We start from the raw sequence: 173,994 nt of genomic DNA on the forward strand, positions 1-173,994 counted from the left end.
GAAGCGTTCGGCGACCCGCCCGGGATCGAGCCCGAGCCGCTCCAGCGCACCGGGGCGCATGTTCGTGACGAGCACGTCGGCGGTGTCGAGCAGATCGTCGAGCACGGCCCGCCCGGCGTCGGTCTTGAGGTCGAGGGCGACCGAGCGCTTGTTGCGGTTCACGTTCAGCGCGAGCGCACCCATGCCGGGGTGGCGCTGGGGCAGCGTCCGGCGGGTCATGTCCCCGGCCGGCGGCTCGATCTTGATCACCTCCGCGCCCAGGTCACCCAGGATCTGGCAGGCGTAGGGGCCCATGACCACCGAGGCCAGGTCGATCACCCGCAGCCCGTCCAGTGCGCCACCCATGTCGTGCTCCCTCCGGTCGGTCCGCGATCACGTTCTCCATGAGCATGGCTAACTTCTCTCGCTCCTGCGAGCTACCCTTACCCATATGCGTAAGCACCACCGGACGGTGGACCGGGTCGCGGGTCTGCTCGAAGCCGCCGCGCGCCGCCCCGACGGCAGCACCCTCTCCGCGCTGGCCCGGCGCGTCGGTGCCCCGGTGTCCTCGGTGCAGAAGCTCGTCGACGGTCTCGTCGCCACCGGCTACCTCGACGAACGCGACCGTCGCTACACCCTGGGGCCCGCGCCGTGGATGCTCGCGGCGAGAGCGGGAGAACCACCCGTCCCGGCGATCCCGCACGAGGCACTCGACCAGCTGGCCCGGCACACCGGCCTGCCCGTGCTCCTCGCCGCCCGGATCGGCGACGACGCCGTCTACCTCGACTGGGCCGGCGCCGACGAGAGCTTCGACGTGGCGTTGTCCGCCCGGGTCCGCGCGCCGCTGCCCGACACCGCTGCCGGCCGGGTCCTGCTCGCCCACCTCGCCCCGGCCGAGCGCAAGCGGGTGGCGCTGGCCGCGCACGACGGCGACCCCGGCGCCGCCGCCGCGCTGCTCGACACCTGTGCACGGATCCGCACCGACGGGTTCGAACGCGGGGCGAGCGGCGCCCTGTTGCCCGGGGCGGTCGCCGTCGCGGTCGCACTCCGCCACGACGGCCGGGTCACGGGGGCGCTCTCGGCCGCCGACCGCGGGTTGGGACCGCTGCCCCGCGGGGTCGCCGACGCTCTCGCCGACGCCGCCGACGCGTGGTCGACCTGAGCCGCCGCGCGACGTTTGCCGACCGGTGTGCCGGGAAGGCGGCGGTCGATGCGTACCGACTGGATCCGAGCCCTGAACGACGGCGACGACCCCTTCGCGACCGTCGTGCTCGACGCCACGCACGACACCGCCGACGCGACCGAGCAGTACCGCCTGCGCTGGCGCGACCTGCGTGAGCGCCTCGCCGACTCCGGCGCCGATTCCTCGGCGCTCGCCGTCCTCGACGAGGCCGTGACCGCCGCCGACGCCCCCGACGGCACGGCCGGGCGGGTACTGGTCGCCGACGCGACGCGGGTGCTGCTCGACCGGCACACCGAGGTCCCGCCCGAGCGCGGGACCGCGACCTGGGGTGCGGTCCCGGACCTGCTGGGCGTGCTCGGCGCGGTGGGGGAGGACGTGGCGACCGTCGTCGTCGCGCTCGACCGGACCGGCGGTCGGATCCGCGGCGTCGACGGCACCGTCGAGGAGGTGTCGACCGACTCCGGCGGCCCGGTCCACAAGGCGAACGTCGCAGGCCCCGGCGAGGGCTCCGCGGACGCCCGGGTCGAGGAGACCTGGAAGCGCAACGCCCGGGCCGTCGCCGAGCGGGTCGACAAGGTCGTCCGCGGCGGCAACGCGGACCTGCTCGTCGTCGCCGGGGACGCGGAGTCCCGGGCCCGCCTGCGCGACGAGCTCCCGCCGGCCTCGGCCGGGATCATGGCCGAGATCGAGAACACCGGCGGCACGGCGCCCGAGCAGGTCGACGACACCGTCCGCGCCGCGGCCGACGAGGTCCGCGAGGCCCGCCGCGGCGAGGCCGTCGCCGGCTTCGCGACCGCCTCCGGCCGCGACGACGGGCTCGCCGTCACCGGGCTCGGCGACGTCGTCGGGGCCACCCGTGCGCACGCCGTCGAGACGCTGCTGGTCGACCCGTCCGCGGTGCCCGGGACCGAGCTGGTCGCCGGGACCGACCCGGCGGCAGTGGGGGAGAAGGCCGACGAGCTCGTCGGTGACACCCCGGTGCTGTCCGGCCCGGCCGCGAACGTGCTCGTCCGGGCGGCCGCCGCGACCGATGCTGCCGTCGTGCTGGTCCACCCGGACGACGAGGTCTCGCTCACCGACGGTGTCGGCGCCGTCCTGCGCTTCCCGGTCGGTCCCGCCGCCTGAGCCCGCGACCGTCGTGCTCCGTCCCGGGCCGTACCGGCCGGGACGGGGCATGATCGGTTCCATGAGCGACCAGCGGATCGAGACCTCCCGCATCGTCGACGCGAGCCCGGCCGAGATCTTCGCCGTGCTCCGTGACCCGCGTGGGCACGTGGCCATCGACAGCTCCGGCATGCTGATGTCGGCCGAGGGCGAACCGGTCTCGGCGGCCGGGGACACCTTCGTCGTGCACATGGACCGCGAGTCGCTCGGCGACCGTCCGATGGGGCGCTACGACGTCACCGTGCACATCGCGAGCTACGTGCCGGACCGCGAGATCTCCTGGACCATCGTCGGCGTCATGCGCCCGCCGGTCGGCCACGTGTACGGCTACCGGCTGGAGCCGGTCGACCAGGCCGATGGCGGCGGCACCCGGGTCGTCTCGTGGTGCGACTGGTCCGACATCCACCCGCAGTACCGCGACTCCGACCTGTTCCCGGTGATCTCCGCGGCGTCGCTCAGGGCGACCCTGGGCATCCTCGCCCGGACCGTGCAGACGTTCCCGGCACCGGTGGTCGCCGTACCACCGTCGTAGCGGTCCGCCGTCACCCCGCTGTCACCCCGTTGTCGTAGCGCGGTGCCGACGACCGGGCCACGGTGCGCGCCGGCACTGGGCGGTGCGGGTGAACCGGACCTGTTTGCGATTGAACCGCGCACGGCCGGGGAATCCTGGGGCCACGAACGCACGACACGAACTCCTGCACGGACCGGGCGCTGGGGAGCCTTCCGGTCCGTGGGCCCCGGGTCCGGGGTGCGACCGCTTCGGGGGTGGTCGCACCCCGGACCCGTTCCTCGTCGCGGCCACCCCGGCGGGCCGTCGCGGCACGCCGGATCCCGCGGGCTCGGATGTACTCCCGACGCCGAACGCATACCCTGTGGGAATGACCGAGCCCGGAACCGTGGCGCCGCTGGCGCTCGACGAGCAGCTCTGTTTCGCGCTCCACTCGGCGTCCCGCGCGATGACCGGGTGCTACCGCCCGATCCTCGACGCCATCGGGCTGACCTACAGCCAGTACGCGGTCCTGCTCGTGCTGTGGGTCGAGGAGACGGTGCCCCAGCGGGAACTCGGGGAGCGCATGTTCCTCGACAGCGGCACGTTGTCGCCGATGCTGACCCGGCTGGAGGGCCGCGGGCTGGTCACCCGCGCCCGTCGCCCGGACGACGAGCGCACCGTGCAGGTGTCGCTCACCGAGAAGGGCAAGGCGCTGCGGGACCAGGCCGCCGCCGCACAGGACGAGGTCATCAAGGCCACCGGCATGTCGACGGACGAGCTGTTCCGCCTCCGGGACGACCTGCAGCGGCTCGCCTCCCGCCTCCGGGCGTCGGAGGCCGGGGCCGCCTCGGCCTGACCGGGGCCGCACCACGCGTCCGCGCCGCGGCGCGGATCGTTGCACGGGTATATGCTTGCCGACAGGCAATCATATGGAGTGTGCATGAGCGGCCTCGACCCCGACGAGCTGGCGCGGCTGCGCACGGACCTGGCCCGGATCGCCCGGGGCCTGGACCGGGCCACCCGCGGCTCCGACCTCACCCGCAGCGCCCTGTCGGTGCTCGGCACCGTCGCCGTCCGCGGCCCGATCGGGATGGGGGAGCTCGCCACCGTCGAGGGCGTCAACCCCACGATGCTGTCGCGTCTGGCCGGCAAGCTGGAAGCCGCGGGGCTGCTCGTCCGCGACACCGACCCCGACGACGGCCGCGCCGTGCGCGTCGCGGTCACCGAGGCGGGCGCGGCCGAGCACCGCCGACGCCGCGAGGAACGCACCCGTCTGCTCGGCACACACGTCGACGCCCTGACCCCCGACCACGCCGCACGGCTGCGGGCCGCGCTGCCCGCGCTCGACGCGCTCGCCGCGGCCCTGCGGGACGCACGGTGACCGCCGGCCCGGACCAGGCACCCCGGCGGGCGCTCGCCCGGACCTTCGCGTCGCTGTCCGGCCACAACTACCGGCTCTGGGTCGGCGGTCAGTCGATCTCCCTGGTCGGCACCTGGATGCAGTCGATCGCCCAGTCCTGGCTGGTCTACGAGCTGACCGGGTCCGCGGCCGTGCTCGGTACCGTCGTCGCCGTCCAGACCGTGCCCACGCTGCTCCTCGGGCCCTACGCCGGGGTGTGGGTGGACCGGCTCGACCGGCGACGGCTGATGATCGGCCTGCAGACGATGATGGGCCTGCAGGCCGCCGCGCTCGCCGTGCTCACCCTCACCGGCACCGTCGCGCTCTGGCACGTCTACGTGCTGGCCGCGGTGCTCGGGCTGAACAAGGCCGTCGAGAACCCGGCCCGGCAGACCTTCGTGCACGAGCTCGTCGGCCCCGACGACCTCCGCAACGCCGTCACCCTCAACTCGGTCCTGGTCAACGCCGCGCGCGCGGTCGGTCCCGCGGTCGCCGGGCTGGTCATCGTCGCGGGCGGGACCGGGATCTGCTTCGCGGTCAACGCGGTCAGCTTCGTCGCCGTCGTGACCTCGCTGCTGCGCCTGGACACCTCCGCGCTCGTGCCCACCGCGCCGGCGCCGCGGGCGCCCGGGCAGCTGCGCGAGGGACTCGCGCACGTGCGGGACAACCCCGAGCTGCGGGTCCCGCTGGTGATGATGGCGTTGATCGGCTGCCTGGCCTACGAGTTCCCGGTGGTGTTGCCGGTGGTGGCCTCGCAGACCTTCGGCGGCGACGCGAGCACCTACGGCTGGCTGACCGGCGCGATGGGTGTCGGCGCGGTCGTCGGGGGGCTCGTCGTCGCCGGGAACGGGCGCACCGGGGTGCCGATGCTGGTGCGCACCGCGCTGCTGTTCGGCCTGGTCATGGGGCTCGCCGCGATTGCGCCGTCGCTGTGGGTCGCGCTGGTCGCGATGGGGCTGGTCGGGATGGCCAGCGTCGCGTTCATGGCGGGCGGCAACTCGACGCTGCAGCTGGCCTCGGCCCCGCACATGCGGGGGCGGGTGATGGCGCTGTGGTCGGTGGCCTTCCTCGGCTCCACCCCGATCGGCGGCCCGATCGCCGGCTGGGTCAGCGAGCAGTGGGGTGGTCGCGGCGGGCTCGCGCTGGGGGCGGTGGCCTGCCTGGTCGCGGCCGCGATCGGCCTCCCCACGGCGCGCCGCGCCGCCCGGGCGGAGGCCGCGTCGTGAGCGCGCCCGGCCGGCCGGCGGTGCTCACGGCCGTCGCCGCCGGCGGGGTGGTGGGCGCCGAGGTGCGCTGGCTGCTCGGGCTCGTCGGCCCGCCGGCACCGTGGACGACGCTGATCATCAACGTCACCGGCTGCCTGCTCATGGGGATGCTGATGGTGCTGGTCACCGGGCGGTTCTCCGCCCACCCGCTGGTCCGACCGGCCCTCGGGGTCGGGGTGCTCGGCGGGTACACGACGTTCTCCACCTACGCCGTCGACGTCGCCGCGCCGGCGTTCGGGTCACCGGGGTCGCTCGCGCTGATGGTCGGCACCCCGGTGCTCGCCGTCGCCGCGACGGCGCTCGGCGCGAGCCTGACCCGCGCGCTCGCCGGGGGCGGAGCCCCATGACGGCGCTGCTCGTCGCCCTCGGTGCGGCCGTCGGGGCGCCACTGCGCTACCTGGTCGACACCGCGGTGAAGGCGCGGACGCCGTCGGCGTTCCCGTGGGGCACCTGGGTGATCAACGTGGTGGGGTCGTTCGTGCTGGGTGCGGTGGTGGCGCTGACCCCGTCGGCCGGGGCGGGGTTCGCCGCGCTGCTCGGCACCGGGTTCTGCGGGGCGTTCACCACCTACAGCACCTTCGGCTGGGAGACGCTGTCGCTGCTCGAACGGGGTCGTACCGCGCTCGCCGTGGGCTACGCGGCGGCCAGTGCCGTCGTCGGTGTCGCGGCGGCGCTGGCCGGGCACGCGCTGCTCACCGCCGTGGCCGGCTGAGCGCGCCGGGAGACGGCGGCCGGGTCAGCGGATGCGGCCGCCGGTGGCGATGCGCAGCAGGTCACGGGCGGTGCCGCGGGGGGAGGTGCCCTCCCGCCAGACGGCACGGAACTCCCGGGTCAGGTCGAGGCCGCGGACGTCGACGACGACCAGGGACCCGGCCGCGACGTCGGCGGCGACCACCGCACGCCCCAGCACCGCGGGGCCCGCGCCGGCGCGGACGGCGGCACGCAGGGCGGCGTCCGCGGCGTACTCGCGACGCGGCGCAGCGAGCTCACCGGCACCGGCGGCGTCGAGCGCGGCCTCCAGCGCGGGCCGGGCTCCGGCACCGGGCGGCCGGGTGAGCAGCGGGGTACCCGCCAGCTCCGTGGCGTCGACACCGTCGACCGCGGACCACGGGTGCCCGGGGGCGACGACGAGCACCAGCGGGTCCGACGCCACCGTCGCCGCGTGCAGGTCCTCCAGGGGGCCGGGCGTGGACACCACACCGACGGCCGCGTCACCGGACCGGACCGCCGCGGCGGGGTCCGCGGTGTCACGCAGCACGACCCGCCCGCCCGGGCCGTCGCGCAGCTCGACCAGCCAGCCCTGCAGCAGACACTCCGCGACCACCGGGTTCGCCGCCAGGACGACCGCGTCCTCCCCGGCCGGCTCGTCGCGCAGGGCCGCGACCGCGACGTCCAGGTCGGCCGCGGCGGCCAGCAGCGGGCCCGCCCACTCCACGAGCAGGACGCCGCGGGTGGTGAGGCTGCTCGACCGGCGCCTCCGCCGGCCGCGTTCGAGCACCGGCCCGCCGGCCTGCTGTTCGGCGGCCCGGATCCGCGCCGACGCGGCCTGCACCGTCAGCCCGAGCCCCTCGGCCGCTGTGGCCATGCTCCCGGAGCAGGCGATGTCGCGGAGCAGGGCGAGAGCGGTCAGGTCGGGGACGCGTGCGGGTGCGGTGGCCATCGGAGCCAGCCTAGGTGGCGGGCGGGGTCACACTCCCAGCAGCCCGCGCAGATAGGCCGCCTGACCGGCGTGCTGGAGGTCGTCGCCGACCACACTGACCAGGCGTTCGCCGAGGGTCACGTTCTCCCCCCAGGTGGGCGGCAGGACGCGCGACAGGTCCTCGTCGGCGAGGCCCGCGAGGTGCCCGACGGTGCGTTCGTGCACCGCCGCGCCGTAGCCGGTCAGCAGGTCGGCGGTCGTCCGCACGGCGTCGACCTGCGCCGAGGTGTGCCCGAACCCGGTGTCGGCGGGGTCGAGGTCGAGGCCGAACCGCTCGGCCCAGCCCTCGCCGGTCCAGACCTGCTCGGCGTCGAAGGCCTCGGCGACGTGGTCGTCCTGCACCCGCAGCAGGTGCCACACCAGCCAGCCGATCGGGTTGCCGGGGCCGTCCGCACCCTCCGGGCGGCGGGCGAGGTCGGCCTCGGACAGGCCGTCGACCACCTCGCGCACGAGCTCGTCGATCCGGCCGACGTGGTCGGTCAGCAGTTCCGCGGTCGTCGTCATGCGGCAGGCGTTCCCGTATGCAGGCCTCCGCATGCGGGTTCGTGCGGGTTACGGTGGGCCGTGGTGACCGAGAACGTGAGGACCCACAGCGCGCACTGGGGCGTGTTCCACGCCCGCTGGGACGGCAGCAGGCTGCGGGTCCGCCCGCACCCCGGCGACCCGGACCCGTCGCCGGTGCTGGACAACGTCCCCGCGGCCGTCGGGCACGCCGCCCGGGTCGCCGCACCGGCGGTGCGCCGCGGCTGGTGGGACCGGGGCCCCGGTCGTGACCCCGGCCGCGGGCGCGACGGCTATCGCACGGTGTCCTGGGACGCCGTGCTCGACCGGCTCGCCGAGGAGACCCACCGGGTCCGTTCCACCCACGGCGACGAGGCCGTCTACGGCGGCTCCTACGGCTGGGCGTCGGCCGGGCGGTTCCACCACGCGCAGAGCCAGCTGCACCGGTTCCTGGCGCTGACCGGGGGCTACACCCGCTCGGTCAACACCTACTCCGGCGGTGCCGCCGAGGTGGTCCTGCCGCACGTGCTGGGCACCTTCGACGCGGTGACCCGCTACGCGGTGACCTGGGACCAGGTCGCGGCGCACACCGACACCGTCGTCGCGTTCGGCGGGATGGCGCTGAAGAACTCCGCGATCGCCGCGGGCGGGGTCAGCCGGCACGTCGAGCGCGGGGCGATGCGCGCCGCGCGTGAACGGGGCGCGGTGTTCGTGCTGGTCAGCCCGCTGCGCCCGGACCTGCCCGAGGCCCTCGACGCCACCTGGCTGCCGATCCGGCCAGGCACCGACGTCGCCCTGATGCTGGCGCTCATGCACACGATCGTCGAGGCGGGGCGGGCCGACACCGACTTCCTCGCCTCGCACTGCGACGGCTGGGACCGGCTGCGCGAGTACCTGTTCGCCGCCCCGGCGCGCGACGCGGGGTGGGCCGAGGACATCACCGGCATCCCGGCCGCGACGATCCGGGAGCTGGCCTGGCGGATGGCGCACGGCCGCACCCTGGTCACCGTCGCGCAGTCGCTGCAGCGTGCCGAGCACGGCGAGCAGCCGGTGTGGGGCGGGACGGCCCTCGCCGCGGTGCTCGGCCAGATCGGCCTGTCCGGCGGCGGCTTCAACTACGGCCTCGGGTCGCTCGGGCACTACGGGCGCCCGCGCAACGCGGTGCCGGTGCCCACGTTCTCCCGGGCGCCGAACCCGGTGACCTCGTTCATCCCGGTCGCACGGGTCGCGGACATGCTGCTGCACCCGGGGGAGACCTACTCATACCGGGGCGTCGACGACACCTACCCGCACGTGCGGATGGCGTGGTGGGCCGGGGGCAACCCGTTCCACCACCACCAGGACCTGCGTCGGCTGCGGCGCGCGGTCGCCGAGCTCGACACGTTCGTCGTGCACGACCCGATGTGGACGGCGACGGCGCGGCACGCCGACGTCGTGCTGCCGTCGACGACGACCCTGGAACGAGACGACATCGGCGCCACCAGCTCCGACCCGCTCGTCGTCGCGATGAAGCAGCTCGTGCCCCGGCACGGCGAGGCCCGCGACGACTACGACGTGCTCGCCGACCTGGCCGCGCGGCTCGGGCACGGCGAGGCCTTCACCGAGGGCCGGACGTCGCACGAGTGGCTGGTCCACATGTACGACCGCACCCGCAAGGGCCTGGCCGACCGGGGACTCGACGCGCCGTCGTTCGAGGAGTTCTGGGAGCGCGGCGAGCTGGAGCTGCCCCGGCGTCCCGACGACGGCGGGATGCTCGGCCGCTTCCGCGCCGACCCCGCCCGGCACCCGTTGCCGACGGCGCCCGGCCGCGTCCAGCTCGGGTCCGGCCCGATCGCCGCGCTCGGGCTGCCCGACCACCCCGGCCACCCCGCGTGGATCGAGCCGACCGAGGTCCCCGACGACCGGCACCCGTTCTGGCTGGTCTCCAACCAGCCGGCGACCCGGCTGCACTCCCAGCTCGACTTCGGCGCCCACTCGGCCGGGGCGAAACGCTCCGGGCGCGAGGTCGTGCGCATCCACCCCGACGACGCCGCCCGGCTCGGGATCGGCGACGGCGACGTCGTCCGCATCCACAACGACCGCGGTGCCTGCCTGGCCGCGGCGCGGGTCACCGACGACATCCGGCCCGGCGTGCTGCAGCTGCCGACCGGGGCGTGGTGGGACCCGCGCCCCGACCCGGACCGTCCCGAGTTCGGCGACGACGGCCTCTGCGTGCACGGCAACCCGAACGCCGTGACCCGCGACCGCGGGACGTCGAGCTTCGCGCAGGGCTGCAGCGGTCAGCTGTGCGCGGTCGCCGTCGAGCGGTACCGGTACGACGCCCCGGAGGTCACCGCGCACGTCCCGCCGGTCATGCGGTGACCGGGCCCGCCAGGTCCTTCTCGATCTCCTCGAGGCTGCGGCCCTTGGTCTCCGGTAGGAGCCTCGTCGCGTACAGGTAGGCGGCGGCCGTCGTCACCGCGAAGAACAGGAAGTTCCAGCCCGCCCCGAACGCCTCGAGCAGCGACGGGAACAGCAGCGCGACGGTCATGTTGAACAGCCAGTTGAACGTCACGCAGAACGCGACCGCGCCGGCGCGGACCCGCAGCGGGAACAGCTCAGGCAGCAGCACCCACTGCACCGGGCCCCAGGAGATCGAGAACGAGGCGATGTAGACGACGATCCCGGCCAGCGTCAGGCCGAGCAGCAGCGGTCCCTGCTCCAGGCCGACCAGGTTCGTGACCGCCAGGACGATCATCGCCAGGCACATGCCGACCGCGCCCCACCGCAGCAGCGGGCGTCGCCCGGCGCGGTCGATCAGCCACATCCCGGGCAGCGTCATCAGCATGTTCACCGCGCCGATGGCGACGTTGGCGCCGATCGCGTCGGTCGCCCCGTACCCGACGTCGGTGAGCAGGGTCGGCGCGTAGTAGATGATCGTGTTGATGCCGACGAAGTTCTGGAAGAACACCAGGAGCATCCCGATCAGGGTCAGCCGCCGCAGCCGCGGGGAGAACAGCGTGCCGATCGCGACCTTCTCGGTGTGCTCGCGCTCGACGCGCACGCTCTCCCGGATCTCCGACAGCTCGGCCTCGGCCGCCTCCGGGGTGCCGCGCAGCCGCTCCAGGACGGCCCGGGCCGTGGTGACACCGTCCTCGTCACTGCCGGGTCCGTGTGCGACCAGCCAGCGGGGGCTCTCCGGCTGGGTGTAGATGCCGATCGCGAGGACGACCGCGGGGATCACGCCGAGCCCGATCATCCAGCGCCAGTCCCGGGCGTCGGCGAAGGCGTAGTCGACCACGTAGGCGAGGAAGATCCCGACGGTCACCAGCAGCTGCATGAGCGAGGTGAGCCGCCCGCGGATCCGGGCCGGGGCCAGCTCGGACAGGTACATCGGCACGACCACCGACACGATCCCGACGCCGACGCCCATCACGAACCGGAACCCGACGAGCATCGCGACGTTCACCCCGAGGGCCGCGCCGAGCGTGCCGACGACGAACACGATGCCGCCGAGCAGGATCAGTGGCCGCCGGCCGAGGGTGTCGGCGAGCTTGCCGGAGACACCCGCCCCGAGCATCGCGCCGACGAGCAGCCCGGACACCACGGTGCCCTGCTCCAGTGAGGACAGCGGGATGTCGTCGGGGATGAACAGGATCGCCCCGGAGATGACGCCCGTGTCGTACCCCCACAGGATCCCGCCGAGTGCCCCGAAGAACCAGATCGCCCACTGCGACGGCCGCTTCGCCGTCCCTGCCCCCGAACTCATCCGCCGATCCTCCGGCGGGGTGTTGCGGGCCGCAACAGGAGGGTCAGGTGGCGTGCCGGGAGGCGTCCAGCCTGCGGCGTCCGTCGTCGGTCGCGGCGTCGACCTCCCGGACCCCCAGCGCCTTCGCCAGCCCCGATGCCGGCATGTCCCCGTAGACGGTCTCGAACTCCCCGGCGACGAAGGTCTCGTGCCAGATGCCGACGGCCCCGGGGTAGCGGCGGGCCCGCCGGTTGAACGCGGCCCAGGCCGGCCGGTGCGTCGCCGTGGTGTCGCTCGCGTAGGCGTAGAGGGACTCGCGGTCGCGCCAGTACTGGACGAGCAGCGGACCGCCGGGGCCGATCCCCGAGCGGGTCCCGAGCAGCCCGTGGGCGGGCTCCCGTTCCAGCTCGCGCAGCATCCCGGCCATCGCGGTCACGACCGGGAGCCAGGCCCGGACCTTCCAGGGCCGGTTGAAGCGCATCCCGATCAGGAACACGACGACCTGGTCCTCGGTCGGCTGGTTGGTCGTGCGGGTGTAGGGCGCCATCGGTCCACTCCCTCGTGCGGCGGGCTATGGATACTGACACTATCCGATAGCGGGGTCATCCGTCGCGGTCGAGCCAGGCCCGGACCTCGGCGGAGTCGGCCCCGAGTGGCGGGGGAGAGCGGCGGTAGGACGGCGGGGTGGCCGACCAGCCGACCGGGTTGCGGACGGTCGGGATCGCGGCGGCGTCGTCGGCCCGGACGACCGGGTCGAGCCCGAGCTCCTCGGCGAGGGCGACACCGCCGTCGACGGTGTTGATCGGGCCGCAGGGCACGCCGGCGGCGGTGATCGCGTCGTACCACTCCTGGGCGGTGCGGGTGGCGAGGCGGGCGCGCAGCCGCTGCTCGATCTCTTCGCGGTGGCCGATCCGGTCGGACATGGTCGCGAAGCGCGGGTCCTGCGCCATGGCCGGGTCGCCGAGGACGGTCGCGAGCTTGCGGAACTGGCCGTCGTTGCCGGCGATGACGATGAGGTCGCCGTCCGCGGTGGGCATCGGCTGGTAGGGGAACACGCTGGGGTGGGCGTTGCCCATCCGGCGGCCGACCGCGCCGGCGGCGACGTAGGCCTCGCTCTGGTTGACCAGGGTGGACATCGCGACCGACAGCAGGTTGGTCTCCAGCAGCTGGCCCTGCCCGGTCCGCTCGCGGTGCCGCAGCGCCGCGCTGACCGCGAGTGCCGCGTGCAGCCCGGTCAGGACGTCGAAGACCGCGACCCCCGCGCGGAACGGGGGACCGTCGGCGTCGCCGGTCAGGCTCATCAGCCCGGACACCGCCTGGACCAGCAGGTCGTAGCCGGCCAGGTGGGCGCCGCCGTGGGCCCCGAACCCGGTGATCGAGCAGTACACGACCCCGGGGTTGTCGCGGGCGACGCTGTCGTGGTCCAGCCCGAACCGCGCCGCACCGCCCGGCCGGAAGTTCTCGACGACGACGTCGGCCCGCCGCGCCAGCTCCCGTGCCGCCGCGAGGTCGCCCGGGTCGGTCAGGTCGAGCACGACCGACCGCTTGTTCCGGTTGATGGACAGGTAGTAGGTGGAGATCTCGCCCTGCTCGGGGTCGCTGACCACCGGGGGCTTCCAGGTGCGTGTGTCGTCGCCGCCCGGGCCCTCGACCTTGATCACCGTCGCGCCGAGGTCGGCCAGCATCATCGTGGCGTAGGGCCCGGCGAGCACGCGGGAGAAGTCGGCCACCAGCACGCCGTCCAGTGGTCCGCCGGTGGGGTCGTCGCCGAACGGGGAGTGGTCCACGTCCCGGCACGCTAGCCGCGACGACGCCCGGCCGCTCACGGTGGGTCGGGCGCCTACGGTGGGTCGGGCCCGAGGCGTTCGATGGCCAGGGATCATCCCAGGGAGAGCTGGATGTCCCCGTTCCGGACGGCGGCGTCGGTGAACGTCACCTCACCGCGATGGCCGACCTCCACGGTGTAGAAGTCCGAAGCCGGTACGTCGTCGACGACGAAGGAGAAGGTGCAGCCGTAGCTGCTGCCCGTCCCGCTGTCGAGCGCACCGACGCCGGCGATCCTGCCGGCGGAGTCCCGGACGGTCACCGCCGTCCCGGCGACGATGTCGTCGTAGCCGCTCGACAGGCGGCAGGAACCGTAGGACGAGCTCGAGTAGAGCGAACTCGTGCCGTTCACGACCGTCATGGCTCCGGTGATGCTCCGGGTCGAGGCGTCCGCCAGGGCGAGCAGCAGCCCCGTCGCGAGGGCCAGGACGACCGCGACCGCGGCGGCCGCCAGGAGACGGCGGGAGGTCCGGGACCCGAGCTGGACATGGCCCGGCGTCGCGGCAGCGGCCCAGGGAGCCCGTGGCAGCGGGACCGGGGTCTGGGCGACCCGGGTCTGGGTGACCTGGGACTGGGCGTGCTGCCACTCCCGGAAGCGGGCCCACTCGTGGCGGTCCTGCTCCGACATGGACTCCCACTGCTGCACGTTCATGGTCTCCCGATCTCCGCTGTCCGGCCGTTCCCGACTGGTCCGTTCGGACGGCATGTCGACGGTCGCGTCCGGCGCGTTGCACGGAGTCCCCAGTTCTGATGAGGCGGCCCTGATGAGGCGGCGCCTACCCGACGTCCCCGTCGACGTAGAACCACCGCCCGTCCTCCCGGACGAACCGGCTGCGCTCGGCCAGCACCCCGTCCGTCCGGTGGGCCCGGAACTCGACGGTCCCCTCGGTCTCGAACATCGTCCCGCCCGAACGCGCGACGATCTCCAGCCCCGTCCACACCGACCCCGGCTCCAGCCGCAGCCGCCGCGGTCGCGTCGACGGGTGCCACGACGCCAGCAGGTACGCGCGGTCGCCCCGCACGAAGGCGGTGTAGCGGCTGCGCATCAGGGCCTCCGCCGTGGCGGCGGGGCGCCCGGCGAGCACGGGGGCGCAGCAGGTGTCCTCGGGGCGGCCGGTACCGCAGGGGCAGAGCACGGTCGTCGAGCATGCTCCACCCCGCATGTGAGGTGCCCGACCGACCCGACGGGACAGTTGACCACCTCGACGGACGTGTGGTCGTCTCATCCGTCGCCGTGCCGTGTACCGCAGGAGGAATGCCGACGTGACGGACTTCTACGACGTCCTGCACTCCCGCCGTGACGTCCGTACCGGCTTCCGGCCCGATCCGGTCGACGACGACGTCCTCACCCGCGTCCTGGCGGCCGCGCACGCCGCTCCGAGCGTCGGGTTCTCCCAGCCCTGGGACTTCGTGCTGGTCCGCGACGCGGCCGTCCGCGAGCGCGTGCACGCCCTGGTCTCCGCCCAGCGCGACCGCTACGCCGCGTCGCTGCCCGCCGCCCGCGCCGAGGCGCTGCGCGCGATCCGGGTGGAGGCGATCCGGGAGACCCCGCTGAACGTCGTCGTGACCGCCGACGCCACCCGCGGCGGTCGCCACACCCTCGGCCGGCACGAACGGCCCGAGATGGGCCCCTACTCCGCCGCGCTCGCGGTGCAGAACCTGTGGCTGGCCGCCCGGGCCGAGGGCCTCGGCGTCGGCTGGGTGTCGTTCTTCGGTGACGAGGGGCTCACCGAGCTCGGCGCGCTGCTCGGGCTGCCCGCACACGTCGAGGTCGTCGCCTACCTGTGCGTCGGCCACGTGGACGCCTTCCCCGACCGGCCCGAGCTGGAGCAGCACGGCTGGGCCCGGCGCCGCCCGCTGGACTGGGCGGTGCACCAGGACACCTGGGGTGCCCGCGGGCTGCCCGGCGCCGCACCCACCGCGCTGCTGGAGTCCACCGTGGAGGCCGTCGCACCGGTCGACGACGCCGCCCGGGCCGCGGCCCGCGACCGGCTCGACCGCATGACCAAGCCGCGTGGCGCGCTCGGCCGGGTGGAGGACGTCGCCGTCGCGCTGGCCGGAATCGCCGGCGCCGAGGTGCCGCCGGTGCCGTCCCCGGCCGCGGTCGCGATCTTCGCCGGCGACCACGGCGTCCACGCCCAGGGTGTCACCCCGTGGCCGCAGGAGGTCACCGCGCAGATGGTCGCGAACTTCACCGCGGGCGGTGCCGTGGTGAACGCGTTCGCCCGTCAGCTCGGGGCGGAGGTGCTCGTCGTCGACGTCGGGGTGGCCGCCGAGCTGGATGCCGTCCCGGGGCTGCTCCCGCGCAAGGTCGCGTCCGGCACCGCGGACATGACCGCCGGGCCCGCGATGACCCGCGAGCAGGCCCGCGCGGCACTGGAGCACGGCATCGAGGTCGCCCGAGACCTGGTCGCCGCCGGGAACCGCTGCCTGCTCACCGGGGACATGGGCATCGCCAACACCACCGCCGCGGCCGCGCTGGTGTGTGCCTTCACCGGGGCCGACCCGGCCGTCGCGACCGGGCGCGGCACCGGCGTCGACGACGAGACCCTGGCCCGCAAGACCGACGTCGTACGTCGTGCCCTGGAGCGGCACCGGCCCGATCCGGCCGACCCGCTCGGGGTGCTGGCCGCCGTCGGCGGGCTGGAGCACGCGGGACTGGCCGGGTTCGTCCTGGGCGCCGCCGCGCTGCGCACCCCCGTGGTGCTCGACGGCATCATCGCCGGCTCCGCCGCGCTCGTCGCCGCCGCGTTCGCCCCGGAGGTCACCGGCTACTGCCTGGGCGGGCACCGCTCCGCCGAGCCGGGCGGTGCGCTCGCCCTGGACCATCTCGGCCTGGCGCCGCTGCTGGAGCTCGACATGCGCCTCGGCGAGGGCACCGGCGCGCTGCTCGCGCTGCCGGTGCTGCAGGGCGCGGCGCGGGCGATGGCCGACGTCGCCACCTTCGACGCCGCCGGGGTCACGGACAAGACCGGTGGGTGACCCGCTCACCGTCGTCGGGGTCGGTGCCGACGGGTGGGCCGGGCTGCCGGAGACCCACCGCGACGCCCTGCGCGACGCCGAGATGCTGCTCGGCGGGCCCCGCCAGCTAGACCTGCTGCCCGCCGACGTCGCCGGGGAGCGGCGGGCGTGGCCGTCGCCGCTGGTCCCGGCGCTGCCCGGGATCCTCGACGAGCTGTCCGGCCGCCGCGTCGCGGTGCTCGCCTCCGGCGACCCGATGTTCTTCGGGATCGGCGCCACGCTCGCCCGCGTCGCCGGGCCGGACCGGCTGCGAGTGCTGACCCACCCGTCGTCGGTGGCGCTGGCGTGCGCCCGCCTGGGCTGGGGCTCGGAGCACGTCGCGGTGCTCAGCGTCGTCGGCCGCCCGCTCGACGCGCTGCGCCGGGCGCTGGCCCCGGGCGCCCGCCTGGTCGTGCTCTCGGCCGGAGCCGGGTCGCCCACCGAGATCGCCGGGCTGCTCGCCGGCGCCGGGTGGGGTGGGTCGCGGATGACGGTCCTGGAACGGCTCGGCGCGCCCGACGAGCGCCGGGTGTCCGCCACCGCCGCGGCCTGGCGGGGCGAGGCGGACGCGTTGAACGTCGTCGCCCTCGAGTGCGTGCCCGACGCCGGGCTGGTCCCGCCGGGGGAGACGCCCGGCCTCCCCGACGACGCCTACGACCACGACGGACAGCTCACCAAGCGCGAGGTCCGCGCCGTCACCCTCGCCCACCTCGCGCCCCGCGCGGGGGAGCTGCTGTGGGACGTCGGCGCCGGGTCCGGCTCGATCGGCATCGAGTGGATGCGGGCGCACCCGCGGTGCCGCGCGATCGCCGTCGAGAGCCGTCCCGAGCGCGCCGACCGGGTCGCCGCCAACGCCGCGGCCCTCGGCGTCCCCGGCCTGCGGGTGGTGACCGGCCCCGCGCCGGACGTGCTGGCCGGGCTGGAACGCCCCGACGTCGTGTTCGTCGGCGGCGGGCTGACCCGCGATGGCGTCCTCGACGCCTGCCTGGCCGCGCTGGGCCCGGGCGGTCGCCTGGTCGCCAACGCGGTCACGGTGCAGACCGAGGCGGCCCTGGCCGCCGCCCACGCCGCGCACGGCGGGGACCTCGTGCGGGTGCAGGTCGCCCGCGCCGTCCCCGTCGGCGGCTTCCACGGATGGCGCCCCGCCATGCCTGTGACCCTGTGGAGCTGGAGGAACCCCTCGTGAGGACCGAACCGTGACGGTGCACTTCATCGGGGCCGGACCCGGTGCCGTCGACCTGCTGACCCTGCGGGCCCGCGACCTGATCGCGGCCTCCCCGGTCTGCCTCTACGCGGGCAGCCTGGTGCCGCCGCAGATGCTGGAGATCTGCCCGCCCGGGGCCCGCACCGTCGACACGGCGCTGATGACGCTCGACGAGATCCTGGACGAGATGGTGCGCGCGCACCGGCACGGGCTCGACGTCGCCCGGCTCGCCTCCGGTGACCCGTCGGTGTTCTCCGCGATGGCCGAGCAGATGCGCCGGCTGGAGGCGGCCGGCGTGCCCTACGACGTGTGCCCCGGCGTCCCCGCCTACGCGGCGGCGGCCGCGGCGCTGGGCCGCGAGCTCACCGTCCCCACGGTCGCCCAGACGGTCACCCTCACCCGGATCGCGGCGCGCGCGACCCCGATGCCGGAGAACGAGGGTCTCGACAAGCTGGGCAACGCCGGCGGCACCGTCGTGCTGCACCTGGCCGTGCACCGCATCGCCGAGGTCGTCGACGCGCTCGCCCCGTCCTACGGCGGCGACTGCCCGGCCGCGGTGGTGGCGCACGCGTCGCGCGCACACGAGATCGTGCTGCGGGGGACCCTGGAGCAGATGCCCAAGGCCGTCGACGAGGCAGGCATCCAGCGCACCGCCGTGATCATCGTCGGCGAGGCGCTCGCGGCCCGGCACTTCCCGGACTCGCACCTCTACAGCGCGGACCGCTGCCGGAGCTGACGACGCGGCGACCGCTCGTCGTCCGTTCGCCGCCCGACGGTGGCATCCGGGCGCGCGACGATCATCGATCGAACGCGCACGTGGCCCACTGGACGCACCCGATCGGAGGGTCGGCGTCGGGCGGTGGGAGGAAGCAGCCGTGCAGATCAGGACCGTCGTCACCGGGATCGCGGCCGCGGTCGGCATCGTGCTGGCGAGCGTCGTCGCCGCCCCCACGGCGGGCGCGGCACCCGCCCCGCCGACCGGGTGCCCGCAGATCGAGACGATCGCCGTACGCGGCAGCACCGAGGCCCAGGGCGGCGGCAGCATCGCGGGCCCGCAGGCGTCGTCGATCCAGTCACGGTCCGCGCAGACCGTCCGGACCCACGACCTGGTCTACCCGGCCTCGCTCGGCAACTACGCGAGCAGCGTGCGCCAGGGGGTGTCCGCGCTGCGCAGCAGGCTGGCGGCGACCTCCGCACAGTGTCCGTCCACCCGGTTCGTCCTGATCGGCTACTCGCAGGGCGCCCAGGTCATCGGGGACACCCTGGCCGCGGGCGGCGTACCCGGCGCCGACCGCATCCCGGCCGTGCTGCTCTTCGGCGACCCGACGTTCAACGGCCGCGAGAGCTACAACACCGGCAGCTACGCCGCGGCCCGCAACGGCGTGTTCGCCCGCTCGCGCGGCGCGCTGTCGGCCTACGCGTCCTCGATCCGCTCCTACTGCAACGCCACAGACAACTTCTGCCAGCGCGGGGCGACCGGCGCGGGGCACTACCGCTACGCGAGCGACCGGACCGCCGCCACGACGTTCGCCGTGCAGCGGATCGGCGGCTGAGCCCGGCTCAGTAGTCCTCGTGCCAGGCCCGGCCGTCGCGCTCGATCAGCGCGGTGGCCGAGGCCGGGCCGTGGCTGCCCGCGCTGTAGGGGCGCGGCCGCTGGTCGGTCGCCTCCCAGGTCCGCAGGATCGGCTCGGCCCACCGCCACGCGGCCTCGATCTCGTCGCGGCGCATGAACAGGGTCGGGTTGCCGCGCAGCACGTCCATGAGCAGCCGCTCGTAGGCGTCGGGCAGCCGGTCGCCGAAGGTGCGGGCGAAGCTCAGGTCCAGCGGCGCCGGGATCGGGCGGATCCCGCCGGGGCCGGGCTGCTTGGCCGTCATGTGCAGCCGCACCCCCTCGTCGGGCTGCAGCCGCAGGACGAGCCGGTTGGCCGGGATCTCCTCGCCGAACGCGGGGAAGATCGAGTGCCGGACCGGCTTGAACTGCACCACGATCTCCGACGCGTGGGTCGCGAGCCGCTTGCCGGTGCGCAGGTAGAACGGCACCCCGGCCCAGCGCCAGTTGGCGACCTCGGCGCGCAGCGCCACGAAGGTCTCGGTGGAGGAGCGCTCCCGCTCCCGCGGGGTCCCGGCGCGGGACTCGGCCAGCTCGGTGGCGTAGCCGGGCACCGCGGTGCCGTCGACGAGCCCCTCGACGTACTGCCCGCGCACGGTGTCGCGCACCACGTCCGGACCGTCGAGCGGCCGCAGCGACTGCAGGACCTTCAGCTTCTCGTCGCGCACGCCCTCGCCGTCGATCTTGGCAGGCGGCTCCATCGCGACCAGGCACAGCAGCTGCAGCAGGTGGTTCTGCACCATGTCGCGCAGCGCGCCGGAACCGTCGTAGTAGTCCGCGCGGTTCCCGACGCCGATCGACTCGGCGACGGTGATCTGCACGTGGTCGATCTGCGAGGCGTTCCAGAGCGGCTCGAACAGGGAGTTGCCGAAGCGCAGGACCAGCAGGTTCTGCACCGTCTCCTTACCGAGGTAGTGGTCGATCCGGTAGATCTGCTCCTCGGAGAACACCGAGCCGACCTCGTCGTTGATCGCCTGCGCCGACGCCAGGTCGGTGCCCAGCGGCTTCTCCAGCACGACGCGGGTGTGCTCGTCGACGATGCCGGCGGCCGCGCTGCCGACGCAGATCCGGCCGAACAGCTGCGGGGCGGAGGCGAGGTAGAGCACCCGGGTGCGGCCCGGCGAGGGCGCCCCGATCAGGTCCGACAGCAGCGACCAGTCGTCGTCGGCGACGTCGAGGGTCACGTGGTGCAGTCGGTCCAGGAAGCGGCGGTGCTGCGCGTCGTCGGCGCAGGCGTCGGGGCCGGCCCAGCGCGGGGCGGTGCGCCGCAGCTCGGAGTCGACCTTGTCGCGGTAGCCGGGGTCGTCGAGCCCGGAGCGGGACACGGCGACGATGCGGGTGTCGTCGGCGAGCTGGCCGTCGCGGTCGCGGAGGTAGAGCGCGGGCAGCAGCTTGCGCATCGCGAGATCGCCGGTGCCGCCGAACACGACGACGTCGGCGGGGGCCATGACGGGAAGGGGGTGCGGCACGAGCCGTCTCCTCGGTAAGCGAACGGGTGCGGGTCGAGCGGTGCCAGGGCCCGCATGACGGGCACTTCCGTACTGTACCGATTCCGTTCCGCCCGCGAAAGGCGGAAGGGGTGTGCGGTCAGGCCAGCCGGCCGGCCCCGTCCGACGGCGTTCCGGTGAACACGACCGGCTCGGTCCAGCCGCGCTGTGCGTAGGCCTCGCGCACCGACGCCGCGACCGCGGCCGCGGCGTCGGCCTCGACCAGCGCGATCACGCAGCCGCCGAAACCGCCGCCGGTCATCCGGGCGCCGGTCGCGCCGCCGGCGCGGGCCGCCTCCACCGCCACGTCGACGTGCGGGACGGTGATCTCGGAGTCGTCGCGCATCGAGGCGTGCGAGGCATCGAGCAGCGGCCCGATCGCCCGCGGGTCCGCGCCGCCGGTGAGCAGGCGCACGGTCTCGACGACCCGGTCGTTCTCGGTCACGATGTGCCGGGCCCGGCGGCGGATCCGCTCGTCGGCGATGCGGGACAGGTCGTCCGGGCCCGCGTCGCGCAGGGCCGCGACGCCGAGCGCCGCGGCCGCGGCCTCGCAGTCGGCACGCCGGGCGCCGTACTCGCCCGAGGCGTGTGCGTGCGGCGCACGGGTGTCGACGACCAGCAGCTCCAGGCCGTGCGCCGGCAGGTCGAAGGGTACGAGCTCGACGGTGTCGTCGCGGGTGTCGAGGAACACCAGCCGACCTGCGCGGCCGTGCATCGAGGCCATCTGGTCCATCCCGCCGGTGGGGGCGCCGACGAACTCGTTCTCCGCGCACCGCGCGATCCGGGCCAGCGTCGTGGGGTCGACGTCGATCCCGGCGAGTCCGGCGAGCGCGACGCCGACCGCGCACTCCACCGCGGCCGACGACGACAGCCCGGCCCCGACCGGCACGTCGGAGTCCAGCTCCAGCTCGACCTCGCCCACCGGGTACCCGGCCTCGCGGAACGCCCAGCAGGTCCCGGCCACGTAGGCGGCCCACCCCGGGACCTGGCCCGGCACCACCGATGCCGCGGAGAACTCCACCGCTCCGCCGGGCTCCTGCACCGACCGGACGCGGCTGCGGCCACCGGTCGCGGGCGCGGCGGCGACGACGGCCCGGTGCGGCAGCGCGAAGGGCAGCACGAAGCCGTCGTTGTAGTCGGTGTGCTCGCCGATCAGGTTGACCCGCCCGGGGGCGAACCAGACCCCGGTCGGGGCGGCCCCGTGACGGGTGGTGAAGGCGTCGGAGACGATGGACATGGCAGCTCCGGTCGTACTGGTGCGTGATCGCTGGCGGGCTCGGTGGCGGACTTTGTGGCGGACCCTGTGGCGGACTCGGTGGCCGGTCCGGGGCGCGGGCACGGTAGCCGACCCCCGCGCCGCGGGGCCGGGGAGCCGGGGCACGATGACCTCCGTGCCCGACGTGTCCGATCGCCTCGAGTCCGTCCTGAACGACCCGGTGACCTCCACCCTGCGCGGGCGGCTCGGCGCCTTCGGCGCGACCCGCGGTGGCGCGGTGCGCTTCGACCCGGAGGTGTCGCCGTTCGGGGCGCTCCCGCTCGACCGGGACGGCCACGGCAGCGCCGGTGACTGGGCCGACCTCGCGGCGCTGTGCGGGCCGGGCGGGGAGGTGGTCGTCGTGCGCTCCGCCGACGGGCCACCCCGGGTCCCGGCGGACTGGGAGCTGCTCCGTGCGATCCCCGGGGTGCAGATGGACGGCTCCGCGGTGCCGGGCGCGGCCGCCGACGACGTCGTCGAGCTGGGCCCGGCGGACCGGCCGGAGATGGCGGATCTCACCGCGCGCACCCGACCGGGGCCGTGGCTTGCGCGCACCGCCGAGCTGGGCCGCTACCTCGGCGTCCGCCACGACGGCCGGCTGGTCGCGATGGCGGGGGAGCGGATGCGCCTCGGCGGCGAGGGTGCCGCCGGGGCGACCGAGATCAGCGCGGTCTGCACCGACCCGCAGTACCGGGGCCGCGGTCTGGCCCGCCGCCTGGTCGACGCCGTCGCAGCCGGGATCGTCGCCCGCGGCGAGCGCCCCGTGCTGCACACGGCCGCCGACAACCACGGCGCGATCCGGCTCTACGAAGCGATGGGGTTCACGCTGGCCCGCGCGATGCGGTTCGACCTGCTGCGCGTGCCGCACCGCTGAGCGGCTCAGGCCGACAGGGCGGCGTCGACGGAGCCGGGGGAGAGCACCTCGTCGAGCACCAGGATCGCGCAGCCCATCACGCCGGAGCGCCCGCTGAGCAGGCCCGGCTCGATGCGCAGGTTCTGGGTGGCCGCGGCCATCGAGCGCCGGTAGATCGCCTCCCGCACGCCCGCGACGAGCGGGTCGAACGCCCCGACCAGGTCCCCGCCGATCGCGACCAGCGCGGGGTTGACCAGGTTCACCGCTGCGGCGAGGACCTCGCCGAGCCGGCGCCCGGCGATGCGCACCAGCCGCACCGCGTCCGGGTCGCCCTGCTTGACCAGCGCGACGACGTCGGCGATCGCGGTGACCGGCTGCCCGCACTCGGCGAGGTCGCGCACCAGGGCGCGGCCCGAGGCCAGCACCTCCAGGCAGTCGATGTTCCCGCAGCCGCAGCCGATGCCCGGCCCGTCGTGGACCGGGGTGTGCCCGATCTCGCCCGCCGCGCCCCAGGCGCCGCGCTGCAGCACCCCGCCGCAGACGAGCCCGGCACCGACCCCGGACCCGATCTTGACCATCAACAGGTCGTCGACGTCGGGATGCGCGTCGTGCTCGGCCAGGGCCATGACGTTCACGTCGTTGTCGACCAGCACCGGGGCCGGGAAGCGCGCGGTGAGCAGCGGCGGCAGCGCGATCCGCTCCCAGCCGGGCAGCGCGGGGACACCCACCGACCAGCCCCGCTCGCCGTCCACGGTGCCCGGGATCGACAACCCGATGCCGCGGATCGTCGCGTCGTCCACACCGGCGGTGAGCAGCAGCTTCTCCAGCCGGATGACCGCCTCGGAGAGCAGGTGCTCCGGACCGGCGGAGGCGGGGATGTCCACGACCTCCTCGGCGAGCACGGTGCCGGACAGGTCGCACACGGCAGCCTTGGACCGGCTGACCCCGACCGACAGCGCCAGCACGGTGCCGCCGGCGGCGTTGAACTCCAGGCGCGCGGCGGGGCGCCCGCCGGTCGCGGCGGCGCCGACCACCTCGGTGACCAGGCCGTCGGCGAGCAGCCGGTCGACGCGTGCGGCGACCGCGGTCCGGGACAGGCCGGTCTCGCGACCGATCTCGGTCCGGGTCCCGGCCACGCCGTCCCGGACCAGCCGGAAGATCTCGCCCGCCGTGGCGGGCGCGCTGGTCGGGGTGCGTCCTCGCATTCGTCCAGTGAACCACAGGGCTTCCACCTGGTGAAACGCTGATGCAGTCGCACTAACGTCTTGTGAGTACATAAGTCAGTCGATAGAGTGCTTATCGAACGGTTCGCCAGGCCCCCCACCCTCTGGAGATCGACGTACCGTGACCGCTTCCGTCCCGCTGCACCCCGTCGTCGACGCCGTCACCCGGCGGGTCGTCGCCCGCTCGGCCACCACCCGATCCGCCTACCTCGAGCGCATCCGTGCGGCCGCCGCCGCGGGGCCCGCAGCCGGTCCCGGCCGCGTCGACCTCGGATGCGCCAACCTCGCCCACGCCGTCGCCGCGTGCGGCCCGGACAAGCTGACGCTCACCGCGTCGCCCGCCCGCAACATCGGCATCGTCACCGCCTACAACGACATGCTCTCGGCGCACCAGCCGTTCGAGACCTACCCGGCGCGGATCAAGGCCGCGGCCCGCGCGGCGGGCGGGGTCGCCCAGGTCGCCGGTGGGGTCCCCGCCATGTGCGACGGGATCACCCAGGGCCGCGCGGGCATGGAGCTGTCGCTGTTCTCCCGCGACGTCATCGCGATGTCCACCGCGATCGCGCTGAGCCACGACATGTTCGACGCCGCCGTCCTGCTCGGGGTCTGCGACAAGATCGTCCCCGGCCTGGTGATGGGGGCGCTGTCCTTCGGCCACCTGCCGGTGCTGCTCGCCCCGGCCGGCCCGATGACCTCCGGCCTGCCGAACAAGGACAAGGCCCGCGTCCGACAGGCGTTCGCCGCGGGCGAGGCCGACCGCGCCGAGCTGCTCCGGGCCGAGTCGGCCAGCTACCACGGCCCCGGGACCTGCACCTTCTTCGGCACCGCGAACTCCAACCAGCTCCTGATGGAGGTCATGGGCCTGCACCTGCCGGGGTCGTCGTTCGTCAACCCCGGCACCGCGCTGCGCGACGCCCTGACCGACGAGGTCGCCCGCCGCGCACTCGCCGCCGCGGGGGACTCGGACCGGGCGATGGGCGCGGTCGTCGACGAGAAGGCCGTGGTCAACGGGATCGTCGCGCTGCTGGCCACCGGTGGCTCCACCAACCACACGATGCACCTGGTCGCGATGGCCGCCGCCGCGGGCGTGCAGATCACCTGGGACGACTTCTCGGACCTGTCCGCGGTCGTGCCGCTGCTGGCCCGGATCTACCCCAACGGCTCGGCGGACGTGAACCACTTCCACGCCGCGGGCGGCACGGCTCTGCTGGTCCGCGAGCTGCTCGACCACGGTCTGGCCCACGACGACGTCCGCACCGTCGACGGCCCCGGCCTGCGCCGCTACACCCGCGAACCCTTCCTGGACGGGGACACCGGGGCGCTGGTGTGGCGCGAGGGCACCACCGAGAGCCTGGACAAGTCGGTGCTCCGCTCGGTCGCCGACCCGTTCTCCCCGGACGGCGGGCTGCGCGTGCTGCACGGCAACCTCGGCCGGTCGGTGGTCAAGACCTCCGCCGTCGAGCCCGACCACCGCGTCGTCGAGGCACCGGCCGTGGTCTTCGACGACCAGGACGACCTGCTGGCCGCGTTCGCCGCGGGCGAGCTCGACGGGCGCGACCTGGTCGCCGTCGTCCGGTACCAGGGCCCGCGTGCCAACGGCATGCCCGAGCTGCACAAGCTGACCCCCGCGCTGGGGCTGCTGCAGGACCGCGGCCACCAGGTCGCGATCGTCACCGACGGCCGCATGTCCGGCGCCTCGGGCAAGGTCCCGGCCGCACTGCACGTCACCCCGGAGGCCGCACAGGGCGGACCGCTGCGCAGCGTCCGCGACGGCGACCTGGTACGTCTGGACACCCTGAACGGCACGCTGTCCCTGCTGGTCGACGCCGACGAGTTCGACGCCCGCGAGCCCGCCCGACCCACCCGCCCCTCCGGTCCGACGACCGGCACCGGTCGCGAGCTGTTCGGCGCGTTCCGGGCCGCGGTCGGACCCGCCGACGCCGGCGCGACCGTCGCCCTGCCCTACTGAGCCGCCCTGCCCCACCGAGAGGACCCCGCCCGTGAGCGAGAAGCTGCTGGAGCTGGCCCCCGTCGTCCCCGTCGTCGTGCTGCACGACGCGGCGACGGCCGTCCCGCTCGCCCGCGCCCTGGTCGACGGCGGGCTGCCGGTCATCGAGGTGACCCTGCGGACCCCGGCCGCGCTCGAGGGCGTCCGCCGGATCGCGGCCGAGGTGCCCGACGCCGTCGTCGGCACCGGGACCGTCCGCACCCCCGACGACGTGCGCGCCTCGGTCGAGGCGGGCGCCCGCTTCCTGGTCAGCCCCGGCGCGACGCCGCGGCTGCTCGACGCGATGGAGGACTCCGGACTGGACTTCCTCCCCGGCACCGCGACCATCTCGGAGATGATGGCCGTCGCCGAGCGCGGACACACCGCGTGCAAGTTCTTCCCGGCCGAGGCGGCGGGCGGGCGCCCGTTCCTGAAGGCCGTCGCCGGGCCGCTGCCGGACCTGCGGTTCTGCCCGACCGGCGGGATCACCGTCGACTCCGCGCCGGACTACCTCGCGTTGCCCACCGTCTCCTGCGTCGGGGGGTCCTGGCTGACCCCGGCCGACGCCGTCGCCGCGGGGGACTTCGACCGGATCCGCGGGCTCGCCGCGGCCGCCGCGGCGCTCGGCTGACGGTTCGGCGAACGCAGCACGGCCCGGGCCGCCAGCACGGCCAGCAGCACGTAGCCGAGGACCAGGGCCGCTCCGGCGATGTCGCTCACCGCGCCATGGTGGCGCCGCTGCGGCACGGGCGGGTGGGATCCGGACGCGATCCTGACGCCCGGGGACGGCACGAGGGGGCCGCGCCGGGGCGTCGGGCCGCCGGTGGTGTGCGCCTCGAACGGGCTGACGCCGACGCCGGCGGCCGTTAGGATCCCGTACCGGTGTGCCGGGAAGTCTGGTCGGAGAGCGCTGTCCGCTGCCCGCCCGACCTCCCCGGAGCCCCGTGAACACCGGTCCCGTGCCCACCACCCCCACCCGCCGACGCCTGTTCCCCCGCGGGTCCTGGCCGCGCGCCCGCCGGGTCGCCGACGTGCTGCGCACCGAGACCGTCGGCGGTGTCCTGCTCGTGAGCGCGGCGGCGGCGGCGCTGCTGTTCGCCAACTCGCCCTGGCGCGACGCCTACACCGCGCTGGCCGGGTTCACCGTCGGCCCCGCCGCGCTGCACCTGGACCTGTCGCTCGCGACCTGGGCCGCCGACGGGCTGCTGGCGGTCTTCTTCTTCGTCGTCGGGCTGGAGCTCAAGCGCGAGTTCCTGGCCGGGGACCTGCGTGACCCGCGCACGGCGCTGCTCCCGGTCGCCGCGGCCGTCGGCGGCATGGCGGTGCCCGCCCTGATCTACGTCGCGATCAACCTCGCGAACCCCGACGCCCTGGTCGGTTGGGCCATCCCGACCGCCACCGACATCGCCTTCGCCCTCGCGGTGCTCGCCGTGATCGGGACCCACCTGCCGACCGCGTTGCGGACCTTCCTGCTGACCCTCGCCGTCGTCGACGACCTGCTGGCCATCACCGTGATCGCCGTGTTCTACACCGACCGGCTGTCGGTGGCCGCGCTGCTCGGCGCGCTCGTCCCGCTCGCGCTGTTCACCCTCGCGGTGCAGCGCGGGGTCCGGTCCTGGTGGGTGCTGCTACCGCTCGCCGCCCTGACCTGGGTGCTCGTCCACGCATCGGGGGTGCACGCCACCGTCGCCGGGGTGCTGCTCGGCTTCGTGGTGCCGGTCCTCGGTCGGCGCCGGGTGCACGGGGTGTCGCTGTCGGAGCACTTCGAGCACCGGTGGCGCCCGCTGTCGGCCGGGTTCGCGGTACCGGTGTTCGCCTTCTTCGCCGCCGGGGTCACCGTCGTCGGCGGCAACGGCAACGGCGACGGCGGGGGCGGGGGCGGGGGCATCGGTGCCGCCCTGGCCGACACCGTCACCCTCGGTGTCGTCGCGGGGCTGGTGGTCGGCAAGACCGTGGGCGTGCTCGGCGCGACGTGGCTGGTGCAGCGGTGCACCCGGGCCGAGCTGTCCGACGACCTGTCCTGGTGGGACCTGCTCGGCCTCGCGCAGCTCGCCGGGATCGGGTTCACCGTGTCGCTGCTCGTGGGTGAGCTGGCCTTCGGCACCGGCACCCCGCAGGACGACCACGTGAAGATCGGTGTGCTCGGCGGCTCGCTGCTCGCGGCGCTGCTCGCGACAGTGGTGCTGCGCACCCGCAACGCCCACTACCGGCGGATCCGGGACGTCGAGTCCCAGCAGGAGGACCGGACCCGCCCGGACGGCTGAGGGCCGCTCAGCGGTGGTCGGCGCGGGCCGCCGCGTGCTGCACCGCCGCCGGGGACAGACCGCGACGCCCGTGGTCCCAGTCCCCGGTGTCCGGGCGCGCGCAGGGCAGGGCGTGCACGAAGCTGCGCACGGGCCCGCCGTCGGGCGCCGTCCCGCCGTGGGTGCGCATCCGCAGCGGCTCGGCCGTCGGGTCGATCGGGTTGAGGCAGCGATCGCAGAGCGCGTCCCGGATCACGCCGCCCACCGACCGGCCGGGACCACGGTGCCCGCGGGGACGCACGCCTCGACGTGCACGACGGCCTCGCGCCAGGTCACCTCGCCCGCCGCGTCGGCCGACTCGATGTGGGACAACCGGTAGACGCGCTCGGTCGCGGTGTCGACGGGGGCGAAGCAGCGTTCGCAGAGCTGGATCATCGGGCTCGACCTCGCGGCTCTCTCTCGGGATCGGACGGCCAGGATCCACCCACCGGCCATCATCCGGACACCGGAACGTGACCGGCGCCGCTGTGTGGTGCGCCCCACCTGACCTGCGGCGCCGTCATCGATGACCGGGCGGGCGGTGTCGCGGCGGGGATAGGCGAGGGCCCCGTCCTAGACTCGGCGGTTCCCCCGTACCCGACCGCTCCGGGAGTTCCTCCGTGCGCTTCGTGCACGCCGCCGACCTGCACCTCGACAGCCCGCTGCGCGGCCTGTCGCGGCTCGGGGACTCCGAGCTCGCCGCGACGCTGCGCGCGGCGACCCGGCGGGCCTGCGAGAACCTCGTCGACGCGGTCGTCGACTCCCGGGCCGAGGCGCTGGTGCTGGCCGGCGACGTCTACGACGGCGACTGGAAGGACTACGCGACCGGCGCGTTCTTCGTCCGGCAGCTGTCGCGGCTGCACGACGAGGGCATCCCGGTGTTCCTCATCAGCGGCAACCACGACGCCGAGTCCGAGATCACCCGGTCGCTGCGGCTCCCGCCGACCACCCGCCGGCTCTCGGTGGACGCCCCCGAGACCGTCGTCGACGACGACCTCGGCCTCGCCGTGCACGGCCAGGGCTTCGCCCGCCGCGCGGTCCTGGAGAACCTCGTGCCCGCCTACCCCGACCGGATCCCCGGCCTGGTCAACGTCGGCATGCTGCACACCTCGGTGCAGGGCGACGACCGGCACGACACCTACGCCCCCTGCCGCCCCGAGGACCTGTCCGGCTGCGGCTACGAGTACTTCGCCCTCGGCCACGTGCACGAGCAGCGCGCGGTCTGCGAGGGCCCGCACCCGGCCTGGTTCTCCGGGAACCTGCAGGGCCGCCACCCGCAGGAGCGCGGTGCGAAGGGCGCCCTGCTCGTCGACGCGGCCCCCGGCGCAGCGGCGACGGTCACCCCGCTCGTCCTCGACGTCGCCCGCTGGGAGCTCGTCGAGGTCGACATCACCGGCCTGGGCGGCGCCGACGACGTCTACGACGCCGTCGAGGTCGCGCTGCGCGAGCGCTGCGTGGTGGCCGCGCCGCGGACCGTCGTCGCCCAGGTCACGCTGTACGGCGCGGGCCAGGCCGCCGCGGACCTCACCTCCGCGGACGGGGTCCGCACCGAGCTGGAGCTGCTCGCCGAGCGCTGCGGAGCGGTCCTGGAGAAGGTCCGCAACCGCACCCGGCCGCCCGCCGGAGCGCTCGCCGTCGACCCGGAGCTGACGGCGGCGGTGTCCGCGGCCGCGGCCGGCCTGGCCGCCGAGCCGGACCGCATCCGCGAGCTCGCCGCCCCGCTGGAACGCGAGGTCGGCCGCCGGCTGCGCGAGGCGGGCCTGCTGGACCTGCGCGACGACGAGCGACTCGCCGCGCTCGCCCGCCAGGCCGAGCAGCAGCTGCTGGCCCGGATGGCCGGGTCGTGAGCCCGACCGCCCGGCTGCGCACCCTGGTCCTGGAGCGCTACGGCGCCTACGAGGGCCGTGAGCTGACCCTCGGCGAGGGGCTGACGATCGTGTCCGGCCCCAACGAGGCGGGCAAGACCACCCTGCTCGACGCCCTGTCCGACCTGCTGTGGGGGATGCCCCGCCCGGTGCGCCACGCCTACGCCGTCGGCCCGTCGCGGCTGGCCGTCTCGGCCCGGGTCACCGGCGCCGACGGGGAGACCGTGCTGCGCCGCACCACCCGCGGCCTGCACGACGACACCGGCGCCGTCGCCGACCCGCCCTGGGGCGAGTCCGGTGCCGACGCCCGGCGCCGCTGGCGGGAGGGCTTCGGGCTCGGCCACGAGGACCTGCGCGAGGGCGGCCGGGCCCTGTGCGCGGGTGAGGGGGACCTCGCCGAGCTGGTGTTCACCGCGCGCAGCGGCCGCGACGCCCGAGCCCTGATCGCCGCACTGGACACCGAGGCCGACGCCCTGTTCAAGGAGCACCGGGGCAACCGGTCGGTCGAGGTGCGGGCGGCGTTCGCCCGGTTCACCGCGACCGAGAAGGCCGTGGAGGAGCGGGTCTCGCGGGCCGGTGAGGTCACGGCGCTGGCCGAGGAGATCGCCCGGCTGGAGCGCCGCGCCGCGGAGCTGACCCGCACCCGTCGCGGGGCGGCGGTGGCGGCGGAGAAGGCCCGGCAGGCCGTCCGCGCCCAGGAGCCGGCCCGGGAGCTGGCCGCGCTGCGGGCCGAGCGCGCCGCGCTGTGTGCGACCGGCGCCGCCCTGGATGCGGCCTCCCTGGAGGAGTACACCCGCGCCACCGCCGCGCTGGCCGACGCCGAGACCGCCCGCGACGAGCACCGCGCCACCGCCGACGCGCTGCGGGCCCGGCGCGCCGAGCTCGACCTCGACGAGGACCTGCTCGCCGACGCCACCCGGGTCCGCGAGCTGGAGTCCGCCGCCCAGGCCCGGCGCGCCGACGCCGAGCGGGCGGCCCGGCTGCGCGCCGAGGCCGCCGAGGCCCACCGTCGCGCCGAGACCGCGCTGGCCGGACTGGTCGCCGAGGACGGGCGCAGCCCCGCCGACCGGCTCGCCGCCGTCCACCTGCCGGCCGACCGTGCCCGTGATCTCGACGAGCACGCCCGACGCCTCACCGAGGCGATCGCCGAGCAGACCAGGGCGGAGCGGCTGCACGCCGACGCGCTCGCCGAGGTCCGCGAGGTGGCCGACGTCCCGGGCGGTCTCGACGCCGACCGGGTCGGCCGGGTCGCCGAGGTCCGGCGCGCGATCGAGGCCGAGGGCTCGGCCGCCGCGCTGTGCCGGGCCGCCGTCGCCGAGCGCGACGCCGCCCGTGGCCGCCGTGCCGAGGCGCTCGTCGCGGCCGGGTACCGCGGCACCCCCGACGGCCCCACGGTGGACGGCCCCACGGTGGACGGCCCCGCGGTGGACGGCCCCGCGGTGGACGGCACAGGGGTGGTCGGTCCCGGCGTGCTGGCCCCGCCGCGCCGTGAGGTCCGGGAGCTGCGGGCCGCACTGCGCGCCGCGGAGTCCGACCAGCGGGGGGCCGAGCGGGCCGCCGCGGACGCCGCGGACCGCGCGCACCGGGCAAGGGCCGCCCGCGACGGGGTGGCCGCCGACGGCCGCCCGGTCGGCGCGGACGCGCTCGCCGCCGCCCGGGCCGCCCGCGACGCCGCGCTGGACGAGCTGCTCGCCGCCGGGCCGGACGGCGCCGCCGCGGCCGCGGGCAGGCTCTCGGCCGCCCTCGCCGGGGCCGACCGGGTCGCCGACGACATGATCGCCTCCGCGGACCGGGTCGCCGAGCTGGCGCACCGCGACGCCGAGCTCGACACCGCCGACGCCGAGGCCGCCCGCACCGCGGCCGCCGCCACCGCGGCCGCGGAGCGCACCGCCGCCGCGGCCGCGGCCTGGGCGACGCTGTGGCGGGCGCACGGCGTCGCCGTCCCGGACCCGGACGACGCCGACGCCGTCGTCGCCGCGCTGACCGAGGCCGCCCGCGCCGAGGACGACGCCGCCCGCGCCGACGAGCGTCTCGCCCGGCTGCGCGACCAGGCCGAGGTGCAGGAGCGGGCGCTGGCTTCCGCGCTCGCCGCGGCCGGGCGCCCGCGCGACGGCGCCCCGCTGGACGTGCTGCTCGTCGCCGCCGCGGACCTCGCCACCGAGGCCGAGCACGCCCGCGACCGGCGGGTGCTGCTGGCCCGGCTGCGCAGCGAGGCCGAACGCGCCGGGGGAGCGGCCGATGCCGCCCGGCACGAGCGCGAGCTGGCCGCCCAGCGCTGGCGGTTCGCGCTGCGCGGCGCCGGACTGCCCACCGATCTGGAGCCCGCGGGCTGGGACACCCGCCGCGACACCGTCGCCGACGCCCGGACCGCGGGGGCACTCGCCCGCCAGGACGACGAGGAGGCCCGCCGCCTGGAGCGCGCCGTCGCCGTACACGGGCGGGCGGTCGTCGCGCTGGTGGAGCGGCACCTGGAGCCCGCGCCGACCGGTACCGATGCCGTGGACCGGCTCGGTGAGCTCGCCGACCGGGTCCGCGAGGTCACCAAGGCCGCGGTCTCGGCGGGCCACCTCGACGACGGCATCGCCGCCGCCGAGGACGACGCCACCCGCGCCGCCCGCAGCGCGGCCGCGGCCACCGCGGTGCTGGACCGGCTCGCCGTCGAGCTGGCGCTGACCGAGGCCCCGGAGCCGGGTGGGCTGGAGGCCGCGGCGCAGCGCGGCGCGCACGTCGCCGTGCTCGACACCCGCATCGCCGAGCAGGAGCGGCTGCTGGCCGCCGCGGCGCCCGACCTCGACGCGGACGAGCTGGTCACCGCCGCCCCGGACACCGAGCCCGGTGCGCTGACCGAGGCGCTCGACCGGGCGCAGGCCCACGAGCGCGAGCTCGGGGCCGAGCAGGACGAGGTCCGTGAGCAGCTGGGCGGGCTGCGGGCCCGGCGCCGCGAGCTGGAGGAGGCCGAGGGCGCCGCCGAGCTGCACGCCCGCGCCCAGTCCGAGCTGGCGGGCGTCGCCGACGCCGCGGAGCGCTACCTGGTGCTGCACCTGCAGCGCGAGATCCTGCGCCGCGAGCTGGAGGCCTACGAACGCAGCCACGCCTCCCCGCTGCTGGTCCGCGCCGGGGTGGTGCTCGAACGCCTCACCGGCGGCCGGTTCGTCGCGCTGCGGCCCCCGGCCGAGGCGGGCGGCACCGGACGCAGCCTGGTCGCGGTGCGGGCCGACGGCGAGGAGCTCGCGCCGACCCGGCTCTCGGAGGGCACCGCCGACCAGGTGCACCTCGCGCTGCGCCTGGCCGGGATCGAGCAGCTGCAGGCCGACCGGGTCGCCGCCGGGCTGCCGACGGTGCCGGTCGTGTTCGACGACGTCCTCATGACCTTCGACGACGAGCGCGGCGCCGCCGCCGTCGCCGTGCTGGGGGAGCTGGCCGCCACCGCGCAGGTGCTGCTGTTCACCCACCACGAGCACGTCGACGGCGGCGGCGGCCAGCGTCGCCGTGCTGGGGGAGCTGGCCGCCACCGCGCAGGTGCTGCTGTTCACCCACCACGAGCACGTCGTCGGCCTCGCCCGGGACGCGGGTGTCGCGTTCACCGTGGCCGAGCTGGGGCCGCCCGCCCCGGTCGAGGTCGTCGGCGACCCCGACACCGCCCGCGCGACCCCGCTGGCCGGCTGAGCGGAGCGATCACGGAGACTCACCGACGTGGACGCGTGCGGTGAACGGTTCGTGATCGTGAGCGGCGACTCCCGGGCCGAGGTCGACGAGGTCGGGGCGGCGCTGGCCGGGTTCCCCCAGGGCGGCCGGGTCCGGACCGAGCCGCACCCGCCCACGGCACGCCCGCCGAAGGGCTCCGGGGCGGTGCTCGCGCCCTGGCCGAACCGGGTCCGCGGCGGTGTCTGGACCCACCGCGGGACCCGTCACCGGCTCGCGCTGACCGAGCCCGACGCCGGCAACGCCATCCACGGCCTGCTGCGGCACGTGCCGCGGACACCGGTGGAGCGGGCGGGCGACCGGATCACCCTGACCGCCGTCGCGCCGGTGCAGCCCGGCTGGCCGCAGCCGGTACGGCTCACGGTGACCTACGCCGTCGGCCGCGACGGGCTCACCGTCACCACCGAGGTGGAGAACCTCGGGGACGCGACCGTCCCGTTCGGCCTGGGGTTCCACCCGTACCTGCGGGTCGGTGACGTCCCGACCGACGAGCTGGAGCTCACCCTGTCCGCGCGGACCGAGCTGCCGCTGCGCGAGCAGCTGCCCGACGGCCCGCCGGCGCCGCTGCCCGCCCCGATCTCCCGCACCAAGCTCGCCGGCCTCGTCCTGGACGGCGCGTTCGGCGGCTGCACGCCCGGCGACGGCCCGGACGGCGGAGCCGACGGCCGGGTCCGGCACCGCGTCGGGGCCCGCGACGGCGGGGGCACCGAGCTGTGGGCCGACGCGGCGTTCGGCTGGGTGCAGGTCTTCACCCCGTCGGACTTCCCGCGCCAGGGCCCGGACGGGGTCGTCACGCCGTCGCGGGCGATCGCGGTCGAGCCGATGACCTGCCCGCCGGACGCGCTGAACTCGGGCACCGACCTGATCGAGCTGGTCCCTGGCGAGACGCAGGTGCTGCGCTGGGGCGTCCACGCCACCGGGTGACCGCGGCACGTGACTCGTGTCACGGCGCAACGGGGAATGCGGGCGAAGTCGTTGAACGCTCTACGTTTCGTGACTGCTGAGACCGCTTCCCCGGTGCTCCTGCCCCGTCTCGACGAGGCCGGCCGCGCCGCGCTGTTCACCGAGGCCCGCACCGCCAACACCTTCACCGACGAGCCCGTCAGCGACGAGACGCTCCGTGCGGTGTGGGACCTGGCGCAGTGGCCGCCGACCGCGGCCAACACCCAGCCGCTGCGCGTGACGTTCGTCCGCAGCGACGAGGGCAAGGCCCGTCTGGTGCCGCTGCTCGCCGAGGGCAACCGGGCCAAGTCCCAGGCCGCCCCGGTCGTCGCGATCCTGGCCGCAGACCTGGACTTCCACGAGCACTCGGACACCACGTTCCCGGTCAAGCCCGGCTTCCGCGAGGGCCTGGAGTCCCAGGGTCGCGAGGGCCGCGAGCCGATGGCCCGGTTCAACGCGTCGCTGCAGATCGGCTACCTCCTGCTCGCGGCCCGCGCCCACGGTCTCGCGACCGGGCCGATGGCCGGCTTCGACGCCGACGCCGTCACCGAGGAGTTCTTCCCCGGCGGCCGGCACCGCGCGTTGCTGGTGGTCAACCTGGGCCACCCCGGCCCGGACGCCTGGCACCCGCGGCTGCCGCGCCTCGAGGCCGAGCAGGTCCTCGACTTCGCCTGAGCGGGCGCGCCCGCACTGCCGTCACCGTGCGGCCGTCATCGAGGGTGTGTGCTGCAGCAGGGTGCGGGTGTAGTCGTGCTGCGGGTCGGTGAGGACCTCGTCCACCGTGCCCTGCTCGACGATGCGGCCCTGCTGCAGCACCGCGATCCGGTCCGCGACCTCCCGGGCGAGGGCGATGTTGTGCGTCACGAACAGCATCGCGGTGCCCAGCTCGCGGCGGACCGTCGCCAGCAGCTCGACGATCGAGGCCTGCACCGAGACGTCCAGCGCGGAGGTGACCTCGTCGCACACCAGCACGTCCGGGGCGGTGACCAGGGCGCGGGCGATCGCCGCGCGCTGACGCTCACCGCCGGACAGCCCGCCCGGGTAGCGGTGGGCGAAGGACTCGTCGAGCCGCACCTGGCGCAGCATGTGCAGCACCCGGTCCCGGCGGGCGTCGGCGTCGAGGTCGGTGAGGTGCCGCAGCGGCACCTCCAGTGAGCTCGCGACGGTGCGCCGCGGGTTCAGCGACGCGAACGGGCTCTGGAACACGTACTGCACGCTGCGCAGCTGGGCGTAGCTGCGCGGGGTGGCGAGCGCCTCGCCGTGCAGGCTCAGCTCGCCCGCGTCGAGCGGCAGCAGCCCGGACAGGCCACGGGCCAGCGTCGTCTTCCCCGACCCGGACTCGCCCAGCAGCATCAGGCACTCCCCGGCGGCCAGCTCCAGGTCGACGCCGTCGAGCACGGGGCGGTCGCCGTAGCGCTTCCCGGCACCGCGCACCCGCAGCACCGGCTCACCGGCCGGTGCCGGCTCCCGCCCGGTCTGCCGGTGCAGGTCCGGCACCGCCGCGATCAGCGCCCGGGTGTAGGGGTGCTCCGGCGCGGTGAGCACCGCGCGCACGGTTCCGGTCTCGACGACCTCGCCGGCCTGCATGACCGCGACCCGGTCGGCCAGCCCGGCGACGACGGCGAGGTCGTGGGTGATGTAGAGCGCGGCGGTCCCGGAACGGGTCACCAGCTCCCGCACGGTGTCGAGCACCAGGTCCTGGGTGGTGACGTCCAGCCCGGTCGTCGGCTCGTCGAGCACCACCACGTCGGGCCGGTGCACGAACGCCGCCGCGATCCCGACCCGCTGCTGCTGTCCGCCGGAGAGCTGGTGCGGGTAGCGGTCGGCGAAGGCGTCGTCGCCGGGCAGCCCGACGTCGGTCAGCACCTCCCGCACCCGGGCGGCCACGTCACCCTCCCAGCCGTGTGCGGTGAGGACCTCCGCGACCTGCGGCCCGATGCGCAGCACCGGGTTCAGCGACAGCGCCGGGTCCTGCGGCACGTAGGAGACCAGCCGGCCCCGGACCCCGCGCAGCGTCGCCGCGGGCAGCGTGAGCAGGTCGTCGTGGGACTCGGTGTGCCCGGCGAAGCGCATCGTCCCGCCGGTGTGGGTCAGCCCGGCGCGGAAGTGGCCGAGCGCGGCCAGCGCCGCGGTGGTCTTGCCCGACCCGGACTCGCCGACCAGGGCCAGGATCTCGCCCGGTGCGACGGCCCAGTCCACGCCGTGCAGCACCTCGCGGCCGTGGGTCGTCGCGACCCGCAGCCCCGTGCACTCGATCGTCGGTGTCCGGCTCATGCCCCGCCCCCCGTCGTGTCCGCGGACTCCTTCGCCAGCGCATCGGTGATCATGTTCGTGCCGACGGTGAGGACCGCGATCGCGAGCACCGGCAGCAGCACCCCCCACGGCGTGACGATCAGCGCGATCCGGTTCTCGTTGATCTGCAGCCCCCAGTCCGACGCCGGCGGCTGCACCCCCAGTCCCAGGAACGACAGCGACGCCACGTAGCCGATCGAGTAGGTCAGCCGCAGGCCGAGCTCGACCATCAGCGGGCCGGTGATGTTGGGCAGGACCTCGGTGGCGAGGATCCGTCGCCGGGGCATCCCGTACATCCGGGCGGCCTGCACGTAGTCCTGCCCGGCGACCGAGAGCGTCGCCTGCCGGGCGACGCGCGCGACCCGCGGGACGTGGGTGATGCCGATGACCAGCACCAGCAGCCAGCCCGACGAGCCGAGCACGGCGACCGCGAGCAGTGCCAGCACCAGCTGCGGGAACGACAGCAGCACGTCGCCGCCCCGCATGATCAGCGTGTCCAGCCGGCTGCCGGTGGTGCCGGAGTAGCCGGCGAGCATGCCCAGCGCCGTCCCGCCGACGACGCCGATCGCGGTCGCGGCCAGCGCGTAGAGCAGCACCGGTCCGCCGCCGGCGAGGAACCGGGTGAACACGTCGCGGCCCAGGTCGTCGGTGCCGGCGATGCCCTCGGCGCGGAACGGCCGCCCGGCGAAGTCGTCGACGCCGTAGCCGGTCAGCAGCGGCCCGACGAGCGGGCCGAGCAGCGCGACCGCGACGACCAGGACGGTGAGGACGGCTCCGATCCGCGCTTGCCGGCGGCGGAAGGTGCGGCGCAGCAGGCCGGACGGCGCGGAGGGCGCGGACGGGGTGGACGGGGTGGACGGGGCGGTCATGCGGGACCTCCGGTCGAGGAGTGCCGGATCCGCGGGTCGGCCAGGATCCCGGCGACGTCCGCGGCGAGGTTCACCACGACGTAGAACGCCGCGATGACGAGGGTGATCGCCTGCACGACCTGCACGTCCCGGTTGGCGACGGCGTCGATCAGCGCCTGCCCGATCCCGGGGTAGCGGAACAGGAACTCGACGACGACCACGCCCCCGGCCAGCCAGGCCAGCTGCAGGGCGATCACCTGGGCGACCGGGCCGATCGTGTGCGGCACGGCGTGCCGGAACAGCACGGTGCGCTCGGGCAGCCCCTTGAGCCGGGCCATCTCGACGTAGCCGGCGTCGAGGGTCTCCGACAGCGTCGCGCGGGTCATCCGCACCACGTAGGGGATCACCACCAGTGCCAGCGTCACGACCGGCAGCACCAGCTGCTCGGGTCGCGCCCACACCGGCTCGCCCGGCCGGGCGATCGTCACCGACGGCAGGATCCGCAGCACCGAGGTCGCGAACAGCACGACCAGCAGCACGCCGATGACGAACTCCGGCAGCGCGGCCAGCACCAGCGAGGCCCCGGACACCGCGGAGTCGGTCCGGGTGCCGCGCCGGACCGCGGCCCGCGCGCCCAGCGCGAGCGCGACCGGGGTGGAGACGAGCGCGGTCAGCACCAGCAGCAGCGCCGAGGCCCCGATCCGGTCTCCGAGCAGCTCCGACACCGGGCCGCCGGTGGCGGCGGAGAAGCCGAGGTCGCCGGTCAGGACACCGCCCAGCCAGGTGAGGTAGCGCTCGGGCGCGGGCCGGTCGAGGCCCAGCTGCGCGGTCAGCGCCGCCACCCGTTCCGGGGTGGCCTGCTGGCCGAGGATGGCCCGGGCGGGGTCGCCGGGCAGCAGCAGCGTCGCGGCGAAGATCAGCACCGACACGACGAGCAGGATCAGCACCGACAGCGCGAGGCGCCGCAGGATCATGCGGACGAGCGGGCTCATGCGTCCACCCACGCCTTCCGGAACTCGTAGCCGGACAGGGACAGCCCGGTGCGGTTCGGGACGAGCCCGCCGACGTAGGCCTGGTGGGCGTCCACCCGGTCCGGGAAGCCCCAGATCAGGTAGCCGCCGCGGTCGAACTCGATCCGCTGCGCCGCGCGCACCAGCTGGGCCCGCCGCCCGGCGTCCAGCTCGGACCGGGCCCGGCGGACCAGGCCCTGGTACTGCGCGTCGGTCCAGTGCGTCTCGTTGAACGGTGCGTCGGGCATCGAGGACTGCGAGGCCTGCGGCAGGTAGTTGCGGGTGTTCCAGAAGCTCTGCGCGAACTCCCACTGCAGGTACTGGTCGGAGAAGAACGTGGAGGTGTCGACCCGGCGCAGCCCGACGTCGATCCCGGCGCCGCGGGCCTGGGTGGCGAACACCTGCGCGGCCTCGACGGTGCCGGCCTGGATCGGGGAGGTCACCAGCTCCACCGCGAGGTTCGGCTTCCCGGCCGCGGCGAGCAGGTCGCGGGCCCGGGCGAGGTCCTGCTCGCGGGACGGGTCGAGGTAGTCCGGGTCGAAGCGGGCGTAGAGGTCGACGCCGGCGGCGCCCTGCCCGGACAGCACCTGGTTGACCAGCTCGCCGCGGCCGGTGACCAGACGCAGCGCCTGGCGGACCCGGACGTCGTCGAACGGGGCGACGTCGACGCGCATGGTGAACGGCAGCCACGACCCGGTCTCCGAGGTCAGCAGCCGCACCGAGTCGTAGGAGCCGACCACCTCGGTCAGCGACAGCGGGACCTGGTCGATCGCATCGACCTGCCCGGAGAGCAGGGCGTTGATCCGGGCGTCGTCCTCGGAGAAGTTGATCAGCTCGAGGCGGTCGACGTAGGGCTGGTCCGGGCGCCAGTAGCCGTCGTGGCGGACGAAGGCGCTCTGCTGGCCGGGGGTGAACGAGGCGAACCGGAACGCCCCGGTGCCGACCGGCCTGTCCAGCGAGAAGTCGGCCGGGACGATCCCGCACGAGTACTCGGCCAGGTACTGGTCGAAGATCGGGGACGGCTCGGACAGCACGAACCGCACCGACCGGTCGGAGGCGACGACGACGTCGTCGAGGATCCCGAACTGCGACGCCCCGGACTTCGGGTCGGACGGGTCGGTGATCCGCGCGAAGGTGGCGACGACGTCGTCCGGGGTGACCGGACGGCCGTCGTGGAAGGTGATGCCGGCGCGGATGACCGCGGTCCAGGCCCGTGCCCCGGGCTCCGCCGTCACCGACTCGGCGACCGCGGGCTGCAGGGTGTAGGCGTCGTCCCAGTGCAGCAGCGGCTCGTAGAGGCTGAGCGTGCGGGCGATGTCGGGGTTCGTGGCGGGGCTGTGCGGGTCCAGGGTGTCCGACGATCCGCCGCCGGTCACCCCCACCCGCAGGACGCCGCCGCGGCGCGGGGGACCGGCGTCGCGGGCCGCGGCGGGGCCGCCGCAGCCGGCGAGCACGGCCGCCGCGGCGAGTCCCGCCGCGCCGCCCAGCAGGCGTCGCCGGGACAGCGACGTCAGGGTCGGGCTGGTCATCGAGCTGTCTCCTCGGGGAGGGCCCCGCAGGTGCGGGGCCGCGGTCGCGGGTCAGGTCGGGGGCCGGGTCACCTCCTGCACCGCACGTCCGGCGTGCTCGGGTACGGGGTCGCCGGTGACCAGCGCGTCGAGGTCGGCGGCGACGCCGTCCGGGAACGGCGCGGTGCCGCCCGGGCCGACGTGCAGACACATCAGCTCCTCGGTGGCACAGAGCCGGCCCGCGGTGCGCAGCTCGTGCCAGAGCCGCAGCCGTTTCGCGTCGCGGCCGAGCACCCGGGTCGTGACCTCCAGCTCCGCGTCCGCGCCGATCTCGCGCAGGTACCGCACGTGCGCCTCGACGGTGTAGAGCGAGCAGCCGGTCGTGTCCCGGTAGCCGGCGTCCATCCCGGTGTGTTCCATCAGCGCCGTCGTCGCGTCGCCGAACACCAGCACGTAGTAGGGCTCGGACAGGTGGCCGTTGTAGTCGATCCACTCGGGGCGGACGACGTCGCGGTGCGCCGGCAGCGCGCTCACCGGGCGGTCTCCCCGGCGGTCTGCCCGGTGGTCTGCCCGGTGGTCTGCCCGGTGGTCTGCCCGGTGGTCTGCACAGTGGTCTGCCGGGCCGCGGCCACGGCCCGGCGGACCGCGATCACCGCCCGGTCGCGCTCGGCCACCAGCTCGGCCATCGGTCGCCCACCCGCGGAGACCTCGGCGCCGGCGACCATGTCGTCGCGCAGCTCCCGGGTGAGCTCCGGGGCCTCCAGGCGTGTCCACGGCGCCTTCAGCGACGGTCCGAAGTGGTCCAGCATGTGCGCCATCCCGCCCCGGCCCCCGGCCAGGTGGAAGGTCAGGCAGGGCCCGTGCACCGGCCAGCGCAGCCCCGGGCCGTCGGTGATCGAGCGGTCGATCTCCTCGGGGGTGGCCTCGCCCGCGGCGACCATGTGCAGCGCCTCGCGCCAGATCGCCTCCTGCAGGCGGTTCGCGATGAAGCCGGGCAGCTCCCGTTCCATCTCGATCACCGACTTGCCGATGTGCCGGTAGAAGTCCGCGGCCCGCGACGCCGCCCAGGCCGCGGTCCGCTCCCCGCCGACGACCTCGACCAGCGGGATCAGGTAGGGCGGGTTGAACGGGTGCCCGACGACGAGCCGGTCCGGGTGCGCCGCGGTCGTCGCCATGTCGGTCATCGGGAACCCCGAGGTCGACGACGCCACCACCACGTCCGGACCGGCCGCCACCGCGGCGTCGGCCAGCTCGGCCAGCAGGGAGCGCTTGAGCGTCAGGTCCTCCGGGGCGCTCTCCTGCACGAAGTCCGCGCCCGCGACGGCCTCGGCCGCGGTCGGGAACATCGTCAGCGCGTCCCGGTCGGCGCCCTCGGCCAGCCCCAGCTCGGTGAGCGCCGGCCAGGCGGCGTCGACCACGCGGCGCAGCGTCTCCTCGGCGTCCGGGGCGGGGTCCCAGGCCCGGACCCGCAGCCCGCGGGCCAGGAAGTACGCCGCCCAGCCCGCGCCGATCACTCCGGCGCCGATGCAGGCGACGGTCCGGATCGCGGAGACGGGCCGGAGGTCGGGCTCGGACTCGGTGACGGACACGGACTCTGTCTCGGGCTCAGACACCGGCGCGCTCCTTCAGGCCGAGGATCGCGCGGGCGCGGTCCGGCGTCGCGACGCTCGCGCCGAGGTTCTGCACGATCTCCACCGCGCGCTCGGTCAGCTGCTCGTTGGTCGCCTTCACCCCGCGGGAGAGGTAGAGGTTGTCCTCCAGCCCGACGCGGGCGTGCCCGCCGGCCAGCACCGACTGCGCCACCCACGGCAGCTGGTCGCGCCCGATCGCGAACGACGCGAAGTTGGCGCCCTCGGGCAGCAGGTTCACCTCCGCCGCCAGCACACCCGGGTCGGCCGGGGCGCCGTAGGGGATGCCCATGCACAGCTGGAACAGCGCCGGGGCGTCGATCAGACCCTCCTCGACCAGGACGGTGGCGAACCACAGCTGTCCGGTGTCGAAGATCTCCAGCTCGGGCTTCACCCCGAGCTCCTGCACCCGCCTGGCCCCGGTGCGCAGCATGTCCGGGGTGGAGACGTAGAGCTGGTTGCCCTCCCCGAAGTTCAGCGAGCCGCAGTCCAGCGTGCAGATGTCGGGCAGCAGCTCCTCGACGTGCGGGAGCCGCTCCAGGGCGTTGACGAGGTCCGTGCCGTCGATCGGCTTGAGCGGGTCGTCGGCGTCGATCACCAGGTCGCCGCCCATGCCGGCGGTCAGGTTCAGCACGACGTCGACGCCGGAGTCCCGGATGCGGGTCACGGTCTCGCGGTAGAGCTCCACCGCCCGCGACGGGCTCCCGGTCTCCGGGTCGCGCACGTGGATGTGCACCACGGCGGCCCCGGCCCGGGCCGCGGCGATCGCGTCCGCGGCGATCGCGGCCGGGGTGACGGGCACGTGCGGGCTGCGGCCCACCGTGTCGCCGGCCCCGGTCACCGCGCAGGTGATGATGACGTCACGGTTCATCCGATCTCCGTTCGTTCCGTGCCTGCCGGCGCCGCGAGCACGGCCCGGTCGATGAAGTCGTGCAGCAGGGCGCGCATCCGGTCGGTCCCGGCCCGTGGGGTCATCGCCAGCACCTGGATGCCGAGCCCGTCGATCAGCGCGGTGAGCTGGTCGGCCAGGGCCTCGGTGCGGCCGGACACGAACACCCCGGCCGCGGCGCCCTCGGCGATCGTCATGGCGATGCTGCGGTACCAGCGGTCGTAGGCGTCCCAGTACAGCGCGCGCCGGGCCGGGTCGATCGCCGACTCCGCCCACACCTGGATCCAGATCGACCACTCGCGGCGCAGCAGGGCGCCGTCGGGGAGCTGCAGGTCGATCAGCCGCAGCAGCCGCTCGTGCGGGTGGGCGATCGTGTCGAGCTCGGCGACCTGGCGGTCGAAGGCGAGGCGCACGTTGTGCCGCAGCGCGGAGTCGAGCAGCTCCGAGCGGGTGGGGAAGTGGTAGTGGATCGCCGCCGGGCTGGTCCCCGCCGCCCGCGCGACGTCGGCGGTGCGGACCCGGTGGTAACCGTGGTCGGCGATCAGCTCCCAGGCCGCGTCGAGGATCCGGCCACGGGTGCCGTGGGCCCCGCCGGGCTCGCGTCCGGTGTCGGGCTCGGCCGCCGCGGCGGCGGCCCCGGTGGGGACCGCGGTCCTGGCCCGGGCGCCGTCGCGGCCGTGCAGCAGCCGCGCGACCGTCTCGCCGGTGACCTCGGCGATGCGGACGAGCTCGTCGGCGGCGAAGCGGCGACGTCCGGCGAGGGACTTCGACAGCTTGGTCTCCTCCAGCCCGATCGCGGCCGCGAACCGGCGCTGGGTCCAGCCGTCGCGCTCGAGCAGGGCGCGCACCCGTCCGGCGACCGCGTCCTCGGCGGTCCGGGTGGTACGGGGGTCGGTCACCGGGCGACCGTAGGCCCTGACTTGCGATATGCGCAAGTACTGATCTCTGATCGTCGCAGCGTACGACGTTGTTTCGTAGGCGTTACCGGTTGCAGGACCAGTTCGCGGGGCTTCTCGCGGAAGCGCTTGCGCGGCACGGTGCGAGCGGTAGGGTCGGCGTCTCACCCGACGGCGCCGTGGGGCGCGGGGGACGTGGCAAGGGGGACCATGCGTTCGCTGGACGAGACCGGGATCTGGGCCGACGGGATCGAGGGCGTGGAGGTCCCCGGCTACGACCGGGCCGCCGTGGGGCGCGGGATCGTCCACATCGGCGTCGGTGGGTTCCACCGCGCGCACCTCGCGATGTACGTCGACGCGTTGCTCGCCTCCGGCGGGGCGCCGGAGTGGGGGATCTGCGGGGTCGGCGTGCTCACCGCCGACGACCGGATGCGTGACGTGCTGGCCGCCCAGGACGGGCTGTACACGCTCGTGCTGAAGGAGGCCGACGGGACGCTGACGCCCCGGGTGGTCGGGTCGCTGGTCGACTACCTCTACGCCCCCGACGACCCCGACGCCGTCATCGAGCGGATCGCCCACCCCGACACCCGGATCGTCTCGCTGACGATCACCGAGGGCGGCTACGCGATCGACCAGAAGACCGGCGAGTTCGACCCGGACTTCCCCGGCATTCGCGCCGACCTGGACGCGATGGCCGCCGGCTCCGCCCCGACCGGGGCGTTCGGGCTGGTCGTCGAGGCGCTGGCGCGTCGCCGGGAGCGCGGCACCGGCCCGCTCACGGTCATGAGCTGCGACAACATGCAGGGCAACGGCGACGTCGCCCGCCGGGTGTTCACCGGTGTCGCCCAGCTCCGCGACGCCGGGCTGGGCGCCTGGGTCGCGGAGTCGGTCACCTTCCCGAACTCGATGGTCGACCGGATCACCCCGGCCACCGCCGACACCGACCGCGAGGCCCTCGCCGAGCGCTTCGAGCTGCGCGACGGCTGGCCGGTCGTGTGCGAGCCGTTCACCCAGTGGGTGCTCGAGGACCACTTCGCCGCGGGCCGCCCGGAGTTCGAGCGGGTCGGGGTCCAGCTCGTCGACGACGTCGTCCCCTACGAGTTCATGAAGCTGCGCCTGCTCAACGCCACCCACCAGGCGCTCGGCTACCTCGGCTACCTCGCCGGGCACCGCTACGTGCACGAGGTCGCCCAGGACCCGACGTTCGCGGCGTTCCTGCGGTCCTACATGGACGACGAGGCCACCCCGACGCTGCGCCCGGTGCCCGGCATCGACCTCGACGCCTACAAGGACACCCTGCTGGAACGCTTCGCGAACCCGGGTGTCGCCGACACGCTGATGCGGATCAACTACGGCAGCTCCGACCGGATCTCGATCTTCCTGTTGCCGGTGGTGCGCGAGCAGCTGGCCGCGGGCGGGCCGGTCGCGCGGGCGGCGGCCGTCGTCGCCGGGTGGTGCCGCTACGCCGAGGGCACCGACGAGCAGGGCCGCGAGATCCCCCAGCAGGACCGTCTCGCCGAGGAGATGACCGCGCTGGCCCGCGCCGAACGGGACACCCCGGGGTCGTTCCTGTCCCACCGCGGGGTGTTCGGCGACCTCGGCTCCGACGAGCGGTTCGCGGGCGCGTTCCGGGCCGCGCTGGAGTCGCTGTGGTCACGCGGCGCGGCGTCCACCGTCGCGGACCTGGCCTGAGTCGAGCCGATGAGCTCGGGGCCGGGCCGCGGTCCTACCCCCGACACCTCCGTACCGGACCCCGGGAGACCACAGTGGGCACCATCGACGTGCACGAGTTCATCAGCCTCGACGGGGTCGTGTCCGACCCGTCGTGGACGGCCGAGTACGGCTTCCCCGACGCGATGGGGGAGGCGATCGGCCGGCTGACCGACGCGGCGATCCTGCTCGGCCGCACCACCTACGAGATGTTCCACCCGGCCTGGTCGGCCCGCGGCCACGACGTCGAGTCCGGCGGGGCGTTCTTCAACGGCGCGCCCAAGCACGTCGTCACCTCGACCCTGGCCGACCCGCTGGAGTGGGAGAACGCCCGGGTGCTCGGCCCGTACGACCCGGTGCGGATCCAGCAGCTCAAGGACGCGACCGGCGGCGGCATCTACGTCTCCGGCAGCGTCACCCTGGTCCGTGCGTTGCTCGCCGACGGCCTGGTCGACACGCTCAACCTGTTCGTCTACCCGGTGTCGCTCGGGGCCGGGCTGCGGCTGTTCGCCGAGGGCGTCCGGGCGCCGTTGCGGCTGCGCGAGTCGGAGGCCTACGAGAACGGCGTGGTCCGGCTGACCTACGGGCCGCCGGCGGCCTGAGCCGGGGGCGCGTTCAGTCCGGCAGCGCCGCGAAGGACTCCCGGGCGGCCGCCAGCACGTCGCCGTAGACCTGGCGGGCCGCCGGGCCCTCCGGGGCGGCCAGCCAGCCGGCGACGGCGACCTGCATGATCGCCATCGCGGCGGCCGCGTCGAGCCGGTGGGCCGTGGTGGGGGTGTCGGTGCCGTCGCGCTCGGCGAGCGCGTCGGCGACGGTCTGCTCCACGGTCCGTCCGACGTGGGCGATCCGTGGGCGCAGCTCGGGGTGGGTGCGCAGCAGCTCCATCTGGCCGTGCCAGGTCGGGCTGGTCGTCAGCGCCTCGGCGACCTCGGCGAGCACCGCCGTCGCGGCCCCGAGCGGGGACGACTCGGGCCGGGCGCGGACCTCGGTGGCGAGCTCGGCGAGGGAGGCGGCGTCCCAGTCGAACAGCACCGCGTCCTTCGACGGGAAGTGGTTGAAGAACGTGCGCGGCGCGACGTCGACGTCGGCGCAGATCTCCTCCACGGTGAACGCGTCCGGGCCCTGGGTGCGGGCGCGTTCCAGTGCCGCGGCGCGCAGCGCCTGGCGGGTCCGCACCTTCTTGCGCTCCCGCAGCCCGTGGCAGCGTGCCTCCTGGTCGGTCAGCATGTCGCCGATCATGCCCGTCCCGCCTCTCCCGCTGGTCCCGGCGCGCGGCTCGCACCCTCGACCCGAGCGGGGAGTGCAGTCGTGCAGTCACTGCAGTGTGCTCGCAGGATCGTGAGCACCGCAAACTACTGCACGACGCAATCCGGCACCGGACGAGGGTCAGCCGTGCGCCAGCAGCGCTGCCCCGATGATCCCGGCCTCGTTGAGCAGCCCGGCCGGGACGAGCTTCGTGCGGGTCCGCACGTAGGGCGACCACTTCTCGAACTTCTTGCTGACCCCGCCGCCGACGACGATCAGGTCCGGCCACAGCAGGTTCTCGACGTGGGTGAAGTAGCGCTGCAGCCGCCCGCCCCACTGCTCCCAGTCCAGGTCCTCGCGCTCGCGGGCGGAGTCGGCGGCGCGCGACTCGGCGTCGAACCCGTCGAGTTCCAGGTGCCCGAGTTCGGTGTTGGGCACCAGCTTCCCGTGGTTGACCAGCGCCGACCCGATGCCGGTCCCGAGGGTCACGACGAGCACCAGCCCGTGGTGGTGGTCGGCGGCCGCGCCGAACTCGGCCTCGGCGACGCCCGCGGCGTCGGCGTCGTTGACCAGCACCGCGTGCCGGCCGGTGACCCGGCGCAGCACCGCGGCCGCGTCGCAGTCGACCCAGGCCCGGTCCACGTTGGCGGCGGTGCGGGTCACCCCGTGCGTGACGACCGCCGGGAACGTGCAGCCGAAGGAGTGACGCCAGTCGAACTCGTCGAGGATCTGCGTGACGGTCTCCGCGACCGCCTCCGGTGTCGACGGCTGCGGCGTCGGGATCCGCACCCGCTCCGCGGCCAGCCGGCCCTTGTGCAGGTCCACCGGGGCGCCCTTGATGCCGGAGCCGCCGATGTCGATGCCGAACCCGAGTGCGTGCTTGCTGCTCACGCGCCCGATCCTGCCAGGGCCGCCGAGACGACGCCGCGCGCCTCGTCCTGGATGCGTGCCAGGTGCTCCGGCCCGCGGAAGCTCTCGGCGTAGACCTTGTAGACGTCCTCGGTGCCCGAGGGACGGGCGGCGAACCAGCCGGTGTCGGTGAGGACCTTCAGCCCGCCGATCGCGGCGTCGTTGCCCGGGGCGCGGGTGAGCTTCGCGGTGATCGCGTCCCCGGCGAGCTCGGTGGCGGTGACGGCGCCGGCGTCCAGCTTCGACAGCGCCGCCTTGTCCTCCCGCGAGCAGGCGACGTCGGTGCGGGCGTAGGCGGGGGCGCCGAACCGCTCGGTCAGCCGGGCGTAGTGCTCGCTGGGGGTCGAGCCGGTGACCGCGGTGATCTCCGAGGCGAGCAGGGCGAGCAGCAGGCCGTCCTTGTCGGTGCTCCAGGGCGAGCCGTCCCGGCGCAGGAACGACGCGCCCGCGCTCTCCTCGCCGCCGAAGCCGATCTCGCCCGAGCGCAGGCCGGGCACGAACCACTTGAACCCGACGGGCACCTCGACCAGCGTCCGGCCGAGGTCACCGGCGACCCGGTCGATCATCGACGAGCTGACCGCGGTCTTGCCGATCCCGGCGGCGGCGGGCCAGCCGGGGCGGTGGGCGAACAGGTAGCCGATGGCCACGGCGAGGTAGTGGTTGGGGTTCATCAGGCCGCCGTCGGCGGTGACGATGCCGTGCCGGTCGGCGTCGGCGTCGTTGCCGGTGGCGATGGTGAAGGGAGCCGGATCGGATTCCATCCGGGCCCGCAGCGACGCCATCGCGTACGGCGAGCTGCAGTCCATCCGGATCTTCCCGTCCCAGTCCAGGGCCATGAACCCGAACGTCGGGTCGACGGCCGGGTTGACCACGGTGAGGTCCAGGCCCCAGCGCTGCGCGATCGCGCCCCAGTAGTCGACCGAGGCGCCGCCGAGCGGGTCGGCGCCGATGGTGACCCCGGCGTCGCGGATCGCGGCCATGTCGAGGACCTGGTCGAGCTGGTCGACGTAGGTGCCGAGGTAGTCGTAGCGGTGCGCGGCCGCGGCGTCGAACCGGGCGGCGCGGCGCACCTCCTTCAGGCCGTTCTCCAGCAGCTGGTTGGCCCGGTCGGCGATCCAGGTCGTCGCCTCGGTGCCCGCGGGGCCGCCGTCGGGCGGGTTGTACTTGAAGCCGCCGTCGGCGGGCGGGTTGTGCGAGGGCGTGACGACGACGCCGTCGGCCAGGTGCCGGCCGTCGCGCCCGGCATTGGTGACCAGGATCGCGTGCGAGATCGCGGGGGTCGGGGTCAGCCCGTCCCGGGAGTCGACGACGACGTCGACGTCGTTGGCCGCGAACACCTCGGCCGCGGTGCGCCAGGCGGGCTCGGACAGCGCGTGGCTGTCGCGGCCGAGGAACAGCGGGCCGTCGGTGCCCTGGGCGGCCCGGTACTCGACGATCGCCTGGCTGGTGGCGGCGATGTGGTCGTCGTTGAAGGTCGCGGTGAACGCCGACCCGCGGTGCCCGGACGTGCCGAACGCGACCCGCTGCACGTCGACCGACGGGTCGGGGTGGGTCGTGGCGTACGCGGCCAGCAGCGCGTCGACGTCGACGAGGTCCTCGGGGCGGGCCGGGGTCCCGGCGCGCTCGTGCACGGTCATGCGGCGATCCTTCCCTCTCGTCGCGGCGCACGCCACCGCCTACCGTTGCGCGGTGTGCGGATCGCGTCGCTGCTCCCGGCCGGCACCGAGATCGCCGGGCGGCTCGGCCTGGCCGCCGACCTGGTCGGCGTCACCTTCGAGTGCGACGACCCGGCGGGGGTGCGGGGCCGGGTGCCGGTGGTCGTGGACACCGCGCTGCCGACCGCCGCGTCGCCGGGGGAGATCGACGCCGTCGTCCGCGAGCGGGCCGCGGCCGGGCTGCCGCTGTACGAGGTGGACCGCGCCCGCCTCGCCGCCGCCGACCCGGAGCTGATCCTCACCCAGGACTTGTGCGCGGTGTGCGCGCTACCCGGCTCGACCGTCGCGCAGGTGCAGGCCGAGCTGGGTACCCGGGCCCGGGTGCTGTCGCTGGACCCGCACCGGCTGGCCGACGTGCTCGACGTGGTGACCGCGGTCGGCACCGCGGCCGGGGTGCCGGACCGGGCCGCCGAGCTGGTCGCGGGCCTGTCGGCGCGCCTGGACGCGGTGGCCGCCGCGGTGCGGGGCCGCCCGGCACCGCGGGTGCTGGTGCTGGAGTGGACCGACCCGCCGTTCCTGCCGGGGCACTGGGTGCCCGACCTGGTCACCGCGGCGGGCGGTGTCCCGGTGGCCGCCGCCCCGGGTGGGCGCAGCACCGCGGTCGACCGGGCCGACCTGCCTCCGTGCGACGCCGTGCTTGTCGCGCCCTGCGGCTTCGGGCTCGACGACGCGCTCGCCCAGGCCCGCGCGGCGCTGCCGTGGCTGCCCGCGGGGGTCCCGGTGCACGCGATCGACTCGGCGTCCTACGTCGTGCGGGCCGGTCCGCGCCTGGTCGACGGGGTGGAGGCGGTCGCGGCCCTGCTGCACCCCGGCGCGGTCCCGGCGCCGCCGCCGGGACGGGTCGCGCGGGTCCGCTGAGCGGCCCTCACTCCCTGGTGCCCGGGCCCAGGCGCCGCCCGACCATCCGCGCGGTCCACGGTGCGACGAGCAGCATCAGGATCACCCGCAGCACCTGCACCGCGACCACCGAGGTGACGTCCACTCCGGACGAGATCGCCGTCGCCAGCACCGCGTAGATCCCGCCCGGGGTGGTCGCGAGGTATCCCTCCAGCGGGGTCATGCCGGTGAGGGAGGACAGCAGCAGCCCCAGCAGGGCGCACAGCGCGACGACGCCCAGGATCAGGACGGTCGCCAGCGGCAGCACCCGCGCGACGGTGCCGAGCGCGGCCCGGGTGAAGCGCAGCCCGGCCTGCCAGCCGATGACGGCGTAGGCGACGTCGACGATCGGGAGCGGCACCGACGCGTCGAGGGAGAACCCGGCCAGGCTGATCACCAGCGCCACCACCATCGGCCCGAGCAGCGCCCCGGCGGGGACCCGCGCGACCTTCCCCAGCGGGACGCCGACGCCCACGCACACCGCGGTCGCCGCGAGCCCGACCCACCACGGCGCGCCGGGGCCCGTGCCCGCGGCGGCCGGGGCACCGGGCGAGGCGCCGTAGACGAACGCGGCGACCACCGGCATCGTCGCGGTGACCAGACCGACCCGCAGGTACTGGATGACGGCGACGGTGCGCTCGTCGCCGCCGAGCTCGCGGCTGATCGCGACCAGCCCGGACGCGCCGCCCGCGGTCTGCGCGAGCATCCCGGTGAGCGGGGTGACCCCGCGCTGCAGCCCCATCAGCAGCCCGGACCCCATGCTGAGCAGCAGCGTCGCGAGGCTGATCAGCAGGACCGGCAGCCACTCCGCGGCCACCGCCGCCAGGGTGTCCGGCCGGGCGAGCAGGCCGATGACGACACCGATCACCGCCTGGGCGGCCGACGTCGCCGGGCGGGCGACCCGGGTGGGGCCGAGCCCGGACAGCGCGAGCACGGTCGCGACCAGCAGCCCGGCGAACAGGGCGGGGGAGGGCACGTCGACCGTGGCGAGCCCGGCGGTCACCAGCACGGTGAGGGCGGCGAGCAACGGCCAGCGCCACCATCCGGACAGCGACGGGCGGGAGCTCACCGTGGGATCACGACCCGAGCCTAAATGGTACGGACGTACTGAGTCGCGGTGAGTCCGGACACGATCGTTGTCGTGAGCGAACGATCACCGCTTCCGTCGGAGCGGCCGCCGGGGTAGGACGGACGGGCACGAGGAGGTGCGCCGATGGGAGACACCCCGAGGAACGACACCGGAGCGGCGATGACGGGACTCGGCCCGGTGATCGCGGCGCTGACCGCACCCGGCGGGGAGTTCGAGCTGGTCGACGCCGAGGTGCGGGGCGTCGCGATGCGGGTCTACCGGCGTGGCCCGCACACCCTGGCCGAGCTGTGGGCGGCGACGGCGGCCTGGCCGGAGCGCACCTTCACCGTGTACCAGGGCGAGCGGCGCACCTACGGCGAGCACCGGAGCCTGGTCGCCGACCTGGCCGGCGTGCTCACCGGGCGGTTCGGGCTGCGCCCCGGTGACCGGGTCGCGATCGCGATGCGCAACCTGCCGGAGTGGCCGGTGGTCTTCTTCGCCGCGCAGGTCGCGGGACTGGTCGTCGTGCCGCTGAACGCCTGGTGGAGCGCGCCCGAGCTGGCCTGGGCGGCGGCCGACTCCGGTGCCCGGGTGGTCGTGGCCGACCCGGAGCGGTGCGCCGCCCTGTGCGGCAGCGGCACCGACGGCAGCGCTCGCGGCGTCGGGGTACCCGTCGTGCGGGTCCGCGGTGGCGGGGCGCCCGCGCCCGGCCCGGTGGTCGAGTGGGAGGACCTCGGGCTGCGCACCGACGGTCCCGGTGACCCGGGCGGCCACAGCCCGCCCGGCCCCGACGACGACGCGACGATCCTCTACACCTCCGGCACCACCGGCCGCCCGAAGGGCGCGGTCGGCACCCACCGCAACCACGTGACGAACCTGCTCAACGTCGCACTGACCGCCCGGGCGACCGCGCTCGACGCCGGGACGGAACCGCCGCCGGGGCAGCAGGGGACGCTGCTCATGTACCCGATGTTCCACATCGCCGGGATCAACGGCCTCGTCGGCGCCGTGCTCGGCGGGGCGAAGCTCGCGACCCTGCACCGCTGGGACCCGGCCGCGGCGCGGGCGGTCGTCCGGGCCGAGCGGCTGACCCGCTCCAACGGTGTCCCGTCGACGACGGCGGAGCTGCTCGACGGCGCTGACCCCGCCGACCTGGCCTCGCTGCGGACGGTCGGCATGGGCGGGGCGCCCGTGCCGCCGGAGCTCGTCGCCCGGATCGGACGCGACCTCGGTGCCGGCGCGGCGAACGGCTACGGCCTGACCGAGACGACCTCGGCGATCTGCGCGAACACCGGGCCCGAGTACCGGGCCCGCCCCGACTCGGTCGGCCGGCCCGCGCCGGGGGCCGAGCTGCGGGTCGCGGGCCCGGCCGGGGAGGCGCTGGGCGACGGCGAGGTCGGCGAGCTGTGGTTCCGCGGCCCGAACGTGGTCCGCGGCTACTGGAACCGGCCCGACGCCGATGCCGAGGCGTTCGTCGACGGCTGGTTCCGCACCGGCGACCTGGGGCACGTGACCGACGGCTGGGTGTACGTCGTGGACCGGTGCAAGGACGTCGTGCTGCGCGGCGGGGAGAACGTGTACTCCGCGCAGGTGGAGGCGGCGATCCACACCGTCGACGGGGTGCTGGAGGTGGCGGTGCTCGGGGTGCCGCACCCGCGCCTGGGGGAGGAGGTCGCCGCGCTGGTCCGGGCCCGCCCCGGGGCGGCCCGCGACGACGACGCCGTCCGCGCCGCCGTCGCCGCGCGGGTGGGCGAGTTCGCCGCGCCTGCGCACGTGCGGTGGACCGACGAGCCGCTGCCCAGGACCGCGACGGGCAAGATCCGCAAGCGCGAGCTGCGGGCGGGCTTCACCGCTCCGAGGTGAGGGTCCTGCGGGCCGCGGACGCGGCGTCCAGCCAGGGCCGCGGGTCCGGGGCGCCGGCCGGCGGGACCAGGACGACGGTGTCCAGCCCGGCCGCGGCGTGGGTCGCGACGATCGACTCGACCGCCCGCCGCCGCTCCGGGAGTGCGGGATCCTCCGGCAGCGCGACGTAGCCGATGCGCCGGAAGCCGTCCGCGGCGCCGCCCGGCCCGCACGACCCGAGCGAGGACCGGACCTCCTCGGGGGTCAGACCCGAGTCGAGCAGGACCCCGTCGGCGAGGTCCCCGGCCAGTCGCAGGGTGCGCGGCCCGCGCCCGCCGACCAGGACCGGCGCCGCGGTCGCCGGCGGGTGGTCCAGCCGGACCCGGTCCAGCCGGACGTAGCGCCCGGAGCGGGTGACCTCGCGCCCGGCGAGCAGGTCCCGCACCGCGGTCGTGTGCTCGGCGAGCAGGGTCAGCGGCGAGGTGACCCGGTTGCCGACCTGGCCCATCCAGTCGAGCACGCCGTGCCCGAGGACCGGCAGGTACCGGCCGGGGAACAGCCGGGCGAGCGAGGCGATCTCCATGGCGACGACCGCCGGGTTCCGCAGCGGCACCGGGAACAGCCCGACGCCGACGGTCAGGGCCTCGGTGCGGGCCAGCGCGACGGCGGCGGTGGCGGTCCCGCCGTGCAGGAAGCAGTCCTCCCACAGCCACAGCTGGTCCAGCCCCGCGGCCTCGACGTCACGGGCTGCGCCCGGCAGCTCCTCGGGGGGCAGCTCGGGCCGGAAGACGATGCCGATGTCCGTATGACCGTCCGTATGACCGTCCATGGGACGCTCAGGCCGGGTCGATGCGGAACACCGGGCAGATGCCGGTCAGGGCACCGAGGTCCTCGGGCGTCGGCTCGGTGACGATCCCGTTCTCCATCATGATCGCGACGCCGTCCGGGGTGACCTCCGGCCACGCCTCGAGGACGGTGCGCGCCTGCTCCGGCGGCACCTCCACCAGCACGACGGGCTCCGGCTCGGCGTCGTGCCCGGTGCTCAGCGTGGCGTGCCCGCCCGCGGCCCGGACGTTGACGATCCAGTCCGCGCCCGGGAACCCGCCGACGACGAACCGCTCCCCACCGGTCGCGTACACCGTCAGCGGGGTGTGCCGAGGCCGGCCGCTGCGCCGGCCGGGGACGGTCAGGACGGGCAGCTCGAACGGCAGATCGCCGCGGTCGCGCCGGGCGAGCAGGTCGTCGTTGTGGTCCTTGATCTGCTGGGGGGCACGGATGTGACGGCGGGGATCGTCGGACACGGGAGCTCCTCGTTGTCGGATCCGGGCCAGGATGCCACGGGTCCGCGGACGGGTCGCGGGACTGCTCGCTGCCGTGCCCGGTGGCGGCCGGGCAGGGACGGGTCCTCCTCAGTCCGACCGCAGCCCGTCCAGGATCTCCTCGGCGCGGGCCAGGTCCTCCCCGGCCCGGTCGGCCCGGGCCGCCGCGTCCCGGGCGGCGCGCTCGGCCTCGTCCCGGGCGCGGTCGGCGTCCTCGGCCTCGTCCCGGGCGCGGGCCAGCTCGGCGGTCAGCTCCGCCACGCGGCGGTGCGCGTCGTCGCGGCGTCCCGCGGCCTGCGCGGCGCGGTCCCGGGTGTCCTCGCGTTCCCGGTCGGTGTCGTGGGCGGCCAGCCGGGCGGTCTCGACGGCCTTCTCGGCCTCGGCGAGGGCCCGCGCGTGCCGCTGCGCCGCGCGCCGCTGCTGCTCCTCGGCGGCCCGGCGCTCGGCCTCCCGGCGCCGCGCGTCGCGCCGGCGCCGGGACAGCTCCCCGTCGCCGTCCGGTCGGGATGCGGTGTCCGGGGGAGCCCCGGTGCCGGGTGCAGGCTCGGCGTCGCGGTCCGTCGAGGTGGGCGGTGACGAGGTGCGCGGTGGCGAGGTGGGCGGTGGCGGGGTGCGCGGCGGCGAGGTCCGCGGCGCAGGTGGCCCGGAGTCCGGCTCCGCGAGCGGGCCGAAGCCGCTGTGTCGCTCGTAGCGCTCCAGCCGTCCCGACCGCACGCGGTCGGCCAGCTCCGGGTCGGCCAGCGCCGACTCCAGGACCCACCGCACGTCGCGTTCCAGGCCGGGGTCCACCCGGGCCCCCGCGGCGCGGCCGAGGGCCGCGGCCCGCCGGGCCAGCGCACCGACCAGCCGGGTGCGCTGCGCCGACACCTCCCGCAGGGCCGCGCCGTCGAGCGAGCGCTGGGCGTCGGCGAGCACCGGGGCCAGCGCCAGGAGCCCCTCGACCTCGTCGCGGGCGTCGTCGACCAGCAGGTTCGCCAGCCACGCGGCCCGGGTCGGCCGCCGGGCGGCGGCGATCGCCCGGGCGGAGTCGGTGTCGGCCTCGGCGCGGGCCCGGGCGACGGCGGCGGCGCGCGCGGCCACGAAGTCCTCCGGCGGGACCCGGTAGAGCAGGTCCAGCTCCGCGTTCGCGTCCACGCCGGCGGGCCTCAGCTCAGGTTCGCGTGCGTCCCGACCAGGACGGCACGGCCGACGGTGTGGCTGAACAGGGTGAAGGCGAGGAACGTGGGCGTCGCGGTGGTGGGCACGTCCAGCGTGGGCACGTCGACGGCGTGCACCACGAAGAAGTACCGGTGCGGGCCGTGCCCGGGCGGCGGGGCGGCGCCCAGGTAGCGGGCCAGGCTCGCGTCGTTGCGCAGCTGGACCGCGCCCTCGGGGAGGCCGGAGCCGGTGTCGTCACCGGCGCCGGACGGCAGCGATGTCACCGACGCCGGCAGGTTGAACACCGCCCAGTGCCAGAACCCGGCGACGGTCGGGGCGTCCGGGTCGTAGCAGGTCACGGCGTAGGACCGGGTCCCCTCCGGCGCGCCGGACCAGGACAGCTGCGGCGAGACGTCCTCGCCGCCCGCGCCGAAGATCCCCGACAGCTGGGGGGTGGCGAGCGCGGTGCCGTCGGTCAGGTCGGTGCTGGTCAGGGTGAACGACGGGACCGGGGGCAGCTCGTCGTAGGGGTTGCGGGGCACGGGATGGACCTCCTCGGGTCGGTGGTGGGTGTCTCGCCGTGATCCTGGCACGGCGCGTCGGCTGCCGTCCGGCGGCGAGGAGGGCAGGGTGTCGGTCCGTGGAGATGCTGCTCGTGCTCGTCGGGATGATGGTGGCCGCGGTCGTCCTGGTCGGGGTGGGGGACCGGCTGCGGCTGCCCTGGCCCGCGCTGATGGTGGTGCTCGGCGTGGTCGTCGCGCTGCTGCCCGGCCTGCCCGACGCGTTCGTCATCGACCCCGAGCTGATCCTGCCGCTGTTCCTGCCGCCACTGCTGTTCGCCACCGCGCAGCGCACGTCGTGGGCGGTGTTCCGGGCCCGGTGGCGGTCCATCGCGCTGCTCGCCGTCGCGCTGGTGCTGGTCACCGCGACGGTCGTGGCGGGCACGGTGTGGCTGCTGGTCCCGGGGATCGCGGTGACCGCGGCGATCGCGCTGGGCGCGATGGTGGCCCCGCCGGACCCGGTGGCGGTCGAGGCGGTCGCCGGGCAGGTCCCGATCCCGCGCCGGGTGGTGGCCGTGCTGCAGAGCGAGGGGCTGTTCAACGACGCGACGGCCCTGGTCGTGTTCCAGGCCGCGGTGCTCGCCACCGTCTCCGGCGGCGAGCTGAGCCCGCTGGGGCTGGGGCTTCGGTTCGTCCTCGGCGCGGCCGGGGCGGTGCTCATCGGTCTCGGGGTCGCCTGGCTGGCCCGGCGGGTGCTCGGCCGGGTCACCGACGCCACCGGACGCAGCGCGCTCACCCTGGTCCTGCCCTTCGCCACCTACCTGGCGGCCGAGGAGCTCGGCGCGTCCGGGGTCATCGCGGTCGTCGTGCTGGCGTTGCAGCTGCGGGCCGGGGCGGACGCCGACGAGGCGGCCGAGCGGCTCACCCAGTCCTCGCTGTGGAACGTCGTCGAGCTGCTGGTGACCGGGCTCGCGTTCGGCCTGATCGGGCTCGACCTGCGCCAGGTCGTGCTCGCCGCGGGCGACGAGCTGCCGACGATGCTCGCGCACGCGGCGGTCGTGTGCGTGGTCGTCGTCGCGGTGCGGGTGCTCTGGATGGTCGTCGCCTGGCGGGTGCTGGCCCGCGACGGCGACGGGGCCGCCGCGGCCGGCGCCGCCCCGCTCACCGGACGCGAGGCCGTGCTCCTGTCCTGGTGCGGCATGCGGGGCCTCGCGACGCTCGCCCTCGCGCTGTCGCTGCCGCTGCAGACCGCGTCCGGGGCGCCGTTCCCCGCCCGCGACGAGCTCGTCCTCATCGCGGTGTCGGTGCTGTTCGTGACGCTGCTCGTGCCCGGCTTCACCCTGGGCATGCTGGTCCGCGCCCTCGACATCGACGACGAGGCCGACGCCGAGGACCGCGCCGAACGCGAGATCGTGCTGCGGGCCCGCCGGGCCGCCGTCGCCACCCTGGAGTTCGAACGCACGGTCCGCGGCCTGCCCGAGGAGGTCGGCACCGCCATGCGGGAGCGCGTCGAACGGCTGGAGCGGGTGCTGTCGGGGGAGACGCCGTCGGAGGAGGAACGGTCCCGGATCGCGGCGGTGAAGAAGGCCCGCCGGGCGTTCGCCGAGGCGCAGGCCTCAGCGCTGGCGGCCGCCCGGACCGAGGTGCTGGCCGCGCGGCGCGAGCCCGGTGTCGACCCGCACGCCGTCGACCGGGTGCTGCGCCGCCTCGACCTGCGCACGGTGCTGCTCGACTGAGGACCGGAGGTGTCCGCGTCCGCGGGCACGATCGAGCCATGACGTGCCCGTTCACCGCCCGTACCCGCTCGCTGTCCGAACCGGACCCCGCGCCGGCCGGAGGTCCGGTCGTGCGCACGACGCTCCCCGGCGGGCCCGCCGTGTGGGTGGTCACCGAGGAGGCGCTCGCCCGCCGGGTGCTCACCGACCCGCGGTTCGCCAAGGACCCCGCGCTCGCCCCGCCCGGCGTCACCGACCTCGAACCCCCGGCCGTCGAGCGGCTGTCGCTCACCACCGCCGACGGCGCCGGGCACGCCCGGCTGCGCCGCGCGCACGCTCCGCTGCTGTCGGCCCGCGCGCTCGCTCCGTACGCCGGACGGATCCGGTCCATCGCCGCGGGCCTGCTCGACGGCCTCGGCCCCGGCGAGGTCGACCTCACCGAGGACGTCACCATCCGGTACCCGCTTGCCGTCGTGCTCGAGGTCGTCGGTGCCCCGCCGGGGCTCCTCGACGACGCCGTCGACGCCTGTCGCGCGATGTGGAGCCCCGACCCGGCCGTGGCGGGCGCCGCCTTCGGACGGCTGCAGGCGATCGGCACGGCCGCGGTCACCGACGGGACCGGCGACGGCGTCGCGGCCGGCCTGCGTGCGGCCCTGCCCGACCTCGACGACGCCCAGGTCGGCTACCTCGTGTTCGGCCTGGTGTTCGGCGGTCAGCTCACCACCGACGCCGCGCTCGGCTACGTCGTCGCCCACGCCCTGGACTCCGGGCTCGCCGGCCGCACCGCCGACGAGCTCGACGCGCTGGTCACCGAGGTGCTGCGGGTCCACCCGCCCGCCCCCTACTCGCTGTGGCGCTTCGCCCGCACCGCCGTCGACCTCGCCGGGCGGGCGCTGCCTGCCGGGGCTCCGGTGCTCGTCGACATCCGGGGGATCGACGCCCGCCCGACCCAGGGACATCCGCTGACGTTCGGGCACGGCCCGCACTTCTGCGCCGGTGCGCACCTGGCCCGGCTGGAGCTGCGCACGATGCTGGAGGTGCTGCGCGACGACTTCCCCGACGCCCGGCCCACCGTTCCGGCCACCGGCCTCGTCGAAGTGCACCCCGGCGGGTCCGGCGGACCGCGGCTCGCCGGTCTACGGGTGCACCTGCGTCCCGCTCGGTGATCTTCCCCGCAGTCACCGAGCTGCCGCCACATGATGAACTGTGCAGGTGTGGGAACGACGGTCGGTGCGCTCCGCGACGGTGACGGTGGCCCTGGCCGCGCTGCTGGCGGTCGCGCTCCTGGGCTCGCTCGCCTTCGGCGCCGAGGTCCTCCCCGTCGCGAGGGTCGTCGACGCGGTGCTGCAGGACCGTCCCGGCCCGGTCTCGACGATCGTGTGGGACCTGCGGATGCCGCGCTCGCTGCTCGCCGCGATCGTCGGTGCGGGCCTCGCACTCGCCGGCACCGGGGTGCAGACCCTGGTGCGCAACCCGCTCGCCGACCCCTACCTGCTCGGGGTGTCCTCCGGCGCGAGCGTCGGCGCCACGGCCGTCATCACCACCGGGGTGCTGGGTGCGCTCGGCACCTGGGCGCTGTTCACCGGGGCGCTGCTCGGCGCCCTCGCGGCCGGGGCGCTGGTCGGGGCGATCGCCGTCGCCCAGGGCGGGATCACCCCGATCCGGCTGATCCTCACCGGCACCGTGCTCGGCTCGGCGTTCTCGGCGACGGCGAGCTTCCTCGTGTTCCGCACCGGCGACCCGGCGGCCGCCCAGTCCGTGCTGTTCTGGCTGCTGGGGAGCCTGTCCGGGGCGCAGTGGGACCGGGTCGCGGTGCCCGCGGTGACCGTCGGGCTGGTGCTCGTCCTGTTCCTGGCCTCCAGCGGCTGGCTCGACGCACTGAACGCCGGACCCGACACCGCGGCGGCGCTCGGCGTGCCGGTCACCGCCGCACGGGCGGCGCTGTTCGCGGTCTGCGCGACCGCGGTCGGGGTGCTGGTCGCGGTCTCGGGCGCGGTGGGCTTCGTCGGGCTGGTCGTGCCGCACCTGGCCCGGCTGCTGGTCGGCTCCCGGCACCGGGTGCTGGTCCCGGTGGCGGCGCTGGCCGGGGCGCTGTTCCTGGTCGTCGTCGACGTCGCCGCCCGGATCGCGGTGCGGCCCACCGAGATGCCGCTGAGCGTGGTCACCGGGCTGATCGGCGCCCCGGTGTTCCTGGTCCTGATGGGGCGCCGCCGCTACCGGACCGCCGGGAGCACGGCATGAGCCTGCGCGCCGAGACCCTGTCCTGCGTGCTCGGCGGGCGCACCGTGCTGGCCGGGGTCGACCTCGCGGTCGAGCCCGGGGAGGTGCTCGGCGTCGTCGGGCCCAACGGCAGCGGCAAGTCCACCCTGCTGCGCGCCCTCGCCGGGATCCGCCGACCCGCCGCGGGCCGCGTGCTGCTCGACGGCACCCCGCTGACCGCGCTGCGGGCCCGGCAGCGGGCCCGGCGGATCGCCTTCGTCGGCCAGGAGGAGGACCTCCCCGCGGACCTGTGCGTCGGGGAGGTCGTCGCGCTCGGCCTGGTCCCGCACCGGCCGCCGTGGTCGGGTGGCGACGCGGCCGAGCGGGCCGCGGTCACCGCCGCGCTGGCCGCGGTCCAGCTCGACGGCCTGGCCGACCGGCCGGTCGACCGGCTCTCCGGCGGGGAACGGCGCCGGGTGCTGCTCGCCCGCGGGCTCGCCCAGGACGCCGGGGTCCTGCTGCTCGACGAGCCCACCAACCACCTCGACGTCCGGCACGCGCTGGGCCTGCTGGAGCTGGTGCGCTCACTCGGCCGGACCGTCGTGGTGAGCCTGCACGACCTCGACCTCGCGGACCGCTGGTGCGACCGCCTCGTCGTGCTGCACGACGGCCGGGCCCTCCCGGCCGTGCCCGACCTCGACCCCGACACCGTCTCACGGGTCTTCGGGGTCGCCGCCGCCCGCGTCACGCACCCGGTGACCGGGCGGTCCCGCCTCCTGCTCGACCTACCCGGGGAGACTCCGTGACGCTCCTGCCCACCCGTCCACTGCGGCTGTCCGCCGTCCTCGCCGCGGGGGCGGTCGCCCTCGCAGCCTGCTCGGCCCCGGCCCCGGCTCCGCCCGCCGCCGATGCCCCGGCCGGCACGGTCACCGTGACGAACTGCGGGGCGCCGGCGTCGTTCCCGTCCCCGGCGCAGCGCATGTTCGTCAACGACGGCAACATGATCTCGATGGTCCTGGCGCTCGGTGCCCAGGACCGGGTCGCCGCGGTGTCGAGCATGCAGCGCGACGCCGAGACGCTGCGCCGCCACTACGGCGCCGCCGTCGACGGCCTGGCCCAGGCGGCACCGCAGTACCCGACCCTGGAGACGGTCCTGGCCCGCGACCCCGACGTGATGGTCGCCGGCTGGAACTACGGCTACAGCGAGGAGAAGAACCTCACCCCGGCCCGGCTGCGCGAGCAGGGCATCGCCCCCTACGTGCTGACCGAGTCCTGCCGTCAGGCCGACGGGCAGCGTGCCCGCGGCATCGTCGACCCCTGGACGGCGCTGCGCGACGACCTGCACAACCTCGGCACGATCACCGGGCACACCGCCGACGCCGACCGCGTCGTCGCCGACCTCGACGACCGGCTCGCCGCGCTGGGGAGGGCACCGAAGGCCGCGACCCCGCCGACGGTGTTCCTGTTCGACAGCGGCACCGAGTCGCCGTACTCCAGCGGCCGCTTCGGCGCCCCGCAGGCGATCATGGAAGCGGCCGGGGCGCGCAACGCGCTGTCCGACGTCGACGACACCTGGACCCAGGTCTCGTGGGAGCGGGTCGCGACGGCGCAGCCCGCCGCGTTCCTGTTCGTCGACTACCCGCCGCAGACCTTCGCCGAGAAGGTCGCGGTGCTCAAGAGCCGCCCCGACACCCGCGACCTGCCCGCGGTCCGGGAGAACCGGTTCCTGAACCTGCCCTACGCCCTGTGGACCTCGGGCCCGCTCAACGTCGACGCCGCCGAGCAGGTGCGGGCGGCGCTGGAGCGCTGGAACCTGGTGCCCGCCTCCGGCCTGACCCCGGAGTCGGACGACGTGCCCCGCAGCTGAGTGCGCAGGTCCCGGGGGCGCCGCGCGGCGCCCCCGGGACCTCCGATCCGATCCGATCCGGGCCGGTCGGTCAGGTGATCGTCATGCCGCCGTCGACGGCCCAGGTCTGACCGGTGACGTAGCCACCGGCCGCCGAGGCGAGGAACAGCACGGCCGCCGTCAGCTCCTCCGGGTCGCCCTTGCGGCCCACCGGGATCCGCTCGGACATCCGCTCCAGGTAGCCGTCCGGGTACTGCTCGGTCATCTCCGAGGCGAAGAAGCCGGGCGCGACCGCGTTGACCCGGATCCCGCGCCGCCCGGTCCACTGCTGGGCCAGGTCGCGGGTCAGGCCGACGATCGCCGCCTTGGACGCGGAGTAGGCCGCCTGCGGCAGCGACGCCGTGGTCAGGCCCAGGATCGAGGAGATGTTGACGATGCTCGACCCCGGCGCCATGTGCGCCGCGCAGGCCTGCGCCATCCAGTAGGAGCCGTTGAGGTTCACGTCGATGACCGAGGTGAACTGGTCGGGGGTCTCCTTCAGGGCCGGGACGGCGGTGCCGATCCCGGCGTTGTTCACCAGCACGTCGAGCCGACCGAACCCGTCGACGGCGGCCTGCGCCAGCGCCCGGCAGTCCTCGGGCTTCGCCACGTCGGTGGCGACGGCGACCGCGCGCCTGCCCGTCGCCTCGACCAGTGCCACCGTGTCGGCCAGCTTGTCGACCCGTCGCGCGCCCAGCACGAGGTCCGCGCCCGCCTCGGCGAGGCCCTTCGCGAAGGCCACACCGAGGCCGGACGACGCACCGGTGACGACGGCGACCCGGCCGTCCAGTCGGAACCGCTCCATCACAGTCACGCAGGGACCCTAACCCGGATCAGCCGCGGAGCTTCTCGGCGAGCTGGGGGACGAGCCGCTCCAGGGCGAACGGGGCCGAGAGCACGCTGTTGTAGGTCATCGCGCCCCGGGTGTCGGCGTCGGGCACGACCATGTCGCCGCGGGCGACGACCGGCACCTGGCGCAGGACCGGGTCGGAGTCGACCTGCTGCTTCGTGGTGCCCTCGTCGGCCAGCATCACCAGCACGTCGCCGTCGAGCAGGCCGGCCTGCTCGGAGGAGACCTCGACGTAGAAGCTCTTCCGGTCGTCGCGCTCGGCGATCGCCGGCGGCTGTGCGAAGCCGAGGCCGGTCATGAACTGCCCGCGTGCGTCGGCGGCGGTGAAGGCGCCGTACTTGCCGTCGAAGGGCAGCACCGTGGCGCCGACCTTGCCACGGAACTCCGGGTGCGCGGCGACGGCGTCGGAGAACGCGGCGTCGGCGGTGCGGATCAGCTCCTCGCCGCGCGCGGTCTCACCCAGCGCGGTGGCGACGGCGCGCATCTGGTCGGTGCGGCTCACCCCGAACGCGATCGTGCCGGCGGGCCGTGCGACGACCGGCGCGATCGCGGTCAGCTGGTCGTAGGCGGCCTGGTCGATGCTCGAGGACAGCGCGATGATGACGTCCGGGCGCAGCGCGGCGATGCGCTCCAGGTTCGGCTCGGTCTCGGTGAGGAGCTGCGGTGCCTCACCCCGCACCAGGCCGCGAGCCCACGGCCCGAGCCCTCCGGTCTCCTCGTAGAAGGCGTAGCCGGCCCGCGCGACCGGGGTGACGCCGAGGGCGAGGACGGGGTCGGCGTCGGTGACGCCGAGGGCCACCACGCGCTGCGGGCGGGCGGGGATCTCCGCGGTGCCGAAGGCGTTGTCGATGCGGACGGGGAACGCGCCGTCGGAGCCGGCCGGCGCGGCGGCCGGGCCCGGATCGGAGGCGCAGGCGGTGAGCAGGCCCGCGAGGGCCAGCAGGATGATCAGTCGTCGGAGCACGCCGGGACAATAGCCGAGGCTTACCTAACCCGTAATGTCCGGAAGGTCTCGCGGCTGCGCGTTCGCACCGGTCGACGCGGCGCGGACCGGTGCGAACGCGCCGGGTCAGTCGCGCGGGCGGCGCTTGCGGGCCACGACGGCCCGGTACAGCAGCGGGTCACGGCTGGTCGCGAGCCGGTGCCGGTAGACGGTCGCGCCGAGCTCCTCGAGCTCGCCGGAGGCCAGCAGCGACGAGATGAGGCCGGCGAACCCGGAGGTGTCGCCGTCGGTCAGGAAGTCGTCCCGCAGGGTGGTCGCGACGAAGCCGTCGTCGGCGACCATGTCGAACGCGGTGCGGAACGCAGCGGGTGGGATGTCACCGAAGCCGAGCGCGGCGACGCAGGTCAGGGCGTCGAAGCCGCCCGAGGAGATGTTCTCGACGGTCTCGTCGTCGAGGGCGGTGAGGTCGACGACGTGGTAGTCGTCGTAGACCCCGGGGCGGTCGCGTTCGGCGGCGTCGCGGGCCTCGGGCAGGATGTCGATCCCCACGACCTTCCCGACGCCGCGGGCGCGCAGCTCCTCGCCGACGATGCCGTTGCCGGCGCCGACGTCGAGGACGCGCAGCCCGGACGGGTCGACACCGACGGCGTCGAGCTGCTCGGCCAGCGCGCCCGCGACCACGGCCGGGGACTGGCACTGCAGGATGTCGTAGAACAGCTTCTCGTAGAGGCCGGGGATCTTGAACAGCTCGTCGTAGTCGTGGAAGCGGTACTCGGTCCACCCGTGTCCGAGGTCGATGACGCAGTACTCCGCGTCCTGCTCGAACGAGGTAGTGGGCTCCGGCAGAGCAAGCCGGTAGGTCGGTTCGGAACGCTCGACGGCCATGAAAATCCTTCCTGGTCGGGAACGGACACCTCGACGCTAGTGCACCCGAGGCATCCGATCGGGGGTGAGCGACGTCGCACGGACCGCGATGTGACGCGGCGGTAGGGGGTGACACGATCGGCAGCGGGAGACACCCGGAGATCACCGTCGATCAGCGAGGAGAGACATGACCCAGCAGCAGAGGACCGCGATCGTCACCGGTGGGGCGCGCGGCATCGGGGCCGCCACCGCGATCCGGCTCGCCGCCGACGGACACAAGGTCGCGGTGCTGGACCTGGAGGAGTCGGCCGCGAAGGCGACCGTCGAGGCCATCGAGTCCGCGGGCGGGACCGCGGCCGCGTTCGGTGCGAACGTCGCCGACGAGCAGGCCGTCGCCGCCGCCGTCGACGCGGTCACCGAGCGCCTCGGCGCACCCACCGTGCTGATCAACAACGCCGGCATCACCAAGGACAACCTGCTGTTCAAGATGACCGTCGACGACTGGGACGCGGTCATGGGTGTGCACCTGCGCGGGGCCTTCCTGATGACCCGTGCGGTGCAGAAGCACATGGTCGACGCCGCCTGGGGCCGGGTCGTGAACCTGTCGTCGACCTCCGCGCTGGGCAACCGCGGGCAGGCGAACTACTCCGCGGCGAAGGCCGGCATGCAGGGCTTCACCAAGACCCTGGCGATCGAGCTCGGCAAGTTCGGCGTCACCGCGAACTGCATCGCCCCCGGCTTCATCGCCTCGGAGATGACCAAGGCGACCGCCGAGCGGATCGGCGTGGACTGGGAGGACTTCAAGGCCGCCCGGGCCAAGGAGATCCCGGTGCAGCGCCCCGGCGCGCCCGAGGACATCGCTCAGACCGTGTCGTTCTTCGTCGACGAGCGCTCGTCGTTCGTGAGCGGCCAGGTCATCTACGTGGCCGGTGGCCCGAAGGCCTGACCCGCCCCACGACGAACGGGCCGGCACCGCTGCTGCGGTGCCGGCCCGTCGTGGCCGTCGCGGAGCTGTCAGGACCTGGTGGTCATCGGCACGATCGCCCAGCCGGGGATGTCCTCCTGGCCGGACACCGGCACCGCGTCGGCGGAGAAGTTGACCAGCAGCATCGAGCCGTCGGCCGCGCGGAAACCGCCCAGCGAGGAGCCGTCGGTGGCCCGGCCCAGCTCTACGGTGCCCTCCCGGAGCCGGGGCACCAGCCAGCGCCACGCCTCGGTCAGCGGGGTCGCCTGGCCGCCGTTCTCCTCGGTGGCCGGGGTCCACAGCGAGGAGTACTCGAGCGAGCTGCTGCCCTCGGGACCCCACAGCAGCGCGCCCTGGGTGCCGGAGCGGGCCATCGCCTGCAGGGCGGCGATCGTCGAGACCGCGCTGGCGGGGGAGTCGAAGCCGGCCTGGGCGTCGGCGGGGACGTTCGCGTAGAACTCGGCCCACCAGATGGGCAGCTGCGTCCGCTCCTGGATCCAGCGGTCGATCACCGAGAACTTCTCCGCGCCGACGTCGACCGGGGAGATCGCGTCCTGCTGTCCGCGGTTGGTGGTCGAGCCGTCGACGACGATGAAGTCCGCGCCGACGTTGTTCTTCAGCCAGTAGTCCAGGACGTCGAGCGGGCGCTGGTCGAGCGCCCCCCAGGGGCCGCGGATGTTCGAGGCGTCGTGCGAGTCCACCGGGACGCTGCTCATGACGACGTAGGGGCCGCCGACCTGCACGTCGGGCCGGACGGACTTCACGGCCTGGTAGACCTGGTTGTAGAAGTTCGTGTAGCCCTCGTAGTCCCAGCGGTTCTCGGCCTGGTTGTAGAAGCCCTTCAGCTCGTTCCACACCAGGACGCGGTCGACCTGCGGGTACCGCTGCACGGCCTCGCGGGCGAGGTTGGCGAAGTCGGCGAAGTGCTCGGGCAGCGGGGCCTTCTCGAGCCGGTCCCAGCGGGTGTCGCCGCTGTCGCGCGGTGCGCCCTTCATCCAGTCCGGGGAGCAGCACAGCGTCAGCATCGCCTTGCCGCCGGTCTCCTCGGTGAGCTGCATCCGGCGGTCCAGCGAGCCCCAGTCGAACTCACCGGGCCGCGGCTCGGGGTTGAGCGTGCCGAAGCCCATGATGTGGTGGTTCTGGTACTCCTGGCCGAGGCTCGACAGGATGTCGACCCCGCGCTGGCGGGCCTGCGCCGGCTCGGTGTCGTCGAGGCTGTCCTGGGTGTGGGTCACCCCGATCTCCATCGGTCCCGGCTGCTTGTCCCACCGCCAGCTGCCCAGGTCGACGGCCTTCGCGGAGGCCTCCAGGGCCGACGACGGCGCGGTGCCGCCGGCGGTGTCGTCACCGCCGACCCCCGAGGTGCAGGCGGCGAGGGCGAGGACCCCCGAGAGCACCAGGGCCAGGGCCGGGGCCCGGCGCAGGCCGGACCGGAACCGGGGGGTCCGGGACGCGGACCTCGGTCCTGACGTCGTCGGGGAGGGACGGCGTGACGCTCGCACGGGGTGGTGACCTCACGTTCTGACCGGAAGCGGCGCCGGGCGGATGCCGTGGCGCGCGCGGGCTCGTACTGACTCCTGCACTCCTGCGCGGGACGGTGTCCCGGCGAGGTGCTCCCAGCGTGTCAGGGGCCTCCTGTGACCTGACTGAGAGAACCCCGGGCACGCCCGGAGCCGGCGCGAGCCCGCTATCGGACGTTCGGAGCAGGGTAGGGCCGCGGTTCGCGAGGGCTGCACGCAGCCCCGTCACGCAGGTGGACCTTCTTGTCGCGCAGCGTGTACACGCGGTCGGCCCGCGGCAGCACCGCCGGGTCGTGGGTGATGAGCAGCACCGCGCGCCCCGCCGCGGCGGCGAGCAGGTCGTCGAGGACGGCGTCGCGGGTGTCCGGGTCGAGGTGGGCGGTGGGCTCGTCGAGCACCAGCACCGCCGGGTCGACGAGCAGCGCGCGGGCCAGCGCGAGCCGCCGGCGCATCCCACCGGACAGCCGGGCACCGTGTGCGCCGACCTCGTCGTCGAGCGCCAGGCCGGTGAGCCCGACCCGGCGCAGGACGTCGTGCAGGACGGCGTCGTCGGCGTCGGGGGCGGCCAGGCGCAGGTTCTCCCGGACCGTCGAGTCGAACACGTGCGGGTCGGCCGGCACCCCGGAGACCACCGCGCGGACCTCCTTGGGTGCCCGCACCGCCAGGTCGTGCCCGTCGAGCCGGACGGTGCCCGCGCGCGGGTCGAGGAACCGGAACAGCACCGCGGCCAGCGTCGACTTGCCCGACCCGCTGGGGCCGACCAGCGCCACGACCTCCCCGCGCCCGACGTCGAGGTCCACCCCCTGCAGGACGGTGCGGCCGCGGCCGTCCGGTCCCGGTCCCGGCCAGGCCGCGGTGAGACCGCGGATCGCCAGGTCGCCGCGACGGGGCAGCGGTGTGGCGCCCGGTTCGCGGTGTGCGACGGCGGGCGCGGCGTCGAGCACCGGCACCAGCCGGGCCATCCCGGCGCGTACCGCGGCGAGCCGGGCCGCGGCGGCGGGCAGCGGCGCGACGATCTCGAACGCGGCCAGCGCGGTCAGCACCAGCACGGCCAGCGGGACCGCGCCGAGGGCACCGGCGTCGACGGCGGCGACGCCCAGCAGCAGCGTCCCGGCCAGGGTGAGCCCGGCGACCAGGGCGCCGGAGCCCGCGCCGAGGCCGAGCAGCGCGGCGTCGCGGCGGGCGGTGCGGGTCAGCTCGGCGTCGGCCCGGGCGACCGCGTCGACGGCGTGGCCGGTCGCTCCGTGGGCCAGCAGCTCGGGGCCGCCGTCGAGCAGGTCGACCAGGGCGGTCGCCAGCCGGTCCCGCGCGACGCCGGCGCGCTCGGCGGGCTGCCGCGACAGCGCCGCGGCGAGGGCGGGCACCGCGACCCCGGCGAGCAGCAGCCCGCCCGCGAGCAGCGCGCCGCCGGGGAGGTAGAGCGCGGTGGCGAGCAGCACCGCACCGGACCCGGCGACCGCGGCCGCGACGACCGGCAGCATCCCGCGCACGACCAGGTCCTGCACGGAGTCGGTGTCGCCGACCAGCCGGGCGACGAGCTCGCCGGACCGGAACCGGTGGACCGGCTCGGTGGCGGCGAGCCGGGCGTAGACGCGGCCGCGCATGTCCGACAGCGCGCGCAGGGCGGCGTCGTGCCCGACCAGCCGCTCGGCGTAGCGAGCCACCCCGCGTCCGACGCCGAGGGCACGGGTGAGCACGACGGCGACCGACAGCGCCGTCACCGACGGGTGCTGGGCGGCGGTGGCGAGCAGCCAGGCGGCCAGCGACAGCAGCCCGGCACCGCAGGCGGTGGCGAGCGCGCCGAGCAGCGCGCCACCGACGACGCCGCGCAGCCGGGGCGCCAGCACGCTGCGGGCCAGCGACCAGGGGCTCATCGGGGACCCCCGGCCGGGGTGATCGTGGCGGGGGCGATCGTGACCGTGCGGTCGGTGTGCTCGGCCCAGCCCGCGTCGTGGGCGACGACGACCGCGGTGCGCCCGCGCAGCAGCTCGGTGGCCGCGGTGCGGACCGCGGCGGCGGAGTCGGGGTCGAGGTGCGCGGTCGGCTCGTCGAGCAGGACCAGCGGCGCGTCGCGCAGGAACGCCCTGGCCAGCGCGACCCGCTGGCGCTCGCCGGAGGACAGCTGCGTGCCGCCCTCACCGAGCACGGTGTCCCAGCCCCGGGGCAGCCGGGCGACGACGGTGTCGAGTCCGGCCCGGCGTGCGGCCGCGCGGACGGCGTCGTCGGTGACGTTGTCCCGTCCGGCGCCGAGCCGGACGTTGGCGGCGACGGTGTCGGCGAACAGGTGCGGCTGCTGCGGGACCCAGGCCACCCCGCGCCGCCAGGCGTCGAGGTCCAGCTCCGCGAGCTCGGCGGCGGTTCCGTCCCGGCCGTGCACGATCACGGTGCCGCCGGTCGGGGCGACGGTGCCGAGCAGCACCCCGAGCAGGGTGGACTTCCCGGCCCCGGACGGGCCGCGCAGCAGCACCGTCTCACCGGGGGCGAGGCCCAGCGACAGCCCGGCGACGGCGTCGGTGTCCGCACCGGGGTAGCGCACCCGCAGCCCGTCGACGGTCAGGCCGCGCCCGGCCGGGTCGGCGGCCGGCACCGGAGCGGTCCCGCCGGTGGCGCCGCCGACGGGGCGGTCGAGCTCGGCGAACACCTGCCGGGCGGCGGCGACCCCCTCCATGCTGGCGTGGAACCGGGCACCGACCTCGCGCAGCGGCAGGTACGCCTCCGGGGCCAGGACCAGCACGAACAGCGCGGTGGCGTAGTCGAGGTTCCCGTAGAGCAGCCGCAGCCCGACCTCGACCGCGACCAGGGCGACGGCCAGCGTCGCGAGGACCTCCAGCACGAACGCGGACAGGAACGCGACCCGCAGGGTGCCGGTCATGGCGTGCCGGTGCTCGTCCGTGGTCTCCCGGACCTTGCCCGCGACGACCTGCGCACGGCGGAACAGCGCGAGCGTCGGCAGCCCCTGCACGACGTCGAGGAAGTGCCCGCCCAGGCGCGACAGCAGCCGCCACTGGCGGTCGGTCCTGGCCCGGGTGTGCATCCCGACCAGGACCATGAACAGCGGGATCAGCGGCAGCGTCACCCCGATGACGACCGCGGAGATCCAGTCGGCGTCCGCGACGACGATCAGCACCGCGACCGGGACCAGGACGGCGAGCACCAGCTGGGGCAGGTAGCGGGCGAAGTAGTCGTCGAGGGCGTCGAGCCCGCGGGTCGCCAGGGTGACGATCTCGCCGGAGGACCGCCGCGGGTCCGTCGCGGCGAGCGCGAGCCGGCGCACGAGCGCCGTCCGCAGCTGGGACTTGGCGCGGGCGGCACAGCGCAGCGCGGCGGACTCCGCGCCGTAGGTCAGCAGCGCCCGCGCCACCGCGACGACGGCGACGCCCCCGACCAGCCGGGCCAGGGTGTCGAGCCCGGCGCCCGGACCGATGGGTGTGCCGTCGGTGGCGAACGACGGCGTCGCCCCGGCCACCACCCGCGACACGAGCCAGGCCTGGGCCAGGATCAGCCCGGTCGCGGCGACCCCGCAGCCCGCGGCGACGGCCAGGTGCACCCGGACCGCGCTCGCGGTGCGCAGCAGCCGCGGGTCGACGGGCGGGCCGCCCGCGGGCGGCGCCCCGGCGGTGCCCGGCGGGGCCGGCGGAGCCGACGGGGTGGACGGGTGCGACATGGTCGTCATCGTGGCGCCGGTACCGCGGTGCCACGAGGGCCGGCGGGCCCCTCCGGTGCGACCCGCGCCCCGCCGAGGCGCTTGCGGAACACCCAGTAGCTCCAGGACTGGTAGGCGAGGACCAGCGGCAGGAACACGGCCGCGACCCAGCTCATGACCGTGAGCGTGTAGGGCGCGGACGCGGCGTTCGCGACGGTCAGGGTGTGGGCGGGGTCGGTGGTCGAGGGCAGCAGCGACGGGTACAGCTGCCCGAACAGCACGACCGACAGCCCGCCGATCGACAGCGCGGTGGCGGTGAACGCCCACCCCTCGCGGCCGAGCAGCAGCGCCACCCCGGCCGCGGCGAGGGCCAGCCCGCTGACCCAGGCGACCGTGCCGGTCCAGGACGGCTCACGCAGCGCGAGCGTCGCGGCCAGGAAGGCGACGGTGACCAGCAGGACCGGAACCACCGCCCGCAGGGCGAACCGGCGTGCCCGGTACCGCACCGGCCCGTCGGTCTTGAGCGCCAGGAACACCGCGCCGTGCAGGAGGAACAGCGCAGTGGTGACGACGCCGCCGAGCAGGGCGTAGCCGTTCAGCAGGTCCGCGAGCGAGGCCGTGACCACGGTGTTCTGCCCGCTGCCCGGGGCACTGAGCTCGGTCGGCAGGCCGCGGACCAGGTTGGCGAGCACCAGGCCCCACACGAAGGCCGGGACCAGCGACCCGAGACCGATCATGAGGTCCCAGCGGGCCTTCCAGGACGCGTCGGAGCGCTTGTGCCGGTACTCCAGCCCGACCCCGCGCACGATCAGGCCCAGCAGGACGAGCAGCACCGGCAGGTAGAGGCCCGACAGCGTCGCGGCGTACCAGGCGGGGAAGGCGGCGAACATCGCGCCGACGGCGGCGATCAGCCACACCTCGTTGCCGTCCCACACCGGGCCGATCGCGCCGAGCGCCGCCTCGCGGTCGGCCTCCTCGTCGCGGCCCAGGACGCGGACCAGCATCCCGACGCCGAAGTCGAACCCCTCGAGCACCAGGTAGCCGGTCCACAGCACGGCCACGGCCAGGAACCAGATCGTGGGCAGGTCCATCGTCGTCCCTCCGTAGGTCAGTAGCTGAACGCCGCGGGGCGGCGCTCGTCGTCGGTGCCGACGGCGGCGCCGTCGTCGGGACGGCCGTCGGAGCCGTCGGGGCCGTCGGGATCGTCGGTGTAGGGCAGTGCGGCGCCGGGACCGGCCTGCACATAGCGGAACAGCAGCCGCACCTCGACGACGGCGAGCACCCCGTAGAGCACGGTGAACGTGGCCAGGGAGAACGCGACCTGGCCCAGGCTCACCCCGGGGGAGACGCTCTGGGCGGTGAGCAGCTCGCCGTGCACCGTCCAGGGCTGGCGGCCCATCTCGGTCAGCACCCAGCCGGCGATGTTCCCGGCCAGCGCGGCGGGCAGCGCGGCGATCACGCCCCGGTAGGCCCACCGCTGGAGCCGCCCGGCCGGAGCCGGTGCGCCGTCGCGGGTGAAGCCGGGCAGCCGTCCGCCGCGGGTGAGCCAGAGCCCGGCCGTCGCGACCGCGACCCCGGCCAGGCCGAGGCCCATCATGAGCCGGAACGCCCAGTAGAGGACGGCGATGTTGGGCCGGTAGTCCCCGGGGCCGTAGAGCGCCTCGTACTGTGCCTGCACGTTCTCGATGCCCTGCACCGGGCCCCACGGGCTCCCGGTGGCCAGGAAGCTCAGGACGCCGGGGATCTGCACGTTGATGTGGTTGCGGCTGCCCTGGACGTCGCCGACGGCGAACAGTGAGAACCCGGCCGACTCCTCGGTCTGCCACAGCGCCTCGGCCGAGGCGAGCTTCATCGGCTCGTAGGTGGCGGCCAGCTTGGCCTGGTGGTCACCGGAGGCGATGACCAGCACCCCGGCGACGAGGGTGACGAGGAACCCGGTGCGCAGGGTCTTGCGGAACAGCGTGTGCTCGCTCGGGTGCGGCGTCGCGTCACCGGGACGGCGCCAGCGCTCGCGCATCAGCTTCCAGGCGCTGACCGCGGCGACGAACAGGCCCGCGATCAGGAACGCCGCGGCGACGACGTGGGCGTAGGTCGACCAGGCCTGCGGGTTGGTCAGCACGGCGCCGATGTCGGTGAGCCGGGCCCGGCCGGTGGCGCGGTCGACCTCGTAGCCGACCGGGTTCCGCATCCAGGCGTTCGCCGCGAGGATGAAGTACGCCGACAGGTTCGACCCGATCGCGGCGGCCCAGATGCAGGCCAGGTGCACGCCCCGGCGCAGCCGGTCCCACCCGAAGATCCACAGCCCGATGAAGGTGGACTCGAGGAAGAACGCGATCAGCGCCTCCATCGCCAGCGGCGCGCCGAACACGTCGCCGACGAAGGTGGAGTAGGCGCTCCAGTTCATCCCGAACTGGAACTCCTGCACGATCCCGGTGACCACGCCCATCGCGAAGTTGATCAGGAACAGCTTCCCGAAGAACTTCGTCGCCCGCAGGTACTCCTCCCGGCCCGTGCGGAACCAGGCGGTCTGCAGCGACGCGACGATCACCGAGAGCCCGATGGTCAGCGGCACGAACAGGAAGTGGTAGATCGTGGTGATCCCGAACTGCCAGCGAGCCAGGTCGAGCGCGTCCATCGGGACCTCCCGAGCGAAGTTCTACGTCCAGTAGTAGTTCTACCGGAAGTAGAAGATCAGCGGGGACCCGGGCCCGGTGGCGCTGGACACGCGGGCCGCCGCGGGTGCGCTCGCCCCCGGGTCCGGGGGGCTCGGTCCGGTCCTGTCCGGCCCGGTCAGGCGACGGCGAGGGTGCGCCGCAGGAAGTCCACCTGCGCGGCCACGGACCGCTCGAACATCTCGCCGAGATAGATGTCGAAGTGCCCGCACGGCAGCTCCAGCACCTCCGAGCCCGCCCCGGCCCGGGCGGCGACCGCACGCACCGACGCCGGCGGCGCGATCGAGTCCCGCGCCGCGACGACGACGAGGATCGGCGCCCGCAGCCGCCGCGCCGCCGTCACCGGGCGGTTGAGCGGGATCCGCAGCGCGCCCCGGGCCCGCATGGTGTTGCGGAACCCGGGTCCGGCGATCGAGGAGTAGCCGCTCTCGGCGTCGTGCGAGGTGATCGCCGCGGTCGACCCGGGCGGCCCGAACACCGCGATCCGGTGCGGCGGGCGCCCGAGCAGCCCGGCGGCGGCGTCGCGCAGGCCGTGCCCGGTGAGGCGGGCCAGCTGCCCGGGCCCGGCGTAGCGCAGGATCTCCAGCAGCGCGGCGGCCCCGTCCATCGCGGCGCCCTGGGAGATCACCGCGGCGACCTGGCCGTCGCGGGCGGCGACCGGGACCACGTGCCCGCCGGAGTACGAGCTGCCCCACAGCACGATCCGCTCCGGGTCGACGCCGGGCAGCGTGCGGGCGTACGCGATCGCGGCGTGGTAGTCGGCGCGGTGGCGGCCGTGGTGGACGTCCTGGTCGAGCCGCGGGTCGCCGGTGCCGTCGGAGGCGCCGAACCCGCGGTAGTCGAACACCAGCACCGCGCAGCCCGCGGCGGCGAAACGGTGCGCGAAGGGCAGCAGCCCGGAGTCGCGGGTGGCACCGAACCCGTGCGCCATGACGACGCAGGGCCGGCCGCGGTCGTTCGTGAGCGCGTCGCCGGACGCCGTGAGGAGCCAGGCCGCGCAGCGCAGCCCGCCGCTCGGGAACGACGTCTCGGCGGGGGTGACGGTCATCGTCTGCTCCTGCGGTGCACGGGCGGATCGAGTCGGTCCGGGCCGCTCGCGGCAGCACGCGGAGTCTCGGGGCCGGGTCATCGTGCCGCACCCCGGTGCCCGGCCGCTCGGTCAGGCCCCGGTCGGGCCGAACTGCTCGATCCGGATCGCGTGGTCGGGGACGCCGGCGGCGGCGAGCAGGTCGGCCGCGGCGGCGGAGAAGGCCGGCGAGCCGCACACGAACGCGGTCTCCCCGCCGCGGACCAGCGGGGCGAGGTCGGCGAGGGTGAGCCGGCCCGCCGGGCGGGTCGCGCCGGGCGGGGCGGTCCGGGTGAACACCGCGGTGACCGGCGGACCGGTGAGCTCCTCGCCGTAGAACAGATCGTCGGGGGTGCGGACCGAGACCAGCATCCGCACCAGGTCGGGACGGCCGACGGCGCGGGCGTGACGCAGCATCGCGGCCAGCGGAACCTGCCCGGACCCGCCGCCGACCAGCAGCGCGGGGGAGACGCCGTCCCAGGCGAACCAGCCCCCGACCGGGCCGCGGACCTCCAGCACGTCCCCGACGACGGCGACGTCGTGCAGGAACCCCGACACCTCGCCGTCGTCGAGACGTTCGACGGTCAGGGCGATCTCCGGCCGCCCGTCGGGCGCGGAGGCGACCGAGTACGAGCGCTGCGCGGTGTAGCCGTCCTCGGCGGTCAGGCGCAGCACGTAGTACTGGCCCGGCAGGTGGGTGGCCGGTTCCTCCAGGCCCAGCCGGAAGGTCTTCACCCCCGGGGCCTCGTCGTGCACCGACAGCACGGTCGCGGCCTGCCAGCGCAGGGTGCGGCGTGGGGTGGTGTCCACCGTCAGTCCCCCTGGAACCGCTGCTCGGACCACGGGTCGCCGCGGTCGTGGTAGCCGTTGCGCTCCCAGAAGCCCGGCTCGTCCTCGGCGAGCAGGCGCAGCCCGGCGACCCACTTCGCGCTCTTCCAGAAGTAGAGGTGCGGCACCAGCAACCGTGCCGGGCCGCCGTGCTCGCGGGTCAGCGGCGCGCCCTGTGCCTCGAACGCCAGCCACGCCCGGCCGCCGGTCAGGTCCGACAGCGGCATGTTCGTGGTGTAGCCCGAGTGCGAGTGCGCGACGGCGAACCGCGCCTCCGGCAGCGGTCCCGCCGCCTCCAGCAGCGTGTCGACCGCGACCCCGCTCCAGCGCATCCCGAACTTCGACCAGGTCGTGACGCAGTGGATGTCGCCGTCCCACCGCTCGCGGGGCAGGGCGCGGATCTCGTCCCAGGTCCACTCGACCGGGCGCTGCACGAGACCGTCGATGCGGAAGGTCCAGCGGGCGGTGTCCAGCACGGGGGCGCGTTCGGCGGTCAGCACCGGCCACTGGTCGCCGGCGTCGTACTGGCCGGGCGGCAGCCGTCGGTCACGCGGTCTGCGCCCGACGAATCCTCGGGTCACGCGGGGCATGCCGACCACAATGCACCCCCGCCCCCGGTTGTTCCCGCCCCGGCCCGTCACACCGGCACCCGGCCGCCAGGGGCTACCGGTGGGGACTACCGGCGGGGAACGGCCGCGTGCACGCCGCGAGGCCCCCGGACGGCCCCGTTGCGCCAGTCGGGTGCATCACAGGCCGTGCGCGCCTCGCCACAGCGCATGCCCCTGGCGGCACCGGCTCACTAGACTCCGCTGCACTTCGGTGGCGTCGACGACGGCGCCATCCGGCGGGCAACGAGGCCGCCCCGCGGGCCGGTGAGGAGAACAGAGCGGATGACGGACAGTGACCGCAGCGCGGTCGGCCGCGCAGCCGGTCCGGAGGGCTCTTCCGTGGATGCTCCGGTGGAGCCGGAGGAGCTGGTCCTCGCGGGCGCCTTCGACCCGGTCACCCGCGACCAGTGGCTCGCCGCCGTGGACGCGGTGGTGCGCAAGTCGGGCCGGCTCGGCGAGGACGCCGAGCTCGGGGCCGGGGTCGAGACCCTGACCCGCACCTCACCCGACGGGATCCGGGTCGCGCCGCTCTACGCCGAGGAGGACACCACCGACCTGCCGCCCACCGGCGTGCCGGGGTCGTGGCCGTTCACCCGCGGCGCCCGCACCGACGGGCACGTCCCCGACGGCTGGGACATCCGCCAGCGCCACGCGGGCACCGACCCGGCCGCCGTCCGGGAGGCCGTGCTGGCGGACCTGGAGTGCGGCGTCACCTCGGTGTGGCTGCGGGTGGGCGAGGGCGGCGTCGCCGTCGCCGACCTGGCGCGCGCCCTCGACGGCGTGCACCTGGACCTGGCCGGGGTCGCCCTCGACGCCGGGACCGAGCAGGTCGCCGCCGCGCACGCCTACCTGGACCTGGCCGCCCGCAACGGCGTCGAGGACGCCGAGCTGCTCGGCTCGCTGGGCGTCGACCCGATCGGGCTGCGCGCCCGCGCGGGCTCCGGCCCGGACGTCGAGTCCGTCGTCGAGGTCGCCCGTCGCGTGCACGGCACCTTCGACAAGGTCACCGCGATCACCGTCGACGCGACCGTGGTCCGCGAGGCCGGCGGCTCCGACGCCCAGGAGCTGGGCTGGTCCCTGGCCGCGGGGGTCGCCTACCTGCGTGCCCTGGACGCCGCGGGGATCGGGGTGGCCGACGCGGCCCGGCTGATCGAGTTCCGCTACGCCGCCACTCCCGAGCAGTTCCCGACGATCGCGACCCTGCGGGCGGGCCGGCGGCTGTGGGCCCGGGTGCTGGAGGCCTCCGGCGTCACCGACGTGCCGCAGACCCAGCACGCCACCGTCCCCGACGCGCTGTTCACCCGGCGCGACCCGTGGGTGAACATGCTGCGCGGCACCGTCGCCGGGTTCGCCGCGGGCGTCGGCGGGGCCGACGCGGTCACCGTGCCGCCGTTCGACGCCGCCCTCGGCGTCGCCGAGCCGTTCTCCCGCCGCATCGCCCGCAACACCCAGAACCTGCTGGTCGAGGAGTCGCACCTGGCGCGGGTCATCGACCCGGCGGGCGGGTCCTGGTACGTCGAGCACCTCACCGAGGACCTCGCGCGGGTGGCCTGGGAGTTCTTCGTCGAGATCGAGGCCGCGGGTGGCGCGGTCGCCGCGCTCGACTCCGGCCTGGTCGCGGAGAAGGTGGGCGAGGTCCGCGCCCGCCGCGAGGCCGACGTCGCGAAGCGGAAGGCCCCGCTCACCGGCGTCTCGGAGTTCCCCGACCTGAACGAGAAGCCGGTGCGACGCACCCCGCTGCCGCCGGCCGTCGAGCGCGGGGGGCTGCCGCTCTACCGCCCCGCCGAGGCCTACGAGGCCCACCGGGACCGCTCCGACGCGCTGCTGGCCGAGACGGGCTCGCGTCCCACCGCCTTCCTGGCGACCCTCGGCCCGCTGGCGGTCTACACCGCCCGCGCCGGGTTCACCCGCAACCTGCTGGCCGCGGGCGGTGTCGACACCGTCGACGCCGGCCCGACCGAGACCGCAGCCGACGTCGTCGAGGCGTTCGGGAAGAGCGGCTCGCCGGTCGCGGTGCTCTGCTCCTCGGACACGCTCTACGACGAGCGGGCCGCCGAGGCCGCCGCCGCGCTGCGCGAGGCCGGGGCCACCCACATCCTGCTCGCGGGGAAGCCGAAGGAGCCGGTGCCCGGCGTCGACGGCCACCTGTTCGCCGGCTGCGACGCCCTCGCCGTCCTGGACGACGTGTACACCCACCTGGAGGGCTCGAAGTGAGCATTCCCGACTTCACCACCGTGCCGCTCCTGGGCGACACAGCGCCCGCCACGGCGTGGAACGGCTCCGCCCCGACGTGGGAAGCACCGGAGGGGATCGGCGTCAAGCCGCTCTACACCGCCGACGACCTCGCCGGCGTCGACTTCCTGCACACCTACCCGGGCATCACCCCGTACCTGCGCGGGCCGTACCCGACGATGTACACCAACCAGCCGTGGACGGTGCGCCAGTACGCCGGATTCTCCACCGCCGCGGAGTCCAACGCGTTCTACCGGCGCAACCTCGCGGCCGGGCAGAAGGGCCTGTCGATCGCGTTCGACCTGGCCACCCACCGCGGGTACGACTCCGACCACCCCCGCGTGGCGGGCGACGTCGGCATGGCCGGTGTCGCGATCGACTCGATCCTCGACATGCGCCAGCTCTTCGACGGCATCCCGCTGGACAAGATGTCGGTGTCGATGACGATGAACGGCGCCGTCCTCCCGGTGCTGGCGCTCTACATCGTCGCCGCCGAGGAACAGGGCGTGAGCCCCGAGAAGCTGACCGGAACCATTCAGAACGACATTCTGAAGGAGTTCATGGTCCGCAACACCTACATCTACCCGCCGCAGCCGTCTATGCAGATCATCTCCGACATCTTCGGCTTCACCAGCCGGAAGATGCCGAAGTTCAACTCGATCTCCATCTCCGGGTACCACATCCAGGAGGCGGGTGCGACCAACGACCTGGAGCTCGCCTACACCCTGGCCGACGGCGTGGAGTACCTGCGGGCCGGTGTCGACGCCGGGCTGGACATCGACAAGTTCGCCCCGCGACTGAGCTTCTTCTGGGCGATCGGCATGAACTTCTTCATGGAGGTCGCCAAGATGCGGGCCGCCCGCCTGCTCTGGTCGAAGCTCGTGAACCGGTTCGAGCCGCAGAACGCCAAGTCGCTGTCGCTGCGGACGCACTCCCAGACCTCCGGCTGGTCGCTGACCGCGCAGGACGTCTACAACAACGTCGTCCGCACCTGCGTCGAGGCGATGGCCGCGACCCAGGGCCACACCCAGTCGCTGCACACCAACGCCCTCGACGAGGCCCTCGCGCTGCCGACGGACTTCTCCGCGCGGATCGCCCGCAACACCCAGCTGCTGCTGCAGCAGGAGTCGGGCACCACGAACGTCGTCGACCCGTGGGGCGGCTCGTACTACGTCGAGAAGCTCACCTACGACCTCGCCAAGCGGGCGTGGGCGCACATCGACGAGGTCGAGAAGGCCGGCGGCATGGCCCAGGCCATCGACGCCGGCATCCCGAAGATGCGTGTCGAGGAGGCCGCGGCCCGCACCCAGGCCCGCATCGACTCCGGCCGCCAGCCGGTGATCGGCGTCAACAAGTACGTCGTCGAGGCCGACGAGCAGATCGACGTGCTCAAGGTCGACAACAAGAACGTGCGACGCGAGCAGCTCGAGAAGCTGCAGCGGCTGCGCGCCGAGCGCGACGACCGCGCCGTCGACGAAGCGCTGCGGGCGCTGACCGGCGCCGCGGAGAAGATCGCCGAGGGCTCGTCGCGCTCCGACGACGAGAACCTGCTCCAGCTGGCCGTGAACGCGGCCCGCGACCAGGCCACGGTCGGGGAGATCTCCGACGCACTCGAGAAGGTCTTCGGGCGCCACGCCGGTCAGATCCGCATCATCTCCGGTGTGTACTCCGCCGAGGCCGGGCAGAACCCGGCGATCGACCGCGCCCGCGAGCTCGTCTCCGAGTTCGCCCGCCACGAGGGCCGCCAGCCCCGCATCCTGGTCGCGAAGATGGGCCAGGACGGCCACGACCGCGGCCAGAAGGTCATCTCCACCGCGTTCGCCGACATCGGCTTCGACGTCGACGTCGGGCCGCTGTTCCAGACCCCGGCCGAGGTCGCGAAGCAGGCCGCCGAGTCCGACGTGCACGTGATCGGCGCCAGCTCGCTGGCCGCAGGACACCTCACGCTGGTCCCGGAGCTGCGCCGAGAGCTCGCCGAGCTGGGGCGCGACGACATCATGGTCGTCGTCGGCGGGGTCATCCCGCCCGCGGACGTGCCGGAGCTGCTGGAGATGGGCGCCGCCGCGGTGTTCCCGCCCGGCACGGTCATCGCCGAGGCGGCCGTCGACCTGCTCGGCAAGCTGTCCGCCGCGCTCGGTCACGACGACCCGGACACGTCCGCACCGGCCGGCAGCGTCTACGCCGACTGAGCCCGCCGGCACGGTGTCGCCGTCACGGTGTCCCCGGGCTCGTGCCTCCGTCACCGTGCCGCTGTCACCGTGCCGCCGTCCTTGCGCCCGGTGTGCCCACCCGCGCACCGGGCGCGGTGCCGACCCGCAAGGAGAGTCCCGCCGATGGCCCCTCGCGTCCCCGACCCCGCGGAGCTCGCCCGCGGGGTCCTGGCCGGCGACCGCACCCTGCTCGCCCGGGCGATCACCCTGGTCGAGTCCAGCAGGCCCGACCACCAGCGGGCCGCCCAGGAGCTGCTCCTGGAGCTCACCCCGAAGGCCGGGCACGCGGTGCGGGTCGGCATCTCCGGGGTGCCCGGTGTTGGGAAGTCGACGTTCATCGAGGCGATGGGGTCGAAGCTCACCGCGCAGGGCCACCGGGTGGCGGTGCTCGCCGTCGACCCGTCGTCCACCCGGACCCGCGGCTCCATCCTGGGGGACAAGACCCGGATGCCGCGCCTGGCCGTCGACCCGGACGCGTTCGTGCGGCCCTCGCCCTCGGCGGGCACGCTCGGCGGGGTCGCCCGCCGCACCCGGGAGACGATGGTGGTCATGGAGGCCGCCGGGTTCGACGTCGTGCTCGTCGAGACCGTCGGGGTCGGCCAGTCCGAGACCGCCGTCGCCGGGATGGTCGACACCTTCCTGTTCCTCACCATCGCCCGCACCGGCGACGCGCTGCAGGGGATCAAGAAGGGCATCCTGGAGCTCGCCGACGTCGTCGCGGTGAACAAGGCCGACGGCCCGCACGAGCGCGACGCCCGCGCCGCGGCCCGTGAGCTCGCCGGCGCGCTGCACATGATGACCCCCACCTCGGCGCACTGGCGCACCCCGGTGCTGTCCTGCTCGGCGCAGACCGGCAAGGGGCTGGACGCGGTGTGGGAGAAGGTCACCGCGCACCGCGAGGCCCTCGAGTCCGCCGGTGAGCTCGCGACCCGGCGCGCCGACCAGCAGGTCGAGTGGATGTGGCAGATGGTGCGCGACCGGCTGATGGACCGGGTGCTGCACGACCCGGCGACGGCCGAGCGGCTCCCGAAGCTCACTGCCGAGGTCCGCGAGGGCGGGCTCACCCCCACCCTCGCCGCCCAGCAGATCCTCGACGTCCTGGGCTGAACCACCCGTTTCGGTCCCTGCCCGCACCGGGGCGGGTCACTAGCGTCGGCGACCGTGAACGAGCGGATCATCCCCGGGATGCTGGCGATCGGGCTCGGGTCGGCGCTGGTGCTGGCCGTGCTCGTCCCCGTCGTCGCGGTGACCTACCGTCGCCGCGGCCGGTTCGGGCCCGGGGAGCTGGCCGTGCTCGTCGCCGTCCCGGTGTACGGCCTGGCGATCCTCGGCTACACCCTGCTCCCGCTGCCCCAGGTCGACGCGGCGTTCTGCGCCGGGCGCACCGCGGCGGACTCGCTGCAGACCCGGCCGTTCGCCTTCGTCGGCGACATCGCCCGGATCGCCGCCCGCCAGGACGCGACCGGCGCGCGGGCCTGGCTCGCGAACGCCGCCGTCCAGCAGGTCGTGCTCAACGTGGTGCTGTTCGCGCCGCTGGGCTGGCTGCTGCGCGGGGTGTTCCGCCGCTCGCTGCCGGTCACCGTCGCCGCCGGGTTCGCGGTCTCGCTGCTCGTCGAGGCCACCCAGTACACCGGCAACTGGTTCCTGTTCCCGTGCGCCTACCGGCTCGCCGACGTCGACGACCTCATCGCCAACACCGCGGGCGCCCTGCTCGGCGGGCTCGCCGCGATGCTGCTGCGGCCCCGCTCGTGGGACGAGACGGGCGACCCGGACCTCCCGGCGCCGGTCACCGGCGGGCGACGCCTGCTCGGCGCCGTGTGCGACCTGATGGCGGTGTGGGCGACCGGGGCGCTGTTCGGGGCGCTGCTGCTCGGTGGGGTCACCGTCGTCGCCGGGCTGCGGGCGCCGTTCCCGGACTGGTACGACACCGCCAACGCCGTCGTCGGCTTCTGGGTGCCGTTGCTGGCGTTCCTGGTCGTGCCGCTGTTCGGCCGGGGCGGGACGGTCGGCCAGCGTGCGGTGCGGCTGCGCCCGGCGCTGCCCGACGGCAGGGTCCCCGGCCGCGGACGCCGCCTCGCCCGGGCACTGCTCGGCACCGGCGGTTTCCTGCTGCTGTCCGGTCCGTCCGGGGGGCTCGGCCTGCTCGGGCTGGTATGGGGGCTCGTCGGCCTGGTCGGGCTCTGGCGCAGCACCGGCCACCGCGGGGTGGCCGGACGCCTCACCGGGCTCGCGATGGTCGACGCCAGGGAGCCCACCCGCACCACCCCGGACGACCGTCGCGTGGTGCGGGACGGGTCCGCGGGCTGACCGCTCAGGACCGGGCGTCGGCCAGCTTCTCCGCCAGCGCCGCCCGCAGGATCGCCTGCTCCGCGGCGAGCATCGTGAACGTGCACCCCAGCGCCCGGAAGCGCCGCACGTGCGCGGGGGAGTCGCAGTAGATGCCCACCGGCACCCCGGCCCGCGCACACACCGCGGTGATCCCGGAGACCAGCTCGGCGTGGCGGTCGGACCCCGGGCCGCCGTCGTCCTGGGCGGCGACCGGGAGCCCGTGCGCCAGCGCCAGGTCCGACGGCCCGACGAACACCGCCGCCACCCCGTCGACGGCCACGATGTCGGCCAGGTTCGCCACCGCCGCGACCGTCTCCACCATCACCACCGTGCGGGGCGGGGCGAACACGTCGCGGCCCTGCCACGACGGGCGGACCGGGCCGAAGCTGCGCACCCCGTCCGGTGGGTAGCGGCACGCCGCGACCGCCGCCGCGGCCTGCTCGCCGGTGTCGACGAGCGGGACGATCACGCCGTCGGCGCCCCGGTCCAGGGCCCGCCCGATGCCCTCCGCGCCGTGACCGGGGACCCGTACCAGCGCCGGCGTCCCGGTCGCGGACAGGGCCTGCAGCATGCCGAGAACGGTGTCGTCGCCGATCAGGCCGTGCTGGGTGTCGACGCAGACCAGGTCGAACCCGACGGAGCCGGCGATCTCGGCGACGGCGGAGGAGGGCAGCTGCAGCCAGCCACCGACCGCGTCGTCGGTGAACAGGGGATCAGTCGTCATGCGACGACCGTGCCGCCCGACCCGTCCGACGCGCCAGTCGAGATCGTCGTCTCGTTGTGCGCCGGACCCCCGTCGGCTGGGATGGTCAGGTGAGCCTCACCTTCCCCGGCCGAACCGTGCGCCGAGCCGTGCCCCGTGCCGTGCGCCCCGTCCTGCCCCGTGCGGTGGCCGCCGCGGTGTGCCTGTTCCTGCTCGCCGGCTGCGGCGCCGGGGCGACCCGGACACCCGCGCCGGCGGGCACGGACGGTGCGGCCCCCACCGCGCTGCCCGCCGGGCAGGGCTCGCCCGAGCCCGACGGCGTCTTCCCGCGCACCGTCACCCACGAGACGGGCACCACGACGATCCCGGCCGAGCCCCGGCGGGTCGTGGTCATCTCCACCGGGCAGCTCGACGGGCTGCTGTCCCTCGGCGTCGTGCCCGTCGGGTCCACCCGGGCCGAGGCGGCCACGATGGTCCCGGAGTACCTCACCACGGCGTTCCCGCAGCACCGGGCCGCGCTGGCGGCGATGGCCGACCTGGGCCTGCGCACCGACCCGGCGATCGAGGCGGTCGCCGCGGCGCGCCCGGACCTGATCGTGGCCAACGTGGCCGGGGCGCAGGAGGTCGCCTCCCGGCTGTCCGCGATCGCGCCGACCGTGATGACCCGGGGCAACGGCGTGAACTGGAAGACCGACCTGCTGCTGATCGGGCACGCGCTGGGCCGGGCCGGCGCCGCGCAGGCCCTCGTCGACGACCTCGCCGGGCGGGCCCGTGCCGTCGGCGAGCAGGCCGGGCCGGTCGAGGTGTCGCTGCTGCGCATCCAGCCCACCCGGGTCCGGGTCTTCGGCGTCGGTTCGTTCCCCGGCTCGCTGCTCGCAGACGCCGGGATCACCCGGCCGCCGAGCCAGCGCTTCGCCGCGACCTCGGAGGACCTGTCCGCCGAGGAGCTCGGCCGCGCCGACGCCGGATGGATCTTCTACGGCGTCCAGGGCGCCGCACCGGACGCACGGCCGCCGGCCCTGCTGACCGAGGGGATCGGGGCCTCGCTCGGTGCCGTGCGGGACCGGCGCACCACCGCCGTCGACGACGACACCTGGTTCCTCAACGCGGGCCCGCAGGCCGCGCGCGTGGTGCTCGACGACCTGGCCGCCGCACTCGGGACGGGGTGAGCCCGGCCGGCCGCCGACGGCGGGGTGCGATCATCACCCCATGTCGTCGCCGTCCGCGCAGCCGGTGTCCCTGCCCGCCCGGCCGGTGGTCGGGGTCCTGCACCCCGGCGCGATGGGCGCCGCACTCGGCTCGGCCCTCAAGGCCCGGGCCGGCGCGGTGATCTGGGCTGACGCCGGCCGCTCGCACGCCACCGCCAAGCGCGCCGAGCTGGCCGACCTGCAGGCGGTGCCGACGGTCGCCGACCTCGCCGCCCGGGCCGACGTGATCGTGTCGATCTGCCCGCCGCACGCCGCGCGCGAGGTGGCGGGCCTGGTGGGCTCCGGGCTGACCGGGCGCACCGACCGGCCGCTCTACGTCGAGGCCAACGCCGTGTCCCCGGACACCGTCCGCGGTGTCGCGACGCTCCTCGGCGACCGTGCGACCGTCTGCGACGGCGCCGTCATCGGACCGCCGGCGTGGACGGCGGGCACCACGATGCTGTGGCTGTCCGGGCCGGGGGCCGACGCCGCCGCCACCCTGTTCGAGCCCGGCCCGTTCGACGCCCGGGTGCTCGGGACCGCCGGGACCGACCTGGGCACCGCGAGCGGGCTCAAGGCCTGCTTCGCGCTGCAGAGCAAGGCCGCACCGATGCTGTGGGTGGCGCTGGAGGAGGCCGCGGCGGCGTTCGGCGTCACCGACGCCCTGCACGCCGAGCTGGACCGGGCCGGGGTCGACCACGCCGCCGCGCTGGCCCACGCCCGCGAGCGCATGGCGGGCAGGGCGTGGCGCTGGGCGGGGGAGATGGACGAGGCGGCCGACGCGTTCGCCGCCGTCGGGCTGCCCGACGGCTTCTCCCGCGCCGCCGCGGAGCTCTACCGGCGCGCGGCGGGGGCCGGGCAGGACGGCTGAGCCGGGCCCGGCACCGCCTCGGCGGCACCGGACCCGGCCGATCTCACGCCGCGACGCTGCCGTGCGGGTCGATCACGAACTTGCGGGCCACGCCGCCGTCGAACTCCTGGTAGCCGCGCGGGGCGTCGTCCAGCGAGATCGTGGTCGCGTTGACCGCCTTCGCGATCTGCGCCCGGTCGGACAGGATCGCCTGCATCAGCTGCCGGTTGTACTTCTTCACCGGGCACTGACCGGTGGTGAGGCTGTGCGACTTCGCCCAGCCCAGCCCGATCCGCACGCCCAGGGTGCCCTCCTTGGCCTTGTCGTCGGCGGCACCGGGGTCGCCGGTGACGTAGAGCCCCGGGATGCCGAGCGCGCCGCCGACCCGGGTCACCTCCATGACCGAGTTCAGCACGGTCGCGGGCGCCTCCCCGGCGTCGCGGCCGTGTCCGCGGGCCTCGAAGCCGACGGCGTCGACGGCGGCGTCGACCTCGGGCTCGCCGAGCAGCTGCTCGAGCTGCTCGGCCAGGGTGCCGTCGGCGGACAGGTCGACGGTCTCGCAGCCGAAGCTGCGGGCCTGGGCGAGCCGCTCGGGGATCATGTCCCCGACGACGACCGCGGCCGCCCCCAGCAGCTGTGCGGCGTGCGCCGCGGCCAGCCCGACCGGCCCGGCGCCGGCCACGTAGACCGTCGACCCGGTGGTCACTCCCGCGGTCACCGCGCCGTGGTAGCCGGTCGGGAAGATGTCCGAGAGCATCGTCAGGTCCAGGATCTTCTCCAGCGCCTGGTCGCGGTCGGGGAAGCGCAGCAGGTTGAAGTCGGCGAAGGGCACCATCACGTACTCGGCCTGGCCGCCGATCCAGCCGCCCATGTCGACGTAGCCGTAGGCGGCGCCGGGACGGGCCGGGTTGACGTTCAGGCAGACAGCGGTCTTGCCCTCGTTGCACATCCGGCACCGCCCGCAGGCGATGTTGAACGGCACCGAGCAGATGTCGCCGACCTTCGCGAACAGCACGTCGTCGCCGACCTCGACGATCTCGCCGGTGATCTCGTGGCCGAGGGACTGCCCGACCGGTGCGGTCGTGCGGCCGCGGACCATGTGCTGGTCGGAGCCGCAGATGTTGGTGGTGACGATCTTCAGGATCGCCGCGTGCGGGGCCTTGCGCGCGATGCCGAGGCCGTCGACGACGTCGGACGGCAGCTCCAGCTTCGGGTAGTCGATCGACTCGACGGCGACCTGGCCGGGCCCCTTGTACACGACGACGCGGTTGTCGGGCATGACGTGCTCCTCGTTGCGCGGGGGTGCGGGCCGCGATCACGGCCGCACGGTGGCTCCGTGGACCGAGGGATCCCCTGCGCCCCATCGGGGCCGGCCACGTCGCTGGTCCCGACCCTCCCAGCTCGTGGCGGGGTGCGCACCTGACGATGGGTGCAGGTCCGAAGGGGGTAGCGCCGCCCGGCGCCGGACGACGGCGCGGGTGATACTGCGCGGATGGCCGTTGACGATCTTCTCGAGCCGCCGGTCCCGGTGCTCCCCGCGCCGTACCACACCCCCGAGCGCGAGGCGCTGCAGAAGCAGGCCCGCGAGTTCGCCGCGAGCCGGGTGCTGCCCGTCGCCGACGAGCTGGACCCGCGCAAGGGCGAGATCCCCCGCGACCTGCTCGACGAGATGGGCGAGCTGGGCTACTTCGGCATCACCGTCGACCGCGAGCACGGCGGTCTCGGCCTCGGTGCGTTCGAGTACTGCATGGTGGCCGAGGAGCTGGCCAGGGCCTGGATGAGCGTCGGGTCGATCATCGCCCGCGCGCAGGGCGCCGGGACCGCCGTCGCCGACCCGCGGCGCCGCGCGGAGCTGCTGCGCCGGTCGGCTCGCGGACAGTGGATCGGCGCGATCGCGCTGTCCGAGCCCGACGCCGGGTCCGACCTGGCCGCGGTGGAGACCCGCGCGGTCCGCGACGGCGACGAGTTCGTGATCACCGGGCACAAGCGCTGGACCGGCAACGCCAAGGCCGCCGACTTCATCCAGGTGCTGGTGCGCACCGACGACCCGGCGCCGGGGGAGAAGCGCTCCGCGGGCCTCGCGACCGTCGTCGTGGAGAAGGAGCGCGACACCTTCCCCGCCGGGATCACCGGCCGGCCCATCGACAAGATCGGCTACCACGGCTTCGTCACCTGGGACCTGGAGTTCGACGGTGTGCGGGTGCCGGTCGGCAACCAGCTCGGCGCCGGCGGCGAGGGCTTCGCCGACGCCCAGGCCTGGCTCAACATCGCCCGGGTGCACACCGCGGCGCGCGCGGTCGGGCTGGCCAGGGCCGCCGTCGAGGACTGCGTGCGCTACCTCCAGCGCCGCCACCAGTTCGAGCACCCGATCGGCGACTTCCAGGCCGTCCGGTTCACCCTCGCCACGATGGCCGCCCGGGTCGAGCAGGCCCGCGCCTTCTACCAGAACGTGGCGCACCGGCTCGACCTCGGCGAGCCCTGCGAGCGGGAGGCGGCGATGGTCAAGTTGCTGGCCACCGAGATGGCCGCCGAGGTCACCGCGGACGGCGTCCAGCTGCACGGCGGCAACGGCTACACCACCGAGCACCAGGTGGAACGGCACTGGCGTGACGCCCGGCTGACGACGATCTTCGAGGGCACGAGCGAGATCCAACGCAAGATCATCTCCGACCGGCTGCTCCCGCGCAGCCCGCTCGGCTGACGGCGACGCCGGGGGCGTCAGCGGAAGGCGGCCCGCACCGCGCCGAGGGCGTCGGACTCGTCGAGCCCGAGGCGGCGGGCGAGCTCGGCCAGCTCGGTGGCCTTGCGCTCCAGCTCGGCGCGCCCACCGGTGGCCCGCTCGGTGAGCACGGCCCCGCGGCCGCGCCGCAGGTCGACCAGGCCCTCGTCGCGCAGCTGCTGGTAGCCGCGCAGCACGGTGTGCAGGTTGATCCCGAGCGCGCCCGCGACCTCACGGGCAGGCGGCAGCCGGTCCCCGGCGGCGGCCCGCCCGTCGGCGACCGCCCGGCGGACCGAGGCCGCGACCTGGTCCCCGAGCGGCACCGGCGACGACGGGTCGACCCGGATCAGCACGACGGTGCGGCGCCGGCCGCGCCCTGCCCGGCGCGCCGGTCCAGCTCGGCGTTGACCAGTCCGGCCGCGGTGGCGGCGTCGGGCACGGTGACGACGAACCTGCGGTCGTCGGTGAGGTCGAGCACCAGCGCCTCCCCGGCCCGCCGGGCGCGGTAGCCGAGCACCGACGGCGTCCGGCGCAGGACGCCGTACTCGTTCCAGCGGAAGTGCTCCGGGTCGAGCTGCTCCGACCGCGCGCCGCGGACCTCGGCCAGCGGTGCCTCGGCCAGCGGGCGGCCGAGCAGGGCCTGGCGGACGTGCACCCCGGCGTCGTCGACCCGGACCCGGGCGACGGCGGTCAGCGCGGTCGTGACGACGGCAGCGGCGATCAGCACGACGACGAGCGGGGCCGCCCCGCCCGCGAGCAGCAGCGCCACCCCGGCCAGGACCAGCACGCCCGCGAGGACCAGGGTCGGACGGGAGAGCACGGAGCGCGCCCACAGGTAGCGCTCACCTGGCGCGAGCGGGGTGCGCACCGCGCCGGCCGGGGCGCCCCCGGTCGCCGACGGGTGCGGGGCGTCCGGACCGGCGAGCACGTGCCCCAGTCCGTAGGCGACCACGGCCCCGGCGAGCACGGCGACGGTCCAGGCCCAACCGGGGACCTGCGGGGCCAGCCGGGAGGCCGGCACCCACCACACGATGACGGCGAACGCCCAGGACGTGCCGACGGCGCGACGCTCGACATCGGGCCGCCCGGAACGCAGCCGCAGCAGCGGCAGCCCCAGCGCGAGCAGCCCGATGACGACCACCGGGACGGCGAACCGGCCGTCCGGCCGGGTCGCCACCAGGGCGGCGAGCCCGGCCAGGGTCAGTGCCACCGCGGGGGCGGCGGCCAGCAGCCGGCGCCGGCTCGTACGGCCGGCGGGTGTGGGGGATGTGGTCATGACGTCCTCCGTCCTCGAACGAACTGAACTTGTTCGCAATGTACTAGAACAATGCTGCCAGCGCATCCCTCGGGGGATACGGGTGTGCCGGGCAGGCGCGCCGGCGGTGGTCGGCACGCGTTGGCACCGCTCACTGGATCGGGTGAACCGCCGTGCGTGTGACCTGCACGGATGGGGTCGCGTCACACGGACGTGACACGGGCGATACGGTGCGGTAGCCGTCCCGCGCCACCCTGTGGCTCCCGGTCGCGCCTCGTGACGACGAGCGCAGCGTGGGGCGGAACGGACGACCGCGGCGCCCCCGGGCCGTCGGGGTCGCGACGCGCGGAGGGTGGATGGCACGGTCGGAGATCGGACGCACCGGGGCCCGGTTCGGGACGCCCCCGTCCCGGCACGCCCCCGACCCGGAGTACCCGCACGGCAGACCACCGGAGCCGACCCCGGAGTCGGACTCGGGGTCGGGGCCGACCGTCGTCGGGGAGGAGCCCGAGCCGGAGAGCCTGGTCGGGGTGACCGTGGCCCGGTTCGGCGGGCACTCGGCGAAGCGGACCCGGCTGAGCCGCCGCGAGCGCGCGGCCCGGCGGGCCGCTGCCCGGGCCGGGGCGGAGGGCGCGGGAGCGCCGTCGGCCGACGGCGCACCCGGCAACGCGGCCGCCACACCTGGCGGCATCGCCCCGGAGAACCCCGACGCCGTCGGTGCGGGCCTCGCCGACACCGCCCCGCTGCCGATGGTCGCGGGCCGGCCGGACGGCCCCGCCACCGCGGGTCCGGGCCACCCGTCGGGTGCTGCCGCCGGCACGGACGGCGGGGCTGCCGGCGGCTCGGACAGCGGCGCGGCCGGCGGCACGGGCGGCGGTGCGGCCGGCGCGTCGCCGCAGGTCCCGGCGTTCGCCCCGGTCCGGCCCTACGTCATGACCGGTGGCCGTACCCGGGTCCGCGCCGAGCTGCGGCTGGAGACGCTGGTCTCGGTGCGGCCCGCCCCCGGCCCCGCCCCGCGGGCCGAGTCGGTCGAGCGCGCCACGGTGCTGCGGCTCTGCGCCCGGCCCCGGTCGGTGTCGGAGGTCGCGGCGCTGGCCGCGGTGCCGCTGGGTGTGGCCCGCGTGCTCATCGACGACCTCGCCTCCGAGGGGCGACTGGTGGTGCACGGCGTGTCCTCGGCGGAGGACGGGCCGAGCGTCGCGTTGATGGACCGGGTCCTGGCGGGGCTGCGCAGGCTGTAGGTCGCCGGGCACGACAGCGCTGCCCCCGGTCCGCGGGCGCCCTGCGAGGACCGCCCGCCGGGGCCAGGATGGGGACATGACCGATCCCCGTCCCGTCCGCATCGGGCTGCAGCTGCAGCCCCAGCACGCCGACTACGCCGACATCCGCCGCACCGTCGCCGCCGCGGAGGAGGCCGGCGTCGACATCGTCTTCAACTGGGACCACTTCTTCCCGCTCTACGGCGAGCCCGACGGCAAGCACTTCGAGTGCTGGACCATGCTCGGCGCCTGGGCCGAGGCGACCTCCCGGGTGGAGATCGGCGCCCTGGTGACCTGCAACAGCTACCGCAACCCCGAGCTGCTCGCCGACATGGCTCGCACCGTCGACCACATCTCCGGCGGCCGGCTCATCCTGGGCATCGGGTCCGGCTGGTTCCAGCGCGACTACGACGAGTATGGCTACGAGTTCGGCACGGCGGGCGGCCGGCTGAACGACCTGGCCGCCGCCCTGCCCCGGATCCGCGACCGGTGGTCGAAGCTCAACCCGGCCCCCACCCGCGACATCCCGATCCTCATCGGTGGCGGCGGCGAGAAGAAGACACTGCGCTACACCGCCGAGCACGCCGGCATCTGGCACGGCTTCGGCGACGTCGACACCCTCGTCCGCAAGTCCGCCGTGCTCGACGGACACTGCCGCGACATCGGCCGCGACCCGGCCGAGATCGAGCGCTCGGTGGGTGTCGAGGGCTCCCCGCAGGACTCCGCAGCCGCCCTGTACGACGCCGGCGCTCGGCTGTTCACCGTCGGCGAGGACGGCCAGGGCGGCTACGACCTGGCCCGGCTGAAGGACTGGATCGCCTGGCGCGACGAGCGCAACGCCGCCTGACGGGCTGTTCAGAGCTCGCGCAGGAACGGGTCCCGGATCAGGTCCGGGACCCGTTCGGCGGCGACCGCCGGTGCGTAGTACCAGCCCTGGGCGTTGGCGCAGCCGTACTCGCGCAGCCGCGCCGCCTGCTCCCGGGTCTCCACCGCCTCGGCGGTGACCTCCAGGTCCAGCGCCGAGGCCAGCGAGATCAGCGTGCGCAGGATGACGTCGTCGCGCTCGGCGGTCCCGGCGAGGAAGTGCCCGGCCAGCTTGAGCCGGTGCACCGGCAGGTGCCGCAGGTAGGCGAGGTTCGAGTAGCCGGTCCCGAAGTCGTCGATGGCGATCTTCACCCCGAGCCGGTCGAGCTCGCGCAGCGTCGCCAGCGGCCGGCCGGGCGACCCCATCAGGTCGGACTCGGTCAGCTCGACCTGCAGCAGCTCGGGTGGCCAGTCGTGGCGCTCCAGGGTGGCCGCGACGTCGGCGACCAGGTCGGACTCGGTCACCTGCCGGGCGGCGACGTTCACGCTGATGGTCAGCGGCCTGCCCGGGTACGCGTCGGACCAGATCCGGCCCTGCCGGCAGGCCTCGTCGAGGACACGACGGCCCAGCGGCACGACCAGCCCGGTCTCCTCGGCGAGCGGGATGAACCGGTCCGGGCCCAGCAGCTGCCCGTCGGGCCGCTGCCAGCGCACCAGCGCCTCCACCCCGATCGTCTGCTCGTCGGCGAGGCGGACCAGCGGCTGGTAGACGACCACGAAGTCGTCGCGGCGCAGCGCCTCGGGCATCTGCGAGGACAGCTCGAGGCGGGCGACGTCGTCACGGTGCCGGTCGCGGTCGTAGAGCACGTAGCGCCCGCGGCCGGCGCGCTTGGCCGAGTACAGGGTGGTGTCGGCGGCGGCGATCAGCTCGTCGGCGTCCAGCTCGCCGTCGTGGCGCACCACCCCGACGCTGGCCGAGATCACGATGTCGCGGCCGTCGACGCGGACCGGCCTGCGCACGGTCCCCAGAGCGCGGGTCGCGACCTCCTCCAGCTCGGCCCGGTCTGCGGTGCACGGCACCAGCACGACGAACTCGTCCCCGCCCATCCGCGCGACGAGGTGGCCCGCGGGCTCCAGCGTGTCCCGCAGCCGGTCGGCCAGCACCTGCAGCAGCCGGTCCCCGGCCTGGTGGCCCAGGGTGTCGTTGACGACCTTGAACCCGTCGAGGTCCAGGTAGCAGACCCCGGGGCGGGCGCCGGAGGAGCCCGCGTCGATCGCGGCGCGCAGCCGCTCGAAGAACAGCGACCGGTTCGGCAGCCCGGTCAGCGGGTCGTGCGACGCCTGGTGGGCCAGGCTCTCCCGCATCCGGAGCTGGTCGGTCACGTCGGTCACCACCGCGACGAACAGCCGCTCGTCACCGCCGACCGGTCCGAGCAGGGTGACGACGGCGTCGATCCACACGTCGCTGTCGTCGGCCCGCCGGACCGAGCGGACCACCCGGAGCCGGTCCAGCGAGCCGTCGAGCAGCCGCGGCCGCTCCGCCCACACCTCCGGCGCGGACTCCGGGGGCACGAAGTCGGTGACCCGCATCGTCAGCAGCTGCGCGGGGGTGTAGCCGAGCATGACCGCGGCGGTCTCGTTGACCTCGACGAGCCTGCCGTCCGGGTCGAAGATCACGATCCCGACGGCCGCGGAGTCGACGACGGTCCGCAGCCGCAGGTCCGAGCGGCGGCGGGCCTCCTCGGCGACGCGGCGGGCCTCCAGCGCGGCGCGGGTGACCTGCTCGTGCTCGGCGAGGACCAGGCGGCGGGTGGCTTCGGTGAACCCGCGGGCGAACGACGCGAGCACCGCCGCGATCCGGCGGACCCGGGCGGCGGTGTCGGCGGCCGGTTCGAGGTGTGCCCCGAGCAGCTCCATCCCGACCTCCAGGCAGCCCGGCTGGTGGATCCGGGCCCGCACCAGGTCCCCGCCGGCGGTGGCCGGGAGGTCCGGGTCGTACCGCTCGGCCAGTGCGGCGGCCCGCAGCTGCCCGGTCACCCGGTCGACGACCGGGCGCAGCTCGGTGACCGGCAGCACCGAGCGGCGGGCCAGCTCCTCGGTCCACGGGGCGGCGAGGTCGGCGGGGTCGGGGAGGGCTGCGCCGACGAGCGCCCGTCCGTGGTCGGCGCGTGCAGCGGCGACGTCGGCCTGCTGCATCCACCGCCCCCGTTCGCTCCGGTGGGAGGGACTTCCCTCATGATCGGGATGATCGGTGAACACCGTAACCGATCCGACCCGCCCGGTGGGGCCGACCGGGTTACGTCGGTGCCGGACAACCGGCCGGTCGGGTCAGACCGAGGACCCGTCGGTCACGTCCGTCACCCACACGACCGCCTCGCCCGCCTCGTCGGAGGCGGCGAGGTCCACCTCGGCGACGATCGCCCAGTCCCGGTCGCCGGCCGGGTCGTCGAGCACCTGGCGCACCAGCCAGCGGTCGGCCTCCTCGGTGAGGTCGAACAGTTCGGGCCCGCGTGCGTCGGGCCCGAAGCCGATCCGGTCGTGGATCGCGAAGTAGGGGGCCAGCGCGTCCCGCCAGCGGTCGGCGGTCCAGCCGGCGTCGGCGTCGAGGTCGCCCAGCTCGGCGTAACGGCCCATCGCCGCGAGCTCCACCCGGCGGAACAGCGCGTTGCGCACCATGACCCGGAACGCGCGGGTGTTGCCGGTGACCCCGGTCGGTGTGGCGACGGCGACCTCGGCCCCCGGCGGCAGCACCTCCCCGTCGGCCCCCGCACCGGCGGCGAGCTTCTCCCACTCGTCGAGCAGCGAGGAGTCGGTCTGGCGGACCAGCTCGCCCAGCCACTCCACGAGGTCGGTGAGCTCCTCGGTGCGGGCGTGCTCGGGCACGGTCTGGCGCAGCGCCCGGTAGGCGTCGGCCAGGTAGCGCAGCACCAGGCCCTCGGAACGGGCGAGCTGGTAGTGCGAGACATACTCGGTGAACGTCATCGCCCGCTCGCTCATGTCCCGGACCACCGACTTCGGCGACAGGACGGCGTCGGCGACCCACGGCGCGCCGCGGCGGTAGGTCTCCAGCGCGGCGTGCAGCATCTCCTCCAGCGGCTTGGGGTGGGTCACCTCCTCCAGCCGGGCCATCCGCTCCTCGTACTCGATGCCGTCGGCCTTCATCGCCGCGATCGCCTCACCGCGGGCCTTGTTCTGCTGGGCGGCGAGGATCTGGCGGGGGTCGTCGAGGGTCGACTCGATCACCGAGAGCACGTCGAGGGCGTAGGTCGGCGACTCCCGGTCGAGCAGCTCGAACACCGCCAGCGCGAACGGCGACAGCGGCTGGTTGAGCGCGAAGTCCAGCTGCAGCTCGTCGACCACCCGGGCGCGCGGCCGGGCCGCGCCCTCCACGGTGTACTGCTCGACGACGCCGGAGGTGCGCAGCGCCCGGTAGATCGCGATCGCCCGCAGCATGTGCTTGAGCTGCCGCTTGCGGGGCTCGTGGTTGTCGGTGAGCAGGTGCTCCATCGCCGCGTAGGTGTCCCCGCCGCGTGAGACGACGTTGAGCAGCATCGCGTGGGTGACCTCGAAGTGGCTGGTCAGCGGCTCGGGGCGAGCCTGCTGCAGCTTCTCGAACGAGGTCTGCGACCAGCCCACGAACCCCTCGGGGGGCTGCTTGCGCTGAACCTTCCGGCGCTTCTTCGGGTCGTCGCCCGCCTTGGCCAGTGCCTTGGCGTTCTCGATGTCGTGCTCGGGGGCCTGTGCGACGACGGTGCCGACGGTGTCGTACCCGGCGCGCCCTGCCCGGCCGGCGATCTGGTGGAACTCGCGGGCCTTGAGCGGGCGCACCCGGCGCCCGTCGTACTTGGACAGCGCGGTGAACAGCACCGTGCGGATGGGCACGTTGATGCCGACGCCGAGGGTGTCGGTGCCGCAGATGACCTTGAGCAGCCCGGCCTGGGCCAGGGTCTCCACCAGCCGCCGGTAGCGGGGGAGCATCCCGGCGTGGTGCACGCCGATCCCGTGGCGCACCAGCCGGGACAGGGTGCGGCCGAAGCCGGAGGTGAACCGGATCGCCCCGATCGTCTCGGCGATCGCGGCCTTGTCCTCCTTGGAGGTGACGTTCACGCTCATCAGGGCCTGGGCCCGCTCGACGGCGGCCTGCTGGGTGAAGTGCACGACGTAGACCGGGGCCTCACGGGTCGAGAGCAGCTCGGTGATCGTCTCGTGCAGCGGCTCGACGACGTAGCGGAAGTGCAGCGGCACCGGCCGCTCCACCGAGGTGATCTCGGCGGCCTCCCGGCCGGTGCGCCGGGTCAGGTCCTCGGCGAAGAACGACGTCTCGCCCAGCGTGGCGCTCATCAGCAGGAACTGCGCCTGCGGCAGCTCGACGATCGGCACCTGCCAGGCCCAGCCGCGTGACGGGTCGGCGTAGAAGTGGAACTCGTCCATGATCACCGTGCCGACGTCGGTCCCGGGGCCCTCGCGGAGCGCGAGGTTGGCCAGGATCTCCGCGGTGCAGCAGATGATCGGCGCCTTCTCGTTCACCGCGGCGTCGCCGGTGAGCATGCCGACCTTGTCCGCGCCGAAGACCTCGCACAGCGCGAAGAACTTCTCGCTGACCAGCGCCTTGATCGGCGCGGTGTAGAAGCTGCGCTCCCCGCGGGCCAGCGCGGCGGCGTGCGCACCGATCGCGACCAGCGACTTCCCCGAGCCCGTCGGCGTCGAGAGGATCACGTTGGCGCCGGTGACCAGCTCCAGCAGCGCCTCCTCCTGCGCCGGGTACAGCGACAGGCCGCGCTCGTCGAACGCCCACTCGGCGAAGGTGTCCACCAGCGCGGCGGGGTCCGGGGGGGTCGCGGGGTCGGAGGAGCGCGGCAGCCGGTCGGTGAGCGTCATGATGGGACCGATCGTCGCAGACACTCCCGACACCGGGCGCCGCAGCGCCGAGGTGGCGCCCGCACTCGCCCGTGCGGGGGATAGCGTGGATGCCGTGGTGGGGGGCGGTGCGACGCACGGCGCCGGGCAGTCGGGCGCCGGCGCGGGACCTGGCGCGCCCATGCCCGACCTCGTCCCGCCGATGCTGCCCGCCGCCGGGGAGCTGACCGACGCGGTCGACCCGGACCGCTGGGCGGTCGAGTTCGCCTGGGAGGGCCACCGCTGCGTGGCCTACGCCCGGCCCGGCCGCGTGCGGCTGCTGTCGTCCACCGCGCGCAGCGTGACCGGGTCCTTCCCCGAGCTGGCCGTGCTCGGCGACCAGGCCCCGCCAGGGGGCCTCGTGCTCGACGGCACCGTCGTCGCCCTCGACGAGGCGGGCCGTCCGTCGCGCGGGCCGCTGCTGCGCCGCACCGCGACGGTGTCCCCGGACGCGGCCCTGCGGACCGAGGTGCCCATCGGCTACGTCGTCACCGACCTGCTGTTCTGCGACGGCCGCCGCACCCTGGAGCTGCCCTACCGGCGGCGCCGCGCGGAGCTGGAGGCACTCGGCCTGGCCGGGCCGAAGATCCTGGTCCCGCCCTCGTTCGGGCTCGACGAGGCCGACCTGGTGGTGCGGACCGCGGAGCGCTACGGCCTCGACGGACTGCACCTCAAGCGGCTCGACCTGCCCTACCAGCCCGGGCGGCGCACCCGGAACTGGCTGCGGGTGCCGCTGCGCCGGCATCGGCAGGTGCTCGTCGCCGGCTGGGTGCCGGCCGGGGGCCCCGGCGGGGGCCGGGAGCGGATCGGCGCGGTGCTGCTGGCGCTGCCCGAACCCGACGGGCTCCGCTACGTGGGCCGCGTCGGGATCGGCGCCGCCGACGTCGACGCCCGGACCGTCGTGGGCGTCCCCGCCACCGGGACCCCGCCGCTCGGGGTGCCGGAGGGCATCGGCGACGCCCGCTGGTTGGCCCCTGGCCTGGTCGCGGCGGTCGAGCACCGGGGCCGGACGGCCGCCGGGCGGCTCGCCCTGCCGTCCTGGCGCGGGCTGGTGCCGCCCGCCGAGCACGACGACGACCTGGGTGCCGCCATCGAGGCGGCCCGGCGGGCGACGTCGGCGTCCCGGCCGACCGTCGCGCTGCGCCGGCCGGGGGCGTCGCCGGCCGGGGGCGTCGCCGGCCGGGACCGGTCCGGGTCCGGGTCCGCGTCCGGAGACGGTGGTGCTGCCGCGGGCCGCCGGCGGGGGCACCCGGCCCGCGGCCACCGACGACGACGCGCGCCCCGCCACCCGCACCCCGGGCCCGGCCTCCGGCCGAGCCGGGCCGGACCACGACCCGGCCGCGCGGACCACCCGGGATTCCGCCGCCGAGCCGGCCGCCCGCGACGCGCCCCCCGACGAGGCCCGTCCGCCGCGGCCGGGCGCCCACCGCGCCCCGGCCCCCGACGAGACCGTCCGCATCCGGGTGCGCGACGCGGTCCCGCCGCTGCCCGGGGCCCCGGCGGCGCCGACGGCCGTCCCGACCGCAGCCCCGGACGGCCCCTGGCACGGGCCACTGTCGCGCCGGCTGGAGCAGCACTTCGTCTACAACACCCTCAACACCATCGCGTCGCTGGTGCGCACCGACCCGCCGCGGGCCCGGGAGCTGCTGCTCGGCTTCGCCGACCTGTCGCGGGCCGCGGACCGGGCGGGGGAGGCGTCGATCCGGCTCGACGAGGAGCTCGCCGCCGTCCGGGCCTACCTGCAGATCGAACGGACCCGGTTCGGGGCCCGCCTGTCCACCGAGCTCGACGACCCGTCCGGGGCCGGGGTCGACCCGTCGTCCGCGGTGCCGCCGCTGTCGCTGCTCGCCGCGGTCCGCCGCGGGGTGCAGGAGGAGATCGAGCCGCACAGCGCGGGCGGCGCGGTCCACGTGCGGCTGGACCCGGACGCCTCCGACGGCCCGGCGGCCCGGGTGGAGGTCCATCCGGCGGTCCCGGCGGACACCTCCGCCGGCGCCCCGTTCGTCCTGTTGGTCCTGCCGCTGGGCGTGCCCGTGGTGTGACACCCGTCGGCGGGGGAGTGGCGTGCACCGCCCGGGGCGACGGAGCTTCATCGATCCGGATAGCGTGCGCGCCATGCTGGGGCTGCCCGAGGGCACACGCGCGTGCCTGTTCGACCTGGACGGCGTACTCACCGACACCGCGAGCGTCCACGCTGCGGCGTGGAAACAGATGTTCGACGAGTACCTCCGTGCCCGTGACGGTGACGGGTACACCCCGTTCGACGTCACCACCGACTACGGTCCGTACGTGGACGGGAAGCCCCGTCTCGAGGGGACCCGCAGCTTCCTCGCCTCGCGCGGGATCGAGCTGCCCGAGGGGACGCCGGACGACCCCCCGGACGCCGAGACCCTGTGGGGCCTGTCGACCCGCAAGAACGACCTCGTGCAGGAGCGCATCCGCACCGACGGCGTCGACGTCTACCCGGGGTCGCGTCGCTACCTGGAGGCGGTGAAGGACGCCGGCCTCACCACCGCGGTGGTGTCCTCCAGTGCCAACGCCGAGCAGATCCTGCGGGTCACCGGCCTGGAGACCTTCATCGACCACCGCGTCGACGGGGTCACCGCCCGCGAGCGCGGCCTGCCCGGCAAGCCCGCACCCGACACCTTCCTCGCCGCCGCGGCCGACCTCGGGGTCGACCGGTCCGCCGCGGTCGTGTTCGAGGACGCGCTGGCCGGCGTGCAGGCCGGCCGCGCGGGGGACTTCGGCGCCGTCGTCGGCGTCGACCGTCTCGACCAGGCGGCCGCGCTGCGTGAGCACGGCGCGGACGTCGTCGTCACCGATCTCGCCGACCTGCTGGAGCGTTCGTGAAGCCCGACCACCTGCCCACCTTCACCGTCGAGCCGTGGGTGGTCCGCGAACCGCGCCTCGACCTGGACGCGATGGGCCAGACCGAGTCGGTCTTCGCACTGTCCAACGGCCACATCGGGCTGCGCGGCAACCTCGACGAGGGTGAGCCGCACGTCCTGCCCGGCACCTACCTGAACTCCTTCTACGAGGTGCGCCCGCTGCCGTACGCCGAGGGTGGCTACGGCTACCCCGAGTCCGGGCAGACGATCATCAACACGACCAACGGCAAGCTGATCCGGCTGCTGGTTGACGACGAGCCGTTCGACCTGCGCTACGGCACCCTGCACCGGCACGAGCGGGTGCTGGACATGCAGGCCGGGACGCTGAACCGCGAGGTCGAGTGGGAGTCCCCGGCCGGGCGCCGGGTCCGGGTCCGCTCCACCCGCATGGTGTCGCTGACCCAGCGTGCGGTCGCCGCGATCTCCTACGAGGTCGAGCTGGTGAGCAACGGCAACGAGGGCAGCGGCGCCGCCGGTGACGCGGCGCTGCTGGTGCTGCAGTCCGAGCTCGTCGCGAACGAGCAGCTGCCCGGCCGCGACGCCGACGACCCACGCCTGGACACCGCGCTGGACAACGTGCTGGAGCCCGAGCAGTCCCGCGCCGGCGACGCCGGGGCCACCCTGGTGCACCGCACCCGCAAGTCGGGGCTGCGCTGCGGCGCGGCGATGGAGCACGAGGTCTTCGGCCCGGACGGGGTCCAGGTGTCCACCGACGCCAACGAGGACCTCGCCCGCACCACCGTCATCGCCCGGGTGCAGCCCGGCCAGTCGCTGCGCGTGGTCAAGTACCTCGCCTACGGCTGGTCCTCGCGGCGCAGCCTGCCGGCGGTCTACGACCAGGTGCGCGCCGCCATCGCCGCCGCCCGCTACACCGGCTGGGACGGCCTGGTCGCCGAGCAGCGCGACTACCTCGACGACTTCTGGGCCACCGCCGACGTCGAGATCGACGGCGACGCCGAACTGCAGCAGGCCGTGCGGCTCGCGACCTTCCACATCCTGCAGGCGGGCGCCCGCGCCGAGCGCCGCTGCATCCCGGCCAAGGGGCTGACCGCCGACGGCTACGACGGCCACACCTTCTGGGACACCGAGACGTTCTGCCTGCAGGTGCTGTCCTTCGTCGCCCCGGAGGCGGCGGCGGACGCGCTGCGCTGGCGCAAGTCGATCCTGCCGCTGGCCTTCGAGCGCGCCGAGACCCTCGGCCTCAAGGGCGCGGCGTTCCCGTGGCGCACCATCCGCGGCCACGAGTGCTCCGGCTACTGGCCCGCGGGCACCGCGGCCTTCCACATCAACGCCGACATCGCCGACGCGGTCAAACGGCACGTGCACGCCACCGGCGACACCGCGTTCGAGCTGGAGGTCGGGCTGGAGCTGCTGGTCGCGACGGCGCGGCTGTGGCGCTCGCTGGGCAGCCACGACTCGGCGGGCAACTTCCGCATCGACGGTGTCACCGGCCCCGACGAGTACTCCTCGATCGCGGACAACAACGTCTACACCAACCTGATGGCACAGCAGAACCTGCGCTACGCCGCGGAGGTCGCCGCGAAGCACCCGCGGTCGGCGTCGCGGCTCGGGGTGGACTCGGAGGAGATCGCGTCCTGGCGCGACGCCGCGAGCGCCATGTTCATCCCGTTCGACTCCCGGCTCGGCGTGCACCCGCAGTCCGAGGGCTTCACCGACCACCAGCGGTGGAACTTCGAGGAGACCCCGGCCGACCGGTACCCGCTGCTGCTGAACTACCCCTACTTCGACCTCTACCGCAAGCAGGTCATCAAGCAGGCCGACCTCGTGCTGGCGATGCAGATCTTCCCGGAGGCGTTCACCGAGGAGCAGAAGCGCCGCAACTTCGCCTACTACGAGGCGATCACCGTGCGGGACTCGTCGCTGTCGGCGTGCACCCAGTCGGTGATGGCCGCCCGCACCGGGCACCTGGAGCTGGCCCACCAGTACCTCGCCGAGGCCGCGCTGGTCGACCTGCAGGACCTCGCGGGCAACACCGACCACGGCATGCACATCGCGTCGATGGCCGGTACCTGGACCGCGGTCGTGCTGGGCTTCGGCGGGATGCGCTGCGAGGCCGACGGGCTGTCGTTCGCGCCGGTGCTCCCGACGTCGCTGTCGCGGATCTCGTTCGGCCTGAAGTGGCAGGGGCGCCGGATCCGGGTCTCGATCACCCCCGAGGAGACCGAGTACCGCCTCACCGACGGCGCCCCGATGCGGCTGCGCCACCACGGCGACCCGATCGCGCTCGACGGCGAGGCCCCGGCCACCGCGCCGACCCCCACCCCGGAGTGGGTGGAGCCGGTGGAGCAGCCCTACGGGCGGGCCCCGCGGGTCCGCGGCTGACCGCGCCCGGCGCTCCGCCGTCCGGCCGCTCCGCCGGACGGTGGGTCGCCGGACGGTGGGGCAGCCGGACGGTGGCCGGACGACCCCGGCCCGTCACGTACCGGTCGGTCGTGCACCGCTGGTAGCATGGTCAGTCGCTCCGTCGGCGACAGGCTCGCCCTGCCACCGCGCGGACGTGTCGTGTACGTCCCCCCGGTGGAGGATCCCCGCGCCGTGCCCGAACCCACTTCCGCTGCCGGTTCCCCGGCTGCCGCGGCCGACCCCGCCGCGCCGGTCGACCCGGAGCTGGCACACGAACAGTCCTACGTGGCCATGCTCTACGAGCAGCTCGAGGACCGCCGCCGCGACACCGCGCGCCGGCTGGCCGACACGCTGCGCGAGGAGACCGTCGGCACCCCGCAGGCCATCACCCAGCGCGACGCCGCCGCGGAGATGCTCACCGACCGGCTCGCCGGGCTGCGTGCCGCCGAGCACGGGCTGGCCTTCGGCCGGCTCGACGCCGACGACGGCGAGATCCGCTACGTCGGCCGCATCGGCCTGCTCGACGAGGACAACGAGTACGAGCCGCTGCTGATGGACTGGCGGGCGCCCGCCGCCCGGCCGTTCTACACCGCCACCGCCGCGAACCCCGAGGGGATGCGCCGGCGCCGGCACCTGCGGACACGGCTCCGGCAGGTGGTGGCGATCGCCGACGAGCCGCTCAACCTGGCCGAGATGACCGAGGAGGAGCGGGCCCGCTCCGGGTCGGGGCTCACCAGCGAGGCCGCGCTGCTGGCCGCGGTGTCGCAGGCCCGTACCGGGCGGATGGGCGACATCGTCGCGACCATCCAGGGCGAGCAGGACCGCATCATCCGGTCGAAGCCGTCCGGCGTGCTGGTCGTGCAGGGCGGTCCCGGCACCGGGAAGACGGCGGTCGCGCTGCACCGCGCGGCGTACCTGCTCTACACCCACCGGGACCGGCTCGCCCGCCGCGGCGTGCTCGTCGTCGGGCCGAACCCGACGTTCCTGCGCTACATCGGGCAGGTCCTGCCCTCGCTGGGGGAGACCAGCGTCGTGCTCGGCACCGTCGCGCAGCTGTTCCCCGGCCTGGACGCGCGCCGCACCGAGTCCCCGGCGACGGCGGAGCTGAAGGGCCGTGCCGAGATGGCACCGGTGATCGCGGCCGCCGTGCGCGACCGGCAGCAGCTGCCGCGCAGCCCGGTCGAGCTCGTCGTGGAGCAGCAGCGGGTGGTGTTCGACCGCGACACCGTCGCCCAGGCCCGTACCCGGGCCCGGCGTTCCCGCAAGCCGCACAACGAGGCCCGCCGCATCTTCCGCAAGGAGCTGCTCCGGCTGCTCGCCCAGCAGGTCGCCCGCCGTGTCGGCGGCGGCGAGTCCGGTCTGCTGGACCGGCGCGACGTCGACGACATCCGCGACGAGCTCGCCGAGTCCGCCGAGGTGGCGGCGCAGCTGGAGGAGCTCTGGCCGACGCTGTCGCCCGAGCAGCTGCTGACCGACCTGTTCGCCGACCGCCGCCGGCTCAACTCGGTGGCCCGCCGGATCCCGGCGCCCGAGCGGGCGCTGCTGGAGCGCCCGGCGCCCGGCCCCGACGTGCCCCCGGACCTGCGCTGGACCCCGGCCGACGTCGCCCTGCTCGACGAGGCGGCCGAGCTGCTCGGCGACGACGGCGCGGCCCAGGCCGCGGCCGAGGCCGCCGCGCTGCGCGAGGAGGTCGAGTACGCCCAGGGCGTGCTCGACGTGCTCGACCTGGAGGAGGACCTCGACCCCGAGCTGCTGCGCGCCACCGACATCATCGACGCCGACCGGCTCGCCGAGCGCATGCAGGTTTCCCGCTACGACTCCACCGCCGAGCGGGCGGCCGCGGACCGTGAGTGGACCTACGGCCACATCATCGTCGACGAGGCGCAGGAGCTCTCGGCGATGGCCTGGCGGATGGTCATGCGCCGCGCCCCCGCCCGGTCGATGACCCTGGTCGGGGACATCGCCCAGACCGGTGACCGCGGCGGTGCGGGCTCCTGGGACGAGGTGCTGTCACCGTTCGTGGCACGGCGGTGGCGGCTGGAGCAGCTGACGGTGAACTACCGGACGCCCTCGGAGATCGCCGACGTCGCCGACGACGTCCTCGCCGAGATCGACGCCTCGCTGCAGCCGCCGTCGTCGGTGCGCTCGACCGGGGTCCCGCCATGGGCGGTGGCGCTGCCCGCCGGGGCCGACGGGGACCGGGTCCTGGTCGAGCGGGTGCGCGCCGAGCGCGACGCGGTCGGGGACGGGCGCACCGCCGTCCTCACGCCGCAGGGCCGCCTGGACCGGGTCCGCGCCGTCCTCGACGCCGCCGGGCTCACCACCCCGGAGCCCGCCGAGGGGGAGTCCGAGCTGGACGCGCCGGTCGTGGTGCTCCCGGTCGCGGCGTCGAAGGGGCTGGAGTTCGACGCCGTCGTCGTGGTGGAGCCGCAGGAGATGCTCGACGAGTCCCCGCGCGGGCTCAACGACCTCTACGTCGCGATCACCCGAGCCACCCAGCGGCTCGGGGTGCTGCACAGCGGGGAGCTGCCGCCGGTGCTCAAGCGGATTGGCCGGCCCTAGCGCACCCAGCGGTCGAACCAGGACAGCAGCGCCGCGCGCTGCAGCTCGGTGCCCGGGGTGACGGTGCCGAGCCCGTCCCCGGCGCCGTGCTCGAGGCCGGGGAGCTGCAGGTAGCGGGTGGGGATGCCGAGATCGGCGATCGCGGCGGTGAAGCGCGCCACCGGCGCCGCCGGGACGAGGTGGTCCGCCGAGCCCTGCACTACCAGCGTCGGCGGCGAGTCGGGCCGGGCATGGGTGATCGAGTCGGTGAACGCGTAGCGCTGCGGGAACTGCTCCGGCGACCCGCCGACGTAGGCCGCGCCGACCTGGCGCCCGATCGCGGTGAACGGCTCGGTGGCGGTCAGGTCGACCGCCGGGTACATCCCGGCGACCGCCCGCACCAGGGGCAGCGCGGCGCGGTCACCGCAGGTCGGGGCCAGGGTCCCGGCGCGGTCGAGGTATGCGGCGTTGACCGCGAGGTTTCCGCCCGCCGACTCGCCGAAGATCCCGACCCGCGAGGTGTCCAGCCCGAGCCCCGGGCCTGCGGTGCCGACCCAGGTGAGCGCGCAGCCGACGTCGCCGACCTGGGTGTCCCAGTTGTGCACCTCCTCGGTCGCGAGCCGGTAGTCGACGTCGACGACGGCGTACCCGTTGTCGGCGAGGAACCGGTTGTACGACGACGGCCCGCGCGAGCCCTGCACGAAGCCGCCGCCGTGCACCCGCACCAGCACCGGCGCGGGACCCCCGCCGGGCCGGGGCAGGTAGAGGTCCGCGAGCAGCGGGGTCCCGCCCGGAGCACCGAACTCGACGGTGCGGTCCGGCCCGGGCGCGGCGACCGGCACCGGGGAGACCGGGGAGAACAGGTGCAGCCCGCCGCCGTCGCGGGCGACGCTCACCACGAGCGCCGTGTAGGTGCCCGCGGCCACCAGCGTGGCGGCCACGGTGAGGCCGATCAACACCGAGCCGGCCCGGCGACGCCGCGACAGCGCCCGCATCCCGGTGGCGGCCGCCACGCCGACCAGGGCGAGGACGACGTTCCACACGCCGAGGCCGTCGCGCAGCGTCCCGTGCACGATCAGCACCCCCTGCGACGTCGCGTCCTGCAGCAGCGGCCCCCACCAGCCGATCGGGGCCAGCGCGAGTGCCTGGGCGAGGACGACCCAGAGCAGCACGAGGACGGCCAGCAGGCCGAGCAGGGTGGCGAGCAGCACAGCCCCCGCGCGTCGGGGACCCGATCGTGTGACCGGCCCCGCCGTCGTCCGCCCCGTGTCCGTGTCCTGTCCCACTGCGGGCCCCCCGTCGTCCGTCGCACCGCCGGATGTCGTTGTGCAACAGAGTAGGCGCTCCGCTCGGCGGGCTGCTCAGGCGCGGGCGCGGTAGAGGTCCCGCAGCAGCGCGATCTCGGCCCCGTGGTGCAGGACCTCGCGGTGGATGTGCAGCACCAGCGTCGCGAGCGGCGCGTCGGAGTAGGGCCCCTCGGCCGGTCCGCACGGCCGGGCCAGGCCGTCGGAGCCGAGCGCGGCGACCCCGGCGGTCCACCGGGCGTACTCGGTGTCCAGGGCGTCCAGGGCCGCGGCCGCGGTGCCGGGGTAGTCGTAGGAGTCGAAGTCGACCGCCGGGCCGCCGAAGTGGGAGTGCGACCGCAACGCGAACACCCCCACGACCACGTGCGCGATCCGCCAGGCGATCGTCGTGACCGGGGGCGGCTCCGGCGCCGGGAAGGCGAAGTCGATCACCCAGTCGCCCGGTCCGGCCCCCGGCGGGGTCACCGACTCCCCGCGGCGGCGCACGCCCCAGCAGCCGGGTACCGGCTCCCAGTGGTACTCGTCGTCGGTGAGCCCGGCCAGCCGCGGGCGCAGTGCGGTCTCCCAGTGGAACGTCAGCTGAGCGAGCAGCTCGGAGCTCCAGTCGACACCCGTCGTCGTCCCCATCTCCGTCATGACCCCACAGCCTGGCCCCGATCGCGGACACCCGCTGCCCGCGTCCACACCCCCTGTTCGGTAGGCACACCCGTCGTGGCGGGTGTGGACATCCGACAGGGGGTGTGGATCCGGCTCAGCCGGCGAGGCGGACCGGGCGGAAGGCGCGGCTGCGGGCCCGGGTGGCGGCGGCGACCAGGGCGCGGGCCAGGCGCAGGTCCTCGGCGTCGCGCTCGGGATGGGACTGGACACCGACCACCCAGGGCGCGTCCGGGCCGCTGGGGCCGCTGGGGCCGGCCGGGTCGCTCCACTCCAGCGCCTCGACGACGTCCCCGGCGCGGGCGGACACCCGCAGCCCGGGGGCGACCCGGTCCACCCCCTGGTGGTGGTGACAGCGCACCGTCACCGTGCCCGGACCCAGGATCTCCGCGGCCCGGGTCCCCGGTTCGGTCAGCACCGGCACCGGCGCGTACACCCCCGGACCGGCCGAGTGCGCCCCGGCGACCTCCGCGCCGACCACGTCGGGCAGGTGCTGGTGCAGCGTCCCGCCGAGCGCCACGTTGAGCAGCTGCAGCCCGCGGCACACCCCCAGCACCGGGATCCCGCGGCCGAGCGCCCGGTGCAGCGCCGCCACGTCGGCGGCGTCGCGCCCGGTGCGCGGCGTGTCGGTGTGCGCGCCGGCCACCTGCCCGTAGCGGGCCGGGTCGACGTCCTGGCCGCCGGTGAGGAGCAGCCCGTCGAGGGCGTCCACGGCCTCCTCGGCGCCGTTCACCGGCGCGAGCAGCACCGGGACCCCGCCCGCGGCCAGCACCATGTCGACGTAGGTGCGGGGGACCAGCACGACGTCGTCGTCGCGCATGATCCAGTAGTCGGCCCGCTCGCTGTAGCAGCTGATGCCGATCAGCGGGCGCGTCACGAGCCGGCCCCGTGCAGCACGTCGATCACCTGGTCGCCGTAGCGGGCGAGCTTGCCCTCGCCGATCCCGGAGATCGTGCCGAGCGCGGCCCGGTCGGCGGGGGACCGTGTCGCGATCTCGCGCAGCGTCGCGTCGTGGAAGATCACGTAGGCCGGGACGCCCTGCTCCTTCGCCGTCGCCGCGCGCCAGGCCCGCAGCCGCTCGAACACCGGCGCGACCTCGGCCGGCATCTCCACGGCCGGCTTCGACCCGCCGCCCCGCGACCGCGACGGCCGCGCGGTGCGCTCCGGCTCGGTGCGCAGCATGACCTTCTGCTCACCGCGCATCGCGGCCGGGGACTCGTCGGTGAACCGCAGGGTGGAGTAGTTCCCGCCGACGGTCAGCAGCCCCCGCGCGACCAGCTGGCGCAGCACGTTGCGCCAGGCGACGTCGCTCAGCTCGGTCCCGATCCCGAACACCGACAGCTCGTCGTGGCGGTGCTGGTCGACCTTCGGGGTGTGCTTGCCCAGCAGGATGTCGACGACCTGCCCGGCGCCGAACTCCTGGTTGCGCTCCTTCTTCAGCCGCCACACCGTCGACAGCACCTTCTGCGCCGCGACCGTGCCGTCCCACGAGGACACCGGTGTCAGGCAGGTGTCGCAGTTCCCGCACCGCTCCGACGCCGGCTTCTGCCCGAAGTAGCGCAGCAGCTGGGCCCGGCGGCACTCGGTGGTCTCGCACAGCGCGAGCATCGCGTCGAGGTGCTGGGCGAGGCGCCGCTTGTGCGCGGCGTCGCCCTCGCCGTCGTCGATCATCTTCCGCTGCTGGACGACGTCGGCGAGCCCGTAGGCCAGCCACGCCGTGGACGGCTCGCCGTCGCGCCCGGCGCGGCCGGTCTCCTGGTAGTAGCCCTCCACGGACTTGGGCAGGTCCAGGTGCGCGACGAACCGCACGTCGGGCTTGTCGATGCCCATCCCGAACGCGATCGTCGCGCACATGACCAGGCCGTCCTCGCGCAGGAACCGGGACTGGTTCTCCCGGCGCACCGACGCGTCGAGCCCCGCGTGGTAGGGCAGCGCCCGGATTCCCTGCGCGGTGAGGAACTCCGCGGTCTCCTCGACCTTGCGCCGCGAGAGGCAGTAGACGATGCCCGCGTCCCCGGCGTGCTCGGCGCGCAGCAGCTCCAGCAGCTGGCGGCGCGGCTCGTTCTTCGCGACGATCCGGTACTGGATGTTGGGCCGGTCGAAGCTCGCCACGAAGTGGCGCGCATCGGTCAGCTCCAGGCGCTGGCCGATCTCGGTGCGGGTCGCGTCGGTCGCGGTCGCGGTCAGCGCGATCCGCGGGACGTCCGGCCACCGCTTCGGCAGCTCGGAGAGCAGCAGGTAGTCCGGCCGGAAGTCGTGCCCCCACTGCGCGACGCAGTGCGCCTCGTCGATCGCGAACAGCGCGATGCGACCGCGCTCCAGCAGCCGGACGGTGGACTCGACCCGCAGCCGCTCGGGGGCGAGGTAGAGCAGGTCCAGCTCCCCGGCGAGGAACTCCTGCTCGGTGAGGCGGCGCTCGTCGGCGTCCTGGGTGGAGTTCAGGAACCCGGCCCGCACCCCCAGCGCGCGCAGCGCGTCGACCTGGTCCTGCATCAGCGCGATGAGCGGGGAGACGACCACACCGGTCCCGGGCCGGGCCAGCGCCGGGACCTGGTAGCACAGCGACTTGCCGCCACCGGTCGGCATGAGCACCAGCGCGTCGCCGCCGCCGACGACCTGCTCCACGATCGCCTGCTGCTCGCCGCGGAACGCGTCGTAGCCGAAGACCCGGCGCAGGATCTCGTGCGGGTCGCTGCTGTGCACCCGCTCGGGGACGGGCAGTTCACGGGCCGGTGCGGGTGCGGCGGCCCAGGCGTCCTCCGGTGGGGGCTCGTACCCGTACTCCTCCTCGGGCTCGGGCGGGAGCGGGATCTCGTCCGGGGCGGAGGCGTCGAACACGTCGTCGATCGTACGAGCCCCGCCCGCCGCGCCCCGCCCGGCACTCACGTCGCGGCACCGGGCACCGCGTCCGACGCGTGGTCCCGGTCACCGCCCGTGTGTCGCGGGCGCCGCGGTGCTGCGCCGGACGCTCCCGGGGTGTAGCAAGACCTGCAGGACCAACGGCGCCCCGCAGACCGGACGCCGGGCGATCACGTGAGAAGGACGGACCCGTGGATCTGAAGATCGGGTACAAGGCGTCGGCCGAGCAGTTCGGCCCCCGCGACCTCGTCGAGTACGCGGTGCTCGCCGAGGAGCTGGGGCTCGACAGCGTCTGGGCGTCGGACCACTTCCTGCCCTGGCGGCACGAGGGCGGCCACGCCCCGGCCGCGCTGCCCTGGATGGCGGCGGTGGGGGAGCGCACGAAGCGGGTGCAGATCGGCACCTCGGTGCTGACCCCCACGTTCCGCTACAACCCCGCGGTGCTCGCCCAGGAGTTCGCGACGATGGCGCTGCTCACCGGCAACCGGGTCGCGCTCGGCGTCGGCACCGGTGAGGCGCTCAACGAGATCGCCGTCTCCGGGCGGGAGTGGCCGGAGTTCAAGGAGCGCTTCGCCCGGCTGCGCGAGGCCGTGAAGATGATGCGCGCGCTGTGGACCGAGGAGTCGGTCAGTACCGAGGGCGAGTACTACACCTTCGTCGACGCGATGATCTACGACCGGCCCGAGCAGCCGGTGCCGATCTACGTCGCCGCGGGCGGTCCGATGGTGGCGCGGTTCGCCGGCCGCTTCGGCGACGGGTTCATCTGCACCTCGGGCAAGGGCATGGAGCTCTACACCGACAAGCTGATCCCGGCCGTCGAGGAGGGCGCGGAGAAGGCCGACCGCGACGCCTCGGGCATCGACCGCATGATCGAGATCAAGATCAGCTACGACCGCGACCCCGACGCCGCCCGGGAGAACACCCGGTTCTGGGCGCCGCTGTCGCTCACCCCGGAGCAGAAGAACTCCGTCGACTCCTCCCGGGAGATGGAGCGCCTCGCCGACGAGCTGCCGATCGAGCAGGTCGTGAAGCGCTGGATCGTCGCCTCCGACCCGGACGAGGCCGTCGCGCAGATCAAGCCCTACCTCGACGCGGGCCTGAACCACCTCGTCGTCCACGGCCCGGGGCACGACCAGCGCCGGTTCCTGGAGCAGTTCACGACCGACGTCGCGCCGAAGCTGCGGGCGCTCGGGTGAGCGCCGCGACGAGCGCCCCGGCGCTGACCCGCGAGGGGCGCGTGCTGCGCTGCCGCATCTCCACCGGCCGCCACGGCACCCTCGACGGCCCCGCGGTGGCCGAGGTCGCCGAGGCGCTGCTGGCGCTCGACCCGGCCGAGACCGGTGCGGTCCTGGTGCACGGCGACGGCGAGAACTTCTGCACCGGGGGTGACGTGCGCGCCTTCGCCGGCGCCGAGGACCGCTACGCCTACGTGCACTCCCTCGCCGACACCTTCCACTCGATGCTGCGCCCGCTGGCGGCGAGCCCGGTGCCGACGGTCGCCGCGGTCGGCGGCTGGGCGGCCGGCGCGGGCATGAGCATCGCGCTGGCGTGCGACCTCGCCGTCGGCGGGACCTCGACCCGGATGCGCCCGGCCTACCCGGGCATCGGGTTCTCCCCGGACGGCGGGATGACCTGGACACTGCCGCGGCTGATCGGCGCCGCGCGGGCGCGCCGGGTCCTGCTCACCGACGAGGTCCTGGACGCGGAGACGCTGGCCGAGCTGGGACTGCTCGCCTCGGTCGTCGACGACGACCGGGTCGCCGAGGAGGCCGCCGCGGTCGCGCACCGGCTCGCCCAGGGCCCGACGGCCGCGCTGGGCCGCATCCGCGGGCTCCTGGCCGACGGATGGGACCGGGGCCTCGCCGAACAGCTGGCGGCCGAGGCGGACTCCATCGCGACCTGCGCCGCGGGCCCGGAGGGTGCCGAGGGGCTCGCCGCATTCGGCGAGAAGCGTCGCCCGCAGTTCCACTGAGCCCGTTCTGCCGGCGACCTCGTCCGGGCAGACCTCGTCCACGACGCACCTTGTCCACGACGCACCTCGTCCAAGGACGGACCCGGACACGACGGAGGGGGCGCGACCGACCGGTCGCGCCCCCTCCGTGTCTGTCCTTGCGTGTGTCCTGGCGTGTCGCGGTGCGGTCGCTCAGCGCGCGCTGGCCGGGCTCCCCGCGACGACCCGGCGCGACCGCTGCGGGCCGCGGGAGATGCCGGGCATGCCCACGGTGAGGCGCTGCGTCGGGCGGTGCAGACCCGGGCCGAGCGGCCAGCCCGCGTCGAGCGGGGCGAGCAGGCGGTCCAGCTCGGAGTCCGGGGTGGCGCCGACGCTGTTGCGCAACAGCCGCTGGAACTCCTCGTACTCGGCGAGGGCGTCGGCGACGTGCCCGCCGGCGAGCAGAGCCTCGACCAGCGCGCGACGCGACCGCTCGCGGCTCGGGGCGGTGGCGACGGCCCGGCGCGCGACGGCGACGGCGTCGTCGTGCCGGTCGGCGGCGGTGAGCGTGCCGGCCAGACCCTCCAGGGCGGACAGGCGCAGCTGGCGGAACCGCTCGCGCTCCACGGCGATCCACGGCGCGGTCCACGACGGGAGGATGTCGGACTCCAGCAGCGTGGTCTCCGGGGCGCCGATCTCGCGCACCGTGCGCAGCATGCTGGGCGCGGACAGCCCGCGGATCAGCAGCATGGCCTCGGTGAGGTCGACGACCACGTCGTCGGCGAGCTGCAGCCGCCCGAGGTGGTCGGCGTCGAGCAGCCCCGGTACGTCGACGCCGGCGACGGCCTCGTCCAGCAGCCGGGCCGCGGGGACCGGGCCGACCCCGGGCCACAGGGTCGCCGCGAGCGCCGCCGTCGGCTGTGGACGCCGGTGCACGGCGAGGTAGGCGACCAGGCGACGGGAGTCGACCGGCAGCGGGACGGCGCGGTCGTCCGCGCGCAGCCCGAACGAGCCCAGCACTCGCACGTGCGGGGCGGAGGTGGGAGTGATCTGCTCACTGGATCGACAGTGATCGTCGTCGGACATGGCCGTTTCCCCGGATCGGTCGTGGCGTTCGGCCCGCGGTCGGCTCCGCACAGAGCCGGGGCGCGCCGGGCGGGAGGCCTCGGATCGCGGAGCGGGCACGACGGAACCGCACCGACACGGACGGCGGGCGGCGTCTCCGTGTGGTGTCGTCGCTTGCGAGGATAGCCCAGCAGTGCCCACGGTGTGAGATCCGGGTGGGGGCGGATCGTGAGATCTGCCTCAGGCCCGGGAGAGCAGCCGGACGTGGGTGCCGTCCGGCGCCCGCCACACGTGCAGGCTGTCGCAGAGCTGCCGGGCGATCCAGGTCCCGCGCCCCCGCGCCTGCGACGGGTGCGGCGGCGCGAGCCCGATCAGCGGCAGTGCGATCACCCCGCTGTCCTGGACCTCGCACACCAGCTCGCCGTCGCGTGCCCAGACCGACAGCTCCGCCTGCGGGGACCCGTGCTCGACGGCGTTGGTGGCGATCTCGTTGACCGCCTGCACCATGTCCTCGCCGCGGGTGGTGTCGAACCGGCAGGCCCGGGCGGCCTCGGTCACGGCGTCGCGCACCCGGGACAGCTCGAAGGTGTTGTAGGACAGCGTGACGTCCGGCGGCCCGAGCAGGTGCGGCGGCGCGATCGGCAGGGCCGCGACCGCCTCGGCGGGCGGGCGGTACCGCGGGTTCGCGGCGAGCCCGGACGCGTGCAGCCGCAGCGGGTGGTTGACCTCGGCGGACTCGCCGACCGCGCCGTGCAGCGGCAGCCGTGGGTAGGCGCACACCTGCAGCACCGGCAGCCCCGCCAGGGAGATGTTGAGCGCGGCCTCCAGCTCGACTCAGAACCCGCCGTCGACCCCGTCGAGGTCCGGGTCGTGCGCGGAGACCACCAGCACCGGGCGGCCCGACGAGGTCAGCGCACGCAGCTCCCGGGCCCGCCAGGCGGCGACGGTCTGTCCGGACTCCCGGGCCGAGCTGGTCAGCGACGTCAGCCTGCCGAGCTCGACCTCGTCGCCGAGCTCGTCGTGCAGCGCCTGCTCCAGCGGCGCCGGCAGGTCGAGCGCGACCCGGGCACCGGTGTCCCGCGCCGCGGCCCGGGCCGCCGGGACGACGGCGGCGAGCAGCTCCACCGGGTCGTCGGCGTGCACCAGGGCGTGCCGGAAGCCGGGCGGGCGGGGAGCGGCGTTGACCTTCACCGGTCCCGTCCTCCCGGATGCACGACCTCGGGGGCCGGCGGACGGTCGTCGAACACGAGCTGGGGGGAGAACGCGGCACCGCAGCGTTCGAGCACCCGCAGCACCCGCGGCCGGACCCGGTGCAGCACCAGGCGGTGGGTGGCCGGGAAGCCCTCGGCGGCGTGCACCAGCGCGACCGCGGTGGCGACGTCGATGAACCGCACCGAGGCCATGTCCAGGCCGATGTCGGGGGAGGCGTCGGCGGAGCGCAGTGCGGAGTCCAGCGCCGAGTGCAGCAGCGAGGTGATCTTCGAGCGGTTGCTGTGGTCGACCTCGCCGGCCAGCCGTGCGTGACCGGTGCCGAGCCGGACGATCCGGAGCAGGTCGTCGTCGTAGGCGGTGGAGCACGGGACGTGGTCGCGGTGCAGGGCACGCATGATGTCGACCTGCTCGGCGGGGAAGTGGTCGTCGTAGGTGCACAGCGCGGTCAGCCCGCCCGCGCTCTCGCGGACCAGCCGGGCCAGCAGGCCGTCGTACTCGGGCAGGGTGCCGGCGGCGCCCGCGTCGAGCACGGAGTGCATCTGCCCGGTCATCCGGGTGCCGTTCCAGCCGAGCTCACGGGAGCGGACGATCTCGTCGGCCATCCCGGCGTACACGTCGGCGAGCGGGGTGCGGAAGGTCTGCCGGGTCCGCTCGGCGGGCAGGATCTCCAGCTGGCCGCGGCGCAGCGGGTCGTCGACCTCGACGCCGTCCTCGGCGAGACGGCGGAGCAGGACGTCGGCGGCACCGTCGTCGTCGAAGTAGAGGATGCGCTCGCCCCGGTCGAGACCGTGCCCGACGTAGGCGGCGGCGAGCTCCCCGAGGTGCTCGGTGCTGTCCGGGACCGCGCACACGTGATCCCCGGACGTCAGCGCGTCCGCCAGCTTGATCACGTCTCACCTGCCGCGCGCGCCCCGCCGCCGCTCCTCGCGGCGCCGGGCACACCCCGTCACGAACTCCTGGACGGATCAACCGTACGGAGGCCCTCGGCGGAGGCCCGAGACCTCGGAGCGTGCGAGGCGCCGAACCGACGGTGACGCGCGACGAGCGGAACGTCACCGGCGGGCGACGGTGGTGCGCAGACCCGGTCCGACCAGGACGTACGGCCGTTCGGCGCTGTCCGGTGCCCGCCGGACGGCGGTGGCTCCCGGCGTCCGGGGGTTCACCGTCCGTGGCGGCGCGGTGGTGGCGTGGCGGGGTCAGGCGGCCGGGTTGACCGCGACCGAGGTGGTCGCGCTGCCCTGGATGGTCTGCAGGACGACGCAGTACCGCTCGGTCAGCTTCACCAGGGTCGCGACCTTGTCCTGCGCCGCGGGCGCGTCGCCGTCGCGGATGTCGACGTCGAACGACAGCCGGATGTCCCGGAACCCGACCGGGGCGTCCTTCGCGACGCCGAGGGTGCCGCGGAAGTCGAGGTCGCCCTCGGCCCGCACGGCGCCGTGCACCTCGAACTCCAGCGCGGTCGCCACCGCGCGCAGGGTCACCCCGGCACAGGCCACCAGGGCCTCCAGCAGCATGTCGCCCGAGCACAGCTGGGTGCCGTCGCCGCCGGTGGCCGGGTGCAGGCCCGCCTCGGCCATCGCCTGGCCGGTGGAGACCTTGCACGCCACACCGGAGCCGAGCTCGCCGTCGGCCTTGAGGGTGATGACCGCCGACTCCGGGTCGTCGCGGTACTGCTGCTTGAGCGGGGCCTGGATGTCACGCAGGGAGACGTTCGTGTCGGTCATGTCCCCATCCTCACCCCGACGGGGCGCCCCGCACACCCCGACCCGACGACTAGGGTGCCCGGTGTGGGCAGGGAGAGCGACACCGGACGGGCGGCCGCGGTGCGCCGCAGCGCCCGCGAGGCCGCCGACTCGGTCCGCGAGGCCCGCGACACCGTCCGGGACACGGTGCGCGACACGGTCCGGGACTCGGTGCACGACACCGTGGGCCCGCCCACCGACGACGACCGGCTCTGGACCGTCCCGAACGCGCTCAGCATGCTGCGCCTGGCCGGGGTGCCGCTGTTCCTGTGGCTGATGCTCGGCCCGGAGGCCGACGGCTGGGCCGTCGCGGTGCTGGCGATCGGCGGGTTCACCGACTGGCTCGACGGCAAGCTCGCCCGTGTCCTGGACCAGTTCAGCCGGTTCGGCGCCATGCTCGACCCGGCCGTGGACCGCCTCTACATCCTGGCCGCGCTCGTCGGGCTGGCCGCGCGCGACATCGTCCCGTGGTGGGCGGTGGTCGCCCTGGTCGCCCGCGACGTCGTCCTCGCAGGCTGCGTGTTCGTGCTGCGCCACCGCGGCTACGGCCCCTTCGAGGTCGTCTATCTCGGCAAGGCCGCCACCTTCGTGCTGCTCTACGCCTTCCCGCTGCTCCTGCTCGGCGACGGCCCGACACCCGCCGAGGCCGTGGTCGGTGTCGTCGCGAACGCCTTCGCCATCTGGGGCGTGGCACTCTACCTGTGGTCGGGGCTGCTCTACCTGGCCCAGTTCCGGCTGGCGCTGCGCCGCCCGGCGCCGGGCGTCCCGGCCCCGGCGACCCGGTTCGATCACGACCGCGCCGGGGGATAGGCTCCCCGGCGTGAGCTCGGAGATTCCGTCGGACCTGTCCTACACCGAGGCCCACGAGTGGGTGCGCCGCAGCGGGGACGGGGTGGTCCGGGTCGGGATCACCGACCACGCCCAGTCGCAGCTCGGGGACGTCGTGTTCGTGCAGCTGCCGACCGTCGGTGACACCCTCGCCGCGGGCGACGCCATGGGCGAGGTCGAGTCGACCAAGTCGGTGTCGGACATCTACGCCCCGGTCGGCGGCGAGGTCGTCGCCGTGAACGACGGGCTGGACGCCGCCCCGGAGCTGGTGAACTCCGCCCCCTACGGCGACGGGTGGATCGTCGAGATCCGGCTGGCCGACGGGGCCTCGCCCGACGGCCTGCTCGACGCCGACGCCTACCGCCAGCTGGCCGACGGCGACTGAGCCGGCCGCCCGCCGCACCACGCGGCGCGGCACGCGGACCTCCGTATCGCCCCGGCCGCTCCGACCGGTAGGTTCACATCCCCTGGACGTGTCGTCCGGAAGGGGCCGGGACACCCGGCCCCGAACAGACCTGACCGCCCGGACGCCGTCCGGGTACCGCATCCGCGAGGAGGAGTCCCCGAGGTGACCACGAACGACCCGCGCGACGTGCCACCGGAGCGCGCACCGGAGACCACGTCGGTCTTCCGGGCGGACTTCCTCGCCGACGTCGAGCAGCCGGCCGCCGAGCCCGCCGTCTCGGGTGTCGACGGGCTTCCCGCCGGGTCGGCGCTGCTCGTCGTCCGGCGCGGTCCGAACGCCGGCTCGCGCTTCCTGCTGGACGTGCCGACCACCAGCGCCGGCCGGCACCCCGACAGCGACATCTTCCTCGACGACGTCACCGTCTCCCGGCGGCACGCGGAGTTCCGCCGCGACGCCGGTGAGTTCGTCGTGGTCGACGTCGGCAGCCTCAACGGCACCTACGTCAACCGTGAGCCGGTCGACACGGCCGTGCTGGCCAACGGCGACGAGGTGCAGATCGGCAAGTTCCGCCTGGTGTTCCTGACCGGGCCCCGCGAGCCCGGCGCCCAGGGCTGACCCGGGTCCGTGCGGTGGCGCCGTCCGCGCCGTCTCTGCCGCCGTCTCTGACAGCGGCGCCGTGGGTGCCGTGCACGGAACCCCGCGTGTGACCGGCCCGTCGCGGCCGGGGGTGCTCCGGTGCCCTCTGGTGCGGCGGGCCTTCGGCGTGGACGGGGACCGGCGGGTGTCGAGCCGACACGCCGTGCGCGACGGGCGTGTGACGATCGTCGAACGGACCCTGTCACTCCCCGTCCGGAGGCGCGCGTCCGGGCGGACCGCCGTGTAGCGTCATCAGGTGTCGGTGGCAGTGCGGTGGCAACGACGACGGTGACGACACCACGGTGACGACACGGAGTCGTCGGGTCCACCGCGCGGGTCAGGGCGAGCAAGGCGATCAGGGCGGCCGGGGTGGCGTGTCCACCCGGGTGGTCCGACAGGCCCGACAGGGCCGGGGAGGCGGGCTGATGAGCGAGATGCGCGTCGTGGGCGTCCGGGTCGAACTTCCGGCGAACCAGCCGATCCTGCTGCTGCGGGAGACGAACGGCGACCGATACCTCCCGATCTGGATCGGATCGGTGGAGGCAACGGCGATCGCCCTTGAGCAGCAGGGGGTCAAGCCCGCGCGGCCCCTGACCCACGATCTGCTCAAGGACGTCATCGGAGCACTCGGGCGGCGGCTCGAGCAGGTGCGGGTGACCGACCTGCAGGAGGGCACCTTCTACGCGGAGCTGATCTTCGACGGCGGTGTCACGGTGTCCGCGCGGCCGAGCGACTCGATCGCGCTGGCGCTCCGGATCGGTGTGCCTGTGCACGCCGACGAGAGCGTCCTCGCCGAGGCGGGACTGGTCATCCCCGACGAGCAGGAGGACGAGGTCGAGAAGTTCCGCGAGTTCCTCGACTCCGTCTCGCCGGAGGACTTCCGCGGGGCCCAGCCGGGCTGATCCGTGCGGGTCACCACCGCCGTCACCCGGCAGTGGGAACGCACGGACCGCGGTCCGACCGTTCACCGACGTCACCGACCGTTCGGCGTCCGTACGCCCCGTGTGCCCGGCGACCCGGCCGGGTGTCCGGTAGGCCCAGGTCGGCGAGCCGCGTTGACCACCCCGGCCGCTGGGCCTACCGTCATCTCGACTGATGACATCCGTGGAACTCACCCACTACCCAGAGTCACATGGTAGAGGACGGTCCACGGTCCCGAACGAGGGAGACCGCGCGGTGCAGACGCCACCACCCGAGGGGCCGGGTCAGGGAGAGCTGTTCCCGGACCCGCTCGTCGGTGCGGGGCTCGACGGGGTGACCGACCGCCTGGTCGGCTTCCGCGGCCCGACCGCGTGTCAGGTCGTCGGCATCACCTACCGACAGCTGGACTACTGGGCCCGCACCGGGCTCGTCGTGCCGTCCATCCGCGGTGCCGCCGGGTCGGGCAGCCAGCGGCTGTACTCCTTCAAGGACGTCCTCGTCCTCAAGATCGTGAAGCGGCTGCTCGACGCCGGTGTCTCGCTGCAGAACATCCGGATCGCCGTCGAGCACCTGCGTCGGCGCGGGATCCGTGACCTCGCCGGCATCACCCTGTTCTCCGACGGCACCACCGTCTACGAGTGCACCTCCCCGGAGGAGGTGGTCGACCTGCTGCAGGGCGGGCAGGGCGTGTTCGGCATCGCCGTCTCCGGCGCGATGCGTGAGATCTCCGGCGTGATCAAGGACTTCCCGGCCGAGCGGGCCGACGGCGGCACCGTCGACGAGGCCCCCGAGGACGAGCTGGCGCGGCGCCGCGCGCGCCGCGCCATCTCCTGAGGCCATTTCCTGAGGCGGATCCGCTCACGCCACCGAGCGGAACGGGTCGTGCTCGGCGAGCAGCTTCTCCATCCGCGCCTGGTCGACCCGGTTGACCACGGTCAGGGACTCCTGCCGGTCCCGGACGCATTTCGCCAGGGTGAACGCCGAGGTGATCGCGTACAGCACGGCGATCGCGAGGAACGCCTTCACCCAGCCGTCGACGGGCAGGTAGACGGTCCCGACGACGACGGCGGCGAGGGACACGCCGAAGGACAGCATCGCCTGCATGTGGAACGCGGCGGTGGTGGCCGGGGTGGTGTTCGGAGCGCTGGTGTTCGACATGACGTGAGTGTGACGAGCCGGCGCAGGCGGCGACGCCGCAGAACTACGCAGGTAGGCTGACCCGGTAGTCGTCGACGCCGCGCGGGAGAGCCCCGGGGAACGAGCCCGGGCGCCGAAGGAGCAACCCCTTCCCGGAATCTCTCAGGCACACGGACCGCGCGGTCGAGACGCCTCTGGAAAGCGACGGGTCACCCGCGCACGCGGGGAGCCGTCCGCCGACGGGGAAAGCCGGAAGCCTCCGGTGAATCTCTCAGGCGCCCGGTCTCCGGGTACGGACAGAGGGGGAGGGCGAGTTGCCCTGCCCCGAATCCGCCCGACGACCTCCGGAGGCGCCGTGAGCCCGACGTCCGAGCACCGTCCCACCCTCTCCGAGCTGGAGCGGGGGCTCCCGTTCGCCGAGCGCCACATCGGGCCCCGCCCCGGCGACCTGGCCCGGATGCTGGAGGTGCTGGGCGTCGACTCGCTCGACGCGCTCGCCGCCCGCGCGCTGCCCGACACCATCCGCGACGCCGAGCCGGTCGGGGCCTCGCTGCCCGCGCCGGTCGGCGAGGCCGAGATGCTGGCCGAGCTCCGCGCCATGGCCGGGCGCAACACCGTGACCGTCCCGATGATCGGCTACGGCTACCACGGGACCCGCACCCCGTCGGTGATCCGGCGGAACGTGCTGGAGAACCCGGCCTGGTACACCGCGTACACGCCGTACCAGCCCGAGATCAGCCAGGGCAGGCTCGAGGCGCTGCTGGCCTTCCAGACCATGGTGTCCGACCTGACCGGGCTGCCGGTCGCCGGCGCGTCGCTGCTCGACGAGGCCACCGCCGCCGCCGAGGCGATGACCCTGCTGCGCCGGGCCAACCGCTCGACCAGCCCGCGGTTCCTCGTCGACGCGGACACGCTGCCGCAGACCGTGGACGTGCTGCGCACCCGCGCGGAGCCGCTCGGCATCGAGCTGGTCGTCGCCGACCTCGCCGACGGCGTGCTGCCCGAGGGCGAGTTCTTCGGTGTCCTGCTGTCCTACCCGGGCGCCTCGGGGCGGGTCGCCGACCCGTCGGGACTCATCGAGGCCGCGCACGGCCGCGGGGCGCTCGTCGCCGTCGCGGCGGACCTGCTGGCCCTGACCCTGCTCACCCCGCCCGGGGAGCTCGGCGCCGACGCCGCGATCGGCTCCACCCAGCGCTTCGGGGTGCCGCTCGGCTTCGGCGGCCCGCACGCCGGCTACCTGTCGGTGGGGCAGCGCCACGCCCGGCAGCTGCCCGGCCGGCTCGTCGGCGTCTCCCGCGACGCCGACGGCCACTACGCCCTGCGCCTGGCGCTGCAGACCCGTGAGCAGCACATCCGCCGGGAGAAGGCCACCTCGAACATCTGCACGGCACAGGTCCTGCTCGCGGTCATGGCCGCCTGCTACGGCGTCCACCACGGCCCGGACGGGCTGCGCGACATCGCCACCCGCACCCACCGGATGGCCGCGGTCCTCGCCGCCGGCCTGCGCTCGGGCGGGGTGGAGATCGTCCACGACGCGTTCTTCGACTCGGTGCTCGCCCGGGTCCCCGGCCGCGCCGACGCCGTGGTCACTGCCGCGCACGAGGCCGGGATCGCGCTGCGCCGGGCCTCGGACGACGAGGTCGGCGTCGCCACCTCGGAGATCACCACCGTGGCGCACCTGCGCGCGGTGTGGTCGGCGTTCGGCCTCGCCGGGGTGGACGCCGACGCCCTCGACCGCGAGACCGCCGACGCGCTGCCCGCCGGCCTGCGCCGCACCGGTGAGTACCTCACGCACCCGACGTTCCACGACCACCGGTCCGAGACCGCGCTGATGCGCTGGCTGCGCCGCCTCGCCGACGCCGACCTCGCGCTGGACCGCACGATGATCCCGCTGGGCTCGTGCACCATGAAGCTCAACGCCGCCGCCGAGATGGAGGCGGTGACCTGGCCCCAGTTCGCCGACCTGCACCCGCTCGCGCCCGAGTCCGACACGGTCGGCACCCGGGAGATGATCGAGCAGCTGGAGACCTGGCTGGCCGACCTCACCGGCTACGCCGCGGTGTCGCTGCAGCCCAATGCGGGCAGCCAGGGCGAGCTCGCCGGGCTGCTGGCCATCGCCGCCTACCACCGCAGCCGCGGGGCGGCCGACCGCGACGTCTGCCTGATCCCCGCCTCGGCGCACGGCACGAACGCCGCCTCGGCGGTCATGGCCGGGATGCGGGTGGTCGTCGTCGGGACCGCGCCGGGCGGTGACGTCGACCTCGACGACCTGCACGCGAAGATCGCCGAGCACGGTGACCGGCTCGCCGCGCTGATGATCACCTACCCGTCGACGCACGGTGTCTACGAGGCCGGGGTCCGGGACGTCTGCGCCGCGGTGCACGAGGCGGGCGGCCAGGTCTACGTCGACGGCGCCAACCTGAACGCACTGGTCGGGGTGGCCCGCCCGGGAGCCTTCGGCGGCGACGTCAGCCACCTCAACCTGCACAAGACCTTCTGCATCCCGCACGGCGGCGGGGGGCCCGGTGTCGGCCCGGTCGCGGTGGCCGAGCACCTGGTGCCGTTCCTGCCCGGTCGCACCCCCGTGTCCGACGGCGGAGTCGGCGCGGTCTCGGCCGCCCGGTACGGCTCGCCCGGCGTCCTGCCGATCTCCTGGGCCTACCTGCGGATGATGGGCACCGACGGGATGCGCCGCGCCACGCTCACCGCGGTGGCCGCCGCCAACTACGTCGCCACCCGGCTGCGGGAGCACTTCCCGGTGCTCTACTCGGGCGCCGACGGCGCGGTCGCCCACGAGTGCATCCTCGACCTGCGGACCCTGACCAAGGAGACCGGGGTGACCGTCGACGACGTCGCGAAGCGGCTGATCGACCACGGCATCCACGCCCCGACCATGTCCTTCCCGGTGGCCGGGACGCTGATGGTCGAGCCGACCGAGTCCGAGGACCTGGCCGAGATCGAGCGGTTCGTCGCGGCGATGGTGTCGATCCGCGGCGAGATCGACCGGGTCGCCGCGGGGGAGTGGCCCGCCGAGGACAACCCGCTGCGCAACGCCCCGCACACCGCGGCCTGCCTGGCCGACGACAAGTGGGACCACCCGTACCCGCGGGAGCTGGCCGCGTACCCGACCGGGGTCACCCCGGGGGTGCACGACCGGAAGGTGTGGCCGCCGGTACGCCGGATCGACGGCGCCCACGGCGACCGCAACCTGGTCTGCTCCTGCCCGCCGCCGGAGGCCTTCGCCTGAGTCCTGCCCACCCGTCGGGAGGGTGTCCGGACAGGTCGGGGATCATGGAGGGGTGTCACACCGACCGAGTGAGCGCCTCCGGGTCCCCGCCCCCGTCCTGCGGACGCGGGTCCGGTCGAAGCGGGCCGCGACCGACCAGCCCAACGTCACCGGCGACGGTGCGTCGCCGCTGACCGCCCGGTTCTGGGTGCTGCTCGTCGTGACCGGGATCGCCGCCGGGCTGTCCGGGATCGCGCTGATGGCACTGCTGCACGCGGTGTCGGAGTGGGCGTGGGGATCCGGGGCGGCAGAAGGGCTCGGCGCGGCGGTCGAGCGGGCCGACGCCTGGGGGCGGATCTGGCCGCTGCTGCTGGCCGGGCTCGTCGCCGGTGTCGGTGGGTACCTGCTGCGTCGGTTCGTCCCCGGCCGCACCGACGTCGACGACGCGATCTGGACCGGTGACGCCCGGCTCGGGGTGCGCCGCAGCTCGGGCACCGCGGTGCTGTCGGAGGTCGTCGTCGGGCTGGGCGCCTCGCTCGGCCGGGAGGCCGCGCCCAAGCTGATGGGCGGGGTGTGGGGCGCGGTCCTGGCCGGCTGGGGTGGCCTGTCGGTCGAGCAGCGACGTCTGCTGGTCGCCTGCGGTGCGGGCGCCGGGCTGGCGTGCGTCTACGACGTGCCGCTGGGCGGGGCGCTGTTCGTCGCCGAGGTGCTCGTCGGCACGGTGCGTCTGCCGGTGGTGCTGCCCGCACTGGCCTGCACCGCGACCGCCACCGTCGTCGCCTGGCTCTACCTGCCCGCCGGGCCGGTCTACCCCGGCCTGCCGGACCCGGTGACGACGCCGTCGCTGCTGGTGTGGGCGGTGCCCGCGGGCGTGCTGATCGGGGTCCTCGCGACCGGCTGGGTCCGGCTGATCGGGTTCGTGTCGCACCACGGGCCCCGGCGGACGTGGTGGCGGATCGCCGCCCCGGTCGTCGCGTTCGGGCTGCTCGGCGTGGCCGGGCTGGTGTTCCCGCAGCTCTACGGCAACGGCGCGGACCTGGCCGAGCAGGCCTTCCTGGGTGGCGGGGCGCTGCTGCTGTTCGCGATGCTGGCCGTGCTGAAGCCGCTGGTGACGGCGATGTGCCTGGGCAGCGGTGCGTCCGGTGGGCTGTTCACCCCGACCCTGTGCACCGGCGCGTTGCTCGGGGCCGCGCTCGGCGGGGTCTGGTCGGCGCTGTGGCCGGGCACCCCCGTCGGCACGTTCGCCCTGGTCGGGGCGGCCGCGATGATCGGGGCCGGGATGCAGGCGCCGCTGGCCGGGCTGGTGCTGGTGCTGGAGCTGACCGGCACCGGGTTCGCGATCGCCGTCCCGCTGGTCGTCGCGACGCTGGTGGCCACCGCGGTGGCCCGGTGGCTCGACGGCTACTCGATCTACTCGGCGCGCCTGGCCGCGCAGCCCACGGCCGAGCAGAGCACCTGATCAGGCCCGGAACCCGGCCCCGCCCCCGACCGTGCCCGGGGCGCGGTGCGGGAGCCGGTGGGCGAACCCGGTGAGCAGGCCGAGGCTCAGCACCGCGAGCACGCCGTAGGCGACGAACCCGCCGATGCTGTCCCAGGTGGTGTGCAGGGCGACGGCCAGGACGAACACCAGCAGCGCCCGTCCGGCGGCCCGCCCGGTGCGCCGCCGGGCCGCGTACCACAGCGCGGCCGCGGTGAGCCCGGTCCAGGCCATGTGGGCGGCCGGGCTGAGCACGCCGCGCAGGAGCAGGACGTCGTCGACGGCGCCCAGGTCGCCGCCCGAGCGGACCAGCACGACGAAGCCGTAGCCCATCGTCTCCAGCGCGGCGAAGCCGGCACCGGAGGCGACGCCGACCAGCAGCCCGTCCGCGGGGTGCCCGCGGCGGGCGGTCAGCAGCAGCACCACCAGCGGCGCGACGAGCTTGGCCGACTCCTCGATCAGCGCGACGCCCAGCATCGGCAGCGTGCCCAGCGACCGCAGCGCGTCGAACTCCAGCAGCCCCGCCGCGACGACGCCGACGACTCCGCCGAGGAACGCGACCAGCGCGATCGGGCCCGCGCCGATCGAGTAGTCCAGCCGCCGCCCGAGCACGAAGGCCACGAACGCGGCCGGGGCGACCGCGGCGCCGAGCAGGATCAGCGACGGCACCAGGTTGGGGTTCTGCGTGACGAGCAGGACCCGGCGGACCGCCTCGAACAGCGCGACCCCGACGACCAGGACGAGCAACCAACCCCAGCGACGCACCTGCGACTCCCCTCCGCGACCGACGCCGGGACGGTAGCGGCGCCGCTCAGGCCCGGGCGAGCCGGGACCGGCGATGGGCCGCCATCCGCACCGGGGCGTCGGCCCAGCCGTGCCCGTCGTGGCCGCCGGTGCGCTGCACCAGGGCCAGGAACAGGCGGCCGCCGAGCAGCTCGGTGCACACCTGCAGGTAGTCGCCGGCGGCGTCGCGGTCGTGCAGGACGCCGAGCTCCCGGTAGACCGCGACGGTCGCCGCGGGCAGGTCGAGGCGGGCGGCAAGGTCGTCGTGGTAGTTCGCCGGGACCGGGAGCAGCGGTACCCCGGCCGCCCGCGCGGCGGCCGCGGTGGCGAGCACGTCGTCGCAGGCCAGGGCCACGTACTGCGGGTCGGCGACGGCCGGGCTCCACCCGCCGCGGCGCAGCACCGACACGGTCAGGGCGAGCCGGACGCTGCGGTCCGGGTCGGCCAGCGCGCGGCTGCGGACCAGCCCGAACGGGGCCGCGTACTCGCCGTCGCCGACGGTGTCGAGGCCGAGCACGGCGCGGTGGAACAGGACCGCCTCGTCGAACGCGTCGTAGGGCTGGGTGAGCCCGATGTGGTCGATGCCGGTGATCCCGGTGCCGGGGGAGCGGGGCTCGTCGACGGCGACGAAGTCGTGCGGCCAGGCCCGTCCGGCGTCGCCGTCGGTGCGGCACAGGAACACCGCGGTGCCGTCGGGGGCGGTGATCCCGGCGAGCTCGGCCTCCCCGGGCCCGGTGACCCGGGGGACGGGGGCGGCGCACAGCCGGGCCGCGCGGCGGGCGGCGGCAGCGGGGTCGGCGGACTCGACGGCGATCGCGGCGACCGCGCCGGTGCCGTCGCCCGCCGCGTTCACCAGCAGCCGGGCGTCGCCCTGTTCGAAGCGTTCGACCTGCTTGGTGCGGTGCACCCCGGTGCGGCTGAACCCCAGGGCGCGCAGCACCCGCCCGAGCTCCGGGCCCGCGGTGAGCTCGACGAACGCCGTCCCGCGCAGGGCCGGCGCCGCGGTGCCCACGGGATCGGTCCCGGCGCCGGCCCGTGCGGTGGCCTCGGCGAGCGCGATCAGCGAGCGGCGGGCGTCGACGGCGGTGCGGACCGGGTCGGACTGGCGGAAGACGTCGTTGAACACCTCCAGCGACAGCGGTCCGCTGTACCCGGCCCTCAGCACGGGGGCGAGGAACGCGGGCAGGTCGAACCCGCCCTGGCCGGGGAACAGCCGGTGGTGACGGCTCCAGGACAACACGTCCATCGACAGCTCACGGGCGTCGGCGAGCTGGAGGAAGAACAGCTTGTCGCCGGGGACGTCGGCGATCGGAGCGGGGTCCGAGCCGCGGGCGAGGATGTGGAAGGAGTCCAGGCACAGGCCGAGCGCGGGGTGGTCGGCGGCGCGCACGGCGTCCCAGGAGGCGTCCCAGGTGTCGACGTGCCGGCCCCAGGCGAGCGCCTCGTAGGCGACGCGCAGCCCGCGCTCGTGGGCCCGGTCGGCGAGGGTGTGCAGCTGGGTGGCGAGCAGGTCGGCGTCGGTGGCGGGGTCGACGGCGTCGGGGGACACCGAGGAGCACACCAGCACGGTGTCGGCGCCGAGACCGGCCATGACCTCGAAGGTCGCGTCCGCGCGGCGCAGGTTCGCGGCGAACCGGGCGGGATCGGTGGAGTCGATGTCGCGCAGCGGCTGGTACAGGTCCACCGACAGGCCCAGGTCGCGGCAGCGGGCACCGATCCCGGCGGGGGACTCGGGGTCGGCGAGCAGGTCCGGCGCGAAGATCTCGACCCCGTCGAACCCGGCGGTCGCGGCGGCGGCGAGCTTGTCCTCCAGCGTGCCGGACAGGCAGACCGTGGCCAGCGACAGGCGCGCGGGCCCGTGCGGGGGGCGGGGCTCAGGCGACACGGGCCGCCGCCTGCTCGGCGGTGACGAGCTCGGCCAGGTGGGCGAGCATCCGCGCCGGATCCGGTGTGGCGCCGGTGAACAGCCGGAACGCCTCCGCCGCCTGGTGCACGGCCATCGCGCCGCCGTCGACGGTGTGGCAGCCCGCGGCGCGGGCGGCGGCGAGCAGTGCGGTGTCCAGCGGCCGGTAGACGATCTCGGCGACCCACGGACGGGTGGCGAGCAGCGCGGGGTCGAGGGGGAGGCCGGGGTGCTCGGCCATCCCCGTCGGGGTGGCGTGCACGAGGCCGTCGGCCCCCGGGAGCAGCGCGGACAGTGCGGGCAGCGGGTGTCCGGTGGCGTGCGCGCCGGGGGACAGGTGCGGGGTCACCGACGCGGCGAGTGCGGCGGCGCGGGCACCGTCGACGTCGACGATCTGCAGGACGCCGACGCCCTCGCGGGCCATGGCGTAGGCGGCCGCGGCACCGGCACCCCCGGCGCCCAGCAGCACGACGCGCCCGGTCGCGGCGCCGGGCAGCCCGGCCCGCCAGCCGTCGCGGAAGCCGGTCCAGTCGGTGTTGTGCCCGGTCAGCGCCCCGTCCGCACCGATGACGACGGTGTTGACCGCGCCGATCGCGGCGGCGTCCGGGGCGAGGACGTCGAGGTGGCCGATCACCCGCTGCTTGCAGGGGTGGGTGACGTTGACCCCGGCGTAGCCCTGCGCGCGGGCCAGGGCGAGCAGGTCGCCGACGGCGTCGGGGTCGCGCCCGAGGACGTCGAGGTCGAAACGCGTGTAGGTCAGGTCCAGGCCGTGCGCGGCGCCCTCGCGCTCGTGCAGGGCGGGGGACAGCGACGGACCGATGCCGGCGCCGATCAACCCCGTCCGCACCCGTGTGCCGGTTGCGGTGGCGTCGGTCTCGCGCCGGGTCTCGTTGCTGCTCCGCACGGATCCCTCCTCGGATCTATGTACCGTACGGTTAGTTATACGGGACGGTGGGTCCGTCGGCCAGGGGGAACGGCCGACGATCCGTAGAGTCCGGGGCGCCACCGGGATCCCGGTGGCGCGGACCGGTGGAGGGGGGCCGCAGTGGCGGCGGTACCGGAGGAGGGCGTCCGGCAGCGCGACGCCGAGCGCACCCGCACCGAGATCCTGGACGAGGCGACCGCGGAGTTCGCCGACCGGGGCCTCGCCGGGGCGCGGGTCGACGAGATCGCCGCGCGCACCCGGACCACCAAGCGGATGCTCTACTACTACTTCGGCTCGAAGCAGGGTCTCTACCTGGCCGTTCTCGAACGCGCGTACACCGGGATCCGGGCGCTGGAGCAGCAGCTGTCGGTGTCGGACCTCAACCCGGCACGGGCGGTGCGGGCGGTCGCGGAGCTCACCTTCGACCACCACGAGGCGCACCCGGACTTCATCCGGCTGGTCGCGATCGAGAACATCCACCACGCCGAGCACCTGCGCTCCTCCCCGCTGCGCGCGGGGCTCGCCGGGCCCGCGCTCGGCGTGCTCGATTCCATCCTCGCCCGCGGCCGGGAGGCCGGGTTGTTCCGCGACGACGTCGACGCCTTCGACGTCCACGTGCTGATCAGCTCGTTCTGCGTGTTCCGGGTGGCCAACCGGCACACCGTCTCGGCCATCTTCGACCGTGACCTGCTGGACCCGCAGCGGCGCGGGCACTACCGCCGCATGGTCGGTGACCTGGTCGTGGAGTACCTGACCGCCCGTGTGGGGCAGGACTGACGGCGGAGCCGACGGCAGGGGCCCGTGGCAGGCGCCCGGCAGGACCGACCGCAGGGTCGACGGAGAACCCCTGGCGGGGTGACCGCGCCGGCGTCCATCCGGCTCTTGACACGCCTCGCGCCGCAACTCACTATTCGGTACCTAACCAGACGGTACATAGACGAGCGGCTCGCCGCCCGGGCCGTCGACCGCGTCATCAAGTGCCTGCAACGTCGCACACGCCGGGAGCCACCGTGAGCCAGCAACCGTCCGCCGCCGCGCCGAGCGCGCCGGAGGCGCAGCCGAAACGGGCCGCCCTGGCCGCGTGGGTCGGCAGCGCCCTGGAGTACTACGACTTCTTCATCTACGGCACCGCTGCGGCGCTGGTGTTCAACAAGGTGTTCTTCCCCGACTCGAGCCCGGTGGCCGGCACGCTGCTGTCGCTGGCGACCTTCGGTTTCGGCTACGTCGCCCGCCCGCTCGGCGCGGTGCTGTTCGGACACATCGGGGACCGGTTCGGCCGCAAGAAGGTCCTGGTCTCGACGCTGATGATGATGGGCGTCGCGACGCTGGCGATCGGCTTCCTGCCGACCTACGGCCAGGTCGGCGTGCTCGCGCCGGTGCTGCTGGTGACCTGCCGGCTGCTGCAGGGCCTGTCCGCGGGCGGAGAGCAGGCCGGCGCCAACTCGATGACGCTGGAGCACTCGCCCCAGCACCGGCGTGCGTTCTTCACCAGCTTCACCCTGTCCGGCACCCAGGGCGGGCAGATCATCGCGACCGCGGTGTTCCTGCCGATCGCGCTGCTCCCGGAGGAGGCGCTGCTGTCCTGGGGCTGGCGGGTGCCGTTCTGGGCGAGCGTGCTGGTGATGGTCGCCGGTGTGCTGATCCGGCGGACCCTGCACGAGACCCCGGTCTTCGCGACGGAGGTGGCCGACACCGAGGGGTCCCCGCGGGCCGCGGAGCAGCTCCCGATCGCCGCGCTGTTCCGTGACCACTGGCCGAACCTGCTGCGCGTCAGCCTCGCCGCGACCGTCGCCTCGGTCAGCACCCTGATGACGGTCTTCGCGCTGTCCTTCGCGGTGAACACCGTGGGCCTGGAGCGCTCGACGATGCTGTGGGTCGTCGTCAGCGCGAACGTCGTGGCCCTGGCCGCGATCCCGCTGTTCGCCACGCTGTCCGACCGGGTCGGACGCCGCCCGGTGTTCGTCGCGGGCGCACTGGGCAGCGCGGTCCTGCTCGCCGTCTACCTGTGGGCGGTGTCCACCGGCGAGTACCTGTTCGTGTTCGGCGCGGGCATCCTGCTCTCCGGGGTGGTCTACAGCGCGGCCAACGGTGTCTGGCCCTCGTTCTACGGGGAGATGTTCCCGGCCAAGGTCCGCCTGACCGGCATGGCCGTCGGCACCCAGATCGGCTTCGCGTTCGGCGGTTTCGCCCCGACCATCGCCGCCGCGCTGGCCGAGAACAGCGTCACCGGCTGGCTGCCGGTCGCCGTCTTCGGCGCCGTGATCTGCCTGGTCGCGGCGGCGTCGGCCTGGTCGGCCCGGGAGACCGCGCACCAGACCCTCGACGAGATCGAGGCCGGGTTCGGGACCCGCGACCGGGCCCCGGCCCACGTCTGACCGACCGCACCGCAGCGGGGCCCGTGGCGTCACGCCACGGGCCCCGCCGGCGTCCCGGCCGCGGCCGCGAGCAACCCGACGACGTCGCCGGGGTCGGCGGCCCGGTCGGTGCGCCACACCGCGTCGGTGCCCAGCCGCACCTGCGCCCCGGTCACCGGCAGCACGTGCACGGGCTCCCCGACGAACGCCTTGTGCGTCGCCCCCGACCCCAGTCCGACCAGCGTGAACGCCTCCCCGGAGGCGACGACGTGGGTCAGGTCGCCGGGGTTGTGGGTGTCGAGCTCGATCCGCCGGTGCACCCCGTGGCGGGCCAGCAGCTCCCCGGTGGCCCGGTAGACCGACGGGGCGGCGTCGTAGCGGATGGACACGTACGGCAGGTCCGCCAGCTCCTCCAGGGCGACCTCGGTCCGGTCGTCGAAACCCCGCCCGTGCCCGACGGCGACGGCGGCCGGCCGGGTCTCCACCCGTCGTGCACTCAGCCCGGGGTCGTCGACGGCGCCGTGCACGAACGCCAGGTCCAGCTCGCGCCGGGCGACCGCGCGGGCCAGCTCCGCGGAGGTGCCGGGGCGGATCCGCACCGCCAGCTCCGGACGCGCGGCCCGCAGACGCTCCAGGAAGCCGTCGCGGACCGCCGCCGTCACGTCCGGGGCCATCCCCACCACGACGACCGGATGCCCGTCGGCGGCGGCGAGCGCGCCGGGCAGCGCCTCGACCCGGGCGACGATGTCCCGGGCCCGCGGCAGCAGTGCCCGCCCGGCCGCGGTCAGCGCCATCCCGCGCGCGGACCGGGTGAACAGCGGCGCGCCGAGCTCCCGCTCCAGGTCGCGGACCCGTCGCGACAACGGCGACGCGGCCAGGTGCAGCCGGGCCGCCGCCCGCGTCAGGTTCAGCTCGTCGGCGACGGCGAGGAAGTAGCGCAGATGGAACAGCTCCACGGGGCATGACCCTAGAGGTCACGCCCAGGTGCGGTCATCGGTCCTGGTCGCGGCCCTGACCGGCGGCCTACCGTGACCGGCATGGCCTCCCGTCCCGTGCGTATCGCGAACGTGTCCGGCTACCTCGGCGACCGGTACACCGCCGTCGACGAGGCGATGGCCGGGGACCCGGTCGACGTCCTGATGGGCGACTACCTCGCCGAGATCACCCTCGCCGCGCTCGCCGCCGCGGCCGGGCGCGGCGGCCCCGGCTACGTCGCCTACGCCCTCGACCAGCTCACCCCGCACCTGCCCGAGATCGCCCGCCGCGGGATCCGGGTCGTCACCAACGCGGGCGGCTTCGACCCGGCCGGGATGGCGCAGGAGCTGCGCGACCGGATCGCGGCGGCCGGGCTGTCGCTGCGGGTCGCCCACGTCGCCGGGGACGGGGTGTTCGATCGGCTCGCCGACTTCCACGCCGACGGCCACGGGCTCGAGCATCTCGACACCGGGGCCCCGCTCAAGGACTGGGGGTTCGCCCCGATCACCGCGAACGCCTACCTCGGCGGGTTCGGGATCGCCGCCGCGCTGGCCGCCGGCGCGGACGTCGTCGTGACCGGGCGGGTCACCGACGCCTCGCTGACCGCGGGGCCGGCGGCCTGGTGGCACGGCTGGGGCCCCGACGACGTCGACGCCCTGGCCGGGGCGGTGACCGCCGGGCACGTCATCGAGTGCGGCGCGCACGCCACCGGCGGCAACTTCTCCGGCTTCCGCTCGGTGCCCGGCATGCTGCGCCCCGGGTTCCCGATCGCCGAGGTCGCCGCCGACGGCTCCTCGGTGATCACCAAGCACGCCCGCGACGGCGGCACGGTCACCGTCGACACCGTCACCGCGCAGCTGCTCTACGAGATCCAGGGCCCGCGCTACCTGAACCCCGACGTCACCGTGCACCTGGACACCGTGCGGCTGAGCCAGCAGGGACCGGACCGGGTCGCGATCGGTCCGGTCACCGGGTCCCCGCCGCCGCCGACGGCGAAGGTCGCGGTGTTCGCCCCCATCGGCTACGAGATCTCCACGATGCTGTTCTGCACCGCTCCCGACGTCGAGGGCAAGGTGGAGCTGCTGCGCAACCAGCTGCGCGCGGCGCTGGAGGGCCACGTCGACACCCTGGAGGTCACCCCGCTCGGCGTCGCGGCGGTCGACCCGCCGACCCAGTGGGCGGCGACCGTCCCGATCCGGGTGATCGCGACCGCCCGCGAGAAGGAGCCGCTGGTCCGGTTCTCCCCGGCCGTCGGGTCGCTGTACCTGCAGGGCTTCCCCGGGTTCCACCACGACGGGCACGCGCCGCGGGCGTCGCAGCCGTGGCCGCGGATCGAGTACTGGCCGGCGCTGCTGGAGTCCGCGCTGCTCGACCACCACGCCGTCCTCGACGACGGCAGCCGGGTCGAGGTCCCCCGCGCCTCGCGGACGGCGACCCCCGACGAGACCGCACAGCCGGTGCACCCGGAGCCGGACCTGCCCGCGCCGACCGGCCCGCCCGTCGAGCTGGGCGAGTACACCTGGGCGCGGGCCGGGGACAAGGGCGGCAACGCCAACGTGGGCGTCTGGTGCCGCGACCCCGCGCACTGGGACTGGCTGCGTGCCACGCTGACCACCGAGCGGGCGGCCGCGCTGCTCCCCGAGGCCGGGGGCCGCATCGTCCGCCACGAGTTCCCGCACCTGCGCGCGGTGCACCTGGTGCTCGTCGGGCTGCTCGGCTCGGGCGGCTCGGCCAACCTGCGCGTGGACCAGATCGGCAAGTCCGTGGGCGAGTACCTGCGGGCCAAACACGTGGGAGGACCCACCGCATGACCACCCCCGCCGCTGCCACTGCCGGTGACGCCACTGCCGGTGACGCCACTGCCGGTGACGCCACGGCCGGTGACGCCACGGCCGAGCGCATCCTCGCGAACGTCGCGTCCCCCGCGACCGACGACGCCTTCGACCCCGGCGCCGCGCTCGACGGGCTGCTGGGCTGCGTCGGGATGAGCGGCGCCGACGCCGGGGGGCGGGTCGCGTTCGTCGGTGCCGACCCGGTCGTGCCCAGCGCGCTGCGCCTCGGGGGCGGTGCGGCCGTCGCGCTCGCCGCGAAGTCGGTCGGGATGGCCGCGGTGCACCGCGACCGCGGCGGCGACGGCCAGGACGTCACCGTCGACGTCCGGCGCGCCCCGCACCGGCTCTGCCCGTTCTACGACCGCCGCTGGGAGCTGGTGAACGGGTACCCGGCCGCCAGCCCGGCGATCACCTCGCAGGCGCTGGGGTTCTCGTTCCACCGCACCCGCGACGACCGCTGGGTGATGCCGCTCAACCCCTACCCCGCGCTGCGGGCCCGGGCCGAGACCTTCCTCGGGGCCCCGGAGAGCGGCGTCGCCGACGCGATCGCCCGGTGGGACGCCGCCGAGCTGGAGGAGGCCGCGAGCGATGTCGGCATCGTCATGCCGATGGCCCGTACCCCCGGCGAGTGGCTCGCGACCGAGCAGCACGCGGCGCTGGCCGGCACCCCGCCGATCACCCTGCGCCGCATCGGCGACGCCCCGCCCGAGCCGTTCCCGCAGCGCCGCCGCGCCGACCTCCCGCTGGACGGGCTGCGCGCGCTCGGGATGGGCCACGTCATCGCGGGTGCCGGGACCGGGCGGGCGCTGGCCCTGCACGGCGCGGACGTGCTGAACATCTGGCGCCCCACGGAGTTCGAGCACGACAGCACCTACGTCACCGCGAACGTCGGCGTCCGGTCCGCCACGGTGGACCCGCACACCGCCGACGGCGCCGCGCTGCTGCGCGGGCTGCTCGCCGACGCCGACGTGTTCTACGCCAACCGCCGCCCCGGCTACCTGGCCCGGCTCGGGTTGTCCGCCGAGGAGGCCGCCGCGGTGCGGCCGGGCATCGTGCACGCGACGAACACCCTGCACGGGCCGGTCGGGCCGTGGGCGCACCGCGTCGGGTTCGACCAGTCCGCGGGCACCCTGGTCGGGATGATGACCCTGGAGGGCGGCTCGGCCACCGACCCGACGGTGACGCCCCGGCTCTCGCCGATCCTGGTCGTCAACGACTACATCGTGTCCTGGCTGACCGCCGCCGGGATCGCCGCGGCCCTGCGCCGCCGCGCGGTGGAGGGCGGGTCCTGGGCGGTGGAGGTGTCGCTGGCCCGGGCCGCGCTCTGGATGCTGGAGCTCGGGGTGCTCGACCTCGGCTACGCCCGCGAGGTCGCGGGCACCGGGGAGCGGCACGCCTACCCCGCCCCGGAGACGTTCACCGCGCAGACCCCGCTCGGGCACTACCAGGGGGTGACCGACCAGGTCACGATGAGCGCGACGCCGGGGGAGTACCGCACGGTGCTCGTCCCGCGCGGCTCCGGGCGTCCGGAGTGGCTGCCCCGCTGAGGCCGGGGGCCGCCGCCCCGTCGACCCGCCGCTCGACGGCCATGATCGTCAGGACGAGCGCGGCACCCGCCGCGGCCGGCAGCAGCATCCACCACCAGCCCGGGTCGGGTGCCAGCACTCCGCGGGCGTCGTCCTGCCAGGGCCACAGCGCCCGCAGCGCCCCCAGCAGCACGCCGGTCATGATCACCATGAGGGTGCGGCGGTGGTGCTCCAGCAGCCAGGTCAGCACCGACACGAAGCTCACGAGCCCGACCACGGCGCCGAGCCCGAACACCGCGACGTAGGCCAGGTCCAGGTCGCGCACCGCACGCAGGGTCGGCTCGTAGAGCCCGAACACCAGCAGCAGGAACGAGCCGGAGAACCCCGGCAGCACCAGCGCGCACACCGCGACCGCCGCGGCCAGCCCGACCAGGAGCATCGGCGGGCGGCCGTCGCCGACGACCGGGGGGAGCCCACTGACGGCGAACGTCGCCGCGAACGCGACGACGACCAGCGCCCACTCCCGCAGCCCGCGCAGCCGCCCGGTGATCCGCAGGGGGACCACCACCGACGCGGCGACCATCCCCAGGAACACCGCCCGGGCGCCGACGGGGTGGTCCTCGATCAGCCCCGGGAGGACCTGCGACGCCGCCAGGACCGCCAGCGCCATGCCCAGCGCCACGGGCACCAGCAGGCCCCGGTCCAGCCGTCGCAGCTCCTCGCGGGGCGTCACGTCACCGCCCGCCGCGCCCGGCAGCAACGCCCGGGCCGCGCCGACGAGGTGCGCGCCCTGGGCGATCAGGCGTTCGTAGATCCCGACGACCAGCGCCATGGTCCCGCCGCTGACCCCCGGGATGGTCTCGACCACGCCGATCGCGGCCCCACGGGCCAGATGAACAACGGACATACGCGACAACACGGGCCAGGACGGTACCGACCGGGCGACGAACGGCGACAGACGGGTGAACTCTCGTTCGCATCACCAAGGATCGGGGCAACCGGTTGCGTGCCGATACGTCCGAGGAGACGTACGCACCATGACGATCGGGGGACTGACATGGACGGGTACGTCCTGCACCGCACCGCCCGCTGGGCCGTGACCATCGCCGCCTGCGGATCGGTGCTCGCCGGCTGCGGGGGCGGCGGCGACTGGCCGACCGCCGCCGGCTCCGGCGGCACCGCCACGCCGCCGAGCACCGCCGCACCGACCACGAGCACCCCGGTGTCCGACGCCGGGAACACCGGGGGCGGCGCCGGTGCCGGCGGCGCGCACACCGGAACCGGGGGGACCGAGGCGGGCGGCGACGAGCGCTGCCACACCTCCGAGCTGGCCGGCTCGGTCGCGGCCGACCCGGGCGGCGGTGCCGCGGGCTCGTCGTACGTGACGCTGACGCTGCGCAACCAGAGCGGCCGCACCTGCTACCTGCGCGGCTTCCCCGGCGTGTCCTACGTCGGCGGCGACGACGGCCACCAGATCGGCCCGGCCGCCGCGATGCAGGGCGGGCACGGCGACCCGGTCCGGCTCGCCCCGGGCGGGAGCGCCGGTGCGACACTGCGGGTGGTGAACGTGCGCAACTTCGACGAGGCCGCCTGCCGCCCGACGGCGGTGCGCGGACTGCGCGTCTACCCGCCCGGCGAGACCGACTCGCTGTTCGTCCCGATGGAGGGCACCGGCTGCGCCGCCACCCCGCCCGGGGACCAGCTGGTGATCCAGGCGTTCACCGCTCGCTGATCCGCGTCCGGGCCCGGTCCGCCGCGGACCGGGCCCCGCGGGGCCACTGGCGGTCGCCACGACGTGGAGGAGACGACCCCGCATGACCCCGCACGAGCGCTCGGCCACGCCCCGACGTCGCGGCGACGTCGCGGCTCTCGGCCCCCGGCTCCACGACCTCGACGGAGCGTCCTACCGCTCCTACAAGGACCTCACCGGCGTCTGGACGGGGGAGCACGGCTACGACCTCGAGATCCGGACGGTGCAGGCCGACCCGTTCGCGCCGCCGTCGCGGCTGCGGGTGACCGTGCCCGCCCGGACCGCCGGGCTGCCGCCCGGCCTGTACGACGGGCCCGTGCGGGCGCGTGCCCTCGCCGGGTTCCTGGCCCGCGCACTGCGCCGGGCCCTGGAGCGCAGCACCGTGCGGATCGATGCGGGTGGCCAGGAGGTGCTCGACCGCAGCGCGGTCCGCATCCGGCCCGACGGGACGGTCGTCGCCGAGGTGTCGGTGCCGCTGCCCGGCCGGGGTCGGCGGATCGACGGCCGGGCAGCGGCCGCGGAGGTCACGGTCGCGCTGCCGCGCGCGGTGCTGGGGGCGTTGCGCTGGGAGACCGCTGACACCGACGCCGCCGAGGAGTTCGTGGAGACCGTCGTCGACGCCGGTGCCCTGCGCGACGCGCTGGCCGGTCGCGGCCTGGTCGGGTTCGTCGCCGACGGCGCGGTGCTGCCGCGCGCCTCCGGCGTCGACGACCGGCCGCTGGTGGGCGGGGTGCCATTCGTCTCCCCGCCGGAGCTGCGCGTGAACCTGGAGGTCCCGCACCGCGGCACGGTGACCGGCATGGGCGTCCCCGAGGGCGTCACGCTGATCGTCGGCGGCGGCTACCACGGCAAGTCCACGCTGCTGCGTGCGCTGGAGAACGGCGTGTACGACCACGTCCCCGGCGACGGTCGCGAGCTCGTCGTCGCCCGCGCCGACGCGGTGTCGGTGCGCGCCGAGGACGAGCGCTCGGTGCAGCGCGTCGACGTGTCGGCCTTCGTCACCGGCCTGCCGTCCGGGAACCCCACCGACGACTTCTCCACGGAGTCGGCGTCCGGCTCGACCTCGCAGGCCGCCGCCACGGTGGAGGCGCTGGAGGCCGGCGCCGGCGTGCTGCTGATCGACGAGGACACCGCAGCCACCAACGCCATGATCCGCGACGACCGGATGCGCGCGCTGATCCCGGCCGAGCCGCTGGTCCCGTTCGCCGAGCGGGTCCGGCCGCTGCACCGCGGGCACGGGGTGTCCACCGTGCTCGTCATGGGCGGCTCGGGGGAGTACCTCGACCGCGCCGACACCGTGATCCTGCTGCAGGACTACGTCGCCTCCGAGGTCACCGGCCGGGCCCGGGAGATCGCCGGACGGGCCGACGAGGCGACCGACACCGCGTTCCCGGCGTTCGCCCGCCGCGAGTTCGACCCCCGCAGTGTGGACGCCTCGGTACGTGGGCGGCGCAGGATCACCGCCCGCGGCCGCGGGCGGCTCACCTTCGGCGCCGACGACATCGACCTGTCCGCGGTGGCCCAGCTCGCCGACCCCGGCCAGACCACCGGCGTCGGGTACGCCCTGGCCGCCCTCGACCTGCGTGGGGTCACCCTCGCCGCGGCATTGGAGCGGCTGGAGGAGGCCGTGCGCCACGGCGGGACCGACGCGATCACCCGGGGCGCCCCGGTGGACGTCGCGGTGCCGCGACGGCACGAGGTCGCGGCCGCGCTGAACCGGTTGCGACCCGCACGTGTGACGCACCTCCACAGAAACGGTCAGTGCTGACTGTTAGAGTGCCTCCGAGCACGTGCACCGACGCACCGTCACCGGAGGACCCCATGACCGAGACCGCCCAGCGGGACCTGAACGGCCGCACCATCGTCATGTCCGGCGGCAGCCGCGGCATCGGCCTCGCGATCCTGCTCGCCGCCGCCCGCCGCGGCGCGAACGCCGTCATCCTGGCCAAGACCGACCAGCCCGACCCGCGCCTGCCCGGGACCGTGCACACCGCGGTCGCCGAGATCGAGCAGGCCGGGGGCAAGGCCGTCGCCGTCGTCGGGGACGTGCGGGTCGAGGCGGACGTGGAACGCGCCGTCGCCACCGCCGCCGAGACCTTCGGCGGCGTCGACATCGTCGTCAACAACGCCAGCGCGCTGAACATCAGCGGCACCGCCGACGTGACGCCCAAGCGCTACGACCTCATGCAGTCGATCAACTCGCGCGGCACCTACCTGCTGACCCGGACCGCGCTGGACCACCTCAAGGCCTCCGACGACGCGCAGGTCCTCACCCTGTCCCCGCCGATCAACCTCGACCCGAAGTGGCTCGGCGCGTTCCCGCCCTACATGCTCTCCAAGTACGGCATGTCGCTGCTGACCCTGGGCTGGGCGCACGAGTTCGCCGGCGACGGCATCCGGGCCAACTGCCTGTGGCCGCGCACCACCATCGCGACCGCGGCCGTGACGAACCTGCTGGGCGGCGACCAGGTCGCCGGGCGTGCCCGCACCCCCGAGATCATGGCCGACGCGGCCCTGGCGATCCTGACCGATCCGACGCGCCCCACCGGGCACACCTTCATCGACGACGAGGTGCTCGCCGCGCACGGCGTCACCGACCTCACCCCCTACGGCGACTCCGAGCACAACGACATCGACTTCTTCCTCGAGGGCACCGACCCGGCCGACCTGCCGGTGTGAGCCCTGCCGGTGTGAGTCCCGCACGGCTCCCATCGGTGACCGGTTGACCCCATCGGGTGACATCGGGAACCGCCGGGAGTCCGCGGGGGACCTCTCCCGACGGCGCGGGCACACCGCCCGCGACACCCGGACCGACGACGAGGAGCACCCGAGTGCGACACATCGCCACCTTCTGCGGCAGCTGCAACTGCGGATGCCCCGAGCTGTTCGTCGACGACGCGGCCGTCCCGGAGAAGCGGATCGTGATCACCGACGACTTCGGCCAGCGCGTGCAGATGAGCGTCGACCAGTTCGCCGACCTCGTCGCCTCGGCGCGCAACGGCGTGCTGGACGAGCTCGTCGCGGGCTGAGCCGCTACGCGGTCGCGGGGCCGCCGGGCACCGTCCCGGCGGCCCCGTCGTCCGTGTGCGGGCCGCCGAGGGGGCCCTCAGCGGGGTGGCCGGCCGGGTGGTCGGGTGTCCCGGCGAGCCGGCCCGCGAGGTCGGCCAGCGCGTCGCGCAGCGGCGCGGCGCGCTCGCTGAACCCGGCCTGGGCGCGGGCGTACTCGGCGCGTCCGGCGGGTGTCTCGATCCGCACCGGGTCGAACCCGTGGCCGGACAGGTCGTAGGGGGAGGCGCGCATGTCCAGCTCGCGGACGTCCGCGGCGAGGGCGAAGCAGTCGGCGACAATCTCCGACGGCACCGCCGGGGCGAGCTTGTAGGCCCACTTGTAGAGGTCCATCGTCGCGTGCAGACAGCCCGGCTGCTCCATCTCGACCTGCCGCTCGCGGGTGGGCACGAGCTCATTGCGCGGGGCCGCGGCGTCGGTGAAGAACCGGTAGGCGTCGTAGTGGGTGCAGCTGATCCGCGCCGACTCGACGACGGCGTCGGTGCCCGCCCGCCCGAGACGCAGCGGCACCGTGTCCCGGTGCCGGACGTCGTCGGTGCGGTAGACCATCGCCCACTCGTGCAGGCCGAAGCAGCCCAGCCGGGGCGGCCGGGACCGGGTCGCGACCAGCAGCCGGTGCACGAACGCCGCGGTCGTCCGCAGCCGCTGCGGGGCCGCCGCGGGGTCGAACAGGACCGTGCCGTCGGGCCGGGTGACGTGGCCGGGGCGGTCGGCGAGTTCCGCGGCGTCGGCGAGCGCGACGCCGGGGCCCGGGTCCCAGCGCTCCAGCTGGGCGGGGCGGTGGGAGTAGTAGGTGAACAGGAAGTCCCACACCGGGTGCGGCTCGCCGCGCCGTCGCCGCTCCCGGTGCGGACCGGTCCAGGCCGCGACCCGCTCGCGGTGGGCCGCCGCCCGTGCCCGCCAGGTCGCGCCGTCGAGGACGGGCACGGTGGCGGTCGGGGCGCAGACGCTCGGGGTCGGCCCGGACGCGGTCGACACAGGCGGGGTAGGCCGGGCTGAGGTCGGCACGGACGGGGGCGGCACGGTGTCCGACGGTACGACGCGCGCGGGTCAGGCCGGGGTGCCGGGGGCGTGGGTGGCGTCGCGGACGCTGCCCACGAACGCCTCGGTGAGGTCCTCCATGGTGACCACGCCGACGGTGGTGTCGTGCTCGTCGACGGCGCGGGCCAGGTGTGCCCGGGCGGCCCGCAGCGTGGCGAGCGCCTCGTCGAGGCGGGCCGAGGCCGGGACCGACGGCAGGCTGCGGACGCGCTGCGGTGGGATCGTCGCGGACTCGGCGTCGGCGAGATCCAGCACGTCCTTGACGTGCAGGTACCCGGTCAGCCTGCCCTGTGCGCCGCGGATCGGGAACCGTGAGTACCCGGTCCGCTCGACGGCCTCGGTGAGCGCGGAGACCGTCGTCGTCCCGCCGGGGCCGGCGTCGAGGCACACCAGGTCCTCCAGTGCGACGACGACGTCGGAGACGGTCGCCTCCGCCGAGGACAGGGTCCGCTCGATCCGCGAGCTCTCCGAGTCGTCGAGCAGGCCCTCACGGCGCGAGTCGCCGAGCATCTCGGCGAGCTCGCCGGTGGTGAACGCGGTCTCCAGCTCGTCGCGCGGGGTCACCCCGACCAGGCGCAGGGTGGCGTTGGCCATCGCGTTGAACAGGTCGATGAACGGGCGGGTGACCCGGGTCCACACCAGGAACGGGGGGACCAGCAGGATCGCCGCGCGCTCCGGTCCCGCGATCGAGATGTTCTTCGGCACCATCTCGCCGAGCATCATGTGCGCGACGACGACGATCATCAGCGACACCGCGAACGCGACCGGGTAGGCGAACGACTCCGGCACCCCGACCGCCTCGAGCGGTCCGTCGATGAGGTGCGCCACGGCCGGCTCGCCGAGCCGGCCGAGCAGCAGCGACGCGATGGTGATGCCCAGCTGGGAGGCCGCGAGCATCCGGGACAGGTCGTGCGAGGCGTCGAGGACCCGCTGCGCCCCGGCGGAGCCGGCGTCGGCCATGGCCTCCAGGCGGTCCTTGCGGCCGGAGATCAGCGCGAACTCCGCGGCGACGAAGAAGGCGTTCACCCCGAGCAGGGCGACGGCGGCGAGCAGTGCGAGCAGGTCGTTCACGCCGGCACCGTCCCGTGCCCGGCGGTGCGGTCGGCGCTGCGCTGCACACGGATCTCGGCGACCCGGTTGCGGTCGCGGCGCAGGACCTCCAGCGTCCACCCGTCGACCTCGACGGTGTCGCCGACGTCGGGGATCCGGCCCAGCCGGGCCACGACCAGCCCGGCGAGGGTCTCGTAGCCCCCGTGCGGCATGCGGAACCCGGTCACCTCGTCCACCTCGTCGTCGCGCATCAGGCCGGACAGCGCCCAGACCCCGTCGCCGAGGCGGCGCACCCGGTTCTGCTCGCCGCGGTCGTGCTCGTCGCGGACGTCGCCGAGGATCTCCTCCACCAGGTCCTCCATGGTCACCAGACCGGCGGTGCCGCCGTACTCGTCGACGACGACGGCGGTCTGCAGTCCCGCCGCCCGCAGCCGGGTCATGAGTTCGTCGCCGTCCAGCGACGACGGCACCGTCTCGACCGGCCGGGCCAGGTCCCGCACGGCGGTGTCGGCGCGGCGGGCCGGCGGCACCGAGAACGCCTGCTTGACGTGCACCAGGCCCAGCGGGACGTCCGGGTCGCCGTCCACGACCGGGAACCGGGAGAACCCGGAGCGGCGGGCCAGCGCGACCAGGTCGGTGACGGTGTCGGTGGCGTCGATGGTCTCCACCCGCACCCGCGGGGTCATCAGATCCTCGGCGACGCGGTCGGTGAAGCGCAGCGAGCGCTCCAGCAGCACCGCGGTGCCCGGGTCGATGCTGCCGCTCTCGGCGCTGGCCCGCACCAGCGAGCTCAGCTCACCGGGTGAGCGGGCCGAGCGCAGCTCCTCGGCCGGTTCGATGCCGAGCCGGCGCACGATGGCGTTGGCCGCACTGTTCAGACCGGTGATGAGCCAGCGGAACGCCGAGGCGAACCCGGCCTGCAGCCACACCACCGAGCGCGCCACCTCCATCGGGTGGGCGATCGCGAGGTTCTTCGGGACCAGCTCGCCGAACACCATCGACAGCACCGTCGCCAGGACCAGCGACAGCACGGTCGCGGTGCCCGCGGCGATCCCGGCCGGCAGACCGACGGCCTCCAGGACCGGCCGGATCAGCTCGGCGACGGCGGGCTCGGCGATGTAACCGGTGGCCAGGGTGGTGGCGGTGATCCCGAGCTGGCAGCCCGACAGCTGGAACGACAGCCCGGCGTGCGCCCGCTGCACCGCGCGGGTGCGGCGGTCGTCCCGGCGGGCGACGGCGGCGTCGATGCGGCTGCGTTCGAGCGCGGTGAGCGAGAACTCCGAGGCGACGGACACGGCGGTTCCCAGGGTGAGCGCGGCGACCGCGAGCAGCCCGAGGACGGAGAGCAGGACGGACACGGAGCTCATGGCCTCCATCGGGGAGAAACGGTGCACGACGATACGGCGGCCGCGCCGGGACCGCGCGCCGGGAGCTGCGAGTCGGGCAGCTGCGAGTGACGTCACGGCGTCCCGACGGTGATCCCGGCCGTGACCGGGGTCTAGGTTGGTCAGCCATGACCACGGCGACGTCGCCCTCCGCACCGTCCCCCGCGCCACCGGGCTCCCCGGACGGCGGTCGGGTGCCGGTGAGCGGGGCCCCGACCGCAGCGCACCGGTGAGCGCACCGCAGCCGACGCCCCCGTCGGAGCGCGCGTCCCCCGCGGCCGCGACGCACCCGCAGTACGGCGGCCGGCGCAGCTCGGGCCTGGCCCGGGGGAGCGCCTCACCGTTCGTCGACTTCGACCGCCGCTCCTGGTCGCAGCTCGCGTCGTCGACGACGGTGCCGCTGTCGGCCCAGGAGCTCGACCAGCTGCGCAGCTACGGCGACTTCGTCGACCTCGACGAGGTCCGCGAGGTCTACCTGCCGCTGTCGCGGCTGCTGAACCTGCACGTCGAGGAGGGCGGTCGGCTCTACCGGGCCTACCGGCGCTTCCTCGGCTCGGGCGGGGCCCGGACCCCGTTCGTGATCGGGATCGCGGGCTCGGTCGCGGTCGGGAAGTCGACCACCGCGCGGCTGCTGCGCCTGCTGCTCGCCCGCTCCCCGGAGCACCCCGACGTGCAGCTGGTCACCACCGACGGGTTCCTCTACCCCAACGCCGAGCTGCAGGCCCGCGGGCTGATGGAGCGCAAGGGCTTCCCGGAGTCCTACGACCGCCGCAAGCTGCTGCGGTTCGTCTCCGAGATCAAGGGCGGCCGCCCCGAGGTCACCGCCCCGGTCTACTCGCACCTGGTCTACGACATCGTCCCCGACGAGCAGCTCGTCGTCCGCAGCCCCGACATCCTCATCGTCGAGGGGCTCAACGTGCTCCAGCCCGCGGTCGCGGGCGCGCTGACCGTGTCGGACTTCATCGACTTCTCCGTCTACGTCGACGCCGCCACCGCCGACGTGCGCCGCTGGTACGTGGAGCGTTTCCTGCGGCTGCGCCAGACCGCGTTCCGGGACCCGCAGTCGTTCTTCCGCCGCTACGCCGAGCTCGACCACGACGCGGCCGTGGCACGGGCCGAGCACATCTGGGCGACGATCAACCAGCCCAACCTGGAACAGAACGTGCTGCCCACCCGCTCGCGGGCCAGCGCGGTGCTGACCAAGGGCCCGAACCACGACGTCACGCGGGTGCGGCTGCGCAAGCTCTGACCAGGGCCGTGGTGAGGGCCTCGGCCGCCTCGTCGACCCGGGCCGCGGAGCAGGTCTCGTCGGTGACGTGGGCCAGCTCGGGGTCGCCGGGCCCGTACACCAGCACCGCCGGGTCCCCGAGCGCGGGGACCAGCACCGACGCGTCGGTGAAGTAGGACGCGAACGCCGCCGGTCCGTCGTGGCCGAGCGCGGTGGCGGCCGCCCTGGCCCGCGGGTCGGCCGGATCGGTGCCGACGGCGGGCAGGTCCAGGCGCACCTCGACGTGCGGGACGCCGCGGTGGGGTGTCCCGGTGAGCGCGGCGCGGGCGACCGTGGCCACCTCGTCGCGGGCCGCGGCGGCGTCGAGGCCGGGCACCAGACGCAGGTCGACCTCCAGCTCGGCGCGGTCGGGCACCAGGTTGGGCTGCAGTCCGGCGTGCAGCGTCCCGGGGTTGGCGGTGGCGGCGCCGTGCGTCGCGCTGACGGGCCAGGTGTGGTCGTGCAGCGCAGCGGCCACCCGCCCGAGCGCGACGAGTGCGTTGTCGCCCAGCTCCGGGCGCGACCCGTGGGCGCTCACCCCGTGCTGCACCAGCCGCAGCCACAGCACGCCCTTGTGGCCGTGCAGCACCCGGTTCGCGGTCGGCTCGGCCACCACCAGCAGTGGCGACGGCTCCAGGCCGGTGAGCAGCCGGGCGCCGTCGCCGCCGGTCTCCTCGCCGAAGGTGAACACCAGCTGCAGCGGGGTCGCCGGGGTGCTGCGCAGTGCCGCGACGACGAGCGCGGCCACCCCGGCCTTCATGTCGGTGCTGCCGCGCCCGCGCAGCCGCCCGTCGACGACGTCACCGGCATGCGGGTCGAACGACCAGCCGGCCGGGTCGGCGGGGACGGTGTCGAGGTGCCCGGTGAGGGTGACGGGTGGGCGGCCGTCGCCGCGGCGGGCCACCAGGTTCGCCCGTGCCGGGTCGGCCGGGTCGGGCTCGGTCCGTACGGTGAATCCGCCGTCGTCGAGCAGGCCCGCGAGGGCGTCGGCGGCCGCGCGCTCGCCGCCGCCCCGGGTGTCGAGGGCGATCAGCGAGCCGGCGAGCGCGACGGGGTCGGGGATCTCCATCCCCGCGACCTTGCCACGACCTTGCCACGGCCCTGCCGCGACGCCGCGGCCGCCGAGGGCCGATGCCATTGCTCAGCACTTCTTTGGCAGAATGGGGCGATGAGTGAGGGATCGGGCGGCGAGTCCGGTGGCACCGTGGTGACCGGCCGTTTCGAGACGAGCGACGACGAGGTGGCCTCCCGGCTGCGACTGGCGGTGGGACGGCTGAACCGCCGGATCCGCATCGACGGCTCCGAGTCGCTGCCGCCGTTGCAGCTGTCGACCCTGGTCACCGTCGAGCAGCACGGCCCGCTGCGCCTGTCGGAGCTGGCCCGCCGTGAGGGTGTGACCGCACCGACGATGTCGCGGGTGCTCTCCGCGCTGGACGAGCAGGGCATGGTCGAGCGTGCCGCGGACCCGGGAGACGCCCGCGGCGTGCTCGTCTCGGTCTCCGCCGACGGGCTGGCCCGGCTGCGCGAGATCCGCAGCCAGCGCACCGCCCTGGTCGCGCGCCGGCTCGACCGGCTCGACGCCGCTCAGCGCGCCGCGCTGGAGGCCGCGCTGCCCGCGCTGGAGGCCCTGCTTGTCGCCGACGACTGACCGGCCCGCACCCTGGTGCGACGACCGACCGGGACTGCCCCGGTGGGCCGACCGACCGGCACCGCCCCGGTGGAGCCGCCCGTGGTGACGGCCGCCCCGGCCGGGCTCAGGTCTCGGCGCCGTCGACGGTGACCACGACCCGGGAGCCGTCGTCGCGGCTGCCGCCCGCGACGGCGCGCAGCCCCGCGACCCGGGAGGACTCGGGCAGCGGGTCGGGGTAGTGCCAGAACACGTCGGCCAGCCGGGTCCCGCCGGGCAGGTCGGCGTGCTCGTAGTGCGCCTCGCCCTTGTAGGGGCAGCGCGTCCGGAGGTCGCTCGGCGAGGTCGGGACGGCGAGGTCGGCGGCGGGGAGGTACCAGCGGTTCGGCAGCCCGGTCTCCGACAGCACCCACGGGCGTCGCGAGCGGGCCAGGACCGTCTCCACCCCGTCGGTCGCGACGTGGGTGACGACGACCTCGCGGTGGGTCGGACGGACGTCGACCCGGGTGTAGGGATCGGTGAGGTGCGCGAAGACCTGCTCGTCCTCGTCGTACCAGGCGTCGGCGGCGTTCCAGTACAGCGCGGCGAGCCCGCGCAGCCAGGGCGCGGCCGCGACGGGCTCCGGGTAGTGCCAGACCGCGTTCTCCGCGGTGCGGTCGCCGACGACCAGCGAGCGGTAGGACGCGTCGCCCTTGAACGGGCAGTGCGTGGTGTGGTCGGTCGCGACCAGCACGTCCTGGTCGAGATCGGCCTCGGGGACGTAGAGCACGGGCAGCAGGTTCGACTCGTGCAGCAGGAACCCGCCACGGGTGTCGAGCACGGTGCGCCCGGCGAACTCCGCCCGCACCCGCCTCGGGAACGGGTGCATCAGCAGCTTGTGCGGCGGGCCCTCGATCGCGTAGTTCACCGTCGTCGGCGCGGAGGACGACAGCGGGCCGTCGGTGCGGGTCAGTCCCATGTGGCCTCACCTCGTGGGTGGTCGTGCGGGTCGGTACCCACACAACCACCCACGGGGCGAACCCGCCACGGGGCTACAGCGAGAGCTGCACGTCGTAGTCGCCGATCCAGGTGTTGAGGTCGATGATCCGCTCCAGCTGCATCCGGCGGCCCATCGAGTTGGCCTCGTGCCCGCCGCCGGCGTCGAGCCGTCGCCGGACGGCCGCGCGGTCCACCAGCGGCGCGACGGGGGCGTCGTCGCCGCGGGAGAGGATCTCGGCGACCTGCTCGCGCAGCGACTTCTCGTAGCCGTCGTCCTGGGTGGAGGGGTACGGGCTCTTGACCCGCTGCACCACAGACTCCGGCAGCAGGTCGGAGGTGGCGTGCCGCAGCAGCGACTTCTCGCGGCCGTCGAAGGTCTTGTGCGCCCACGGGGTGCCGAAGACGTACTCGACGAGGCGGTGGTCGCAGAACGGCACCCGCACCTCGAGCCCGACCGCCATGCTCATCCGGTCCTTGCGGTCGAGCAGCACCGGCAGCCAGCGGGTCAGGTACAGGTAGCAGATCTCGCGCATCCGCCGCTCGTGCGGGTCGTCGGCGGCCGGGCCGGTCAGCTCGGGCACCTCGGACAGTGCCGTCCGGTACTGCTCCTCGACGTAGCCGGGCACGTCGAGCTTGGCCCACAGCGCGCCGTCGAACAGACCGGGGTCGGCGGGGTCGTGGTTCATCATCCGCCCGGCGAGCCACGGGAAGGTGTCCGCGGCGACGGTCTCCGGGTCGTGGAAGTCGCGGTACCCGCCGAAGACCTCGTCGGCGGACTCCCCGGACAGCGCGACCGTCGACTCCTTGCGGATCGCGGAGAAGAGCAGGTAGAGCGAGGAGTCCATGTCGCCGATGCCGGCCGGCAGGTCGCGGGCGTGCACCGTGGCCCGGCGCACGGCGGGGTCCATCATGTCCTCGGTGCGCAGCACGATGTCGCGGTGGGATGTGCCGACGTACTCGGCGACCTCGTGCACGTAGGGGGTGTCCGGGGTACTGCGGGCGTCGTCGGCGACGAAGTTGTCGGCGTAGCCCACGAAGTCCACCGCGAACGACCGGACGGTGCCCTCGACGTGCTTCGCGGCCAGCGCGGTGAGCGCCGAGGAGTCCAGACCGCCCGACAGCAGGGTGCAGAGCGGCACGTCGGCGTAGAGCTGGCGCTGCGCGGTGTCCTCCAGCAGCTCGCGGACGTGGTGCACGGTGGTGTCGACGTCGTCGGTGTGCCCGGTGTCGGTGAGCTGCCAGTAGCGCTCCTCGCGGATCCCGCCGTCGCGGGAGACCCGGACGACGCAGCCGGGCGGGACCTCGCGCATGCCGCGGAACACCGCGTTGGACATGTCGGAGACGAACGCCAGCGCTCGGCGCAGCCCCTCGGCGTCGACCACCCGCGCGGCCTCGGGGTTGGCCAGGATCGCCTTGGGCTCGGAGCCGAACAGCACCCCGTGCGGGGTGGGGTAGTAGTAGAGCGGCTTGATGCCCAGCCGGTCGCGCACCAGCACCAGCTCGCTCGTGCCGGAGTCCCACAGGGCGTAGGCGAACATGCCGTTGAGCCGCCGGGCGACCTCACGCGGGTCCTTCGCGCCCCACTCGCGGTGCGCCCGCAGCACGACCTCGGTGTCGCTGGAGGTACGGAACCGGTGCCCCGCCGCGGCGAGCTGCTCGCGCAGCTCACGGAAGTTGTAGGTCTCCCCGGAGTAGACCATGTGCAGGGCGGGTGCCCCGCCCTCGTCGAGGGTCATCGGCTGGCGGCCGCCCTCGATGTCGATGACCGCGAGCCTGCGGTGGCACAGCGCCGCGGGGCCCTGGGCCCACACCCCCTGCTGGTCCGGTCCGCGGCAGGACATCGTGTCGTTCATCGCCGCGAGGGTGCGGGCGTGCTCGTCCGCCCCCAGGTCGTGTCGGTAGTCGATCCAGCCGCAGATTCCGCACACGGTTGAGCGCCTCCTCGATCTCGTGCCCGGACCACGTCGTCCGGTGGATCGATTGCAACGCTAATGATTGCGGAACGCAACACGGAGGAAACACACGGTGCGGGCTCTGTCCGGTGCTGGGTGGTTCGTCCCACGGTTTCGGCGACGCGCGTCGCCGATCACACCCGTTCGGAGCAGCACCGTTGCGTGAAGGCGCACGAACCTTTCGATCCGCTTACGTGATTGCGATCGTCAATGTTGCGGCCCGCAACGTGTGTAGCATGCGAAACATGACCGAACGTCCGATTGGCCCGATTGACGACGACGCCACCGTGGCGACCGGCGGCGTCGCCACGGCGACGCAGGACCCGCTGCACTCGCTGGAGAAGCAGATCACGCTGCTGGTCCGCCGCACCATGGAGTCGGTGTGGTCCCACGGGTACGGCACGAACGACGCCGTGGACCGCTACACCTACCCGGTGCTCATGCTCCTCGACGATGAGGGCCCCCTCTCGCTGACCGCGCTCACCGGCAAGCTGGGGGTCTCCAAGCCCACCGCCAGCCGTCAGGTGTCCCGGCTGTCGCGGGCCGGCCTGGTCGACGTCTCCCCGCACGAGCGCGACCCCCGCTCGGTCAGCGTCACCCTCACCCCGGCCGGACTTGCGGCCCGCGAGCAGGTCCGCGAGGCCCGCCTGGCCCCGCTGCGCGAGGTCATCGCGCACTGGCCGACCCACGACCGCGACTCCCTCGCCGAGCTGCTCGACCGGTTCAACACCGACCTGGACCTCTTCGTGCGCTGACCCGCTCCACCCGCCCCGGACGCACCCGGGCACCCGCTGCTCCGCCGGGCCCCGCCCGGGTGATGCGATAGTGGGCAGTCCGGGTGGCCGCACCCGGAGCGACTTCGGGGGTGAGGACGGGCGTGGACGCGCTGGTGGCGCTCGTCGCCGGAGTGCTGGACGGCATCCGCGGGCTCGGCGTGCCGGACGTGTGCCCGGGGGACTGGGCCTGGTCGGTCACCGCGCTCGGCGTGCTCACCGGGCTGCTGCCCACCGCGGGCGCGGCGCTGGTCGCGCTGCTGCGTCGCGGGATCGGCTCCGGCTCCTCCTCGGGCTACGGCTCGGCCGAGTCCGTGCTGCTGGCCGGGATCGGGGTGCTGGCGGCGGGTCTGCTCCCGCTGGCCGTGTTCGTCGGAGCGGGCGGGGTGTTCAGCCGCGCGACCGCGGGCGTGCCGGCCGTGCCCGGCCTGAGCCAGTCGGCGACGTCGTCGATCCGGGTCGAGACCTGCAGTGTCGTCGGGACGCAGAGCAGCTACCTGGGCCGGGGCACCGTGGCCGGGTCCATCGGCGGTGACGTCGTCACCTCGGTCACCTCCGTCGCCCTGCTCGGTGTCGTGCCGCTGCTCGCGACGGTCCTGGTCGCGGTCCAGGCACGCACCGCACTGCGTCGCGGGCCGCGCTGGCCCGCCAAGTTCTTCTGGCTCCCGCTGTTCTCGCTGATCGTGCTGACCGGCGGGGTCCCGGCGGGCACCGCCGAGCACCTGTGGGTCGGCGTCCTCGCCGCCAGCCTGGTCGGGGTGCTGGTCGTCCCGCTGTTCCCGGTGCCGTCGCGGGCGAGGATCGAGCGGATCCGCGCCGGGCGCGACGTGCCGGCCCGACGTGCCGAGCCGTCCGCGGCGGGCCGCATCGGAACCGGGTCGTCCCGGGCCGGCCGTGCCGGGGGCGACGGGCTCGCCGCGCAGTCCGGCGCCGCCGCGACGCCCAGCGTCGCCGAGCGCCTCGCCCAGCGCTTCTCCGCCCGCGAGAACCCGGGCAGCCCCGGGACCGGCGGCGCCCGCGTGCCGTCGTCGGTCGAGCAGTCCGCCCCCTACGTCGGGTTCGCCGCCGCCCCCCGTCCGCCGGCCGGCTACGGCGCACCGCCCCCCGTGGCCTACGCGCCCGGCCCGGCCGGACGCCCGCCCGCCGGACCGCCGCCGTTCACCGGACCGGCCGCCCACCCGGCGGCGGGACCGCTGCGCGGCCCGGTGTCGGGAGCGGCCCGTGGCCCCGTCTCCGGCGCGGGACGGCCCCCGGCGGGTCCGCCGCGCCGGCCCACGCTCGTCGCGCCGGTGCCGGGCGGGCCGCCCCGTGGGCCCCGGTTCCGGCTGCTGCGCCGCCTCGGTGCCGGTGGCTTCGGCGGGGTCTGGCTGGCCCACGACGCGAAGCTCGGCCACACCGTCGCGGTCAAGTCCGCGCATGCCGCTGACCCCGAGACCGAGGAGCGCATCCGCCGCGAGGCCGCCGCGCTCGGGGCGCTGCGCCACCCCTGCTGCGTGCAGATCCACGACCTGCTGCACGCCTCCTCCGACCCGGGCCTGCAGGGCATGGACGGCCTGGTCATCGTCATGCAGTACGTCGACGGGATGTCCCTGGGCCAGCTCGTCGGCGAGCAGGGCCCGGTCGACGACATCTCCGCAGCCCGCATCTGGACCGGCATCGCCGGGGCGCTGCACACCGCGCACCGCGCCGGGGTGCTGCACCGCGACATCAAGCCGGGCAACATCGTCGTCGACCCGCAGGGGCACCCGCACCTGATCGACTTCGGGATCGCGCGCAAGCAGGGTGACTCCACGCTGACCCAGACCGGCTACGTCCTGGGCACCCCGGACTACCTGGCGCCGGAGGCCGCGGCCGGCAAGCCCGCCTCGCCCGCCTCCGACGCCTGGCAGCTCGCCGCGGCGGTGTCGTTCGCGCTGAGCGGGCACCCGCCGCGCGGGGAGTCCGCCGACGCCGTCGCCGGGCTGCGGGCGGCCGCCGCCGGGGCCAAGCTCACCCACCTGCCGACCCGCACGGCGCACCTGACGCTGCTCAAGCAGGCGATGCGCACCGAGCCGCACCGGCGCCCGGACCTGCCCACGGTGCAGGCCAAGCTCGACGGCTGGCTGCGTCGCCACGGGCACCGCACCGACGGCCCGGTCACCGCGATGCTGGAGTACCGCCGCGGCTGACCGCCGTCCGCTCGGGCCGCGCCGGGCCGCTCAGAGCCAGGCCTGGACGAACAGCCGCACCGCCAGGCCGAGTCCGGCGACCGCGATCGCGATCCGCACGAACCGGGCGGGCAGCCTGCGGGCGACGACCGGGCCGAGCCGCCCGCCGACGAGCAGGCCCAGCGCCAGCGGGGGCACCGCCGCCCACGCGACGTCGCCGAACACCGCGAAACCGACCGCGGCGACCGTATTCGCGGCCCAGGTCAGCACGTTCTTCAGCGCGTTGGCCCGCAGCAGGGTCGCGCCCGGCAGCGAGAGCGTGAGCGCCAGCATCATCACCCCGGCCGCGGCGCCGAAGTACCCGGCGTAGACGGCGACCCCGAAGACCGCCAGCGCGACGCCCGGCCCGGGCGGACGGGGCTCGCCGGCCGCGGGCGGGCGCAGGAGGAGCAGGGCCGCGGCCGCGACGAGGAACGGCACGATCCGCTCGAAGCCGCCGGCGGGGGTGAGCAGCAGCAGCCCGGCCCCGGCCGCGCCGCCGAGCACCGCCGGGCCGAGCCAGCGCCGCAGCTGCGGCCCGGCGCCCCGCAGCTCCGGGCGGGACCCGGCGACCGCTCCGGCCCCCTGGAACAGCATGCAGACGGTGTTGGTGACGTTCGCCGTCGTCGGCGGCAGCCCGACGGCGAGCAGCGCGGGGTAGGAGAACAGCGAGGCGAGCCCGGCGACCGAGCCGATGAGGCCGGCCGCGACGCCGGCACCGAGGAGTGTGACCAGCTGCCACGGGGTCATGGGGTCACCGGCGGAGCATCTCGTTGTGGATGCACAGGACCCTACCCGCCGCCCCGTGAGGGGCACGATCACGCCACAATGGCGCCGATCGGCGCAGCGACCTGCGTCGGAACGGAGGATGGACGTGGGCCCGCGCGAGGCCGGGGTGGGTGTCGCCCTGCTGCTCCTGCTCGCGGGCTGCGGCGCCGCCGGGCCCGTCCTCGACCCGGCCACCTCGTCACCCGCCGCCCCGGCCATCCCGGCCCCCGCAACTCCCGCCCCGGCCACCCCGGTCCCGGCGAGCACCGTGGCCGACCCGGCCGACGACGGCCCGGCCGGGCCGTGCACCGGTGACACCCTCGACGTGTCCGCCCCCGCGCCCCGCACCGACGGCCCGGCCGAGGTCTCCTACCTGGTGTTCCGCAACACCGGCGACGGCGCGTGCGTGCTCGACGGCTCCCCGGGGGTGGCGTTCGTGGCGGGCAACGAAGGGACCCGGGTCGGACCACGGGCCGCGATCGACGGGCCCCGGGCGCGGGTACGGCTGGCTCCGGGCGCCGCCGCGACGGCGGCGCTGCGGGTGCGGGCGACCGCCTCGTACCCGGAGGCCGACTGCGTCCCGGAGCAGGCGCGCGGGCTGCGGGTCACCCCGCCCGGCGGCAGTGGTGGGAGGTTCGTGCCGCGCCCCGGCCCGGTGTGCTCCGCCGACCCGGCGCCGCCGCAGGCCACGGTGGGGTCGGTCGAGGCCCGGTAGGCCGCGGCCCGGTCGGTGGGAGCGCTGTCCCCGGGGCGTGCCCCGGCAGCTCGGCGACTCAGGCGGTGTCGGCGACGTGCAGGGCGAACCACAGCTCGGCCCGGACGCCGGGGGAGTCGAGATCGCGCCCCAGCAGTGCCGCGGCCCGGGTGATGCGGGCCCGCAGGGTGTGGCGGTGCACCCCGAGCCGGGACGCGGCCGGGTCCCACTGCCCGTGCTGGGCCAGCCACTCCCGCAGTGACGCGACCAGGTCGCCGCGCCGCTCGGCGTCGTGCCGGACCAGCGGGGCCAGCACCGCGTCCGCGAAGGCGCCCGCGTCCTCGGGGCGCACCAGCGCGGCGAGCCCGCTGCCGGCGAGGTCGGCGAAGCGCAGCACCGTCCGGTCGCGGCGTTCGGCGGCGTCGAGCGCCCGACCCGCCTCGCGCAGCGCCCGGCCCAGGTCACCGACCGGTGCCGGGGTGGACACCCCGGCCCGGACCCCGCGCACCCGCCCGGCGACGTCGAGCACCGCGGGCACCGACCCCGCGCCGACGACCGCCGCCACCTGTCCGTCGAGCTCGGCGTGGAAGGCGACCCCGGGATCGCGTTCCAGGGCGTCGAGCAGCACGTCCGGCGGCGCACCGGTGGCCCGCCCGCCCAGCGCGACGGCGACCAGGTCCCCCGCGGGCAGCAGACCCCAGGTCTCGGCGAGCACGTCCTCGGCCCCGCGGCCGGGCAGCGTGGCCAGCGCGCGGAGCACCGCGGTCCGCACCCGGCGCTCGGCCCGCCCCGCCGCGGCGCTCCGGGCGTGGGCCAGGGTCAGCACCGACACCGCCGACCCGATGAGCTGCCGGTCGACCGGGGTGAAACGCCGGTCCCGCCCGACGACGAGCACCGCGGGCCCGATCAGCCGTACCGGCTGGAGCACGACCTGCCCGTCCCCGGCGGCGACGGTCACGCTGGACGGCCCGGGGTGCTCGCGCACCCGGTCGATCTCCGACCGCAGCAGCACCGCCCGCCCGGCCGCACCGGCGGGCGCGGACCGGCGGACCCGGCCGTCGGCCTCGGAGATCAGCGCCCAGGCGTCGAGGCGTTCGGTGAGCCGGTCCAGCACCCGGGCGGTGCCGGTGTCCGGGTCGTCCTCGCCCAGGGCGGCCGAGGTGAGCGCCCGCTGCGCCTCGTCGGTGCGGACCACCTCGGCGTAGCGGTCGGCGGCGCGCGCCTCGGCGACGGCCTTGGTCAGCGCCAGGAACGGGGTGCGCTCGGGGACCTCCAGCAGCGCCAGCCCGGCCCGCTCGCACGCCTCGCGCAGCGCGGGGAGCAGGTCGTCGTGCCCCAGCCCGCAGCCGAACCCGAGCCCGGCGAGCCCGTGCGCGACGAGCCGTGCCACGTAGCCGGCCGGGTCGGGGGCGGGTCCGAGGCCGGTGGTCAGCAGCAGCTCGTCGCCGTCGAGGTAGGGCGTCGGATCGGACAGTTCGCTCGAATGCACCCATGTGAGCGCCCGATCCTGATCCGCGGACGGACACACGAGACGCAGTCCGAGAGTGCGGCTCGCGCACAGCGTGCGCAGCGTCAGCGCCATCGAAACCCCTGCCGGAACGGTGTGTCGCGGACCTGGAACTGGACGGTTCGGACACTACCGCGTGCGGGTGTTCCCGATCACGATGTCCCGCACGGACCGCAGTCGTCGTCGGAAGGAGCGCTGTGACCGCCACGCAGGAGACGGGTACCGCTGCGGCACCGTGGGTGGGGGCCCGCATGCAGCGCAAGGAGGACCAGGCGCTGCTCACCGGCCGGGCCACCTGGACCGACGACATCGCGCCACCCGGGACCCTGCACATGGTCGTCGTGCGCAGCCCGCTGCCGCACGCCCGGATCGTCGCGATCGACACCGCCGCCGCGGCCGCCGTCCCCGGGGTCCGCGCGGTGCTCACCGCCGCCGACGTCGACGACGAGTTCCTCGCCGGCATCCCGTGCGGCTGGCCGGTCACCGAGGACATCCGTATCCCGGACCACCGCCCGCTCGCCCGCGACGAGGTCAACCACGTCGGCGACGGCGTCGCGGTCGTGCTCGCCACCAGCGCCGCGGCCGCCCGCGACGGAGCGGACCTCGTCGACGTCGAGTACGCCGAGCTGCCCGCCGTGGTCGACATGGCCGAGGCCCTCGCCGACGGCGCCCCCGTCGTCCACGAGGAGATGGGCACCAACCACTGCTACACCTGGCCGCTGGCCACCGGCGACGTCGACGCCGCGTTCGCCGACGCCGAGGTCGTCGTGTCCGGCCGCTACCTGCAGCAGCGCGTGATCCCCTCGCCGATGGAGCCGCGCGCGGTGGTCTGCGTGCCGGACCAGGTCGGCGCCGGGTTCACCGTCTACACCGCCACCCAGGTACCGCACTTCGTCCGCGACATCCTCGCCGCGGTCACCGGCATCCCCGACACCCGCATCCGGGTCGTCGCCCCGGACGTCGGCGGCGGCTTCGGCGCCAAGCTCAACGTCTACGCCGAGGAGTTCCTCGCCCTCGTGCTCGCCCGCCGGCTGCGCGCCCCGGTGAAGTGGACCGAGACCCGCTCGGAGCACCACCAGGCCACCACGCACGGCCGCGGCCAGATCCAGGACGTCTCGGTCGCCGCCACCCACGACGGCAAGATCCTCGGGATGAAGGTCGAGCTGCTCGCCGACATGGGCGCCTACCTGCAGCTGCTCACCCCGGGCATCGCCGTGTTCGGCGCGTTCACCTTCTGCGGCCTCTACGACTTCGGGCACTACTCCTTCACCGCGAAGGGCGTGTTCACCAACCTCACCCCGACCGACGCCTACCGCGGTGCCGGCCGCTCCGAGGCCGCCTACGGCCACGAGCGGATCATGGACGACCTCGCCCGCGAGCTCGGCATGGACGCCGCCGAGGTGCGGCTGCGCAACCTGCACCCGAAGTTCCTCGAGCCGCGCACCGTCCCCTCCGGCGTGCAGTACGACTCCGGGGACTACGAGACCTGCATGCGCCGGGCGATGGAGCTGGTCGGCTACGACGCCCTGCGCGCCGAGCAGGCCCGCCGCCGCGAGTCCGGCGACCCGGTGCAGATCGGGATCGGCTTCGGCAACTTCACCGAGTCCGGCGGGCTGTCGCCGTCGAAGGTCGCGGCCGGGGTCCGGCTGCAGTCCGGCGGCTGGGAGCAGGCGACGGTCCGCATGACGACCAGCGGCAAGGTCGAGGTCGTCACCGGCACCTCCCCGCACGGCCAGGGCCACGAGACGGCCTGGTCCCAGATCGTCGCCGACCGCCTCGGCGTGCACCCCGACGACGTCGAGGTCCTGCACGGCGACACCCTCGTCGCCCCGTTCGGCCGCGACACCTACGGCTCGCGCAGCCTCGCCGTCGGCGGCACCGCGGTGCACCTGGCCGCCGGCAAGGTCCTGGACAAGGCGATGCAGATCGCCGCGCACCTGCTGGAGGCCGACGAGGCCGACCTCGAGTTCACCGGGGGCCGGTTCTCGGTCGCGGGCACGGCCGGGCCGTCGGTGACCATCCAGGAGGTCGCGGGCGCCGCGTCGCTGGCCAACGACCTGCCCGAGGGCATGGAGCCGAACCTGACCGCGGACTCGGCCTTCGACCCGCCGAACTTCACCTGGCCGTTCGGGACCCACGTCTGCGTCACCGAGGTCGACACCGAGACCGGGTTCACCCGGATCCGCCGCTACGTCGCCGTCGACGACTGCGGGGTCGTGGTGAACCCCACGATCGTCGAGGGTCAGCTGCACGGCGGCATCGCCCAGGGCATCGGGCAGGCCCTCTACGAGCACGCCACCTTCGACGACGCCGGCAACCCGACGGCGGCCAACCTGGCGTCCTACGCCGTGCCCGCCGCGACCGACCTGCCGCACGTGGAGCTGGAGCAGCTGGTCACCCCGTCGCCGACGAACCCGATGGGGGTCAAGGGGATCGGCGAGTCCGGCGCGATCGGGTCCTCGCCCGCCGTGGTGAACGCGGTGATCGACGCCGTCGCCCACCTCGGGGTGACCCACGTGGACATGCCCGCGACACCGCAGGCCGTCTGGCGGGCGATCACGCAGGCCTCCGGTCACACTGCCTGAGACCAGGGGAGGGAGACCGGCACATGGTGGACATCAACTGCGACATGGGCGAGTCGTACTCGATCTACCACTGCGGCGACGACGAGGGCCTGATGCCCTGGGTGACCGTCGCCAACGTGGCCTGCGGCTTCCACGCCTCCGACCCGCGGGTCATGACCCGCACCGTCGCGCTGGCCAAGCGGCACGGGGTGAAGGTCGGGGCGCACCCGTCGCTGCCCGACCGGGAGGGCTTCGGCCGCCGTGAGATGAGGCTCGACCGCGAGGAGCTGACCGCGGGCGTCGTGTACCAGATCGGTGCGCTGGCGGGTTTCCTGCGTGCCCACGACATGGAGCTCAACCACGTCAAGGTGCACGGCTCGCTCTACGGCATGTCGGCCCGCGACCCGGAGGTGGCCGCCGCGATCGCCGACGCCGCCGACGTCTTCGGCGCCCCGCTCGTCGGCATGGTCGGCACCGCGCACGAGCAGGTGTGGGGCGACCGGCCGGCCGGCTTCGTCGCCGAGTACTACGCCGACCTCGACTACCGCGACGACGGCTCGCTGATCATCACCCGGGAGCACGAGGCGTTCGACCCGGTGCGTTCCGCGGAACGCGCCCTGCGCGCGGTCACCGAGGGGAAGGCGACCTCGGAGAACGGCAAGGAGCTCACCGTGCGCGCGGACTCGGTCTGCGTGCACTCCGACACCCCGAACGCCGTCGAGCTCGCCCGTGCCGTGCACGACGCGTTGAAACCCCACCTGAGCAGCTGAGAAGGAGTACCCGCAGTGCCCCGACACGAGGTCGTCTCCCCGATCCCCGGCGTGTTCTACCGCCGCCCCGACCCCGGCAGCCCGCCGTTCGCCGAGGACGGCGCCGCCGTCACCGACGACCAGGCGATCGGCCTGGTCGAGGTCATGAAGTCCTTCCACCAGATCCCGGCGGGCGCCACCGGCACCGTCGTCGAGTTCCTGGTCGGCGACGAGGACGAGGTGGACGCCGGCCAGCCCGTGGCGGTGGTGGAGACCGCATGAGGCTGCTCGTCGCGAACCGCGGCGAGATCGCCGTCCGGATCATCCGGGCAGCCCGGGACCTGGGCATCGGCACCGTCGCCGTGCACTCCAAGGCCGACGCCGACGCCCTGCACGTGCGCCTGGCCGACACCGCCGTCGCGATCGGGCCCTCGCCCGCGTCGAAGTCCTACCTGGTGGCCGACGCGATCCTCGCCGCGGCGAAGGAGACCGGCGCGGACGCGGTCCACCCCGGCTACGGGTTCCTGTCCGAGCGGGCGTCGTTCGCCGCCGCCGTCGCCGGTGCGGGCCTGACCTTCGTCGGCCCGGACGCGGCGACGATCGAGCGGATGGGTGACAAGGTCGCCGCCCGGGAGGTCGCCCGCGCCGCAGGGGTCCCGACCGTGCCCGGCACCCCCGGCGGGGTCGACGACGCCGACGCCGCGGTCGCCGCCGCCGAGGAGGTCGGCTACCCGGTGATGCTCAAGGCCGCCGCCGGCGGCGGGGGCCGGGGCATCCGGGTCGTCGCCGACGCCGACCCGCTGCGCACCGCCTTCGGGCAGGCCTCGACCGAGGCGGAGAAGGCGTTCGGCGACGGCACCATGTACCTGGAGCGGTTCGTCGAGCGCGCCCGGCACGTCGAGGTGCAGGTCCTCGGCGACGGCCGGGACGCCGTCCACCTGTTCGAGCGGGAGTGCTCGCTGCAGCGCCGCAGGCAGAAGGTCGTCGAGGAGGCCGTGTCGCCCGGCATCACCGAGGCGACCCGGGACGCCATGACAGCCGCGGCGGTCGCCCTGTGCCGCGAGGTCGGCTACACCTCGGCCGGCACCGTGGAGTTCCTCGTCGACGACCGCACGGGCGAGTTCTTCTTCATCGAGATGAACACCCGCATCCAGGTCGAGCACCCCACCACCGAGCTCGTCACCGGCATCGACCTGGTCGCCGAGCAGCTGCGCGTCGCCACGGGGGAGCCGCTGCGGTTCACCCAGGACGCCGTCGAACGGCGCGGGCACGCCATCGAGTTCCGGGTCTGCGCGGAGGACCCGGAGCGGGACTTCCTGCCCCAACCCGGCGGCGTCGGGCGGGTCACGCTGCCGTCCGGGCCGTGGGTGCGCTGCGACACCTGGCTGGAGCCCGACGGGACCGTCCCGCCGTACTACGACTCGCTGCTGGCGAAGGTCGTCGTGTGGGGAGCCGACCGGACCGAGGCGCTGGCCCGGTCCCGGCGCGCGCTCGACGAGTTCTCCGTCGCCGGGATCCCGACCACCGCCGGGCTGCTCCGCACCCTGGCGGGTGAGCCGTGGGTCGCCGCCGCCGACTTCCACACCGGGACCCTCGAACAGTGGCTGGCCGAAGGGAAGGGGACCTCATGAGCGCCCGCTACAGCTGGGGCGGTGACGAGTTCGTGTTCGTCGAGCTGGCCGAGGACATGAGTCTGCAGGCCAACTTCAAGGCCGTCGCCATCACGAACCTGCTCCGCGAGGAGCGACCGGAGGGGATCCTGGAGATCTGTCCGGCGAACGCCTCCTACCAGGTGCGCTACGACCCCGACGTGCTCGACCCGCACGCGCTGCTCGCCCAGCTGAAGGAGCTGGAGGCCCGGGTCGGCGACGCGCTCGGGGTGACCCTGGACTGCCGGGTCGTGGAGATCCCGGTGCTCTACCAGGATCCGTGGACGACCGAGACGCTGCTGCGGTTCCGGGACCGTCACCAGGACCCGGAGGCCACCGACATCGAGTACGCGGCCCGGATCAACGGCTACTCGGGTGTGGAGGAGTTCATCGCCGCGCACTCGGGCTCGCCGTGGTTCACCTCGATGGTCGGGTTCGTGGCGGGGTTGCCGTTCAAGTACCAGATGGTGCCCCGTGAGCGGCAGATCATCGTGCCGAAGTACCTGCGTCCGCGGACCGACACCCCGAAGCAGACGGTCGGTTACGGCGGCTGTTTCTCCTGCATCTACTCGGTGCGAGGGGCCGGTGGGTACCAGATGTTCGGGATCACCCCGGCCCCGATCTACGACCCGACCCAGACCAAGCCGGACTTCGCCGAGCACATGGTCTTCATGCGGCCCGGGGACATGGTCAAGTTCCGAGGGATCGACCGCGACGAGTACGACCAGCTGGAGGCGCAGGCCCAGGCGGGGGAGTACCGGATCACCGCCCGCCCGGTCGCGTTCGACCTGCAGCCCTTCCTCGACGACCCCGACGGCTACAACAAGCGCCTGCTGGAGGTGCTCGCGTGACACGCATCGAGGTCCGCAAGCCCGGTCTGTCGACCACCGTGCAGGACGGTGGCCGCTCCGGCTACTACCACCTGGGCATCCCGCAGTCGGGCGCGCTGGACCAGTACTCGCTGACCTGCGCCAACGCCCTCGTCGGGAACCCGGACGGCGCCGCCGCCCTGGAGATCGTCTACATGGGCCCGGAGCTGGCGTTCACCGGGCCGGCGACGGTCGCGGTGGCCGGCGCGACGATCGCCCCGAAGGTCAACGGCGAAGCCCGTCCGGTGTGGGAGTCCTTCGACGTCGCCGAGGGCGACGTGCTGGCCTTCGATTACCTCAAGGCCGGCGCACGCGCCTACCTGGCGGTGTCCGGCGGGATCGACGTGCCCGAGAAGCTCGGCAGCCGCGCCACCTACGCCCTCGGCGCCCTGGGTGGGCTCGACGGCCGGCCGCTGGCCGAGGGTGACGTCCTGCCCGTCGGGACCGGTACCGGCCGCGCGGGGCTCGTGGTGCCCGAGGACCTGCGGCCGTCGCTCGCCAAGGACGTCGAGGTCCGGGTCGTGATGGGGCTCTACGACCACCGGCTGACCGACCGCGGCCGCGCCACCTTCCTCGACACCACCTGGACGCTGACCCCGGTCGCGGACCGGATCGGGTTCCGCTACACCGGCGGCGAGCTGGAGACCGTCGACCGGGAGCCACCGTTCGGGGCGGGCCAGGACCCGTCGAACATCGTCGACTCGCCGTACCCGATCGGATCCATCCAGGTCCCGGGCGGGGTCGAGCCGATCGTGCTGCACCGCGACGCGGTGTCCGGCGGCGGCTACATGATGGTGGCGACGGTGATCTCCGGTGACCTCGACGTCGTCGCCCAGTCGGCGCCGCGCACCCGCACCCGGTTCGTCGCGGTCGATCTGGAGACGGCGCTGTCGCTGCGGGCCGAGCGGAAGGACCGGGTCGGGCGGATGCACAGCGCACTGGAGCGCTGACACGTCGACTGCTCACCCGTTCGGGCTGGCCCTGCGGCTCCGTCTGGTCCAGACTCGACGCTCGGTGACGCGGGGCGGTACCGGACGTGGGAGAGGACCGAGCGATGAGCGGCAGGCACCGGAGGACGGCGGGCGCCGGGCTGGTCAGGCGAGTCCTGGCCGTGACGGTCTCCGCGGTCGGCGCGGTCGCTCTCGCCGCGGCGGTCGTCGTCACCGTGACGTCGACCGGGCAGCCGGTCGCGGGTCAGGCGGAGCAGACCGATCCCGGCCCGGCCGCGCCGCTCGCCGCCGGTCCCGCGATGGCCGACGGGGGCGCACCGGCACGGATGGCCGACCCGGCTCCACTCGCGCAGGCACCGGCACGGGCGGCCGCCGACGCCGCGGCCGCCGCACACCCTGCCGCCGCACAACCCGCCGCCGTGCCCGGGGCGTCCCCGCAGCCGGGGTGGTCCGGGGAGCAGGGCTGGTCCGGGGGGCCCGGACCGTCGACCACGTCCGCCGGTGGGGCCGGTCCGACCTGGTCCGGCGGGGGCGGTGCACAGCGCGCCGTCGAGCCGCGCTCCACGACCGGTGGCACAGCCGGTCCCGGCCCGGCGGCCCCAGGCGGCGCGACCGGCGGCGCGACCGGTGGCGCGGCCGGTGACCGCACCGCGCCCGGTCCGCTCGCCGTCGAGCCCGGCGCGGGGACCACGCCGAACCCCGGCCGGGACGTCCCGCCGGCCGGCACGACGCCCTCCGACGTCACCTCCCCGCTCGACGACACCACACGTCCCGGCGACACCAGACCCGGCGACACCAGACCGGACGACCCGGCTCCGGTCGACGACACCGCTCCGGTCGACGACACCGCACCCGGCGACCTCTCCGGACGGGGCCGCGACACCGGGTTCTCCGCCCCGACCGTGCCGACACCCCCGCAGCCGCAGACCGTCACGCCCACCCCGCGCGGTGACGATCCGGGCGGCGACGACCTGAACGGCGACGACCCGGCCGGCGGCGGTTCCTCCGGCGGCTCCCCGGGCGCGGTCACGCCGGCCGACCCGGGCGCCGGCGCCGCGGACGGGGCACTGCTCCGGCTGCGCCTGCGGATCTCCGAGACCCCGCCCGTCGACGTCCGGGTGCCCGGCCCCGCCCTGTCGCTGCTCGGCGGCTGAGTCCGACCGGTCCGTCCGGGTGGCGCGAAGACCACCCCACCGGGATGCCACGCGCCCGCGACGCACCCGTTCGGTGCATGGCCGTTCCTCCGTCCGCCGGTCACCATCACCCCATGCGCACGGCGAGCGGCTCCACCCCGTGACCGGCCGGCACCGGCACCCCGGCTCGGCTGACCCGACGGGCCCGGCCGCGGTCGGGCCCGCGGCGTGGCCGCACGCCGCGGCCCGCTCCCGGGGCGCGACGACTCCCACCCACCCGCGCGAGGTGCCACGACCGGTCGAGGACCGGGACCGGCCGGCGCGGGGCCGCCGTCGGCTCCGCGTCACCCTGGCCGGGGTCGTCCCGGTGGTGCTGGTCGCCGCGGTCACCGTCGCCGGACTCCTCGGTACCGGGGTGCTCGGCGGGGTCGCCCCCGCGGACCAGCGGGTCGACGACCACGTCCCGGTGCCGACCTTCGCCGCCGGCCCGACCGCCGACGACGCCTCGTCGCTCCCGATGCCGTCGCGCTGGTACGGCTCCGGCACCGGGGTCACGTCCACCACGGAGCCCTCCAGGGTGCCCACCGGGACGCCCACCACGGTGCCGGTCGCGGCCCGCGAGACGCGCGCGGCCGCCGTCGCCGACGGGGCGGTACGGGCGGCGACGGCCCGCATCGCCGAGGAGCGGCGGCTCGCCGACGAGCGCCGGGCCGCGGAGATCGCCGCGCAGGAGCGCCACGCTGCCGAGGTCGCCGCGCAGGAGCGCCGGGACGAGGAGCGGCGTGCGGAGGAGCAGCGGGCCCGGGAGCAGGCCGACGCACGCCGCCGCGCTGCCGTGCCGCCGACCGAGGCCCCCACGACCCCGCCCGCCCCGAGCACCGCCCCGGCCCCGCCGAGCAGCACCGGGCCCGACGAGCCCGGGGGCGCGGCCCCCGCGCCGACCGCTACCTCGGCCCCGGCACCGACCGGGGGTGCCCCGCGCACCGAGGCGTCGTGAGCCGTGTCGTCCGGTTCGTGACTGTGCCCCGCTGACACCCGGCCCCGCTGGCACCCGACGGGGCGAGGGAGGTTTGAGCCCCTCCGGCTCCGGCTACCGACAGGGCAGGAGGCGATCACGATGAGCGGACGGCATCGACGTCCACGCACCACGCCCGGCCGCCTGGCCCTGTTCGGCACGGTCCCGCTGGTCGGCGGCGCCGGCCTGGCCGCCGCCCTCGCCGGCGCCGACGGCACGGACCCGGCCCGGAACGTCACCCCCACTCCCACCGCCGCCACCGCCGCCGTCACGAACGGCGCGAACGGCGGAGCCACCGATGCGGCCGAGCCGGTCGCGGTCCCCGGACGCGGCGAGATCGTGCTGGACGCCGTCGGCGGTGCCCGCGACGCCGCCACCCGCGCGGCCGACGCACAGACCTCGGCCCGGGTCAGCACCGTGGCCGCCGAGCTCCGTGACCAGGCACGGGCCCGGGCCGAGGCGGCCCGCGCCGCCGGGGACGCCGAGCTGGCCGCCTACCACCGTGACGAGGCGGCCCGCCAGGACCGGCTCGCGGACTCGTCGCGTCCCGTGCTCCTCGACGACCACACCGCCGACTACACCGCCGACGGCGTCGGCAGCTCACCGCTCTGCCGTGCAGCGGACGTCGTCCGGCTCGGCGCGCTCACCGCCGCCGGGCCGGAGTGCGACGACGACCCGTGGATCGCCGGGCAGATCGACGACGCGATGCGCCGCGGCGGCGTCGACCGTTCCGTCGGCTGACCCGGATCTACGCCTCGAGCACCGTCAGCCCCAGTGCCGCGCAGATCGCGCTCGCCTGGGTGGGGGAGACGATCGCCCCGCGCAGCTCGCGGGGGGTGTCCGGGGTGACCTCGCCGAGGTCGCAGCCCCGTAGGTCGGCACCGTCGAGGCGGGTCGAACGCAGCACCGTGCCGCGCAGCCGGCACCGCTCGAACCGGACGTCGCGCAGGTCGGCGCCCGACAGGTCGGCCTCGGAGAGGTCGCAGTCGGCGACCCGCAGCCCGCGCATCGCGACGTCGCGCACGTCCGCCAGCTGGAGCGAGCAGTCGTCCAGCACGAACGAGGCCGTCAGCCCCCGCAGACCGCGCAGGACCGTGCCGATCATCCGGCAGCCGGTGAACCGGGTGTCGCCGAGGGTCGCCCCGGCCAGCCGGGCCCCGGACAGGTCCACCCCGCTCAGCACGGCGTCGGTCAGGTCGGCCTCGCGCAGGTCGGCGCCCGCCAACGAGGTGCCGGAGATCCGTGCCCGGTCCAGCCGCACACCGCGCAGGTCGGCGCCCGCGAGCGAGCCGCCCCGCAGGACCAGCCCGGCGAGGTCGGTCTCGCGCAGGTCGGCCTCGTCCAGGCGCGGCGCGTCCACCTCGCCACCGGCACGAGCCGCCGCGACGAGCTCGGTCTCCGTCGTCACCGCCACCACGGCGACAGCCTGGCAGGTCAGCGTGCGGTGGGGGCGTCCGTGCCCACCGGAAGGCACTGCACCGGGCGCGGGTGCTCCGGATCCAGTGCGTTGAACACGTGCTGGAGAGCGACCGGGTCGAACGCGACGGCGCCGTGCTCGGCGAGGTCGGTCGGGCACCCGTCCTGCAGGACGATGTTGTGTGCCCCGTCCATCAGGCCCGAGGTGTAGGGGACGACCAGCTCGTCGTAGCGGGTGAGGATCATGGTGTAGTCGACGCCGTCGGCGCGCGGCCCGCCGTCGGAGTTCATCCGCTCTAGGAAGTCCGAGCCGCGCAGGAACTGCCGGCAGGACACGCACAGCGGGTCCAGGACGAGGCCGACGGCCGGGCCGAGGCCCAGCTGCTGGCCGGTGCGGTTGAGGAAGTCCAGGCCTGCGACGGTCGTGCCGTCCCACAGCGGGGTCATGCCGACGTAGCGCTCGACCTTGTCGGCACCGCCGAGGAACCGGACGTAGTAGTTCGGCATCAGCGAGCCCTCGGAGTGCCCGACGATGTCGACCTTCGCCGCTCCGGTGGCGCTGCGGACCCGGTCGACGAACGCGGCGAGCTCGGCGGCGCTGTCCTCCATCGGCGCCAGGCCTCCGACCTGGGTCAGCGGCGGCGGTGCGAGGGGGTTGCGGCCATAGGTCAGCGAGAACACGCAGTAGCCGCGCTCCGCCAACCGGGGGGCCATGTAGCTCCAGTTGTTGCCCTGGTTGGCCAGTAGGCCGTGCGCGAGCACGACCGGGTTCGGGTGCGCCGCCGACGGCCGGCAGTTCCAGTCGTTCGACCCGGGCGGGGGCGGGTCGAGCAGGTCGGTCAGCGAGGCGACCGATGCGGGCTGTGGCGCCGCCTGGGCCGGGGGCACCAGCGCGAGGCCGACCGTGCAGACCGCCACCGCGATCGAGACGACCGCCGCCCACCGGCGCCGATCGATGCCCTGTCCAGTCACGAGCCGCCTCCTCGGGTGCCGTCGTCACCGGATCAACGACCACGCCGAGGGGAGGTTGCTGACCGTCACCCGACAGGGCCGTCCGGGGGAGGCGCGGCTACTCCGTCCGATCCGGGTCGGCACGCCCGTCCGGCTCTGTGGCCGTGTCCTGCCGGGGCACCTGGTCCTGGCGGGGTCGGCCGCCGCGGCGCATGTTGCCGTTGGTGGTCCGCCGGGTCGGATCCACCAGGCGCTTCCACTTCGCCTGGGCCGCCTGGCGGCTCGACAGCTGGGCCTGCACGGCGTCGGCGACCTCCTTCCACGTCATGCCCCCGGCCCGCAGGGTGCGGATCAGGTCGCGCTCGTAGTAGTCGGCCAGCCGGCGCATCTCCTGCACCAGGGCGTACCAGGCGGCGGCCCCGTCGTGGGTGAGGACGCCGTCGGCGGCGCGCTCCTTCATCCCGTCCAGCTGCTGGGTGATCGACTCCCGGCGTTTCGCGATCGACGGATCGGCCCGTTCCAGCCAGCGCTGCGCTTCCTCGTACCTCATGAAGTCAATGGTTCATTGACGCGTACCTGAGGTCAACCGTTGGGCGACCCCGGCGTGTCGCCGGGGAACCGACGGCCACGGCAACACGGCCGCCCCGTCGGATCGGGGCCGGCCGTCGTGGTGGTGGAGGGAACCGCGGTCACGCCCGGCCGCACGGTCGGCGGGTTGCCGGGACACGGTCCGGGCCGGACGACAGGGGAGGGGGCGGGTACGACCGGCGCCGGCACGGCGAGGCCACACCCGGGGTCACCAGACCCGGGTCCCCGGCGGGCGCCGCCGGGGACGCTCTGTATCGCCCTGAGGTGCCCCGTACGGCTCCGTGCACGGCGTCGGGCGGGGGAGTCGCCCCGCCGAAGGACACGGGCGGAGCGCCCGAGCCGGCCGGGGTGGTCGCGACCTAGCGCGTGGACGGGGCGATCACGGGACGAGCACGAGCTTGCCGCCGGTACGGCGGGACAGGCTGAGCGAGGCTGCGTCCTGGACACGGTCGAAGGTGTAGGTGCCGGCGACCGGCACGGCCAGGACGCCCTCGCCCGCGAGCCGGGCGATCCCGTCCATCCGGTCGTAGCGCATCGCTGTGCTGGTCCGGACGCCGAGCTCGGATGCGGCGGCGAAGTCCGACACGGTGAGGACGCGATCGGCGACCCCGGTCAGCTCGATCAGGGCCGGCAGCGAGCCGCCTGCCGGGCTGGGCCGGTCGGCGCGGTCTATCCGCCCCCCGGTCGGCGTGGCGTCCAGCGCGCGGTCCACCGGCCCCCGGGCCAGCCGGCGGACGCGCGCGACCATTCCCTCCCCGTAGGGCGTGACCCGGGCACCGACCTGTTCCAGGGCGGCAGTCCGGGTCGGCCCGGCCGTGGCGATCACTCGCAGACCCCGGTGCCGTGCGAGGCGCACGGCCGTCTCGCCCACGGTGGTGCCCGCGCCGTGGACGAGCAGCAGCTCGCCCGGCCGGGCACCGAGGTCGTCGAGCGCACGCCACGCGGTCTCGGCGGCCACCGGCAGCGCGGCGGCCTGCTCGGCGGTGACCCCCTCGGGAACGGGTGCCCAGGCCGGCATGAGCGCGTACTCGGCGGCGCCGGCCGTCGGACCGTCGAAGCAGGCCGGGCCGAACACACGGTCTCCGATGCGGACGTCGTGGACTCCCGGGCCGAGCGCGTCGACGGTGCCCGCCACCTCCAGGCCGAGGCCACGGGGCAGAACGGGGAGGACGTCGGCGAGCAGACCGTCCGCCAGGTGCCAGTCGGCCGGTGTCAGCCCGCAGGCCTGCACGGAGATCCGAATCTGACCGGGGCCCGGCTCGGGCCGGGCGACCTCCGCGAGCACGATCACGTCCGGGGAGCCGAACCTGTGGAACTGCAGAGCTCGCATGACGGCCCTCTCAGTGATGACAGCACCTGTTGTCACCAACGGTAGCAGGCGACGACAGTGTCTGTCGTCGTATCCTGGCGGGTATGCCGCGCTGGGAATCCGACGCACAGGGCCGGCTCGAACGCGCGGCTCTGGACCTGTTTGAGACCCACGGGTTCGACCGCACCTCGGTCGCGCAGATCGCGGACGCGGCAGGCCTCAAGGAGCGCTCGTTCTACCGCTACTTCCCCGACAAGCGGGAGGTCCTCTTCGCCGGCGGGGAGATCGAGGCGCACCTCGTCGAGCAGGTGGAGGCGGCCGACCCCGGTCTGGCGCCGATCGACGTGCTCCTGTGCGCACTGGGGAGCGCCGAGGGGCTCCTCCGCCCGCGCGGGTACCTCCGGCGCCGCGGGAGGGTGATCGCGGCCAACCCGGCGCTGGCCGAGCGCGATCTGATCAAGCTCGCCGACATCGCCGAGGCACTGGCCCCGGCTCTCGAACGCCGGGGTGTCGACCCCGGCACGGCGCGCTTCCTCGTCGATGTGGTCCTGGCGATCCACCGGCGAGCCGTTTCCCGCTGGCTGGCCGAGGAGAACGCCACACTCGCCGAGCTCATGGCCGAGGCCACCGCCGAGCTGCGTGCGGCGATGGCGGCACCGCCGCGGACGTCCCCCGGGCCGGCCGAGGACGGCGGTCCCGGATCGTCGTAGCACCTCCGCCGCGGAGGAGCCGGCGCGATCCTCGACCACAGCCGGAGCCGGTCACCGCCCGCTCGGTGGCGGGATCTCGGCCTCTGCCTCTCTATGTCAATGTACCGTTGACACCATCTGATTGTCATCCACACAACGACCACAGACCTGGCAGGAAGACGCCCAGGACAGGGAGCCGGTACTCAGGCCAGGAGAGACCGAGCCCGTGATGGGGCCGGGTGGGCCCGAGCCGGTCGGCGGGGGAGCGGGGGCCGGCCCGCCGGCACCGGAGGCCCGTAGCGGCGCGCCCGGTGGCCGAGTGCCGCCGTGGGGTGCCGGACGGTCCAGGAGCCGTTCAGGACGCCCTGAACGGCGCTGTACGGGCCCCGGGCCGCCGCCGGGTCGTAGGAGCACTGTCGTTGCCGCAGCCCCCGCGGCGCTCTCTCATCCCTCGCTGCCGGCGGGATGCGCCGTGCGACAGACCGGTACGCCACAACGTCCGCCGGGCGCGAGGGGGAGCCGACCCGTCCAGACGTCGGTTGTCGTCCCGTGACGTGACCGAGTCCCGGTTGTCGGCTACGGCTCGGTCCACCGAACCAGGACTCCTCCTCTGTAGTCAATGGTTCATTGACGCGTTCTCGTCGTCAGCGAAACGACGACACAGAACCGGCCTCGACCACCGAGCCGGCCGCTCGCCGGGGGAGCAGCGATCAGGTCAGGGAGAGGCTGAACCCGTCGTGGGTCCGGGTGAACCCGAGCCGCTCGTAGAACCGGTGGGCGTCGGTGCGGGACCGGTCGGAGGTGAGCTGGACGAGCACCGCGCCACGACGGCGGGCCTCGTCGACGGCGTACCGGACCATGGTCGCCCCGAGGCCGTCGCCGCGCCGGGACGCGGCCACCCGGACGGCCTCGATCCGGGCCCGCATCGCACCCCGGCGGGCCAGCCCCGGGAGCAGCGTGAGCTGCAGGGTCCCGACCACCGTGTCCTCGTCGTCGGCGACCAGGAGCAGGTGCCGGGGGTCGCCGTCGACCTCGGCGAACGCGGCGAGGTAGGGAGCCAGGTCGTCCGGGGTCTCCCGGGTGGCGCCGAGCGGGTCGTCGGCCAGCAGCGCGACGACGGCGGGGACGTCACGGGCCGTGGCCCGGCGCAGGACGGGTGTGGGCACGGTGGGACCTCTCGACACGGAACGACACAGGACGACACGGCACGGAACGACGGGGGAGCGGCCTGCGGGGATCGGGCTGCCCGGAGAGTGTCCCGGAGTGATGTCGTGCGGCCGGACTGGGCGTCCGCCGGGGGAGCGGTCACCATGGCCGGCATGTCCACCGACACCCACGACCGGGCCGACGGCACCACCCCCGCCGCCGCGTCCGCTCCCGCACCGGCCGGCGGCGACCCCGTCACGGTTTCGTTCACCCGTCGCGCCGACCCCGGGCACGCCGCGGAGATGACGGCCTGGATCCGCGCCGGCCTGCTCATGGCCGAAGGGTTCCCCGGCTTCCTCGGCGGCGGCTGGGTCCGCAGCCGCGACGGCTCCGACGAGTGGCACATGCTGGCCCGCTTCGATTCCCCGGAGTCACTCGGGCGATGGGAGGCCAGCCCGGAGCGTCGCTGGTGGCTCGGTTCCGCCCAGGGCCTGGCCGAGATGACCCGGGCCGAGCGCCGCACCGGCATCGAGGGCTGGTTCGACCAGCCCGCCGCGGTGGAGACCGCGGGCCCGCCCCAGATCACCCCGCCGCGCTGGAAGCAGGCGACGACGATCTGGCTCGTCTTCTTCCCGATGAACCTGCTCGCCACGGTGACGCTCGGCGCGCTGCTCGCGGACTGGCCCGTCGTGCCGCGGCTGGCGGTGACGACGATCGTCCTGACCCCGATCATGGTGTACGTGATGCTGCCCTGGATCACGCGGGTGCTGGGGTGGTGGCTGCAGGGCCGTCGGTTCCGCGACCGGCACCACGTCCCGGTGGGCTGATCACCCCTGGGGGCTCCCCGGATCACGCGGAGCGAGGCCGCTACCGTCGTTCGGTGCTCACCTCCGAAGCGACGGTCGCCGCGCCGGCTCCGGTCGACACGCTCCGCGACCGTCGACGCCTGCGCTGGGCGGGCCGGCTCGGCCTCCTGGCGTTCGTGCTCGCCGTCGCGGTGCCCTTCCTGCCCGTGGTGCAGCACACGACCACGATCGTCTGGCCGTCGGCCGCCACCGGCACCGCCGACGTCAACTCGCCGCTGGTCGCGCTGCGCCCGGAGACGATGTCGGTGGTCGTCCCCGCCGACACGATCCGCAGCCTCGACGACCGCACCGACGGCACCGCCACGGTGCTGTCCACCGTCCCGCCGGAGTCGCCGGAGGGCGCACGCTCCGGGATGGTCCTGACCGTCGCCGACGGCCAGCTCGCGCTGGTCGACCGCGGCCAGCAGCTCGCCACGGCGCCGCTGCGGGCCGGCCCGTCGGAGGTCCGGATCACCTCCGAGGGCACGTCGACGACGATCGACCTGGGTGCCGGGGCGCAGACGTTCGAGGGGGACCTGCGGCCGCAGGTCGTGGGGATCTACTCCGACCTGGACACCGAGCTCGACCCGACCTCGGGCACCGCGGTCCGGATCACCCCGGACACCCGCTTCGACACCAGCCCCTCGGTGTGGAAGACCGCCGCCACCGCGGTCGCCGCGGTGGCGTTGCTGGGCTCGCTGCTCGCGCTGGCCGGGGTCGACCGGCACCTGGGGCGCAGCCCGCACCGGGCGGGCCGCGACGCCATCGGCGGTCTCGCCGGCCGGTGGCCGCCGCGGCTGCGTCGCTGGTGGTCCCGCGCCCGGCCGCGACCGATCGACCTGATCGCCACCGTCGTGCTGGTCGGGTGGGCCGCGATCGGGGGCCAGACCTCCGACGACGGGTTCACCCTCGGCATCGTGCGCGACGTCCCGACCTCGGGCTACGTCGGCAACTACTACCGCTGGTACGACGCCGCGGAGGCGCCGTTCGGCTGGTTCTACGACCTCTACGCGCTGTGGGTGCGGGTCTCGGACTCGCTGCTCTGGTTGCGGCTGCCCTCGGTGCTGATGGGGATCATGGCCTGGTGGCTGGTCTCCCGCGGCCTGCTGCCGCGCCTGGGCCGTCAGGCCCGCCGCTCCCGCGCCGCCACCTGGGCCGCGGGGATGGTGTTCCTGGCGTTCTGGATGGCCTACAACTCCGGGCTGCGTCCCGAGCCGGTCGTCGTCGTGTGCTCGCTGCTGGCGCTGGTCTGCGTGGAGCGGGCGCTGGCGCTGCAGCGGCTGCTCCCGATCGCGCTCGGCCTGTTCGCGGCCTCGATGGCGGTCGGGGCGAATCCGGCAGGGCTGATCGCGATCGCGCCGTTCATCGCCGGTGTGCGCCCGCTGTGGCACCTGCTCGCGGCCCGGATCCGGACCGTCGGCGCGGTACCGGTGCTGGCGCCGCTGCTGGCCTCGGGCACCGCCATCCTGATGATCGCCTGGGCCGACCAGAGCTGGGCAGCGGTGATCGACTCCACCCGGCTGCGGTCCGACATCGGGCCGGACTGGCCCTGGTACACCGAGATCGCCCAGCGCTACGCGCCGTTGTTCGAGGGGCTCGCGGACGGCTCCATCGCCCGCCGGTTCCCGATCCTGCTGGTCATCCTGTGTCTGCTGGCCTGCGTGGTCGTGCTGATCCGGCGCGACCGCATCCCGGGCGCCGCGCTCGGGCCCGCCCAGCGCCTCATCGGCAGCACCGTGATCGCGCTGCTGATCTTCGCGTTGACCCCGACGAAGTGGACCCACCACTTCGGCGACCTCGTCGGCCTGGGCTCCGGCATGGTGGCGCTGGCCGCGATCGCCACCGGCTCGGACGTCCTGCGCTCGCTGCGCAACCGGCTCGCGTTCCTGTCCGCGGTGTTCCTGGTGGCGGCGCTGTCCGCGGCCGGGCCGAACCTGTGGTGGTACACCAACAACTGGGGCGTGCCGTGGGCCGGTGAGCAGGTCACGGTCGCCGGCTACGAGCTCTCCACGATCCTGCTGCTCGTCGCGCTCCTGCTGGCCGCGGGCGCCGGGGTCGAGCACCTGCGCGGCATTCGCGAGCAGCGCCACCCCGACCAGCTCGCCGGCGTCGAACGGACGCTGGGCCGGATCCCGCTGGTGGGCCGCTGGGTCCGGGCCCGGGACTGGCGCCGCGACGCGTCCTCGGCGCTGCGAGCGACCCGGCGGCTGCGGCTCACCTCCGCGCCGCTGGCGGTGCTGTGCGGGCTGCTCGTCACGTTCAACGTGTGGTCGATGGTCTCGGCGATCCAGGACCGCTCCGGCACCTGGACGATGGGCGCCGACGCGCTGTCGCACCCGTTCGGCGGGTCCTGCGGGCTCGCCAGCCAGGTGTTCGCCGAGCGCCGGCCCGTCGACGGTGTGCTGACCCCCGCCCCGGAACCGACCGGGATGGCCGCACCGGCCCGCCCCGGGCTGCTGCCGACCGTCGCCCCGCCGCCCCCGCCGGGGGAGCCGACCGCGACCCCGGCGCCGCTGCCGCCGGGTGTCGTCCCGGCGAACAGCCCCGACGCCCAGCTGCTCGACCCGAACAGCGGGGGCAGCGGCTTCGTCCGCAACGGCATCCCGCCGACCGGCGGCGGGACGGGGGCGTCCGGGTTCGAGTACGTGCTGTCCGGCGGCCTGGGCAGCGACGCGGCGCCGGCGTACGGCAGCTACCTGCCCCACGGCGACCGCAACACCGGCACCCTGCGCACCCCCTGGGTGCTGCTCACCGCCGAACAGCGCGCCGGCAGCACGCCGTTGGTCGTGACCGCGGCCGGGCGCCTGGGCAACGGGAACCGGCTGACCATCCAGTACGCGACGCGGCTGTCCGACGGGCGGGTCCGCGTGGTCGAGCAGACCACCCTCGACGACGGGCGGGTGGAGGAGATGCCGTGGCGCGAGCTGCGGTTCGACCTGCCCGAGACCGCCCGCGCGGCGACCGAGGTCCGGATGGTCGTGCAGGACAACTCGCTCGGGGCGGACGGGTGGCTGGCGGTCGCACCGCTGCGCGCGCCGCAGCTGGCGCCGCTGCCGCAGGTCGTGGGCAACCAGCCGATGTTCCTGGAGTACCCGGTGTCGCTGGCCAGCCCCTGCCTGCGCCCGTTCCGGACCTCCGGCGGGATCGCCGAGGTCCCGGCCTACCGGTTGCAGGCCGACGGCAGCCAGATGCGCGGCGACGGCGAGGGCTGGTCGTCCCCGCAGGCCGGCGGCCCGCTGGGCTGGATCACCGTGATCGGCAAGCAGACGGAGCTTCCCACCTACCTCGAGGGTGACCCCGGCCGGGACTGGGGGAAGGTGCAGGCAATCCAGCCGTACCGGCCGAACGCGGTCGCGCCGACCCTGGAACGTCGCGACGTCGACCGCTCCGGGCTCTACAGCTCCGGTCCGCTGCCGGCGCCGCCGCCGGGCATCCCGTCGCCGAGCCGGTGACGGGGCCCCGGGCCGTCGGGGGCCCGGGGGAGCGGGATCAGCCGCTGAACTCGACCGCGGGTGGCGCGGAGGGCTTCCTGCGCTTCGCGGGCGCCTCGGCCCGGGTCTCGGCCTCGGGGGTCGCCTCCGGGACGGCCTCGGCAGCGGGCGCCGGCGTGGCGGTGCTCGCCGCGCCGCCGTCCTGGGCCCGCCGGTGGGCCTCGACGACCTCGGACGGGATGCGGCCCCGCTCGGACAGCGTCCAGCCGTTCTCCCGGGCCCAGGCGCGCACCGCGCGGTTGTGCTCGCGGGTTGCGGTGTCCGAGCCACTCGCACCGCTGCGTCGGGCGGACTGCGCGGGCACTCCCGCATTGCGTCCGGTGCGCGGGGACCCCGCGGCGCGCGCGACCCCGAGGAACGGGGCGAGCGCCTCCCGCAGCGCCGCGGCGTTGTCCGCGGTCAGGTCGATCTCGAACCGGCGACCGTCGAGCCCGAAATCGACGGTCTCGGCGGCGTCGCCGCCGGTGATGTCGTCGACCAGCCGGATCGTCTCGACCTTCGCCACTGCAGTTCCTCCCGGTTCGCCGTCCCGGATTCACCCGGGGTCGCCGGAAGCATAACGACGAGGCTTCAGGAACCGTGGGCGCCCGGTCGGGCGGAACGCCGGACCTCGCGTGACCGGATCACGCTCGGCCTGGTCGGGCGCACGTCGCGGAGCCTCCCGATCAGGACGGCGAGGGCGATCAGGACAATGAGGTGTTCTCAGTAGCGGGTTGATCATGTCGTGCGGTCGTACTCGGTGTGGAGTAGTACGAGCGCAGCTGCGGTGATCGCGCCGGTGCGCCAGGGACATAGCGTGACTCGCCGCAACGCGGCGAAGGTGGTCTTGAGCAGGGCGTTTCCGCGTTCGGCCAGAGCACGAAGG

General features: G+C 75.1%; 153 protein-coding genes, 1 pseudogene and 1 riboswitch (1 of these 155 cut by a window edge). Of the genes and pseudogenes, 78 read left to right on the top strand and 76 right to left on the bottom strand.

The genetic code is table 11. From position 1 onward, the window contains the following. Window positions 1–345, bottom strand: partial view of a CoA transferase gene (locus tag Ae505Ps2_RS21510; protein WP_075553932.1) — the start only. 846 nt of this gene lie to the left of the window's left edge; the window shows 345 of its 1,191 coding nt (coding positions 1–345); it begins with the start codon at window positions 343–345; its stop codon lies beyond the left edge, outside the window. Window positions 346–430: 85 nt separating this feature from the next. Between Ae505Ps2_RS21510 and Ae505Ps2_RS21515 the strand changes: the two genes are divergently transcribed. The 8 genes from Ae505Ps2_RS21515 to crcB all read left to right on the top strand — a co-directional run bounded on the left by Ae505Ps2_RS21515 (window position 431) and on the right by crcB (window position 6,192). Beyond that, window positions 431–1,141, top strand: coding sequence for a helix-turn-helix domain-containing protein (locus Ae505Ps2_RS21515; protein ID WP_083695894.1), 711 nt, complete (start codon window positions 431–433; stop codon window positions 1,139–1,141). A 48-nt stretch (window positions 1,142–1,189) separates the two neighbouring features. After that, window positions 1,190–2,287: a hypothetical protein gene (locus tag Ae505Ps2_RS21520; protein WP_075553933.1), complete on the top strand. Its 1,098-nt coding sequence runs from the start codon at window positions 1,190–1,192 to the stop codon at window positions 2,285–2,287. Window positions 2,288–2,348: 61 nt separating this feature from the next. Beyond that, entirely contained in the window at window positions 2,349–2,858 is a 510-nt protein-coding gene (locus Ae505Ps2_RS21525) for an SRPBCC family protein (RefSeq protein WP_020626521.1), read from the top strand. Window positions 2,859–3,204: 346 nt separating this feature from the next. Then, a complete protein-coding gene (locus tag Ae505Ps2_RS21530; RefSeq protein ID WP_075306540.1) occupies window positions 3,205–3,672 on the top strand; it encodes a MarR family transcriptional regulator in 468 nt (155 codons plus the stop codon). Window positions 3,673–3,756: 84 nt separating this feature from the next. Next, complete coding sequence (locus tag Ae505Ps2_RS21535; RefSeq protein WP_020626519.1) at window positions 3,757–4,197, top strand: MarR family transcriptional regulator; 441 nt, start codon at window positions 3,757–3,759, stop codon at window positions 4,195–4,197. After that, window positions 4,194–5,441 (top strand): MFS transporter, encoded by a 1,248-nt coding sequence (locus Ae505Ps2_RS21540; protein WP_075553934.1) that lies wholly within the window; start codon window positions 4,194–4,196, stop codon window positions 5,439–5,441. The genes Ae505Ps2_RS21535 and Ae505Ps2_RS21540 overlap by 4 nt, the downstream gene beginning before the upstream one ends. After that, complete coding sequence (locus Ae505Ps2_RS21545; protein WP_233147533.1) at window positions 5,438–5,827, top strand: CrcB family protein; 390 nt, start codon at window positions 5,438–5,440, stop codon at window positions 5,825–5,827. The genes Ae505Ps2_RS21540 and Ae505Ps2_RS21545 overlap by 4 nt, the downstream gene beginning before the upstream one ends. Beyond that, a complete protein-coding gene (crcB, locus tag Ae505Ps2_RS21550; RefSeq protein WP_075306538.1) occupies window positions 5,824–6,192 on the top strand; it encodes a fluoride efflux transporter CrcB in 369 nt (122 codons plus the stop codon). Before Ae505Ps2_RS21545 ends, crcB begins: the two co-directional genes overlap by 4 nt. 24 nt (window positions 6,193–6,216) lie before the next feature. On the opposite strand, the gene Ae505Ps2_RS21555 is transcribed toward crcB, so the two are convergent. Both Ae505Ps2_RS21555 and Ae505Ps2_RS21560 read right to left on the bottom strand, forming a co-directional pair. Further along, entirely contained in the window at window positions 6,217–7,140 is a 924-nt protein-coding gene (locus tag Ae505Ps2_RS21555; RefSeq protein WP_075553935.1) for a LysR family transcriptional regulator, read from the bottom strand. Window positions 7,141–7,167: 27 nt separating this feature from the next. After that, window positions 7,168–7,683 carry a DUF664 domain-containing protein gene (locus Ae505Ps2_RS21560; protein ID WP_075306536.1) on the bottom strand — a complete coding sequence of 172 codons (516 nt, stop codon included), beginning with the start codon at window positions 7,681–7,683 and terminating at the stop codon, window positions 7,168–7,170. Between the two features lie 63 nt (window positions 7,684–7,746). Here Ae505Ps2_RS21560 and Ae505Ps2_RS21565 point away from each other — a divergent pair, with 63 nt between their 5' ends. Further along, entirely contained in the window at window positions 7,747–10,041 is a 2,295-nt protein-coding gene (locus tag Ae505Ps2_RS21565) for a molybdopterin-dependent oxidoreductase (RefSeq protein WP_249265318.1), read from the top strand. Here the strand turns inward: Ae505Ps2_RS21565 and Ae505Ps2_RS21570 are convergent. The 5 genes from Ae505Ps2_RS21570 to Ae505Ps2_RS31365 all read right to left on the bottom strand — a co-directional run bounded on the left by Ae505Ps2_RS21570 (window position 10,031) and on the right by Ae505Ps2_RS31365 (window position 14,367). After that, complete coding sequence (locus Ae505Ps2_RS21570; RefSeq protein ID WP_075306534.1) at window positions 10,031–11,428, bottom strand: sugar porter family MFS transporter; 1,398 nt, start codon at window positions 11,426–11,428, stop codon at window positions 10,031–10,033. The two genes, Ae505Ps2_RS21565 and Ae505Ps2_RS21570, sit on opposite strands and share 11 nt — an antisense overlap. 43 nt (window positions 11,429–11,471) lie before the next feature. Next, window positions 11,472–11,954, bottom strand: a complete 483-nt coding sequence (locus Ae505Ps2_RS21575; protein WP_075306533.1) for a DUF4188 domain-containing protein — start codon at window positions 11,952–11,954, stop codon at window positions 11,472–11,474. Window positions 11,955–12,009: 55 nt separating this feature from the next. Then, a complete protein-coding gene (locus tag Ae505Ps2_RS21580; protein ID WP_075333395.1) occupies window positions 12,010–13,194 on the bottom strand; it encodes a CoA transferase in 1,185 nt (394 codons plus the stop codon). A 92-nt stretch (window positions 13,195–13,286) separates the two neighbouring features. Next, the gene (locus Ae505Ps2_RS21585) at window positions 13,287–13,883 is read right to left on the bottom strand and encodes a hypothetical protein (RefSeq protein ID WP_075306531.1); all 597 of its coding nucleotides are present in this window, start codon (window positions 13,881–13,883) and stop codon (window positions 13,287–13,289) included. 124 nt (window positions 13,884–14,007) lie between these two features. Next, window positions 14,008–14,367: a YchJ family metal-binding protein gene (locus Ae505Ps2_RS31365; RefSeq protein WP_226351075.1), complete on the bottom strand. Its 360-nt coding sequence runs from the start codon at window positions 14,365–14,367 to the stop codon at window positions 14,008–14,010. 127 nt (window positions 14,368–14,494) lie between these two features. Between Ae505Ps2_RS31365 and cobT the strand changes: the two genes are divergently transcribed. The 4 genes from cobT to Ae505Ps2_RS21610 all read left to right on the top strand — a co-directional run bounded on the left by cobT (window position 14,495) and on the right by Ae505Ps2_RS21610 (window position 18,988). Then, a complete protein-coding gene (gene cobT, locus Ae505Ps2_RS34295; RefSeq protein ID WP_198932173.1) occupies window positions 14,495–16,213 on the top strand; it encodes a nicotinate-nucleotide--dimethylbenzimidazole phosphoribosyltransferase in 1,719 nt (572 codons plus the stop codon). Further along, on the top strand, window positions 16,206–17,417 hold the full coding sequence (cbiE, locus tag Ae505Ps2_RS21600; RefSeq protein ID WP_075306528.1) for a precorrin-6y C5,15-methyltransferase (decarboxylating) subunit CbiE: 1,212 nt from the start codon (window positions 16,206–16,208) through the stop codon (window positions 17,415–17,417). Before cobT ends, cbiE begins: the two co-directional genes overlap by 8 nt. A gap of 10 nt (window positions 17,418–17,427) precedes the next feature. Then, a complete protein-coding gene (gene cobM, locus Ae505Ps2_RS21605; RefSeq protein ID WP_075306527.1) occupies window positions 17,428–18,171 on the top strand; it encodes a precorrin-4 C(11)-methyltransferase in 744 nt (247 codons plus the stop codon). A 139-nt stretch (window positions 18,172–18,310) separates the two neighbouring features. Continuing rightward, window positions 18,311–18,988 (top strand): cutinase family protein, encoded by a 678-nt coding sequence (locus tag Ae505Ps2_RS21610; protein WP_075553937.1) that lies wholly within the window; start codon window positions 18,311–18,313, stop codon window positions 18,986–18,988. A gap of 7 nt (window positions 18,989–18,995) precedes the next feature. Here the strand turns inward: Ae505Ps2_RS21610 and zwf are convergent, their stop codons facing one another. Further along, window positions 18,996–20,513, bottom strand: coding sequence for a glucose-6-phosphate dehydrogenase (gene zwf / locus Ae505Ps2_RS21615; RefSeq protein WP_198932174.1), 1,518 nt, complete (start codon window positions 20,511–20,513; stop codon window positions 18,996–18,998). Between the two features lie 118 nt (window positions 20,514–20,631). Next, window positions 20,632–21,768, bottom strand: coding sequence for a galactokinase (gene galK / locus Ae505Ps2_RS21620; RefSeq protein WP_075306525.1), 1,137 nt, complete (start codon window positions 21,766–21,768; stop codon window positions 20,632–20,634). A gap of 154 nt (window positions 21,769–21,922) precedes the next feature. On the opposite strand from galK, the gene Ae505Ps2_RS21625 reads away from it, so the two are divergent. After that, window positions 21,923–22,660, top strand: a complete 738-nt coding sequence (locus tag Ae505Ps2_RS21625; protein ID WP_337819505.1) for a GNAT family N-acetyltransferase — start codon at window positions 21,923–21,925, stop codon at window positions 22,658–22,660. 5 nt (window positions 22,661–22,665) lie between these two features. Here Ae505Ps2_RS21625 and Ae505Ps2_RS21630 read toward each other — a convergent pair whose 3' ends face one another. Then, window positions 22,666–23,844 carry an ROK family transcriptional regulator gene (locus Ae505Ps2_RS21630; protein ID WP_075306521.1) on the bottom strand — a complete coding sequence of 393 codons (1,179 nt, stop codon included), beginning with the start codon at window positions 23,842–23,844 and terminating at the stop codon, window positions 22,666–22,668. A gap of 139 nt (window positions 23,845–23,983) precedes the next feature. Between Ae505Ps2_RS21630 and edd the strand changes: the two genes are divergently transcribed. The 3 genes from edd to nhaA all read left to right on the top strand — a co-directional run bounded on the left by edd (window position 23,984) and on the right by nhaA (window position 28,113). Next, window positions 23,984–25,831, top strand: coding sequence for a phosphogluconate dehydratase (gene edd, locus Ae505Ps2_RS21635; RefSeq protein WP_075306519.1), 1,848 nt, complete (start codon window positions 23,984–23,986; stop codon window positions 25,829–25,831). Window positions 25,832–25,862: 31 nt separating this feature from the next. After that, window positions 25,863–26,480, top strand: coding sequence for a bifunctional 4-hydroxy-2-oxoglutarate aldolase/2-dehydro-3-deoxy-phosphogluconate aldolase (eda, locus tag Ae505Ps2_RS21640; protein WP_020627317.1), 618 nt, complete (start codon window positions 25,863–25,865; stop codon window positions 26,478–26,480). 328 nt (window positions 26,481–26,808) lie between these two features. After that, entirely contained in the window at window positions 26,809–28,113 is a 1,305-nt protein-coding gene (gene nhaA / locus Ae505Ps2_RS21645) for a Na+/H+ antiporter NhaA (protein WP_075554291.1), read from the top strand. 7 nt (window positions 28,114–28,120) lie between these two features. Here the strand turns inward: nhaA and Ae505Ps2_RS21650 are convergent, their stop codons facing one another. Further along, window positions 28,121–28,348, bottom strand: coding sequence for a hypothetical protein (locus Ae505Ps2_RS21650; RefSeq protein ID WP_139318720.1), 228 nt, complete (start codon window positions 28,346–28,348; stop codon window positions 28,121–28,123). Beyond that, window positions 28,345–28,527 carry a hypothetical protein gene (locus Ae505Ps2_RS21655; protein WP_020627314.1) on the bottom strand — a complete coding sequence of 61 codons (183 nt, stop codon included), beginning with the start codon at window positions 28,525–28,527 and terminating at the stop codon, window positions 28,345–28,347. Before Ae505Ps2_RS21655 ends, Ae505Ps2_RS21650 begins: the two co-directional genes overlap by 4 nt. Before the next feature lie 224 nt (window positions 28,528–28,751). On the opposite strand from Ae505Ps2_RS21655, the gene Ae505Ps2_RS21660 reads away from it, so the two are divergent. From Ae505Ps2_RS21660 to Ae505Ps2_RS21675, 4 genes are all read left to right on the top strand, one after another. After that, complete coding sequence (locus tag Ae505Ps2_RS21660; RefSeq protein WP_075306513.1) at window positions 28,752–29,978, top strand: DNA repair exonuclease; 1,227 nt, start codon at window positions 28,752–28,754, stop codon at window positions 29,976–29,978. Beyond that, on the top strand, window positions 29,975–33,706 hold the full coding sequence (locus Ae505Ps2_RS21665; protein ID WP_075553938.1) for an AAA family ATPase: 3,732 nt from the start codon (window positions 29,975–29,977) through the stop codon (window positions 33,704–33,706). The genes Ae505Ps2_RS21660 and Ae505Ps2_RS21665 overlap by 4 nt, the downstream gene beginning before the upstream one ends. Before the next feature lie 13 nt (window positions 33,707–33,719). After that, window positions 33,720–34,622: an aldose 1-epimerase family protein gene (locus tag Ae505Ps2_RS21670; RefSeq protein WP_249265319.1), complete on the top strand. Its 903-nt coding sequence runs from the start codon at window positions 33,720–33,722 to the stop codon at window positions 34,620–34,622. A gap of 93 nt (window positions 34,623–34,715) precedes the next feature. Then, window positions 34,716–35,315, top strand: a complete 600-nt coding sequence (locus tag Ae505Ps2_RS21675; RefSeq protein WP_020622741.1) for a malonic semialdehyde reductase — start codon at window positions 34,716–34,718, stop codon at window positions 35,313–35,315. A 21-nt stretch (window positions 35,316–35,336) separates the two neighbouring features. Here the strand turns inward: Ae505Ps2_RS21675 and Ae505Ps2_RS21680 are convergent, their stop codons facing one another. The 8 genes from Ae505Ps2_RS21680 to Ae505Ps2_RS21715 form a co-directional block, all read right to left on the bottom strand. Then, complete coding sequence (locus Ae505Ps2_RS21680; protein ID WP_075306508.1) at window positions 35,337–36,914, bottom strand: ABC transporter ATP-binding protein; 1,578 nt, start codon at window positions 36,912–36,914, stop codon at window positions 35,337–35,339. After that, window positions 36,911–37,801, bottom strand: a complete 891-nt coding sequence (locus Ae505Ps2_RS21685; RefSeq protein WP_075333401.1) for an ABC transporter permease — start codon at window positions 37,799–37,801, stop codon at window positions 36,911–36,913. The genes Ae505Ps2_RS21680 and Ae505Ps2_RS21685 overlap by 4 nt, the downstream gene beginning before the upstream one ends. After that, window positions 37,798–38,772 carry an ABC transporter permease gene (locus tag Ae505Ps2_RS21690; RefSeq protein ID WP_020622743.1) on the bottom strand — a complete coding sequence of 325 codons (975 nt, stop codon included), beginning with the start codon at window positions 38,770–38,772 and terminating at the stop codon, window positions 37,798–37,800. Before Ae505Ps2_RS21690 ends, Ae505Ps2_RS21685 begins: the two co-directional genes overlap by 4 nt. Further along, window positions 38,769–40,319 carry an ABC transporter substrate-binding protein gene (locus tag Ae505Ps2_RS21695; protein WP_075306504.1) on the bottom strand — a complete coding sequence of 517 codons (1,551 nt, stop codon included), beginning with the start codon at window positions 40,317–40,319 and terminating at the stop codon, window positions 38,769–38,771. Before Ae505Ps2_RS21695 ends, Ae505Ps2_RS21690 begins: the two co-directional genes overlap by 4 nt. A 51-nt stretch (window positions 40,320–40,370) precedes the next feature. Further along, on the bottom strand, window positions 40,371–40,823 hold the full coding sequence (locus Ae505Ps2_RS21700; RefSeq protein WP_086002286.1) for a thioesterase family protein: 453 nt from the start codon (window positions 40,821–40,823) through the stop codon (window positions 40,371–40,373). 5 nt (window positions 40,824–40,828) lie between these two features. After that, window positions 40,829–41,842: a 3-hydroxyacyl-CoA dehydrogenase NAD-binding domain-containing protein gene (locus Ae505Ps2_RS21705; protein ID WP_283160357.1), complete on the bottom strand. Its 1,014-nt coding sequence runs from the start codon at window positions 41,840–41,842 to the stop codon at window positions 40,829–40,831. A 61-nt stretch (window positions 41,843–41,903) separates the two neighbouring features. Then, window positions 41,904–42,797 (bottom strand): 3-keto-5-aminohexanoate cleavage protein, encoded by an 894-nt coding sequence (locus Ae505Ps2_RS21710; protein WP_020626421.1) that lies wholly within the window; start codon window positions 42,795–42,797, stop codon window positions 41,904–41,906. Then, complete coding sequence (locus tag Ae505Ps2_RS21715; protein ID WP_020626422.1) at window positions 42,794–43,714, bottom strand: TetR/AcrR family transcriptional regulator; 921 nt, start codon at window positions 43,712–43,714, stop codon at window positions 42,794–42,796. Before Ae505Ps2_RS21715 ends, Ae505Ps2_RS21710 begins: the two co-directional genes overlap by 4 nt. Window positions 43,715–43,921: 207 nt before the next feature. On the opposite strand from Ae505Ps2_RS21715, the gene Ae505Ps2_RS21720 reads away from it, so the two are divergent. Both Ae505Ps2_RS21720 and Ae505Ps2_RS21725 read left to right on the top strand, forming a co-directional pair. Beyond that, window positions 43,922–45,403 (top strand): mannitol dehydrogenase family protein, encoded by a 1,482-nt coding sequence (locus Ae505Ps2_RS21720; protein WP_075333405.1) that lies wholly within the window; start codon window positions 43,922–43,924, stop codon window positions 45,401–45,403. Between the two features lie 74 nt (window positions 45,404–45,477). Then, window positions 45,478–46,023 (top strand): dihydrofolate reductase family protein, encoded by a 546-nt coding sequence (locus Ae505Ps2_RS21725; RefSeq protein ID WP_075306496.1) that lies wholly within the window; start codon window positions 45,478–45,480, stop codon window positions 46,021–46,023. Between the two features lie 13 nt (window positions 46,024–46,036). On the opposite strand, the gene Ae505Ps2_RS21730 is transcribed toward Ae505Ps2_RS21725, so the two are convergent. From Ae505Ps2_RS21730 to pgm, 3 genes are all read right to left on the bottom strand, one after another. Then, window positions 46,037–46,648 carry a TetR/AcrR family transcriptional regulator gene (locus tag Ae505Ps2_RS21730; protein ID WP_170917070.1) on the bottom strand — a complete coding sequence of 204 codons (612 nt, stop codon included), beginning with the start codon at window positions 46,646–46,648 and terminating at the stop codon, window positions 46,037–46,039. Between the two features lie 159 nt (window positions 46,649–46,807). Further along, window positions 46,808–47,557 (bottom strand): polyphosphate--glucose phosphotransferase, encoded by a 750-nt coding sequence (gene ppgK, locus Ae505Ps2_RS21735; RefSeq protein ID WP_075306493.1) that lies wholly within the window; start codon window positions 47,555–47,557, stop codon window positions 46,808–46,810. Further along, window positions 47,554–49,212, bottom strand: coding sequence for a phosphoglucomutase (alpha-D-glucose-1,6-bisphosphate-dependent) (gene pgm / locus Ae505Ps2_RS21740; protein WP_075306491.1), 1,659 nt, complete (start codon window positions 49,210–49,212; stop codon window positions 47,554–47,556). The genes ppgK and pgm overlap by 4 nt, the downstream gene beginning before the upstream one ends. A 54-nt stretch (window positions 49,213–49,266) precedes the next feature. Between pgm and Ae505Ps2_RS21745 the strand changes: the two genes are divergently transcribed. Then, the gene (locus tag Ae505Ps2_RS21745) at window positions 49,267–50,148 is read left to right on the top strand and encodes an ABC transporter substrate-binding protein (protein ID WP_075334252.1); all 882 of its coding nucleotides are present in this window, start codon (window positions 49,267–49,269) and stop codon (window positions 50,146–50,148) included. A gap of 7 nt (window positions 50,149–50,155) precedes the next feature. Here the strand turns inward: Ae505Ps2_RS21745 and Ae505Ps2_RS21750 are convergent, their stop codons facing one another. Beyond that, the gene (locus tag Ae505Ps2_RS21750; protein ID WP_075306487.1) at window positions 50,156–51,235 is read right to left on the bottom strand and encodes an AbrB family transcriptional regulator; all 1,080 of its coding nucleotides are present in this window, start codon (window positions 51,233–51,235) and stop codon (window positions 50,156–50,158) included. 144 nt (window positions 51,236–51,379) lie between these two features. Between Ae505Ps2_RS21750 and Ae505Ps2_RS21755 the strand changes: the two genes are divergently transcribed. Further along, a complete protein-coding gene (locus Ae505Ps2_RS21755; protein WP_075333407.1) occupies window positions 51,380–53,098 on the top strand; it encodes a class I adenylate-forming enzyme family protein in 1,719 nt (572 codons plus the stop codon). Here Ae505Ps2_RS21755 and Ae505Ps2_RS21760 read toward each other — a convergent pair. The 4 genes from Ae505Ps2_RS21760 to Ae505Ps2_RS21775 all read right to left on the bottom strand — a co-directional run bounded on the left by Ae505Ps2_RS21760 (window position 53,082) and on the right by Ae505Ps2_RS21775 (window position 56,075). Beyond that, entirely contained in the window at window positions 53,082–53,906 is an 825-nt protein-coding gene (locus Ae505Ps2_RS21760) for an LLM class flavin-dependent oxidoreductase (RefSeq protein ID WP_075306483.1), read from the bottom strand. The two genes, Ae505Ps2_RS21755 and Ae505Ps2_RS21760, sit on opposite strands and share 17 nt — an antisense overlap. Window positions 53,907–53,913: 7 nt before the next feature. After that, complete coding sequence (locus tag Ae505Ps2_RS21765; protein ID WP_084786378.1) at window positions 53,914–54,378, bottom strand: nitroreductase/quinone reductase family protein; 465 nt, start codon at window positions 54,376–54,378, stop codon at window positions 53,914–53,916. 108 nt (window positions 54,379–54,486) lie between these two features. Then, window positions 54,487–55,530 carry a hypothetical protein gene (locus tag Ae505Ps2_RS21770; protein ID WP_075306481.1) on the bottom strand — a complete coding sequence of 348 codons (1,044 nt, stop codon included), beginning with the start codon at window positions 55,528–55,530 and terminating at the stop codon, window positions 54,487–54,489. Between the two features lie 11 nt (window positions 55,531–55,541). Continuing rightward, window positions 55,542–56,075 (bottom strand): YbhB/YbcL family Raf kinase inhibitor-like protein, encoded by a 534-nt coding sequence (locus Ae505Ps2_RS21775; RefSeq protein ID WP_075306480.1) that lies wholly within the window; start codon window positions 56,073–56,075, stop codon window positions 55,542–55,544. A gap of 104 nt (window positions 56,076–56,179) precedes the next feature. Here Ae505Ps2_RS21775 and Ae505Ps2_RS21780 point away from each other — a divergent pair, with 104 nt between their 5' ends. The 5 genes from Ae505Ps2_RS21780 (at window position 56,180) to Ae505Ps2_RS21800 (ending at window position 61,814) form a co-directional block, all read left to right on the top strand. After that, window positions 56,180–57,769 (top strand): Na+/H+ antiporter, encoded by a 1,590-nt coding sequence (locus Ae505Ps2_RS21780; protein ID WP_249265396.1) that lies wholly within the window; start codon window positions 56,180–56,182, stop codon window positions 57,767–57,769. A 38-nt stretch (window positions 57,770–57,807) separates the two neighbouring features. Next, entirely contained in the window at window positions 57,808–58,914 is a 1,107-nt protein-coding gene (locus tag Ae505Ps2_RS21785) for a cytochrome P450 (RefSeq protein ID WP_075306476.1), read from the top strand. Window positions 58,915–58,978: 64 nt separating this feature from the next. Then, window positions 58,979–59,989: an iron ABC transporter permease gene (locus Ae505Ps2_RS21790; protein WP_075306474.1), complete on the top strand. Its 1,011-nt coding sequence runs from the start codon at window positions 58,979–58,981 to the stop codon at window positions 59,987–59,989. Further along, entirely contained in the window at window positions 59,986–60,753 is a 768-nt protein-coding gene (locus Ae505Ps2_RS21795; RefSeq protein ID WP_075306472.1) for an ABC transporter ATP-binding protein, read from the top strand. Before Ae505Ps2_RS21790 ends, Ae505Ps2_RS21795 begins: the two co-directional genes overlap by 4 nt. After that, complete coding sequence (locus Ae505Ps2_RS21800; RefSeq protein ID WP_233147537.1) at window positions 60,750–61,814, top strand: ABC transporter substrate-binding protein; 1,065 nt, start codon at window positions 60,750–60,752, stop codon at window positions 61,812–61,814. The genes Ae505Ps2_RS21795 and Ae505Ps2_RS21800 overlap by 4 nt, the downstream gene beginning before the upstream one ends. A gap of 70 nt (window positions 61,815–61,884) precedes the next feature. Here Ae505Ps2_RS21800 and Ae505Ps2_RS21805 read toward each other — a convergent pair whose 3' ends face one another. The 3 genes from Ae505Ps2_RS21805 to Ae505Ps2_RS21815 form a co-directional block, all read right to left on the bottom strand. Beyond that, window positions 61,885–62,646 (bottom strand): glucose 1-dehydrogenase, encoded by a 762-nt coding sequence (locus Ae505Ps2_RS21805; protein WP_075306470.1) that lies wholly within the window; start codon window positions 62,644–62,646, stop codon window positions 61,885–61,887. Window positions 62,647–62,665: 19 nt separating this feature from the next. Further along, window positions 62,666–63,646: an iron-siderophore ABC transporter substrate-binding protein gene (locus Ae505Ps2_RS21810; protein ID WP_075553942.1), complete on the bottom strand. Its 981-nt coding sequence runs from the start codon at window positions 63,644–63,646 to the stop codon at window positions 62,666–62,668. Between the two features lie 105 nt (window positions 63,647–63,751). Continuing rightward, entirely contained in the window at window positions 63,752–64,510 is a 759-nt protein-coding gene (locus Ae505Ps2_RS21815) for a class I SAM-dependent methyltransferase (RefSeq protein WP_075306466.1), read from the bottom strand. Between the two features lie 166 nt (window positions 64,511–64,676). On the opposite strand from Ae505Ps2_RS21815, the gene fabG reads away from it, so the two are divergent. Beyond that, window positions 64,677–65,435 (top strand): 3-oxoacyl-ACP reductase FabG, encoded by a 759-nt coding sequence (fabG, locus tag Ae505Ps2_RS21820; RefSeq protein ID WP_020623147.1) that lies wholly within the window; start codon window positions 64,677–64,679, stop codon window positions 65,433–65,435. A gap of 68 nt (window positions 65,436–65,503) precedes the next feature. On the opposite strand, the gene Ae505Ps2_RS21825 is transcribed toward fabG, so the two are convergent. The 8 genes from Ae505Ps2_RS21825 to Ae505Ps2_RS21860 form a co-directional block, all read right to left on the bottom strand. After that, window positions 65,504–66,850, bottom strand: a complete 1,347-nt coding sequence (locus Ae505Ps2_RS21825; protein WP_020623148.1) for a hypothetical protein — start codon at window positions 66,848–66,850, stop codon at window positions 65,504–65,506. A 290-nt stretch (window positions 66,851–67,140) separates the two neighbouring features. Beyond that, window positions 67,141–68,847 carry a thiol reductant ABC exporter subunit CydC gene (gene cydC / locus Ae505Ps2_RS21830; protein WP_075553943.1) on the bottom strand — a complete coding sequence of 569 codons (1,707 nt, stop codon included), beginning with the start codon at window positions 68,845–68,847 and terminating at the stop codon, window positions 67,141–67,143. Continuing rightward, complete coding sequence (gene cydD, locus Ae505Ps2_RS21835; RefSeq protein ID WP_084786380.1) at window positions 68,844–70,637, bottom strand: thiol reductant ABC exporter subunit CydD; 1,794 nt, start codon at window positions 70,635–70,637, stop codon at window positions 68,844–68,846. Before cydD ends, cydC begins: the two co-directional genes overlap by 4 nt. Before the next feature lie 5 nt (window positions 70,638–70,642). Next, the gene (gene cydB, locus Ae505Ps2_RS21840; RefSeq protein WP_075306460.1) at window positions 70,643–71,707 is read right to left on the bottom strand and encodes a cytochrome d ubiquinol oxidase subunit II; all 1,065 of its coding nucleotides are present in this window, start codon (window positions 71,705–71,707) and stop codon (window positions 70,643–70,645) included. Between the two features lie 17 nt (window positions 71,708–71,724). Beyond that, a complete protein-coding gene (locus Ae505Ps2_RS21845) occupies window positions 71,725–73,251 on the bottom strand; it encodes a cytochrome ubiquinol oxidase subunit I (protein WP_075306458.1) in 1,527 nt (508 codons plus the stop codon). Window positions 73,252–73,406: 155 nt separating this feature from the next. Next, on the bottom strand, window positions 73,407–74,336 hold the full coding sequence (locus tag Ae505Ps2_RS21850; RefSeq protein WP_075553944.1) for an alpha/beta fold hydrolase: 930 nt from the start codon (window positions 74,334–74,336) through the stop codon (window positions 73,407–73,409). Window positions 74,337–74,447: 111 nt separating this feature from the next. Beyond that, the gene (locus Ae505Ps2_RS21855; protein WP_020623838.1) at window positions 74,448–75,164 is read right to left on the bottom strand and encodes an FAD-binding oxidoreductase; all 717 of its coding nucleotides are present in this window, start codon (window positions 75,162–75,164) and stop codon (window positions 74,448–74,450) included. Window positions 75,165–75,166: 2 nt separating this feature from the next. Beyond that, window positions 75,167–75,772 (bottom strand): sulfite oxidase-like oxidoreductase, encoded by a 606-nt coding sequence (locus Ae505Ps2_RS21860; RefSeq protein ID WP_075306454.1) that lies wholly within the window; start codon window positions 75,770–75,772, stop codon window positions 75,167–75,169. 357 nt (window positions 75,773–76,129) lie between these two features. Here Ae505Ps2_RS21860 and Ae505Ps2_RS21865 point away from each other — a divergent pair, with 357 nt between their 5' ends. The 4 genes from Ae505Ps2_RS21865 to Ae505Ps2_RS21880 all read left to right on the top strand — a co-directional run bounded on the left by Ae505Ps2_RS21865 (window position 76,130) and on the right by Ae505Ps2_RS21880 (window position 82,539). Further along, entirely contained in the window at window positions 76,130–78,004 is a 1,875-nt protein-coding gene (locus Ae505Ps2_RS21865) for a methylmalonyl-CoA mutase subunit beta (RefSeq protein ID WP_349289836.1), read from the top strand. Window positions 78,005–78,024: 20 nt separating this feature from the next. Next, window positions 78,025–80,211 carry a methylmalonyl-CoA mutase gene (scpA, locus tag Ae505Ps2_RS21870; RefSeq protein ID WP_233147763.1) on the top strand — a complete coding sequence of 729 codons (2,187 nt, stop codon included), beginning with the start codon at window positions 78,025–78,027 and terminating at the stop codon, window positions 80,209–80,211. Between the two features lie 144 nt (window positions 80,212–80,355). After that, entirely contained in the window at window positions 80,356–81,339 is a 984-nt protein-coding gene (meaB, locus tag Ae505Ps2_RS21875; RefSeq protein WP_075306448.1) for a methylmalonyl Co-A mutase-associated GTPase MeaB, read from the top strand. Between the two features lie 54 nt (window positions 81,340–81,393). Next, complete coding sequence (locus tag Ae505Ps2_RS21880) at window positions 81,394–82,539, top strand: VanZ family protein (RefSeq protein WP_083695906.1); 1,146 nt, start codon at window positions 81,394–81,396, stop codon at window positions 82,537–82,539. Between the two features lie 4 nt (window positions 82,540–82,543). Here Ae505Ps2_RS21880 and Ae505Ps2_RS21885 read toward each other — a convergent pair whose 3' ends face one another. Next, on the bottom strand, window positions 82,544–83,284 hold the full coding sequence (locus Ae505Ps2_RS21885; RefSeq protein ID WP_075306446.1) for an aldolase/citrate lyase family protein: 741 nt from the start codon (window positions 83,282–83,284) through the stop codon (window positions 82,544–82,546). A gap of 89 nt (window positions 83,285–83,373) precedes the next feature. Here Ae505Ps2_RS21885 and Ae505Ps2_RS21890 point away from each other — a divergent pair, with 89 nt between their 5' ends. Continuing rightward, window positions 83,374–84,432 (top strand): iron-siderophore ABC transporter substrate-binding protein, encoded by a 1,059-nt coding sequence (locus tag Ae505Ps2_RS21890; protein WP_198932175.1) that lies wholly within the window; start codon window positions 83,374–83,376, stop codon window positions 84,430–84,432. A gap of 40 nt (window positions 84,433–84,472) precedes the next feature. Then, on the top strand, window positions 84,473–85,321 hold the full coding sequence (locus Ae505Ps2_RS21895; protein WP_075553945.1) for an NAD(P)-dependent oxidoreductase: 849 nt from the start codon (window positions 84,473–84,475) through the stop codon (window positions 85,319–85,321). Window positions 85,322–85,364: 43 nt separating this feature from the next. Here the strand turns inward: Ae505Ps2_RS21895 and fdhA are convergent, their stop codons facing one another. Further along, complete coding sequence (gene fdhA, locus Ae505Ps2_RS21900) at window positions 85,365–86,579, bottom strand: formaldehyde dehydrogenase, glutathione-independent (RefSeq protein ID WP_075333412.1); 1,215 nt, start codon at window positions 86,577–86,579, stop codon at window positions 85,365–85,367. A 213-nt stretch (window positions 86,580–86,792) separates the two neighbouring features. On the opposite strand from fdhA, the gene Ae505Ps2_RS21905 reads away from it, so the two are divergent. Beyond that, a complete protein-coding gene (locus Ae505Ps2_RS21905; RefSeq protein WP_075333413.1) occupies window positions 86,793–88,001 on the top strand; it encodes an acyl-CoA dehydrogenase family protein in 1,209 nt (402 codons plus the stop codon). Window positions 88,002–88,018: 17 nt separating this feature from the next. Here Ae505Ps2_RS21905 and Ae505Ps2_RS21910 read toward each other — a convergent pair whose 3' ends face one another. Together Ae505Ps2_RS21910 and Ae505Ps2_RS21915 are read right to left on the bottom strand one after the other, a co-directional pair. Beyond that, window positions 88,019–88,372 carry a GntR family transcriptional regulator gene (locus tag Ae505Ps2_RS21910; RefSeq protein ID WP_060711800.1) on the bottom strand — a complete coding sequence of 118 codons (354 nt, stop codon included), beginning with the start codon at window positions 88,370–88,372 and terminating at the stop codon, window positions 88,019–88,021. Beyond that, a complete protein-coding gene (locus Ae505Ps2_RS21915; protein WP_075306435.1) occupies window positions 88,366–89,295 on the bottom strand; it encodes a hypothetical protein in 930 nt (309 codons plus the stop codon). The genes Ae505Ps2_RS21910 and Ae505Ps2_RS21915 overlap by 7 nt, the downstream gene beginning before the upstream one ends. A 335-nt stretch (window positions 89,296–89,630) precedes the next feature. Between Ae505Ps2_RS21915 and Ae505Ps2_RS21920 the strand changes: the two genes are divergently transcribed. Next, complete coding sequence (locus tag Ae505Ps2_RS21920; RefSeq protein ID WP_075553946.1) at window positions 89,631–90,515, top strand: DUF742 domain-containing protein; 885 nt, start codon at window positions 89,631–89,633, stop codon at window positions 90,513–90,515. Between the two features lie 76 nt (window positions 90,516–90,591). After that, window positions 90,592–91,380 carry an LLM class F420-dependent oxidoreductase gene (locus Ae505Ps2_RS21925; RefSeq protein ID WP_075306431.1) on the top strand — a complete coding sequence of 263 codons (789 nt, stop codon included), beginning with the start codon at window positions 90,592–90,594 and terminating at the stop codon, window positions 91,378–91,380. Between the two features lie 8 nt (window positions 91,381–91,388). Here Ae505Ps2_RS21925 and Ae505Ps2_RS21930 read toward each other — a convergent pair whose 3' ends face one another. Both Ae505Ps2_RS21930 and Ae505Ps2_RS21935 read right to left on the bottom strand, forming a co-directional pair. Continuing rightward, a complete protein-coding gene (locus Ae505Ps2_RS21930; protein WP_075306429.1) occupies window positions 91,389–93,533 on the bottom strand; it encodes an EAL domain-containing protein in 2,145 nt (714 codons plus the stop codon). A gap of 132 nt (window positions 93,534–93,665) precedes the next feature. After that, window positions 93,666–96,215 (bottom strand): DEAD/DEAH box helicase, encoded by a 2,550-nt coding sequence (locus tag Ae505Ps2_RS21935; protein ID WP_075553947.1) that lies wholly within the window; start codon window positions 96,213–96,215, stop codon window positions 93,666–93,668. A gap of 1,238 nt (window positions 96,216–97,453) precedes the next feature. Here Ae505Ps2_RS21935 and Ae505Ps2_RS31370 point away from each other — a divergent pair. From Ae505Ps2_RS31370 to Ae505Ps2_RS21960, 4 genes are all read left to right on the top strand, one after another. Further along, window positions 97,454–98,275: a histidine kinase gene (locus Ae505Ps2_RS31370; RefSeq protein ID WP_075329797.1), complete on the top strand. Its 822-nt coding sequence runs from the start codon at window positions 97,454–97,456 to the stop codon at window positions 98,273–98,275. Between the two features lie 73 nt (window positions 98,276–98,348). Next, complete coding sequence (locus Ae505Ps2_RS21950) at window positions 98,349–99,083, top strand: beta-phosphoglucomutase family hydrolase (protein WP_043277242.1); 735 nt, start codon at window positions 98,349–98,351, stop codon at window positions 99,081–99,083. Continuing rightward, window positions 99,080–101,464 (top strand): glycosyl hydrolase family 65 protein, encoded by a 2,385-nt coding sequence (locus tag Ae505Ps2_RS21955; protein WP_075306423.1) that lies wholly within the window; start codon window positions 99,080–99,082, stop codon window positions 101,462–101,464. The genes Ae505Ps2_RS21950 and Ae505Ps2_RS21955 overlap by 4 nt, the downstream gene beginning before the upstream one ends. A gap of 312 nt (window positions 101,465–101,776) precedes the next feature. Continuing rightward, a complete protein-coding gene (locus Ae505Ps2_RS21960; protein ID WP_249265397.1) occupies window positions 101,777–104,047 on the top strand; it encodes an ATP-binding domain-containing protein in 2,271 nt (756 codons plus the stop codon). Here Ae505Ps2_RS21960 and Ae505Ps2_RS21965 read toward each other — a convergent pair. The 4 genes from Ae505Ps2_RS21965 to recQ form a co-directional block, all read right to left on the bottom strand. Continuing rightward, window positions 104,044–105,237: an alpha/beta hydrolase gene (locus Ae505Ps2_RS21965; RefSeq protein ID WP_075333416.1), complete on the bottom strand. Its 1,194-nt coding sequence runs from the start codon at window positions 105,235–105,237 to the stop codon at window positions 104,044–104,046. The genes Ae505Ps2_RS21960 and Ae505Ps2_RS21965 overlap by 4 nt on opposite strands. Before the next feature lie 150 nt (window positions 105,238–105,387). Further along, a complete protein-coding gene (locus Ae505Ps2_RS21970; RefSeq protein WP_083702350.1) occupies window positions 105,388–105,966 on the bottom strand; it encodes a DinB family protein in 579 nt (192 codons plus the stop codon). A gap of 115 nt (window positions 105,967–106,081) precedes the next feature. Next, window positions 106,082–106,861 (bottom strand): gamma-glutamyl-gamma-aminobutyrate hydrolase family protein, encoded by a 780-nt coding sequence (locus Ae505Ps2_RS21975; RefSeq protein WP_075333418.1) that lies wholly within the window; start codon window positions 106,859–106,861, stop codon window positions 106,082–106,084. After that, entirely contained in the window at window positions 106,858–108,705 is a 1,848-nt protein-coding gene (gene recQ, locus Ae505Ps2_RS21980) for a DNA helicase RecQ (protein ID WP_043280186.1), read from the bottom strand. The genes Ae505Ps2_RS21975 and recQ overlap by 4 nt, the downstream gene beginning before the upstream one ends. Before the next feature lie 329 nt (window positions 108,706–109,034). Here recQ and fgd point away from each other — a divergent pair, with 329 nt between their 5' ends. Together fgd and Ae505Ps2_RS21990 are read left to right on the top strand one after the other, a co-directional pair. After that, window positions 109,035–110,039, top strand: coding sequence for a glucose-6-phosphate dehydrogenase (coenzyme-F420) (gene fgd, locus Ae505Ps2_RS21985; RefSeq protein WP_075306417.1), 1,005 nt, complete (start codon window positions 109,035–109,037; stop codon window positions 110,037–110,039). Next, a complete protein-coding gene (locus Ae505Ps2_RS21990; protein WP_170917071.1) occupies window positions 110,036–110,815 on the top strand; it encodes an enoyl-CoA hydratase-related protein in 780 nt (259 codons plus the stop codon). Before fgd ends, Ae505Ps2_RS21990 begins: the two co-directional genes overlap by 4 nt. Before the next feature lie 171 nt (window positions 110,816–110,986). Here the strand turns inward: Ae505Ps2_RS21990 and Ae505Ps2_RS21995 are convergent, their stop codons facing one another. The 5 genes from Ae505Ps2_RS21995 to Ae505Ps2_RS22015 all read right to left on the bottom strand — a co-directional run bounded on the left by Ae505Ps2_RS21995 (window position 110,987) and on the right by Ae505Ps2_RS22015 (window position 114,774). Then, the gene (locus Ae505Ps2_RS21995) at window positions 110,987–111,859 is read right to left on the bottom strand and encodes a BTAD domain-containing putative transcriptional regulator (protein WP_083695912.1); all 873 of its coding nucleotides are present in this window, start codon (window positions 111,857–111,859) and stop codon (window positions 110,987–110,989) included. 219 nt (window positions 111,860–112,078) lie between these two features. After that, entirely contained in the window at window positions 112,079–112,627 is a 549-nt protein-coding gene (locus tag Ae505Ps2_RS22000; RefSeq protein ID WP_075333420.1) for an ATP-binding protein, read from the bottom strand. Between the two features lie 45 nt (window positions 112,628–112,672). Continuing rightward, a complete protein-coding gene (locus Ae505Ps2_RS22005; RefSeq protein ID WP_075306412.1) occupies window positions 112,673–113,029 on the bottom strand; it encodes a hypothetical protein in 357 nt (118 codons plus the stop codon). Beyond that, a complete protein-coding gene (locus Ae505Ps2_RS22010; RefSeq protein WP_075306410.1) occupies window positions 113,026–113,940 on the bottom strand; it encodes an MEDS domain-containing protein in 915 nt (304 codons plus the stop codon). The genes Ae505Ps2_RS22005 and Ae505Ps2_RS22010 overlap by 4 nt, the downstream gene beginning before the upstream one ends. A gap of 306 nt (window positions 113,941–114,246) precedes the next feature. Next, complete coding sequence (locus Ae505Ps2_RS22015; RefSeq protein ID WP_075553948.1) at window positions 114,247–114,774, bottom strand: OsmC family protein; 528 nt, start codon at window positions 114,772–114,774, stop codon at window positions 114,247–114,249. A gap of 189 nt (window positions 114,775–114,963) precedes the next feature. Between Ae505Ps2_RS22015 and Ae505Ps2_RS22020 the strand changes: the two genes are divergently transcribed. The 5 genes from Ae505Ps2_RS22020 (at window position 114,964) to Ae505Ps2_RS22045 (ending at window position 118,417) form a co-directional block, all read left to right on the top strand. Next, entirely contained in the window at window positions 114,964–115,602 is a 639-nt protein-coding gene (locus Ae505Ps2_RS22020; protein WP_051050132.1) for a CDP-alcohol phosphatidyltransferase family protein, read from the top strand. 10 nt (window positions 115,603–115,612) lie between these two features. Beyond that, window positions 115,613–116,005, top strand: coding sequence for a glycine cleavage system protein GcvH (gcvH, locus tag Ae505Ps2_RS22025; RefSeq protein ID WP_020623538.1), 393 nt, complete (start codon window positions 115,613–115,615; stop codon window positions 116,003–116,005). A gap of 183 nt (window positions 116,006–116,188) precedes the next feature. Further along, window positions 116,189–116,641: a glycogen accumulation regulator GarA gene (garA, locus tag Ae505Ps2_RS22030; protein WP_062394962.1), complete on the top strand. Its 453-nt coding sequence runs from the start codon at window positions 116,189–116,191 to the stop codon at window positions 116,639–116,641. A 446-nt stretch (window positions 116,642–117,087) separates the two neighbouring features. Continuing rightward, window positions 117,088–117,564 carry a bifunctional nuclease family protein gene (locus tag Ae505Ps2_RS22040; protein WP_020623535.1) on the top strand — a complete coding sequence of 159 codons (477 nt, stop codon included), beginning with the start codon at window positions 117,088–117,090 and terminating at the stop codon, window positions 117,562–117,564. 313 nt (window positions 117,565–117,877) lie between these two features. Next, window positions 117,878–118,417, top strand: a complete 540-nt coding sequence (locus Ae505Ps2_RS22045; RefSeq protein ID WP_226361033.1) for a MerR family transcriptional regulator — start codon at window positions 117,878–117,880, stop codon at window positions 118,415–118,417. 24 nt (window positions 118,418–118,441) lie between these two features. On the opposite strand, the gene Ae505Ps2_RS22050 is transcribed toward Ae505Ps2_RS22045, so the two are convergent. Further along, window positions 118,442–118,741 (bottom strand): YiaA/YiaB family inner membrane protein, encoded by a 300-nt coding sequence (locus tag Ae505Ps2_RS22050; RefSeq protein ID WP_060711890.1) that lies wholly within the window; start codon window positions 118,739–118,741, stop codon window positions 118,442–118,444. Window positions 118,742–118,813: 72 nt separating this feature from the next. Next, a riboswitch (glycine riboswitch) is annotated at window positions 118,814–118,908 on the top strand. A 167-nt stretch (window positions 118,909–119,075) separates the two neighbouring features. On the opposite strand from Ae505Ps2_RS22050, the gene gcvP reads away from it, so the two are divergent. Beyond that, a complete protein-coding gene (gcvP, locus tag Ae505Ps2_RS22055) occupies window positions 119,076–121,967 on the top strand; it encodes an aminomethyl-transferring glycine dehydrogenase (RefSeq protein WP_075553949.1) in 2,892 nt (963 codons plus the stop codon). Between the two features lie 52 nt (window positions 121,968–122,019). Then, window positions 122,020–123,405, top strand: coding sequence for a chloride channel protein (locus Ae505Ps2_RS22060; RefSeq protein ID WP_075553950.1), 1,386 nt, complete (start codon window positions 122,020–122,022; stop codon window positions 123,403–123,405). On the opposite strand, the gene Ae505Ps2_RS22065 is transcribed toward Ae505Ps2_RS22060, so the two are convergent. Genes Ae505Ps2_RS22065 through Ae505Ps2_RS22075 form a run of 3 tightly spaced genes read right to left on the bottom strand, consistent with a single transcriptional unit; the run spans window position 123,406 to window position 127,013 of the window. Continuing rightward, the gene (locus tag Ae505Ps2_RS22065) at window positions 123,406–124,188 is read right to left on the bottom strand and encodes a PrsW family glutamic-type intramembrane protease (protein WP_139318717.1); all 783 of its coding nucleotides are present in this window, start codon (window positions 124,186–124,188) and stop codon (window positions 123,406–123,408) included. 46 nt (window positions 124,189–124,234) lie between these two features. Continuing rightward, a complete protein-coding gene (locus Ae505Ps2_RS22070) occupies window positions 124,235–126,091 on the bottom strand; it encodes a sugar phosphate isomerase/epimerase and 4-hydroxyphenylpyruvate domain-containing protein (protein WP_075333427.1) in 1,857 nt (618 codons plus the stop codon). Continuing rightward, window positions 126,081–127,013, bottom strand: coding sequence for a shikimate dehydrogenase (locus Ae505Ps2_RS22075; protein ID WP_083695915.1), 933 nt, complete (start codon window positions 127,011–127,013; stop codon window positions 126,081–126,083). The genes Ae505Ps2_RS22070 and Ae505Ps2_RS22075 overlap by 11 nt, the downstream gene beginning before the upstream one ends. A 141-nt stretch (window positions 127,014–127,154) precedes the next feature. Here Ae505Ps2_RS22075 and Ae505Ps2_RS22080 point away from each other — a divergent pair, with 141 nt between their 5' ends. Continuing rightward, entirely contained in the window at window positions 127,155–127,811 is a 657-nt protein-coding gene (locus tag Ae505Ps2_RS22080) for a TetR/AcrR family transcriptional regulator (RefSeq protein WP_020624247.1), read from the top strand. Between the two features lie 233 nt (window positions 127,812–128,044). Next, the gene (locus Ae505Ps2_RS22085; RefSeq protein ID WP_020624248.1) at window positions 128,045–129,409 is read left to right on the top strand and encodes an MFS transporter; all 1,365 of its coding nucleotides are present in this window, start codon (window positions 128,045–128,047) and stop codon (window positions 129,407–129,409) included. Window positions 129,410–129,438: 29 nt separating this feature from the next. On the opposite strand, the gene Ae505Ps2_RS22090 is transcribed toward Ae505Ps2_RS22085, so the two are convergent. Next, window positions 129,439–130,344, bottom strand: coding sequence for a LysR family transcriptional regulator (locus Ae505Ps2_RS22090; protein WP_075306400.1), 906 nt, complete (start codon window positions 130,342–130,344; stop codon window positions 129,439–129,441). A gap of 81 nt (window positions 130,345–130,425) precedes the next feature. Between Ae505Ps2_RS22090 and Ae505Ps2_RS22095 the strand changes: the two genes are divergently transcribed. Both Ae505Ps2_RS22095 and Ae505Ps2_RS22100 read left to right on the top strand, forming a co-directional pair. After that, on the top strand, window positions 130,426–132,174 hold the full coding sequence (locus tag Ae505Ps2_RS22095) for an acyclic terpene utilization AtuA family protein (protein WP_075311800.1): 1,749 nt from the start codon (window positions 130,426–130,428) through the stop codon (window positions 132,172–132,174). Continuing rightward, the gene (locus Ae505Ps2_RS22100; RefSeq protein WP_084786385.1) at window positions 132,171–133,742 is read left to right on the top strand and encodes a CoA transferase; all 1,572 of its coding nucleotides are present in this window, start codon (window positions 132,171–132,173) and stop codon (window positions 133,740–133,742) included. The genes Ae505Ps2_RS22095 and Ae505Ps2_RS22100 overlap by 4 nt, the downstream gene beginning before the upstream one ends. Here Ae505Ps2_RS22100 and Ae505Ps2_RS22105 read toward each other — a convergent pair. After that, a complete protein-coding gene (locus Ae505Ps2_RS22105; RefSeq protein ID WP_075306398.1) occupies window positions 133,660–134,628 on the bottom strand; it encodes a DUF368 domain-containing protein in 969 nt (322 codons plus the stop codon). The genes Ae505Ps2_RS22100 and Ae505Ps2_RS22105 overlap by 83 nt on opposite strands. A gap of 150 nt (window positions 134,629–134,778) precedes the next feature. Here Ae505Ps2_RS22105 and Ae505Ps2_RS22110 point away from each other — a divergent pair, with 150 nt between their 5' ends. The 4 genes from Ae505Ps2_RS22110 to Ae505Ps2_RS22125 all read left to right on the top strand — a co-directional run bounded on the left by Ae505Ps2_RS22110 (window position 134,779) and on the right by Ae505Ps2_RS22125 (window position 138,500). Then, the gene (locus Ae505Ps2_RS22110) at window positions 134,779–135,453 is read left to right on the top strand and encodes a DUF4232 domain-containing protein (RefSeq protein WP_075553951.1); all 675 of its coding nucleotides are present in this window, start codon (window positions 134,779–134,781) and stop codon (window positions 135,451–135,453) included. Between the two features lie 82 nt (window positions 135,454–135,535). Next, window positions 135,536–137,239: an ABC-ATPase domain-containing protein gene (locus Ae505Ps2_RS22115; RefSeq protein WP_075553952.1), complete on the top strand. Its 1,704-nt coding sequence runs from the start codon at window positions 135,536–135,538 to the stop codon at window positions 137,237–137,239. A 53-nt stretch (window positions 137,240–137,292) separates the two neighbouring features. Then, window positions 137,293–138,150, top strand: a complete 858-nt coding sequence (locus tag Ae505Ps2_RS22120) for an NAD(P)-dependent oxidoreductase (RefSeq protein ID WP_075553953.1) — start codon at window positions 137,293–137,295, stop codon at window positions 138,148–138,150. A gap of 152 nt (window positions 138,151–138,302) precedes the next feature. Next, window positions 138,303–138,500, top strand: a complete 198-nt coding sequence (locus tag Ae505Ps2_RS22125; protein ID WP_075306392.1) for a hypothetical protein — start codon at window positions 138,303–138,305, stop codon at window positions 138,498–138,500. 4 nt (window positions 138,501–138,504) lie between these two features. On the opposite strand, the gene Ae505Ps2_RS22130 is transcribed toward Ae505Ps2_RS22125, so the two are convergent. The 3 genes from Ae505Ps2_RS22130 to Ae505Ps2_RS22140 all read right to left on the bottom strand — a co-directional run bounded on the left by Ae505Ps2_RS22130 (window position 138,505) and on the right by Ae505Ps2_RS22140 (window position 141,995). Continuing rightward, window positions 138,505–139,464: a 3-methyladenine DNA glycosylase gene (locus tag Ae505Ps2_RS22130; protein WP_233147764.1), complete on the bottom strand. Its 960-nt coding sequence runs from the start codon at window positions 139,462–139,464 to the stop codon at window positions 138,505–138,507. A gap of 123 nt (window positions 139,465–139,587) precedes the next feature. Beyond that, window positions 139,588–140,649 (bottom strand): hemolysin family protein, encoded by a 1,062-nt coding sequence (locus Ae505Ps2_RS22135; RefSeq protein ID WP_075306390.1) that lies wholly within the window; start codon window positions 140,647–140,649, stop codon window positions 139,588–139,590. Continuing rightward, the gene (locus Ae505Ps2_RS22140; RefSeq protein ID WP_075554295.1) at window positions 140,646–141,995 is read right to left on the bottom strand and encodes a hemolysin family protein; all 1,350 of its coding nucleotides are present in this window, start codon (window positions 141,993–141,995) and stop codon (window positions 140,646–140,648) included. The genes Ae505Ps2_RS22135 and Ae505Ps2_RS22140 overlap by 4 nt, the downstream gene beginning before the upstream one ends. A 337-nt stretch (window positions 141,996–142,332) precedes the next feature. Between Ae505Ps2_RS22140 and coaA the strand changes: the two genes are divergently transcribed. After that, window positions 142,333–143,262, top strand: coding sequence for a type I pantothenate kinase (gene coaA / locus Ae505Ps2_RS22145; protein ID WP_075311794.1), 930 nt, complete (start codon window positions 142,333–142,335; stop codon window positions 143,260–143,262). On the opposite strand, the gene Ae505Ps2_RS22150 is transcribed toward coaA, so the two are convergent. After that, window positions 143,234–144,349, bottom strand: coding sequence for a M20/M25/M40 family metallo-hydrolase (locus Ae505Ps2_RS22150; protein ID WP_075306388.1), 1,116 nt, complete (start codon window positions 144,347–144,349; stop codon window positions 143,234–143,236). The two genes, coaA and Ae505Ps2_RS22150, sit on opposite strands and share 29 nt — an antisense overlap. 99 nt (window positions 144,350–144,448) lie before the next feature. Here Ae505Ps2_RS22150 and Ae505Ps2_RS22155 point away from each other — a divergent pair, with 99 nt between their 5' ends. Beyond that, entirely contained in the window at window positions 144,449–144,928 is a 480-nt protein-coding gene (locus Ae505Ps2_RS22155; protein WP_063718673.1) for a MarR family transcriptional regulator, read from the top strand. Between the two features lie 106 nt (window positions 144,929–145,034). On the opposite strand, the gene Ae505Ps2_RS22160 is transcribed toward Ae505Ps2_RS22155, so the two are convergent. Then, window positions 145,035–145,865, bottom strand: a complete 831-nt coding sequence (locus tag Ae505Ps2_RS22160) for a DUF427 domain-containing protein (RefSeq protein WP_075333430.1) — start codon at window positions 145,863–145,865, stop codon at window positions 145,035–145,037. 73 nt (window positions 145,866–145,938) lie between these two features. Beyond that, window positions 145,939–147,813 (bottom strand): asparagine synthase (glutamine-hydrolyzing), encoded by a 1,875-nt coding sequence (gene asnB / locus Ae505Ps2_RS22165; protein ID WP_075553954.1) that lies wholly within the window; start codon window positions 147,811–147,813, stop codon window positions 145,939–145,941. A gap of 269 nt (window positions 147,814–148,082) precedes the next feature. Here asnB and Ae505Ps2_RS22170 point away from each other — a divergent pair, with 269 nt between their 5' ends. Next, on the top strand, window positions 148,083–148,592 hold the full coding sequence (locus Ae505Ps2_RS22170; protein ID WP_075333431.1) for a MarR family transcriptional regulator: 510 nt from the start codon (window positions 148,083–148,085) through the stop codon (window positions 148,590–148,592). Window positions 148,593–148,714: 122 nt separating this feature from the next. After that, on the top strand, window positions 148,715–150,778 hold the full coding sequence (locus tag Ae505Ps2_RS22175) for a serine/threonine-protein kinase (RefSeq protein WP_075553955.1): 2,064 nt from the start codon (window positions 148,715–148,717) through the stop codon (window positions 150,776–150,778). 30 nt (window positions 150,779–150,808) lie between these two features. Here the strand turns inward: Ae505Ps2_RS22175 and Ae505Ps2_RS22180 are convergent, their stop codons facing one another. Further along, window positions 150,809–151,546, bottom strand: a complete 738-nt coding sequence (locus tag Ae505Ps2_RS22180) for a sulfite exporter TauE/SafE family protein (protein ID WP_075306381.1) — start codon at window positions 151,544–151,546, stop codon at window positions 150,809–150,811. Between the two features lie 124 nt (window positions 151,547–151,670). Between Ae505Ps2_RS22180 and Ae505Ps2_RS22185 the strand changes: the two genes are divergently transcribed. Then, complete coding sequence (locus Ae505Ps2_RS22185; RefSeq protein WP_170917072.1) at window positions 151,671–152,279, top strand: DUF4232 domain-containing protein; 609 nt, start codon at window positions 151,671–151,673, stop codon at window positions 152,277–152,279. A 58-nt stretch (window positions 152,280–152,337) separates the two neighbouring features. Here Ae505Ps2_RS22185 and Ae505Ps2_RS22190 read toward each other — a convergent pair whose 3' ends face one another. Next, window positions 152,338–153,840, bottom strand: coding sequence for a PucR family transcriptional regulator (locus Ae505Ps2_RS22190; RefSeq protein ID WP_075553956.1), 1,503 nt, complete (start codon window positions 153,838–153,840; stop codon window positions 152,338–152,340). Window positions 153,841–153,962: 122 nt separating this feature from the next. Between Ae505Ps2_RS22190 and Ae505Ps2_RS22195 the strand changes: the two genes are divergently transcribed. The 9 genes from Ae505Ps2_RS22195 (at window position 153,963) to Ae505Ps2_RS22235 (ending at window position 163,435) form a co-directional block, all read left to right on the top strand. After that, a complete protein-coding gene (locus tag Ae505Ps2_RS22195; RefSeq protein ID WP_075553957.1) occupies window positions 153,963–156,350 on the top strand; it encodes a xanthine dehydrogenase family protein molybdopterin-binding subunit in 2,388 nt (795 codons plus the stop codon). Between the two features lie 23 nt (window positions 156,351–156,373). Next, window positions 156,374–157,099: a 5-oxoprolinase subunit PxpA gene (pxpA, locus tag Ae505Ps2_RS22200; protein ID WP_075306375.1), complete on the top strand. Its 726-nt coding sequence runs from the start codon at window positions 156,374–156,376 to the stop codon at window positions 157,097–157,099. Window positions 157,100–157,114: 15 nt separating this feature from the next. Then, window positions 157,115–157,360, top strand: coding sequence for an acetyl-CoA carboxylase (locus Ae505Ps2_RS22205; RefSeq protein WP_020625095.1), 246 nt, complete (start codon window positions 157,115–157,117; stop codon window positions 157,358–157,360). Next, on the top strand, window positions 157,357–158,709 hold the full coding sequence (locus tag Ae505Ps2_RS22210; RefSeq protein WP_075306373.1) for an acetyl-CoA carboxylase biotin carboxylase subunit: 1,353 nt from the start codon (window positions 157,357–157,359) through the stop codon (window positions 158,707–158,709). The genes Ae505Ps2_RS22205 and Ae505Ps2_RS22210 overlap by 4 nt, the downstream gene beginning before the upstream one ends. Continuing rightward, entirely contained in the window at window positions 158,706–159,578 is an 873-nt protein-coding gene (locus Ae505Ps2_RS22215) for an allophanate hydrolase subunit 1 (protein ID WP_075306372.1), read from the top strand. The genes Ae505Ps2_RS22210 and Ae505Ps2_RS22215 overlap by 4 nt, the downstream gene beginning before the upstream one ends. Then, window positions 159,575–160,546: a biotin-dependent carboxyltransferase family protein gene (locus Ae505Ps2_RS22220; RefSeq protein ID WP_075553958.1), complete on the top strand. Its 972-nt coding sequence runs from the start codon at window positions 159,575–159,577 to the stop codon at window positions 160,544–160,546. Before Ae505Ps2_RS22215 ends, Ae505Ps2_RS22220 begins: the two co-directional genes overlap by 4 nt. Window positions 160,547–160,650: 104 nt before the next feature. Continuing rightward, window positions 160,651–161,700: a hypothetical protein gene (locus Ae505Ps2_RS22225; protein ID WP_139320204.1), complete on the top strand. Its 1,050-nt coding sequence runs from the start codon at window positions 160,651–160,653 to the stop codon at window positions 161,698–161,700. A gap of 139 nt (window positions 161,701–161,839) precedes the next feature. Beyond that, window positions 161,840–162,676, top strand: a complete 837-nt coding sequence (locus Ae505Ps2_RS22230; RefSeq protein WP_075306366.1) for a hypothetical protein — start codon at window positions 161,840–161,842, stop codon at window positions 162,674–162,676. Between the two features lie 120 nt (window positions 162,677–162,796). Continuing rightward, the gene (locus Ae505Ps2_RS22235) at window positions 162,797–163,435 is read left to right on the top strand and encodes a hypothetical protein (protein ID WP_075306365.1); all 639 of its coding nucleotides are present in this window, start codon (window positions 162,797–162,799) and stop codon (window positions 163,433–163,435) included. A gap of 7 nt (window positions 163,436–163,442) precedes the next feature. Here the strand turns inward: Ae505Ps2_RS22235 and Ae505Ps2_RS22240 are convergent, their stop codons facing one another. The 4 genes from Ae505Ps2_RS22240 to Ae505Ps2_RS22255 form a co-directional block, all read right to left on the bottom strand. After that, the gene (locus tag Ae505Ps2_RS22240; RefSeq protein ID WP_158071493.1) at window positions 163,443–164,102 is read right to left on the bottom strand and encodes a pentapeptide repeat-containing protein; all 660 of its coding nucleotides are present in this window, start codon (window positions 164,100–164,102) and stop codon (window positions 163,443–163,445) included. A gap of 26 nt (window positions 164,103–164,128) precedes the next feature. Next, complete coding sequence (locus Ae505Ps2_RS22245; RefSeq protein ID WP_249265321.1) at window positions 164,129–165,082, bottom strand: alpha/beta fold hydrolase; 954 nt, start codon at window positions 165,080–165,082, stop codon at window positions 164,129–164,131. A 97-nt stretch (window positions 165,083–165,179) separates the two neighbouring features. Then, window positions 165,180–165,611 carry a hypothetical protein gene (locus tag Ae505Ps2_RS22250; protein ID WP_020627410.1) on the bottom strand — a complete coding sequence of 144 codons (432 nt, stop codon included), beginning with the start codon at window positions 165,609–165,611 and terminating at the stop codon, window positions 165,180–165,182. Window positions 165,612–166,028: 417 nt separating this feature from the next. Further along, the gene (locus Ae505Ps2_RS22255) at window positions 166,029–166,979 is read right to left on the bottom strand and encodes an NADP-dependent oxidoreductase (RefSeq protein ID WP_075306363.1); all 951 of its coding nucleotides are present in this window, start codon (window positions 166,977–166,979) and stop codon (window positions 166,029–166,031) included. Window positions 166,980–167,062: 83 nt separating this feature from the next. Between Ae505Ps2_RS22255 and Ae505Ps2_RS22260 the strand changes: the two genes are divergently transcribed. Continuing rightward, a complete protein-coding gene (locus Ae505Ps2_RS22260) occupies window positions 167,063–167,668 on the top strand; it encodes a TetR family transcriptional regulator (RefSeq protein ID WP_075306361.1) in 606 nt (201 codons plus the stop codon). Between the two features lie 689 nt (window positions 167,669–168,357). Here Ae505Ps2_RS22260 and Ae505Ps2_RS22265 read toward each other — a convergent pair. After that, complete coding sequence (locus Ae505Ps2_RS22265) at window positions 168,358–168,813, bottom strand: GNAT family N-acetyltransferase (RefSeq protein WP_075306359.1); 456 nt, start codon at window positions 168,811–168,813, stop codon at window positions 168,358–168,360. A 153-nt stretch (window positions 168,814–168,966) separates the two neighbouring features. Between Ae505Ps2_RS22265 and Ae505Ps2_RS22270 the strand changes: the two genes are divergently transcribed. Both Ae505Ps2_RS22270 and Ae505Ps2_RS22275 read left to right on the top strand, forming a co-directional pair. Next, a complete protein-coding gene (locus Ae505Ps2_RS22270; RefSeq protein ID WP_075311789.1) occupies window positions 168,967–169,620 on the top strand; it encodes an antibiotic biosynthesis monooxygenase in 654 nt (217 codons plus the stop codon). Window positions 169,621–169,673: 53 nt separating this feature from the next. Next, entirely contained in the window at window positions 169,674–173,090 is a 3,417-nt protein-coding gene (locus Ae505Ps2_RS22275; protein ID WP_075306357.1) for an arabinosyltransferase domain-containing protein, read from the top strand. 37 nt (window positions 173,091–173,127) lie between these two features. Here the strand turns inward: Ae505Ps2_RS22275 and Ae505Ps2_RS22280 are convergent, their stop codons facing one another. Together Ae505Ps2_RS22280 and Ae505Ps2_RS31375 are read right to left on the bottom strand one after the other, a co-directional pair. Continuing rightward, complete coding sequence (locus Ae505Ps2_RS22280) at window positions 173,128–173,634, bottom strand: Lsr2 family protein (RefSeq protein WP_075333436.1); 507 nt, start codon at window positions 173,632–173,634, stop codon at window positions 173,128–173,130. A gap of 212 nt (window positions 173,635–173,846) precedes the next feature. Beyond that, window positions 173,847–173,994: pseudogene (locus tag Ae505Ps2_RS31375) on the bottom strand (IS5/IS1182 family transposase); the annotation flags it as partial.

It is taken from the genome of Pseudonocardia sp. Ae505_Ps2, from assembly GCF_001932425.1.
GTDB lineage: Bacteria > Actinomycetota > Actinomycetes > Mycobacteriales > Pseudonocardiaceae > Pseudonocardia.

Bases quoted from the DNA above. Each gene is read 5' to 3' on its own strand.
- Ae505Ps2_RS21860 (WP_075306454.1), bottom strand. From the start codon at position 75,772: ATGCCCCGCGTGACCCGAGGATTCGTCGGGCGCAGACCGCGTGACCGA.
- Ae505Ps2_RS21730 (WP_170917070.1), bottom strand. From the start codon at position 46,648: ATGCTGACCGACCAGGAGGCACGCTGCCACGGGCTGCGGGAGCGCAAG.
- Ae505Ps2_RS22235 (WP_075306365.1), top strand. From the start codon at position 162,797: ATGAGCGGACGGCATCGACGTCCACGCACCACGCCCGGCCGCCTGGCC.
- Ae505Ps2_RS22140 (WP_075554295.1), bottom strand. From the start codon at position 141,995: ATGAGCTCCGTGTCCGTCCTGCTCTCCGTCCTCGGGCTGCTCGCGGTC.
- Ae505Ps2_RS22260 (WP_075306361.1), top strand. From the start codon at position 167,063: ATGCCGCGCTGGGAATCCGACGCACAGGGCCGGCTCGAACGCGCGGCT.
- Ae505Ps2_RS21680 (WP_075306508.1), bottom strand. From the start codon at position 36,914: ATGAGCCGGACACCGACGATCGAGTGCACGGGGCTGCGGGTCGCGACG.
- Ae505Ps2_RS21515 (WP_083695894.1), top strand. From the start codon at position 431: ATGCGTAAGCACCACCGGACGGTGGACCGGGTCGCGGGTCTGCTCGAA.
- cydD (WP_084786380.1), bottom strand. From the start codon at position 70,637: ATGTCGCACCCGTCCACCCCGTCGGCTCCGCCGGCCCCGCCGGGCACC.
- fdhA (WP_075333412.1), bottom strand. From the start codon at position 86,579: ATGCCCGACAACCGCGTCGTCGTGTACAAGGGGCCCGGCCAGGTCGCC.
- Ae505Ps2_RS21815 (WP_075306466.1), bottom strand. From the start codon at position 64,510: ATGGCCGTCGAGCGTTCCGAACCGACCTACCGGCTTGCTCTGCCGGAG.
- pxpA (WP_075306375.1), top strand. From the start codon at position 156,374: ATGGTGGACATCAACTGCGACATGGGCGAGTCGTACTCGATCTACCAC.
- Ae505Ps2_RS21970 (WP_083702350.1), bottom strand. From the start codon at position 105,966: ATGACGGAGATGGGGACGACGACGGGTGTCGACTGGAGCTCCGAGCTG.
- Ae505Ps2_RS22180 (WP_075306381.1), bottom strand. From the start codon at position 151,546: ATGACCCCGTGGCAGCTGGTCACACTCCTCGGTGCCGGCGTCGCGGCC.
- Ae505Ps2_RS22210 (WP_075306373.1), top strand. From the start codon at position 157,357: ATGAGGCTGCTCGTCGCGAACCGCGGCGAGATCGCCGTCCGGATCATC.
- Ae505Ps2_RS21630 (WP_075306521.1), bottom strand. From the start codon at position 23,844: ATGCGAGGACGCACCCCGACCAGCGCGCCCGCCACGGCGGGCGAGATC.
- meaB (WP_075306448.1), top strand. From the start codon at position 80,356: ATGGCCCCTCGCGTCCCCGACCCCGCGGAGCTCGCCCGCGGGGTCCTG.
- Ae505Ps2_RS21915 (WP_075306435.1), bottom strand. From the start codon at position 89,295: ATGACCACATCCCCCACACCCGCCGGCCGTACGAGCCGGCGCCGGCTG.
- Ae505Ps2_RS22155 (WP_063718673.1), top strand. From the start codon at position 144,449: ATGAGTGAGGGATCGGGCGGCGAGTCCGGTGGCACCGTGGTGACCGGC.
- Ae505Ps2_RS21925 (WP_075306431.1), top strand. From the start codon at position 90,592: ATGACCGATCCCCGTCCCGTCCGCATCGGGCTGCAGCTGCAGCCCCAG.
- cydC (WP_075553943.1), bottom strand. From the start codon at position 68,847: ATGAGCCCCTGGTCGCTGGCCCGCAGCGTGCTGGCGCCCCGGCTGCGC.
- Ae505Ps2_RS21520 (WP_075553933.1), top strand. From the start codon at position 1,190: ATGCGTACCGACTGGATCCGAGCCCTGAACGACGGCGACGACCCCTTC.
- Ae505Ps2_RS22050 (WP_060711890.1), bottom strand. From the start codon at position 118,741: ATGTCGAACACCAGCGCTCCGAACACCACCCCGGCCACCACCGCCGCG.
- Ae505Ps2_RS22190 (WP_075553956.1), bottom strand. From the start codon at position 153,840: ATGGCGCTGACGCTGCGCACGCTGTGCGCGAGCCGCACTCTCGGACTG.
- Ae505Ps2_RS21795 (WP_075306472.1), top strand. From the start codon at position 59,986: ATGAGCCTGCGCGCCGAGACCCTGTCCTGCGTGCTCGGCGGGCGCACC.
- pgm (WP_075306491.1), bottom strand. From the start codon at position 49,212: ATGACCGTGCACGAGCGCGCCGGGACCCCGGCCCGCCCCGAGGACCTC.
- Ae505Ps2_RS21690 (WP_020622743.1), bottom strand. From the start codon at position 38,772: ATGAGCCCGCTCGTCCGCATGATCCTGCGGCGCCTCGCGCTGTCGGTG.
- Ae505Ps2_RS21585 (WP_075306531.1), bottom strand. From the start codon at position 13,883: ATGAACGTGCAGCAGTGGGAGTCCATGTCGGAGCAGGACCGCCACGAG.
- Ae505Ps2_RS21555 (WP_075553935.1), bottom strand. From the start codon at position 7,140: ATGGCCACCGCACCCGCACGCGTCCCCGACCTGACCGCTCTCGCCCTG.
- Ae505Ps2_RS22170 (WP_075333431.1), top strand. From the start codon at position 148,083: ATGACCGAACGTCCGATTGGCCCGATTGACGACGACGCCACCGTGGCG.
- Ae505Ps2_RS22120 (WP_075553953.1), top strand. From the start codon at position 137,293: ATGACCGAGACCGCCCAGCGGGACCTGAACGGCCGCACCATCGTCATG.
- Ae505Ps2_RS21560 (WP_075306536.1), bottom strand. From the start codon at position 7,683: ATGACGACGACCGCGGAACTGCTGACCGACCACGTCGGCCGGATCGAC.
- Ae505Ps2_RS21995 (WP_083695912.1), bottom strand. From the start codon at position 111,859: ATGTCCGACGACGATCACTGTCGATCCAGTGAGCAGATCACTCCCACC.
- Ae505Ps2_RS21905 (WP_075333413.1), top strand. From the start codon at position 86,793: ATGGCCGTTGACGATCTTCTCGAGCCGCCGGTCCCGGTGCTCCCCGCG.
- Ae505Ps2_RS22095 (WP_075311800.1), top strand. From the start codon at position 130,426: ATGGCCTCCCGTCCCGTGCGTATCGCGAACGTGTCCGGCTACCTCGGC.
- Ae505Ps2_RS22160 (WP_075333430.1), bottom strand. From the start codon at position 145,865: ATGGGACTGACCCGCACCGACGGCCCGCTGTCGTCCTCCGCGCCGACG.
- Ae505Ps2_RS21850 (WP_075553944.1), bottom strand. From the start codon at position 74,336: ATGACCGTCACCCCCGCCGAGACGTCGTTCCCGAGCGGCGGGCTGCGC.
- Ae505Ps2_RS22110 (WP_075553951.1), top strand. From the start codon at position 134,779: ATGGACGGGTACGTCCTGCACCGCACCGCCCGCTGGGCCGTGACCATC.
- Ae505Ps2_RS22225 (WP_139320204.1), top strand. From the start codon at position 160,651: ATGAGCGGCAGGCACCGGAGGACGGCGGGCGCCGGGCTGGTCAGGCGA.
- Ae505Ps2_RS21710 (WP_020626421.1), bottom strand. From the start codon at position 42,797: ATGAACCGTGACGTCATCATCACCTGCGCGGTGACCGGGGCCGGCGAC.
- Ae505Ps2_RS21575 (WP_075306533.1), bottom strand. From the start codon at position 11,954: ATGGCGCCCTACACCCGCACGACCAACCAGCCGACCGAGGACCAGGTC.
- Ae505Ps2_RS21885 (WP_075306446.1), bottom strand. From the start codon at position 83,284: ATGACGACTGATCCCCTGTTCACCGACGACGCGGTCGGTGGCTGGCTG.
- Ae505Ps2_RS21720 (WP_075333405.1), top strand. From the start codon at position 43,922: ATGCGTTCGCTGGACGAGACCGGGATCTGGGCCGACGGGATCGAGGGC.
- Ae505Ps2_RS22215 (WP_075306372.1), top strand. From the start codon at position 158,706: ATGAGCGCCCGCTACAGCTGGGGCGGTGACGAGTTCGTGTTCGTCGAG.
- Ae505Ps2_RS22250 (WP_020627410.1), bottom strand. From the start codon at position 165,611: ATGAGGTACGAGGAAGCGCAGCGCTGGCTGGAACGGGCCGATCCGTCG.
- Ae505Ps2_RS22150 (WP_075306388.1), bottom strand. From the start codon at position 144,349: ATGGAGATCCCCGACCCCGTCGCGCTCGCCGGCTCGCTGATCGCCCTC.
- Ae505Ps2_RS21785 (WP_075306476.1), top strand. From the start codon at position 57,808: ATGACGTGCCCGTTCACCGCCCGTACCCGCTCGCTGTCCGAACCGGAC.
- Ae505Ps2_RS21535 (WP_020626519.1), top strand. From the start codon at position 3,757: ATGAGCGGCCTCGACCCCGACGAGCTGGCGCGGCTGCGCACGGACCTG.
- Ae505Ps2_RS21655 (WP_020627314.1), bottom strand. From the start codon at position 28,527: ATGATCCAGCTCTGCGAACGCTGCTTCGCCCCCGTCGACACCGCGACC.
- Ae505Ps2_RS22105 (WP_075306398.1), bottom strand. From the start codon at position 134,628: ATGTCCGTTGTTCATCTGGCCCGTGGGGCCGCGATCGGCGTGGTCGAG.
- Ae505Ps2_RS21525 (WP_020626521.1), top strand. From the start codon at position 2,349: ATGAGCGACCAGCGGATCGAGACCTCCCGCATCGTCGACGCGAGCCCG.
- Ae505Ps2_RS21920 (WP_075553946.1), top strand. From the start codon at position 89,631: ATGGCACGGTCGGAGATCGGACGCACCGGGGCCCGGTTCGGGACGCCC.
- galK (WP_075306525.1), bottom strand. From the start codon at position 21,768: ATGTCCATCGTCTCCGACGCCTTCACCACCCGTCACGGGGCCGCCCCG.
- Ae505Ps2_RS21895 (WP_075553945.1), top strand. From the start codon at position 84,473: ATGTCGTCGCCGTCCGCGCAGCCGGTGTCCCTGCCCGCCCGGCCGGTG.
- Ae505Ps2_RS22040 (WP_020623535.1), top strand. From the start codon at position 117,088: ATGAGCGAGATGCGCGTCGTGGGCGTCCGGGTCGAACTTCCGGCGAAC.
- Ae505Ps2_RS21935 (WP_075553947.1), bottom strand. From the start codon at position 96,215: ATGACGCTCACCGACCGGCTGCCGCGCTCCTCCGACCCCGCGACCCCC.
- Ae505Ps2_RS21930 (WP_075306429.1), bottom strand. From the start codon at position 93,533: ATGCAGCAGGCCGACGTCGCCGCTGCACGCGCCGACCACGGACGGGCG.
- Ae505Ps2_RS21685 (WP_075333401.1), bottom strand. From the start codon at position 37,801: ATGACCGCCCCGTCCACCCCGTCCACCCCGTCCGCGCCCTCCGCGCCG.
- Ae505Ps2_RS22015 (WP_075553948.1), bottom strand. From the start codon at position 114,774: ATGACCGACACGAACGTCTCCCTGCGTGACATCCAGGCCCCGCTCAAG.
- Ae505Ps2_RS21755 (WP_075333407.1), top strand. From the start codon at position 51,380: ATGGGAGACACCCCGAGGAACGACACCGGAGCGGCGATGACGGGACTC.
- Ae505Ps2_RS21695 (WP_075306504.1), bottom strand. From the start codon at position 40,319: ATGACCAGCCCGACCCTGACGTCGCTGTCCCGGCGACGCCTGCTGGGC.
- Ae505Ps2_RS21780 (WP_249265396.1), top strand. From the start codon at position 56,180: ATGCTGCTCGTGCTCGTCGGGATGATGGTGGCCGCGGTCGTCCTGGTC.
- Ae505Ps2_RS21570 (WP_075306534.1), bottom strand. From the start codon at position 11,428: ATGAGTTCGGGGGCAGGGACGGCGAAGCGGCCGTCGCAGTGGGCGATC.
- Ae505Ps2_RS21760 (WP_075306483.1), bottom strand. From the start codon at position 53,906: ATGGACGGTCATACGGACGGTCATACGGACATCGGCATCGTCTTCCGG.
- Ae505Ps2_RS22270 (WP_075311789.1), top strand. From the start codon at position 168,967: ATGTCCACCGACACCCACGACCGGGCCGACGGCACCACCCCCGCCGCC.
- fabG (WP_020623147.1), top strand. From the start codon at position 64,677: ATGACCCAGCAGCAGAGGACCGCGATCGTCACCGGTGGGGCGCGCGGC.
- cydB (WP_075306460.1), bottom strand. From the start codon at position 71,707: ATGGACCTGCCCACGATCTGGTTCCTGGCCGTGGCCGTGCTGTGGACC.
- Ae505Ps2_RS22100 (WP_084786385.1), top strand. From the start codon at position 132,171: ATGACCACCCCCGCCGCTGCCACTGCCGGTGACGCCACTGCCGGTGAC.
- crcB (WP_075306538.1), top strand. From the start codon at position 5,824: ATGACGGCGCTGCTCGTCGCCCTCGGTGCGGCCGTCGGGGCGCCACTG.
- Ae505Ps2_RS22255 (WP_075306363.1), bottom strand. From the start codon at position 166,979: ATGCGAGCTCTGCAGTTCCACAGGTTCGGCTCCCCGGACGTGATCGTG.
- Ae505Ps2_RS21950 (WP_043277242.1), top strand. From the start codon at position 98,349: ATGCTGGGGCTGCCCGAGGGCACACGCGCGTGCCTGTTCGACCTGGAC.
- Ae505Ps2_RS21845 (WP_075306458.1), bottom strand. From the start codon at position 73,251: ATGGACGCGCTCGACCTGGCTCGCTGGCAGTTCGGGATCACCACGATC.
- Ae505Ps2_RS21960 (WP_249265397.1), top strand. From the start codon at position 101,777: ATGCTCTACGAGCAGCTCGAGGACCGCCGCCGCGACACCGCGCGCCGG.
- Ae505Ps2_RS22115 (WP_075553952.1), top strand. From the start codon at position 135,536: ATGACCCCGCACGAGCGCTCGGCCACGCCCCGACGTCGCGGCGACGTC.
- Ae505Ps2_RS21530 (WP_075306540.1), top strand. From the start codon at position 3,205: ATGACCGAGCCCGGAACCGTGGCGCCGCTGGCGCTCGACGAGCAGCTC.